Origin of the sequence: Ferranicluibacter rubi, from assembly GCF_011603255.1 — a bacterium.
GTDB classification, from domain to species: domain Bacteria; phylum Pseudomonadota; class Alphaproteobacteria; order Rhizobiales; family Rhizobiaceae; genus Ferranicluibacter; species Ferranicluibacter rubi.
In genome coordinates this window covers 57,672-254,851 of the sequence record NZ_JAANCM010000008.1, presented here as the reverse complement: position 1 = coordinate 254,851, position 197,180 = coordinate 57,672, and the positions used below count along the sequence as shown (strand labels likewise).

Sequence of the window (197,180 nt, the reverse complement as noted above, 5' to 3'; positions counted from 1 at the left end):
GTCATGGCGTCGGCAGCGGCGGGAGGGGCCGGCGGCGGCGGGGGCGTATCCTGGGCGACCGCTGCGCCTGCAGCGAGTGACAGGGAAAGGCCGGCGAGAAGAAGAAGGCGCTTCATAGGAAATCCTATTGTTGAGTGGCCCCCGACAACGCCTCATTCGCATCTTTGTTCATGTACCATACCCTGATGTAGGCATGATTTTTCTACCCGTTCCGTTCGCCAGCCCGCAGCAAAGCCGCGGGCTGGCGGAAAGAGCGTCACGCCTGCAAGGCGCGCTCGAACACCCGCGTCAGGCGCTCCGCGAAAGCGCGGGGGTCGGACGGCTTGTCGCCATCGAGCACGCGTGCCTGATCGAGAAGAAGCAGTGCGGCATCCTCCTTCAGCGCGGTACCGTCCGCCTTGGCGGCAATCGCCTTCACCAGCGGATGCGCCGGGTTGATCTCGAGGATCGGCTTCGCCGAAAGCTCGAGGCGGCCGGCCCCCTGCAGGATCTTCTCCATCTGCCGGTCATAGCCGCCTTCGGATGCGACCAGGCAGACCGCGCTTTCCGTCAGGCGGTCGGAGGCGCGAACGTCGGAGACTTCTCCGGCAAGCTTCTCCTTGGCATAGGCGATGAAGGTCGCGACATCGGCGGACGGCGCGCTGTCTGCTTCGGCCTCGCCCTCCGGCTTGGCGAACTGTGCGAGATCGGCTGCACCCTGCGTGATCGACTTGAAGGCCTTGCCCTCGAACTCGCCGGCCGTCATGACCCAGAAGCTGTCGATCTGATCCGTCAGAAGCAGAACCTCGATCCCACGGGCGCGGAAACCTTCCAGCTGCGGCGAGGCCTTGAGCTGCTCGACGCTGTTGCCGGTGAGGTAGTAGATCGCCGACTGCTCCGGCTTGGCGTCTTCGACATATTGCTTGAGCGAACGGCTCCCCTCGCCGGCTGCCGTCGTCTTGAAGCGGGCCAGCGACAGGAGCTGCGTGCGCCGTTCGCCATCCTCGTAAATGCCTTCCTTGAGCACCGCGCCAAAATTTTCCCACACCTTCGCGAAAGCCTCGGCGTCGCTCTCCGCCAGCTTTTCGATGGCGGTGATGATGCGGCTCGTCACGCCCTTGCGGATGGCCGACAGGATCGGGCTTTCCTGAATCATCTCGCGCGAGACGTTCAGCGGCAGATCGGCGGTATCGACCAGACCGCGGACGAAGCGCAGGTAGCGCGGCAGCACGTCAGCTTCGTCGGTGATGAAGATGCGCTTGACGTAGAGCTTCATACAGCCCTTGCGGTCCGGATCGAACATATCGAACGGCTGCGCACCGGGAATATAGGCCAGCGTCGTGTATTCGTGCCGGCCCTCGGCGCGGAAATGCACGGTCACGGCAGGCTCGTCGTACTGGCCGGACAGGCTGCGGTAGAAGTCGGCGTGGTCCTCCTTGGAGACCTCGTTCTTCGCGCGCGTCCAGAGCGCCGTGCCGTCCGTCAGCGGCACAGGCTCGGCGCCGGGCTTCTCGATGATCGAGATCGGCACGGGCACATGGCCGGACTGCTCCTTGACGATCCGCTCGACGGACCAGCGCGAGGCATAGGTCTTGGCGTCTTCCATCAGGTTGAGCGTGATACGCGTGCCGCGCGCCGGGGCGTCCGTGAGATCGACCGGGCTAACGGTATAGGCGCCCTGCCCGTCCGACGACCAGAGCCAGGCCTCTTCCGAACCGGCACGCCGCGAGACCACATCCACCCGGTCCGCGACCATGAAGCAGGAATAGAAACCGACGCCGAACTGGCCGATCAGTTGTGCGCCCTCGCCCGCCTTATTGGCCTCGATGCGCTCCATGAAGGCGCGCGTGCCGGAGCGTGCAATCGTGCCCAGCGCTTCGATCAATTCCTCGCGGTTCATGCCGATGCCGTTGTCGTCAACGACGAGGCGAAGGTTCTCCTCGTCCAGCGTCAGCGTGATCCGGTTGTCGGCATCGCTGCCCAGAAGGTTCGGCGCGGCGATCGCCTCGAAACGCAGCTTCTCGCAGGCGTCGGCCGCATTCGAGATCAGCTCGCGAAGAAACACGTCCTTATCCGAATAGACCGAGTGCACCATCATATGCAGAAGGCGCGACACGTCGGCTTCGAAAACATGGTTCTCGGTGGGGCGATCTGCATCAAGGTTCGTCATCTGTCATCTTCTCCGTCATGGTCGAATGTCGAACGACCAGTTGGCGAAGATTTCGTGCAGATTCAAGAGGCTCGGCGCGTTACCAGCCAAGTCGTCGGGGAAAAATCACACGTACGGCGTCCCGGGGCGGATACCCCGGGACGCCGTACTGTCTTTCGTCAGCGATCACGGCCGCGGCGATCTCTTACGGCTGCGGCGGCCGCGATACGTCTTCGCCGGCGGCAGGGGCACCGGCGCCCATATCAGGCGCAGGGCCCACCTCGGGTGCGGGGCCATCTTCAACGCGGGGACCCGCATCGGCGACAGGGCCTGCGGCCGGGCCGGGACCGGCGTCGGACCGCGCATCAGGCCCGCCCTTCGGGCCGCCTTTCGGACCCTTCGGGCCATCGGCACCAGGGCGCGGTCCATGGCCGTGATGCGGCGGCTTGCCGGCCGGGCCGAGCGCCTCGATCTTGCCGTCCGGATGGACGAGGAAGCTTGCATGCAGGAAGCCGTCATCGAAGCGCCCCTGCACACTGATCTCCTCGTTGACCGTCACGAGCTTGCCGTCCTCGCCGGACGGGCCGGTCTCGACCAGTGCGCGGCCGCTGGCATCCTGAAGGACGAACTTGTTGCCGAAGATCTCGGCAACCTTGCCCTTGATGGTGACGAGGTCGCCATCCGGCAGGGTGGAAATAGCGACCGGCGCCATCGGTGCCATCTCGACGCTCGGCTTGGCAAGCTTCATGGCACCTGCACCGCCGGCAATGCCCAGGGCCAGAAGGGCGACGGCTGCGACGCCGGTAAAGGCCAGCCGCGACGAACGCCTGCGGTGCGGCGGTACGGTGCGGTCGGTTGCAACATGGGGGGCAGCCTGATCGGCGGTGGCTTTGATTTCTTCGTTCGACATCGTGTTCTCCTGTCGTGTTGACGAGACCCTTCTAGCAAGACCCTGCCACCGGCAGCCTGAACCCCGCGGTTCAGCTTGCGTTAAGCCGCAGCGCCCTATGTCCTCCTCCAGGATCAGCGAGAAACGGGATGCCATGAGAGTTCTTCTTGTCGAGGACGACGCCGATCTCTCCCGGCGTATTGCCGCCAGCCTGCGAACGGAGAGCTTCGTGGTCGATATCGCCACCAATGGCGAGGACGCGGAACATGCCGGCCTCACAGAGATCTTCGATGTCGCCGTGCTCGATCTCGGCCTTCCCCGCAAGGACGGCATCTCCGTGCTCAAGGCCTGGCGGGAGGCGGAGCGGGGATTCCCGGTGATGATCTTGACCGCGCGCGACGGATGGCCGGACAAGGTCTCCGGCTTCAAGGCGGGTGCCGACGACTTCATGACCAAGCCGTTCAAAGTCGAAGAACTCGTGCTGCGCCTGCGCGCGCTCGTCCGCCGCGCCACGGGCCATGCGTCGTCGCTGGTCACCTGCGGACCGCTCGTGTTCGACGCGCAGCTCGGTACCTTCCAGCTGGAAGGCCTGCCGCTGAAGCTGACAGCGCTCGAATGGCGCGTGCTCTCGTGCCTCATCCTGCGCAGGGAAGTGATCGTCGATCGGCGGGAGTTGATCGAGCGGGTCTATGAAGGGGACGCGGAGGTCGATTCCAATTCGATCGAGGTCATTATCGCTAGGCTGCGCCGCAAGATCGGTGCGGAGCGGATTGAGACCGTTCGCGGTCGCGGCTACATGCTGACGGCCGCTCCATGAAGCTCCCGTCTCTCCCGTCGCGATCGACCATCTCCGCCCGACTGCTGATCTTCTCGACGCTGTTCGTCACGGCCACCCTGATCGTCGCCGCCGTCATTCTCTGGCTGATCGTCGCCGGCGTCGTGCGCGAACAGATCGACCAGCGGCTCGACACCCAGATCGACGCGTTGCGCGGCACGCTGGTCGTCAATCGGGATGGCTCGCTGGCGCTCGGCGCCTCCCTCGATGGGCCGCCTTTCGACCGCATCGGTTCCGGGTGGTACTGGCAGGTGACGGGAGACGGTGCGCCGATCACCTCGCTGTCTCTCGCTGGCCGCGCGATCGACAGCCCCCCGCGCCCCATGCCCGGCCGGCATCGCCCCGGACCCGACGATCCGCAGAAGCGCGTGGAGGCTGCCGATGACCGGGGCATGGATCTGCACATCCGCACGGTCGAAGCCCGCATCGGCGACCGGACGCTCGAAATCTCGGCGACGGCGCCGCAAGCGGCGCTGAACGACCCTGCCCGGCGGGCGCTATTCTGGCTCGTGCCGGCCATGGTGGTTCTGGGAATCAGCCTCGTTCTGGGCACCCTGCTGCAGGTGCGTTACGGTCTGCGCCCGTTGAAGACGCTCACACAGGATATTGCCGGCGTTACGGAAGGCTCGCGCGAGACGCTGCCGGACGTGGACGCCGAGGAATTGCGGCCGGTGGCAAACGAGATCAACCGGCTCGTTGCGGCGAACCTCCAGCGCCTTGCCGACACCCGCCTGCACTTCGCCAACCTCGCCCATGGCCTGAAGACCCCCGTGGCCAGCCTTTTGCTTGCGCTCGACGATCGCAACGATCCGGACGGAGAAATGCGCCTGCTGGTGGAGCGGATCGACGAGCGCATTCGCCATCACCTCGCGCGGGCCCGCAAAACGATGTCCGGCGCGGGCATGGGTGCCTCGACGGCCCTCGACGCCAGCCTTGCCGATCTCGTGCAGATCCTCTCCCGCATCCATGCCGAACGCGGACTAACCGTCACCTGCGCCGTCCCTGACAATATCTCAGTCGCATGCGCCGCCGACGATCTCGATGAAATCCTCGGCAACCTGATCGACAACGCCTGCAAGTGGGCGCGCACGACCGTCGTCATTACGGCTGCTATCGAGGGCCGTATGGTTGTCATCGGCATCGAGGACGACGGGCCCGGGATCGTCGAGGACAGGATTGCCAACGCGTTTCTGCCCGGCATCCGCATGGACGAGACAGTTCAGGGCGACGGGTTCGGGCTGACGATCGCGCGTGAGGTCGCCGAACTCTACGGCGGCGGCATTATCCTCGCGAACCGCCCCGAGGGCGGCCTGAAGGTCAGCCTCAGTCTGCCCCGCGCCATGTCCAGGCCAGTGCTTTGACGGTGCGCGCAGGCCATGCCGATGGCTGACGCGGGCGCGTGTGGAACTTCGCTCGCAACCGCTCGTTAAAGGGCATATCGAACCCAAGGAGTGACCATGGCAAACCAGAACGATATTTCCCCGGCTGTACGGTCTTTGCAGAACGAGCAGGGCGACCGCGAGCGCCGCGGCACGGACAGCGATCTCGACAAGGCGCTGGAAGATACGTTCCCGGCCTCGGATCCGGTTGCCGTTTCCTCGACCACCGGCGACAACCACAGCAGCCGTTCTTACCGCCGACCGTCCGCCTCGTCCGATGTGAAGGGCTCGCTCGACGGGTATCTGGCCGACATCGAAGGCCGAATCCGCGAAAAGCCGCTTGCCGCAGCCGCCATCGTCGCGGGGCTCGCCTGGCTCTACGGTCGCACGCGCTGAATTCTTCTACGTAACATTCATCGGACAGGCAGGCTCAGGCCTGCCTGTTTCGTTTCGGAATATCGTAAGGTCCCGCAGGTTCGGCAAAGCCGACACGGTTTCGACCCTCTCTCTTTGCTTGATAGAGCGCGGCATCCGCTTCCGAAACCAGGCGATGAACGCCATCGAGCGGCCGCTCGGCCAGGTGGGATACACCGATACTCGTGGTCAACGAAATACGCCTTCCATTCTCGCTCAGCACCTCAAGGGCCATGATCTCCCCACGCACACGCTCGGCAAGAGCGGCCAGAGCCTCACGGTCCCGCCCGGACACGACGGCCACGAACTCTTCTCCGCCGTAGCGGCCGACATGGACCCCGTCCTTTTCTTCGAATCGCTGCAAAGCGGCGGCAACCGCCACGAGGCAGGCATCGCCGGCATTGTGGCCGTAGGTGTCGTTGATCGCCTTGAAGTGGTCGAGGTCGATCATCATGACGCCGAGATCCGGTCCGCCGGATTTCGCCGCTTGGAACGTGGCATCCAGAACGCCTTGCAACGAGCGCCGGTTGGCGAGTCCTGTCAGGCCATCGCGGTCGGAGAGAATCTTGAGAAGGGTGTTGGTGCGCGAGAGATCGCTCGACAGCGCGCCGTAGGCTTCCACCGCGTCGGCGATGGTTGCGAGTTCATGGAAAATCGGCGTTCGCGGGGCCGCGCCCTCGGGATTGCCGCTGCTGATAGCTTCGAGCCGCGCCACGGCCGCGCCGATCGGCGCCATGACATGGCGGCTGACGACCCATAGCGTCACGACGAGGAACAGCACCGGCAGCGTGAGGATCAGGGTCCAGCCGAGCTTGACCTCGCGCGCGGCACTGCCGATGGTCGAGGCCATGCTGTCGGCCAGCGCCACCGCATCGGTCGCCAGCGTCTCGCTCAGGCGGTCGGCGGTGAGGATGGCACGCTGGTAGGCTTCCGCACTGGCCGTATCCGTATTTTTGATCTGCGTCTCGATCTCCGCCGTCATCTCGGCACCATCGGGATCGCGCAGCTTGCGGGAGGCCTCGCGCGTCGACACGATCACCTTCACGGAGGCCGCAATGTCGCGCGCGCCGTCGATCAGCGTCTGGTTTTCGTCGAGCGTGAAGCTCTGGCAGAGCGTCTGCAACTGCAACTGGATCTGCCGCTCGATCTTGCGGTCGTGAGCAAGGTAGACCGAGCGGATGAGCGAGGCTGCCCGCTCGATCTTCAGCGCGTTCCGGTTCTGGGACAGGATGAGTGGGATCTGCTCTTCGCGAGCCGTCTGCGCGTCCCGCTCGATGCCATTCAGGAACCGCACGGAGTAGGTTGCCGCAATCCCCGCATAGAGGCAGACCAGCAGCAGGGCGACCCTGCCGACGATCCGCATCGATATGCCATGCCGGGGTTTGCGCAGAAAGGTCATGGATCAATAGATGCTGAAGGGAAAATAGACGTCGTTGATCCGCTCGTAGCTGCCGTCGAGGCGGGTCTTCTTGATGGCCGCGTTTACCTGCTCCAGCAATGCCGTATCGCTCTTGCGCGCCGTGACATGCGCCGTACTCTGGAGAAAGTCGTTGGTGACGGGATCCCCGATGAACTCGAAGGCCGACCCCTCGGCGCTTTCGAGGAAGCTCATCAGCTCGATCGCGTCGCCGAGCATCAGATCTGCCTTGCCCTGCTCGAGAAACGATTGCGCTTCAGGCTGGTCCTTGCCGAAGACGAGCGTGCTCTTTGCGTAGACCTTGGAAAGATATTGCGATTGCATCGTGCCATTGCCGGCCGTGATGCGCGCTCCGGCGAGGCCCTCGGGGCTGATGTCCTGATACTTCTTCGCATCGCCGATAAACACGGCATGCGACCGGTAGTAGGGGTCGGAATAGGCGATGCGCTTTGCCCGCTCCTCGGTGAAAGCCATGCTTGAGACCATGAGGTCGTATTTGTTCTGCTCCAGCCCCTCGATGATCTCCGCCCAGGGCGTGACGACGAAGGTGCAGGTCCGCTGCATCTCCTTGCAGAGGGCCTTGGCGATATCGACGTCGAAGCCGGTCAGTTCACCCTTCTCATTAACGAAGTTGAAGGGCGGGTATGCCCCTTCGGTACCGATCCGCAGAACCGGATCATCCGCCAGCGTCGGGCTGGCGGAAACAAGCGTCAGAAGGAGCGCTGCAAGCATGCGTCGGGATATCATGGTCGATCTCCGGTTTCGGAGCGCATGATGGCCGAGGGCGATTAACGCCGGGTCCAGAAGTAAGGTAAACTTATCCTTACGCTAATCGATTTAAGGGATATTCGATCGGTGCGCGCAGGAAATGCACCTATTTAGCTATAGTCGATGCCTGTCGCGTGGGCCGCTGTGAGCATGCCCTTGTAGATGCCCTCTTCCGAGCCAGCGATGACGACGGCGCCGACGGCACGCTTGTAGAAACCGGTCGGTCCCGCGCCGCCGATGACGCCATATCCATAACCTTGGTCGTACATGGCCAGCAGCGTCTTCAGAAGCAGCGCATGACCGATGCCCTTGCCGCGCATGGCCTCGTCCACGCCAGTCGGGCCGAAGAAGCCGCGCGCGGTCGCGTCGTAGCAGGCAAAGCCGACGACCTCGCCTCGTCTGACGGCGACGAGCAGCGAGACCGGCTGACGCATCATCGCCACGGTCGCCTCGCTGACCCAGCCCTGCCCGAAGCGCGGGCCGATCCAGGCCGCAATCGTATGCAGCTCCGGCGGCAGGGCGCGGCGGATGACGACGCCCTCGGCGGCCACCTTTTCATCCAGTGCTGCATCCGACTTGAGGTCGTAAAGGTTGACGAGCATATCCATGGCAGAATTCCCTATCCCTTGACCGCGCCGGCGGTGAGACCGGCCACGATGCGCCGCTGGAAGATCAGAACGACGATGATCAGCGGCAGTGTAACAGTGACCGAAGCGGCCATGATCTGGCCGAACGGATATTCATAGCGCGTCGTGCCCCCGATGAGGCCGATCGCGACCGGAACGGTCTTGTTCTCGTCCGTCAACATGAAGGTGAGCGCGAAGAGGAATTCGTTCCAGGCGAGAATGAAGGCAAGAATACCTGTGCTGGCAAGCGAGGGACCCATGAGCGGCAGCAGGATCCGGGTGAGAATCCGGAAATGCGAGCACCCGTCGATCAGCGCCGCCTCCTCCAATTCCCGAGGAAACTCGCGAATGAAGGTCGTAAGAATCCACGTGGTGAAGGGAACGGTGGACAGAAGGTAGGTGACGATGAGCGCGCTCGGGCGATTGTAGAGGCCGAGCGCGTTGATAAGCTCGAACATGCCGGAGAGGACCGCGACTTGCGGGAAGATCGAGATCATCAGGATCGCCATCAGCACGACCCGCTTCTGGGGAAAATCCAAACGTCCAAGCGCGTAGGCCGAGACGATGCCGAGCGCGAGCGATACGACCGTCGTGCCCGTTGCCACGAAAACCGAATTGAGCAGCGAGCCCATGAACACCGGATTGTCGAACAGTTGCCGGTAGTAGCTGAAGTTCAGCGCCGGCAGAAAGGCCGTCGTATAGAGTTCCGCCCCTTGCTTGGTCGAGGAAACGATCGCCCAGTAATAGGGAAACAGCGTGTAGGCGAGCACGAGGAGGATAAGCACGCCGAGAGCACCCTTGCGGACCCGGCGACGCAGCCGGTAATGCGCCGATGACCGACGCTTCATGCGAACGGGTGAGGATGTGGAAGCCGCTATAGCCATGATCACTCTCCCGCCGAACGATCGAGACGCAACGCGCCGATGAGGATGATGGCGACCAGTGCGACCAGCAGGAACACCCAGGTGGAGGCAGCCGAGCCGACGCCCAGTTCCTGAAAGCTGATCAACCGGTCTCGCGCATAGATCGACACCGTCATGACGTTCTGGTTGCTGGCGGCGAGCACATAGGCCAGGTCGAACATGCGGATCGCATCAAGCGACCGGAAGAGCACGGCAACGCCGATTGCCGGTTTCAGCAAGGGTAGCGTGATCGACCAGAACCGCTTCCATGCGGGGATGCCGTCGACTTCGGCCGCTTCCATCATCTCGCCGGGAATGGTCTGGAGGCCGGCGAGGATCAGGAGCACCATGAAGGGCGTCGTCATCCAGACGTCGATGAAGATCACCACGCCCATGATCAACGAACTGCTGGCCGTCCAGGCAATGCCATGGTCGATGAGCCCGAGAGAGATCAGGATGCGGTTGAAGACGCCGAACTGGTCGTTCAGCATCCACTCCCAGATCTTGGTGGCGACGACGACGGGGATCGCCCAGGGAACGAGGATCGCCGCGCGCAGCAGCCCGCGACCGGGGATCGCCTCGTTCAGCAGCAGGGCGATGCCGAGACCAAGCAGCGTCTCGATCGCCACGGAGATGACGGCGAAGGTCAGCGTATTGCGCACCGCCGACCACCAGGCGGGATCGTTGATGACCTCGAGAAAATTCGAGATGCCGACCATACCGTACACGGTGGGATCATCAAGATAGGCATCCGTGAAGCTGAAGAAGAACGTGCGGCCGAGCGGCCATACCGCAACCATCAGCATGACGACAACCAGCGGCGTCAGGAACAGCCACGCCGTCCTGTGCTCCCGGCGGGCGAGCTTAGCGCTCATGGAGCAGCCTCCCCTCGGCTGGATTACCTTCGGGCACCACGCTCGAAGACCGGTGGGCGATCCGCTTGCCCTCTGCATCGAAGACGAAGATGTCGGCATCCGCAAAGGAAAGCCCGACCGGCTGATTGCGCCGCTCGGCGGGGGGACGGCCGGCGACGCGCACGACCCAGATCGTCTCGTCGGACAGGCGGATATAGGCGAAATGCTCGTGACCGAGGTCTTCGACGCGCTCCAGAATGCCGTCCATCCGGCCAGCATCGGCAGCGACGATCGACAGCGCTTCGGGCCGAACACCGATGGAAGCGGGCTGGCTGCCATCGGCCAGAAGGCCGGGCGGCAAGGCGAACCCGTTTGTCCCGGAGCCTGCTGCCAGGTTGGCGAAATTCATTCGGGGACTGCCGATGAAGCCCGCGACGAAGCGGTTGACCGGTGATTGGTAGAGTTCCAGCGGTGTACCGACCTGCTCGATGGAGCCTTGGTTGAGCACGACGATCCGGTCGGCCAGCGTCATCGCCTCGGCCTGATCGTGGGTCACGTAGACCATGGTGGTCTTGATGTCCTCGTGCAGGCGCGCGATTTCGATGCGCATTTCCATGCGCAGGTCGGAATCGAGGTTGGACAGCGGCTCGTCGAAGAGGAAGATTTCCGGCTCGCGCACGAGCGCCCGGCCGATCGCCACGCGCTGGCGCTGGCCGCCGGACAGCTCGCGCGGCCGCCGGGCGAGCAGGTGATCGACCTTCAGCATCCGGGCGACGGTCTCGACCTTGCGGCGGATGGCGTCCTTGCCGAGGCGCATGGTTTCCAGCGCAAAGCCGATGTTCCGCTCCACGCTCATATGAGGATAGAGCGCATAGGACTGGAAAACGAAGGCGACCCCGCGCTTGGATGCGGGCACGTCCGTGACCTCTTCACCATCGATAAGCACTTGCCCGCTGGAGGCGGGAACGAGACCGGCGACGATGCGCAGCAGCGTGGATTTCCCGCAGCCCGAGGGGCCGACGAAAACCACGAACTCGCCGTCCGCGATCTCGAGATCGACGCCGCGGATGACGGTGTGCGTGCCGTACGCTTTGGTGACGGAAGAAAGGGCGATGGATGCCATGGCAGATCCGATCAGGAAGACAAATGAACGTGGCCGCGCCTGCGCCGCGGCAGGCTCGTGGTCGTGCGGAAGATTAGAGACGAGACAAGGGAGAGTTCGAAGCCACATCGCGCCTCCGTTTCCGACCCCTTAAGGGACGGAAACGGAGGACAGCCTTGGGAGGGCTCAGCGACTTTCTTTCAGCTTCTCCAGCCGGGCGGCCAGGTCCTTGAGGCCGCTCTCGACCTCTTTACTGCCGGACAGCATGTCGTGGACGCTGCGATAGAAGGCCTGCGACACGCGGTTGTAGCTGGTGCCGGTATAGCCGGACGGGCGGCTGGCGCTGTCGGCAAAGGCCTGCTGGTTGTCCTTGAGGAAGGGGATCTTCTTGAGGACGTCGGGATCGGTATAGAGCGCGGTGATGGACGGGTTGAAGGCGGCATCGACGGCGCGCATCTTCTGCATTTCCGGGCCCGTGATGAAATCGACGAAGTTCGCCGCGACATCCGGCTTCGTCGAGAATTTCGAGACGCCGTAATACATCGGACCGAGGCAACCGGACGACTTTTCGCCGGCCTTGCCGACCGGAAGCGGCATCATGCCGACCTTGTCGATGACAGCGCTGCCCTTGGTCTGCGACGTGCCCCAGACGTAGGGCCAGTTGCGGTGGAAGACAGCGTTGCCGGACTCGAAGACGGCGCGCGAGGCTTCCTCGTCGTAGTTGAGCACGCCTTCGGGGCTGATCGTGCCGATCCAGCTTTTCGCAAGCGTCAGCGCGCCGACAGCAGCGGGATTGTCGATCGTCACCTTTCCGTCGTCGGAAATGATGTTGCCGCCGCCGCTGGAGCCGATCAGCTCGATCGCGTCGCAGGTCAGGCCTTCGAAGCTCTTGGCTTGCCAGGCATAGCCCCACATGTCGGTCTTGCCGTCGGCGCGCTCCTTGTCCTGGATCTCCTTGGCGGTCGCCGTCAGCTCTTCCCAGGTCTTGGGCGCGGGCTTGCCGTATTTCTCCAGAAGATCCTTCCGGTAGAACATCAGGCCGACGTCCATATAGGCGGGCATGGCCACCAGCTTGCCGTCGAGCTTGGCGGCGTTCAGCGTGGAGGCGAAATGCTGGTCCTGATCGGCCTTGGGCACGAGGGTGGAGATGTCGAGCAGGTTGTTCTTGAACATGCCGAGCCAGATGACGTCGAGGAAGAGAACATCGACATCGGTGGATTTCGCGGCGAGCAGCTGCTGGTAGAGCGGGATCGCATCATCCAGCAGCGCCGGCATCTTGTTGATCTTCGCCTCGTTCCCGGTCTTCTCCTTCCAGGCGGCGGCGGCCTTGGTGCAGAGCTCGAACTCGGTCGATGCGCAGAAGACCGACACGGTTTCAGCGTGTGCCGCACCGGCGCCCAAAAGCGCGAGAAGTGGTAGGCTGAAGGCAAGCTTTCGATTGAACATGACGGTCGTTCCCCTGTTCGATTTTTTCCTCTGACGGCGTCTTCGTTTTGTTTTTGTCGGCCGCTGATGACGATTGGACTGGATATGACCAGTTATGTCAATCGCTCTCCAATTTTATATTTCAGGCTTATGACAAGATCTGTAATGATGGTGCGAGCAGGAAAGGAATCCGGTTGGGCGACGGTGCGGCAGCAGACATCTTGGTGGACGGGAACCGCAGCGCGCCAGTCGATGCGCCGCTTGCCGCCATGGTGCGCCATGACGATCCGCGGCCGCTTCACCAGCAGGTGAAGGAGGCGCTGCTGCGTGCTATCGAGGACGGACGCCTGCCGCACAACGGCAAACTGCCCTCCGAGCGCAAGCTCGTCGAATCCTTCGGCGTCAGCCGGATCACGGTGCGCCACGCGATCCAGGATCTGATCCGCCAGGGCATGGTGAAAAGCCAGCCGGGCAAGGGCCTGTACGTGACGCTGCGCCCGCTCGGCTACGAGCTGCAGGTGCTGGAGAGTTTTACGGCGACCGCCCTCTCCACCAACCGGCAGCCCGGCAGCATGCTGGTGGAGGTGCAGGCCTATAAGCCGGCCGCCGACATCACGCGACCTCTGTTTCTGCCCGAGGGTGCGGAAGTGGTGATTCTGAAGCGGATCCGGACGATCGATGGCGTGCCGGTCGCCATCCAGACGGACTGGCTGCCGGCAGCCCAGGTGCCGGGATTGGCCGATCTCGACTGGACCGGGGCCAACCGCTCGCTCTATGCCGAACTGCGCGACCGCTATCATATCCAGCCCGGCCGGGGCCACACGACGCTCAGCGCCCGCATCGCCACGCCGTGGGAGGCCGAACGTCTGGAACTTGCCAACCCGGCCGCCGTGCTCACCGTCGACCAGATCGTGTTCGATCGCCGCAACCGACCGATCAACATGACGACGCTGATCCATCACCCCGAGCGATATCCGCTGACGCTGACGCAGTCGTAGCGCACATATTCCGGGGGTCGCTCCGGCGGGCGAACTGCGGTAGAAGCCGGCCGTTGCACCGGAACCGATCGTGGAAACCACTCTCTATCTGCCCGTAAAGACATTTCTGGAAGGCTTCGGCTTCGTGGTGAAAGGCGAGGTTGCGAGTTGCGATCTCGTCGGCGTTCGCGCGGGCGAGCCGGACATCGTCGTCGTCTGCGAGCTCAAGCTGACCTTCAATCTGGAGCTGATCCTGCAGGCCGTGGACCGGGCGACCCTTTGCGACGAGGTCTGGATTGCCGCGCGGGTATCGGCGAAGGGGCGCGGGCGGGAGGCGGACAAGCGCTATCGCGATCTCTGCCGCAGGCTCGGCATCGGCATGCTCGGCGTTGCGGATACCGGGGCCGTCAGCGTCATCGTCAGCGCCGTCTCGCCCATGCCGCGCACCAACCCGAAGCGTCGGGCGCGCCTCGTCAAGGAACATCGCGCTCGCCACGGCGACCCGACCGCCGGTGGCGGCGCGCGGGCACCGATCATGACCGCCTACCGCCAGCAGGCCCTTCTCTGCGCTGCCGCGATCCGGGCCGGGCGGGTGCGGCCGGTCGAGATGCGGCCAAAGGCACCCAAGGCGGCCGCGATCTTGCAGGACAATGTCTATGGCTGGTTCGAGCGTGTCGAGCGTGGGATCTACCGGCTGACCGAAAGTGGCACCAAGGCGCTGGAGCGTTGGCCGCAGATCGAGGATACGGCAGAGGGATGAAAGCCGTTTCGGACCCGCCGAAAACTGTCATAAAACGGTGATAGACGATCCGCGACGGGAAAGGGAGAGACCATGACGACCATCCGCACGATCGACCAGCTTGCCGAGATCTATGACGGCGTTTCGGAAGCATCTACCGCCAAGGTGACCTTGTCCCTGACGCCGGGCTACCGCGCGATGATCGAGGCATCACCGTTTCTGGCCCTCGCCACTGTTGGGCCGGATGGCATGGACTGCTCGCCGCGCGGCGATGCGGAAAGCGTCGTCCGGGTGCGCGACGAAAAGACCGTGCTCCTGCCGGATTGGCGCGGCAACAACCGCATCGATTCGCTGAAGAACATCGTTCGCGACCCCCGCGTCGCCCTCATGCTGCTCGTCCCCGGCTCCAATACGACGATGCGGATCAACGGCGCGGCCACCGTCTCGATCGATCTCGACCTTCTCGAAAGCTTCGAGATGGACGGCAAGCACCCGCGCAGCGTCATCATGGTCGAGATCCACGAGGTGTATTTCCAGTGTGCCCGCGCGCTCATCCGCTCCGAACTCTGGAACCCCGCCCGCTTCCACGACCCGGCCACCCTGCCGACCGCCGGGCAATTGCTGAAGGAAGCAAAGGCGAGCTTCGACCAGGAAACCTACGATCGCGAATGGGCGGCACGCGCTGCCCGGACGATGTGGTAGCACGTCTCAGAGCGAGCGCGTGATGCCGCCATCCACGCGGATGCTCTGTCCCGTGATGTAGCCCGCGCCCTGCGAGGCGAGAAACGATACAGTGGCAGCGATCTCCTCGCTTTTGCCATAGCGGCCCATGGGAACGCGGTTGCGAAACGCCTCCTTCTCCGGCAGGCTGTCGATGAAGCCGGGGAGGACGTTGTTCATCCGCACGTTGTCGGCGGCGAACTGGTCGGCGAAAAGCTTGGTATAGGCGGCAAGCCCTGCGCGGAAGACCGACGAGGTCGGGAAGACCGGGTCGGGCTCGACGGCGCTGAAGCTCGAAATGTTGATGATGACGCCGGATTTCTGTGCGCGCATGATCGGCGCCACCAGCCGAACCGGGCGCACCACGTTCATGAAATAGACGTCCATGCCCCGCACCCAGTCCTCGTCGGTGATATCGGCAACGGGCGCGCGCGGACCGTGGCCGGCGCTGTTGACGAGAACATCGATGCGGCCCCAGCGCTCCATGGTGCGATCGACCAGTGTCTTGAGATCCTCGTTCGATTGGTTGGAGCCGGTCACGCCCAGACCGCCGAGCTCTTCGGCCAGCGCCTCACCCTTGCCGGAAGACGAGAGGATCGCGACCTTGAAGCCATCGGCGGCCAGCCTTCGGGCAGCGTCCGCACCCATGCCGCTTCCGCCTGCGGTGATGATGGCGATCTTGTCGGTCATGGCGTCTGCCTTTCGCGTGCTGGATGGTTTCAGAATGTATGCCACTGGACATCGTCCGGGCGAAGCGGTTTTTGCGGGTGATGGGCGTCGTGCCGACATGCGAACGGCGGCATTGCTGCCGCCGCTCGTTTCGTGACGAGCGAATTAGGCTGTCTGCAGGCGGGCCCGTCCGGCAAAGACGATGACGACCACGCCGAGGAGGGCGGAGATGCTGGTGAACCCGAAGACCGCCGCCGCGCCGTGGGTATCGACAAGCAGCCCGCCGAGCACGGCGCCGCTCGAAATCGCGATCTGGAACGTGCTGAGCATCAACGCACCGGCACTTTCGGCCTCGTCGCCGGCAGCACGCGTCACATAGCTCTGGACGCTGACCGGCAGGGCGCCGAAGGCGAAGCCCCAGAGGGCGGTGGTCACGGCGGCGATCGCCGGAGAGGCTCCGAGGAGCGCCAGAACCAGCGCCGTCGCGGCGACGCCACCGGCGGCAAGTGCGATCGAGAGCGAGGTATTCCGTTCTGAGACGAAGCCACCGAAGATATTGCCAAGAAAGCCGCCGATGCCATAGGCGAGCAGGATCGCCGAGAGGCCTTCCACGCCGAAACCGGGAACGGTCTCGAGATAATAGCGAATGAAGGTGAACCCGGCGAAGTGCCCGGCGACGACGAGAAGCACCGTCAGCAAACCGACGCGAATGGCCGGCCGGCGCAGGACGCCCAGCAGCGTCGAAAGCCCGGCCGCACCCTTCGACGGCATGACGGGAAGGCTTGCGGCCTGCATGATGAAGGCGACGATGCCGAGTGCGGCGGAGATGCCGAAGGCCGTGCGCCAGCCATAGGCCTCTCCGATCCAGGCGCCGAGGGGTGCGGCGCACACGGTGGCGAGCGAGACGCCCGTCATGATGATCGCCATGGCGCGCGGCATGAGACGACCGGGAACGAGACGCATGGCGAGCGCCAGCGACATGGCCCAGAAGCCGCCGAGACCGATGCCGAGCAGGGCGCGGGACAGAAGCAGCATCGGAAGACCGCTGGCAAAGGCCGCCATGAGGCTCGACACGATGAGAAGCGCGGTCAGCACCAGAAGCGTCGCGCGACGGTCCCACCGGCTGGTTCCGATCACGACGGCCGGGCCGGCAACCGCACCGACGATGGCCGTCATCGTGACGGATTGTCCGGCCGCGCCGATGCTGACGCCCAGATCCTGCGACATGGGCGTCAGCAGGCTCGCCGGCAGGAATTCGGCCGTCACCAGCGCGAAGACACCGAGAGACAGCGAGGCGACGCCGGCCCAGGCCGCCGTTTTAACGTCGTCGGTTCCCGGCACTTGTTGTACGTCATCATCGATAAGCGTGTTCATTAGAATGTTCTCCAATAGGATATGTCCCTATGGTTAGGCGCGACAGACTGGAGAATCTATGCTATAAAATCCATATCACATGACCATTCGTCCAAAATTGGGAGCCCGTGCCGTGAACGATCCGCTGACGGAAATGCTCAAAGGGCTGCGCCTCGACGGCGTGGATTACAGCCGCTGCCAGCCGACGGCCCCATGGGCGACGGCCTTCCCGAAACAGGATGCCGCGCAGTTCCACTTCCTCGCAGCGGGCTCCGCCTTCTTCCAGGGGCCCTCCGGCGCGTGGAGCGAGCTTCATCCCGGTGACGCCCTGCTTCTGCCGCGCGGCGATGCCCATATCATCGCCAGCGCGCCCGACGTGCCGGCCACTCCGCTCGCCGCCCTGCCCCGCAAGCCGCTCTGCGACGGAATCGTCGAGCTGGAATGCCGGGGCGCCAAAAGCGGCAACGTGCTGTTCTATGCCCTGATGCGCTTCAATGTCGATTCGCTCCATCCGCTGCTGCAACTGATGCCGGACGTGATGCGGGCCAGCGACCTCGCCGCCAGCGAGCCCTCCATCCGCCCGCTGCTCGATGCCATGCAGCGTGAGGTCGAGATGAACCGCGTCGGTGCCGGCGGCATCCTCTCGCGTCTCGCCGACGTGCTGACGGCCACGCTGATCCGCACCTGGGTGGAGCATGGCTGCGGCGATTCGACCGGCTGGCTGACTGCCTTGCGCAACCCTGAGATCGGCCGCGTGCTGGCGGCGATCCATCTCGATCCCGCCCACGACTGGAGCGTCGACGAACTCGCCCGACACATGGGCGCCTCGCGCTCGGGCTTCGCCCAGCGCTTTGCGGAGGTGGTAGGCGAAACGCCCGCCCGCTACGTCGCCCGCATGCGCATGCATCAGGCCCACCAGTGGCTCGGCGAAGGCCAACGGGTCGCAGCGGTGGCGGAGCGGCTCGGCTACGAGTCGGAGGCATCCTTCAGCCGCGCTTTCAAGCGCATCACCGGCAGCCCGCCAAGCCACGTGCGGGATGTTGCAAAACGCCAGCCGCGGGCGCCCGCAACGGATATGCTCGGAGTTCCGCAAGGGGCGTGAGCGCCGTGGGGATACGGCGCGCACGCATTCCGTCAATCGCCCAACAGCGCAACCACGGTCTCCGCGCAAAGCGCCAGCGAAACCGCACCGGCATCGCGGTGGCCGATGCTGCGTTCGGCGAGCGGGCGCGCGCGCCCAAGGCGGGGCGTGAGGGCGCGCGTCTCTTCGGCGGCCGTGTTCGCAGCGGTGGCGGCACGGGTCCAGGCCGTCTTCAACGATCGCGTTTCCGCAAACGCCGTCTCCAGCGTCTCCACGAAGGGCACGAGTGCATCGACCAGCGTCTTGTCGCCGACCTCCGCGCCTCCGAGCCGCGTGACGCCGTCGAGAGCCAGGCGCGCGCCGGCCACGATGGCGGCGTCATCCCGCATCTCGATGTCCGAAAGCGCCGTGCTCCAAGCCCGGAGCAGCACGCCCCAGATCACGCCCGAGGTGCCGCCTGCGCGATCCGCCCAGGCATCGGCTGCCGCCGCGAGAACGCTTCGAGCACCGGCACCTGCTGCAACGGCGGCATCTGCCGCCACACGGGCGGCCGTCGCGCCGCGGGTCATGCCCTGTCCGTGATCACCATCGCCCGCCTGCGCGTCGATCCGCCCAAGTTCGGCCTCCGCCTCGTGGAGCACCTCGGCGAGCTTGGTGATGATGCCGGCGATGCAGCGGCCGGTCTCGCGTGAGGCATCGGACGCCTCGGGAAAGCTCAGTGTTTCCTCTGCTTCCTCAGAGATCGGCTCTGCAAGGGCAGGTTCTTCGCGCCGGACCAGAACAGCCGTTTCGCAAGGCGCGCACCAGAGGCGTTCGAGATCCGCATCCAGCCAAAGCAGGCTGAGCGAGCAGCCGCGCATATCGAGGCTCGTCACGAACTCGCCGACCTCGGGACGCACGACCTCCAAGCCCGCTGCGGACAACCGCGCCGCGACCTGCGGCCAGAGGACGAAGAGTTCTTCGTATTTGGTGGCGCCGAGGCCGTTCAGGATCACGGCAACGCGCGTGCAATCGGCAGGGCGCTCCGCCAGCAGACGGTGCGTCAGGAGATCGGCAAGTGCCGCTGCCGGAAGGATCGCGGTTTCGCTGATCCCCGGCTCGCCATGAATGCCGAGGCCGAGCGCCATCTGGCCCTTGGGTACCGTGAACAACGGCTCTGCCGACCCCGGCAGGGTACAGCCGCCGAACGCGACGCCGAAGGAGACCGTGCGGGCATTGGCATGCTTTGCCACCGTCTCGACTGCATCCAGCGACCGGCCCTCCTCTGCGGCCGCACCGGCGATCTTGAAGACGATGAGGTCGCCTGCGATACCGCGGCGGCTCAGGTGATCGTCGGCCGGTCCGCTGGCCACGTCATCCGTGACCGGAAGCACGCGAACATCGAGACCTTCCGCCCGCAGCCGCTCGGCGGCAGCGCCGAAATTCAACACGTCGCCGGCATAGTTGCCATAGCCGAGCAGCACGCCGCCGCCCCGATCCGCCAACCGGCAGACCCGCGCAACGGCGGCCGTCGAGGGCGACGCGAAGACATCGCCTGCCACAGCGGCATCCGCGAGACCGGTTCCGACATATCCGGCAAAGGCCGGATAATGCCCCGACCCACCACCGACGACGACCGCAACCTTTCCCTCGACCCTCGGCGTGGATCTGATGACGCCACCCTTCACCGCGCGTACGAAGCGACCATAGACGGCGGCGTAGCCTTTCAGCGCGCTTGCCGCGAAGTCTTCCGGTTCGTCGTAGATCGTCGTCATGTGCATCGTCTCCTCAGCGAAGCTGCGTCACGAAATGATCGTCAACGCGTATAGCATCCGTAAATACTGCCAATCGCCGGTACACGCGATACCGATTGGGCGCATTCACACGAGTCTTTGCCTTCATTTGCGACCGCAGAGTCGAATTAGGGCGGCCGACGTCTTTGAATATAAAAAATGATCAATCTATCGTGATTGTTCGCAAATAGTGAACAGTATGTCTGCATTTGCCCGGGTTCTTTTGTAAGCGACGATATGCTTTGACAAGCCACGACATCGGAGAAGCCCGCGTGAAGCATAACAGTTCGACGGCTTACGGAAGCGTGTCCCGCTTTTTCCATTGGGCGACAGCCGTCGTCATCAGTCTCAACATCGCAATGGGCTTTATCGCGCATCGATCGTCGATGGAGGCGGTCGATGCGAAGGTTCTCTACTTCTCGATCCACAAGACCCTCGGCGTTCTCGCTTTCACGCTGGCGCTCGCCCGTATCTGTTGGACGCTTTTCCAGCCGCATCCGGATCCCGTCCACCCGCAGCGGCGCCTTGAGACTTTCGTGGCCGGCGTGGTTCACTGGATGCTCTACGGTTCGATGCTGCTGGTTCCGCTGACGGGCTGGATCGAGCATGCCGCGACCTCTGGATACGCGCCGATCCTCTGGCCGTTCGGCCAGGATCTGCCGCTGGTGCCGAAGTCGGATGAACTGGCGCAGCGCATGGCGGCGACGCATCAGCTTCTGGCCTGGACGCTCTGTCTGGCCATCGGGCTGCACGTGGCAGGCGCGTTGAAACACGCCCTGATCGATCGTGACGGCGTTCTCCAGCGGATGACGCGCGGGAAGAGCGCAGGAACGGATTCCGGACGTGCCGGCTGGAGGTCCGCCATGGCCTTCGGACTAGCCGCGGTGGCTTTCGCGGGTGTGGTGTTCGCCTCGCAGATAGGCCTTCGCGCCGCATCGGCCCCCGCAGCTTCCCTTCAGGCCGCGACATCCGAATGGCAGGTGACCGAGGGCACGCTCGGCTTCAAGGTCAAGCAGATGGGGACGCCGGTTTCCGGCTCGTTCTCGGACTGGACGGCCTCCATCGCCTTTGACAAGGCCACGGGAACGGGCGATGTCAAAGCCGTCATCAATCTTTCAAGCGTCACGCTGGGCAGCGTGAGCGATCAGGTGAAGGGTGCCGGATTTCTGGATGCGGCACAGCATCCGCAGGCGCAATTCACCGCCAAGATTCAGCCGGAGGGCAAGGACTTCCTTGCGGTTGGAACCTTAAATCTCAAGGGCATCGAGCTGCCGGTGCGGCTGCCGTTCACGATGACCATCAAGGATGGCGTCGCTGACATGGCAGGCCAGACGGTGCTGGACCGACGGGACTTCAAAGTCGGCGAAGGTTACGCCGACGAGAAGACAGTCGGCTTTCCGGTCGAGGTCGATATCTCCCTGCAGGCAAAGCGCTGAGGCACCGCCTCGTAATTCCATTTCCGCCTGCATTCCGCAGGCGGCATGAACGAAGGACAAGATCATGATCTCCAGAACCAAGTATGCTGTCTTCGCGTCGGCAATGCTTCTTGCAGGTGCTGCTCATGCAGAGCCCAAGGCCTACACGTTCGATTCCGGCCACAGCCAAGTCGTCTTTTCCTACCAGCACCTGGGCTTCTCGACCACGAGCGGAATGTTCAGCGGCATCACGGGCACGATCAACTTTGATGAAGCCAAGCCCGAGACCTCGACCGTCACGGTCGAATTCCCGATCTCGTCGCTCCAGACCGGCGATGCCGGCCGCGACAAGCACTTCCAGTCGGCCGACTTCTTCGGTGGCGAAGGCAAGGCACCGAATGTCAGCTTCAAGTCGACCTCGATCAAGGTCACCGGCGAGAAGACCGCGCTGATCACCGGCGATCTCACGCTGAACGGCGTCACCAAGCCGGTCGTCCTCGATACCGTCCTCAATCAGCAGGGCCAGCATCCGATGGAAAACAAGCCGTGGATCGGCTTCAATGCGACCGCTACGGTCAAGCGCACCGACTTCAATCTTGGAATGTTCGCCCCGGCGGTCTCCGATGACGTCGTCGTTCGCATTTCCGTCGAGGCAAGCGCAGCGAAGTAACAGAAAAATGGCGCAGACCTCTCGGGCTGCGCCATCTCTAGCCTTGGAACGCATACGGCGCCGTTTCAAACCTTAACGGCAAACACGACGCGGGCCCGAGTTGGGCTGGTACGTGTTATCCGACGCACGGTAGGAACGGTAGCGCGCTGCACAGCTGCTGCGGTTCTGCGAGGCGATCGCGCCGCCGATGATGGCGCCGGCGGCAAGACCACCGATAATCGCGCCATTGTTACGGTGACGACGGTCATAACGCCGGCCATCACGGTTGCGATCGCGCCGGTCATAGCGGCGATGGTCGCTGTAGCGGTCACGACGATCGTAGCGGCCGTTGTAACGATCGCCGTTGCGCTGGTTGTGCCGGCGAATAATCCGCCTGTCTTCCCGATACTGAACCTGCTGAACGTCTGTCGTGCCTGTGGATGTGGAGCCTGCCGATGTCGTGACAGGCCGTGCCGGGAACGCCTGCGCCGGCACAAAGCTGGTCAGTGCGGTGACGAGGGAAATCAGGATAATTGCGAGTTTTTTCATCATGCCTTTTCCATTGGTTATGGATTGGACATAGTGCGTCAGTAGCGCGCGGTAAGGCGCACGGCAGCAATCACCTGCGGAACATCATACTGCGGCGTCGGCCATAATACGTCCGGCAATGCGATATAGCCTCCGTCCGGCCGCAACGAAGCGGGATCGGTAAGGATATGAGAATTGCCATGAAGACGTTCCTGCTTGCCTCGGTTACTGCTGCCATGGCGGCGTCCATGACGTCCGCACAGCCCCAGGGTTTCGGTCCCATTGCGGACTTCATGGTCATGGATGTGTGCACGGGACCCGATGGAAAAGCGGTCTCCGGCGTCCCCGGAGACAAAGGCTGTCAGCGGCACCGGGATATCGCACCGGGAGAAACACCGCACTACACCCTTCAGAACTTCCCTGCACCCACCTCCGGCTGTGCGGCGGGGCCGGTGTCGAAAATCAACGTTCCCGTATCCCGCTTCACCGAAACGCGCATCATCAGCTCCACCCTTCGCCAGGTCCCCTGCGGCAAAGCGGCCCCTGATGACGATGACGACCTTGAGCGGAACGGCGCCTCGATCCAGTGGCATGACGACGGGTATGGGTTCATCATGGGCAGTTACAGCCCGGTTTCTCTGTCCTCTTTCGAAAGTGATCTTTGTGCGGCAAACAAGGACAGCTCCCAGCGCTTCTTTCGCGGCTGGGTCATCGGCCCGGCGGAGGTCCCCGCGCTCGGTGCTACAGGATACGGTGTATTCCAGACGAAGCTCCAGAAAGGCGCGGCCTCTGCGAATATGGGCGCATGCGCGCTCCGCTATTCCCGCGCTCTGACCACATGGACTGTCGATAAGATCACCTACACATCCGGTCGCGATCTCATCTCGGTGGTATCCAGTCATTACTCCCGCGGCGCTCCGGATGGACAGAGCCCAGGCGAGGCGATGCAGATGGAGCAGACGTTCTGGACGCGGGAATTCGGACTGTCGCGCTGGAAAAAATGGGCCCGGGAGGACTGGGTCCACCCCCGTTCCGACAAATCCGCGTTGGATCTCGCAGCACAGCTCGTCGCGGCCGGCAGATGCAGTCCGCCTGTTCATTCACCGGTCACGTTCACGCCGGCCATGCAGATCGGCGGAACGGATGACGGAGCGGAGATCTACAGCCGGATCATCAGCAATCCCGGCACAGGCGAACAGCATAAATGGGTGATGACGCTTTGCGAGGACTATACCAATATCTCGTCCCTGGCTGACGGGGCTAAGGTGCTGAACCGTGTTTCGACGCTCGCCGATGACGGCTACTGGGAATAGGCATCGCGAACATTGCGCCATCGACAAGGAATGGACGCTCTCTCATCGTCCGGACCTCCGACGGGCCGGCATTGTCATCGCGATGACGCTCGCCACCACGAAGACGAGGCCCAGCAAGGCGTTCGGGTTGGGCGTTTCGCCGAGAAACAGAACCCCGATGCCGACGCCGATCGGGACGCGCAGATAGGCCTGCGCCGTGGTGCCGACGGAGCCCAGCCTCTGCAGCAGTGTGAAATAGAGAACGAAGGCAAGCGCCGTCGAGAAAATGGACAAGGCGAGAAGTGCTGCGAGCGATGACATGGCAGGCGCAAGCGTCCAGGGCTGATCGACGAGAAGACTGACGGGCAGCAGGATCACGCCGCCCCAGATGAGGGAGCCCGCCGCCGGCATCATCGGGTCGAGATCCCGGAAGGTCCGGCCAAAAGTCACGGCTCCGCCATAGGCGACAGCCGCGAGGATGATGGCGAGCTGCGCGATGACGCCGGTGCCAAATCCCGCAAGAACGGACGGGCCGACCACGAGGCAGATGCCGAGAAGCCCGAAAGCGACGCCGAACAGCTTCGGGGTCGTGACCGCTTCATGACGCGTTATGAGGGCATTGATCAGGAAAGCAAAGACGGGCGTCAACGAATTCAGGATGACGGCCAGTCCTGCATCGACATGCTGCTCTCCCCACGCAATCAGCGTGAAGGGCAGAACGGAGTTCAGGACGGCCTGGATGACGAAACGGCGCGTATTGCGGCGATCCCTCGGCAGCTTCAGCCCGCGCAGACGAAGAACGATCAGAAGCAGGCTGCCGGCAATGATCGTCCTTGCGGCGATCAGCGTGATGGGCGGGATCGTGGCGACACCAATCTTGATGAAGGTATAGGACGCGCCCCAGAGGGTGGCGAGCGCCAGGAGCATCAAAAGGCTTATGGCAAGGCGGGGCTGTTGTTCGGGCATGTCCGGTCCAGGTCGTTGATGTCGATAGGGCAGAGCCTTACAGGTTTCCGGCCGCCGACGCTTCGGTCATCGCCGAAGCATTCGCGCCTGACACGCGGGCGGCAAACCGATAGTCTGCGGCCATGATCGACCTTCCCACCGGCAACATGATCGCCCAGGCGGCCCATCTCATGGGCGACCCCGCACGCGCCAATATGCTGGCCGCCCTGATCGGCGGCGAAGCGTTGACGGCAGGGGAACTGGCATCTCATGCTGGCATCACGCCGCAGACGGCGAGCGGGCACCTCGCAAAGCTTCTCGATGGACGGCTCGTTACGGCCGAGCGGCAGGGACGCCATCGCTATTTCCGGCTCGCCTCGCCCTCCGTCGCACAAGCGCTGGAAGGCCTGATGGCGCTCTCGCAGATGCCGCTGGCCGCGCCGGTGAAGCGCCACGGCCCACGCGACGAAGCGATGCGCTGGGCACGGACGTGCTACGACCATATGGCCGGCCGCCTCGCTGTCGAGATCACCGCCACGCTGGAGCAGCGGGGGCTCCTTCACCGGTCGGAGGGCGTCGGTGTTCTCTCGGACGAAGGACATCGCTTCTTCTGCGATTTCGGAATCGACCTCGCAACGACCCACCGCCCGAAGCGTCCGGTCTGCCGCATGTGCCTCGACTGGAGCGAGCGCCGGCCGCATATGGCGGGACGGCTCGGCACGGCACTGCTGACGCGAACGATCGAGCTCGGATGGGTGATGCGGACGCCGAACAGCAGGACGCTGAAGATCACCCCCGCCGGTCATCGCGGCTTTGCAGACATGATCGGTCGGGCGCTCACGCCGTCGTAGAGCCTGAAAGGCTTTCAAACCGCCGATCGGGGAAGGTGAGCGTTACCCGGGTGCCCTCGCCCAGCCGCGACTCGATGGTCGCATCTCCGCCGGACTGGCGAACGAAGCCGTAGACGGTTGCAAGACCGAGGCCGGCACTGCCGTTTTTCATGCGCGTCGTGAAATAGGGCTCGAAAGCCTTGTCGATCGCCTCCGATGTCATTCCGACGCCCGCGTCGGAAACGGAAACCACGACGGATGTACCGTCATGGGTGGCCGAGATGGCGATCTCTCCGCCCTTCGGCATGGCTGCGGCCGCGTTCAGGCAGAGGTTGAGCACGGATTGCTCGAAGAGCGAGGGGTCGAGATAGACCGGCGGCAGATCCCCGGCCGTCGACAGCGTGACCCGGCAGGTCTCGCCGACGGCGATTTCGAGAACGTCGATCATGCCGGTCAGCACGGATCCGAGATCAATCGACACGGGAAAGATCTGCTGCTGGCTTGCGACCGACAGCATGCTGGAGGACAGCGCGCGGCCCCGGTCGGCCGCCTTGCGGATGCGGTTCAGATGCCGCCTCTGGCGATCGGTCACGCCGTCCTCGCGCTCCAGAAGGCCGAGACTGCCGGTGACGATGCCGATCATATTGCCGACCTCATGGGCGAGCTGGTGCGTCATGCGCATAATGCCGTCGAGCCTCAGGGACTTGGCGGCCTCGGCTTCCTGCCGGTCGGCCTCGGTCACGTCGCGCGCAAGGAGAACGAAACCGCCATCCATCTGGCGCGAAAGCGACACCTCCACCACCTGCCCGTCTTCCTGGCGCAGGCGGAAGACGAAGGGTTTGCCCGGCCGCTCCGTGTCGTCGAGCGCATCCTGCAAACCCATGGCATCGATATCGGGCAGACCATCAAGGAAACGCTGCAAAGGCAGCTTTCGCGAGGCACCGCCGCGCCCGACAAGCTCGATCACCCGACGGTTCATGGCGATAGGCTTGCCGGCGGCGTCGAACAGGGCGATGCCCTCGTTCATGCTGCGAAAGATCGCGCGGATCGTCTTGGCCGCCGTCTCCGCCTTTCGGCGCATCCGGCTAACGCGATCGACGCTCTCGCGGAAGGCGCTGAAAGCCTGCACCAGCCGGATCAGTTCCGTCTCGTCGCCGCGATAACGCGGCACGGCGATCTGCTTCTGCCCGCCGGCGAGCGCGTTCATGCCGGCCGAGAGATCAACGATTCCGCGGGAGACCCGCATGACGGACCGGATGGCGAGCGCTGCGATGAGCAGCATCAGGAGCGCTGTGACGAAGACGATACTGAGCAGCCTTTGCAGCATCTGCGAGATCGCCTGCACATCGTCGCCGAGCTTCCCCACCACGCTATCGTTCTGCGACTCGACGGCGAGCGACAGTTCGCGCGAAACCGTGTGGAGGCGCGTGATCGCGGCGCGAATGGAAAACATCTCCCGCAAATACCGCGTCTGTGCCGCAAAGATGCGGCGATGGGCATCGAGCGCGGCCTGATCCATGCGCACAGGCGCGGCCTCGGCAATCGACAGCTCCCGGACATAGCGCCTCTGGAGTTCGCCTAGCTGAAACAGGCTGTCGGATGTCGAGGCGGATTGCGCGATGGCGTTGAGGCCTGGCTGCAGGTTGCGAACCGTCGTCATGTCCCGCGTCGCGATCTGGCTGAGCGCCATCGCGGCATCCGATTTGTGCGCCTGCGCCGCCTCGGCATTTTGCAACATGGTAATCGTCTGCTGCTGGATCGTGCCCAGCAGCGCCAGTACCCTTCCATCGGTGGGCGCTGCCGTCCGCTCCGGCCGGGGCTGCATCATGATCATCAGCGCCTCGACCTGGGTCAGCACGGCACGGCTCTCGCTGGAAATGCGATAGGGCGAGGTCGCGTTCATCAGGAAGGGCGCGCTGGAAACGAGGTCGGATACCTGTTTGGAAACGATGGCGGATTTGCCGAGGCTGACGAAGGCCTGCGTGCCATAGGTGGCCATCTCGTTTCGCGCCTTCAGGAGACCGACGATGGCGACCGTGGAAATGCCAAGCACCAGCGCGCCGATGAGCAGGATGGCAGCGGGAAGACGGAATGCAATCGAGGAAAAGAAGGCGCGACGAGTCATTGCTCCGTCTCGCGGCGCAGAACTTCCAGCACGTAGCCGCGGCCCCGGCGCGTCTTGATGTATCGCGGCAGTTCCGGGTTCTGCTCGATCTTGCGGCGCAGCCTCAGAACCAGTACGTCGACATTGCGATCCACGTAGCGGTCCGTGCCACTGCCCAGCCGCTCGAGAATCTGGGATCGGGTGACCGGAAGGTTGGGCGTTTCGGCAAGCAGTTCCAGAAGTGCGAACTCGGCACCCGTCAGCGTCTTGCCCGGCTGCCCATCGCAGACGGCCAGCCTGCGCTTCAGGTCGACCGTCCAATCTCCGAGCTTGAGCGCCGATGCAGCGGGCGCGAGGTCGGCCGCCAGCTCCGGCATGCGCTCGGGCTTCGACATCAGGACCGAGCGGCGCAGCACTGCCTTCATACGGGCGGCAAGCTCGATCGGCTCGAACGGTTTGACGATATAGTCGTCAGCGGCTGTCTCCAGGCCCAGCACGCGCTCGGCCGAGCTGCCGGCCGCCGTCACCATGATGATGCCCACATCCATGCTGCTGCGAATGCGCTGCGCGAATGTTCGCCCCGACGCACCGGGGAGATTGTGATCCAGCAGGATGAGATGCACGATCTCGCGCGACAGGAAGGCCGTCGCCTCCTCGGCCGAACCCGCCACGAACGGCGTCCAGCCCTCCGCCTCCACGAGATCGAACAACATCTCCGCCATATCCGGATCGTCCTCCACGATCAGAATCTTCACCTGCATATCGAAATTCCTCCTGCAGCAGCATAGGCTTCGGGACGGAATGTTCAAATGCTTGCCGATGACGCGATCTGTTACAAATGTAACATTTGAAAGGTTCGCAACCGTCGGAAATATCGGCTGTAACAACGGTAACCACTCCGTCCTTGAAGCGTTCGCTGTATCTGCCATTCTGGCTGCGGAGGTCGGGACATCATTGTTCCCGAGTGGAGGCTTTTGGTGAGGACGTTCATCTGTCTGGCAGCGGCGGCGTGTCTGTCGTTCGGCGTGACCGCACGTGCAGAGCCCATAGCGCGGCTCAACGTGCTGTGCGGTGTGGACGAGGCCTGGTGCGCGGCCATGAAATACGCGGTGATGACACGGTTGCGGATCGACGCGACCGTCACGCGCAAGAGCACCGGCGAGATCCTCGATCAGGTGCGCAATGAGAAGGCCGATCCGCAAACGGATGTCTGGTGGGGCGGCACGGGCGATGCGCAGTTGCAGGCGGCCGACGAAGGCTTGCTGCAATCCTACCAGCCGCAAACGACCACCGCGATGCTGCCTTGGGCCGACAATTTCTTCGATCTCTCGGGCGGGCATTCCGCAGGCATCTATGCCGGAGCGCTCGGCTTTGCCTACAATACCGACCTTTTGAAGCAGAAGGGCCTTAAAGCCCCGGCCTGCTGGAAGGACCTGCTCGATGGAACCTATGCCGGCGCCATCGAGCTTGCCGATCCGAATTCGTCGGGGACGGCCTATACCGCGCTGGCGACGCTGGTTCAGCTCTTCGGGGAAGATGAGGCGTTCAAATATCTCGGCCGGCTCGGCGCCAATATCCGTGCCTATCCGCAGTCGGGTTCGGCCCCGGTCAAGGATGCCGCCCATGGCGAGACGCTGATCGGTATTTCCTTCATCCACGACGCGGTGACGCTGCGGCAGGCGGGCTACCCACTCGAAATCGTCGCGCCCTGCGAAGGCACGGGCTACGAGATCGGCGCCGTCAGCATCGTCAAAGGTGCGAAAAACCTGGAGGCGGCCCGCGCCTTCGTCGATTTTGCGCTGAGTGCCGAGGGACAGGCGACAGGGGCTGCCGCCGGGCAGAACCAGGTGCCGTCCAATGCCGGCGCGTCCCTGCCGCCCGGTGCACCTGACATTTCGATGATCCGGATGGTCGATTACGACTTCGCGACCTTCGGCTCGGCGGACGAGCGCCGCCGGCTTCTGAAACGTTTCGACAGCGAGATCCGCGGGATCCCCTGACCAAATACGAGGGAGAGGAAGCTGCCCTCTCCGGCAAGACCGTCGCCTGCGCGTTTCCGCCGGCGCCGAGGCATCACACACAGGACGGAACACGTCAGCCCGATTGCAGATGCAAATGGGCAAGGCGTCCCCGTGTCGTCCGAAAATACGTTCAACCAAGGAGGAAAGACCATGAAAACCACCACAGCCGCCATTCTATGGATGGCAGGGACCGCGCTGACCGCCACGTCGGCGCAGGCGGCCGGTACGCTCAACCTGATCTGCTCGGCAGACGTTGTCATCTGCGAGCAGATGAAGGGCGACTTCGAGAAGGACCACGACATCAAGGTCAATATGGTGCGCCTGTCGTCGGGCGAAACTTACGCCAAGATCCGCGCGGAGGCGCGCAATCCGAAGACGGATATCTGGTGGGCCGGCACCGGCGATCCCCATATGCAGGCGGCGTCCGACGGACTGACGCAGGAATACAAGTCGCCGCTGCTCGACCAGCTGCAGGATTGGGCGCAGAAGCAGGCCGAAGGCTCCGGCTTCAAGACCGTCGGCGTCTATGCCGGCGCGCTCGGCTGGGGCTACAACACCGAGATCTTCAAGGCGAAGGGCTTTACCGAGCCGAAATGCTGGGCCGATCTTCTCAATCCCGCCTTCAAGGGCGAGATCCAGATCGCCAATCCGAACTCGTCGGGCACCGCCTATACCGCGCTCGCCTCGCTGGTCCAGATCATGGGCGAGGACCAGGCCTACGACTACCTGAAGAAGCTCAACGCCAACATCTCGCAATATACCAAGTCCGGCTCCGCTCCGGTGAAGGCGGCGGCCCGTGGCGAAACGGCCATCGGCATCGTCTTCATGCATGACGCGGTAGCCCAGACGGCGGAAGGCTTCCCGGTTAAGTCGGTCGCACCTTGCGAAGGCACCGGCTACGAGATCGGCTCCATGTCGATCGTCAAGGGCGCGAAGAACCTCGACAATGCGAAGATCTGGTACGACTGGGCACTCTCGCCCGCCGTCCAGTCGCGCATGAAGGACGCCAAGTCCTTCCAGCTGCCGTCCAACAAGTCGGCCGAGATCCCCAAGGAGGCGCCGCGCTTCGAGGACATCAAGCTGATCGACTACGACTTCAAGACCTATGGCGACCCGGCCAAGCGCAAGGAACTGCTGGAGCGCTGGGACCGCGAGATTAGCGCCAACGCGAACTGATACGCGCCTCGTGCCGGCTGGCGGAGGTGTTGGCCGGCGCAAGGCTTTGAAACATGGCATGGCTTGAAGAGGGGATCGGGATGGATACCGGCAAAGACAATCGTAACCGCAGACTGGATATCACGCTCGGTCTTGGCATTCTGGCCTTCCTACTCGTCCCCTGGTACAGGATCGAGGGCGGGTTTCTGGGGCTCGGCTGGTTGTCGGGCTTCCCCGGCGAAGCCTCGGTCTCGCCCGGCCTGTTGCAGATCCTTCTGCACGGCCGCTGGTGGCTCGCCATCGCTGCGCTGATGCTGGTGGTCGCCGGCATTGCCCGCTTCACGCGAGATCCGAAACGACGCGGCGCGCTCCTTGTCCTATCCGGTGCCATCGGCGTGGTGTTCCTAACGCTGCAGGGGCTGGCTATCGGTTATTCCGGCTGGTCCTGGACGATCAGTGAGACTCTGTTCGGGGCGCTGTCCGACGGGCAACCGTCGATGGGCGCCGGCGCCATGCTCTCGGCGCTGGTCTTCGTGCTCCTCTTCTCCTTCGGCCTTGCCGAGCGCGGCGCCATGAAGGGCGATGCCTTCGTCGTCGCTTCCATCGCGCTTCTCGTCTTTCTCGTTGCGATCTTCGTATTCTACCCGGTCGGCAGCATGCTGGTCGGCGCGTTTCAGGATTTCGACGGCTCGCTCAATCCGGACGGCTTCACCCGCAACATTCAGGACCCCGCCATCTGGAGCCTCGGCTGCGTCGTCGGCGGGGAGCGGTGCGGCGTTGCGTGGCGCACGCTGTGGCTGGCGATCATGACGGCCGGCGGCTCCACCATCATGGGGCTGGCCTTTGCGCTGGTCGCCACCCGCACGCGCTTTCCCTTCAAGAAGGGACTGCGCCTCCTCACCGTCCTGCCGATCATCACGCCGCCCTTCGTCATCGGCCTTGCGCTGACGCTGCTCTTCGGCCGCGCCGGCGTCGTTACCGAAGCGCTCTCCAGCCTGTTCGGCATCGAGCCCGGCCGCTGGCTCTACGGGATGACCGGCATCTGGATTGCGCAGGTCCTGTCGTTTACGCCCATCTCCTTCCTCGTGCTCATCGGCGTTGTCGAAGGCGTCAGCCCATCGATGGAAGAGGCATCACAGACGCTGCGCGCCGATCGCTGGCGCACCTTCTGGCGGGTCTCGCTGCCTTTAATGAAGCCGGGCATCGCCAATGCGTTCCTCATCGGCTTCATCGAAAGCATGGCCGATTTCGGCAATCCGCTGGTGCTCGGCGGCAGCCACGGGGTGCTCTCGACCGAGATCTTCTTTGCCGTCGTCGGCTCGCAGAACGATCCCTCGCGCGCCGCGGTGCTCGCCATCATCCTGCTCTGCTTCACGCTCACCGCATTTCTCGCCCAGCGCTATTGGCTGGCCGGCAAGAACTTCGCGACCGTCACCGGCAAAGGCGACAGCGGATCGCACATCGCCCTACCGCGCTCGCTCTCCATCGGCGTGCATGCCCTCGTCGTTCCGTGGATGCTCTTCACCATCGTCATCTACGGCATGATCCTCTTCGGCGGCTTCGTCAAAACCTGGGGGCTCGACAATTCGCTGACGCTCGATCACTACGCCAGAGCCTTTTCGGTCGAGATGCGCGACGGCGTGCTCGCCTGGACCGGCGTCGCGTGGAATTCCTTCTGGACGACCATGGAGATCGCGCTGATCTCGGCACCGCTGACGGCCGCTGTCGGGCTGCTCACGGCCTACATCATCGTCCGTCAGAAATTCGTCGGTCGCAACGTGTTCGAGTTCGCGCTGATGATGAGCTTTGCCATTCCCGGCACGGTCATCGGCATCAGCTACATCATGGCGTTCAACCTGCCGCCGCTTGAGATGACCGGCACCGCGCTGATCCTCATCGCCTGCTTCGTCTTCCGCAACATGCCGGTCGGCGTACGTGGCGGGGTGGCGGCCATGAGCCAGCTCGACAAGAGCCTCGACGAGGCGTCGTTGACGCTGCGCGCCACGAGCTTCCGCACGATGCGCAAGGTCATCCTGCCGCTGCTGCGCCCGGCGATCACGGCAGCACTGGTCTACTCCTTCGTGCGGGCGATCACCTCCATCAGCGCGGTCATCTTCCTCGTCAGCGCCGAATACAACATGGCGACCTCCTACATCGTCGGCCTTGTCGAGAACGGCGAGTATGGCGTGGCGATTGCTTATTCCTCCATGCTGATCGTCGTGATGATCGTCATCATCGCCGGCTTCCAGCTTCTCGTCGGCGAACGCCGGCTGCGCCGTGAAAACCGGGTCGCCGGCCTTCGCTCCGCGCCTTCATCCCTTCTCGGTCAGGAGAAAACAGCATGATCCATTCCCGCGCCGGTTCCGTCGTCTTCCAGCACGTCAAGAAGCAGTTCGGTGCCTTCACCGCCATTCACGACCTGTCCATCACCATCGAGCCCGGCCAGCTCGTGACCCTGCTCGGCCCCTCGGGCTGCGGCAAGACCACGACGCTGCGCATGCTCGCGGGCCTCGAACATCCCACCTCCGGGCAGATCCTCATCGGCGGCAAGGACGTGACGATGCTGCCGGCCAATGAGCGCGACGTGTCGATGGTGTTCCAGTCCTACGCGCTGTTTCCGCATATGAGCTCGCTCGACAACGTGGCCTACGGCCTCGAGTCCTCCGGCATGAAGCGAAAGGACGCGCGCGAGCGGGCGGAAGAGGGCCTGAAGCTCGTCGGCCTTGCCGGCATGGGCGCGCGGCTTCCCGCCGAACTCTCCGGCGGCCAGCAGCAACGCGTGGCCGTCGCCCGGGCGCTGGTGCTGGAGCCGCAGGTGCTTCTGCTCGACGAGCCGCTCTCCAACCTCGACGCGCGCCTGCGCCGGCAGGTGCGCACCGAAATCCGCGAGCTGCAGCAGCGTCTCGGCTTCACCGCCGTCTACGTGACGCATGATCAGGACGAAGCGCTGGCCGTCTCCGACCGCATCATCATCATGAAGGATGGCGTGATCGCACAGGAGGGCTCGCCGCGCGATCTCTACGAGGCCCCCGCTTCGGCCTTCATCGCCGATTTCATGGGCGAGGCCAACGTCGTCGCCTGCGACGTCATCCGCGTCGAAGGGGCGGACGCGACCATTCGCATCGGGGCGCTCGAACATCGCGTGCCCAGCCGCAACGCACGGCCAGGGCCTGCCAAGCTTGCCGTGCGACCGAACTCGATTACGCTGGAGCCGGCGTCAACCGCCGCCTTCCCGGGGCGGATTACCCATGCCGCTTACCTCGGCGACCATGTGGAATATGAGGTGGAGACCGGCACCGGGCGGCTGTTCGTGGTCGATCCCGCGGTGGAACGGGCGCTGCCGCCTGCAACAGATGTCGCTGTCGGCTTCAAAGGACGCGGCATTGCCATTATCAACGACTGAGCCGCTTCGTACACAAGGACTTCACATGACGCATGATCTCGACGCCCGCTTCGCTCTCGCGCAGACGATCGCCCGCAACGCCGGCGCTGTCGCTCTCGACTATTTCAACCGCCGCGAAACACTGGTCATCGAAACCAAGCGCGACGCGCAGGACGTCGTCTCGATCGCCGACCGCGAGGTGGAAAACCTGATTCGCGCCGCGGTGGCCGACGCCCACCCGGATGACGGATTTCTCGGCGAAGAGTACGGCCTTGCCACGGGCGCCTCAGGCTATACCTGGGTGGTCGATCCGATCGACGGCACCAGCCCCTTCGTCAACGGCATGCCGAGCTGGTGCGTTTCCATCGCGGTCCTCTTCAACAGCAAGCCGGTGATCGGCGTGATCTACGCGCCCTGCTTCGATGAGCTCTACGCCGCAGCCACGGGCAAAGGCGCCGTGCTCAACGGCCGGGTGCTGACCCTCGACCCATCACGCACCATCCGCAACGCCGTCACCGGCATCGGCGCCAACAATTACGTCACACCGGCCTTCGTCGGAAAGATGGTGGAAACGCTGATGGAAGCCGGCGGCAATTTCATCCGCAATGGGTCGGGCGCACTGATGCTCGCCTATGTCGCGGCGGGCCGGCTGGTCGGCTATTACGAACCCTACATGCATGCCTGGGATTGCCTTGCAGGCTATTGCCTGGTGACGGAGGCCGGCGGCTGGCACCATCCCTTCCCCGTCGAAGGCGAGCAGCTAACCCGCGGCGCCGCGGTATTGGCCGCGGCTCCCGGCGCCGTGGACGATCTGCGGCGCATTGCCGGGGTCTAGCACCGTCTCAGCCGCGGGCAGCACGCAGAATTATGCGGCCCGCGGACCATGTCCCTTCTCGTCACGCGTCCCGTGCCGACCGCAGCGTATGCGTCCCCAGCATGGCAAGGGCGCCGACAAAGCCAACGGCTGCGAACGCGTAGAAGCCCCACGGGTGGCCCATGCCGAGCGACACGAGCGTTCCCCCGACCAGCGGACCGGCGATAGCACCAAGGCGGCCGACGCCCGCCGACATGCCGAGCGCGGTGGCGCGGATGGCAGGCGGGTGGTTTGCGGCGGTGAAGGCATAGACGAGGACCTGGGCCGAAAAGACGAAGCAACCGGTCATGAACACCAGAGGATACAGCAACCCGACCGGGGTTTTCACCGAGAGGATGGCCAGCAGGACGCCGCCGCAGACGAACCACAACACCGCGGCCCGCTTCAGGCCGATCGCGTCGCCGACGCGCCCGGCGACGATCAGACCGACGACGGCACCCGCATTGAGAAGTAGAAGCAGCCAAAGCCCGCGCTCAAGCCCGTAGTCGGCGGCGACCATCATCGCCGGAAGCCAGGTGTTCAGCGCGTAGACCAGAAGAAGTCCCATGAAGGACGTCACCCAGATGGCGATGCTGTTGCGCAGGATCGGCGGGCGAAGAAGGGTGGCGATCGACGGCCGCTCCTTCGGCTGACCGGCCACCGGCGCGTCGATATTGAGACCGAAGGCATCGCCAATCTGGCGGGCCTCTTCGGTTCGACCCTTGGCGAGCAGGAAAGCCGGAGATTCCGGCAGGTAACGGATCATCAGCGGGACGAGCACGAAACCGGGAACGGCGCCTGCGAAGAACATGGCGCGCCAGCCGAGCGATGGCAGAAGCAATAGACCGAGAAGGGCCGTCGAAACGGCCCCGACGTGATAGCCGGTCATGACCGTGGTCGAGGCCTCGCCGGCCTTGCCGCGTGAAAACTCGGTGACCATGGCAATGGCTGTCGGTAAGCAGCCGCCCAGCCCGAAGCCAGCAAGGAAACGGAAGATACCGAGCTGCCACCAGTTCTGCGCCAGGCCACAGGCGAGCGTCAGCAGCGAGAAGGCGGCAACCGCCCAGATCATCACCTTGCGGCGGCCGAGGCTGTCTGTCGCGATACCGATCGACAACGCCCCGAGCGTCATGCCGACAAGGCTGATGGTCGATACGAAGGTCGCTTCCGGCGCCGTCATCCACGGCGTTTCACCGCCCGTCAACGTCGGGATCAAAGCTCCCAGTACCACGAGATCGAAACCGTCCAGCACCACAGCGGCCCAACAGAGTGTCGCGACCCATCCGACCGCGACGCCGCTCTTTCCGATTGTCATTTTCTCTCCTTCCCAAGCCTATATCGACGGGAGAGAAGCACGTCGCTCTGCCGTTTCCCCCGCGGGCAGAAACAGGGAGCGTCAAGCATTGCGGCTTACTCTCTCGTCCTGACAACGGACCGTGGCCTTTCCCATCTGCGGAAAATTCACACGTCCGCCCTCCGGCTCCGATACTGCAGGGATCCTCCGGTTCGGTAAAATGAGTTTTTCTCGCGGATTGATAACCCGCGAGTTATGGTCGCTCCGGAAAGTGTGGCAGGTCCGGCGGAGATATCCTGCTCAGAGTTACGCCAGCCCTTCTGCGGCGACGGCGCCCGTCAGGCGGTCGAGTGTGCGCCCCATGCGGGTCATGATCTCGGTGATATCCTCGGGCGTCACGATCAAGGGCGGGCAAAGTGCCAGCTGATCGCCGATCGCCCGGAAGATCAATCCCTCTTCATGGCCGATGGTGGAGGCCAGGGCGCCGGCACGGCCGAGCTTGTCGAACGGCTTGCGCGTCGCCTTGTCGGCGACCAGTTCGACGGCGCCGATAAGGCCGGCACCTCGCGCTTCGCCCACCAGCGGATGATCCGCAAAGGCCTGGAGTCCCGCCTGGAACTGTGCCTCAAGACGGGCGGCATTGCCCATCAGGTCACGCTCCTCGATGATCGCGAGGTTTTCGAGCGCGACGGCGGTTGCCACCGGGTGACCGGAGGCGGTGTAGCCGTGGCCGAACATGCCGATCTTCTCCGAGTTGTCGGCGATCGCCTGGTAGATCGGGTCCGAAAACAAGACCGCGGCCAGCGGCATGTAGGACGACGTGATCTGCTTCGACAGCGTCATGATGTCGGGCGTGAAGCCATATTTCTGGCAACCGAACGGCGTCCCCAGACGCCCGAAGCCGCAGATGACTTCGTCGGAAACAATCAGGATGTCATGGGCGCGGCAGATCCGCTCCACACCTTCCCAGTATCCGACCGGCGGCGGCATCACGCCGCCTGCCGCCATCAGCGGCTCACCGATAAAGGCGGCGATTGTGTCGGCGCCTTCGGTTGCGATGACCGTCTCGAGTTCGGCGAGCAGCCGTGCCGTGAAGGCCGCCTCGTCTTCGCCGGGCGCCCCGAAGCGGTAGAAATGCGGGCACGTCAGATGATGCACGGGGATGGCCGGCAGGTCGAAATCGCGGTGGTTGGTGGGCAGGCCGGTCAGGCTGCCGGACGCAACCGTGATGCCGTGATAGCCCTTGATACGGGACAGAAACTTCTTCTTGTTCGGGCGGCCGAGCGCATTGTTCATGTACCACACCATCTTGACGATCGTGTCGTTGGCTTCCGAACCCGACGAGGTGAAGAAAGCGCGGGAGATGTTCGGCGGCGTCATCTCGACCAGCTTTTCGGCAAGCCGGATCGAAGGCTCGTGCGATTTCGACGAGAACGTATGATAATAGGGCAGCTTCAGCATCTGCCGGTGAGCAGCCTCGGCGAGCCGGGGCTCGGAAAAGCCGACGGCGACGGACCACAGACCAGCCAGCCCCTCGATATATTCCTTGCCGGTATTGTCGTAGACCCGGATGCCCTCGCCGCGATCGATCACCAGCGGCCCGGTGCGTTCATGCTGGCGCATGTTCGTATTGGGGTGCAGCACATTGGCGATATCGGCGTCGGCAAGGGAATTTGAGAGAGGCGTCATGAAGGGTCTCGCGGAGGGGGATAAGGGAAGACGTCGTCGCGACAGGCCGTGTCAGGAACCGAGCGTATTGCTGCGCCCGTCGGCAATGACATGGTCCATCGCACAGTCGGACATGGAGGGAGCGCTTCGCAGCGAAACAACCCGTTCCGCTGATCGGTCCTGTGCCTGGCTGAGCATGGGCGACGACCTCGGGAATAGCAAGACCGGTTCCTGGCCGGCCTGCGATTTCCACGCGTCCTTCACGAAGAGCGAGGTCGTGCGGCGCCCTGGCTTGCCGACTTCGGCGATCGCTTGCAGGCGTACTGCAGCCTGATCGAATTCTTCAGGCCGCGCTTTCGACCCTAGCCTCGCTCACATCGTGAGCGTTCGTCCTGAGGAAGACGAAGACCACGAGGGCGGTCAGAAGGGTGATGGCGGTCAGCAGGAGGAGGAGGTTGCTGAAGGCATTCGAGTAGAGCGACGTCAGCACTGCCCGATCGATTCCCTGCAAGGCATTCCCGGCCGCGCCGAGATCTCCGGCGGCAAGCCTTTGGGCGCTCGTCGCAATGGTCGAAGGTATGGCGCTTCCCTTCAATCCGTCGGCAACCAGCATCGACAGGATCGCGCTGACGACCGCGAGCGCAACGCCTTCGCCGGCGACCCTCGTGGTGCTGAAAATGCCTGTCGCCATTCCTGCGCGCTCCTTGGGCACAACGCTGACCGCAAGGCCATCCATCAGCCCCCAGGGAAAGCTGATGCCCGTACCGATCACCAGCATGGGCAAAGCGAGTGCAAGAACCGGAGCACCGACCTGGATCTGCGACAGCCAGAGCAGACCGGCGGCCGAGATCAGCAAACCCGCCCCGCAAATCGTGGCAGGGCGGAGCCAGCGCGTCAGAAGTCCGGCCACGATCGGCAGGATCAGCAGCGGCGCCGAAAGCGCGATCATCAAGGTCCCCGCCGCCGCCTCGCCCATACCCTCTACGCCGATGAAGCGCCCGGGAAGCAAGACCAGCAAGACGACGAAGCCATAGGCCGGAGCCGCCGCAAGCAGCTGAACGCCAACGAAACGGGGATAGGCGAACAAGGAGAGGTCCAGCATAGGCCGGGAGACCGCGCGTTCAGTGACCACGAACGCGAGGAGGAAGACGAGTGCGCCTGCCAGCAATCCCAAGACCATGCCGTCGCTCCAGCCACGCTCGGGCGCCAGCAAAATGCCGTAGGTGAAGAGGCCGAGCGCCGCGGTGAAGGTCAGCGCTCCGCCCCAGTCGAGCCCGCGAGACGCCGGATCCCGGCTCTCCTTCAATGCGTACCAGCCGAAGATGAAGGCGAGAACGGCAAAGACGACCACCGCCAGGAAGATACTGCGCCAGCCGAGTGCCTCGATCATCAGGCCCGAGGCCACCGGGCCGAGCGACAGGCCGACGCCGAAGCTGGTGCCGACGATGCTGAAGGCGCGAAGCCGCGCCGGCCCCTCGAACGCCTGCGCCAGGGCGGCCATGCCGCCCGAAAACGCTGCAGCCGCTGCAAACCCTTGGGCCGCGCGCAAGAGATCGAACACCAGAATATCTGTGGCAAAAACGAGCGCGAACGAGACCACTGCGAAGGATCCGACACCCGCCAGGAAGATCCGCTTGCGGCCATAGCTGTCCGCCAAGGCGCCCGCTGCCATCAGGGTCGATCCGAAGGTGAGCATGAAGGCGTTCGTCACCCAGGCGATGGCGACCGGACTGCCGCCCAGCGCCCGCCCGATGGAGGGCAACGCCACCGCCGTGCCCGTGAACGTGAGGGGCATGGCAGCAGCGGCAAGGCAGACGGCCAGCAAAGCCAGCCATGTTCGAGGTCCGTCAGACGCGCGGGATGAGGATGACATGCGTGTTTCCCTGAAGCTGGAGAATGGTGCGCCAACACGCGCCCTCTTTGCGCTTCAGTATATTTATGATTGAGTATTCGAAAATGGCGTCATTCTTCCGGATATAACGGATCAAAACGCTCGAATGGCACTATAAAGGAGCAGAAGACATGGACCGTTTGACCGGCCTCGGGGCCTTCGTCCGCACCGCCGATCTCGGCAGCTTCGTTGCCGCCGGACGTGTTCTCGGTCTATCCCCGTCTGCTGTCGGAAAGGCTGTTACACGGCTGGAAAGTCAGTTGGGCGTCCGGCTCTTTCAGCGTTCGACCCGCAGCCTGCGGCTGACGGAAGAAGGGCGCGCGTTTCACGAACGATGCCGCCACATCCTCGACGATCTCGACGACGCGCAGGAAACGCTGCTGCGAACCCGGGAAACTCCACGTGGGCGGGTCAAGGTCAGCGCGCCCATCGTCGCCTACCACCTGCTCCTGCCGGTGCTTTCCGAGTTTCTGTCGCTCTATCCGGAGATCGAACTCGATCTGGACTTCACCGACCGCATCGTGGATCTCATCGACGAAGGCGTTGATGTCGCTATCCGAAGTGGGCAATTGCCCGACAGCCGCATCATGGTCCGCATGCTTCGGCCGTTCCGGATGCTCCTCTGCGCGTCACCCGCCTATCTGGAGAAATGCGGAACGCCGGCCTGCCCGCGCGACCTGTCCACCCATGTCGGGATCGGCTTCCGCTATCCCAATAGCGGCAAGATTCAGGACTGGCCCTTGATGCGTCCGGCGGGCGAGCCCGATGTCAGGATCCGTCACGTCCTGACATGCAACAATATGGAGGCATTGCGCGGCGCCGTGCTGCGCGGACTCGGCATCGGCTGCATGCCGGATTTTCTCGCCGCCGCCTCACTCAGGAACGGAGAGCTTACGCCGCTGCTGCTGGATCACCTCGATGCTCCCGGCCAGTTCAACCTGATCTGGCCTTCGAGCCGGCATCTTTCCCCGAAAGTGCGGGTCATCGTCGATTTCATCAGCAAGAGGTTGTTTTCCAGCGAATGTCAGCTTCTCCCGACACTGTCAGATTCTTAAGGCTTCGAGACTTCCGAAGAATCACCGCTTAGCCGCGAATCAGTCTGCGCGCAGGTTCTGTCCGAACCTGTCACCTGACAAGGAAAGCGAGCGTCACGCAGCGGGGCGATTCGTCAAGCAGCGGGCAACGCAGTCCTTCCAGCCGTCGATGCCGGCCTGGCGCGCACCATCGCTCTCTTCCGGCTCGAACCGGCGGTCGCATTGCCAGGCTTCGGCAAAACCGGCCTGATCGGGCCAGAGGCCGGCGCGCGAGCCGGCGAGCCATGCCGCACCGAGAACGGTGGTTTCCAAGACAACGGGACGATCGACGGGTGCTGCGAGGATGTCGGCGAGGCGCTGCATCGTCCAGTCGGAGGCGACCATGCCGCCATCGACCCGCAAGACCGTCCGCTCGCGCTTGTCGCCCCAGTCCTTCTTCATCGCTTCCAGAAGGTCGTGCGTCTGGTAGGCCACGCTTTCCAACGCCGCACGCGCGAATTCGGCAGGGCCGGTGGCTCGCGTCAGACCGAAGACGGCGCCGCGCGCATCGGGGTCCCAGTGCGGCGCGCCGAGGCCGGTGAAGGCCGGTACGAGGTAAACATGCTGGTTCGGGTCCGCCGTCTTTGCCAGTTCCTCGGCTTCGGACGACTTGGAGATGAAGCCCATTTCGTCGCGCAGCCATTGCACGGCGGCGCCGGCGATGAAGATCGAGCCTTCCAGCGCATAGGTCGTCTTGCCGTCGAGACGGTAGGCGATCGTGGTCAGCAGGCGGTTGGAGGAGACGACGCGGTCCTCGCCCGTGTTGAGAAGCGCAAAGCAGCCCGTTCCATAGGTCGATTTCAGCATGCCGGGCGCAAAGCAGGCATTGCCGATGACGGCAGCCTGCTGATCGCCGGCCACGCCGAGGATCGGGATTTCCGCACCGAAGATGGCGGGATCGGTCACGCCGAAATCGGCCGCGCAATCCTTCACCTCCGGCAGCATCGCGCGGGGAACGGACAGGATGTCGAGAAGCTCGTCGTCGAAACGGTTCTCGGAAATATCGTAGAGCAGCGTGCGCGAGGCGTTGGTTGCGTCGGTCACATGTACGCGCCCGCCGGTCAGCTTGTAGATGAGCCAGCTGTCGATGGTCCCGAAGCAGACCTCGCCCTTCTCGGCGCGCGCGCGCAGGCCGTCCACCGTGTCGAGCAGCCAGGCGAGCTTCGTGCCGGAAAAGTAGGGATCGATCAGGAGGCCGGTCTTCTCGGTGAACAACGGCTCCAGCCCGCGCGCCTTCAGCTCGTCGCAAAACCGCGCCGTGCGCCGGTCCTGCCAGACGATGGCACGGTGAACGGGCTCGCCTGTCTCACGATCCCAAACGACGATCGTCTCACGCTGGTTGGTGATGCCGATCGCCGCGATATCGGTGGCCGCGATGCCGGCCTTCTCGATCGCCTTGCGGCTGGTGGAGAGCACACTCTCCCAGATCTCCTCGGCATCATGCTCGACCCAGCCGGAATCGGGGAAGAATTGCTGGAATTCCTGGCCCGCAACGCCGGCAATGGCCATGTTCGCGTCGAAGATCATCGTTCGGGTGGATGTCGTTCCCTGATCGATCGCCAGAATGTAACCGCTCATTCGTCCTCGTCTCCCATCGACCCAGCCCACGCCACCCCGGCGCACGCGATGCCTCGTCATTCCGCTCGCGGTCCCGGCACTGTCACGTCGGGGGCATGCGGCGTCAATAAAAGGCCGGGGCACGTGTCGCGCCCCGGCCGTTGTCTAGCGGGTCAGGCTTACTTCTGCCAGCTCTTGACGAGTTCGTCGTAGTTGACCGTCAGAGGCTTTTCTTTCTCGTTCTCGATCTTCAGCTGCGGCGCGATGTTGCCCTTTTCGGCTGCATCCTTGCTCCAGTATTCGATATCGTGTTCCTCAGCGAGGTTCGGACCGATATCGCCCTGGACGCCGGCACGCTGCAGGCGCTGGAGAACCTTTTCCTGCTCGGCGCAGAGCGAGTCCATCGCTTCCTGTGGCGTCTTGCTGCCGGCGGCGGCATCGCCGATCGCCTGCCACCAAAGCTGTGCCAGCTTCGGGTAGTCGGGAACGTTGGTACCGGTCGGCGACCATTGCACGCGAGCCGGCGAACGGTAGAATTCGACGAGACCGCCGAGTTCGGGCGCACGCTTGGTGAAGCTCTTGTCCTGGATGGTCGATTCGCGGATGAAGGTCAGGCCGACATGGCTCTTCTTCACGTCCACGGTCTTCGAGGTCACGAACTGTGCATAGAGCCAGGCGGCCTGCGCGTTCTTTTCAGGCGTGGACTTCATCAGCGTCCAGGAACCGACGTCCTGATAGCCGAGCTTCATGCCGTCCTTCCAGTAGACGCCATGCGGCGACGGTGCCATGCGCCATTTCGGGGTGCCGTCCTCGTTGACAACCGGCAGGCCCTTCTTGACGGCATCGGCGGTGAAGGCCGTGTACCAGAAGATCTGCTGGGCGACGTTGCCCTGTGCGGGAACCGGGCCAGCTTCGCCGAAGGTCATGCCCTGCGCTTCCGGCGGAGCATAGGCCTTCAACCAATCGAGGTACTTGGCGATCGAGTAGACGGCAGCCGGGCCGTTGGTGTCGCCGCCGCGTGCAACGCAGGAGCCGACCGGCTGGGACTTCTCGTTGACCTTGATGCCCCATTCATCGACGGGCAGACCGTTGGGCAGGCCCTTGTCGCCGTTGCCGGCCATCGACAGCCAGGCATCGGTGAAGCGCCAGCCGAGCGACGGGTCCTTCTTGCCGTAGTCCATGTGACCATAGACCTTCTTGCCGTCGATCTCGCGGCCGGTGAAGAACTCGGCGATATCCTCGTAGGCAGACCAGTTGACGGGAACGCCGAGGTCGTAGCCGTACTTCGCCTTGAAGTCGGCCTTGTTCTTCTCGTCGTTGAACCAGTCGTACCGGAACCAGTAGAGGTTGGCGAACTGCTGGGTCGGAAGCTGGTAGAGCTTCTTGTCCGGCGCGGTGGTGAAGGACGTGCCGATGAAGTCCTTGATGTCGAGCGTCGGGGACGTCACGTCCTTGCCTTCGCCGGCCATCCAGTCGGTCAGGTTGCGCACCTGCTGATAGCGCCAATGTGTGCCGATGAGGTCCGAGTCGTTGACATAGGCGTCATAGATGTTCTCGCCGGACTGCATCTGCGTCTGCAGCTTCTCAACGACATCGCCTTCGCCGATGAGGTCGTGCGTGACCTTGATGCCGGTGATGTCGGTAAAGGCTTTGGCCAGAACCTTGGACTCATATTCGTGCGTGGTGAGCGTCTCGGAAACGACCTTGATCTCCATGCCGGCAAAAGGCTTTGCCGCATCGATATACCACTGCATTTCCTTTTCCTGGTCGGCGCGGGTCAGCGTCGAAAGGTCGCCGATTTCCTTGTCCAGGAATGTCTTTGCCTCGTCCATGCCGGCAAATGCCGACCCGGTAAAGGCGAGCAGCATGGCTGCCGTCGATGTTAGAAGATGCCGTCGCATGAGTAGTCCTCCTCTTAAGGTTTCTGCGATTGCTGTCACGGGCGCCAGGACCCTCCCCCAGCAAAACCCGTGTCGTTCAGATGCCTCAGACCAGCTTGAAGACGCCGATGGCGTAGACAACGGACAGGGCAAGAGCCCACCACACGTTGGGACCGACAAGCCCCAGCCATGCAAGGTGAATGAAGGCGCTGCCGAGCAGCGACACGAAGAGGCGGTCTCCCCGTGTCGTCTCGAAGCGCAGGATGCCGACGCGCGGATTGCCGCCGGGCGAAAGGAATTCCCAGATCCCCATGCCGACCAGCAGCGTCAGGATCGTCACGAAGAACAGGACCGTCGGCAGCGTCCACGCCATCCAGGAGAAGTTCATGTCGGTCTCCTTACACGCGGCCGAGGGCAAAGCCCTTGGCGATGTAGTTGCGGACGAAATAGATGACGATGGCGCCGGGGATGATGGTGAGCACGCCGGCCGCAGCCAGCACACCCCAGTCCATGCCCGATGCCGAGACGGTGCGCGTCATGATCGCGGCAATCGGCTTCGCATCCGTCGTGGTCAGCGTCCGGGCGATCAGAAGCTCGACCCAGGAGAACATGAAGCAGAAGAAGGCGGCGACGCCGATGCCGGATGCGATCAGGGGAATGTAGATCTTCACGAAGAAGCGCGGGAAGGAATAGCCGTCGATATAGGCGGTCTCGTCGATCTCCTTCGGCACGCCGGACATGAAGCCTTCGAGGATCCAGACGGCCAGCGGCACGTTGAACAGGCAGTGTGCAAGCGCCACGGCGATGTGCGTGTCGATCAGGCCAAAGGCCGAATAGAGCTGGAAGAACGGCAACGCGAAGACGGCAGGCGGGGCCATGCGGTTGGTAAGCAACCAGAAGAACAGGTGCTTGTCGCCGAGAAACCGGTAGCGCGAGAAGGCGTAGGCTGCGGGAAGCGCCGCCAGCACCGAGATCACCGTGTTCATCACCACATAGATGATCGAGTTGATGTAGCCCTTGTACCAGGACGGATCTGTGAAAATTACCGCATAGTTCCGCAATGTCGGTTCATGCGGATAGAGCGAGAAGGTGCTGGTGATCTCCATGTTCGTCTTGAAGCTCATATTGACGAGCCAGTAGATCGGCAGGAGCAGGAAGACGATGTAAAGCGTGGGCACCAGCCAGGACAGGCTAATACCTGTCGATGGGGCCGATGCGCGACTGACCGTCGTCGATGTCGGCGTGTTGATGGCCGGATTGGTCATTGTTGTGGTCATGGTTTCTCCTCCCTCCCCGGATCAGTTCTGAGCGTCGCTGGTGGTCATCACGGTGTAGAAGATCCATGAGAGCAGCAGGATGATGAGGAAGTAGATGAGCGAAAGGGCGGCGGCCGGACCGAGGTCGAACTGGCCAATGGCGGTCTTGACGAGGTCGATCGACAGGAAGGTCGTGGAGTTGCCGGGGCCGCCGCCGGTGATGACGAAAGGCTCCGTATAGATCATGAAGCTGTCCATGAAGCGCAGCAGAAAGGCGATCAGCAGCACGCGCTTCATTTTCGGCAACTGGATGTAGCGGAACACGGACCAGCGCGATGCGCCGTCGATCTTCGCAGCCTGATAGTAAGCGTCTGGAATGGAGACGAGACCGGCATAGCAGAGCAGCACGACGAGGCTCGTCCAGTGCCAGACGTCCATGACGATCAGCGTGATCCAGGCATCGAAGACGTTGTTGACGTAGTTGTAGGGAATGCCGAGCGCTGCGAGCGTATAGCCCAGCAGGCCGATATCGACGCGTCCGAAGACCTGCCAGATCGTGCCGACGACGTTCCACGGAATGAGCAGCGGCAGCGACATCAGGATGAGGCAGACCGGCACACCGAAACCTTTCTTCGGCATGTTCAGCGCGATCAGGATGCCGAGCGGAATCTCGATCGAGAGAATGATGACCGAGAACAGCAGATTGCGCTGCAGCGCATCCCAGAAGCGCGACGAATGCAGTACCTGGATGAACCAGTCGGTGCCGGCCCAGAAGAACTCGTTGTTTCCGAACGTATCCTGCACGGAATAATTGACGACGGTCATCAAGGGGATGACAGCGGAGAAGGCGACCAGCACCAGCACCGGCAACACCATGAACCAGGCCTTGTTATTCCAAGTCTTTTCCATGGCTCAAGCCCTCACATTGGCGGTGGACGGATCGGAGACCCGCCAGCTGTCGGCATAGATGTTGACGGCTGCGGGATCGAAGGTGATGCGCGGCTCGGACGGGATCTCGCCATTTTCGCCAAGCACGATCGCCATCGGCCGGTCGGCGAACAGCGCACGCACGATCTTGTGGCGACCGATATCCTCGACCTTGGAGATCGTCACCGGCATGCCCTCGCGGCCGAGCCGCACGAACTCCGGACGGATGCCGAGCTCGACCTTGGCGCCGCTGGCGATCTCGGGCTTGAAGCCGAGTGCCACTTGTCCGCCACCGAGATCGGCGGTCGTCCCGTCGATGCGGGCGGGGATGACGTTCATGCCCGGCGAGCCGATGAAATAGCCGACAAAGGTGTGCTTCGGCTTTTCGAACAGCTCGGCAGGCGTGCCGATCTGCACGATCTCGCCGTCATACATCACCACCACCTTGTCGGCGAAGGTCAGCGCTTCGGTCTGGTCGTGCGTGACATAGACCATGGTGAAACCGAACTGCTTGTGCAGCCGCTTCAGCTGCGAGCGCAGCACCCACTTCATGTGCGGATCGATGACGGTCAGCGGCTCGTCGAACAGGATGGCGCTGACATCGTTGCGCACGAGGCCGCGGCCGAGCGAGATCTTCTGCTTCTGGTCGGCCGTCAGACCGCGCGCGGTCTTCTTGGCCCACGAGGACAGATCGATTATCTCAAGGATTTCCTTGACGCGACGATCGACCTCGGCTTCCGGAACGCGGCGATTGCGCAAGGGGAAGGCGATGTTGTCGTAGACGGTCATCGTGTCGTAGATCACCGGAAACTGGAACACCTGCGCAATGTTACGGTCCTGCGTCGGCAGATTGGTGACGTCCCGCCCGTCGAACAGGATGCGGCCTTCAGACGGCGTAACCAGGCCGGAGATGATGTTGAGCAGGGTGGTCTTGCCGCAGCCGGAGGGCCCGAGCAGCGCATAGGCGCCGCCATCGTCCCAATCGTGATGGACTTCCTTCAGCGAGTAATCGGACGGCGATTTCGGGTTCGGGCCGTAGGCGTGGCGGATATGGTCGAGGCTGATGCGGGCCATGTCTGTCTCCTCACGCCGCTCTGTCGAGACGGCCGGTGATGGCGCGTCCGTCGGTGGAAAAGGCCATGAGATGGCGGGTATCGAGCGCCAGGTTCACGCGCGTGTCCGGCTCGATATTGCGGATGCCGGGCTCCAGCATGACCCAACGTGCGCCGGCGCTCTCCACATGTACGAAGCTCTCCGAACCGGCGATCTCGCTGATGATGATCCGCGCCGGAAGCACGGCTGCCGCATCCGAGGTGCCGTCGAGCGACAGATGGTAGGGGTGAAATCCGATGGTGCAGGGACCGTCGGCGATATCGGCGAGATGGGCGGGAACCGGCAGAAGCGGCGCACCATCCTGCAGGAAGCTGCCACCGGACTTCACCACAGCCAGTGTGTTGAGCGGCGGATCGGCAAAGGTTTTGGCTGTGACCAGATCGACTGGCCGGCGGTAGACGTCGATGGTCGGGCCGAACTGGCTGATGCTGCCGTGATGCATGGTCGCGGTATGGCCGCCGAGCAGCAGGGCCTCGCCCGGCTCGGTGGTCGCATAGACGAAGATCGCGCCGGAGGCCGCGAAGATCTTCGGCAGTTCCTCGCGCAGTTCCTCGCGCAGCTTGTAGTCGAGGTTGGCGAGCGGCTCGTCGAGCAGCACGAGGCTTGCATTCTTGACGATCGCACGCGCCAGCGCCGTGCGCTGCTGCTGGCCGCCCGAGAGATTGAGCGGCGTACGTGCGAGATAAGGCGTCAGCTTCATCAACTCGGCCGCTTGCTTCACCTCGCGGTCGATGGTGGCGGCATCCTTGCCGGCGATCCGCATCGGCGAGGCGATGTTCTCATAGACCGTCATGGCGGGATAGTTGATGAACTGCTGGTAGACCATGGCGACCGAGCGATCCTGCACGCGAACGCCGGTCACGTCCTTGCCGTCGAAACGGATCGTGCCGGAGGTCGGCTTGTCGAGGCCGGCCATCAGCCGCATCAGCGAGGTCTTGCCCGACAAGGTCGGTCCGAGCAGCACGTTCAGCGAACCGCGCTGCAGGACGAGGTTCGTCGGATGGATGTGCGTATCCGCTCCTACGACCTTTGTGATGTTCGTCAGTTCCAGCATGTCTTTCCTCCCAGCCCGCGGCGCTCCCTCCTTGGAGCAGCCTCAGGCGACGCAGCGCGCCGTCAAATTCTGCATGTCATCCGCGAGCGCGCTCGCCTCGGTTCCCGAAAGGTTCAGTCCGAGCTTCGTGCGGCGCCAGAGGATATCCTCCGCCGTGCGCGCCCACTCCTGTTCGATCAGATATCGAACCTCGGCTTCGTAGAGATCTGCCCCGTAATGCCGCCCGAGCGCCTCGATCGTCTGCGCATCGCCGACGATCTTCCCGGCGAGCGTTCCGTAGAGCCGGACCAGCCGCCGTGCGTGGCGATCGCTGAGAAACCCGTAGCGGTTTTTCAGTGCCGCCACCTCGGCCTCGTAGCCCGTCGGCGCAAAGTCGCCGCCCGGCAATGTGCTCTTGGCCGTCCAAGGCACGCCCTTGTCGCCGATCGCTTCGCCGATCTTTTCCAGCGCATGCTCCGCAAGACGGCGATAGGTCGTGAGCTTGCCGCCGAAGACGTTGAGCAGCGGCGCCGCGCCATCATCCGCCTCGACCTTCAGCACGTAGTCGCGGGTCGCTTCCTGCGCCTTAGATGCACCGTCGTCGAACAGCGGCCGGACACCCGAATAGCTCCAGACGATGTCCTCGCGGCGCACGGGTTCAGCGAAATATTCGCTGGCCGCCTTGCAGAGATAATCCGTTTCCGCATCCGTGATGCGAATGTCCTTGGGGTCGCCGGTAAAATCCTGATCCGTCGTGCCGATCAACGTAAAATCGCGCTCGTAGGGAATGGCGAAGATGATGCGGCCATCCGGGTTCTGGAAGAAATAGGCCCTGGGATCGTTGAACTTCTGGCGGATGACGATGTGGCTGCCCTGCACGAGCCGGACATTGTGGACCTCGTTCTTGCCGACCGCGTTGGAGAGCACGCGGTCCACCCAGGGACCCGCCGCATTGACCAGCATCCGCGCCGTGACGCGCCGGACCGGGCCGCCCTTGCCTTCCTGAATATCGACTGCCCACAGCTTGCCCTCGCGCCGGGCAGAAACAACGCGGCTACGCGAAAGGATCTCCGCGCCGCGATTGGCAGCGTCGCGGGCGTTCAGCACCACGAGGCGCGCATCGTCCACCCAGCCATCCGAATATTCGAAGGCCTTGGTGAAGAGCGGCTTCAGCGGCTTGCCGGCGGGGTCGCGCCGCATGTCGAGCGTCTTCGTTGCCGGCAGAAGCTTGCGGCCGCCAATATGGTCATAGAGGAAGAGGCCGAGGCGAATGAGCCATGCAGGACGAATGCCGCCCTTGTGAAACGGCAGGACGAAGCGCATCGGCCAGATGATGTGCGGCGCCATGGCCCAGAGCACTTCGCGCTCCATCAGCGATTCCCGAACCAGCCGGAACTCGTAATGTTCGAGGTAGCGCAGGCCGCCATGAATGAGCTTGGTCGCGCCGGATGATGTGCCCGATGCAAAATCGTTCATCTCGGCAAGGCCGACCGAGTATCCGCGGCCGATGGCATCGCGTGCGATGCCGCAGCCGTTGATCCCGCCACCTATGACGAAGATATCGAAAGGTTCCTGCCCAGTCATGTTCCCCACCCCTTTCGCAATGCAGCATAAATGCGCATCTGCGAAACATGGACATCTAAAGCGAAATGAAAACGAATGTCAAATGAAAGCGTATATAAAATATCGCTTGATAACCGAAAAAGGATCAAGCGGTCTCCATCAGCTCCACATTATGCTCGCGGCAGATGGCGCGAATGCTCTCGGACGGACAGCGATCGGTGATGAACGAATCGACCTGGGAGATGTGGCCGATACGAACCGGCGCCGTGCGATCGAACTTCGACGAATCAGAGACGAGAATGACGTGGCGCGCATTGGCGATAATGGCCTGAGCGACCTTGACCTCGCGAAAATCATAGTCGAGCAAGGCCCCGTCCTCATCGATGGCGGAGACACCGATGATGGCGAAATCGACCTTGAACTGGCGGATGAAATCGACCGCCGCCTCCCCCACGATGCCGCCATCGGACCCGCGCACGACGCCGCCGGCAATGACGACTTCGATCTGCGGATAGACCCGTAAGCGATTGGCAACATTAATATTGTTGGTGATCACCATCAGCGACTTATGATCGACAAGCGCGTCGCCCACCGTTTCCGTTGTGGTGCCGATATTGATGAAGAGAGAGGCATTGTCCGGAATGAGCGCAGCGGCGGCACGGCCGATCGCCTGCTTTTCCAGGGCGGCCATGGAGCGGCGCTCTTCATATTCGACATTCTCGTTGCCGCGCGGAATGACGGCTCCGCCATGAATGCGGTTGAGCGCACGCGCATCGCAAAGGTCGTTCAGGTCCTTGCGGATCGTCTGCGGGGAAACAGAGAAACGGAGCGCGAGGTCCTCGACCAGCACACGGCCTTGTTCGCGCGCGATCGATATGATCTCGCTCTGACGCGATGATAGCAGCACGACGACCTCCCTTTCGTTTTCTTCAATCTAGGCAGAAAACGAAAGGAGCACAATCGACCTTAGTGCGTTGTTGCGAGAACGGCCTCGATCTCCGCCACCGAGGGCATGGCAGGCGCCGTTCCGCGCCGTGTCACGGAGATGCCGGCCGTCGCGCAGCCGAATCGGACGGCCTCCAACGGATCCCGCCCGGCGGAAAGGGCCGCGGAGAAGCCGCCGACGAAAGCATCGCCCGCCCCCGTCGTGTCGATCACCGGCCCGACACTGAAAACCGGCAGATGATCGGACTGCCCCGATGTGTGCAGAAGGACGCCACGACCGCCCAGCGTGATGACGGCCGCGCCGGCGCCGCGCTTCAATAGTGCGTCCCCGGCCCGGCGCGCATCATCGAGCGTTTCGATACCGAAGCCGACGAGGGCCGCCGCCTCGGTTTCGTTGGGAATGATGTAGTCGCTCAAACCGTAGAGTACATCCGGGAAGATCTCGGCCGGGGCGGGATTGAACACGGTGACGACGCCGGCATTTCGTGCGATTTCAAGCGCTCGCTGCGCGGCCGCCACCGGCTGCTCCAGCTGGGTAACGAAGATGGCGGACTGCTCGATGGTTACGCGGGCCGCCTCGACATCCTCCACGCCGATCGTACCGGCTGCGCCGGGATAGACGATGATGGCGTTGTCACCATTGTTCTCGTTGACATAGATGAACGCCGCGCCTGTCGGCTCCGTATCCATGACGGTCAAAACCGGCGTGACGCCGGCATCCGCGTAGGTTTTCTGCGCGAGATCGCCGAACGTGTCCCGACCGATCTTCGATATGAAGGAGACGGTAGCACCGGCGCGGGCCGCGGCGACCGCCTGGTTGGAACCCTTGCCGCCCGGCCCGACCGCAAATCCGCTGCCACGAATCGTCTCGCCGACCACCGGCATGCGCGCCGCAAGATAGGCCGTATCGGCCACGAAAATCCCAAGAATCGATACGCCGTTCTTCACGTGTCTTCTCCTCTCGACCGGCTTCTCCTCCCGATCACCCGCTTATCGCCTCGCAAGCCCACAGCCTGTCATGGGCTGCAGCGCGTCTTATCCCTTATCGTTCATCGCGGCACGCAGCGTCGCGTTGACCCGCTCCTGCCAGCCGGGACCGCCGGACTGAAAATGCGCCAGCACATCGCTGTCAATCTTCAGCGTCACCATCTCGCGGGTCTTGGGAACGGCCTGACGCTCTACCGCAGGAGCAACGGGTTTCTTGACGGGTTTGAACAGCGCTTCGGCTGCATCCTTGGCGCTCATAGGCCGGCGGGGGGTGATCGCCATCGATCGTATCCTCATGTCGAGTGGAAAATCCGACTCTATCAGCAATTACGATCGCACGTGACGGAATCCGCGTGGTTTTCGCAGCGTCCACAAGCGAATTTTCAGGCAAGCCATGCCGGACATCCAATGCGGACGGAGAGAGGTCTCCAAGGGGGCTTTCGACGGTGCATTCTCCAGATTTACGACAGTATTTCGACGCATTATCCCCCATTATCCGCTACCTTGGCGCAGGTAGCAGGCCGCAAGCGTTTGACAAACCACATTCCGTGCCGTACAACATGCTCATCGATACTTTGTTTGCCGATCGTTTTTTTGCTGCGCTCTGCGCCACGTGATAAAATCCCCTCTCAAAAGTCGACAAAAATCTCGCCATGCGTCGTATGGCGGGCAACGAATATTGCACTGAAAGGGTTTGTCATGACCACAGGCACCGTAAAATGGTTTAACGCTACCAAGGGCTTCGGCTTCATTCAGCCGGACGACGGCTCGGCCGACGTTTTCGTTCACATCTCGGCCGTCGAACGCGCCGGAATGCGTGAAATCGTCGAAGGCCAGAAGCTCGGCTTCGAGCTCGAGAAGGACCGCAAGTCGGGCAAGATGTCTGCCGGTTCGCTCCAGGCGGCTTAAGTCTTTCGCTCCCCTTGACCGCGGATGTACCGGCATGGGAAGCATGAGATGGTGAAAGGTCAGGCGGATGCCTGGCCTTTTTGCGTCGGCTGACAATCACGATCGGCAGAGTTTGCAGGTTTTGCCGGCGGCGCACGTTCTTTCGCGCGGCGCGGATTTGAGGCATAATGCGGCGGCAGATCCGAACGGGCCTGCAAACTCGCCGACCCACCCCTGGTGGGCTGTCGCGGATCCAGCCAGTGCAGAAAGACGCGGCAGCTTCGCTGCCATCGAGAAAGTAGAACAAGGAAGACACGTTGAGACACCCGAACGACAATGGCTTCAACGAACGCCGCAAGACGGCAATCGAAGCCAAGAAGCAGCTCCTCGCAAAATTTGCTGCAGCCCCCAAGCCGACCGATCCTGAAATGCAGGCCCAGCTTGCGGCTCGCGAAGCGACCGCCAAGGCCCGTGAAGAGCGCCGCGCAGAACGCGAAGGCCTGAAGAGGGCCGAGAACGAACGTCAGATGGCCGAGGCCGCCGAAGCCGCCGCTGCTGCCGAAGCCAGTGAACGCGCCGAAGCCGAAGCCCGCCAGGCGGAAGTCAACGATCGTGTCGCCCGCGTCGTGGCCGACGAGGCAGCGCGCAAGGCCGAACGCGACCGTCGCTATGCGGCACGCAAAGCCCGTCAGGGCTGACGTCTTCTGGCAATCGGACGATGGCGGTGCACTGCGCCGCCATCCCGCAGTTGCCAGCTTTCATACGCCGTGCCGACGCGCCTCTTCTCCCCTGATCGCTCGCGGTTGTTGGAGCCTCATACAGCGCCCGACCGACGATCTAGCGACAGCGCACTGTAGTGCTCTCTAGCTGCTGCATCATTTTTTCCTGAAATCGACATCGATTGAAGGATGTCTGCAGCAACCTCGACCGCCGAAGTCCAATGATCGGCGCTGACAAGCGACAGATCGGACGGCGTTTCGCAAGGCCCGCCTGCCGTAGCATTCTCTTTGGCGGGCAACCGCTTGCAGCCTGCCGTGCCCGTGAGATCGTGAGATCGTGGCCCATATGAATGTGGGAGGGCGCTTATCCCACTTGAAGGACCCGAAATGACCGCTCTCACACTGACGCCGACGCAGATCCGCGGATTGAAGCTTGCCAAGGACGGCAATCTCTTCCCGCAGGAGGCCAAGAAGTGGACGCACGAAAACGCCACCATCACCTATGCGAAGACCGACCGCTTCAAGGAACGCCCGCAGAAGATCAAGTTCGTGACCACCACGACCCTCGACGAACTGCGTGGCATGGGCCTGCTGCGCACCGTCGAGGCTGACAGCGCACCGCTGGAAACGCCGCACGAAATCACGATGGCGGGCAAGATCTGGCTGCTCCAGAACAAATAATCAGCCGTTCGGCAACGCTCGGCATTTGCGATCCCATCGGCGTCTTCTCGGCATCGATGGTTCGCGTGCGTCTGCAGACATGACGTTTCTGGCGTCATTTGCGGTATCGTCGCCTTAAAGCTCTTCGCAGACCGTTCCGGCCTTGCCGACGGGCGTCGTTCGTTCATATAGGTAGGACATGCGGCTGACACCGCGCGTCCATCCGATATCGAAGACGAAAACCAGCACCGAAGGCCCGGACATGATCTCGCTCACGCATCTTCGGACACGGCTTTGACGGATTCAGCAGAGACGGGCCGCCTCCGGCAGCTCGGCTGGTCGGACGTGTTCGCCGAACAGCTCGCGCCTGATGAGAGCGATCTGCACATTCTCCGCGTTTCCTCCGTTCACCGCTCGCGCATCGACGTGATCGATGTGGACGGCGCTGCGGACGTGGTTCTGGCGCCCAATACGAATACCGCCGATTTCGCCGTCGGCGACTGGGTGCTGGCATCGCCGTTCACCCGTGACTTCGTGCGGCGTCTCGACCGCAAGACGGTCCTCCAGAGGCGAACCGAAGGCAGCCACGGGCAGCAGCTGGCGGCCGCCAATGTCGATACGCTTTTCATCGTCACATCCTGCAATGCGGACTTCAATCCGGCACGGCTCGAACGCTACCTCATCATGGCGAACCAGGCGGGAACGCGACCGGTCATCGTGCTGACGAAGGCCGATACCGTCGAGGACGCAGAGACCTATGAAACGCAGGCGCGCGCGCTCCAGCGCGACTTGCCCGTCGTGGTTCTCAATGCCCGCTCGCCCGATGCTCTTTCGAAAATCGCACCCTGGTGCGGCCCGGGCGAAACGGTGGCGCTTGTGGGGTCCTCGGGAGTCGGCAAATCGACGTTGGTGAACACACTTGCCGGGTCTGGCGCAGAAGCGCAGCAGAAGACCGGCGAAATCCGTCAGCATGATGCAAAGGGTCGCCACACGACCACCGCCCGCTCGCTCCATTCCATCGCCGGCGGCGGCTGGGTCATCGACACGCCGGGCATCCGGACGCTCTATGTGAGCGATGTCACCGATGGCATCGACACCCTGTTTGCCGAAATCATCGAACTCGCTCCCCTTTGTCGCTTCCGCGACTGCACCCACCAGCACGAACCGGGATGCGCCGTCCAGGCGGCGATTGCGGGCGGCACGCTTGACGCCGCGCGCCTTGAGCGCTGGCGCGGGTTGCTGGCCGAAAACCGGGAGAAGACGCCGGTTTCGAGCGGTCCGAAAGGCAACAAGATCTTTCGGAAGAAGAAATACTAGCACGGCGCCAGACCGTGCAGCCAAAGCCTGTTTGGCAAGCCGGCACAGGTGCGCAACCCATTGCCAAGTCTGCGATATGGGCGCAAAGTGTTGCCATCGGCAGCAGATGATGCGGGCGCTGCCGTTCGGGGTGATGAAGCCCTGGCCCCAAGCAAAGGAGGACATCATGTCTTCCAAATCCACCGCATTTGTTCCGACTTTCGCTTCCCAGACGGCGCTCTTCCTCGTAAAGGCGACGCCCATTATATCGCTGGTCTTCATCACCTACTGCACGCTCATGGGCTTCGTCTGGTAGACCAGTCGAGCCCACAAACACACTCGGAGGACATCATGGCCAAAGGTCAAGTTCGCGGTAACAAGGAAACCCGCAAGCCCAAGAAGGAAAAGGCAGCCGCAACCCCCGCTCCCGCGCTCGGTTCGCAGGTCAAGGCCGCAGCTGCTGGCAAGAAGGGCTGAACCGCTCCCGCTCGTGCCGGCTGCGCCAACGCGCAGCGGCACGGCTGTTCGCGTTCCGAGCTTCGTGAACGACGGATTAACATGCGTGGAAACACCCGCATCATTCCTGCAATGACAATCCATTTCAGATTGAGATGACGCAGCAGATATAAAGCGCCGCAGCGAAGCTGATTGCGTCAGACATGACGCGCGGCCAGGTGCGATAGGTCGCCATCTCCCGGCACCCCTTGTCGAATCGCACCCGCCGCAAGAGCACTCCCCCTCCCCAAGATCTACCGGATTGCCCACGAAGTATGCGTTCGCGGATGAAAGTTTTGGCACGCCGCTGAGATGTTCAGCAGGTTTTTACCGGACGGTAAATTTTTGACCTTTTGATAAATTTATCGCTGGTGCATTTTCATTTTTCGGTGCAGGTTTGCCGTCAAGCAGAGCCCGAAAGGCGGGGTTCAGGCAGGCAAGAGGGGATCGCACCGTGGAAATTGGCATCTTCATCCCGATCGGCAACAATGGCTGGCTGCTCTCGGAGAACGCTCCGCAGTACAAGCCGACTTTCGAGCTGAACAAGGAAATCACCTTGAAGGCCGAAAAGTACGGCCTCGATTTCGTGCTGTCCATGATCAAGCTGCGCGGCTTCGGCGGCAAGACGGAATTCTGGGATCACAACCTCGAATCCTTCACGCTGATGGCCGGCCTTGCCGCCGTCACCACCCGCATCAAGCTATTCGCGACGGCCGCCAGCCTCGTCATGCCGCCCGCCATCGTGGCGCGTATGGCGTCCACCATCGACAGCATTTCCAACGGCCGCTTCGGTCTGAACCTCGTGACCGGCTGGCAACGTCCGGAATATTCGCAGATGGGCCTGTGGCCGGGCGACGCGTATTTCTCCAAGCGCTACGAATATCTCGCGGAATATGCGACCGTTCTACGCGATCTTTGGGAGACCGGAAGCAGCGACCTGAAGGGCGAGTTCTTCCAGATGGACGACTGCCGCCTCTCCCCTCGCCCGCAGGCCGACATGAAGATCATCTGCGCTGGGTCCTCCACCGCCGGCATGGATTTCTCGGCCGAATATGCCGACTATAATTTCTGCTTCGGCGTCGGCGTCAACACGCCGAAAGCCTTTGCACCGGCCGCCGAACGGCTGATCGCGGCGACGGAGAAGACCGGCCGTGATGTCTCCTCCTTCGTGCTCTTCATGATCATCGCGGACGAAACCGACGAAGCGGCCCGCGCAAAGTGGGAGCACTATAAGGCCGGGGCCGACCAGGAGGCGATCCAGTGGCTCGGCATCCAGGGCGCGGCGGACACGCGCTCCGGCACGGACACCAATGTCCGCCAGATGGCCGATCCGGTCTCTGCCGTAAACATCAACATGGGAACGCTGGTCGGCTCCTATGAGACGGTCGCCCGGCTGCTCGACGAAGTGCCGACGGTGCCCGGCACGGGCGGCGTCCTGCTGACGTTCGACGATTTCCTCAAGGGCGTCGAGGATTTTGGAACGCGCATCCAACCGCTGATGGCCTGCCGTCAGCACGTGAAGACGATGACCCTGGAGGCTGCACAATGAGCGAGACCGTGACCGCTGGCTACCAGTTGCCCCGCCGCCATATCCAGAGCGTGACCGTTCCCGCGCGGCCGGAACCCATCAGCCTCAAGCCAAACGAAACGGCCGTGGTCGTCGTGGACATGCAGAACGCCTATTCCACCGAAGGTGGTTATGTCGATCTCGCCGGCTTCGACATCGCCGGCGCCAAGGGCACGATCGCCAACATCAAGAAGACGCTGGATGCCGCTCGCGCAGCCGGCGTGCTCGTCGTCTACTTCCAGAACGGCTGGGACAAGGACTATGTGGAGGCCGGCGGCCCGGGATCGCCGAACTGGCACAAGTCCAATGCGTTGAAGACCATGCGCGCGCGGCCGGAACTACAGGGCCAGCTTCTCGCTAAGGGCACCTGGGACTACGCGATCGTCGATGAACTACAGCCGCAGCCGGGCGATATTCTCGTACCGAAGACGCGCTATAGCGGGTTCTTCAACACAAACATGGACAGCGTGTTGCGCGCCCGCGGCATCCGCAATCTGGTCTTCGTCGGCATCGCCACCAATGTCTGCGTGGAAAGCTCGCTGCGCGACGCCTTCCATCTCGAATATTTCGGCGTCATGCTGGAAGATGCGACGCATCATCTCGGACCGGAATTCATTCAGCAGGCGACGGTCTACAATGTCGAGAAGTTCTTCGGCTGGGTTTCCACCGTCAACGATTTCTGCGGCGCGATCTCGCAGGTCGCACCCGATCAGGCCTGAACCCGGTAACGCGCAACGCCCCACTTCGATCAAGGAGATATCATGCCCAAGTCCATCATCGTCCCTGAAGGCACGCACAAGCCGATCGCCCCGTTTTCTCCCGGCACGACCGCCGATGGCGTCGTCTATGTCTCCGGCACATTGCCCTTCGACAAGAACAATGACGTGGTTCACGTCGGCGACGCCGGCGCACAGACCCGCCACGTGCTCGAAACCATCAAGTCGGTGATCGAGACGGCCGGTGGCACGATGGACGACGTGACGATGAACCACATCTTCATCACCGACTGGGCAAACTATCAGGCCGTCAACGCCGTCTATGCCGAGTATTTTCCCGGCGACAAGCCGGCCCGGTTCTGCATCCAGTGCGGTCTCGTGAAGCCGGACGCGCTGATCGAAATCGCGACCATCGCCCATATCGGCTGAAATCGGTCGCACCCACGACCGTAGGGCCGGATACCGACAAAGGCGGACCCATGCATTTCGATCTTCACGGCCGCACCGATGCAGATGCCCGCACCGTTCTGCTGTCCTCCGGCCTCGGCGGCTCGGGCGCTTACTGGGCAGAGCAGATATCGGCGCTCGCACCCGATTTCCGCGTCGTGACCTACGACCATCGCGGCACGGGCCGAACGGGCGGCGACGTGCCGGAGACCGGCGGCATCAGCGCGATGGCGGATGACGTCCTTGAGATACTGGACGCGCTGGATATCGATCAGGTCGACTTCGTCGGTCACGCGCTCGGCGGCCTCATCGGGCTCGATATCACGCTCCGCCAGCCACGCCGCATCGGTCGTCTCGTGCTGGTCAATGCCTGGAGCAAGGCGGATCCGCATTCGGGCCGCTGCTTCGACATCCGCATCGAGCTTCTGGAGAAATCCGGTATTCCCGCCTTTATCAAGGCGCAACCGCTGTTTCTCTATCCTGCCGTGTGGATGGCGGAAAACCCCGAGCGCATGGCCGCCGACGAAGCCCATGGCATCACGCATTTTCAGGGCAAGGCGAACATCCTGCGCCGCATCGCAGCACTTCGTGCGTTCGACATCGACGACAGGCTTGCCGAGATCGGTCACGAAACGCTGGTGATGGCGACGAAGGACGATCTTCTCGTTCCCTGGACTCGCTCGCAACGGCTGGTCGAGGGTCTCCCCAATGCCGTACTGGATCTCGTGGATCATGGCGGGCACGCCATCAACGTGGTCGATCCCGGTCCGTTCAATTATCGTCTGCTGCAGTTTCTCACAGGCCGGAACGACACGAAAGCTAGCATCTCATGACCCTCGCCGCTTCCAGCCGCACCGATTTCTCCGAGATCACGGACAACGACACCCGGCGTGCGCTCTTTCGCGGTGCAATGGCGAAGCTCGGGGCCGCCGTCAACATCATCACGACGGATGGGCCGGGCGGGCGAACCGGTTTTGCAGCAACGGCCGTCTGCAGCGTGACCGACGATCCGCCGACTCTGCTCGTCTGTCTGAACCGCTCGGCTTCGGTGTATGACGCGGTCACGACCAACAAGGTTCTGTGCGTCAACACACTGAATGCCGGTCATCAACCGCTCTCGCATCTCTTCGGCGGCAAGACGCCGGCGGCCGAGCGCTTCGCCACCGCAGACTGGTCGGTTCTGACGACAGGTGCTCCCGCACTCGACGATGCGCTGGTGTCATTCGATTGCGTGATCGAAAACACGGTCTCGCAGGGGACGCATGACGTGCTCTTCTGCCGCGTCGTGTCCACCGCCACCCGCACGGAGGGACAGGCACTGTTTTATTTCGACCGGGCGTATCATGCGGTTTCCGGCTGATCGCTGCGCGAGCCGGAAACCAGAACCGTCGAAAATCTCTGGCCGGAAGACCAGATTTTCAAACGACGGGATAGGGTTTCCGATCTGATCGACCGGAAACCTTATTAGACTCCTACCATTCGGCAACGCTGCCGTCGGAATGACGCCACAGCGGGTTGCGCCAGCGATGGCCTTCCGCAGCACGGGCGATCACGTATTCCTCGTCCACCTCGATGCCGAGGCCTGGGCCCTGCGGGATGGAAACGAAGCCGTCCTCGTAGTGGAAGACCTCCTTGTTGGAGATGTAGTCGAGGATATCGTTGCCCGTATTGTAGTGGATGCCGAGGCTCTGCTCCTGGATGAAGGCGTTATAGCTGACGGCGTCCACCTGCAGGCAGGCCGCGAGCGCGATGGGGCCGAGCGGGCAATGCGGCGCCAGCGCCACGTCGTAGGCTTCGGCCATCGCCGCGATCTTACGGCACTCGGTAATCCCGCCGGCATGCGAAAGGTCCGGCTGGAGGATATCGACGTAGCCGTCGGTCAGCACCTGCTTGAAGTCCCAGCGTGAATACAGCCGCTCGCCGAGCGCGATGGGCGTCGAGCAATGATTGGCGATTTCCTTCAGCGCCTCGCGGTTTTCCGACAGCACCGGCTCTTCGATGAACATCAGATTGTAGGGCTGCAGCTCCTTCGCCAGCACCTTGGCCATCGGCCTGTGCACGCGGCCATGGAAATCGACGCCGATGCCGATATGCGGGCCGATCGCCTCGCGGATGACGGCGATCGTCTCGACGGCACGCTCCACCTTGTCCCAGCTATCGACGATCTGCATTTCCTCGCAGCCGTTAAGCTTGATGGCCTTGAAGCCGCGGGCGACGACCTCGCGCGCATTGTTGGCGACGTCGCTCGGACGGTCGCCGCCGATCCAGGAATAGACCTTGATCTTGTCGCGAACCTGCCCGCCCAGAAGCGAGTGGATCGGCTGGCCGAGGGCCTTGCCCTTGATGTCCCACAGCGCCTGGTCGATGCCGGCGATGGCGCTCATGTGGATGGCACCGCCACGGTAAAAACCGCCGCGATACATCACGTTCCAATGATCCTCGATCAGGAAGGGGTCCTTGCCGATCAGGTAGTCCTCGAGCTCGTGGACGGCCGCCTGCACGGTCAGCGCCCGGCCTTCGACCACGGGCTCGCCCCAGCCGGTAATGCCCTCGTCGGTCTCGATCTTCAGGAACATCCAGCGCGGAGGCACGATGTAGGTGGTCAGTTTCGTGATTTTCATAGGATCTGTCTCGGGAGTGACGGGTGGTTCGGAAGGAAAGAAGGTGGTCAGGACGACGGCGTTCGCGGATGCTTTCGCAGCGCGGTTGCCAGATCGCGGGCCGCGAGGTCCAGCATGCGCATCGAACAGTCCCGGGCGGCGGCCTTGTCCCGCACCCTCAGGGCCTCGATCAGCGCGCGGTGGATATCCACGGCTTCGCCCCGGGCGTCAACAGCCTCGTTGGAGGCATGCAAGGCAAATTCGAGTGCTGCCTGGATGATGCTCGACAGCTGCATGAAGACCTGATTGTGGCTCGCCTTCATGAGATTGGTGTGAAAGGCGACATCGGCCGCCGTGAAGGCTTCCACATCTCCCTCGGCGTCCTGCATGCGCTGCCAGGCGCTTTCGATCTCCGCGATCTCCTGCACGGTCGCGCGTTCGGCGGCAAGCTCCGCCGCAAAGGGCTCGGTCGCACGACGCGCATCCAGAATGCTCTGCAGAAGGTCGAGATCGAAGATGCGCGGGCCGATCCATTCCAGCACCTGCCGATCGAGCAGGTTCCACGCCTCGCGCGGGCAGATCTGGGTGCCAATCCGCGAGCGCCCCCGCACCATGCCCTTCGATTCCAGGATCTTCAGCGTTTCCCGGATCACGGTCCGGCTGACACCATAGCGGATGCAAAGCTCGTTCTCGGTCGGCAGCATGCCGTTCGGCGGGAAGATATCGGCGCAGATATCGGAGGCGAGCGAGCGCGTCACGTTTTTCTGTACGCGCGGACGCTTGACCGAAACGTCGTTGCCAGCCGTTGCAGGCAACAGAGCGATGCGTTCACGCGGTCTTCTCATAAACGCCTCCTCTTGTCTGCTCATCGGGCTTCACATTCCAATCCGGCGGATGTTGCGCGCGTGATATGGTCTGGCAAATCACCAACACTGGGCGCAATAAACTAGATTTCCAATCATCATACAATAAAATTTCTGGATATGATGAAAGATTTTACGCAGGCTATGGGCCTCTGGCCTCGCTCGACCGCCGCTGGCCTTCGGTCGTAGATTTTATGTGTCCTCGTAAATTTTTTTTCGCCACCAATACCTCATGCAATGATGTCCGAGCACTGCATGCCGTCGGAGATTGGCCGCACTGCGGCAACTATATGCATTCGCGCTGAAATTGCAGAACGGATACTGCGGCGCGTTGCAACCCTTTACCACTTTGCAAACACACGCGCATTAGCGCCGTCAATTGAAGACGACGCGCAAATGCCTTTGACGTAAGGACCGTTGCATGTCGCCCCAAATAAAGGGTTGCAAGTGCCGCGAGAGGAGGATTACCCCAGATAGAAAGGCACCAAGCGTGTAAGGACCTTGGGAGGCGTATATTAACCTCTCGTTAAGTTTTTAAGTGCAACCTTACGGAGAACCAAGGGGTTTGGCTTTACAGAAAAACTAGAGGTCTCGTGATGTCGATCATGTCACGTTTTACGCGTGACGCCTCTGGCGTCGCCGCGATCGAGTTCGCTATCATAGCGCCGTTTTTTCTGGCCGTTATGTTCACGATGGTTGCTTGGGGCCTTTATCTCGGGGCGACCCATTCCGTCCAGCAGATCGCAGCCGACACGGCACGCGCTGCCATTGCCGGCCTCTCGGCAAGCGAGCGCAATGCCTTGGCGTCCGCTTATATCGGCGCGATGAAGCCGGGCGAGTTCGCTCTTATCAATCAGAAGAAGCTGAACGTCTTGGTTGAGGACGACAAGGTTCGCCCCAATCAGTTCACTGTCAAGCTCACCTATGATGCCAGCGATCTGCCGATCTGGAACCTGATGACATTCGCCCTGCCGGATAGCATCATTGCGCGCTCCGCAACGATCCGGATCGGGGGTGCGTAATGCCGGCCCCTCTCAACCGAAAGATGCAGGCTTTCCGGTCCCGTCGAGACGGCAACGTCGCCATCATGACGGCCCTCGTCCTGCCCGCCTGCATCAGCGTGCTCGCCATCGGCGTCGATTACGGCCACCTGACGCTGGAGCGCCGGGAGATGCAGGTTGCAGCGGATCTGACCGCCATCGCGGTCGCCTCCGATATGGCCCATGCGGAAGCGGCGGCCTTGTCGCATATCGAGAACAACCGTCTGAACCTCCTGCTGAAAACGCCACAGGGGTTGAAGACGCCGAGTGGTGTTGTCGTTCCGGAAGCAGCCATAGCGGGCACGACAGGTCGCGTGACCCTCGAAAAAGGCCGCTACGTCGCCAATGCCGCTCTGGACGCTGATCAGCGGTTCCAACCGGGTGTGGCACCGAGCGATGCCGTGCGCGTCACCGTCGAGCAGCCGGGAACGCTGTTCTTCGCCTCGATGTTCACCACCCCACCCCTCATGTCGGCCGTCGGCACGGCCGCCATGACCAAGACTGCCGCCTTCTCCATCGGATCGCGCCTCGCAAGCCTTGAAGGCGGACTGCTGAACGCGATTCTCGGCAAGATGCTCGGCACCACGCTCGATCTCAAAGCTGTCGATTACCGCGCTCTGGCCACGGCGGACCTCGACCTCTTCCAACTCACGCGCGGTCTTGCGTCCGACCTCAACCTGACAGCTGTGACCTATGACGAGATCCTCGCGACCGATATCACCGTGCCACAGCTTCTGACCGCGATTCTGCGTCACGGCGGTCTACCGTCCAGCACGACGACGCTCGTTTCGAAGATCCGGCAATCCCTGCCGGCAAGTGGCAAACGCCTGTCGCTCGCCCGGCTCATCGATCTCGGCAACAAGGGACATCTGCGCATTGATGCGCCTGCGGGGCTCGGCGTGAAGGTCGGCGTTCTTGATCTGCTGCAGTCGAGCGCGGCCCTTGCCAACGGCGCTGAGCTCGTCAAGGTCGATACGAAACTCGATCTCCCCGGGCTTGGCTCGGTCGATCTCGCACTGGCCATCGGTGAGCCACCGGTCGGTACACCGCTCCACCGCGTCGGCGAACCTGGGCAGGCCGTTCGCACCGCGCAGGTCCGCGTCGCCCTCGCCATCAAGATCGACGGCCTGGCGGACCTGCTCGGCATCAAGATCAGTCTTCCGCTTTATATTGAGGTCGCGCATGCTGAAGCGAAGCTTGCAGGCATCCAGTGTCATGGCGGCAAGCCAAGCAATGCGACCGTCACGATCGACACGGTTCCGGGCGTGGCGGAGGTGTCGATCGGCCAGGTCGATGCGGCAGCGTTGAAGAATTTCGGATCGTCACCGCGGGTGACGAAGGCAAAGCTGGTCGAGTCCGGCCTCCTCACGGTCGAGGGGCTGGCGTCCGTCGATGTCGGTAGCGCGCAGGTCAGGAAGCTGACGTTCACGCCGGGAGACATCGCGGTGGGAACGACGAAGAACGTCTCGTCGAGCGGTCTCCTGACGTCGCTGACCCAGTCCCTTCTGGCCAATCTCGAAGCGGAGATCCGTCTACCATTGCTCTCCCTGATGACGGACAAGGTGGTGCAGGCCGCGCTGGCAAAGACGCTGGGCGCCGTTACGCCCAGCATCGATGCGCTTCTCGAACGGATTCTCGCCGTTGCCGGCGTCCGCATCGGCGAAGCGGATGTCCGTGTCACCCAAGTCGACTGCGCAAACCCCGTGCTCGTTCAATAACCCGGGGCAAGACCCAAGACGTTCTGAGTTCGACCAAGGAAACCGGTGCACATGTTCACTGTCCTCGAATGCGTCACGGATCGGCACGACCGGTCGATCACCGTCATCTCCGGTCTGATCGCGCTTCTTGGCATGCTCGCCTTCCACCACCTGCTCCTGCGCGCGGAAGAGAGCACCGCCAGCCGACGCCGAAACTGGCGACTGGTTGCGGCCTTTTCGGCCGGCCTCAGCGTCTGGGCCACGCATTTCGTTGCCATGCTGGCCTATGAGGGAACGGTCGCGCTGCGATTCGACCTGATGTTCACGACGCTCTCCGCCGCCATTGCCGTCGTCGGCTTCTGGCTGGCCATCCGGCAAGGCTTTCTCGGCGCCGGCTCCATGGTCGCCTCCGCCGGGCTTATCACCCTCACCGTTGCCGCCATGCATTTCGTCGGCATGGCAGGACTTCGCGCAGAAGCGAATCTCGACTTCGACTGGGGGCCGATTGTCGTTGGCGCCGTCGTTGCGTTCGCGCTGTTTATCCTGTCGCTTGTGCTCTTCTCCCGTCTGCGCGGTCTTTTCCGGATCGCGGCCCCTGCGATCTGCGCAGTCCTCGGCGTTTGCACGCTGCATTTCGTCACGATGTCGGCAACGATCATCACGCCCGACCCATCCCTGCCGGCCGTCGTCATCGACATGGCGGACAATGTCTGGCTGACGAGCGCCATCACGGGCGTCACGCTGCTGATCCTCGTCTCCTCCGCCATCGGCGTCATCATCGACCGGCATCTCGTCGACCTCAAAGGCTTTGCCAACTCCACGCTCGATGGCCTCGCTGTCGTGCGCGACGGCGTCATCCTTGAGGTCAACGCCAAGTTCTCGGCGCTGCTCGATCGCGAAGACGGCGAGCTCATCGGCCGGCGCGCGGATCAGTTTCTGGTCGCGATCGATGGTCAGTCGATCGACCAGCCGCGCCGGTCGGCCGTCGAGGCATCGCCACGCACGGGCGATCATGCCCGCATCTTCGAAGTCGCCGTGCACACCATCGAATATGGTGGCCGCCCTTCGGAGGTCATCGCGGTTCGCGACCTGACCGAGCGGCGCGCCGTGCAGAAGAAGGTGGAATACCTCGCGCGCCACGACATGCTGACCGGCCTCACGAACCGCTCGATCTTCCAGGAAAGCCTCCAGCTGCAGCTGGAGCGTGGCGCGCTGACGGGCAAGCCCTTCGCGCTGCTCGCGCTTGATCTTGATCGGTTCAAGGCGGTGAACGATCTCTTCGGACATGCGGAGGGCGACCGAGTGTTGCGCGACGTTGCCGGAATCCTGCGCGCCAGCTGCCGCGGCGGCGACACGGTGGCGCGGATCGGCGGCGACGAGTTCGTCATCCTGACGGCGGAGGGCGTCGATACGGACGGCGCCGGGGCCCTGGCCGCACGTATTCGCACCACCTTCCGCGAGCGCATGAACATCTCGCTCGATCCGACCGCGGTCGGCGTCAGCATCGGCATCGCCGTTTTTCCGAAGGATGGCGCCGACGCTGACGCGCTGACGCAGGCTGCCGACGTTGCACTCTACCGGGCGAAAGCAAGCGGCCGCGGCATGCACGCCTTCTACGATCTCGCCATGGACCAGGAACGGCGCGACAGGCGACAGCTCGAAAGCGATCTGCGTCAGGCGATTTCGCGCAACGAACTGCACCTCCTGTTCCAGCCGATACAGTCGATCGATGAAGCCGCCATTCTCGGATATGAGGCGCTGCTTCGCTGGACCCATCCGGTGCGCGGCAATGTGCCGCCGGACGTTTTCATTCCGATTGCGGAGGAAAGCGGCATCATCCTGTCGATTGGCGAATGGGTGCTGCGCGAGGCCTGCCGGCAGGCTGCCGGCTGGGATCCAGCACTGAAAGTCGCGGTCAACATGTCGGCCGTCCAGTTCCGCCTTCCCAACCTTGCAGGCGCCATCGCCAGCGTCCTCGATGCGACGGGTCTTCCGCCCGCGCGGTTGGAACTCGAAATCACCGAAACGGCGCTGCTGAAGGATCGTGTCGTAACGCTCGATATCCTGCGGCAGATCAAGGCACTCGGCGTGAAGGTCGTCATGGACGACTTCGGCACGGGCTACTCGTCGCTGAGCAACCTCCAGTCCTTCCCCTTCGACGGGCTGAAGATCGACCGCAGCTTCATCGCCGGGATGGATCACGACGCCAATGCGCGCGCCATCGTCCGCGCGGTTGTCAGCCTCGGCCGCAGTCTCAATCTTCCGGTCACCGCGGAGGGCATCGAGACGCAAGCTCAGTACCGTATGATCGTCGACGAAGGTTGCGCACATGCACAGGGCTATCTGTTCGGCAAGCCGGACACGGGGCCGGAAACATTCATCGGCGTGCGGGAGCATCGCGTCGAACTGAAGAAAACGAAGCCAAGAAAAGAGCGGGACACATGTTTGGATTGAACAAAGGCGCGGGACGGGGATCCGACATTTCGGATGCGCTTTCCAAATCGCAGGCGATCATCGAATTCGACCTCGAAGGCAACATCCTGAGCGCGAACGAGAATTTCTGCCAGGCTCTCGGCTACACGATCGAAGAGATCGTCGGGAAGCATCACAGTCTCTTTTGCGACCCCCAGACGGTCGCATCTGCGGACTATACCGCGTTCTGGAAGCGGCTGGCGGCAGGCACGTTCGATGCCGGCGCCTACAAGCGAATCGGCAAGGGTGGGCGCGAAATCTGGATCCAGGCGACCTACAATCCGGTGATGAAGGGCGGCAAGCCTTACAAGGTGGTGAAACTCGCGGCCGATATCACGGCTGCGAGGGAGAAGGCGATCGAGGATGCCGGAAAACTGGAGGCCATTTCCCGCTCGCAGGCGGTCATCGAATTTTACCCGACCGGCGAAATCATCACGGCGAACGATAATTTCTGCAAGACGCTGGGATATGCGCTGAGCGAAATCACCGGGCGGCATCACAGCCTGTTCTGCCGCAAAGACTATGCCGCAACGCCGGAATACAAGGCTTTCTGGGCACGGCTGGCGGGCGGCGAGTTCATCGCCAACGAGTTCGTGCGCGTCGGCAAAGGGGGCAAGGAGGTCTGGATCCAGGCCGCCTACAACCCGATCCTCGATTCCAGCGGCAAGGTTTGCAAGGTGGTGAAGTTCGCAACCGACGTGACCGAGCGCATGAGCGCCATCGCCGAGATCGGCACGGTCATGAAGGCAATGTCGAACGGCGATCTTACCGCGACCCTCGACCGGCCTTTCGTCCCCTCGATGGAAGAGCTGCGGCACCACTTCAACGCGACGCTGGCGCAGCTGCGCAGTACGATGGAGAATATCGGCATCAGCGTGGCGGCCATCGCCGACGGCTCCCGCGAAATCAGCCAGAACGCCGGGAGCCTGTCGCGCCGCACGGAGCAGAATGCGGCGAGCCTGGAAGAGACCGCAGCAGCGCTCGAGGAGATCACCACCACCGTCAACGATACCAGTGCCCGCGCGCAGGAGGCCGGGAGCCTCGTGAATGAGACTCGCAGCGGCGCCGAGCGGTCGGGAGCCGTGGTCGAGCGTGCCGTATCCGCCATGGCCGAGATCGCGGCATCGTCGCAATCGATCACCGGCATCATCGGCGTCATCGACGAGATCGCGTTTCAGACGAACCTGCTTGCGCTCAATGCCGGCATTGAAGCCGCACGCGCCGGAGACGCGGGCCGCGGCTTTGCGGTCGTCGCGCAGGAGGTCCGGGAGCTGGCACAGCGTTCGGCGCAGGCCGCCAAGGAGATCGGCGCCCTGATCGCCGCCTCGAACGGGATTGTGCGCAACGGCGTGGACCTCGTGGGCGAAACCGGGCGCGCATTGGAGGACATCGTCGGCAAGGTCACCCGGATCGACGTCAACATCGCGGCGATCGTTCAGGCCGGACGCGAGCAGGCCGTCGGTCTTCGTGAGATCAACATCGCAGTCAACGCCATGGATCAGGCAACCCAGCAGAATGCGGCGATGGCCGAGGAGAGCACGGCTGCGAGCGTGGAACTGGCCGCGCAGACGACCGCCCTGCGGCAGCTCCTCTCCGCCTTCACCTATCGCGAGACACGATTGCGCATCGTCGCCTGACGCAAGATGCCGGGATGAGACGCTACTGTACGGCCGCAGTTCCATAGATCAGGTTCGGCAGCCACAGCGATAGTTGCGGGAAGATACTGAGGATGCTGAGCAGCACCATCATCATGGCGAGGTACGGCAGAACTTCCCGCGCATAGGCCATCATCGGCACCTTCATCACCATGGACGAGATATACATCAGCCCGCCGACCGGCGGGGTAATGCCGGCGATGGTGAGGTTGGTGATGAAGATGATGCCGAAATGGACGCGGTCGATATGGACGCCGTCGATGATCGGGATCAGCATCGGTGTCAGAATGATGAGCGCCGCCGAGCCCTCAATCGCCGTGCCGATGACGAGCAGCATGACGTTGATGAGCAGCAGCATGACGAGCGGGTTGCTGGTCGCACCGCCCAGCCAACCCGACATGGCCTGCGGCACCTGCTCCCAGGCGAGATAGAAGCCGAAGGCGGCGGCCGCGCAGATCATCACCATGACGACCGCGGAGTCGCGCACGGCTTCTGCCAGCACTTCGGGGATCTGGCGCACGGTGAATTCGCGGTAGCCGAAGATCGCGACGAAGAGGACGTAGACGACCACTACGGCGCCGGCTTCCGTCGTCGTGAACAGGCCGTAACGCGTCCCCACGAAGATGACGACGGGAATGGAGAGTGCCCACAGCCCGTCGACGAGGGCGGTGCGCATTTCCGCGCCGGTTGCACGCCTGTCGCGAAGCGAGCGATAGCCGCGCTTGCGGGCGATGAAGTGCGTTGTGATCATGAGGCCAAGCGCCAGCACGAGACCGGGCACGACGCCGGCCGCAAACAGCCGGCCGATCGATGTTTCTGCCAAAAAGCCATAGACGATGAGGCCGATCGACGGCGGGATGAGGCTGGTGATGATGGCAGCGGACGAGGTGATGACAGCGGCGAACGCCCGGCTGTAGCCACGTTCGGCCATCTGGATGCCGAGCGTCTTCGCCAGCATCGCCGCATCCGCATTGGCCGACGCGGTGAGGCCGCCGAGCAGCGTGGCGAGCACGGTGCACATCTGTGCGAGCGCGCCGGTCATGTGCCCGACCAGCACGTCGGCGAGCGTCAGAAGCCGCCGCGTGATGCCGGACGCGTTCATGATGCAGCCGGCAAGCACGAAAAGCGGCAGCGCCAGCAGGGACACGGACTGACTGCCTTCCGCCATTTCCTGCGCGAAATTGGACAGGGGAATCATGTCCATGTTCAGGAAGAAGAAGGTGAGCGCACCGATGGCCAGAGCCCAGGTGATCGGCGTCGACAAAAGGAACAGGAGAACGACGACGAGCGAGGGGCCGGCCAAGTGGAAGAATGTCATATGATCGAATCCACGATGCGATGCGTGCGCGGGCGCCAGGGCCGCTCGACGATGAGGTGCTGCACCAGCATGCCGGCGGAAGCGATCGCCAGCGGCGCATAGGCAATGCTGCGGGACAGGTCGAGCGCGATGGTGTGCACATTGCGCGAGGTCCAGGCCTGCCAGAAGAAGAGGCCGGTCATCAGGACGAAGAAGACGGTCAGGAGCACATAGTTGAACCAGCGAACCCCGTCCTGCCAGCGTTCCGGCAGGGCCCCGACCAGGACGTCGATGGCGGCATGCGTGCCGAGACGCACGCCGGCAATCGCTCCGAAGAAGACGAGGTAGGAGAAGGCGAGGATCGCGAGTTCGTAGGTCCAGGCTGCCGGCTGCGGAAAGATGTAGCGGCTGACGATGCCCCAGAGGATGGAGACGACGATGACCAGCAGGGCAAGGACGCCCACGGCCTCATCGAGACGGCGAAGGCTCCAGAGCGGCGGCTCGGTCGAGGTTTCGGCTGAAATGTCCATGAATGCTCCCGGCAAGGGAAAGCCCGGCCTCGTACCCGGCCGGGCCTTCACCTTTTATTGCATGACGGCCTGAATGCGCTCGAACATGCCCGGCGTCAGGTTCGGCACCTTGCCATAGGCGGATTTCGAGGCCGCGACGAACGCGGGAACGTCCACGTCCGAAACGATCTCGACACCGCTGTCGGCCAGTTGCTTGGCATAGCCGTCGTCGGTCTCGATCGTCATTTTCGTCAGGTCGACAGCGATCTTCTGGCCTTCTTCCGTCAGCACCTTCTGCAGGTCTTCCGGCAGGCTGTTGTAGAAGCTGGCCGAGGCGACCCAGGCCGTGAACATCACCTGATGGCCGGTCTTGGAGATGACCTTGCGCGTCTCGTTCAGCTTCGAGCCGGCAATGGAGCCGAACGGCCCTTCGGCGGCATCGACCACGCCCGTCTGCAGCGCATTGTAGACATCGCCCCAGGGAAGCTCCGTCGGGCGGGCACCATAGGTGGCGAAGGTCGCCATCATGATCGGCGAAGAGGGAACGCGCACAGTGACGCCGGCGAGATCGGCGGGCGTGCGGACCGCCTTGTTGGCAATGATATGCCGGTAGCCGAACAGGCCATTCGGCATGATGATCTTGAGGCCCTTGGCCTCGAGCTTCGCCGAGAGCTCCTTGAAGACGTCGGAGGCAAACAGCTTGTCGCTCGCCTCAATGCTCGGGTAAACGTAGGGGCCGGCGAGGATCGACATATCCGGCTCGAACTGACCGAGCTGGCCGTAATCGGTGGCGCTGAGCAGGCTCGCACCGCTCATAACCATCTCGTTGACCTTCTTCTGCGCGCCGAGCTGGTCGCCCGTCATCACGGTGATGGCAATGCGGCCACCCGAGCGTTCGCCGACGCGTTCGGCATAGAGCTTCATCGCCTTGACGATCGGTTCGTTCGGATTGACCTGCGATGTGGAGAATCGCAGGCTGTAATCCTGCGCCTGCGCGACACCACAAAAGGATAGCGCCGCCAGTGCGGACGCTACGAGTATGCTCTTCATGAGACCCTCCACTGCCCGGGCTCCTCCCCTGGCATCATTCATATACGAATACATCTATTATGAAAGAATAGCCATGCTTGGTCAAGATGTAAGTGCCGGCCTTATCTCTGGACACGAAAAAGCCGGACTGCGAACAGCCCGGCTTCCGTGAAACTCAGCAATCCATTGGGCTGGTATCAGCCCTTGAAGGTATAATCCGCGATCGACTGCGCCTTCATCTCGATCGAGAATCCCGGGCGGGTCGGCGGCATGTAGGCCGCGTTCTCGATGATGCAGGGTTCGAGGAAATGCTCGTGCAAATGATCGACATATTCGATGACGCGATCCGTCTTCGTGCCGGAAACGGCGATGTAGTCGATCATCGAGAGATGCTGCACATATTCGCAAAGCCCGACGCCGCCGGCATGCGGCCAGACCGGCAGCTGGTATTTCGCGGCGACGAGAAGCACCGCGAGAACCTCGTTCAGCCCGCCCATGCGGCAGCTGTCGATCTGCACGATATCGATCGCGCCTTCGGCGATGAACTGCTTGAACATGATGCGGTTCTGGCACATCTCGCCGGTCGCGACCTTGACCGGCGAAATCGCCTGCCGGATCTTGCGGTGGCCGGCAACATCGTCAGGGCTCGTCGGCTCTTCGATGAAGAACGGCTTGCAGAAGGCAAGCTGCTTCACCCAGTCGATAGCTTCGCCGACTTCCCAGACCTGGTTGGCGTCGATCATCAGATAGCGATCGGGGCCGATGACCTCACGGGCGATCGTCAGGCGACGGATGTCGTCTTCGAGATCGCGCCCGACCTTCATCTTGACGTGGTTGAACCCCTCGTCGATCGCTTCCTGGCAGAGCCGGCGCAGTTTCTCATCGTCATAGCCGAGCCAGCCCGCGGACGTGGTGTAGCAGGTGTAGCCCTCCGCCCGCAGCACCGCCATGCGCTCGGCCTTGCCGGGCTCGGCGCGCTTCAGAATGTCGATCGCCTCGTCGCGGGTCAGCACGTCGGTCAGGTAGCGATAATCGACGATGTCTGCGATCTGCTCGGGCGACATCTCGCTGACCATCTGCCAGACCGGCTTGCCCGCCTGCTTGGCGAGCAGGTCCCACACCGCGTTGACGACCGCGCCGGTCGCCAGATGCATCGCGCCCTTTTCCGGCCCGATCCAGCGCAGCTGGCTATCGCTCGTCAGGTGCCGCCAGTAGCGGCCGGGATTTTCGAGCACCGTGGAAAGCTCGGTTCCGACAACGAGATGCCGCATCGCCTTGATGGCCATGCAGCAGATCTCGTTGCCGCGACCGATGGTGAACGTCAGGCCATGACCCGCAAGACCGGGCGTGTCCGTGTCGAGAATGACATAGGCTGCCGAGTAATCCGGATCGGGATTCATGGCATCCGAACCATCGAGGCTCTGGGACGTCGGAAAGCGCAGGTCGAACACGCGCAGGTCTGTAATGCGGGTCATGGGGGCTCCGGAGAGAGGTAAGATCAAGGATCAGGCGTCGGCGCGGGCGGTCTGGCGCTGCGAACCGAGACCATCGATCCCCAGTTCGATGACGTCGCCGGGTTTGAGGTAGCGCGGCGGCTTCATGCCCATGCCGACACCCGGAGGCGTGCCCGTGGAAATGATGTCGCCCGGCTGGAGCGACATGAACTGCGAGAGGTAGGAAACGAGATAGGCCACGCCGTAGACCATGGTCTTGGTGGTGCCGTCCTGCATGGTTTCGCCATTGACCTTTAGCCAGAGGCGCAGGTCCTGCGGATCGGGAACCTCGTCCTTCGTCACCAGCCATGGACCGGTCGGCCCGAACGTGTCGCAGGACTTGCCCTTGGTCCACTGGCCCGAGCGTTCCGTCTGGAAGGCACGTTCGCTGACGTCGTGGATCGTGCAATAGCCGGCGACATAGTCAAGCGCTTCGGCCTCGCTCACATATTTCGCCTTGCGGCCGATGACGATGCCGAGTTCGACTTCCCAGTCGGTCTTCTCGGAGCCGCGCGGGATGAGGAGGTCGTCGTTCGGGCCCGAAATAGCCGATGTCGCCTTCATGAAGATGATCGGCTCCGGCGGCACGGTCGCGCCCGTTTCGGCGGCGTGGTCGGAATAGTTGAGGCCGATGCAGATGAACTTGCCCGTGCCGGCGACGCAGGCGCCGAGGCGCTCGTCTGAGGATACCAGCGGCAGCGAGGCCGGATCGACGGAGGCAAGCTTTGCCAGCGCATCGGGATCGATGGACGCGCCGGAGAGATCGGAGATGTGACCGGAAAGGTCGCGAATAGCACCGGTCGCGTCGACAAGACCGGGCTTCTCGGCGCCCTGCGCACCGTAACGAACGAATTTCATGGCAGTATCCTTGCGGTTTCAGTGAAGAGGCGAGCAGCCGATCAGATCGACCAGCCACCGTCGATGGCATAGGCTTGGCCCGTGGTGTAGGTGGCGCCGGCAAGATGGACGGCGAGATCGGCGATTTCTTCCGCCGTTCCAAGCCGGCCCATCGGCTGGCGGGCGATGAAGGCGGCGCGCGCCGTCTCGTAGTCGCCCTGGGCGCGCATGCGCCCTTCGAGCGAGGGGCTCTCGACCGTGCCGGGGCAAATCGCGTTGCATCGGATGCCGGCAGCAACGTAATCGGCCGCGACCGCCTTGGTGAGGCCGATGACGGCAGCCTTGGTCGTGCCATAGGCGAAGCGGTTCGGCACGCCCTTGATGCTGGAAGCGACGGAGGCCATGTTGATGATGGCGCCGTCCTTGCGCGCGATCATACCGGGCAGCACCGCGCGAATGGTGCGGATCATCGCCTTGACGTTGAGGTCGAAGGCGAATTCCAGGTCCTTGTCGGCCATCTCAAGGATCGAGCCGGAGTGGACGACGCCGGCGCAATTGAAGAGGACATCCACCGCGCCGACCTCCTCGACCAGCGCCGTCACGGCGGCGGCGTCGAGAACATCGAGCTTGTGCGTCAGGATACCGGGTTCGCCTGCGATCTCGGAGAGAATGTCGAGGTTGATGTCGGTTGCGTGCACGGTGGCACCCGCCTTGGCGAAGGCGAGCGCCGTTGCGCGCCCGATCCCCTGGGCCGCCGCGGTGATCAGCACCGTCTTGCCCGTCATTGTCGTCGTCATGGTTCCGTCCTCACTTCTGTTTTCGTTCGACGAGCAGAATGTGGTCTGCCGCCAGCACGACCTCGTCACGCTGGTTCAGCACCTCGCACCGCTCGATCACCCGGCCCCTGTCCGCGCGCTTGGGATCATCCTCCTTGGCGGAGATCGTCACCCGCGTCCTGATCGTATCGCCGATATGAACCGGGCGCACGAATCTCAACCTATCGTAACCGTAGGAAAAGGCGACAGGATTGATGAGCGATGCGGTCATTCCGATGCCGATCGAGAAGATCATGGTGCCGTGCGCAATCCGCTGCCCGCCGGGCAAGGTCTTTGCAAATTCGCTGTCCATGTGGTGCGGAAAGAAATCGCCCGTATGACCTGAATGGACGACGAAATCCGTCTCCGTCATCGTTCGCCCCGTCGTCAGCCGCTGGTGACCGAGGTCGTAGTCTTCGAAATAGAGCGTCTGCTCGATCATCTCATCATGTCTCCGGCAGCGCGCGCACAGGCGTCGCGGGCTGCGCGCTGGATTGATAGGCAGCTTCGACCAGGGCCATGGTCCGCCAGGCGTCGTCCACGGCACCGACGAGCGTCTCGTCCTCGCCACTCGCGAAGCGTTGGAGGTTTGCCATCCGGCCGATGAAGGCGTCGGGAAACCATGTGCCTTCGAGCGGGATCTCGACCCAGCCATCGCCGCCTTCGGGGTGGATCCAGAGCTCGTCCGGCTCACCCTCGGGATAGTCGAGATTGACCCCGAGCTTCACGGTGGCCGCCCCTTTGGTGCCGCAGATGCGAAATTCGCAGGCCTGGAATTTTCGCCCGAAATCATGGTCGTGATTGATCGACAGCGCGCAACGCACGCTGTCGCCATAGTCGAGGATCGCGCTCGTTCGTGTCTGCGCGACATCGTGGTTGGGGTGTCCAATGGTCTTCGCATGGACGCCTTGGGGATCGCCCAGCAGACTGCGGACCAGATCGAGATAGTGGATCGAGTGCATCGCGATCTCGATGCGCGGCAGCCCTTTGAGGAAGGGCCATAGTCCCCAGGGCGTCGCCAGCGCCAGATGGGCATCGAAATCGACGACATCGCCGAGCAGCCCGCGCCGGATGGCATCCTTGAGCGCCAGCATCATCGGCGCGAAGCGAAGCTGGAAGTTCACGGCAGCATGAAGCTTGCGCTTCCGGCAAAGGTCGAGGATCTCGGTCGCCGCATCGAGATCCGCACCCATCGGCTTCTGGATCAGGGCGTAAGAACCTTCCGGAATTGCCGAAAGAATGCGCGCATGCGCCGCGGGCGGCGTCGCCAGATCGAAGATTGCGCCTTCGACCGCAGCGGCGTCTTCAACGGAGGCGTAGGCTTCCACACCCCAGCGGGCGGCCGTCTCACGCGCCTTTTCCAAGTCCGGATCGTAAAGCCCGGCAACCGGAAAACCGGCCTTCCTATAGGCGGGAAAATGCGCGTCGCTGACGATGCTGCCGGCACCGAAGATGACGATCGGACGCGGGCGGCTCGGCTTCGGCCACCATTGTTGCAGGCTCGCGGGATCGAAATGCGCGTTGCCTTCGCGAGTGCCAGTCAAGCGGGTTTCAGTCATGATGGAAAACCTCCTCCATCATGGCCCACCACTCACCTTCTTTCCGCGTCTCGAGCGGCTTCTGGCAGGGCATGCACACGGCCCACCATTCCCCATTGCGCGGGTCGGCCGCCATCTTCGCCATATCCGCCGCGAAATCGTTGCCGATATAGGTCCAGGTCCCGAACAGCAGGTTCTCCGGCTCCTTGAGGAAGATCGTATACTCAGTAATATTGCACGCCGAGATCAACGCCAGGATCTCCGGCCACACCGCCGCATGCAGCGCCTTGTATTCCGCGACCTTGTCCGGCTGCAGGCCGATGACCATTCCCATCCGTTGCATCGCGACCTCCTATTGCGCCGTGATATCGCGCGTGAACTCGGAAACGCTCTGCGCCTTGACCGCCTCCCAGTCCCAGGCGATGCCGAGGCCCGGCTCGCTTGGCGCCATCGCTCGGCCGTCACGGATCTCCATGCCCTTGGTCGTCAGGTCGTCGAGCTGCGGGATGTACTCGACATAGCGCCCGTTCGGCACGGCGCAGACGAGGCTGACATGCAGCTCCATCAGGAAGTGCGGGCAGACCGGGATGTCGAAGGCCTCGGCGGCATGCGCGACCTTCAGCCACGGCGTGATGCCACCGATGCGGGCGACATCCACCTGCACGATCGAGCAGGCGCCCTTCTGCATATATTCGCGGAAATGGCGGATGGAATAGATGGATTCGCCGACCGCGATCGGCGTCGCCGTCGAGCGCGTCAGGCGGATATGCCCGTCGAGATCGTCGGCCGGCAGCGGTTCCTCGATCCAGGCAAGGTCGAGCTCCCTGAGCCGCTCGGCACGCCGTATGGCTTCATCTACCGTAAAGCCCTGATTGCAGTCCGTCATGATCTCGAAGCCATCGCCAAGTGCCTTGCGCATTGCCGAAAGGCGGGCGACGTCCTCGGAACCATGCGGCTTGCCGATCTTCACCTTCGAGCCGGCAAAGCCCTTTTCCTTCGCCTGCAGCGCATCGTCCACGAGCGCGCCAGCCTCGATATGCAGCCAGCCGCCTTCGGTGGTGTAGAGTGGGCAGCTTTCGCGTGCGCCGCCGGCAAGCTTCCAGAGGGGCAGGTTCTGCTTGCGCGCGCGCAGATCCCAAAGCGCGGTATCGATCGCTGCCAGCGCCAGCGCGCTGATGGCGCCGATGGTGGTGGCGTGGGTGTGGAATTCGAGTTTGTGCCAGATCGCCTCGATCCGGTCCGCGTCCTCGCCGATGAGAACCGGTGCAAGATGATCGGCCAGCAGCCGCATGACGGAGGAGCCACCGGTGCCGATCGTGTAGGAATAGCCGGTGCCGGTCGCGCCATCGCTGTCGGTGATGGTGACGATGGGTGTTTCCTGGCTGACAAAGCTCTGGATCGCATCCGTCCGCTTCACCTTCGGCTTCAGGTCCACCATGCGCAGTTCGATCCGCTCGATCCGGGCCATGTCAGATCTCCCGGGCTGCGGCCAGGCTGCGCCCGGTCTCGGCCGAGAACATATGCGCCTGCGAGAAATCGAAGCTCATGGCGATCCGTTCGCCGGATTTGAGCGTCCGGGGATTGAGCATGCGCGACACCCATTCGCGTCCCGCGAACTCCACGAAGACGAGCGTTTCGTTGCCGAGCGGCTCGGTGATCGAGACCGGCAGGGTCACCTCATGGACAGTGCCGTCGCTTCCGGAACTCAGGCCATGACCGCTCGGGAAAATATCGTCCGGGCGCAGGCCGAAGACCACCTTTTCGCCCTCCGTCACCCGGTCCGCAAACTGGCGCGGAAGCGGAAGGCTATCACCGTTTGCGAAGACGAGCTGGCCGGACGCGACACGCGCCTCCTCCATGTTCATCGGCGGCGAGCCGATGAAGCCGGCGACGAAGCGGCTGGCCGGTCGCTTGAACACTTCGTCGGGCGTCCCGACCTGCTCGATGTAGCCGTCGCGCATGATGACGATCCGGTCGGCGAGCGTCATCGCCTCCACCTGATCGTGCGTCACATAGATGACGGTGGACTGTACCTTGGCATGCAGCTTCTTGATTTCGGTGCGCATCTGCGTGCGCAGCTTGGCGTCGAGGTTGGAAAGCGGCTCGTCGAACAGGAAGACTTCGGGATGCCGGACGATGGCGCGACCCATGGCGACGCGCTGACGCTGGCCACCGGAAAGCTGTGCCGGCCGCCGCTCCATCAGCGCGTCCAGACCGAGAATCGCAGCGGCCTCGTTGACCTGCCGGTCGATCTCGCTCTGCGGCTGCTTGGCGATCTTGAGCGAAAAGCCCATGTTCTCGCGCACCGTCATATGCGGGTAGAGCGCATAGGACTGGAACACCATCGAGATGTTGCGGTCGCGCGGCGGCAGGTCGTTGACGACGATGCCCCCGATCTCGACAGCACCGTCCGACACGCTTTCGAGGCCCGCGATCATGCGCAGCGTCGTCGACTTGCCGCAGCCGGAGGGGCCGACGAGCGCGACGAACTCGCCGTCCGCAACATCGAGATCGATGCCGTGGACGACCTGCAGGGCGCCGTAGGATTTGACCAGTTTCTTGAGAGAGACCTGAGCCATGCAATCAGCCTTTGACAGCGCCGAATGTCAGACCTGACACAAGGTGCTTTTGAATGGCGAAGGTCAGAGCCAGCGCCGGGAGGATCATGATCACCGCCAGCGCACACATGCCGCGCCAGTCGATGGTGAATTCGGAGGTGTAATCGAGCAATCCCACGGGAAGCGTCTTGGAATTGACCGACCGCGTCAGCTGCGAGGCGAGCGCGTATTCGTTCCAGCAGGTGAGAAACGAGAAGATGCCGGCGGAGGCGATGCCGGGGCCGGCGAGCGGAAACTCCACCTGCCAGAAGGCCTGCCACCGCGTGCAGCCGTCGATCTGGGCCGCTTCCGCCAGATCGCGCGGCACCTGCCGGAAGAACCCGTCGATCAGCCAGATCGTGAACGGTACATTCAGCGCGACATAGGTGAGGATGAGCCCGAAGTGTGTGTCGATGATGCCGACGCGGGAATAGACGATGAAGAGCGGCAGCGACAGGGCGATGCCGGGGACCGAGCGGGTCAGCATCAGGCCGAGAAACGTGCCGGACTTGCCGCGAAAGCGGAAGCGCGCGAAGGCGTAGCCGCCGGACATGCCGATGGCGAGCGCGATGACGGTGGAGGTGATCGACACGATGAGCGAGTTGCGGAAATAGTCCCAGATCGGAATGCCGCCCTGCCCCACGCCACCGAACATGGCACGATACGCATCGAGCGTGATTTCCTGCGGGATCCACACCGGCGGTTTCGCCATGATCTCGACCGTCGGCCGCAGCGAACTGAGCACGATCCAGAGACCCGGCAGGCAGATGACGAGCATCGCGAGGAAGAGCCCGATCAGATAGGCGACGTGCAGAACGCGGCGCTTGAGGCGCTGTTTGGAGTTACGGTCCATCTTACCACTCCGCTCCGATCTGGGTCCGGGCCGCAGCAAGCTTCCGGAAGAAATAGACGGTGAACAGGATCGACAGGAGGATCGAGACGTAGGCCATGGCGTTGGCAAGGCCCATCTGCGCATCCGAATAAGCGGTGCGGCCGACAAGCGTCCAGATCAGCTCGGTGCGTCGCGCCGGTCCGCCATCCGTCATGATCTTGACGATGTCGTAGGCGCGCGCAATGTCGAGCGAGCGAATGGTCATGGCGATGTAGGCGAACGGCATGACGAAGGGCAGCGTGACGTAACGGAAGGTCTGCCAGGCCGTGCAGCCATCGACCTTCGCCGCTTCCACCGGCTCCTGCGGCATGGCGAGAAGCCCTGCGAGAATGAGGATGGCGAAGACGGAGGTGGAGGACCAGACTTCGGCAACGACGATGGCGAACAGCGCGAGGTTGCCATCGATCAGCCACGGGATCGCCTGATCCGTCAGGCCGAGCGACTGCAACGCATTGTTTACGAGGCCGACATTGTCGTTGAACATGAACTTGAATTGGAAGCCGACCAGCACCGGGGAAAACATCATCGGAAACATCATGATCGTGCGCAGTATGCGCTTGCCCCGCGTCGCCTTGTTGACGAGCAGCGCCAGGCCGAGGCCAAGCAGCATTTCCAGATTGAGCGCGATGGTGAGCAGGACGATCGTGCGCACGAATGCCGCCCAGAACACCCCGTCCGACAGGATGCGCTCATAATTGCGAAAGCCGGCCCAGACCCAGAGCGTGGCCGGGCGTGTCAGTCGAAACGGCGTGAAGCTCGAATAAAGCGACAGAAGCAGCGGCAGCAGCACGACGGCCGCGAGCACGACGAAGGCCGGCAGCAGCAGGAGAACCGGTGTTGAGATTTTTCGAAACATGCTGTGGCACCTGACGGCCGGCGACAGATGCGCTTGGCCGATCGAGAACGGGGGCCCCCGAAGGCCGTATGAGCCCGAAGACGGTATGAAATGGCGACGAACGGCGCCGCCGGGCTTCGCCCGCAGCCTGAGCTGCGGGCGAAAACGGAGATGGCGTCAGAGCGCGCCGGCATCCTTGAGGATGGTCGTCGCCTTTTCGGCGGCGGCGTCCAGCGCTTCCTTCGACGTCTTGTCGCCGAGGATGGCGGCCTGAAGCTCGGGATAGACCGTGTTCGAAATTTCGATCCATTCCGGCGTCTGCGGTACGGCGAAGGCGCCCTTCGCCGTTTCCTGGAAGGTGCTCAGCACCTCTTTTTTGTAGGGGTCGGAAGCGGCCTGCTCGATGTCCCATTCCCACACGGCGGTGCGGGTCGGCAGGGTGCCGTTTGCGGCCTCAAGCTTCTGCGAGTCCTCGTTGGTCAGGAACCAGACGAGCGACGCCGCAGCTTCCTTGCTGGCGCAGGCTTCCGTGATGGAGAAGCCATGATGGCCAGACCAGCCCGTGCGCTTGCCGGAGGAGCCCTTGGGGGCCACGGTGACGCCGACATTGCCGGCGACCTTGGAAGACTTCGGGTCGTTGAAATAGGTCGCCCATCCCGGCCAGTCCAAGTTGAGTGCGACGGTGCCCGAGGCAAAGCCCGCACCGAGTTCGTCCCAGAGATAGTTGGTCGTGCCGGCGGGAACGGCCTTCGACTTGTAGAGATCGACGAACCAATCAAGCGCCCGGACACCGGCGTCGGAATTGAAGGCAGGCTTGCCCTCTTCATCCAGATAGGCGCCGCCTTCGGCGATCAGCATTTCGTAGAAGCGGCCGTTGATCGCCTCTTCCTTGCCGGCAAACTGCGTGCCGTAGAAATTCGGGGGCGCGGCGAAGAACTTTGCCTGGTCCGATACTTGGCTCCACGTATCCGGCGGCGCGAGATCGTAGCCATACTTCTCCTTGAACGCCGCCTTCTTGGCGTCATCCGTATAGAGGCTCTTCTGGTAATAAAGCGCCGACACGTCGAACTGCGCGCGCGGCAGCATCACCAGCTTGTTGTCGATGGTGGACGCCTTGATGACGGTGTCGACATATTCGCCGACGATCTCCTTCGGCACCAGCGTGTTCAGATCGACATAGAGATCAGGATATTGCGGGGCGAAGGACGAATGGTTCGAGCCGACGCACCAGGAAATCGATCCCGAGGCGATGTCGGACTTGATCTCCTTGTCGAGCTCGAAATGGTTCTTCTTGGAGAGCACGTTGACCTTGGCCCCCGTCGCCTTCTCCCATTCCGCGATCCGCGCATAGAGCGGCTCGTATTGCTGACCACCGATCAGCTTGGCGTCGATCGTGACGCCATCGAATTTGCCCATCAGTTCGGCCGCACCGGCTGTGCCGTGCGCCAGAACGAATGCCACGACGCCGGATACGGCGCCACACAGCAGCTTGTTCATCAGATTCCCTCCTCCGAGTGCACTCCTCCTCGGGAGCACGGTCTCTCATCTGCGAGAAACTCATTCATATACAAACAACATTTTCAGGCATCGTCAAGCGACAACTTTGCTTTGTCGGTCCATCGTTCTTCGTATATGGAAATGCGTATTCACAGGGGATTCCGCATGTCGGACGGAGAAGACGATCGCTACCGCGCACCGGCGCTGGACAAGGGGCTCGATATTCTGGAGCTTTTGGCCGGTGTGGATGGCGGGCTGACGCAGGCGGAGATTTCTAAGAAGCTCAATCGCAGCCCGAACGAGTTCTACCGGATGCTCGACCGCCTCGTGCGGCGCGGCTACATCACCCGCATCGATGGCGACCGTTATTCGCTGACGCTCAAGCTCTTCGGCCTCGCGCAGCTGCACGCGCCGACACGCCGTCTGGCGGCCTATGCGACGCCGCTGATGCGCGACCTTGCGCAGCGGACGCGGCAGGCCAACCAGCTTGCCGTGTTCGACCGCGGCTCCGCCGTCGTCATCGCGCAGCAGGAAGCACCGGATTACTGGGGCATTTCCATCCGCGTCGGCTCGCATATCAGCCTGTTCGACACCGGCTCCGGCCACGTCCTCCTCGCCTTCCGCCCGCCCGAGGAGCGGGAGATGATGATCTCGGAACACGTCAAGAGCCGGAAGGACATCGAGCTGACGCCGGAGTTCTACGCGCGCCTCGACGAGATCCGCGCGCGCGGCTACGAGATGATGGCGAGCGCCCAGACGGCCGGCGTGTTCAACCTCTCGGCCCCCATTCTCGGCCCGGACCGTCGCGGCATTGCGGCGCTCACCGTGCCGTATATCAGCCTCGTCAACGCACCGTCGGCGCCCGATATCTCAACGACGATCTCTCTTCTGCAGAAGACCGCCGAGCAGCTTTCGCTTCTCGCCGGCTCGGACGTCCAGCACGAGGTGCCAGTGGAGACGTGAGGTGCCTTACGGCCCCAAGCAGACACATTCTTATTTGAAACCTCTGCTCCCCTGTGAGAGTGTTCCGGCCGGCGCATGACGCGGGAGGAGCCTCTATGATTATCGACACCCATCTTCACCTGATCGACAGGACAGCCCTCACCTACCCATGGCTGTCCACGGTTCCGGCGCTCGACCGGGATTACCTCTACGAGACCTATCGCCAGGAGGCCCTGCGCTGCGGCATTGCCGCAAGCCTGCATATGGAGGTCGATGTCGCGGCCGAGGAGATCGAGGCAGAAACGCAGCATGTGGGGCAGCTAGCAGCGCTCCCCGAGAGCCTTGTCGTCGGTGCCATTTCCGCCTGCCGGCCGGAAGACGAGAGCTTCCCCGCCATGCTGGAGCGTCAGCGCGAGAACCCACTGGTCAAGGGTTTTCGTCGTGTCCTCCACGTCATGCCGGACGCGCTGTCGGAAAGCGCGGTCTTTCGCGACAACATCAAGCGTATCGGGGGCACCGGCCTCACCTTCGATCTCTGCGTGCTGCCGCGCCAGCTGGGCCACGCGGCGGCACTTGCCGACCTCGCACCCGATGTGACCTTCATCCTCGACCATTGCGGCGTTCCCGATATCAAGGCGGGCGACATCTCGCTCTGGCGGGACGAACTGAAGGATGTCGCACGCCGGCCGAATGTCGTCTGCAAGATGTCCGGGCTCGTCGCCTATACCGATCCCGACAGCTGGAGCGTGGACACGATCCGCCCCTATGCGGAAACCGCCATCCTGCAATTTGGATGGGACAGGGTGGTGTGGGGCAGCGACTGGCCCGTCTGCACGCTCGCCGGCAGCCTCTCGACCTGGGTCGCGGCCACGCATGCGCTGCTCGCAGGCAGCAGCGACACCGAGCGCCATGCGCTGCTGGCCGGTAATGCGCTGAAGCTCTGGAGCCTCGATCTTCCCATTGGAACCTGAGGGATCGCCTCAGATCGTCATGCTGACATGCCGCTCCCGGCCATAGATCGAGACGAGCAGGATAATGACGGCGCCGAGCGACGCCTGAACGGCGGCGGGCTGGAAGCCAAGGCCGATCAGCAGCGTGTTGATCTCGGTGAGAACCAGCACGCCGGCGATCGTGCCGAGATAGCTGCCGCGTCCGCCGACCAGCGCCGCGCCACCGACCACGACCGCGGCAATCGTCTGGAACAGGTAGGGCTGGCCGACATCGCCATAGGCCGAACCGGTGAAACCGAGAAGCAGGATGCCCGTGACGGCGGCAAACATGGCGCTGAGCGAGAAGGTCAGCATCCACATGCGCACGGGGTCGATCAGCGCGAGGGTGGCAGCGCCGGGATTGCTGCCGAGCGCATAAAGCCGCCGGCCATAGGGTGTGCGGGCGAGAACGAGCACGATGAGCGTTGCAAGCACCGCGAGTGCCGGCACCACCCAGGGAAAGGGCAGCGGGCCCGCGGAGCCGCCGATGGAAACGAAGGCGGAAACGTAGGGCGGCGCTGACCCGGACGGGAACCCCTTCGTCCAGAGCAGGACGGACCCCTGCACGATCATGCCGATCCCCAGGGTGACGATCAGCGGATGGATGTCGAGCCGCCGCGAGATGTAGCCGTTCAGCGCGCCGATGAGCATCGCGACCACGATGACGAACAGGCAGACGAGCGCGAAATTCCACTTGTCGCCATAGAGTTGCGCGGCAACCACATTGGCAAAGCCGATGATGAAGGGGATGGACAGATCGATCCCGCCGAGGATGACGACGAGCGTCTGCCCGATGGAGGCAACGGCAAGGAGAGCTGCGATGACCAGCAGAGCGCGGATGGCGAACGGCGAGGAATAGCCCGGAATGACGAGCGTGCCGACCAGATGCAGCACGCCCGCGATGAGGAACGCCATAAGGATTCGGCCGTTCGTGCCGGCGAGGCCCGAGCGGATGCGCAGGGCGAGGCCGGGCCTTGCCTGTTCGGTGCGACCTGTTTCGATGGCAGCCATGTCAGACCTCCCGGCCGCGGGCCGCCCGCTCCTGCACGGCCGTCAGAATGACGGCGGCAACGAGAATGGCGCCATAGGCGATTTGCAGAACGTAGGTGGAAACGTTGAAGGCGGTGAGCACGCTTTGCAGCAGGAAGATATCGATCGCGCCGATAGAGGCGCCGATGAGCCCGCCTCGACCGCCGGCAAGGCTAACGCCGCCAAGCGCGACGGCCGCAATCGAGATCAGCGTATAGGCCTGCCCGATATTCGGGTCGGCCGAGCCGATCAGGGCCGTCAACATCAGTCCCGCGACGGCGGCGAACACGCCCGTGATGACATAGGCGATGAAGCGGACGCGGGTGACATCGACGCCGGCTGTATAGGCCGCGCGGTCGTCGCTGCCGATCGCCATCAACTGGTCGTAATAGGGCAGCCGGCGGATGGTCCACCAGGCGGCGAAGAGCGCGATCAGCGGTAGGGCCGACCAGGGGCCTGCCAGCGCCTTCAGCCAGCCCGGCGCCGGCCCGATCGGCGCGGGCAGGATGGTCAGCGTCACACCGGTGAGGACGAGATAGGTCCCGAGCGTCGCCACGATCGGCTGGATTCGCACCAGTGTCGTCAGCGCCCCGTTGATGGCGCCGATGGCAGCGCCGATCAGCAGGGCTGCGGGAATGATGACAAACGGCGACGAGATGCCGGCTTTCAGAAACAGAAGCTGGATGACGATCGCATTGACGAAGCCCATCAGCGGCCCGACCGAGATATCGATACCGCCGCGTCCCCCGAGAATGACAGGCGCAGAGGCCACCGCCGCGCCGATGAGCGGTGCTGCAAGCCCGATGAGCGAGCCCCAGGCTGCCGGGTGAAAGCGTGCCGGGTTGAGGATGAGGTTGACGAGGAGCAGTATGACGAGGAGCACGAGCGCAAAGCCCGTATCGCGCCAAAGTCCGTGCAGTGTTCGCAGAAGCGCCTTCATCATGCCGCACGTCCGAACATGGCGGCAATGACGGCATCGGTGGTCATGGCAGGACCCTGCAGGTTGGCGACGATATCATGATCGCGGAAAACGAGAACGCGGTGGCACAAGAGCAGGATCTCCTCGATCTCGCTGGAGAGAACGACCAGCGCCATGCCGTCCCGCGCGAGATCGCGAAAGACGTCGTAGAGCACATGGCGGGTGGCGACATCGACGCCGCGGGTGGGGTCGTTGAGCAGCAGCACATCCGGCTTCAACGCCAGGGCACGCGCCAGCAGCACCTTCTGCTGGTTGCCGCCCGACAGCGTGGTGATCGCCGCATCCGGCCGCGGTGCGGCGATGGACAGCCGGTCGCGATAGACCTCGTAGCGCCGCGCGCGCTGGCCGGCGCTGATGAAGCCGAAGCGGGCATCCTCCGACACCGTGGAAATGGCGAAGTTGTCGAGGACGGACTGGGTGGGGAAGATGCCTGTCGCCCGCCGGTCGCGCGGGAGATAAGCGACATGGGCGGCGACGGCCTTACGGAAATCCGTGATCCGCGTCTCGGAGCCGCCCCGTTCCAGAGACACGGCTCCGGCGAGCGGTTTCTGCAGGCCGGCAAGCGTTTCGAGAAAGCGCTCCTGCCCATGTCCGTCGAGGCCGGCAAGCCCGACGATCTCGCCGGAGCGGATCTCTTCGACAGTCGGGGTCGCGCCGCGCCGGATGACGAGGTCACGGGCATGAAGGCGTGCGGGATCAGACATGCAGCAACTCCGCAGCCGTTTGTGGCGCCATGCCTTTCAGCAGCTCCGCAGGCGTCGAGAGCCCGCGCTCCTCGGTCGTCACGACCTTGCCGCTGCGCAGGATGGAGATCCTGTCGGAAAGGCTCATCACCTCATCCATGCGGTGGGTGATGAAGAGAAGCAGCGAGCCTTCCGCTGCCAGCTGGCGCATCAGGGAAAAGACGGACTCGCGGTCGGCATAATCGAGCGCAGCCGTCACTTCGTCGAGAATGAGAACACGCGGACGGCGGACGACCGCGCGCGCCAGCACGATCAACTGTTGTGCCGCAAGCGGCAGAGCGCCGGCTTTGACATCGAGCGGTACCGGCGTGACGGCAAAGCGGGCCAGCGCATCTGCCGCCGTCTGCCGCCGCCGGTCGCGCGGGATCTTGCGATGCACGAGCCCGTCGAGCCCAAGCAGGATATTGTCCTCCACGCTCCTGTCCGGCGCGATCAGCACCTCCTGGAACACGGTGGCAAAGCCCGCGGCCTGGAAATCCGCAGGCCTCCGCCCCGAAAACGGCTTCCCGTCCAGCAGCATCGTGCCGCCATCCGGCTGGACGATGCCGGACAGCAATTTCACCAGCGTGCTCTTGCCAGAGCCGTTCTCGCCGAGAATCGTGTGGATCGTGCCGGCGCGGAACGCGATACTGGCGCCGGCAAGGGCCACCGTCTCGCCGTAGCGTTTCGACAGGGTATTGATTTCGAGCATCGTGCCGTCCGCCTGTGGCGGCGGGCCGCCCACCTGGAACGCGCCCGCCTCTCCCTCATGTGATTGCTACTTCGCGCACGCATCGGGCGTGGACGCATAGTCCCAGCCGGGTGTGGGCTTGGCGCCGGTGAAGTAGGCGTCGAGCAGCGGTTCCGGCATCGGATCCTGCGGCGGAACCGGGAAGACGGACACGGAGTCCGGCATCATGCAGTCCTTGTACCAGTTCGGCAGATCGGCATTGTGGATGGCCGGGATCGGGATCATCAGCGTATTGAGCTTCGGCTTCTGCCCGTCGAGCATGCGCGCACCGACGCGAAACAGCGTCTGCGCCGTCCAATGCGGCAGAAGCGCGTGGCCCTCGAAGCGGAACTTGTCCGGATTGGCCTTCCAGTAGCCAAGTGCATCGCCGGTCAGCGAGCCGGTGATCAGCGGCGCCGGGCGGCCGGCTTCGGCAAAGGCTTCGGCCACGACGCGGCTCTCGCTGCCCGTGGTCCAGACCGCATCGATCGGCGCTGGATTGGTGGCGATCGCCTGGAAGACGACCGTCTTCGTGACGTTGGCCGTCCAGTTGCCGTTGACGTTGCGGGCAACCTTGAGCTTGGTGTTTTCGGCAAGCGCCTTGTCGCCGCCCTGGCGTTCCTGCACCACGATCGGGTGACCGGCGATGCCCTCGACGAGGAGAACGCTGCCGCCGTCTGGCAGAGCCTTGCCGACCGCACTCATCATGTCGTAGCCCCAGCGCGCATAGTTGGAATCGACATTGATCGCGGTCGGGCTGGTAACGGAACCGGCAGCCGTCACGAAGGGAATGCCGGCCTTCGCGGCGGCGTCGATCGCGTCGTCCAGCGCCGTTGCGGAGCCGGGAATGGACGTGATGATCGAGCAGCCCTTGTCGACGAAAGCGCGGATCTGGTTGATCTGCTGGCTGACGTCGTTGTTGCTGTCGGACACTTCGAAGCTTGCGACGGTGCCGTTCGCGATCAGCCCTTCCACCAGCCGCTGCAACTCCTTCGTCACGGTCACCCGCCACGGGTTACCCTGATAGGATTCCGAATGGCACCATTTCCAAGGCTTTGCAGGGGCCGTGAAGCCCTCCCAAGCCGACGGCAGAACCGCTTGTGGCGCGCCTTCGTACTGCGCCTTCAAAGGTTCCGGCAGACCGGCGACGACGGTGGCGACGGCATCCTGTGCCTGCGTCGCATGCGCGGACAGCACGAGCGCCGTTGCGGCCAGAAGGCCGTTGATCCTCATTTTCATACTTATCTCCTCCCGAATGTCCGGCTCCTCCGCCGGGATGCTAAATCGTCTTGAAACTCTCGCGGAACAGGCGGTTGAGGTCGGCGACGACCTCTGCCGGCGGCCGCTTTTCCAGAAGGCCGCGATTGATCCGGTCGGATGCCGCTTGCTGGAACGGCATGTAGCCATCGTGCCGCGGGCGAACCCAGGCGGCCTCCAGCGTTGCCCGCGTGGCGCGGTAGAAATCGGCGGTCGCGTCGTTTACCGTCCCGTCTTCCCAGGCCGCCGCATGTCCCGGCTGCCCGCCGGAAGCGGCATAGAGGCCCTTCTGGACATCGCCGCTGGCGATCCAATAGGCAAAGTCGATCGCTTCCCGGGGTGAGGCCGAAAAGGCAGAGACCGCGATGCCGGTGCCACCCAACGCAGACCCGACAGGGCCGTTCCGGCCCGCGGAGGGTATGTCGCAGAAGTGGATGGGCTTCTCTCGAAAACCATCCATGGCATAGCTGACATAGCCGTAGATCAACGGTGTCACGGCATAGGCCGAGCCGGTATCCGCCATGGCTTCGAAGACGGCGATGGGGTCCATCTCGAAGCACATTGAGGGGACGAGGGCGGCAAGTTCCCGCAGCGCCTCGAACGCAGCCGCACCGGCCTCCGGCGCGATGAGCTCCTCGCCCTCGACGGCGCAGGGCGTGCCCATATTGGCCGCCAGCGTGTAAAAGCTCATGAGGCTGTGCGGCGGGCGAAGCGGCAGCAGCACGCGGCCTTCGCGTGCGAGATCCAGCATGTCTTCCCACCGCTGCGGGGGAGAGGACAGGAGATCCGGCCGGAAGGCCTGCACCTGCGTTGCCGCATCGATGGGCAGACCCCATTGCCGGCCCTGCCAGTGATAGCTCGGAAAGGACGCCCCGACGCTGCCGGCGCGAAGAGCCTCTGCCTCCGCCGCCTTCTCCGGCACGTCGAGCGGCGCGAGACAGGTCTCGCGCGTGATCTGGCCGACATGCGGATGATCGATGACGATGAGGTCGTAGGCGCGCGCCAGTTCCTCGACGGGATAGGTCTCGAAATCCTGCAAAGAGCGTTTGTCCCAGGTGACGGTGACGCCGGTCTGCTCCTCCCAGAGACGCGAGCAGGCGACCATCGGATCGTAGCCGCGCGGGTGGTTCCAGGTCATGCCCTTGAGGGTGGTGCGTGGCGCGCTCACAGGCCGAACTCCTCACGGATGGCCGCGCTCTGCTCGCCGATCCGGGGCGCAGCACGATCGAACGTGGGACGCACGCCGTCGATCCTGAGCGGCGACCGCGTGGTGTGGATGGAGACGCCATCGTCGCGTGAGACGGTCTGCAGCATGTCGAGATGCTGGAAGCCGTCGCTTTCCATCAGTTCCTTCCAGTCCATCACCTTCGCGCACCAGATATCGGCCGGCTCCAGAATGGCGAGCCATTCCTCGATGGTCTTTTCGGAAATGCGTTTGGCGATCAGCGCCTTGATCGCGTCGCGCGCGGTAAACCAGCTCGACGGATCGTCCCGGAACATGGCGAGTTCGTCCATCTCCAGAAGGTCCGCCAGTTTCGGGATCGGGGTCATCGCGATGGCGAGGTAGCCGTCGGCTGCGGGATAAACGCCGTAAGGGGCCGAGAGATAGGCGTGAGCACTACGGAAATCCGAGCGCTTCGGCAAACGGCGACCATCGTTCAGATGCGTGGTCAGCACCTCGAATTGCAGATCGACCAGAGCTTCGAGCAGGCTCGTCTCCACATGGCTGCCCTTGCTCGTGACGCCGCGGCGCACGAGCGCTGCAAGGATACCCTGCGCCGCAGCCGCACCGGCCAGCATGTCGCCGATGGCGAGCCCGAAGGGCACCGGCCCCTGCCCCTCATCGCCGTTCAGCCACATAACGCCGGAGCGTGACTGCGCCAGAAGATCCTGGCCCGGGCGCGAGACCCAAGGACCTTCGTTGCCGTAACCGCTGATCGAGCAGAAGACGATCCGCGGATTGATCGCCTTCACTTTGGCATAGTCGAGCCCCAGCCGCTCAATGACACCAGGACGGAAATTCTGGATCACGACGTCGGCGCTTTGCAGGAGCTTGCGAAGCGCTGCAAGGTCGTCCGCGTTCTTCAGGTCGATCGCGAGGCTCTCCTTGGCGCGATTGATCGCGTGGAAGATCGTGGAGTCGCCGCCGATCTCCGTATCACTCAAGTAGAGCCGCCGCGACAGGTCGCCGCCATCGGGCCGCTCGATCTTGATAACGCGCGCGCCGAGATCCATCAGACGGAGCGAACAATAGGGGCCGGACAGGAACTGGCTCATATCCACGACGAGAAGCCCGCTCAGAGGGAGTTCGGCTTCATCCGTTGCGGCTGGGGTCGTGAAGGCTGGGATATCGGACAACGGCATGACGACTTACTTTTCGATGGCGGCGATGGCGCCGGGGTTCTTGTAGCGGACGGTCTGGAGATGCTCGCAATAGAGCACCAACTCGCCTCCGCCCTTGAAGATCTCATAGCTGGCCCTGATCAGGCCGAGATCCGCCGTGCGCGGCTTCTTCTCCATATTGGTCCGGATCGTGTAGATCGTGTCGCCGATAAAAACCGGCTTGATGAAGCGCAGCCTGTCATAGCCGTAGGAAAAGGCGTTGACGCAATTGGTGGCGACGAGGCCGAGGCCGGCGGAAAAGACGAAGGCACCGGCAACGAGCCGACGGCCGAAGACGCCCTCCCGCCGAGCGAACATCTCGTCCTGAACGTACGGATGGATGTCGGTCACGAGCGTGTTGAAGAGATGGCTGTCGGATTCCCCAAGGGTACGGCGCAGCGAACGGATCTTCTGACCGACCGGCCAATCCTCGTAGAACCAGTTCTCCGCATTCCAAACCGGAAGGCCCGCATGATCTGCCGGCATATCCGAGGGAAAGGTGCTCTCCACACCCACCGTAGGCTGAAACGTCTCCACGAAGCTCCTCCTCCGTATTTTCTTATGTGAAGATAGTGTTCACATATGGATTGCTTTTGCAAGAGGCATCGACCATTCTCGCCATGGGAAAAGGAACCGTTGGAAGACGGTGGAAATGGGAGGAAGAGACATGGCGGAGCCTTGCCTGGTGTTTGTCGGATCGCTCAATCGCGAGGCGCTGTATTTTCAGGGCGCACGCGGTACGGGCCTGACGGTCTACAGCTTCGACGAGGATACGCTGGCGGTGGAGACCCTTGCCGGCTTCACCGGCATCGACAACCCGACCTTCCTCTCGGTGACGCCGGATGGGCGCCGGGTCTATGCCAATTCCGAGATCTTCGGCTGGGCGGAAGGTCTGGTCTCGGCCCTGTCCTTCGACCGGACGAGGGCAAGCCTCGCGCCGATTGGCATGCAGCCGACCCTCGGCAGTATCACGGCGCACAATACGCTTTCGGACGACGGCAGATGGTTGTTCGTCGTCAATTACGGCATGGGTGCCGGCGGACCGGATCAATCGCTGGTGGTCTATGGCATTCAAGAGGATGGAAGCCTGACGCCGCCTGTCTCCAGCGTGCAGCAGACAGGGACGGGACCGGATGCCGACCGGCAGGAGCGCAGCCACGCCCATAGCGTCACCCGCATCGGGCCAAACCTGCTGCTGGTCGCGGATCTCGGTACGGATACGCTGACCACCTATGCCATCGATGAAGAGGGCAGCCTGACGTGCCGCCATGTTTGCCCGACCGCGCCCGGGGCCGGTCCCCGGCATGCAGCACTTCATCCCGGCGGAGGCTGGATCTTCGTGATGAACGAGCTGGACTCGACCATTGCAAGCTACGCCGTCAGCACCGACGGCCGGCTGACACCCGTCGATGCGAAACCCGCCGTACCCGAGGATTTCAGCGCGGACAATCACTGCGCCGATATCCAGATCTCACCGGATGGTCGTTTCGTCTATGGCTCGAACCGCGGGCACGACAGCATCGTCACCTTTGCCGTCAACGAAGCCACCGGCCAATTGACACATGTCGCGCACACGCCCTGCGGCGGCTCGACCCCGCGAAACCTCGGCATCTCGCCGTCAGGCCGGCACCTGCTATGCGCCAACCAGAACGCCGACGTCATCACCATCTTTACGCGCGATGCCGACGCGGGCAGCCTGACACCGAGCGGAAAGACGATCGCCGTGGGCACGCCGATGTGCATCCGCTTCGCGTGATCGGCCGAGAGGCCGGCAGGGAATGCCCCGCCGGCCCTCCTCGGACTTACTTCCCGTCTTTCAGCTTGCCGACATCCTCGGCACTCAGTTCACCCACGGTGGTCACCTCGCCGTTCGTGATTTTCCACAAGCGGAAGGGACCGGTGATGTCGCCATACTGGTCGAAACTGACCGGGCCGATGACGCCCTCATACTTCACCGGCTTGCCCTCCTTGATCAGCGCCAGAGCCTTGACGAACTCTTGCTTGCCGGCATGGATCGGCGTGCCGCCTTCGGCCACGACCTCGCGCATGGCGGTCTTGATGGCCGCTGCATCCGACTTTCCGGCCTTGGCAATGGCAAGTCCGACGATCGCACCGGCATCGTAGGAACGGTCGGCGGCCGGCGCCGACGGCGCGATGCCGCCGGAGAAGGCTTCGTAATTGGCGTTGAAATACTCGGTCGAGGCGGTCGGGCTGGTGCCGGACGAGGTGCCGTAGGCGTTCTCCAGATATTGTGCCCCGACGCTTTCGATGAAGTCCTTGGAGTTCATACCGTCGTTCAGGAGGAACGTCTGCTTGCCGCCGCCGGAAATCCAGGCGCGGGCGATCGTCGCACCGTCCACCGGCGTGCTGACGAGGTAAAGCGCATCGGGCTCGCCGGCCATGGCGGCACTCGCCTCCGAGGCATAGCTCGACTGCTTCTCGTTATAGGGCGTCGTGGTGGTGATGGTGCCGCCAAGCTTCTCGTACGCCGTCTTGAACTCGCGCACCATGTTGACGCCGAAGTCGTTGTTGACGTTGACGATAGCGATCTTCTTCAGGCCCTGGTCGATCGCGTATTTCGCCGCCGCCGTTCCCTGCAGCGCATCCGAGGTGATGGTGCGGAAGAACACGCCGTTCGTCTTGCCGTCGCGGCCGAGCGCGGTGAGCGTCGGCGACGAAGAGGCCGGCGAGACCTGAACGACGCCGGCCGGCGCCGTGACCGAGGTCAGGATCGGGATGGACACCGAGGAGATGATGCCGCCGATGATGACCGGGACCTTCTTGATGTTGACGAGCTGCGTCGCCTGATCGACGGCGACATTGCCCTGGCTCTGGCTGTCGCGCGTATCGGCCACGACCTTGCAGCCACCCACGCCACCGGCGTCGTTGATGTCGCGGAAGGCCATCTCGACGGATTTCGCACCCGCCTGGCCATATTCGCCGGCCGGGCCCGTCAGTTCCATGACGAGGCCGACGGTGATGTCGCAATCGGCCGAGAGAGCGGGCACCGTGGAGGCTGCCAACGTGGTGAAGAGCGTTGCGAGCAGGTATGACGGTCTCATTCTTATTCCCCTTTGTTGAGATTGTATTTCATGATGGCGCCGTGACGGCCCGTGCGGTCGCGTTCCAGCGCATAGACATCGCCGTCCAGCGGCCGGGCGTCAGCGAGGACTGCTGCCAGTGCCGCATGGTCGGCGTCGTCGAGCACGATATCGGAGATGGCGAGATTGGCAGGCAGATGGCTGCGGTTGCGCGCACCGACGATGACGGCGGCAACGGTGGGCTTCGTCAGCATGGCGGCGCTCGCGACCGTCGCGATGTCGGTCTCATGGCGGTCGGCAATGCGCCGTAGCGTCAGCAGGAGGGACTGGAAAAGGTCCCATCCGCCGAAATCGTCGATGATCAGCTTGTACTTGGTCAGCGACCGGTTTTCGAGCGGGTGCTCCGGCTCCACCTCCCCCAGCCAGCGATCGCTAAGGAAGCCGCCGGCGACCGTGCCGTAGCAGAGCAAGGCAAACCCCTTCGCGCGCGCGAGATCGACCATGCGCTTTTCCGGACGCCGGTCGAGCAGCGAATATTGCAGCTGAAGGGAGGCGACGGGAACGCCGGCATCGACGATGGCCGCCACGTGGTCGGCATCGAAGTTGGTCAGACTGACCTTGCCGATCTTGCCCTCCTCCGACAGCTCCTTCAACCAGCCAGCCGTCTCCAGCCAGCCGGGCACGTCGAGCGCCCACCAGTGAAACTGGACGAGATCGAGCGTCTCGATTTTCAGTCGCTTGCGCGAGGTGTCGATCACGCCCTCGACATAGGCCTTGTCGATGGTGGGCAGGACGGCAAGGTCGGGCACGAACTTCGTATGGACCCGGATGCGCGACAACGCCTCCGCGCCCCGCAGATTGCCATAGGCGAGCCGGAAGCGGCCGATCAGCTCTTCGACGCCTGTGTAGATGTCGGCACAGTCGAAGGTGGTGATGCCGGCATCCGCGAAGGCGATCATGTCTTCCACCGCAGTGTCCCCATCGACGGTGCCGTGACCGCCCGCCAGCTGCCAGCCGCCGCGGATGACGCGGGAGATCTCGTAGTCGGGAGCGATGGCGATGCGTTGCATATCTTCAGGCCTATGTTTCGTCGTTCAGGGGGACTGCGGTGGTCGCGGCGTGGCTGAAACGCCGGTGGTGCAGGCGCGTGATGCGCAACCGCGTGGAGCAGTTCGGGTCCGGACACGCGATCTCCGCATCCGTCGTCATCCAGTCGTTGCGGTGGGTGGGCCGCTGCTTGGCCGCAAGCAGCGGCAGCACGGAGGCGAGCGAATATATCGACAGGCCCTGCCCCTCGGGCAGATGCAGCATTTCACCGCGCAGCTCGAAATGGTCGCCCGGCTTCGCGCCGCAATAGACCGTACCGCCCTCGGGAATGATCACGTCCACACGCAGATCGAACAGCTCGAAGCCGTCATCGCCAGCCTCAGCCATAGCGCACCTCCCCGCCTTCCTGCGCATCGAGCCGTCCCCGGATGAGGTCGAACGAGCGGCTGATGTCATTGGTGAGCGAACGCAGCGCCGCATCCTCGTCGCGCGCTTCCAGCGCTGCGATCAGCGCCCAGTGATGATCGGTTGCGGCAAGCCCACCCTGCTCGTCGTGGATCTGCGCCGCCTGACGGATGATGGCGCCGGACTGCAACCAGAGGCTCTCGACAATCGACAGGAGAACGGGGGAGCGAGCGACGCTGTAGAGATGAAAGTGGAAGCGCTGGTTCAGCGCGGAGGTGACATGGCCGATATCCTTGCCATGCGTCTCGAACGCAGCATCGCAATCCACATTGGCCTGCTTCAGGATGGCGATATCCTCGCGCGTCAGATGCGGCAGCGCGAGCGAGACCATCCGCCCTTCGATGAGAATGCGTGCCCGGGCGAGATCGTCGAGCCGCGTACGGGTGATGAGCGGTACGCGGACGGAGCGGTTTGGCAGCGACTCCAGCGCCTTTTCCGACACGAGACGCCCCAGCGCCTCGCGCACCGGCATGGTGCTGGTCTGCAGGCGCTCGGCAAGATCAACGATGCGCAGCACGTCGCCGGCATCGAACATGCCGTTGATGAGCGAATTCCGCAGCTGGGCATAGACGCGATCCTGAAGCGTCTCACGCCCGACCGGCGAGATCGCTCGCGCCTCGACGCCAGCGGCGGCCGGTTCGTTTCGCAGGTCGTCTCCCGTCCCTATTGCCATCTCCCACGCTCCTGCGGCTGCCGGATCTTCGCAATCCACGATCCGAAGCTGACCAAGTTTGATCAAACATCACCGATCAAATCAAGCGCCTTGCACACGTCTTTGGGATCACGACCGCGCGTGATGCCGCAGAAAGATCCTGAAGTCAGCGTTAAAATTAACCGTATAAATCGGTCGAATTTTAGCAATCTCGCATTTTGCTTCTTATTTAAGAAGTTTCGGGAATACTGTTTCTCGATATAAAGCGATTTATACTGACGAGGATCATATGACCCATCATTCCGAAAAGCAGGCTGCTTTCATTATGGGCTTCGCCGGTCTCGGCGCCATGCTGACGGCCGCGGGTACGGCGAAGATCGCCGCTCACCTGCAGACGGCAGACGCCTTCATCGGCTCGATCTGCGGCAGTTCGGTCGATGTTTCGGGCTCGATGTTTGCCGACGCCGTCCATTGCTGGGGCTGCCCGGCCGCCGCTCTTGGCGTCGCCCTCATAGTGGCAACGACCATCGCCGCACGGCAGCGCCCCGTCGGCACGCTGGTGCTTCAACCGGTCCGTTAAAGCAGGGCTTTCGACCACCCCGGTGGTCCGCATTTTCATTTCTGATCGTTTCGGGACACTGCAGGCTGACGCCTTGGCAGTCTGTTCATCCCATGGAGTATGACCAATGGCCAACCTGACCTCGAAGGACACGAATGGCAACGGCGAATGGGGCGCCGTCATCAAGGACGCCCTCATTCCGCTGCATTCCATCGTCCTTCCGGACGGCAAGGTGCTCGCATTCGGCACGGATGGCGTTGCCGGAGACTACGACGCGCGCTTCGTCTACTCCATCTACGATCCGGTCACCGGCGTTCTCAAGGTGCTGCCGAATACCACGGGCACCAACATCTTCTGCTCGCAGATGTCGATCGACCCGACCACGGGCAACGTCATCATCATGGGCGGCGACAACCACAATACGGGCGAAGCCGGCGGCACCTGGACCGGGCGGCACGATGTCGTGGTGTTCGACTACACCACCCAGTCGATCCGCAACATTTCACAGGAAGACTCGAGCTTTGCCCTGCACCAGGCTCGCTGGTACGGAACCACGGTGACGCTGAGCAACGGCGAAATCCTGATGGTCGGCGGCCGTGACGAGAACTCCAACGGCTCGACCTTTGCGGAAATCTACAACAGCGAAACGGGCATGCGCCAGCTCTCCGGCACCTATATGGGCGACATGAAGGATGGCGAGGGAACGCTGACCGGCACCTATTACTATCCGCACGCCTGGCAGGTCACCGACGGCTCCGTCATCATCATCGAAGCCGGTGGCACGAGCAATTCCGGCCACGACGTCTACCGCATGGACGTGCAGGGCGAAGGCTCCGTGCAGAAGATCGGCAAGCTGCCCTTCGACACCCGTAACCTCACCGGCTCCATGATGTACGAGACCGACAAGGTCATCGTCGCCTCGAGCACGGGTCAGGTCTGGAAAGCCGACCTGTCGCAGCCGACGATCAAGTGGGAGTTCGCCTTCTCGATCAACAACGAAGACGGCGGCGGTCTGGTCGCCCGCACCAACGGCACTTTCATCATGATGCCGGACGGCAAGGTTGCCATGGTCGGCGGCGCCTCCAGCGCCGGCCTGCTGGCCGACAGCATCGGCACGGCACAGCACTCCGTCCTCTTCTGGGATCCCGCGACGGGCGCCGTCACCTATTCCGAGAAGCAGGATCTCGCCCGGATGTACCATTCCAGCGCGCTTCTGCTGCCCGACGGCACGATCTACTCCGGCGGCAGCGGCTCACCGGGCCCGGAAGAGAACGCCAACTTCCAGATCCTCAACCCCTCCTACCTGTTCGACGCGAACGGCAACCCGACCACCGACCGGCCCTCGATCGTTTCCGCACCGACCAATATCGATACCGACAGCGTCATCCGCATCACCGTGGACGACACCTCCGACATCGGCAAGATCACCTTCATCAAGTCGGGCGCCAATACGCATGCGCGCAATGCCGACGTGCGGTTCGTGGAGCTCGAACACAAGATCATCGACGGCAATACGGTCGAGATCACGATCCCCAAGGCCAATATCGCCATCCCCGGCGCCTGGATGATGTTCGTCGTGGACAAAAACGGCGTGCCGTCCGTCGCCAAGATGGTCGGCGTCGACATGGTCGACCTCCAGCAGACCGACAATCTTCAGGGCGGCGGCGCGACCATCTATGCGATCGACAACGAGCAGATCGACGGCGCCTTCGCGCTGGCTGTCAGCGCCCGCTTCGACGATCTGGCCGGTGGCAAGAACCAGAAGATCTTCGATCTCGGCAACGGCCCGGATGCGCAGAACATCTGGCTCGGCCAGGTCGGCGATACCAGCGACATCGAGTTCGTGATCAAGCAGGGCGGCGAGACCTACCGGGTGGTTGCGACCAACGCGATCATCGAAGGCGAAACCGCGACATGGCGCGTTGGCGTCGATCTGAACGGCGTGATGCGCATCATCAAGAATTCCGAGGTCCTGAAAGAAGGCCAGGGCGTCGTGCCCGCTGACGTCGATCGTGCCCACTACCTCATCGGCGAATCCAGCGTGTCCGGCGACGCACATTTCGTCGGCCTGATCCGCGACCTGAAGATCGCCAACTACGGCAACTTCGCCGATCTCGATCCGACCGCGCCGAGCAGCCCCTGCGCCACGACGGGCGAAGCCGTCTGCCTCTGCGGCCTGCTCGTGCCGGATGTGGACGACACCGCCGGCAACGACGCGCCGAAGGTGTTTACGAAATACTCGACCGTTGCCGGAGATGTCACCGAACTGAAGAACGGCACGCCCGGCGAAAACAAGACCGAACTGACCACGAGCGGCATCATCGCCTTTGCGGATGCGGACGCGGAAGCCCACACCGCGAGCATCACGCCGAAGGGCACGGACTATCTCGGCCAGCTGACGATCGGCAATCCGACGACTGGCATCGGCGTGAAGACCGGTTCGATCACCTGGACCTACAAGGTCAACGACACCGCCCTCGACAAGCTATCGGAGGGGCAGGAGGTCGTGCAGACCTATGACGTCGCCATCGACGACGGCCATGGGGGGATCACCGTGCAGACCATCTCGGTCACGCTGCGCGGCTTGGACGATCCGGGCTTCCCCACGGACAGCCAGGTCACCGTGGTCTCGCGGCTGGCCACAACGAAGGCCGACGACAACGTCGTCTTCGGCGACAACGTCCGCCTGCTCACGGGCGGCGACTTCGGCGGCGGCTCGAACCGGCTGGAGGCCGGCAACTTCTTCGAGTTGAAGGCCGGCAATCTGGACTTCAGCAACAGCCTGCATTCCGCCAATCTCTCCACCGGCCTGGGTGCCCGCCTCAATGGCGGCGATATCCTCATGGGCAAGGGCGGCATCAAGAATACGGTCGTCCTCGGCGACGAGACGACCTTCAGCCTGATCCGTGCCGATGGCTCGGGCGCAGGCACCGTCAACACGCTGACGATCGGCGACCGGTCGAAGTCGGACGCCGCCATCGACATGGATGGTGCCGGCACGGCGGCGAACTTCGCCACGATGAAGATCAAGCTTGGCGACGGCGTCAGCATTGGCGGCGGCATCGATGCCGACGGCGCCTATTCCACCAAGACCTTTGACTTCGGCAACGGCGTGACCGTGGGCGGCGCGATGACGCTGAACGGCGCGCAGAACGTCAATACCATCAAAGCCGGCGACAACTTCACCCTGCGCGGTGCGCTGACCGGCAGCACGACCGGCGTCGATACAGTCACACTCGGCAAGAACTGGAACATCGACGGCCGCATCAATCTGGGCGGCGGCGACGACCGGCTGAGCCTTGGCCTCTCCACCGTCGATACGACGCCGACCACGTTCGACGGCGGCGCCGGCAAGGACGCACTTTCCCTCAGCATCGACGCCGGCGATCTCGCCAGCTTCGAAGCGGCGGCAAAGGCAGCAGGCTGGGTCGCGCTCGGCAACGACGCCTGGACGCCCCGCGGCAACCTGACCTGGCGCGGCATGACGTTTACCAATTTCGAAAGCGCGGAACTGAAAGTCGCGGGCCGCAACGACGCGCCAGAAGTGGTGGCCTCCGGCACCACCAAGACCGGCGCCGTCAGCGAGCTTGCCGACGGGAAGATCGGCGAAAACAGCACCATCCTGAAGACCAACGGCACGATCGAGTTCACCGACAAGAACCTCGGCGACACGCACAGCGTGACGATCACGCCGCGTGACGGCGGGTATCTCGGCACCGTCGAGTACAAGCAGCCGACATCAGCGCAGTTCGGCCTGCTGCCTTGGGTCTATTCCGTCAACAGCGGCGCGCTCGACTGGCTGGCCGAAGGACAGGTACGCACGCAGTTCTATGATGTCCGGATCACCGACAGCAAAGGTGCGAGCACGACCGAGACCATCACCGTGACGATCACCGGCGCCAACGACGCCCCCGTCATCACGGCTGCCACATCCACCCTCACGGGAGCGGTGACCGAGCTTGCCGATGGCTCCCCCCAAGAGAACCAGGCAACCCACACGGCGACTGGCGCGCTCAGCATTACCGATGCCGATATCACCGACAAGCACGCGGTGAGCTACGTCGCCGGCGGCGCGAACTATCTCGGCACCTTCAGCCTCGGCACCGTTTCCGGCGGCAAGCTCGGCTGGACATTCCAGGTGGGCGATGCCGCCCTCGACAGGCTCGAAGCCGGTGAGGTGCTGACGCAGTCCTATCAGGTGACCGTGGACGACGGCCATGGCGGCAAAGCGACGGAAACCGTCTCCGTCACCATTCGGGGTGCCCATGACGATGTCAGCGTCAATGTCGCGCCGGTCATCCATGTCGCGGAATCGACGCTCGCCGGAACCATTGCGGAGCCGACGGGACAGGAGGCAACCGTTCTCAACGCCAGCGGCTCCCTCATCTTTTCGGATGCGGACGCGGCCGGCAGCGTGCCGGCCGTCACGGCGACAGCCCGCGGCGCGGACTATCTCGGCGGGCTCGTTCTGGGCACCGCATCCGGCTATCAGTTGGGCTGGACCTTCTCCGTTCCCTCGACCGCTGTCGATTTCCTTGCCGCCGGTGAAACGCGCGTTCAGGTCTACGACGTCACCGTCGACGACGGCCGTGGCGGCAGGGTCACACAGCCGGTCAGCGTCACGATCACTGGCACCAACGATGCGCCGGTCATTCTCACAAGCGCTTCCGTGCTTTCAGGCGGGATCACAGAACTGGTAGACGGCTCGGCCGGCGAGAACAGGACCACCCTGACGACGACGGGTTCGATCCGCTATTCGGACGCCGACCTTAGCGACAGCCACACCGCGACCTTCGCGGCAAAGGGCACCGGCTACCTCGGCGCCTTCACCCTCACCCAGGGCGAGAATGGCAAGGTCGGCTGGACGTTTGCCGCCGAGGATAGCACGCTCGACACGCTCAAGGCGGGAGAGGTTCTCACCCAGTCCTACGACATCATGGTTGATGACGGGCATGGCGGCCGGACGACTCAGACCGCGGTCGTCACGATCACCGGTGCCGCCGACGCGCAAGCCGGGCCGACGATCGTCTCCGCTCTCAAGGTCGGGGCCGGCGCCGACGCCATTGTTTTCGGCGACGACACCACCCTTACCCAAGGCGGCGGCTTCGGCGCCGGCGCCAACAGCCTCACGGCCGGCGACAACTTCGTGCTCAAGGCCGGCACGCTCAACTTCGATGCCAGCACCGGACCGGCGAGCCTGACGCTCGGAAAGAACGCCAACCTGAATGGTGGCGATATCCTGATGAGCAATGCCGGCGCCACCAATACGGTTACCGTGGGTGACGGGTCCAAGATCAGCTACGTGCTGATGAACGGCGGCGGCGCCAATGCGTCGCAGATGCTGACGCTCGGGCAGAAGGTGGCGACAGACTACGCCATCGTCATGAACGGGAGCGGCACCGCCGCGGACGCGATGGAACTCGGGGTCACGATCGGCAACGGCTCGTCGGTCGGCGGCGCTTTCACCGCGAACGGCAACAATGCGGCGAAGCGGGTAACGCTCGGCGACGCCGTCATGATCGATGGCGCGCTGTCCCTGCAGGGCACCAACAACACGACGACAGTGAAGATCGGCGACGACCTGACCCTGAAGGGCGCCTTCAACGGCGCGGGCTCGGGCACCGAGACGGTCGAGATCGGCCGGAACTGGCAGATCGACGGCCAGGTCGATCTGGGTGCCGGCAACGACACGCTGCGGATCGGCACGACGACCCGCGACAGCGCCGGCACCATCTCCGGCGGTGCCGGCACGGACAGCCTCGACATCGTCATGACGGCCGACCTGCGCGTCTCGTTCGAAAGCGCGGCATCGGCGGCAAACTGGGTGCGCAAGGCGGACGGCAGCTGGGATCCGCAGGGCCGTGCGCTGAGCTGGCAGGGCAACAGCTATACGAGCTTCGAAGCCGTGAAGACGACGATCGTGGCCGGCACGTCGTCGGTCCCCGTGAAGACGGCGATCGACAGTCTGCAGGCAACGGCCGGCGCCGACGCCTTCATCCTGGGCTCGGACGTCACCCTGCAGAACGGCACCTATTTCGCAGGCGGCGCCAACAGCCTGACGGCTGGCGACAATTTTACCCTGAAGGCCGGCACTCTCAACTTCGACGGCAGCTCGGGCGCGTCCAACTTAACGCTCGGCAAGAACGCCAACCTTAACGGCGGCGATATCCTGATGAGCAACGCGGGCGCTGCCAATGCGGTGACCGTCGGCGATGGCTCGAAGATCAGCTACGTTCTGATGAACGGCGGCGGCGCCAAGGCATCGCAGACGTTGACGCTGGGAGAGAAGGTCACCACCGACTATGCCATGGTGATCGACGGGAGCGGCACGGCGGCCGACGCGATGGAAATCGACGTCCGGATCGGCAGCGGATCATCGATCGGCGGCGTTCTCTATGCCAACGGCAACAATGCCACCAAGACCGTGACGCTTGGAAACAACGTCACCATCGACGGTGCCATGTCACTTCAGGGTGCCAACAACACCACGACGGTCAGGATCGGCGACGACCTCACGCTCAAGGGCGCCTTCATCGGCGCGGGTTCGGGGTCGGAGACAGTCGAGATCGGCCGGAACTGGCAGATTGACGGCGCCGTCAATCTCGGCGCCGGCAACGACAAGCTGCGGATCGGCAGCACGGACCGCGACAGCACAGGCACCATCGCCGGTGGCGCCGGCACCGACAGCCTCGAGCTGGTCCTTGCCAACACTGCCGAGAAGACCGCCTTCGCAGCCGTTGCCAAGGCCGCGGGCTGGCAGATGCTCGACGATGGAAGCTGGAACACGCTCGGCCGCGCCGTCACATGGCATGGCGTGACCTACACGACCTTCGAGACGGCGAAGGCCACCATCGAGGCCGTGGCCGTGATCGTTGCGACGGCAGGAGACGGGCATATCCAGGGCGTCGCCGCCTCTGCCATGGCGACAGGCATGGCGAAAGCCGTCACGCTCGACACCGCCACATTCTACGGAACCGACGGAGACGACTTCATCCTCGGCAATGCTGGCGACAATATCCTTGAGCCACGCGGCGGCAACGACACGGTCGATGGCGGACAGGGCTACGACGTGCTTCGTCTCTCAGGCAATGCCGCCGACTACAGCTTCGTCAAGGAAGCGGATGGCAGCATTCTCATGACCAGCGCCCACGACGGCCATGACGTCCTGCACAATGTCGAAGCCGTCTGGTTCCACGACGCCGCACAGCCGACGGCGATCGACCACCTGACGAACTGATCGGCTGAGGGAACCCTACCGGGCGACGACGACGCCCGGTAGCGACGGACGCGGTTCGCCCGTGTCGGGGCTCCCGGTGTCGCGCCTGCGGTGGCCCGTATTTTCCCCCGTGCCGACGATCTCGGCGAGAAGGCCCGACGTCGCGGCGAGGCGCGTGATGGCGGCAAAGCGGGTGACGACGGTCTCCAGCTCCTCGCTGGTTGCCATCGTCAGCTGGCGACGGGTGAGGAGAACGTCGTCTATGGGAATGAGGCCGGCATGGTACTGGTCCACCTTGGCCGCATAGGATACGCGCAGCGCCGCGATCTTGCGCCGCGAAAGGTCCGCCTGTTTGGTCGCCGACTGCACCTCGATCCAGTCGACGCGCAGCTGCGTCTCGGCCTTCCGGTCTTCCGAAAGCGCCCGGTGCATGGCCGCGTTGGCGAGTTCGTCGGCCTCGCGCACATCGGCCGTGGTTGTGAGATCGACCAAAGGCACGGTCAGTTGCAGCCCGACGCTCCACCCGTCCGTATTGCGGCTGGTGCGCGTGGTCCTGGAGGTCCTGTAGTCCGTCTTCAGGTCGAGACGCGGGAAGTAGCGGCCCTTGGCCACCTTGCGCCCGTTTTCCGCGGCATCGAAACGGTGCCAGTTGGCCTCAAGGCCTGAATTGCGCGAATGGGTCAGATCGACAAGCACATCGAGACCCCGCCGCGGCACGGCTTCGAGGTTGGGAAGCTTGAAGCCGCCGGGTGCGGCCTGCCGTAGCTGGGAGGACAGGATGGCGCGGGACTTCACCGCCGAACTGCTGGCGATGACCAGCGTGCGGGCGACGTCGCTCAGCTCCGCTTCCAGTTCCGCAACATCGGCTTCGCTCGCCCGCCCCGCATCGACGCGACCGCGCACGGCCTTCCGCAAGGTGCCGAGATCGCGCAGATTGTCTTCCAGCACCTTGGCCTGCCGGGTCGCGAGGTTCAGGTCGATTGCGGCATTGATGGTTTCGAGTGCCACGCTTTCCGTGACGCTGCGCAGTTCGGCAGCCGCAGCCAGCGCCCTGCTCTCAGCACTTCGCTTCGTATAGAGACGTTGCCCGCCATCCAGCAGCGGTAGGGCGATGGAGATGCCGGCATTCATGCCGGGATCGTTCAGGGACAAGGACGAGTCGCGGTCCCCGCCGACCCAGGCATTGCCGGAGACGGTCGGAAGGAACGCGGCACTGGCGCGGCTGACCCCGGCCTGCGCGGCCCGCTTTTCGGCCGAAAGGCTGCGGACGAGATCGCTTTCCTCGATCGCCACGGAGACGGCATCCATGAGATCCGCAGACACGCTGCCGATCCCCTCGCGCAGCAGCAGGGACGGCTCGTTCGCGATATCTTGTGCCGCCTGAGGACGGCGAATGGGCAGGAAGGCGGAGCCCATCTGGTCCATCATCGTCAGGCGCAGATCGAGGCCGGACGGGGTGCCCCCCGTCTGAAGCGGGTCGATCGTCATCAGCCGCAAGCCCTTTTCGGCCGGACGAAGATCGTCGGCAAGGCTGGTGCCTGCCATGAGGCAGGTACAGGCGAAAGCGAGCCACGAACGCGTCATGATCAAGGCTCCCGGAAGCTGCGGGAGAGACTGTCGGTAAACGGCACCATCACGTAGTCGGCAAAGGTCCGGCTCTCGCCCTCGATATAGACCTGCGCCGTCATGCCGGGACCGAGCAGCGCCTGTTCAGCGGGTGCGGCCTGCTTCAAGAGCAGATCGACCTCGAAATAATACTGTCCGGTCTTTTCATCCGCCGTCGTATCCGCCGCAACGCGCGTCACGAGGGCATCGATATCGTCGAAGATCCGGGCGTTCAGCGCCGCGATCTTGACGCGGGCGGTCTGTCCGGTGCGCACATGCGTGATGTCGTGCGGTGCGATGCGCGCCTTGACGGCGAAGTCGCTGCCGATGGGCACGATTTCGGCCAGCACCTCGCCGGGAGCGATGACGGCACCGATCGTGGTATGCTTGGAATGGACCACCGTACCGGTGACAGGCGCGCGCAGGTCCGCCGAGCGAACCGCCGCCTCCGCGGCCTGCATCTGCCCGGAAATCTGCCGCATCTCCGCCAGAACCTCCGTCAGCTTCATGGAGGTCTCGCGCTGGTCGGTCAGCTTCGCCTGCCGGATGCGCGAGTCGATCTCGCCGGCATCGTCGGCGAGCGCATCGTTCTCGGCTTTCAGGTTGGCCAGTTCCGAGGTTCGCGCCAGCAACTGGTCTTCCGTGTCCCAGAGCACCTTGCGGGCGATGTGGCCCCTGTCGACGGCCGGTTGCAGCGCGCCTGTCTGACGTTTAAGGGAAGCAACCTGCGCTTCCATGACGCCAAGGCGCTCCTTAATGCCCTCACGGCGACGGTTGAGCGCATCCTTGCGCGCCAGCATCGCGTCGATCTCCGCATCCGCCGCACCGCGACCGCGCTCGAACTGGCGCTGCTGTTCGGCGAGAAGCGGGTCGGCCTCGCCCGTCGCCCCGGTTTGAAGATCATCGATCGACGCCGGCATCGTGTCGAAGCCCCGGCGCATGTCCATCAGGCCGAAATCTTCCGTTGGCATCCGACCTGCATTCGCCGCGACGGCATTCTCCGCCTCCAGCCTGCGCCGCATGGCATCGAGGATGGCGAAACGAGCTTTAAAGCGGATGAGATCCGCCTGATCGTTGACCGGATCGAGCCGCAGCACGGACGCACCAGCCTGCACCACCTCGCCGTCACGGGCCGCGATATCGGTGACCACGCCGCCGGTGCGGTGCTGCAGCACCTTGTTGCGACCGTTGGAGACGAGCACGCCTTCGGCAACGACGGCAGAGCCGATCGGGAAGAGCAGCGACCAGAAAACGAAGACAGCGGCGCCGGCAAGCAGGCCACGGCTCGACAGAGAGAGAATGTCGCGCGTCTCGGTCTTCACGCCATCCGCCCAGCTGCCCTGCATGTCGTCGGGCACCTTCGCGGCAGCGATGGCTACGGGTGTCTCGGGGCGGAACATCTCCGACCACAGCCCATCGTCGGATGGTCCCGGGACGGGGCTGTTGCCGCCACTGGCGGGAGGCATGTTCACCGGGCGGCTGTTTGTCATCCTGCGTCAAGCCACCTGTGTCTGGTCATGTCGCGGTGCGGCCTGCGCGGCAGGCTGCTCGGCGACGAGGGTCAGCGGCTGGAGCGTGCCGTCCGCGATCGTGAATGCGCGATCGACCACCCGGAGGATGGAGGTGCGATGCGCCGCGATGACGACGGCCGCCTTGCGGTGGCGTGCCTCGGCGACCGCCACCAGAAGCGCGCGTTCGCCCTTCTGGTCGAGGCTGGCATTGGGCTCGTCCAGCACGAGAATCTTCGGATCGCCATAGAGCGCGCGCGCCAGCGCAATCCGCTGCTTCTGCCCAGTGGACAAAAGGAACGATCGGTTACCGACCATCGTCCGGTAGCCCTCGGGCAGCCCGACGATCAATTCATGAACGCTCGCGCCCTTGGCAGCGGCGATGATCTTGTCCTCGGTCGCATCCGGATCGAAACGGGCGATATTGGCTGCGATCGTGCCGGGAAAGAACTCGATATCCTGCGAGACATAGCCGATCGTGCGGCCCCATTGGGCCGACGGCCAGATGTCCTGCGCGATATCGTCGACGGAGACAGCACCACCCGTGGGAGCGATGGCACCGACCATGATCTGGATCAGCGTCGATTTGCCCGCACCGGTCGCACCGGTGATCAGCACGACTTCGCCCGGCATGACCTGCAGGTTGACGTCCTTGAGCAGGTACCGGTCGGGCTTGTTCGGATCGGGCGCGAAGGACACGCCGTGAAGCGCGAGCCGGCCTTCCGGCGCGGGCAGCGTCATGCGCGCCTGGATCGACTTGTCGGGGCCGATCATCTCCTCGATATCGCGGATGGAGGCCGCGCCGCGCGAGATCTGCTCCCAGCCGCCGATGACCTGATCGATCGGCGCAAAGGCCTTGCCGGAGATCATCGATGACATGAAGATCATGCCCGCCGACATTTCATTGCTGAGCACGAGGAACGCGCCCCAGCCCATCATCAGCACCTGCAGCATCTGGCGAAAAGCCTTGCTGATGGCTTGGTAGCGCGCGGATGTCGCACCCGCTGCCTCGCTCTCCTTCAGGCCGAGCGCCGTTTTGCGTCCCCAGATCGTGAGGAAGGTCGAGAGCATGCCATGCGCGCGCAGGTCCTCGATGCGATTGAAAGCGCTCTGGGCAAAGCTGATCGCATCGTTCTCCGCTTGCCGGCTGCGCTCCCGCTCCTTTTCGGTCGCAGCCATGTTGAGCCAGGAAAGGGCGGCAAGCACAAGGATGCCGACGACGGTCAGGAGCCCGAGGCTCCAGTGCAGCACCGTCATGATCAGCACGTAGAGCGGAATGAACGGCACGTCGAACAGGGAGGCGAAGGTACGTCCGCCGATGAAGGCACGGGCGGAGGAGAAATCCCGCAGCATCTTGCCGGCTTTCGGCCCGGCCTTCTGGTCTGCCGCCAGCCGCGCGAAAAGCTTCGGCGCCACCGTCACCGTATATTTCGCTGCAGCACGCACAGCGAGATGGCCGCGCACCGCATCGGCCAACCCCCATACCACCAGCGCAACGAGAACGATCAAGGTGAGGTAGACCAGCGTCCCGATCGACCGCGAGCCGAGCACGCGATCATAGACCTGAAGCATGTGGATGGAGGGCGCGATGACCAGAAGGTTTGCGATGATGGAATAGACGAATATGCCGCGCATATGGGTCGCCGTTATCCCAGCCAATGTCCGTAACGGTGCCAACATGGTACGCAGCCCTCTTTCGACGATCCTAAATCAGTCATGGTTAATTTTCGTTGAAGTCATTGACGGCACGACACGGCGAGGTGGTGTCGAGCGGATGGACCGTTGAACCGAAAAAGGTCCGCTCCCGTATCGCTGCAACAACGGCCCCACCCATGCTATCTCAATGGCCAAAGGTTTTCGGAGTGCGATTCATGGTCGAGAAAGTCACCGTCTGGTTCGATAGCGGCTGCCCGCTTTGCCAGCGCGAAATCGCGCTGATGCGGCGTCTCGACAGACGTGGTGCGATCCGGTTCATCGATGCCTGCGACCCCTCGTCCTCCTGCCCGATCGACAGGGGCGATATCCTCACGCGCTTCCACGCCGAAGAGAAGGGACGGCTTCTCTCGGGCGCTGCCGCCTTCGCCGCGATGTGGCGCGCCATTCCTTTGTTGCGCCCGCTCGGCATCCTTGCCGGATGGGGGCCGGCAACGCCGCTTTTCGACACCGCCTATCGTGGTTTCCTGCGGGTGCGTCCGCGTCTGCAGCGCCTGTTTCGATGAACCGTCGTCAGGCCGTTGCCCTTGCGCGCGGCGGCGTTAGATCGTGGGTCAGCCGCTGCAATTGTGCATGTCGGTGGCAGGAACGAGCGGGAGACGCATGAGCGATCCGAAACGGGTAGCGATTATCGGTGCTGGAATGGCGGGACTGACGCTCGCCCGCGCCCTTGCCGGCCATGCCACCGTCCACATCTTCGAGAAGAGCAAGGGCATCGGCGGCCGGATGGCGACGCGCCGGATCGAGGACATATCCTTCGACCACGGCGCCCAGTATTTCACGGTCCGCGACCCGCGCTTCCGTGACATGCTAAACGCGGCTGCGGCCGATGGCGCCGTGGAGCGCTGGAACCGGGACATCGTCTCCCTGCCGGCGGCACTGCAAAACGAGCAGCGAGCAAACGACGCACGATATGTCGGCAAGCCCGGGATGAATGCCCTGCCGAAATGGATGGCGAGAGACTGCGACATCACCTTCAATGCCGAGATATGCTCCATCTCCGGTACGCCCGGAAACTGGACCGTGACGACGGAAGCCGGTGAGGACGGCGCCTTCGACTGGGTCATCGCAACTGCGCCCGCGCCGCAGTCGGCAGCCCTGCTCCCGCCCGCCTTCGCTCACCATGCGGCCCTGCAGACGACCCGCATGAATGCCTGCTTCACCTTGATGGTCACCTTGAAGCTCGGTGCGGCACCGCCTTTCCCAGCCGCACGCCTTGACGATCCGGTCATCAACTGGATCTCTCGCAACGACACGAAGCCCGGCCGCGATAATGTGCCAAGCCTTGTCGTGAATGCCGGCCCGGAATGGTCCGCCCGGCATGTCGAGACGCCGCTCGAAAGCCTGCGGGAGCAGATGCTCAAGGCCGTGCGACGGTACATTCCGCTGGAAAACACCGAGGCGGAAAGCGCCGTTATCAAGCGCTGGCGCTATGCGAACGTCGCGCGACCTGCCGGCCAGCCGTTCCTGCTCGACCGGGAGCAACAGCTTGCCAGTTGCGGCGACTGGTGCATTGCCGGCCGCGTCGAAGCGGCTTTCCAGAGCGCAAGCCTCCTCGCAGACGCTCTTCTCCCCGCTCTCAGGGAAACAACGCCATGACGACACTGTCGAAAACCACCTCGACGCTGCTGACCTATGCCGGCGCCTTGCCGTTCTGGTTGCTGCTCGCCGCGCCCACCACCCTCCTCGGCGTCGACACGGGCCAGGCGTTCCTCGCCTACGGCGCCGTCATCTCGGCCTTCATGGCGGGCACGCTCTGGGGCGTCGCGCAGATGGGCAAGGCGGGTCATGCGGCGATCGTCGCCAGCAATGTGTTCGCGCTCCTGTCCTTCGCGACGCTGCTGATCCGCCAACCCGTCTTCTCCGCCGGCCTGCAATTGATCGTTTTCGCTCTGCTGCTTCTCGCCGACCGGATCATCCTGGCAAACGATGTCGAACACAGGTGGTATGCCAGACTGCGGACGCGGGTGACGATCATCGTCGTGCTTGCCTATATTGCGATGCTTTACCGACTGGCATAGACCGGCAAAGAATAACGCGAGGAGCGAAACGACATGCTGCTACTGAACAAACCGCGCGGATCAGGCCCGTATCCGGACCGGGACATCGCCTGCCAGGAGGCCGTCGAGCAGACGTTCCTCGACATCGCCAAGGGGCTGACGCCGGATAACATCGTGGAGACCGCCTCCGGCCGCCTTCCGCCCCCGTTCCAGCGTCTGGCGAAGGAAGCGGAAAAGGTCGGCTGGGGACTGGAGGAGGCGGAGGTCGCCATCAGCGAACTCGCCCAGAATCTGCTGGACGACATGTCGGAGATGTAGGCGGCACGAAGTCTCGGCGGGGAACGCCGAGATGGAACGGTCGTCGCAGGGAGCCGTCAGGACCTGTGAAACCGCCGCTTCAGAAAGCTGGATGTCCGGTATTTGACGCCGGCCGGGCGTTCGGGGTCGGCCATGTCCGATTCCGCCATCAGGTCTTCCGCCGCGGTGAGGTCGCGCATCGCCACGGGCACCAATCGACGTCCCGTTTCTGCTGTCAACACCTCGATGGCTTTCACCAGCGATCCCTGCTCCGCGATCGCGGCAGCCACCTCGTCCTCGCTGTGCCCGAGATGTTCGCCGATGAGCGCGTTTCGGCATGCGGCGATCTTCTGCGCCATCTCCGGTTGGTCGGGGCGGGCCTCGATCAGCACGTCGCATTCCGTATCGTAGCCCATCGACCGGTTGTTGAGATTGGCTGAACCGAGCTTCAGGATCCGGTCGTCGGCGATCATGATCTTGGCGTGAACGTAGATCGGCGTGTCGGCATCGTTGACGGGATAGAGGATGCGGAACCTGTCGAAACGGTCGGCATCGCGAACCAGCTTCATGAGCCGGATGCGGGCGGAGTCCATGGCTTTGGCTTCCAGCCACCCGTTCGCCCCTTCCGGATTGACGACTACAATCTCCGGTCCGTCCGATTCTTCCAGACGCTTGGCCAAGGCCTCGGCGATGCGGCGCGAGGCGAAATACTGGCTTTCGATGTAGAGCGTCTCGCGCGCGGCGGCGATGATGGCGAGCGTTGCGGTCTCGATTTCCACGACCTGCTGGCGCTCGTCATATTGCGGCAGCGTGCGGGCGATGCCGACATCGATATCGCGGAAATCGACGGTGAGATCGTCCGGCCAAGCGTCCGATCCGCTCTCGATCGGCTCCAGCGTATCGCCCGTCGCTTCCTGCCAGCGGGCGCGCGCGAGTTCGGCAAGAGCTGCGGCAGCCTTGCCGGAGAAGCACGTCGTCGCGTCGTGCCAAGGCTCCTGTGTAAACCCCAGCGGCGAGCGGCGGCGCTTGTCCTTTTCCAGATGCTCAGAAGTATCCCACCGCCCGACCGTCATGTCGATGCCGCCGCAGAAGGCGACCTCGTCGTCAATGACGAGAAGCTTCATATGATGCGCCGACAAGGGCGGATGGGCACTGTCGAGCTTCAAACTGACGCGATCGGAAAACAACCAGCCGAGCATGTAGACCGGCGTCTCTCCCCGGACGAGGGAAGCAAACAGGCCCATGTCCCATTTGAGGATGCGAATGTTCAGAGCATTGTTGCGCTCTGCCAGCCAGTTCAGAAAGCGTCCGAGCTTGTCGGGAGATCCATCCGTGCTCTTGCCCGGCACGAGATCGATACGCGTATCGAAATCCCAGCCGATCAGCACGATCGACTTTTTTGCTTTCATCATCGCCTGCCGGGCATGACGAAAAAAGGCCTCGGCATCGACGATGACCGAAAGCCGGTCCGCACGGGCAACCCGCCAACAGGTCTGCCGTTCCACCAGAAGTGTCTGCATCGCCTCTCACATTCCCTACACCGTCGGAGCAGCGGAGATAGGGCTCGATCGCCGCCCGGCCATCTCCATTTGCAGAAGAACCTTCGCGCCGGCAGACGGAAAACGGAAGTGCTATGAAGAACTTACGAAATGGCTGTTGAAAACGGGCCGCACGGGTGTAGCTTCCTGACGGGATGAGGTTGATGCAATGTGGAGGAATTCATCATGTTCAAACTGTTGCCCGCGCTCTTCGCGGCAGGCTGCGTGGCAGCTATCATGATAAGCGTGCCCGCTTTCGCTCTTGAACCGCCCGCCTCCCCGCCGGCCGACAAACCGCTAAAGGCATTCGTGACGTCGGTCGAAACGGATAAATCGATCACCTTCCGGCTCTTTGCCCCGGCCGCCAAATCGGTTGCCGTCGTGCTCGGCCAGCGTGAGCCGATGATGATGACCCGTGGCGAGGACGGTGTCTGGACGGCGAAGAGCCACGTTCTCACGCCGAACCTCTATGAATATTACTTCAACATCGACGGCTTTCGCAGCATCGATCCCGGCTACCATCAGCCCAAGCCACAACGACAGGTGAACACGAGCCTCGTTCTCGTGCCCGGCAGCATTCTCGACACACGCGATGTGCCGCACGGCGACCTGCGTCTGGTGACGCTGTCATCCACGGCGCTGAAATCCCAGCGCCAGATGCATGTCTACACACCGCCCGGCTATACGGATACCGCGGAACCTCTGCCCGTCGTCTATCTCTATCACGGGTTCGGCGACACGGTGGACTCATGGGTCACCCAGGGGCGCACACCCCAGATTCTCGACAATCTGCTGGCCGAACACAAAATCAAGCCGATGATCGTCGTCATCCCCGATACGGAGGCCGACATTCCCGAGGCGGTCGCCGAGAACTTTCCGGCGGCCCAGCGCCGCAAGGACTTCTATCCGATCAACGCCGACGCCATCGACCGCGAGCTGATCGAGGATCTCATTCCCTACATGGAGAAAACCTACCGCGTGCGCACGGATGCCGACGGCCGCGCCGTCGTCGGGCTGTCGCAAGGGGGGTATCAGGCGCTGGTCTCCGGTCTCTCGCATCTCGGCACCTTCGGCTGGGTCGCGACCTTCAGCGGCGTTTCCACCACGACGGTCCCCAACAAGGCGGTCGATGGGGCGCTGAACGCGCCGGACACGATCAACAAGGCGCTGCGGAACTTCACCGTGACGGTCGGGTCAAAAGACACGGTCACGGGCAAGGATATCGCCGGCCTGAAGAAGACGCTGGACGAGAAGAAGATCGTCCACGAATACCACGAATACAAGGACCTCCAGCACGAGATGGACGTCTGGCGGCCTTCGCTGGTCACCTTCCTGGAAAAGGCTTTCAAGTAGACGCTCGGGCGGCCATTATCGAGGCCGTGCAATAACCCGGCTGTGGCGAGACGAGCATTCGACGTGCTCCTCTCGCCAACCTGCCGAGCGTTTGTCAGATTCCGCAACGCTTACTGGCCGCTCTTCGCGACACGGCGGGGCACTCCAGCTTCGGGCGTGGCGTTATAGACATCCGGCACGTACATGTCCGCCGGGACAGGCTTGCGGTAGTAGTCGGCGTGGCGCGCGCGGTCCGGCAGCTGAACGGAGGGCTTCGGAACGTCCTCGTAAGGGATCTGCTGCAGGAGATGCGAGATGCAGTTCAGGCGCGCCTTGCGCTTGTCCACGGCATCGACCACCCACCAGGGCGTTTCCGGGCGGTGCGTGCGCTCCAGCATGTCCTCCTTGGCCTTGGTGTAGGATTCCCAGTGAATGCGGCTTTCCAGATCCATCGGGGACAGTTTCCACTGCTTTAACGGATCCCGGATCCGCATGTTGAAACGGAAAGCCTGCTCTTCATCGGTGATCGAGAACCAGTATTTGATCAGGATGATGCCGGAGCGCACGAGCATGTTTTCGAACTGCGGCACGGACTGGAAGAACTCTTCCAGCTCGTCAGGGGTGCAGAACCCCATCACCCGCTCGACACCGGCGCGATTGTACCAGCTGCGGTCGAACAGAACGATTTCGCCGGCCGTGGGCAGGTGCTGGACGTAACGCTGGAAATACCACTGGTGGCGTTCGCGCTCGGACGGCGCCGGCAGCGCGACCACGCGGCAGACGCGCGGATTGAGCCGCTGGGTCACCCGCTTGATGGCACCGCCCTTGCCGGCGGAGTCGCGACCCTCGAACAGCACGACGACCTTGAGCTTCTTGTGCTGGACCCAATCCTGCAAGCGGACGAGTTCGTGCTGGAGACGGAAAAGCTCCTGGAAATAGACCTTGCGGTCGAGAAGCGGTTCGGCCGTCGGGTCCGTGCCTTCCTCGAAGAGATCGTCCAGACGATCCTCCTCCATCTGCATTTCCAGTTCCTCGTCGAAACTGTCGACAATTTCCGCCTTGATGCGCGCGAGCTGGGCTGGGTCGTTGATATTCATGGAGGCTCCGTGACGGACAGAATGGGTTTGGCAAAAGCGCATTCTACCGCCTTTTCCGTGTCAGCAGAATGACGCCTGTCGCGCATCGCAAACGGCACGTCGGCACGCCTCCGCCCCTTTGTATATTATCGTTCAAACGCATTGACTTGGGAGCCGTCTTGCGGCCCTGTCTGCCGTGCGCGACGGATGACGCTGCAAGACGAATTCGAGAACACGACCATTGCGATGCGACGGCTTGCCCGGCATCGGACCTGAAAGGATGTTGCGTTGGCGACAGGCTTGATAGCGCTACTGGATGACATCGCGGCCATTGCGAAGCTCGCGGCCGCGTCCCTCGACGATGTCGGCGCGCAAACGGCAAAGGCCAGCATCAAGGCTGCTGGCGTCGTCATCGACGATACCGCGGTGACGCCGACCTATGTCGTCGGGCTATCGCCAAGCCGCGAACTGCCGATCATCTGGCGGATCGCCAAGGGGTCGCTGCGCAACAAGCTCGTCTTCCTGCTGCCGGCCTGCCTGCTCATGGGTGCGTTCGTGCCGTGGCTGATCACGCCGCTGCTGATGATCGGCGGCACCTATCTCTGCTTCGAGGGCGCCGAGAAAATCCACTCTGCCCTGTCGGGCCACGGCCACGCCGACGCGGCCGCTGCCGCGACCGTCGATCCGGCTACGCTCGAAGAGCAGAAGGTCGCAGGCGCCATTCGTACGGATTTCATCCTCTCTGCCGAAATCATGGCGCTGACGCTTGCCGGCGTGTCCACCTCCAACTTCGCGACACAGGTCGCAGTCCTCGCCGCCGTCGGCATTCTCATCACGGTTGCCGTCTATGGCGTGGTCGCGTTCATCGTCAAAGCCGACGATATCGGCCTCCATCTGGTGGCGACGGGCGGGGGCATCGGCAAGACGATCGGGCATGCTCTCGTCAAGGGCGTTCCGGTCTTCCTGCAGATCCTCGCGATCGTGGGAACCGCCGCCATGCTCTGGGTCGGCGGCAGCATCGTCATTCACGGCCTTGCCGAATTCGGGCTGCACCAGCCGGAACATATCGTCGAAGGTGCCGCGGGCTTCGCGGTCATGCTCATCCCCGTCCTGCCACAAGTCGTTCACTGGCTGGTGGCGACCCTGATGCAGGCGATCTTCGGCGCCATCCTCGGCGGTATCGTCATCCTGCTCCTTCAGGCCTTCAAGCCGCTTCTCGCCGGAAGCAAGGCGTAGGCGGCAAAAGCGAGCGTCTGCTGCCTGTTTTCTGAAATGTGATGCGTGCCTCATACACAGAATGATCATCACCATGCAAAGCGGTCTTGCGAGATCGCGCATCTGATCGCATAAGCCGTGCATGTCTGATTCACGTATTTTCGTTGGCCTCAAGTCTGCCAAGAAGAAGTCCAAAGCCGCTGAGGCCCCCACGGGGCCGCAGTGTCAATGGCATGGGTGCGAAAAGGTCGGTACGCATCGCGCGCCGGTGGGCATGGGAGGCGAAGGCCTGTTCCTGATGTTCTGTCTCGACCACATCAAGGAGTACAACAAGGGCTACAACTTTTCGCCGGACCTCTCCGACCCGGCCGTTGCGCGCTACCAGCGCGAAGCGATCAGCGGCGCGCGTCCGAGCTTCGGCAAGCCGATCGTGGAAGCGACCGAGCTGCCGATGCCGTTCACCGTGCGCTCGGGCTCGGCAAAGTCGCTGAACGCCCGGAAAAGTGCGGCCGAACGCCTGATGCAGAAGCGGGAGGCACAGGCGCGAAAACTGAAGGTGCTCGAGGCGAAGGCCTTCGAAACCCTGGGGCTTGCCCACGATGCCACGCCGGACCAGATCAACCGGCGCTACAAGGAACGCATCAAGCTGCACCACCCGGATAGTAACGCCGGAAACCGGGCGTCGGAGGCGGAGCTTCAGGCGACGATCGAGGCGCACAAGATCCTCAAGCTCAACGGCTTCTGCGGATAGGGCACTGGCCCTCTCCAGCCCTGCAAGTCTCACGGATCGGTGAATGACTCCTGCAGCGCGGCAGTGCCGGCTGCCCGGTAGGCCATGACCACGGCGAAGAGCGCCTGCGTCATGCGCTCGCGAACACCTTCGTCGCCGAACGTCACCGCCTGAATGCCTTGAAAGAAGATGCCGTCGAGCGTCACATAGGCCAGCTCCTGAAACGGCTCGGGGTCACGCGTCGGATCAATCAGCCGGAGAACGGTTCCGGTCATGCCCTTCAGGTCGTGCTCGATCTCCGTCACGACAGCCTGGTATTTCGGCTCGAACAGGGACTGGTTGCGCAGGTCGTACCAGAAGCGGTGCATGGCGGTGGATGTCATGGCGCTCTCCACCAGCGCTTCGATCGCCTCCTCCACCGAATGCCTGTCGACAATGATATCGGCAAGCCGGGCGATGAAGGTCTGCTTGAAACGCCGGACCGTGAAGACGATCAACTCGCTCTTGTCGCCGAAATAATAGTGGAGACGTCCGAGATTGATATCGGCCGCAGCCGCGATATCGCGCAGCGACGTGCGCGCATAGCTCTGCGTCGAAAGGCTCCGCAAGGCCTGATCGGCAAGCTCCGTCTTGCGTTGCAGCCCCTTCGCCGTCTTGTGTCCGCTATGCGGATTTTCCGTCTTTATGCGTGTCATGCGATCAGCTGTAATCCCACCCTCCCCCGCCGTCGAGGCAGCGCTTGACAAAAATGGGACGGTCGTCCAGCTTATCGATACCGCTAAATAAGCGGTCACGAATGGGAGATCGTGATGGGAGGGATTTACGGGAGTGTGGCGTCTGTAGCAGGCTTGTGCGGCAAGGCGCATGGCCCAACCGCTGTCGCGCGGGTGCCGGCATGAGCGAGGACGTCTTCGATATCATCGTCATCGGCGCCGGGCCGGGAGGCTGCGCGACGGCGGCCCGCATTGCCGAGGCCCGGCCCGACTGGCGTATCGCGCTGGTGGAAACGGGACCGGCAAAGGGAAACGCACTGGTCTCGACTCCGGCCGGTATTGTCGGTCTCGTCGGCCGCCGCAATCGCCACAACTACGCCTATGAGACCGTTCCGCAACGGGAGTTGAACGATCGCTGCGGCTTCCAGCCACGCGGCCGCGGCGTCGGGGGCAGCAGCCTCATCAATGCGATGATCTACATTCGCGGACAGGCCGAAGACTATGATGGCTGGGCGGCGGCCGGATGCACCGGCTGGGGCTGGGGCGATGTGCTGCCGCTGTTCCTGCGTGCTGAGGACAATCGTCGCGGCGCGGACACGTTCCACGGAACGGGAGGACCACTGCACGTGGACGACCTCTGGACGGATGTCGCGCTGACCGGCGATTTCATCACCGCGGCGAGACAGGCCGGCTATCCGCTGAACAGCGATTTCAACGGACGGACGCAGGAAGGGTTCGGCACCTACCAGCTTTTCCAGAAGGCAGGTCGCCGCTTCGACGCCGGCTCCGCCTACATCCACACACGGCCGCACCCGAACCTCACGCTTCTTTCCGATACGCAGGCGCTCCGCCTGACATTCGAGAAGAACAGGGCGACCGGCGTGGAGGTCCGCCATCACAGAAGGACGCGCACCCTCACAGCACGAGGAGAGGTCGTGCTGGCCGGTGGTGCCTTCGGCACCCCCCAACTCCTCATGCTCTCGGGCATCGGCCCGGCGGAGCATCTGCGCCGGCACGGCATCGGCATCGTTGCGGACCGAAACGAGGTGGGTGCCAATCTGCAGGACCACCTCGACCATATCAGCAGCCGGCTCGTGCGCGGCGGCGGCGTCATCGGAACGACGCCCATCGGCTCGATCCCGCTCCTTCGCGGGGTCCTGCCCTATCTTCAGGGCAAGCGCGGAAGCCTCTCCAGCAACTTCGCCGAGGCCGGCGGCTTCGTGCGGTCCTCGCCATCCGTCGATCGGCCCGATCTCCAGTTTCACTTTACCATCGGCCTCGTCGAAAACCACGCGCGCCGCATCATCCTGAAGACCGGCATCTCCCTCCATGTCTGCGTCCTGCGCCCTGCGAGCCGTGGCACCGTGCGGCTGGCGAACGCCGATCCGGCAAGCGCGCCTCTCATCGACCCCCGCTATCTCTCGGATGCCGGCGACCTGCAGACGCTGGTCAAAGGGGTGCGCATCGCCGAGCAGATCCTCCGGCAGCACGCTCTGGAGCGGTACAAAGGCCGCCCCTTCCGCGCCCTCGACCCGCAGGACGATGCGGCCATCGAGGCAAGCATCCGGGCCCATGCCGATACGATCTACCATCCCGTCGGCACCTGCCGGATGGGCAGCGATGCGGCATCCGTGGTCGATCCGGAACTCCGTGTGCGCGGGGTCAACGGTCTGCGCATCGCCGACGCCTCGATCATGCCGACGATCGTCAGCGGCAATACCCAGGCCCCAAGCGCCATGATCGGCGAGCGCGCCGCAGACCTGATCCTGCGCACAGGGAGGTCGGAAACGACATGACCGATCTTCACGCCATTCTCTCGGCCCAACGCCGGGCCTTCACGGCCGCCCTGCCCGAGCCGCCCGCCATCCGCATCGACCGCCTGAAGCGCGCCGCATCGATGATCCGCGACAATGCCAAGGCCTTCTGCGCAGCGCTTTCGGAGGATTTCGGGCATCGGAGCATCGAGCAGTCGATGCTGACCGACATCGCCGTTTCGATCGGGGCGCTCGACCACGCCGCCAGGCATCTGCGCGCCTGGTCGAAGCCGGAGCGCCGGCCGCTGCCGTTTCCGCTCACTCTGCTCGGCGCGCGGGCGCATGTCGAATATCAGCCGAAGGGTGTCGTCGGGATCATCGCGCCATGGAACTTCCCGATCAACCTCATCATGACCCCCATGGCCGGCGTCTTCGCGGCCGGCAACCGTGCCATGGTCAAGACCAGCGAGTATACGCCGGCAACCAATGCCGTCTTCGAAGCGGTCGCGGGCCAGTATTTCGCAGAAGACGAACTCCGCTTCGTCAGCGGCGGCCCGGAGGTCGGTCAAGCCTTTGCCGGCCTCCCCTTCGACCACCTGATCTTCACCGGCGCGACCGGCATCGCCCGCCACATCCTGCACGCCGCCGCGGACAATCTCGTACCCGTCACGCTGGAGTTGGGCGGCAAGTCGCCCGTGATCGTCGGGCGCGGTGCCGACATCGGGCGCGCGACCGGACGCGTGGCTTTGGGCAAGATGCTCAATGCGGGACAGGTCTGCCTCGCGCCCGATTACCTGTTCGTCCGAGACGCGGACGAGGAGGCTGTCGTTGCCGGGCTGAAGACCGCGGTTATCAGGATGTACCCGACCCTCCTCGACAATCCGGATTACACCTCGGTCATCAGCGACCGGCATGTCGCGCGACTGACGGGTCTTGTGGACGATGCCCGTGCAAAAGGCGCACGTGTGGAGGTCGTCAATCCCGCCAATGAGGATTTTTCCACCGGAAACGGTCGCAAGATGCCGCTCCACCTCATCCGCGGCGCGACCGACGACATGCGCGTGATGCAGGAGGAGATCTTCGGGCCGATCTTGCCCATCCGCCGCTTCGAGGACATGGCGGACGCGATCGCCCAGATCCGTCGCCGGGGCCATCCGTTGGCGCTCTACTACTTCGGCGCGGATGCGCAGGAGCAGCGGCACGTCATCGATCGGACCATCTCCGGCGGCGTCACCATCAACGACGTCCTCTTCCACGCCCTGCCGGACGACCTGCCCTTCGGCGGCATCGGGCCATCGGGAACAGGCGCCTATCACGGGCGGGACGGGTTCAGGACGTTCAGCCATGCCAGGGCGATCTATTCCCAACCAAAGCTCAACATCGCCAAACTCGCCGGCATGATGCCGCCTTACGGCTTGTTCGCGCGACTGTCGGCCCGGCAGACGATCGGCCGCACGAGAAAGAGAAAAGGACAAGCACCGGGCGAAGACCGCTGAAGCGGCAGGTTCTTTTATCCCGGCTCCCGCATTACCGCTCGCGCAAGACGCAGGGATGCTTATAGTCGCACAGTTGATGCGAGGAGCATGACCCACGGGGAGGAGAGACCGTGTCGCAAACCATTGCCTTCCTGCCGCCGCGGGCCGACGTGCTGTCGCAGCGGGCCAGGATTATCGCGGATCTTGCCGACCTTCTGCCGGAGGGTGGGCTGGTGCATGAGGCGCGCGAGCTGGTGCCGTTCGAAACGGACGCCTATGTCGCCTACCGGCAGCTGCCGCTGGCCGTTGCCCTGCCGCGAACGACGCAGGAGGTGTCCGCCGTCCTCGAATATTGCAATCGCCACGGCATTCCCGTCGTCCCGCGCGGGGCAGGAACCTCGCTCTGCGGCGGCGCCATTCCGCAGCCGGATGCTGTTGTGCTCGGCCTCTCGCGCATGTCCGCTATCCTGGACGTCGATCTCGAGAACCGGGTCGCGAGGGTGCAGGCCGGCGTAACGAACCTGTCGATCTCGGAGACCGTCGGGCCGGAAGGCTTCTTCTATGCGCCGGATCCGAGCTCCCAGCTTGCCTGCACCATCGGCGGCAATATCGGCATGAACTCGGGCGGCGCGCACTGCCTCAAATATGGCGTGACCACGAACAATCTGCTCGGGGTGACCATGGTGCTGATGGACGGCACGGTCATCACGCTCGGCGGCAGCCATCTCGATGCGGCGGGCTACGATCTTCTCGGCCTCGTCTGCGGTTCGGAAGGGCAGCTCGGCGTCGTGACGGAGGCGACGGTAAGAATCCTCGCAAAGGCCGAAGGTGCCCGGCCGGTCCTCTTCGGTTTCGCGACATCGCGCGAGGCGGGCGCCTGCGTTGCCGATGTCATCGGCGCCGGCATCATCCCCGTCGCCATCGAGTTCATGGACAAACAAGCCATCGAGATCTGCGAGGCCTTCGCCAAGGCCGGCTATCCCTTGTATGTCGGCGCGCTGCTGATCATCGAAGTCGAGGGGTCGGACGCCGAGATGGAGGCGATGCTGGCTGCCATCGTCGCGATCGCCCGTCGCCACGGCGTGATGACGGTGCGCGAAAGCCAGTCCGCGACCGAGGCCGCCCTGATCTGGAAAGGCCGCAAATCCGCCTTCGGCGCCACCGGGCGCATCGCGGACTATATCTGCATGGACGGCACGGTGCCGCTCGGCAAGCTCTCCTATGTGCTCCAGCGGACGGGGGAGATCTGCACCGGCCTCGGTCTGCGCGTCGCCAACGTCTTCCATGCCGGCGACGGCAACATGCATCCGCTGATCCTGTTCGACGCCAACGACCCGGCAGAAGCCGCCAAAGCCGAGCAGGCGGGCAACGAGATCCTGAAGGTGTGCGTGGACGTGGGCGGCTGCCTGACCGGCGAGCACGGCGTGGGCATCGAGAAGCGCGACCTGATGCGGTTCCAGTTCTCCGACACCGATCTCGCCCAGCAGATGGCCGTGCGCTATGCCTTCGACGCCGACTGGCTGTTGAACCCGTCCAAGGTCTTCCCGCTCGACGGACGGCCCGACGCATGAACGATGTCCATCATCCCCAGAGTGAAGCAGAGGCCTGCGACCTGATCCGGCAGGCCGCGAGCAACGGAACGGCCCTCTCCCTCATCGGCGGTAATACCCGCGCGGGTCTCGGCAACCGGGTTTCAGCCGGTGTCGTGCTCTGTTCCACCGGGCTCGCCGGCATTGTGGCGTACGAGCCCGGCGAGATGGTGATGACGGCGCGCTCGGGCACGACGCTCTCCGAGATCGAGGCGGCCCTTTCCGCCAACAACCAGATGCTTGCCTTCGAGCCGTTGGATCATCGTGGCATCATGGGCACGCAGGGTGAACCGACCATTGGCGGCGTGTTCCTGTCCAACGCATCGGGCCCACGCCGCCTGTCTGCCGGTGCGGCGCGCGACAGCCTGCTGGGCATCCGCTTCGTCAACGGGCGTGGCGAGGCGATCCGGGCCGGCGGACGAGTGATGAAGAACGTGACGGGGCTCGATCTCGTCAAGCTGCTGGCAGGCTCGCACGGGACGCTCGGCTTCGTCACGGAGGTTACGTTCCGCGTGCTGCCGCGGCCGGAGAGCGAGGCGACCATCGTGCTCTGTGGCCTCGACGATGCCACGGCCACGAGGGCGATGGCGGCGGCCATGGCGCAACCGGCCGATGTTTCCGGCGCGGCGCATATCCCGCAGGGACTGGCGCAGACGCTCCCGGATGCTGTCGGGAAGACGGGAGCCGTGACCGCTCTGCGACTGGAGGGCCTTTCGGCTTCCGTCACCGTGCGGGCCGCCTCGCTGGCCGCAAGGCTGTCGGCGTTTGCGCCGGTCGCGACGGTGGAACAGGCTGCAAGCACCCGGCTCTGGCGCGCCATCCGTGATGTCACGCCTTTGCAGGCGCTTCAGGATCGGCCCCTCTGGCGGGTATCCGTCGCACCGACCGCGGGTCATCGGCTGATCGCGACGCTCCGGCAGCACGCCGATGTCGATGCGCTCTACGACTGGCAGGGCGGGCTCGTCTGGTTGCAGATCGGTGGCGAGCCGCAGGCCGATGTCCTGCGCCGGACCATTGCGGCCGTCGGCGGCGGACACGCCACGCTGATGCGCGCATCCGACGTTCAGCGGGCCGGGATCTCCGCGTTCGAGCCGCAACCGGTGCCGATCGCGGCGTTGTCGGCGCGCATCAAGGCCAAACTCGATCTGGCCGGCATCTTCTCTCCGGGCAGGATGACACCCGACGCGGGGGCGAATATGCGGATAGTAGACAGGACGGGATAGCGACGGATGCAGACCTCTTTCACACCCGAACAGCTGTCCGATCCGCATGTGGCGGAATCCGAGAAAATCCTGCGACGCTGCGTCCATTGCGGCTTCTGCACCGCCACCTGTCCGACCTATGTCACGCTCGGCAACGAGCTCGACAGCCCGCGCGGGCGCATCTACCTCATCAAGGACATGCTCGAGAACGACCGCCCTGCCGACCGCGAGGTCGTGACGCATATCGATCGCTGTCTCTCCTGCCTTGCCTGCACGACGACCTGTCCGTCGGGCGTCGATTACATGCACCTGATCGACCATGCCCGTGTTCACATCGAGCAGACCTACAGACGCCCGCTCGCAGACCGGATGATCCGCGGCCTGCTCGCTGCCATCCTGCCGTACCCCGCCCGCTTCCGCGCCGCATTGGCGCTCGCCCGGATCGCCCGTCCACTCGCCCCATTCCTGCGCCGTATAAAACCGTTGGCCCCGCTCGCCGCCATGCTCGATCTCGCGCCGCGCCGGGCGGCCAAGCGACCAGCCGCGACCGTTCCTGCCGCCCTTCCCCCCACACGCGGCCGCGTCATCCTGCTGGAAGGCTGCGCCCAGCCGACGCTCGATCCCGGCATCAACGCAGCCACGGTGCGGCTGCTGACCCGGCTCGGCATCGCCGTGGCCACGCCAAAGGGCGAAGGCTGCTGCGGTGCGCTGGTGCATCACATGGGCCGCGAGTTGCAGGCGCTCGATTTTGCCCGCCGCAACATCGACGTCTGGATGCGCGAGGTGGATGCAGGCGGGCTCGATGCCATCCTCATCACGGCATCGGGCTGCGGCACCACCATCAAGGACTATGGCCACATGCTGCGCCTCGATCCGCTCTACGCCGAAAAGGCCGCGACGATCTCAGCGCTGGCAAAGGACATCACGGAATACCTGTCCACGCTCGACCTCGAAGTCCTGCCGAAACGCGATCTCGTGGTCGCCTATCACTCCGCCTGCTCGCTACAGCACGGACAGAAGATCACGGCCCTGCCGAAGCTTCTCCTGAAGACGGCCGGCTTCACCGTGCGCGATCCGGCGGAAGGCCATCTCTGCTGCGGCTCGGCTGGAACCTACAACATCCTGCAGCCCGAAATCTCTGCCACGCTCAAGCAACGCAAGGTGAAGAACATCGAGGCGACCAAGCCGGACGTGATCGCGGCGGGGAACATTGGCTGCCTCACCCAGATCGCCTCGGGAACGGCCATCCCCATCGTCCATACCGTGGAACTGCTCGACTGGGCCTATGGTGGACCGAAACCAGTGAAACTGAACGGTTGATACCGCAGGCGTATCTCTTCAAGGATTGGATCTTCCCCGCACTGGCGATGGCTCGGCTTCCAGTAAGCACCACGCTTGACGCACCAACGCGCCGGACTTAGGGGATGCCCACCTCAAACAGGCGGGAACGATGACCGACGCAAATCCGGATGCGGCTGCAGGCGGCTCGATCCACTGGAAGCGAAACCTTGCGGTATCGCTCGCCGGCTCGTTCACCACCATCGTCGCCATGACGCTGCTTCTGCCCTTCCTGCCGCTCTACGTCGAGGAGCTCGGCGTCAGCGATCACGCGGCCATCGTGCAATGGTCGGGAATTGCCTATGGCGCCACCTTCTTTGCGGCGGCTCTGGTCGCGCCGCTCTGGGGCCGCCTCGGCGATATCTACGGTCGAAAGCTGATGCTGGTCAGGGCGAGCCTCGGCATGACGGTCGCCATCGCTCTGATGGGCGTCGCCGAAAACGTCTGGCAACTCGTCGCCCTGCGGCTGTTCGTCGGGCTCGCCGGCGGCTATTCCTCAGGCTCCATGGTTCTCGTGGCCACGCAGACGCCGCGGGATCGTTCAGCCTGGGCACTGGGCATGCTCTCTTCCGGCATTATGGCCGGCAATCTCGTGGGGCCGCTGATCGGAGGCGTGCTGCCGCCGCTGATCGGCATTCGCAACACCTTCCTTGCGGCCGGCGGGCTCATCTTCCTGGCCTTTCTGGCGACGACATTCCTCATCAAGGAGGAGACCGTGCCCGGCCGCAGGCAAGCCGCGAAGGCCGGCGGTGGTTGGGCGGCGATACCGGACAAGGCACCGGTCATCGCGATGCTCGCCACCGGCATGTTGCTGATGCTCGCCAATATGTCGATCGAGCCGATCATTACAGTCTATGTCGCCCAGCTGGTCGATAGGCCCGACACGGTGACCCTGGGGGCCGGCTTCGTTATGTCCGCGGCGGCCTTAGGCAGTATCCTGTCGGCCTCGCGGCTCGGACGGCTTGCCGATCGCATCGGCCAATGGCCGGTCATCGCCGGCGCGCTCGTCGCGGCGGGCATCCTGCTCGTACCGCAGGCCTTCGTCACCAGCGCCTGGCAGCTGATCCTGCTGCGCTTTCTTATGGGCGTGGCGCTGGGCGGCCTTCTCCCCTGCATCGCCGCCGTCATCCGGCATGGCGTGCCGGATCGCTCCGCCGGCACCGCACTCGGCCTCTCCGTCTCCGCACAATATGTCGGCCAGGTCGCGGGACCCCTGCTCGGCGGCTTCATCGGCGGCCATATCGGCATGCCCGTCGTCTTCATCGGCACGAGCATTCTGCTCCTTGCCGGCGCGGCTTTCGTCTGGACTTCAAAGCCGCCGATTGCAAACTAGCTAGCCACACGCCACCATGCTGCCTGTCTCAGGGATGGCTGACGAAGACCCTGCTGACCATCTTCCAGTCGCCCTCGATGCGGCGCACGGGACCCGTGACCTCGATCTGGGTGCGCAGATGAATGGCCGCGCTGGAAGAGCCGATCATCAGCTCGAACATGCCCGGCTCGACAATCCGGAAACCCTCCTGTCCCGTGAACGAGAACATATCCGTCGGGACACGGAAGGTGACGCAGGCGCTTTCGCCGGGCTCGAGGAAAACGCGCCGGAACGCCTTCAACTCCTTGATCGGGCGGACGACCGAACATACGAGGTCGCGGACATAAAGCTGGGGGATCTCCGTTCCCCCGCGCTGGCCCACATTGCGCAGCGTGAAGGAGACGCCGACGCTGCCCTCCTCGCTCTGCACCGAGGCCCGGTCGAGCGTGAGGTCCTCGTAGACGAAGTCCGTATAGGAGAGCCCGTGCCCAAAGGGATAACGGCTCCCGAAATGACGGGCCACCGGAGTCCCCGAGCTTTTGAACTTGTGATTGTAGAAATAGGGCGATGCGCCGCCGCTGCGCGGCACGGAAATGGACAGGCGACCGGAGGGCTCGACGACGCCGGTCAGCACGTCGGCAAGCGCCGCCCCGCCTTCCTGCCCGCCGAAGAAGGCCATGACCTGTGCGGCCACACGATCTTCCAGGCCGCCGAGCGTATAGGGCCGGCCGGAGGTGATGACCACGATCACGGGCGTTCCCGTTTCCACGACCGCGTCCAGCAAGGCCTGCTGAACGCCCGGGAGCACCAGCGTATCGGTATCTGACCCCTCGCCGACGGTGCCCGTCTGGAAAATGCCCGAGAGATCTCCGACGCAGACGATCGCCACATCGGCCTGTCGGGCGGCCTCGACGGCCGCCGGAATGAGATCGAGGCTCGTGGAGACCGGAGAGGTTTGCGACAGCGTCGTCATGTCGGGGACGTCGCCGGGAAAAACAGGAGCGCCCGACTGACGGGCCTCGAGGATGTGGCAGCCCTTGGCGTAGCGGATACGCTCAGTTCCGAACCGCGCCTCGAAGGCACTCCGCGGCGTGATCACGGACGTCGCGGCGTCCTTGAGATCGCTGACGATCAGATGCACGGGGAAGGAATAATCGCCGAGCAGCGCCAGCGGATCGTCGGCCGTCGGGCCGATCAGAGCAATGGTCTTGGTCTCCGCTAGCGGAAGAATGCCGTCATTGGCGAGGATGACGACCGATTTCTGGGCAACCCGACGGGCGACATCGATCGCCTCCGGGGTCTGCAGCGCGATGCCGGCCTCGTCCGTATAGGGATTTTCGAACAGGCCGAGGCGCATCTTCTCGGTCAGGATACGGCGCACGATCTCATCGATGGTATCGATCCCGATCAGCCCCCGCGCCAGTGCCTCTTTCAGATGCGCGGCGCAGTCGTCGCCCGGCAGCTCCACGTCGAGGCCGGCCTTGAAGGCGAGCGCCGCGGCTTCCGCCGGATCGGCTGCCACGCCGTGATGCTTGTAGAGCAGGCTTATGCCGATATAGTCCGCGACGACCAGGCCGTCGAAACCCCAGTCGTCTCGCAGCACTTTCGTCAGCAGATGATGCGAGGCATGGCACGGCTCGCCGTCGATGTCATGATAGGCGGGCATGACCGATCCCGCGTCCGCCAGCCTTACGGCCATTTCGAACGGCAGCAGGAATGTGTCGTTCAGCTCCCGCCAGCCGAGATTGACCGGCGCATGGTTGCGCGCGCCCTCTGACAGAGAGTGCCCGGCATAGTGCTTCAGCGTCGCCAGGAAGTCGCGGTCGCGCCCCTGCAGGCCGCGGACATAGCGGGAGGCCAGCAGCCCGACGAGATAGGGATCCTCGCCGAACGTTTCTTCCGTGCGTCCCCAACGCGCGTCGCGGGCGACGTCCAGCACGGGGGCCAGCCCCTGGCGGCAACCGATGGAGCGGGCCTCCTCGCCGATGACCCGGCCAACCTCCTCGATGAGGGCGGGATCGAACGTCGCGCCGAAGGCCAGCGACGAAGGAAACAGCGTGCCGCCCTGCGCCATGATGCCGGACAGGCATTCTTCGTGCGAAATGACGGGAATGCCGAGCCGGGTTTCTTCCACGAGGAATTTCTGCAGCCGATTCAAGGCACGTACACCGGCAGCGGGATCGACCGGGCGGCTGCCGAGAGGGCGCGTGATCTGCCCGAGACCGAACGACAGCTTCGCCTTCAGTCGATCCGCATCATCAGCGCCGGTAAACGCATCGGTGCGCACCTCGTGGCGGCCGTCTTCCGACAGCAGCAGCCAGAAGGCGTGCATCTGCGCGATCTTCTCCTCGATGCTCATACGGCCGAGAAGATCGGCAACGCGGTTCTCGATCGACTGGGCAGAATTCTTGTAGATATCCGTCATGGCTGCAGGTCCAGAAATTAAAGAGACGACATAGCGTCAGGTGTCGCAAGCGTTAGCGTTAGCAATCATTAAAGTCAATCTACCATGGTAGTTTAACTCCATTATAACAATGGCTTGCGCCTGATATTCTCCATGTCCCAAAGCCCATATTTTAACCCTAAAAACGGGATGCCAGCTCCGCTGGATCAACCGAAGATGGCGCCTTATCCGAAGAACTGTCTGAAAATGAGATACTGCTGTATCGGTACCTGTACGTTTCTTGCCGGAGCCTGGGCCGACTCCGTTAAATTCTTTGAACACGGAGTACAATAGCGAGATTTCTTACAACATCGTCACCGCGACAAGACGATCCTTGATGACGAGGCACGGATCTCGCTTGGGGAGTCGCGAGGTTGGAAAATGCGGCGTGACGTGCCAAACAGCCAGACGCCTTGTTTTATGATGTTTGTCATATTAAAGTCTTCTCACCTTTAGGAGGAGGTGAAACAATGGACGTCCTCAGGAATAACCAGGCCGGTCTTTCCGGTCTTGCTCAGTTGCAGGCTCTGATGGTGGCCAACAGCCCGCCGCCGATCAACGAAACGATGGGGTTCGTCCTGATCGAGATCGAAGAAGGTCGGGCGGTGTTCGAGGGCAATCCCGACCGCAGCGTCTATAACCCGATCGGATCGGTGCATGGCGGATATGCCGCGACGCTCCTCGACAGCGCGTGCGGCTGCGCTGTCCATTCCAAGCTGGCGGCAGACCAGGGCTATACGACGCTGGAACTCAAGGTCGCCTATCATCGTCCGCTGACGGAGGCGAGTGGTCCCGTTCGCGCCGAAGGGCGCATTCTCTCCATAGGGCGGCGCGCGGCCTTTGCCGAGGCGACGCTGACGGATCGCGACGGCCGCCTCTGTGCCAGCGCGACATCCACCTTGCTCGTCTTTCCGCTCGAGCGACCCGCCACGACCGCCTGACAGCGACCACCAACCGATGCATTCCAAACCGGAGGGACGCCCCCATGAGCCAGCCCGACATCATCCTCGCTTTTCCCGTGCGAACCGCCATCGGCGGCTATAACGGCACATTGAAGAACACGCCCGCAACCGAACTTGGCGCGATCGCCATCGCCGAGACGCTGCGCCGCGCCGGCCTGTCGGGCGAAGACATCGATACGGTCGTCTTGGGCAACGTCGTCCAGGCGGGTAACCGCATGAACCCGGCGCGGCAGGCCGCGATCGGCGGGGGTTTGCCGGTTTCTGTGCCGGCATTGACGGTCAATCGCGTCTGCGGATCGGGCGCCCAGGCGATCCTGTCGACGGCGATGGAGATCATGGCCGGTGGCGCAAAGGCGGCGATCGCCGGCGGAATGGAGAATATGGACCGCGCACCCTACCTGATGGATGGCGGACGCTGGGGATACCGCATGGACCCGGCACAGATCCTCGACAGCATGCTGACCGATGGCCTGAACGACGCTTTCTCCGGCCAGCATTCCGGTTGGCACACGGAGGACCTCGTCGAAAAACTGCAGATGACCCGTCAGGACCAGGATGCGTTCTCCGCGCGGTCGCAGCAGCGTTTTGCAGCCGCGCAGGACAGCGGCGTGTTCGCAGAAGAGATCGTGTCGGTCGAGGTGAAGGGCCGCAAAGGCACCGAGAGCTTTAGTCGCGACGAAGCACCGCGACCGGAAACGACGGTCGAGACCCTCGCGCGGCTGAAGCCCGCATTCCGCCCGGACGGCACGATCACGGCCGGCAATGCGCCGGGGCTGAACAGTGCCGCGGCGGCCGTCATCGTTGCCGAGCGCAGCTTTGCCGAGAAAAAGGGCCTCGTGCCGATGGCGCGGCTGGCCGGCTATGGCGTGGCCGGAGTGGAGCCGGGCCTGTTCGGTCTCGGGCCGGTGCCCGCCGTGAAGCTGGCACTGAAACGCGCCGGCTGGAAGCTCGGCGATATCGAACGGATCGAAATCAACGAGGCCTTCGCCGCCGTTCCGATCGCCGTGATGCGCGAACTCGGCCTGCCGGAAGACATTATCAATGTCGAAGGCGGCGCCATCGCCCATGGCCATCCCATCGGCGCAACGGGCGCCATCCTGGTCACCCGCCTGCTGCACGGCATGAAGCGGAACGGGCTTTCCAAGGGGATCGTCACGCTCTGCATCGGCGGCGGACAGGGGATTGCTCTCGCGCTCGAGATGATCTGATCCGCGGGTCTCAGCCCTTGAGGGCTGCGGCCGGCGACTGGCGATAGGCGAGAACGGCCGGCACGACGGCAAGGACGGCCGCGAAAGCCGTGACGGAGGCTGCGAAGACGAGGTCTCCGCGTGCGAACGTCACGGGCATCGTGAAGCCGTTCTGCCGCGAGACGATGCCACCGATGACGTCCGAGACGAGGTAGCCGAGGCCGAAACCGATGAGGATGCCGGCGAGGCTGATGGCGAAAAGCTGCAGCCAGACGATCCGGAACACGACGGTGCGCGATGCACCGAAGGCGCGCAGCGCGCCGATCTGCCGCCGGCGCTGCCCGACATGCATGATGGTGACCAGCAAAAGCGCTGCCGCGATGAGAACCTGCGTGCCGATCGCCACCGCCATCAGCAGAATTTTGGCATCCCCGAGCGTCGCGTAGAGCCGCGTCAGCACCTCACCGGGAAAGACGGCGAGCGTCGTGCCGCTGCGATATTCCTGGCGAAGCTTGTAGGCGTCGGCAATCGTCTTCGGCTTGACCAGAACGGCCGGCACACCGGCCGAATGTTCCGCCCAGTCTTCGTCGATCGGCGCCGTGGCATTGGCGCTATGCTCATCCTCGCCACCTGCATGGCCAGCTTCGGCGTGGCCCGTTTCTTCGTGACCAGCCTCCTCATGCCCGGCCTTGTCATGCCCCATCCCGTGCAGCTCCCACACGGCCTGTATGGGTACGAGGATCGCCCGGTCCCATGGCGTGCCGGTCGGCTTCATCCGGCCGACGACGGCATAGGCAAGGCCGGTATGCGTATGGCCGCCCTCTTCCGCGGTGCCGTGCATGGGCTTGATCACCGCGCCGATGGAGAGATCGACCGCCGAGCCGATCACCGCATCACCCTCTTGCCGGAAGCCCGCACCCTCCTGCAGTTGCGGCGAAAGATGCGCCACGAGAGCGGTCGATGTGCCCACCAGCGGATAGCCCGCAAAGGAATCGCCGAAGCCGATGGGGGCGGCAAAGGCCACGCGCGGATCAGCCGCAAGACGCTGAAGCACGGCACCCTCCATCAGCGGGAGGGGGGCTGCTTGAAGAAAGACGGAGGACAGGACCAGCTGCGTTTCGCTGCCCGCCGCTCCGATCACCAGATCGAACGCGTTGGCCGCACGGGCGCTGCCGAGCCGGAGCGCGCGTTCCTGCAGCGTCACCGAGACGGCGAGCGCCACGGCGAAGGCGACCAGCAGCAGGATGGCAATCGTCCCGCCCTTGTGGCGGCGGATGTCCGCGAGGATGAAACCGATCATATCACAGCCGCCTTGCTGTCACTGGAGATCCGACCGCGATCAAGCGTGATCCGGCGCGGCAGGCGCGAAATGAGGGCAGGATCGTGCGACACGACGATGAGTGTGGCACCGGCCGCACCCGCCAGACCGATCAGCAGGTCGGCAATGACCTGACCGCTTTCCTCGTCGAGACTTGCCGTCGGTTCATCGGCGATGACGATGCCCGGTGCGCGCACGAGCGCGCGGGCGATGGCAACGCGCTGCATTTCGCCGCGCGACATCGTCTCGACCGACTGGCCGGGCCGTTCGAGCCCCGTGCCGGCAAGGAGGTCGCGTGCGCGACGCTTGACGGCGGACGATGCCGCGGAGGCAAGCCGCGCAGGCAACAGGACGTTGTCGAGCGCCGACAATCCGGGAAAAAGATGGAAATCCTGCATGACGAGGCCGACATGCTCGGCCCGCCAGCGGTCGCGCCGATGCTCGGCAAGGCGAACGAGATCGGTTCCGCTCCAGTCGATCCGACCCACGCGGACATGCTCAAGGCCGGAGACGACATTGACGAAGGTGCTCTTGCCCGAGCCCGAGGCGCCTGTCACGGCCACGTTTTCCCCAGCTGCAAACTGCAAGGCAGGAACCGAGAGCACGGGCGCGGCGAGCCCGGCATAGGAGACGGCGATGTCTTTAAGGGTCAGCGACATCATCTGCTCAGACCGACCAGTAACGCGCATTGCGGAGACGCAGGCGACTGACGAAGCCGGTCTCGCTATCCGTCCACGTGCCCACCTCCAGTGTCCCCGACACGGAAATGCGCGTTCCCGGCTGGACGAAGGTCTGCGCCTCGTCGAGGTAGACGACGACGATATTGTCGGGCCAATCGGAATCCGACGAGCAGAAAGGGCAGATCGACATGGGAATCTCGGTCAGCACGAAGAATGCCGCCTCGGCCTTCAGGGGCGGCGCCATGAAGCCGCTCATCGTCACGCCCTTGCCGTTCAGCGCTTTCACGGTATCGGAGAAGGTGAGGCCCAGCACGCCGACGCTGCCGTAGAGATCGTCAAAGCCGATCTCGGTGTCCGCAGCGAAAGCCAACGGCGGAAAGACCGCCGCTGGCAGGGATGCGAGCAAGCCAAGGAGCGTGCGACGGCGCAAGGCCTCAGATTTCGTCATGTCGTTTCCTTGAGCGCCGCCGGGCGATAGCCCGGCGGGCTGGTCACCCTTATTTCGCGGAAATCTTGTCCGGCGAGCCGAGGGCGAGACTGTCGGCGAGAACGCGGTAGATGTCGCTTTCTTCCATATAGCCCTTGAAGCCTTCCGAACCGGGCCCGCTTGCCTGAAGCACGACGTCATCGACGGCATGGACGGCGCTTTCGGAGCTCTTCGGCAGGTTGCCTTCGCGCAGAACGGCGCCGGGCACGTCCTTATAGGCCGGGTTCGCGACGTATTCCTTGTTCTCGTTCTGCACGGTCGGCTCGAACGGGCCATCGAGCTTCGGGCGGAAGGTCTCGTAGTAATCCGGGAAGTTGCTGGAGAACACGGCGAGGCGGCGTGTCGGATCGACCTTGTCGGGATAGCCGTCGCCGTCCTTGTCCTCATAGTTCGGGAAGCCGGCATCGGCGTAGATGCCGACCTTCTGGCGCATCTCCGTGCCCGGCTTCTCGTCATCGATGGTGCCGATGACGGAAATGCCGTGGGTGTGGTCGCCGGTAACGACGATCAACGTATCCGGGTTCTTGGCGGCAAAGTCGCGCGCGACGCCGACGGCCTTGTCGAACTCGATCGTCTCATACAGCGCCCGGTCCCAGTCCATCGGGTGGGACATCTTGTCGATCGTGGCGCCCTCGACCATCAGGAAGAAGCCGTCCTCGTTCTTGGACAGCTGCGTCAACGCCGCATGGGTCATATCGACGAGGCCCGGCTGGTTCGGGAACTTCGAAACGGTGCCCTTCTTCAAGAAATTGCGGTCGAGGATCGAGTCCATGTTGCCGGTGTGGAAGAGGCCCAGCAGCTTGGCGGCATTGGTGCCGGATGAGGCTTCGAGTTCGGTCCTGTCGGTCGCCAACGCGTAGCCGGCGTCCTTGAACAGCTGGATATAATCCTTGTCGTCCTTGCGCTTGGAACCGGGCGTCGCCTGCGGCAGGAAGTAGGCGGAACCGCCGCCGAGGATGACCTCCGGCTGCACGGCATAGAACATGCCGACGATGTCGGCCTTGTCGGCGCGCTTGCGGGTGTGGGCGACGACGGCGGCCGGCGTGGCATCCTCGATCTCGGCGGTGGACACGACGCCGATCGCCTTTTTCGTGGTCCGGCGCAGGGCCTCCGCAATGGTCTCGACCTTCGGGTCGTCAAGGCTTGCCGGGGTGCGGTCGGCATAGACGCCGAGCGCGTTGACGGCCGTCTTGTGGCCGGTCATGTAGGCCGACATGGTGTTGGCGCTGTCGGTCGCGATCGCGTCCGTGGCCGAGGTCCCGACGAAGGCCATGTGGTCGAGATCGTCCATGGCGAGACGGCCATTGGACTTTCCTTCGGTCATGCCCTTGGACATGATGCGGGCGCCGGTGCGGTGCGCGACGGAGAGGCCGTCGCCAAGCAGGAAGATCACGTTCTTCGCCTTCGGCTGCGCGGTGGTCTCGTAGACCTCCCACGTCACCGATTTCGTCTCGCCGCCTGCGGTCACGTCGACCTTGTAGCTGCCGGCCTTCAGGATTCGCGCGCCGCGCAGGATCAGGGCGGAACCGAGAACCTTGTCCTCCTTGCCCTTTTCCTCGGCCACGAATTCGGCAGCAGAGCCGAGCGCCGCGGCATAATCCTCGCCGTTGACGGTGACCTTCACGTCCTCGGCGTTCACCACGCCGGGCAGCTCGATCTTGAAGTCGAACGGCGATCCCGCAAGGATCGTTGCGCGGGAGAGCGGGTAGACGGTCGTGGCCTGGGCCGCGCCGGCAAGGATGGTGGTCGCGACAAGCGCAGCGAGAAGAGTCCGCATGAGAACCTCGTTCGGGTAGAGAGGAGACTGTATGCGGCAGGCTTAACCGTCCTGTGTGACGGTTGGATGATGGTCGTTACGCTGGTTGCAGAAAGATGACAGTTCGCCGCTCAGTGTGGGTTTCTCAGCAGCGCAGGCGGCTACGTCTCGTCCTCGTCGTCCTCATCAATGACGCCGGTGAGTCGCATGCCCTCGATCCAGGTCGCGCCGTCCTTGCGGATGACACGCTTCGGCCGGGTTCCGCAGCGCTCGAAAACGGCAGAGGCAAGCGCTTCCGAATGGGTGACGATCCAGATCTGACTGGTGGCCGCGGCCGTCGCGATCAGATCGGCGAGCGGCGGCAGCATGTCGGGATGCAGGCTCGCCTCGGGCTCGTTGAGCGCGATCAGCGGCGGCTGGCGATAGGACATCAGCGCGGCCGCGAGGGCAAGGAAGCGGATCTGCCCGTCGGAGAGTTCGCGTGGCTGGAAGACGCGCTGCGGAAAGTCGGGAAAGATCAGGCCGAATTCCGCAAACTCCCCGGGTTCCGGCACGTGGAGCCGCGCGCCGCCGAGGGCCGCCGCGATCGCCCGGTCGAGTTCGACGGTATCGCCACGGGTATGGACGAGCGTTGCAAAGACCGCCGCCATGTTGCCGCCGTCCTCGTCCAGAAGTGGTGCCGTGACGGCAAGGCAGGGCTGGCGCAGCGCCGCATCCCGGTCGGTGCGAAAGCCATGGAAGAACCGCCAGCCATCGACCAGACGGCGAAATGTTCCGACTTCCGGATAATGTCCGGCATCGCCGAGCATGGCGATCGCCGTCTCCGACGTCATCGCCGGCTGCGGATACTCTTCCATCCGCCCACGCTCGCCGCGCACCATCACGCCCGGCCCGACCCGTTTCATCATCGTGACCGGCCACGCGCCCGTTTCGACCGAAAGCACCTCTTCCTTGATTTGCGGCTCGAAGGCGAAGCCGGCGGCGGCCTTCGGCGGTCGCAACCCGGCCTCCACGCGATAGCGGAACGTCACCGCCCGCTCCTCGTCCAGCACTTCGACATCGAGCTTGATGCGGAAATTCTTCTCGATGCGTCTCGGACCCGACCATAGCGCGGACGCCATGCCTCCTTCCGCCGCGATCTCGTAGGCGAGCGAGCCCCTCACGGCGGCCTGCACGAGTTGCAGGGCACGATAGAGGTTAGACTTGCCGACGCCGTTCTCGCCGATGAACACGTTGACACCGCCCAGATCCATACGGATCGAGCGCAGCGAACGGTAGTTCAGGGCGGACATGGAGCGAAGCATCATGATCGTTGTCTACACCGGGTATCATGCCCGATGAAAGCACCCGGCATGACCAAATCCCTGTGATGCCGTCGCGGATGCGAAGCCTTGATTAGCCACCGTCGCGCGCATTCTCGACAGCTTGCGGGTCACGCAACAGAGCGATCACGGCGTCCTGCAACAGGACGCGATGGCGGCTGCGCATCGTGGCTTCGCCGAGATCACGACCGAAGATGTGGCCGAAGGTGTGACGATTGGAGACCCGGAAGAAGCAGAAGGACGAGATCAGCATATGCAGGTCGATCGGATCGACCTCCCGGCGGAACGCGCCGGTCTCCTGTCCCCGCCGGAGGATCGCGGCGATCGTGTCGATGATCGACACGTTGAGCCGGCCGAGGCTGGAGGACTGGCGCATATGGCTGGCGCGATGGATGTTCTCGATCGTCACCAGACGGATGAAATCGGGATTGGCCTCGTCATAGTCGAAGGTGAAGCCGATCAAGCGGCGCATCGCGTCCGCCGGATCGACGTCGGCCAGCCGCAGTTCCGCCTCCACCTTGCGGATGCCGGTATAGGCATGTTCGAGCACGGCGAGGTAGAGGCCCTCTTTCGAGCCGAAATGATAGTAGATCATCCGCTTGGACGTCCGTGTGCGCTCGGCGATGGCATCGACGCGGGCGCCCGAAAGGCCGTTCGCCGCAAACTCCTCGCGCGCGACCAGCAGGATGTCGTCCCGCGTTTTCGTCGTGCGGTCCTGCTGCGTTACGCGACGTCTGCCCGGCAGACCATCGGCGTCAAGATGCCCCCGTTCGTCAACACCGTCTGTGTCGGCCATTTCCTCATCATCCTCCCACATGCCCATGACGGGCACGACCGATCGCAAACATCGGCGCGGCCCATTCTGCATGTTCCAACCGGCACGTCATTCACCGATCTCACGGACAACACGATTTTCGCGTTGACTAAACGAACCGGTTCGTACATTTTTACCTCAAGATGCTTCTGTCGGAAAGAGGCAGAGAGTTCGATCGTCATCGACGCAAGACGGTGCCGGATCATAAAATGCTGTGGGCCGGGCGTAACGGGCTACAGGACATCACGGCGATGCTTTAGGATCTGGAGGGATCCCCGCATCGACGGACGGGAGCAGACGATCCGGCAGGGAGTGCCGATCGCACGGGAGGACTTTCATGAGACGGATCGTCGATCTGTATTTTGCGCTTCTGCGCGCCTCCATCGCCCTGCTCCTCGCAGCGATGGTCATCCTCGTTTTCACCAACGTCATCCTGCGCTATGCGCTGAACAGCGGCCTGACGATCTCGGAAGAGATGTCGCGGCTAGCCTTCGTCTGGCTGATCTTCCTCGGCGCGGCCGTCGCGCTGCGCGAACACGCCCATATCGGCATCGATACGATGATCCGCGCCTTGCCGCCAAAATTGGCCAAGGCCTGCGTCCTTCTCGGCTACCTCCTGATGCTGCTGGCCTGCGTGTTGCTCCTTCAGGGCGCCTGGGCGCAGTCTGTTCTGACCTGGGGCGCAATCACGCCGGCGGCTGGTATCTCCATGGCGTGGTTCATGATTCCCGCCGTCATCTTCTCGGTGACGGCTCTCCTGCATCTGGGCGGCGAGACGCTCGCGATCCTCACCGGCAGTCTCGATATCTCCAACATCGTGCTCGTGCAGGAATCCGAAGATCTGCCGCCGCCGACCGCCTCGCCCGTACCGCCGCTGCCCGCTGCGTCCGGCTTCGGTCGCTGAGGGGAACGACGATGGTTATCGCAGTATTCCTCGGCTCGCTTCTCGGCACCATGGCATTGGGCATGCCGATCGCCTTTGCGCTGATCCTGTCCGGGATCGCGCTCATGGTTCACATGGACCTCTTCGACGGGCAGATCGTCGCCCAGACGATCCTGCAAGGTGCCGACAGCTTCACGCTCATCGCCGTGCCCTTCTTCATGCTGGCCGGCGAGGTCATGAACCAGGGCGGGCTTTCCAAGCGCATCGTCAATCTGGCGATCGCGCTGGTCGGGCATAAGCGCGGTGGTCTCGGTTTCGTCTGCATTCTCGCAGCCTGCGTTCTCTCCAGCCTTTCCGGCTCGGCCGTGGCAGATGCGGCGGCGCTCGCTGCCCTGCTGATGCCGATGATGATCAAGTCCGGCCACGATCCGGCCCGCTCGGGCGGCCTCATCGCATCCTCCGCCATCATCGGCCCCATCATCCCGCCCTCCATCGGCTTCATTCTCTACGGCGTGGTCGGCGGCGTCTCCATCACCAAGCTCTTCCTCGCCGGCATCGCGCCGGGCCTGATGATCGGTGCTGCCCTCTGCGTCGCCTGGCTGGTGGTCATCCGCAAGGAAACCTTCGCCATGCCGGCGAAATCCTCCTGGGCGGAGCGCCGGCACGCGCTCGTCTCGAGCCTCTGGGCGCTGATGCTGCCGGTCATCATCATCTTCGGCTTGAAGTTCGGCGTGTTCACGCCTACCGAAGCCGGCGTGGTCGCCGCCGTCTATTCGCTGTTCGTCGCCATGGTCGTCTACCGTGAACTGACGCCCGGCATGCTGCTCGACGTCTTCACCTCGGCTGCGAAAACCACCGCGATCGTCATGTTCCTGGTCGCCGCCGCCTCGGTTTCCGCCTGGCTCATCACGATTGCCGACCTGCCGGGCGCCATGGTCGCCCTGCTGCAGCCGCTGATGGGCAACCAGACGCTGCTGCTGATCGCCATCATGGTGCTGATCGTTGCCGTCGGCACCGCCATGGACATGACGCCGACCATCCTCATCCTGACGCCGGTCCTCATGCCGGTCATCAAGGAGGCCGGCATCGATCCCGTCTATTTCGGCGTGCTGTTCATCATCAACAATTCCATCGGCCTCATCACGCCGCCGGTCGGCACCGTGCTCAACGTCGTCTGCGGCGTCGGCAAGATCTCGATGGAAAAGCTTATCCGGGGCGTCTGGCCGTTCATGATCGCGCAGCTGATCGTGCTCATCCTGCTCGTCCTCTTCCCCGTTCTCGTCACCGGCCCGGCTGCCTTCTTCGCCGGTCGCTGACCTCGCCCATTGCCGCGCCGGTGTCCAAGGGAGGGGCCGGCGGGGAAACCAGAAGCAACCCAGGCGTCGGGAGGCGCCGTTATCCCGGAGGATAAATCCATGAGACTGACCCAATCCATCGCAGCCCTACTGGCCGCAGCATCCATTTTCGGCGCGGCCGGTGCCCATGCCGAGATCAGCGAGCGGACGATCAAGTTCGCCGCACAGAACTCCAAGGGCCATCCGCAGGTCATGGGCATGGAGCGCTTCGCGGAGATCGTGAAGGAAAAGAGCGGCGGCAAGATCGAGGTCAAGCTGTTCCCGGGCGGCACGCTCGGCGGCGACGTCCAGACGCTCGCCTCCGTACAGGGCGGCATCGTCGAGATGAGCGTGCTGAATGCCGGCATTCTCTCCGGCACCATCAAGGAGTTCGGCGTGGTCGACCTGCCGTTCCTGTTTGGGACGCCTGAAGAGGCCGACGCCGTCATGGACGGTCCGGTCGGGACCGATCTTTCAGCGCGGCTGCCCGCCCAGCGCCTCGTCGGTCTCGGCTTCTGGGAGCTCGGCTTCCGCCATCTCACCAACAATCGCCATGCGGTCAACACGGTCGAGGACGTGAAGGGCCTGAAGATCCGCACCGTGCAGTCGGCCGTGCCGCTCGCCACCTTCAATGCGCTCGGCGCCAACGCCATTCCCCTACCCTATCCCGAGCTTTACAGCGCGCTGGAAACGGGCACCGTCGATGGTCAGGAAAATCCGCTCGCCAACATCGTCAACGCCAAGTTCACCGAGGTGCAGAAGTACCTGACGCTGACGGGCCACCAGTACAATCCGCAGATCGTGATCGTCTCCAAGGTTTTCTGGGACAAGCTCGACCCGCAAGAGCAGGCCCTGCTGCAGGATGCCGCCACGCAGGCGCGCGACTATCAGCGCAAGGCCTCGCGCGACGCCAATGCCGGCTTCCTGGCCGAAATCAAGAAGAGCGGCATGGAGGTCGTCGAACCCACGGCCGAACAGCTCGCCGCTTTCCGCAAGGCCGTCGAGCCGGTCGTCGCACAGTTCCGCGACACGATCGGCGCGGAAACCGTCGATGCCGTGTTCTCGCAGCTGAAGACGATCCGCGGTCAGTAACACGACCAGCGGCAAGGCGGGACGATCCGCCTTGCCGCTCCCCATCCACTAGCCGAAGGAGGGCACATGCTCGATCGATCCACCCGCACGATACAGGTCGGCCTCATCGGCAGCGGCATTCAGCTCTCACGCTCCCCCGCTTTGCACGAGGCGGAAGGCAAGGCGAACGGGCTGGCGCTCTCCTATGAGCTGATCGACCTCGATCGGCTGGGCACCGGCGCGAAGGACGGGCACGGTGCGGGGGTCGGCGTCGAGGCGCTCGGCGATATCCTGCGCGATGTCGAGAACCGAGGTTTTGCCGGCGTCAACGTCACGCATCCGGCAAAGCAGGCCGTCATTCCCCATCTCCACGCCCTGTCGCCGGAAGCCGAAGCGCTCGGTGCCGTCAATACGGTCGTCCTCAAGGATGGTCGCCGGATCGGCCATAATACGGACTGCTCAGGATTTGCAGGGGGCTTCCGCCGCGCGTTGCCGCAGGCCGACCTGTCCTCCGCCGTCCAGCTCGGCGCCGGCGGCGCCGGCGCGGCCGTCGCTCACGCCATGCTGCAACTCGGCACGAAGCAGCTGACGATCTTCGACAATGATGCCGCACGTGCCGAAGCGCTGACACAACGGCTTTCCCCTCTGTTTCCAAAGGCCCTCATCCAGATGGGTGACGACCTGGCCGCGGCCATGGCGCGCGCAAGCGGCCTCGTGCATGCGACGCCGACGGGCATGGCGGCGCATCCGGGACTGCCGCTACCGGCCGATTTCCTCGACCCCCGTCATTTCGTCGCCGAGATCGTCTACTTTCCACTCGAAACCGAGCTTTTGCGGGTTGCCCGCGCCAAAGGCTGCGCCACGGTCGATGGCGGCGGCATGGCGGTCTTTCAGGCGGTCGGGGCCTTCCGCCTCTTCACGGGCATCGAGCCCGACGCCGCGCGCATGCTCGCCCATTTCGCCGCCATGGGCACCAGCGGCAGCTGAGGATACCCCAACCATGATGCCGATCGTTGAACAGGGAACACGCCGATGAAAACCTCGATTGCCACCGTGTCCATCTCCGGCGACCTGTCCGAAAAGCTGGCAGCCATCGCCGCCGCTGGCTTCGGCGCCGTCGAGATCTTCGAGAACGACTTCCTCGCCTCCAATCACGGGCCGAAGGACGTCGGCCGGATGGTTCGCGATGCCGGGCTTGAGATCTGCCTGTTCCAGCCCTTCCGCGACTTCGAGGGTCTGCCCGAACCGCAGCGCAGCCGGGCCTTCGAACGGGCGAAACGCAAGTTCGAGACGATGAACGAGCTCGGCACCGATCTTATCCTCATCTGCTCCAACGTCTCGCCGCTCGCGCTCGGCGGCATCGACCGCGCGGCGGACGATCTACGCGCACTCGGCGACATCGCCCGCGAGCACGGGGTTCGCATCGGCTATGAGGCGCTTGCTTGGGGCCGCTATATCAACGACCATCGTGATGCTTGGGAAATCGTGCGGCGCGCCGACCACAGCCAAGTGGGCCTGATCCTCGACAGCTTCCACTCGCTGGCCCGCGGCATCGACAGTGCCTCGATCCGCTCGATCCCCAAGGACAAGATCTTCATCGTCCAGATGGCGGACGCGCCGAAGCTCGATCTCGACCTCCTGTCCTGGAGCCGCCACTACCGGAACATGCCGGGCCAGGGCGACCTTCCCGTCGCCGACTTCATGGCCGCCATCGAGGCGACGGGGTACGACGGCTATTACTCGCTGGAAATCTTCAACGACCAGTTCCGCGCGGGCTCGGCGCAGCAGACGGCGGTCGATGGGCGGCGCTCGCTGATCTACATGATGGACCGGCTGAAGGCCGAAGGGCGCGCGGTCAAGGGTCCATCGGAACCCAATCCGCTGCCGCCGCCAGCGCGCACCGCGGGCATATCCTTCGTCGAGTTCGCCACCGACATGCAGTCGGCCGTGCCGCTGTCCACGCTGCTCCAGTCCATCGGCTTCCGGCACGCCGGCCGTCATCGCTCGAAGGATGTGGATCTCTACACGCAGAACGATCTCCGCGTCGTCATCAACACGGAAACCGAGGGGATGGCGCACTCCGCCTATGTCGTCCACGGCACAAACATCTCGGCGCTGGGGCTGCGCATGGCGGACGTGCAGCAGGGCATGGCGCGCGCGGCCGGGCTATTGGCAACCCCTTACAAGCAACCTGTCGGGCCCGGCGAACTGGAGCTGCCTGCCTTGTTCGGCATGGGCGGCAGCCTCCTGCATCTCGTGCCCGAGGATGCGGCGCTCGATCGGCAATGGGAAACGGACTTTGCGCTGGAACCCGGCTGGAACAGACATTCCGGTGCCGGCCTGAAGGCGGTCGATCATATCGCCCAGACCGTGCGCTACGAGGATATCCTCTCCTGGACGCTGTTCTACCGCTCGATCTTCGACCTGAAACCGCTGCCGCCGGTCGAGGTGCCCGATCCCGGCGGTCTCGTGCTCAGCCAAGTCCTGCAGAACGACGACGCCAGCCTGCGCATCGTGCTCAACGGTTCCCAATCCATGCGCACGCTCTCCTCGCGTTTCGTGTCGCAGTTCGTTGGCCCGGGCGTCCAGCATGTGGCCTTCGCAACGGCCGACATCTTCGCAACGGTCGCGGCCCTGCGCGCCGGCGGCGTTTCGCTGCTGCCGATCTCGGGCAATTATTACGACGATCTCGACGCCAAGTTCGACATTTCGCCGGAAACGCTCGCGGCGATGCGGGCCGGCGACATCCTCTATGATCGGGATGAGGACGGTGAATATTTCCAGATCTATCTCGGCACGCTGGAAGGCGGCTTCTTCTTCGAGATCGTCGAGCGCAGCGGCTATCGCGGGCTCGGAGCGGCCAATGCCGCGATCCGCCTGACCACGCAGGCCCGCCAGTCGCCGCGACCAGCTTTGTGACGGGTTCGGGCGACCGTTAGGACATTGCAAAGGGGCCCGCTCGTGAGAGCGGGCCCCTTCTTCGTCATGCAAACACCCGCTTCAACACCGGCACGCGGCGGATCAGCAGGACGTCGATGGCGATCATCGCGACGATCAGCAGGCCGGACAGCGGAAACAGCACGCCGAAGACGATCGCCATGCCCCACAACACGCCATAGACCCTTCGGCTCGTGGGATAGGGGGGAACGCCAAGGCGGCCGGACGGCCGGCGCTTCAGCCACATGACGACGGCGGCGACCGAGGAGAGGATGATGGCGAAACAGGTCGCGAGCATCAGCAACTGGTTCAAGAGGCCGAATTCCTGCCCCATATGGATGTTGATCGCGAACTCGGTGAGCTTGGCGACCGGGCCGTAATCGGCATAGCCGATATCGACCAGCGGCTGGCCGCTATATTGATCGATATGGATCGTCCGCACCTGTGAGAGATCGTCGGGATAGACAGCGGTGGTGAAGACGCCGGCAGCGTCGGCGGGAAGCGTCACCTCGTATCCCGGCGCCATGCCGCGCTCCCGCGCGATCTCGACGATCCTGTCGATGCCAAGCGGCGCGTCCATCGGATGATGCGACATCGGCATCGGCGAGGCTTCCATCGTCCAGCCGACCGTCTGCATGGCATGCTGGGCATGCTCGCTCGATGTCGGCACGTTGTCCCACAGTGCGGCGGGATAGCCGGTGCTGGTCGCCACCGTCAGCTCCGTCAGCTTGCCGCCCCAGAAGGACGACCAGGGCAGGCCCGACAGCGCGAGAAAGGCAATGAACCCGCCGGCGACCGCCCCGGTCACGGCATGCGTATCGCGCCAGAACACCCGGCGCGATGGCGTTCCCCGCACGGTCAGGACACCACCGGTCTGCCGGCGCGGCCACCAGAGATAGAGGCCGGAGACCACGAGGATGATCGCGAACCCCGCCATCGCCTCAATCACGCGGTTGGCATAGGCGCCGAAATATTCGAGGCTGTGCAGCTTGCGCACCACCTCGTTGAACTCCTGCGTCTTCAGCATCGTGTCAAGAACGGCACCCGTATAAGGGTTGAGGAACACATAGGCAGCGCCCGCATCCGTCGCGAATGTCACCCGAGCCGAACCGGTCGGGCTGACGGGCGGCCGGTAGGCCTTCACCCGCGCCTCGGGATAGAGCGTCTGCGCCTTGGCAATCAAGGTGCTGGGAGCCTGTTGTGGCGTGGTCTCCTCGGCAACCACCGTCCGCGACGCAAAGGCCGTGCGGTCGATCTCGTCGCGAAAGAGGTAGAGCGAGCCGGTGACGGCGAGCAGGATCATGAAGGGCACGGCGATGAGGCCGGCATAGAAGTGCCATCGCCAGATGGCGCGGTAGGTATCGACAGAAAGCGCGGAAACGCTTGCCTGCCGGAATGCGGTAAGGTCTGTCATCGTCAATCCTGGGATTGGACCGCATGCCGCCGTCGGAGACGTTCGGGAACGGCCGAAAAAGCTTGAGGCTTATCGACATGCCGTGGCGGCGGGAGCGCACAGAATGTCTTTGCCATCGATGGCGGGCACAAGCGCCCGCTCGGTGCTTTTCAGACCGGTGGACCCTGCGCGTCATACCGCCTGACATCCGTCGAGGCAGACAGGATGACGGCATCGTCGGCGCGTTTCTCCACAGCGACGGAGAAGCGGATGGGCAAACCCGTATCGTCGGAGGGTGCCAGCGCCGTCTGCGCCTGCACGCCGGCATGGCAGAGCTTGCTGCACGGGCATTCCTGATGCTGATGGCCATCGGCGGGCCGATGCGCTCCATGTTCGGCAGCGCAGAGGACCGACAGGGGATCCGGCGCCGCCATCGCGGCACTCGACCATCCCGTCACCAGCGTCTGGATCGCGAACGACAGCGCCAGCAGGATGCCCAGGAGGGCCCCCGATTGTCTGTCTGCGATGATGCGGCGCCAGAACGTCATGACTGTCGAATGCCATAGTTCCCGCCGTCTGTCATCGCGACATCTTGTGCACAGGTCGTTTGCAAGGACGGACGGGATCATCGATGATCCCCACACCATATCCGAACCGCGATCGGGCCAATTCGCTCCCGACCCCGTTGACAAGATGGCGTCTCGTAATGTTATTACATTTATATAGATCGCCGATGGGGTTTCGGGGTGATGCAACATGGTTTTACCTTCAGGGAAAAGACGGCTAGATGATCCGCATATCGCTCCCGGCACGTCTCCTCGCTCACGACGATACGCTGCCTGACGAAGAAGAAGGACGCCGCGTGCACGATGTGACCCTGTCAGCGAGTGGTCTCGGATGGTCGATCCGGGATTCGCAGATCCTGCAGGATGTTTCCCTGACGCTCGGTCAGGGCGACCGGCTGGCGATCGTCGGCCCCAACGGCGCGGGCAAGACGACGCTGCTCCAGCTTCTATCCGGCATGCTGCAGCCGACCACGGGCGCAGTTTCGCTGGTCGGGCGGCCGCTTGCATCCATGACCCCGCAGGAGCGGGCCCGGCTGACGGCCGTGGTCGGACAGTCCGACCAGCCCGACCACCGCATTAGCGTGCGCGACTATGTCGAACTCGGCCGCATTCCCCACATGCAGCGGGCGACGCGCGCGCAGGAACGTATGCTGGTGGACGACGCGCTGGAGCGAACCGGCCTTGCCGCCCTCGCCGCGCGTGCGATGGGGTCGCTCTCTGGCGGCGAGCGGCAGAGGGCGCAGATCGCCCGGGCGCTGGCGCAGGCGCCCCGCATCCTGTTTCTCGACGAGCCGACGAACCATCTCGATCCTCTGGCACGCCGCACGCTCTTGTCTCTGGTTGCGGAACTGGACGTCACGGTCGTTGCCGTCCTTCACGACCTGCATCTCGTTCCCGATTTTGCGACCCATGTCGTGGTGCTGAAAGACGGACGGCCCGTGGCCAGCGGGCCGGTTGCCGCCGCCCTGTCGAAAGGCGTCGTCCGCGATGTCTTCGGCATCGATCTCCTGCGCCTGCCGCATCCGCATGAAGACCGCGAACTCACGGTCTTCGACATCGCAGCCCCTCTCTGAACCCCGGAGCCTCTTCCATGAAACGCCTTCTCCTGGCCGCCCTTGTCTCATTCGCAGCCTCTGCCGCCCATGCCTTTCCCGTCACCGTCGACAGCTGCGGGCAGGCGCTGACATTCGATGCGGCGCCGAAGCGGGCGGTCGTGCATGACATCAACATGGCCAAGATGGCCTTCGCACTTGGCCTCCAGCCGCAGATGGTGGGCGTCACCGGCATCAGTGGCTGGTACAAGCTGGACGATGCCTTCCGCGAGGAACAGGGTGCTATCCCCGAACTCGCGCCGAAATACCCGACGCTGGAAAATCTCGTCGCCGTCGAGCCCGATTTCTTTTTCGCGGGCTGGTACTACGGCATGAAGCCCGGCGGCGACGTGACGCCGGAGACGCTGGCACCCCACGGCATCAAGACGCTCGTGCTGACGGAAAGCTGCGTCCACCTCGACAAGGCGCGCCCCGCCGCCTCCATGGACCTGCTCTATGGCGACATGGAAAAGCTCGGCGTCATCTTCGACCGGAAGACGGAAGCCGATGCCCTGATCGAGGGCTGGAAGACGGAGCTTGCGGGTATCGAGGCGAAGGTCGCGGCAAACGACGGGACCCGCGTGTTCCTTTATGACAGCGGCGATGACAAGCCGTTCACCGCCGGCAAGTTCGCCATTCCCACCGCCATGATCTCGGCAGCCGGCGGCGTGAACATCATGGCCGACATGGAAACGAGCTGGGGCACGACGGACTGGGAAACCGTCGCCATGCGCAATCCGCAGTTCCTCGTGCTCCTCGATTACCAGACCGACACCGGCTATCGAAAACTCCTCGACTTCCTGAAGAGCCATCCCGCCATGAAGGAAACGGACGCCGTGAAGAACGAGCGCTTCGTGGCCCTGCGATACGAGGAGCTGACGCCCGGCCCGGATAACATCGCGGCCATCGGCAAGATCGCCCGCGCGCTGCACCCAGAAGCCTTCTGACGGTGCGAGCCGCATTCCCCTTGGGCGTCGTGGCAGCCTGCCTGGCTGTGGCGGCGCTTGCCTGCATCTCTATCGCCTATGGCTCCACCGTCATCCCGATGCCGCAGGTTCTCACAGCACTCGCGCGGGCGGCCGGGATCGTCCAGACGGACCCGGCCGGCGTGGTGGACCGGATCATCGTCGATCTCCGGCTTCCCCGCGCCATCCTCGCGATAGCAGTAGGGGCAGGCCTCGGCGTCATCGGGCTTCTCCTGCAGACGGTGACGCGCAACGATCTGGCCGATCCCTTCCTGTTCGGCCTGTCGGCGGGTGCGGCGGCCGGTGCGGTCATCGTCATCACCCGGCTCGGAGACCGGCTGGGCGTCCTCACGCTGCCGATTGCGGCCTTCGTCGGAGGAATGTGCGCGACCGGCATCGTGCTGATGCTCATCCGCCGCGCGCAGGGTTTCGGCCCCGAGCGGCTGATCCTGGCCGGTCTCGCCGTCTCGTTCCTGTTCACGGCGCTCACCAATTATCTGGTTTTCTCCGGCGACCAGCGTGCGGCCCATTCCGTGCTGTTCTGGACCATGGGCGGCCTCGGGCTTGCCAGCTGGCAGAACATCGGCATCGGGATCACGGGTGCCGCCGTCGCAACCGGCTATGCGATGGCGCGCCACCGGCACCTCGACGCCCTACTCGGTGGAGAGCAGACGGCCGAAAGCCTTGGTATTTCCGTACGGCGGCTGCGGCGCGAAACGTTTCTGGCGGCCAGTTTCGCCACCGCCCTCCTCGTCTCGATCACGGGCGTCATCGGCTTCATCGGGCTCATGATCCCGCATGTCGCCCGCACGCTGGTCGGCCCGCTGCACAAGCGGCTGACGATCCTCTGCGCGCTTCTGGGCGCGGCCCTGCTTCTCGGCAGCGATCTCATCGCCCGCACGCTCTTGCCGCCGCAGGAACTCCCGGTCGGCATCGTCACGAGCTCGATCGGCGCCGCCTTCGTCGTCATCGTGATCCTGCAGAAAGGTCGCGCGGCCTGAAGCTTATCAGACCGCCGCGCCTACACCTCAGCTTCTGGGCTTGAGGTTTTCCGGATCGTAGAGCGGCTTGTAGCCGACGGCGGCGATCTCGACCGGGAAGCTCTCGTTGAAGTATTCAACCGTCAGCGTCCGGCCAACCTCGCAATGTGACTGCGGGATATAGGCCAGCGCGATATTCTTGCCGATGGTCGGGCCATAGGCAATCGAGGTCGTGTAGGACCGCCGGCCGAGGTCGTCGATCAGCACCGCGCCCGTTTCCGGATCGATGACCGGCAGCGAGCCCACGGGGTAGCGCTTCACGCCGCTCGCATCGGTGTTGTCGATCATGACCAGGGTGCAGAGCATGGCCGGCTGATGCGCGCGCGCCTTGTATTCGAGGTGCTTCGCCTTGCCCCGGAAATCGGCTTCCTTGACCTTGGGGCGGGCAAGATCCGCCTCGATCAGATTGTATTGGGTCAAGAGGTCGCCGTTCTGCAGGCGCAGGCTCTTTTCCATCCGGCGCGAGTTGGCATAGGTCTCGACGCCGAATGCCATGACACCTGTCGCACGCAGCGCATCCCAGACGGCAAGGCCGTCCTCGTATGTCATATGCAGTTCCCAACCCTGCTCGCCGACATAGGAAATGCGGAAGGCCGTGACGGTAACGCCTGCGATCTCGATCGGCTTGATGGCCGCGAAGGCGAAGTTTTCCAGGTCGAGGGCTGACGGGTCCGCCACGACCTTCTTCAGCGTCGCGCGCGCGTTCGGCCCCCAGATGCCGATGGTGGTGAATTTTTCCGAGACGTCGGTGATAACGACGTCGAGCCCGCGGTCTTCCGCCACGCGCTTCATGTAGTGGAAGTCGCGGGGGCCCGCATCCGCGCCGTTGATCAAGCGGCAGCGATCGGCGAGACGGATGACGGTAAAGTCCGCCCGCACCATGCCTTCGTCATCGAGGAAGTGCGTATAGATGCCCTTGCCGATATTGCCGTCGCCGCCGATCTTGGCGGCACAGAGCCATTCGAGCAGATCGACATGGTCGGGGCCCTCGATATCCACCATGTGGAAGTGCGAGAGGTTGACGATGCCGCAATCCTCGCTCATCGCCAGATGCTCGGCATTCGAGACGCGCCAGAAATGGCGATTGTCCCACTCGTTCTCACGCACCGGCACGCGGTCGCCATAAGTTTCCAGCAGGTGCTCGTTGGCCTTGTAGCCGTGGGCGCGCTCCCAGCCACCGAGTTCCATGAAATAGCCGCCGAGTTCCTTTTCGCGCTCATGGAAGGGCGAGCGCTTAGCGCCGCGGCCAGAGGCGTAGGGTTCGCGTGGATGGATCGCCGGGAAGTAGATCTTCTGCGCCGCCTCGTAGCTGCGGCCTTCGATGAACGCTTCCGTCAGCTGGTGCGGGTAGAAGCGCGCATAGTCGATGGAGTTGTGGTCGATCCCGGTCCGTCCGTCCGTCATCCAGTCGGCGATCAGCTTGCCGTAGCCCGGGCCGTCCTTGACCCATATGGCAACGCAGTACCAGAGACCGCGCACCTTCTGGCTTTCGCCACAGGACGGGCCGCCGGCGGCCGAGACCTGCAGCAGACCGTTGAACGAGTGGCCCTCATTGTAGCCGAGTTCCCCGAGGATCGGCGTCAGCTCCATCGCCCGTTCCAGGGGCTCGAGGATCTGCTCCATGTCGAGATCACGCTGCGAGGGCGACAGGCGCGCCTCGTGCTTTTCCAGGATCTCGCGCGGGTGGCAGAGGCGCGGGTTTTCCGCCTCGTAGTAGCCCCACTCGATCTGCCCGCCTTCGGTAGTGTTCGGATCGCCGGTGTCGCGCATATAGGCCGAGTTGCCCTGGTCGCGCAGCAGCGGATAGCCGATTTCCTTGCCGGTGCCGGCGAATTCGTTATAGGGGCCGAAGAAGGTCAGCGGATGATCGACCGGCATGACAGGCAGATCCTCGCCGACCATTTCCGCAATCAGGCGTCCCCAGATGCCCGCGCAGACGATGACGTGGTCGGCCAGAATCGTACCGCGATGCGTGACGACGCCCTTGATGCGGCCCTTCTCGACGATCAGCGAGGTCGCCGGCGTATTGCCGAAGATCTTCAGCTTGCCGGATTTTTCGGCGGCATCGATCAGCTTGCCGGCAACGGTCTGCGAGCGCGGAATAACGAGACCGGCATCCGGATCGAACAGGCCGCCCTGCACCTGATCTTCCTCGATCAGCGGGAACATCTGCTTGATCTCGGTGGGGCTGACATAATGCGCGCGCGTGCCGAAGGCCTTGGCGGAAGACAGCTTGCGCTTGATCTCCTCCATCCAGCCATCATCGCCGGTGCGGGCCACTTCCAGACCGCCGATGCGGGCGTAGTGGCCCATCTTCTCATAGAAATCGATCGAATATTGTGTCGTCCAGACCGACAGGTAATCATGGCTGGTCGTGTAGCAGAAGTCCGAGGCATGCGCCGTCGAGCCGATATCTGTGGGGATGCCGGACTTGTCGATCCCGACGATATCGTCCCAGCCGCGCTCTATCAGGTGATGCGCAATGGAGGCGCCGACGATGCCGCCCAGCCCGATGATGACGACCTTTGCTCTGCTTGGAAACTCTGCCATTGCCTGCCTCGTATCTTCGATATCGGGTGATTGTAGAGCCTGCGCCGCATAACGCCTGATCTGAAAGCGACAAGGACTGGCCGCGATCACGGTCGTGCCGGGAGCAAATCCGACATGAAGGCTCCAATGAAAGCATATAATTGATAAACGGGCGCTTTATGAGAAACCTTTGTTCACGCCGCGCGTTCCGAAGCGAATTTTCCGAACCGACTTCACGTCCAACATAGGACCTCCTTGATGAATACAATGGCGGCAAGCGCACACGTGGCGCCTGTAGAACCCCGGTCGCGGTCGGTCAAAGCCCTCAGCGCCGTTAACTTCTTCCTTGCCGACGTCCGTGACGGGCTCGGACCCTTCCTCGGCATCTTCCTGATCGGTCAGGGCTGGAGCACGGCAACCATCGGCGTCGTCATGACGATCGGCGGCATTGCGGGCATGTTGGCGACCACGCCGCTAGGCGCTCTTGCGGATGCCTCCAAGGCCAAGCGCTTCATGGTCGGCTTCTGCGCGGCGCTCGTCATCGTGGCATCGCTTGCCATCCTGTTTGTCCCCACCGTGACGTTTGTGGCGGCATCGCAGATAGCAACCGGCATCGCCGGTGCCGCCATCGGCCCGGCCGTCGCCGGCCTGACGCTCGGCCTCGTGGGGCAGAAGGGACTAGCCCCGCAGCTCGGGAGAAACGAGGCCTGGAACCACGGCGGCAACGTCTTTGCCGCCGCCGGTGCCGGTTTCTTCGGTTACGAGTTCGGCCTCACCGCCGTCTTCATCCTCATGACGGCCATGGCCGTCGGGTCGATCATCGCCGTCATGATGATCAAGCCTGAGGATATCGACCACGATGCCGCGCGCGGCATCGAGAAGAAGGATGGCAAAGACGCAGAGGCGCCTTCGGGCTTCAGCGTGTTGTGGAAGTCCACACCGCTGCTGATCCTCGCAGCCACGCTCATGCTGTTCCACTTCGGCAACGGCGCCATGCTTCCCCTGCTCGGACAGCAGGTGGCAACACAGGCAGCAAGCTCCGGCGTGCCCACGGATGACGGCACGGCGGGAGCCACAGCCACCGGTCAGGACGCCGGCACTACGACCACACTGCCACCCGGACAGAGCAAGCCTGGACAGCCCGCGGCGCAACCGGTCGGTCAGCATTCGTCGCTCCAAAGCCTGCTCTCGGATCCCGTCTCCTATACAGCTGCGACCGTCATTATCGCCCAGCTGACGATGATCCCGATCGCGCTTCTCGCGGCCGGTTTCGCCGGACGGCGCGGCTACTTCCTGCTTCTCGTCGCAGCCCTTGTCGCACTGCCGGTTCGCGGGCTGATCGCTGGCCTGTGGCCGAGCCCCTATGCCCTTATCCCGGTGCAGATGCTGGATGGCGTCGGTGCCGGCCTTCTCGGTGTCGCGGTGCCTGGTCTCGTCGCACGGATGCTCAAGGGCACTGGCCATATCAATGCCGGTCTCGGCGCGGTGATGACGGTGCAGGGCATCGGCGCGTCGCTCAGCCCCGCGATCGCCGGCGTCATCGTCTCGCATTTCGGCTTTTCGGCCGCCTACCTCACCCTTGCAGGCTTCGCCGTCTGCGGGCTGGTTATCTGGCTCGTGTCGATGAAAAAGGTGGCAGCGGCCTGCGCCAGCGACTGAACGGCACGCCCTGAGCGCTCTTGTCGGCCGGCAGGGCGCTCAATATTTACGCCGCTGGGGCACACCACCACCGCCCATGCCACGCCTCGCAAGGTAAAGCTCGATCGCGGCCCGCGTGAGGAACGAGGCGAGACCGACGAAGATCGCGACGATGCGGATTCGCGTCTCGTCCCGATCGACCTCCGATTGCCGTGCCGACAGCAGTGCCTTCTCGCTTTCGGTAATGGACCCGATCACGCGCCGGATCCCGTCCATCGTGGCGCGCTCCATCATCGAGATCTCCTGCTTCCGCGCAGCTTCGAAACCGTTGGTATCGTGGACCTCGATTGCCTGCCTGAGCTCGCCGAGCTTGTCGTCGATCATCCCGTTGAGCGTTGCCACCCGCGTGATCTGCTCGGCATTGTCGGAAATATGCGCCTTCAGCGTACCCCGAAGGTCCGAAAGTCGCGTCAATGCTTTGTCGTAGGGGTCGAGATAGCGACGATCGCCGCTGAGCAGGTAGCCACGCTGGCCTGTTTCTGCATCGTCCAGCCCGATCAGCACATCCTTGGTCGTGTCGATCGCTTTATAGGTGTGGACGACCAGATCCTGGTGATCGCTGAGCAACATATGCGTCCAGCTCGTTGCGACCACGCCCGCAGCAATGACAATACCGACCGGGATCGACCGCAACAGAACCGGTGTCGTCAGATAGGTGCTCCGCAGGCCGCGCCAGGAGAGGTCCACCATTCTCGATCTCCCAATCGCCTTCCGGGCATAATGCCAGATGCGTCCCAGTAAACTGCAAACCGTTCGTAGACCACGGAGGTGACGTCCCAACGAGAAGGCATCTCGCGCCTGTTGCTAACGCACGAACATCCCGCAGCGCAAATTGGGGCGACTGTCTGGGGTGTCAAGTTGCATTTACAAATTCCGTCCTCACGACCAACGCTTTTGCCTTGAGAATGACGTGTCATTTTCGGGCACGTGCGATGCGGAGGACCATTTTGGATTTTCCGGTGTTGTACAACCCTTGCAGCCATACTGCTTGGCGATCGCCTTTGATGAAACCGTGGGAAGCCGGTTATCCTATCCACGATGAAAGTATCTGGCCGCACGCCAAGGAGCGACCAGATATAGGGGTGTTCTCGAGGATTACCTTCGCTCGAACCGGTAAGAACCTGATATTGTCAGAAATCAAACGATGCGGATAACATGAAGGCGCGGGGTGCACCGGCCGAGAGGAAGCCGCGTGCCGACGACGCCCAGTACTTCTCGTCGAGAACGTTCTCGACATTCGCCCGGACTTCGATCGGCTTGCCATTCTCCCGCTCGAAGACATAGCGTGCACCCAGATCGAGACGCGTCCAGTCCTCGACCTTTTGCGTATTCGCCCGATCGTAATACGTGCTGCCACTGTAGAGCACGCGACCTGTCAGCGTCAGATTCTCGACCCACGGGGTATCGTATTCGCCATAGAGACTGACGGTCGTTGTGGGGACGCCGGGAACCCTTTTGCCGTCGAACGTGCCGGCAGCCGTGCTATCAAGCTTGGCATCCATGAACGTCACGCCACCAAGGACGCGGATGCCCTGAAGCGGCTCGCCGAACACCGAAAGTTCGAGACCGCGATTGACCTGCAGGCCATTGACCGAGAAGGTATTCGTCGTCGCGTCGGTAAAGGCACTTTCCTGCCGGATCTCGAACAAGGCTGCTGTCAGCAGGAATGAACCGAAATCGTACTTTACCCCAATTTCCTTCTGATCGTGGACGAAGGGCGGGAAGATCTCGTTTGCATTGGTGACCGTCGCCGGTGCAATCGCACCCTCGGACAGCGCCTCGACATAGTTGGCATAGACCGAAAAATTGTTAGTGACGTTGACGACAGCGGCGACAGCCGGGCTGAACTTCGCTTCCTCATAAAGGTAATTTCTGTCTCCAACCGGAAAAAGCGGATTTCCGGGACGTGTATTGAACCCTCTCGAGCGAATATCCTGATAGCGCCCGCCCACGGTCAAAAGAAAGCGTTCGTCGAGGAAGGACAATGTGTCGGATAGCGCGATGCTTGTCGAAAGAAGATCTGCGAAGGGGACGAGATCGTCCGAGCGGGGGAAATCGCTCGTATCCACCGAGCCGTCGGGCAGATAGACCGGGTTGTAGATGTTCGTGGGATATGCTGGCGGCAATCCCAATGCACGCGGCAGGAAGCTGCCGCGATCGTTTTCATTGAGATTTCGTGCGACCGCGACGTTGACCTGATGACCGACGGGGCCAGTATCGAATTCCGAGCGCAGGCCGATTTCGCCCGAAAATCCCTGAATCTGCTGCGGCTGAATGGCGAGGCTGGATGTCGCATCTCCATTTGCGTTGAGGATCGTGTAGGAGGACGTCAAGAAGTCTTCGCGGTAACGGCTTGCACCACCGGCAGCATAAAGCGTCGTGTTATCAAGCACATCGAACTCTACGCGACCAGAAATCATGTTGTATGTGCTGTCATGATATTCGAACGGGTTGGCCGTATTGATCTTGCCGTTCGGTGCGCGCGGTATCTCTATGCCGGGCACGGCACCGTTGAACAGGGATGTCGGCGCATCGATGTTCTGCGTGGAATGGTTGAGATCGAGCGAGGCGCGGACGCGGTCGCCGCGATAATCCAGGCCGATCGATGCGACGCCGACCTCGTTGTCGTTGTTATCAAGCCGAGAATCGCCATTACGGTAGGAGCCGTTCACGCGAACGCCGAACTCTCCGCCCGGCCCGAAGCGACGACCGACATCGGCATGCGACCATAGTTGCGAGTCGGAGCGATAGCCGGTCGTAAGGCGTGTCAGCGGTTCGTCGGTGGCACGTTTGGGCACGAGATTGATCGTGCCGCCGACCCGGCCGAGGCCACCATTTGCAAACGCCGTCGGCCCCTTGAGGATCTCCACACGCTCGATACCTTCGAGGAAACTGCGCCGGGGATTGGCAATGTAGGGAAGCCCGTCATAGAGCGTATCGAGATTGGTGACCGAGAAACCGCGGATCATGAAAGCATCGCGTTCGCTGAACGCAGGGGCGTCCTGGCGCACGGATGGATCGTTCAGCGTGAGATCGGCAACGGTCCGCGCCTGCTGATCGCGGATCAACTTCGACGTCAGAGACGTAACGCTGAAGGGCGTTTTCAGAACAGGCTGATTGCCCAGAACACCGACACGAGCACCGGAAGAGACCTGCCCGCCGGCATAAGGTGCCGGAGGCTGACCGATAATTCCTGTCGCTGGCGCCTGCTCCCCCGAGCGACCGACGACGACAATCGTTTCAAGCGTCGTGGCCTGTGATGCACCGGAAGAACGTGCGACCTCAGACTGGCGTTTCGCCTGCTCATCTCGCGCTTCCTGCCCTTGCGCCGACCCGGCGGAGATAGCGAGTAGCGATACACTTGTGAGAGCCGCGTTGACCCACCAACGCGACCCACAGCCAATCCAACCTCTTGACATTCCATGCCCCCTGTAACGCGTTTGACGCACGACGCTCTGCATCGTTCTTCGAACTCGGCGCCGATCCATTCGGCTGCCACGACAGAGAGACGATCCAGATCGAGAAATTTTTCTCGAGTTGGCAAGATTGCTGAGTCTACGTCATGGAGAGTGCTCTGGCGCATGCAGGGAAGAGCGGCAGATGCATGTTTTCTGTTCGTGCTGCGCGTGCCAGCGCGGCTAGTCTGCGCCCAATTCTCCAGAAGAAAAATCGAGAATTATAAGTATAATTCGTATCTTGGCGGTTTATACGATAATTCGAAAAACAGTTTATTTCGAAAACGACCAGAATTCCAAGATATAAACTTGCACCTCGCTGAAGCAGCCCCACCTATGCCTTCCATAAGAAGACAATTGGAAACATAAAATGTCCATTCATTGGAACCGTCCGGTCGCTGTTCGGATTGGAAGCGGCATCGCCGATGTCATTCGAGGGCCGGTAGACGCCTTCGAGGCCTTGAACAATCGGTGGCCGGCAGAACACGGAGAGTCCTATTTCGTGGCGAAAGCCCTGTGCAGCGAGGCCGTCGCGACAGCGTCTTCAAACGACACTGTCCGAGACGCTTTCATCGATGCCGCGCAGGATGCCAGACTCCTGATCTGATCGCAGCACCGATCGTGACGCCCTGTTCACAAAGAAGTACGGCATCCCTCTTGAGGATGCCATACGCAGTCCGAAACGGAACCCGGATAACCAGGTTGGTCAAACCGGGCGGCCCATATCCTTAGCGGTTTGACTACGATCTAGGCGGCGCTCGCGGATACGAACTCGGGCTCGCCGGCGGGGCGGAGCGTCTGCGTGAGCAGATGTGCCTCAAGGATCGACAGGATATCGCCATCGACATCCTGTTCGAATTTCCGCGCGAAGAAATCATGGCTTGCCTTCAAAGCCGCAGCATCCTTGCGAACATAGGTCCTCGGACGCAACTTGATGTCGCCGTCCGCCACCCAATCGATCATCCGCAGGTCGTCGTTGACGATCTCGCCGTGCACAGGGGTGTTCATCATGACCGTCTGGAAAAAGCCCTCGTCGGCAATGAAGGTGTTGCGGTAGAAGTCCTTATAGGGATCGGCCCGACCGTCATTGCAGACGAAGTCGCAGAAGGCTCGGCTGACGATCATCCACTGGTTTCCGATATACGGCGTCGCACCGTCGATGAAGGGCCGCATCTTCAGCGTTTGTTCGATCTGGCCACCCCTCTCGATGACGAACTCCCCGATGCGACGCATCGTGTCGGGACGCACTTTCTTCTGATCGAGAACCTTGATGTATTCGCGGTCTGGATGCGCGCGCAGGTGAGCCATGATGTGCGACTGGGTTTTCAGGGGGAAGTCCTGGCCGCTCAGATTGATGAAGTGGCTCCAGTTTCGATCCATCGCCAGGAGGTGCTGCATCCCGCGAAGTTCGGCTTCGACAAGACTGTACCCTCCCCACAAGGCTGCATGTCCCTCCATGACCTCTGCGTTCGGATACTGCTGCAGAAAGCCGCGGATCTCGGTCTCCAGCGCTGCGCCGGAGTTTTTATCGACATGCACCACATAACTGTTGCGAGGATCGTATATGGCCTTGAAAAGACGTTTGAACTGGTCAGGAAAGCGATGAACGAGGATCAGATATCCGATCATCGCAGAACACCGGGCGTGCAGCTGGAAAACGCCGATCGCGAAGCCTGTGGCCTGTCGCATGTCATGGAAGACGCGCCATTGCGAATAGTCGTCATGATAGATCCTTTCTGGACGAGTGACCAAGGGTCACGGGAGATGGGCTGCACCGCCGCGGATGGTCCGGGCGCTGGCGCATCGATGTTGGCATGGGTTGGTTTTGCAGAGATCCGGACCGAAACGGCCAAGCCTCGTCACCTCGGCGAATGGGTGCACCGATGCTATCGAACAGATGTCGATGACGGCCGCCGTGGGTTATCGGCGGCCGGCGGGTACATCACAGTGTCTTGCTGATCTCGATCTGGCAGGATCTGGCCAGATCCCTGTTCGGTTGGTCAGTGCCCAGCGGCGTCGCCCAGCCGGCCTTTTCGACGATACCATCTCTCGCATAACTTCCGGCAGCCTTCAGTTCGGTCATGACGGCGGCGGAGAGCGGATCAGCCTTGGATTTTTCGACGCAATACGGGGTCAGGGCTGTCGCGACACCGAACGACGTCTCTGTCGCAGAGTTCTTGCGCGACGTACCGCCGGTGACCCAGCCACCCCACGTAAAGCCGATGACGGCCATGGCGACAGCACCGACGACCGCGCCGTTGAGCGCGGGCTTCGTCCAGATGGGAATATTCAAGGTGGATCCAATTCAAGGATGACCGGTGGCCGCAAGATTGCATGCCGGAATAATACCGTTAGCACCAAGCAAGCATTTCTCGGCATGAATTCGGACGGTGATAATATTCGAGATAAAAGCTTCGCATCGAGCGGAGCTTCAAAGAGAGCTCTCGTGCTTGAAATCATGGCGGGCACCAACCCCGATACAAGCGAATGCATAACGTCCCGTTCGAGACATCTTGAGTGATCCAGGATCAATTCTGAAGGTGGTCGTTCGAGCGTTCAATCGACAGGAAGAATTCGTTCCGACGCCACCACCTTGGACAGTCGGCTCGAACAGCATTGCTGTGGAATGTGCCATGTCGCTCCCCGTGAAAGAAGAGGTTCGCCTAGACCCTTTTACCCCCTGCCCGCCATCCGAACAGCACGGCAGCGCGATCCGCGAGATCGCGGGCGATCGGCATCGCCGATGTTGCGGCGGGAGACGGAGCGTTGCAGACATGGATGGTTTTGCGGGTTTCGCGGATCAGGAAATCATGGACGAGGCTGCCGTCGGCGAGAACCGCCTGCGCGCGGATGCCGGGCCGGTAGGGCTTGAGGTCATCGAGCTGCAATTCCGGGCAGTATCTCCTGCAAAGCGCGAGGTAGCGGCGCTTGCTGAGCGAATTGCCCATTTCCGACAGGCCGGATCGAAGATTGTTGCGCACCAGGCGACGAAAACCAGGATAGGCGATCATCTCTTTGAGGTCGCGGACGTTGACATCGGAAAACCGGTAGCCCTCCCGCGCGAAGGCGAAAACCGCATTCGGCCCCACCGTCACATAGCCGCCGATCATCTTCGTGAGGTGGACGCCCAGAAACGGCAGCGCGGGGTCCGGGATCGGGTAGATCAGATGGTTGACAATGCGGTCCTTGTCGGCACCCAACCGGTAATACTCACCACGGAAAGGCACAATGCGGAAGTCGAGTTCGAGGCCACAAAGCCGGGCCAGCCTGTCGGCCATGATGCCGGCGCAGGCGATGACGTGCCGGGCGCGAATCTCTTCCTGCGGAAACTGGATACGAACGCCATCTGCCTCCTCGCGCAAGGTCTCCACGCTAGCGCCGGTGCGGATTTCGACGCCTCTGTCGATGAGGATTCCGGCCATCGTACGGGCGATCAGACCGTAATCGACAATGCCGCTGGTCGGCACGAACAGCGCCCCGACGCCGCGGATATGCGGTTCGCGCCGGACAAGCTCCGCGGCGTCCAGCCGTTCCACCGGCAGGCCGTTCTGTCGGCATCGGTCCTCCAGCGCGGCAAGACGCGGCATCTCGTCAGGGGCGGTCGCCACGAGCATCTTTCCGCACTGCTCGAACGGAATGCCATGCTCGCGGCAGAAATCGATCGTCGCCTCGACGCCTTCCTTGCAGAAACGCGCCTTCAGGCTTCCCGGTTGATAATAGACCCCCGCGTGGATGACGCCGCTGTTGCGCCCGGTCTGGTGGGTCGCAACCTCGACCTCCTTTTCCAGCACGACGACGGAAAGCCCGGGCCAGCGGGTCGATATTTCCAGCGCCGTGGAAATCCCGACGATGCCGCCGCCGATGATGGCAAGATCATAAGACACCGATGCTGTCCCCGCTCCTCACTATCGCATCCTCGGGAGGATGCACCGACGGAGATCACGGATCCAGCGGTGCATCGCGCAACAGATCGAACATCAGCTTGAAGAAGCGGTCGCTGTCCACCTCATAGGCGATCCGCGCATTGTCGGGCTCACCGCGTTCCTTCCAGAAATCGGCGACCGTCGCGCCGAAGGCAAAGGTGCCGTCGAGATCGACGCCGATATGGGCGGGCCTGGTGCGCACCAGCGTCGGGTCGATCACCAGCGCCAGCGCCAGGGGATCGTGCATCGCGCCGCCGACGCCCATGGAGTTGCGATGCAGCTTCTCGTAGAAGCGCAGCCAGTCCATGACGAGCCTGCCGAGTTCGGTGTCGATGGTCGCAAGCTCCGCATATTGCTCCGCTTCGACCAGAACCTGCATGGTCACATCCAGCCCGACCATGGTGACGGGCACGCCGCTGTCGAGCACAAGCCGGACAGCTTCGGGATCGCAGAAGGCGTTGAATTCGGTGGGCGTGATGATCTCGCTCTTGCGATAGAACACGCCGCCCATCCAGATCAGCTCCTTGATCTTCGGCAGCACCTCCGGATGCTTGAGAACAAGGAGGCCGATATTGCTCAGCGGCCCGGTCGCCACCACGATGATCGGCTCTGGCGCCGCCGCAAGCCGTTCGGCGAGGAAATCGACGGCATGTTGCGCCAGGGGTTCGCGTTGCGGCATGGGCAGGTAGGGAGAACCCTCGAGACCGCTCGGGCCATCTGCCGTTCCCAGCACCAGCGGACGGGCGAGCGGGCGAATGCAGCCGGCCGCAACCGGCACGTCACCCGCACCGATGAAGTCGAGGATGCGAATGGCGTTCGAGGTGGTCTTGTCGAGTTCGGCATTGCCGCAGGTGGTGGTCACGCCCAGAAGTTCGATATCGGGCGAGCGGTGCGCCATGACGAGGGCGATGGCGTCGTCGTGGCCGGGGTCGCAGTCGTAGAGGATGGGTGTCGGCATCGGAAACGGTCCTTCAGGCTGCAGTGCCAAGATCGCCGGCGCGGGCGTAGCGCGCCATGGTGGTCTTGAAGATCGAAAGGAAACGGCGGCCATCGAGGCCGGTGGCAATGCGGGTCGTCTTCGGGCCGTCACCGCCGGGCAGGATCTGGTGGCCGCGATAGGCCACCACCTGCCCCCGCGCCACGCCCTTATCGATGACGACATCGGCAAAGAGCGGCGCCGTCGTCGTCACGAGATCCGGCGCGAAGGCCAGCGCGACAGTAATGACATCATCCATGGGAAATCCGACCAGCCCGAAGAACTCGCGCCAGATATCGATGTAGATCGGAAACACCTCTCCGATCATATCCACAACGGCATTGTCCGCCCCGATCGAGGCCATGTCCGCGATGTCGTCGCGCGTCAGCATGCTGTCGGCCACGCGGTTGTCCTCGCAGATATCGAGCGGCACGAGGATCTTGTCGACATCGGCGTTGAGCACGATGCGCGACGCCTCCGGATCCGCCCAGATATTGTACTCCGACAGCGGCGTCATGTTGCCGGGCGTGGTGAAGTTGCCGCCGAGCACCAGCATGTTCTTCAGAAGCGACGGCAACGCCGGTTCCTGCAGGATCGCGAGCGCTGCATTGGTCGTCGGCCCCGTCGTCACCAGCGTAATCTCGCCCGGGTTGGCCTTTGCCATGTCGATGATGAAATCCACCGCATGGCCGGGGTTTGCCTTGCGGCGGGGCTCGGGCGCCGGAGGATTGAAGGTCTTCAGCCGATCGCCGAAGCGGGCCGTCAGCCGTTTTTCGAAATGGACGGGCGCTTCCATGGCCGCCTTGGCATGGCCGACGATCGGCCGCCAGGCGCCGGCATGCACCGGAATATCGTCACGACCGGCCAGCGACAGCGTGTTCAGCACGACGTCGGTGACCTGTTTGATCGGGCCGGCGGCGCCGGTGACGGTCGTCACGCCCTCCAGCTTGATGTCCGGATGGGCGGCGGCGAACAGCACGGCGAGAATGTCGTCGCCGGCGGAATCCACGTCGAGGATGATGCGCTGCATGGGAAGCCTTCGAGGTCTCGGGTTTTCAGTAACGGGGAAGCGGCGCGTCGCGGCCAGCTTCCCCCGAGGGATAGACGGACAAAGCGCGGCGAATGGTCTCGACCGTCTCGCGGATGCGCTTTGGCCGTGCGCGCCAGGAGAGCGCGAACAGGGCGACGAGCGCCACGGCATATGGCACGGCCAGAACCAGATAGGACGGGAAGCCGAAGGTCTGGAGCCGGAGCGAGAAGGCATCGGCGAAGCCGAACAGCAGGCAGCCGGCCAGCACTTTCAGCGGGTCGCCGCCCGAGAAGATCAGGATCGCGACCGCCATGAATCCGCGCCCGGAGGACATGTTCTCGGTGAACATCGTGATGTAGCCGAGCGACATGTGGGCGCCGGCCAGTCCGGCAAAAAGGCCGCAGAGCAGCGATGCCGCGTAGCGAATCCGCACGATCGAGATGCCGAGCGCCTCGGCTGCCTCCGGCTTCTCACCGACCACGCGGATGTAAAGGCCGAGCCGGGTGCGGTTGTAGAAGAGGATGAGGAGCGGCACGGCGAAGAAGGCGACGTAGACAAGTGGCGTGTAACCGGAGATCAGCTGCGCGGTCGAGGGTCCGAGCAGATCGCGCGCGCCGGGGATCTGCACCTTGGGCAGGCCGACGATGCCGCGCCCAACCACGGAGCCGCGCGTCCCGAAGATCGCCTTCAGGAGAGACACGGTCATACCGCCGGCAAGGATGTTGAGCGCCAACCCCACAACAACCTCGTTTGCCCGGAAGCTTACGACGAGGACGGCATAGATGAGGGCGAAGACGAGGGCCGCGGCAACGCCGATAACCATGCCGCCCACCGACGAGCCCGTCCAGATCGAGCCGACGACGGCGAAGAAAGCGGCGATCAGCATCTGGCCTTCCAGCCCGATGTTGAAGATCCCAGCCTTGGTGGTGAACGAGCCGCCCAGCGCCACCAGCAGGATCGGCGTCGTGGTGCGGATCATCGCGACCAGCAAAGCGACGTTGAACAGGTTGCTCAGAATTTCCATCGGCGCTCTCCCGTGCGGTCGCCGCGTCGGCGCATCATGAGATCGGCGGAAACCGCCAGGATGATCAGCGCCTGGATGACCGTGATGATTTCGCGCGAGGCTGTCGTATCCACCTCGAGCAGCAGGGAACCAGCACGCAGCGCGCCGAAGAACAGCGCCGTGAAGATGGTACCGATGGGCGAGCCGTTGGCGAGCAGGGCCGCGATGAGCCCGTCGAAGCCGAAGCCGGGCGCAAAGCCTTCCATGAACCGGTGATGCACACCGAGCGTCTCGACACCACCGGCAAGGCCGCCCACGGCCCCGGAAACAAGGAGGACGCCGAAGCCGACGCGGCGCACGCTGACACCGCCATATTCCGCGAACTTGGGCGCGGAGCCGACCATGGTCACGGCATAGCCGGCGGAGGTCCAGCGGAAGAAGGCGGCGACGCCGACGGCGAGCGCCAGGCCGATGAGAAGGCCGATGTTGAGCCGCGAGAAGGAGAAGAGTTCCGGCAGGTAGGCGCTCGTCAGGATCGGCGGCGTTTCCGACCATCCGCCTGGGCGCTTGAACAGGAAGATGGTGAGATAGGAGGTGAGCAGTGTCGCGATGTAATTGGCCAAAATCGTGGACACCACCTCGTTGGTGCCGAAGCGCACGCGGAAGAAGGCGGGAATCGCGATCCAGAGCGCACCAGCGACCACCGCCAGCGTCATCGCGGCAAGCACGTGCAGCACGGGCGGCAGTGCGAAGGCGAACCCCACCCAGGCGGCGGCGAACCCGCCGAGAAAGAGCTGTCCTTCGATGCCGACATTAAACATGCCGCCGCGAAGGGCGATGCAGGCCGCGATGCCGCAGATGAGAATCGGCGTCGTCTGCAGCAGGGTGCTGGCGATCTTCTCCGCATCGCCAAAGGCACCGCGCATCAGCGTCATGAAGACGGCGACCGGGCTTTCGTCGATCATGAGAATGATGATGGCACCCAGCGCGAGCGCGATGGCGAAGGCGAGCGCCTGGCCCGCCAGCGTTCGCGCCAGCCCTTTTGAGAAGAGCCTAGGGAAGAGCAGGCGGTTCGTCATGAGGCCTCCGTCAGGTCTGCCGGGTCGATCCCGGCCATCATCAGTCCGATTGCGTCTTCGTCCATTTCGGCACCATCGACCGCGCCCATGATCCGGCCGTCGAACATCACGAGAATCCGGTCGGCCAGCGCCTTCAGCTCGTCGAGCTGGGTGGAGATCAGAAGGATCGCGCGGCCATCGGCCCGCTGGCGCATGATCTCGTCGTGGATCGCCTCCTGTGCGCCGATATCGACGCCGCGGGTCGGCTGGTCGATGAGAAGCATATCGCCGCCGGCGGTGAACTCCCGGGCCAGCACGACCTTCTGGATGTTGCCGCCGGACAGGCTGCGCGCCGGATCCTTCGGCCCGCGGGCGCGGATGTCGAAACGCTGGATCAGCGCGCGCATCGCGCCATGCACCGCCGTCCAGTCAATCACGCCGAGGCGGGCGAATGGCTCTTTGTTCTGGCGCCCCATCAGCATGTTGGCCGACAGCGACGCATTCCGATCGACACCGCGCACCATGCGGTCGCCCGGGACATGGGCAAGCCCGCGGTTGCGGATCTCGGCCGGCGTCCGGTCGAGGATATCGTGGCCGTGGAGCTGCGCGCGGCCGTGGCTGGCAGGCCGAAGCCCAGAGAGAACCTCCGCGAGTTCCGTCTGTCCGTTGCCGGCGACCCCGGCAATGCCGACGATCTCCCCGGCGCGAACGGTGAGATCCACCGACTTCAATGCCGTCAACCGCCGGTCGTCCCGCGCCCAGAGGTCGGTGACCTCAAGCGCCACAGCGCCTTCGTTCCGGGTCCTGGGACGCCGGTCGAAACTGACGTCGCGGCCGACCATGAGACGCACAAGCTCCCGCTTGGTGAGCGCATTCTTCGGTTTGGTGGCGACGACGCGACCGTCGCGCAGCACCGTAACCGTATCCGACACCGCCATCACCTCCTCGAGATGGTGCGAGATGAAGATCACCGTCATGCCGTCGTCCACGAAGCTGCGCAGCGTCTGGAACAGGTCGCGGCTCTCCTGGGGCGTGAGGACGGCCGTGGGTTCGTCGAGGATGATGGTACGGGCGTTGCGCGCCAGCACCTTCAAGATTTCGATGCGCTGCTCGATGCCGACCGAAAGTCCCGCAACCCGCTCCTGCGGATCGACCCGCAGGCCGAACTTCTCCGAGAGGACGCGGGTGCGCTCCACCTGGGCTGCACGGTCGATGAGCCCGTTCCTGCGGATTTCCATGCCGAGAAAGATATTGTCGGCCACGGTCAGCGACGGCACCAGCTTGAAGTGCTGGTGCACCATGCCGAGCCCCTCGTTGATCGCCACTGCCGGACTGTCGATCAGCATGGTCTTGCCGCCGATCGAGATGCTGCCCGCATCCGGCTGCAGCAGGCCGAACAGGATGTTCATCAGTGTCGTCTTACCGGCGCCGTTTTCGCCGATGATCGCATGGATTTCGCCGCGACGGACGGCGAGATCGATGCCGTCATTGGCGGTGAAGGCGCCGAAGCGCTTGGTGATTCCGGAAAGATCGACGGCAAGGTCCATGAGGCATACCGAGGCAGGAGAAGAAGATACGAGGATTTCATCGAAGAACGACAGCCGGACGGCTAGCGTTGACAGCCGTCAACACGCCTTCGCCGAGCAGACGACGCGAGATTGCGTCGCCCTTACCGTCGTGAACGGCAGCGTGGACGGAGGAGTTCGTCCGCACCCACGCCGGACCGTCTTACTTCGCGCGGGCGATCTGGATCTTGCCGGCGATGACATCCATGCGGATGGTCTCCAGCTTGTCCTTGATCGCGGCGGGGAGCTTCGCCGCGACATCGTCGCAGACCTTCACCTCGACGCCGCCGGAGGCGAGATCGAAGGTGCGCGTTCCCGGCGTAACCTTGCGGCCCTCCACCTCGTCCTTGATGATGGCGTAGACGGCGACGTCGCCGCGCTTCAGCATGCTGGCCAGCACGTTGCCGGGTGCACTGGAGCACATATCGATATCGACGCCGAGCGAATATTTGTCGGCGGCGGCACTCGCCTGCATCACGCCCTCGCCCGTCGGTCCCGCGACGTTGTAGACGATGTCTGCACCCTGCCCGTAGAGTGCCATGGCCAGTTCGCTGCCCTTTGCCGGATCGTCGAAGGTACCGGCGAAGACCGAGTTCACCTTCACGTCTGGCGCTGCATATTTCGCGCCCTGCTCGTAACCGCCCAGAAAGTTGCGGATGACGGGAATGTCGCGGCCGCCGACGAAGCCGATCGCCTTGCCGTCGCCGATCTTGTCGAATTCAGGCCCCATGTCCTCGACCAGCCCTGCGAGTGCTCCAGCGATGAACGAGCCCTGCTCTTCGGCAAAATTCGCGTAGACCATCGTCTTCGCGTCGAGCACGCCGTCGATGAAGACGAAGCGCTGGTTGGGATATTGCGCGCCGACCTTCTGCAGGGCATCCACCAGTTCCCAGCCCATGACGAAGATCAGGTCGTACTGGCCGCTCTTTGCGAGGTTGGCGAACTGCTCCTCATAATCGAGCGCCCGGTTGCCGGTATCGACAAGCTTGAGGTCGATGCCGAAATCGTCCTTGGCCTTGTTCAGGCCGTTGACGATGGAAATGCCGAACCCTTGCGCGAAATAGCCGGAGATCGCAGCGATATGCACCTTCTCGGCAGCGACCGACGGAAGGGCGGATGCAGCCAGCACGACGCCGGCCGCTAAGAAGCGGGCAAAAATCTTCATTTTGGTTCTTTCCCTCTGGTAGCCTTCTCGGCAGATCCATCACCCGGTCTTGATGCCACATTAGTTGATGGTCATACGAATACTGTGTCGACTTCCAAATCTTGTCAATCGCTTTCTGACGCTTTTTTCATCTTGCTGCATTGCAAGTCAGAATCGTTGAATTGCATCGCTCCGCAACATCACAAGGCGCATGCGATCGGGTTTCTACCCGACCTCCCTTGACAACGCATGGGCGTGATGGATTGTTACTACTCTAACAAATATGGAGAGGTACATGGCAGACGTGGTCGTACGCAAATTCGTCGTTTCCGTGGATGAGATCTTCCATGAGGGAGGCCCAGTCGTGGGCACGCCTCTCCGGCGCGCCTCCGTTCTCGCGGTCATCGAGAACCCGTTTGCCGGCGCCTATGTCGAGGACATCTCGTTTTTCATGGATGACCTGAAGCCGCTGGGCCTGGAGATGGCGCGCCGCCTCATCGATGCGCTCGGCGGCGATCCCGCAGTCGTCGAAGGCTACGGCAAGGGCGCGATCGTCGGATCGGCCGGAGAGCTGGAACATGCAGCCCTTTGGCATAATCCGGGCGGCTATTCCATGCGCGAACTGCTGGGCGATGCCCGGGCCATCGTTCCCTCGACCAAGAAGGTCGGCGGGCCTGGCACACGCCTCGATGTCCCGATCACCCATATCAACGCATCCTACGTCCGCAGCCATTTCGATGCGGTCGAAGTGGGCATCGGCGACGCACCGCGCGCAAACGAGATGGTGCTCGCCCTCGCGATGACCACCGGTCCGCGCGTCCATGCGCGCGTGGGCGGCCTGAAGGCGAGTGAAATCAAGGGCGAGGATGGCCTGCGATGAGCGCGAACGACACCATCGGACTGCGCCGCATCATCACCGTGGTTGAAGAGACGTTGGTCGAGGGCGGGCGAAAGCTCGAAAAACCCACAAGGCGCGCGGCCTCCGTCGCCGTCATCCGCAATCCCTTCGCCGGTCGCTATGTCGAGGATCTCTCAGCCCTCGAAGCCGTCGGCCGGGTGCTGGGGCAGATTCTGCCGGAGCGGGCTGTGGCGGCTTTGGGGATCGAGGGGTCGCAGATCGAAAGCTTCGGCAAGGCTGTGCTCGTCGGGGAGGATGGTGAGCTGGAACATGCAGCGGCCCTGATCCACCCGGAGCTTGGTGCACCGTTCCGCGCCGTTCTGGGCGGCGGCGCTGCCCTCATCCCCTCCTCCAAGAAACGTGGTGCGCCCGGTGCAAACTTCGATATCCCGCTCGGCCACAAGGATGCCGCACGGGTGCGCAGCCATTTCGATGGCATGGAGGTCCGCTTGCCCGATGCTCCCCGCGCCGACGAGATCGCCGTGGCGATCGCCGTCACCGACAGCGGCCGGCCGCACCCGCGCGTCGGCGGCCTGACGGTGGACAAGATCATCGGCAAGGACGGCATGGTCTGAACCTTCGGTATGACCGACATGCAAAGGCCGCGCCCCGTCAGGAGCGCGGCCTTTGCATGTCGCAATACTTTCAGCCGACCAGAAGCTCCGGCACGAGAATGGATGGCGGCGTGTTGCGGCTGCGGGTGATGCGGGGGACGCCATCGACCAGGATCATGCCGATACCCGGCATGTTGCCGAGCGTCATGCTGTCGAGAACACCGTCGCCCGCACCGCCCATGGCCTGATCGATGAAGACGAGATCGGCTGCAAGACCCACCGCAATCCGTCCACGGTCCGTCAAGCCGCGCAGGCGCGCGACATTGCCCGTGGCGAGGCAGATCGCGATTTCCGGCGCGAGATTGCCGAGAGACGCCAGCATGGTCACGAGCCGCAACATGCCGAGCGGCTGGACGCCGGAGCCGGCCGGGCCGTCGGTGCCGAGCACCAGGCGGTCAAGCGCCCCGACATCCCGCACGGTATCGAGCACGAAGAGACCGGCGCGCATATTGCCGTTGTGGACGATCTCGAGCCCGCGGGTGCTCGTCTCGCAGATGAGACGCAGCTCGGCTTCCGGCAGAGACGTCGGGCCACCATTTAGATGCGCGGCGACATCGGCATCGACTTCCAGCACCGTCTCCGCCCCGATGCGCGACGAGCCGGGAATGGAATGGCCGCCCACATGGGTCATGGAGGTCATGCCGTTCTGCCGTGCCCAGGCGACCATCTGCCGGCCAGTGGCGCCATCCTTGACGGACCCAAGGCCGACCTCGCCGACCAGCGTGACGCCGGCAGCCGCGAGTTCGACGAAGTCCGCTTCAGTCAGCCCGTGCTCGAGAATCAGGGCGCCGGCGAGCACCTTCATGCCCGTCGGGGAAAACGCGCTGAAGGCGCGCTGGGCCGTGATGGCGAGCGCCTTGACGCCGACCACGTCCCTCGGACGGCCGGGCACATGCACCTCGCCGGCCGAGACCAGCGTCGTCACACCGCCATGCAGAGTGGAGTCGATCCAGCCAAGCTGGTTCTGCCGCGGCGTCCAGTCACCCATGACAGGATGCGAATGATTGTCGATCATGCCGGGCATGATGGCGGAGCCCTTGGCATCGATCACCGTGATATCGTCCGGGAGCGCCATGGAGGAGGCGCGGCCGATCTCCGAAATCCGCCCGCCTTCGACGAGAATGGCGTCGGCATCTGCGATCGGCGCTGCGATATCGCCGGTGAGCACCAGCCCGAGGTTCCGGATGAGAAGGCGGTCGAAGGATGGCTGCATCGTCGGATTTCCTCAGGGCTTGGCAATAAGAATTTGGCATTACGGCGTCCACGGCGCGCAGATCGGCTGTCGTCAGTCCGCTTCCGGCTCGCCAACCCTGTTCAGGAGATCGAGCAGCGTTGCCTGCTCGCCGGGCGAGAGCGGTGACAGCAGCCGGCGCGCCACCTGCATGGAGCGGTCGAGCAGGGGCAAGGTGTAGTGTACGCCGGCATTGGTCAGCGTAATCATCGTCATGCGCTGGTCGGTATCCGAGCGTTTGCGCGCGATCAGTCCGCGCTTCATCAGCGCCTTGACGACCAGGCTGATCGTGGATGGATCCATCTGCGTCATGCGGCCAAGATGGTTCTGGGAGAGTGCGCCGTGTTTCAGAAGCGTTGCCAGAGCAGCGAGCTGCGTCGGCGTCAGGTCGTCTCCGGGCATGACCGCCTGAAAGCAGGCCGTCGCCCGCTGGTGCGCACGCCGCAGCAAGTGCGCCGCGTGATGCTCCAGCGAGTATCCCGTACGGGCGTAATAGGCCTGGATTTCATCATGGCCCAGTTCGGGAAGCTCGATGGCCGCGGGCTGGTCGCTCTGGTCCGGCGATGAGAGATCAGGAGAGATGGGATCGATCGTCTTCAAAAGGTCTTCCATTCGATAGGCAGGTCTTGGGGGCAATCGCGCTGTCCTGTCGCCATCGCCTCCTGCGTGGTCAGGCCGCAATCATATTGGTGAGCGTGGCGCCCTTGCTGAAGGCAGCAACGACGGACTGCGTATCCGAAACGATGCCGAAATGCGTGGCGATGTCGTAGAGCGAGCTTTCCTGTTCACGCGGTCCGGTCGCAGCACAGGCATCCGCCGGCACGACCACCTCGTATCCGTTGAAGAAAGCGTCATGCACGGTCGACCGGACGCAGATATTGGTAACGACCCCGCAGATGACCAGCTGGTCGAGCTGCATATCCTTCAGCGTCAGGTCGAGATCCGTCTGGAAGAAGGCGGAATATCGACGCTTGGTGACGTGGATGTCATCAGGTCGGGCCCCCAGATCCTCGATGATCTCGGTCGCCCAGGTGTTTTCGAGTCCATGCGGCGTGCGCTTTGCCCATTCGCGTTCATGCCGCATTCCCGGGCGGTGCGCATCGTGAACCCAGATGACCGGCGCTCCGGCCGCGCGGGCAGCCTCTACCAGCGACAGTTGCGGCCCGACCAGAGACTCATAACCGGGCAGCACCATCTTGCCGCCCGGCTTGCAGAACTCGTTTATCATGTCGATGACGATCAGCGCACTACGCTTGCCATCCAAGCGGATATCCTGCTGTTCGAGATGTGCAGAAAAGACGTCGAGCGACATGGGCGTCTCCAGGGTTGCGGGGGGATCGGCAATGGTAAAACTCATTGATGATCAAACAAGCAATCGAAGGCCGATGAAGTCAAGCGGTTTATCAGAGCCTGCTCGGCTATTTCATCGGATGGCGGGCGATCCGGAGTTCCGCTATCTCTAGAATTTTCACAGGGAACGGTGCTACAAACCGACCTTGACATCCTCAGTATGATGAGACCTAATCGTTTGACCATCAACGATATTGACCCTAGCCAGGAGCCGGCGTTTCCATGAAATCCTGTTCGCAGCCTCGTGAGCCTGGGCCTGCCTTCGGTTTTGATAACCGAGGGATTGCCCGATGAGCCGCATTCTGGTGACCGGTTCGAGCGGCTTGCTCGGTCGTCATGTCGCGTCGAACCTCATGGAAGGCGGCCATGCCGTCACCGGCCTCGACGTCAGCGCGCCACCGGAAGGTGCATGCTGGTCTCATGTCACGGGCGAGGCTGGCGAGCTTGCGGTGGTGGCGCAACTGGCCAAGGGCATGGATGCCCTTGTCCATATCGCCGCCATTCCCCGCCCGACAGGCCGGGCGGCGGCCGACGTGTTCCGCATCAACATGGCGGCGATGTATGCCGCTGTCGAGGCTGCACGCCTTTGTGATGTTCGGCGGTTCGTCTATGCCTCATCCTTCAGCGTGCTGGGATTTCCCTTTTTCGAGACGCCGGTCGTGCCGGTTTACCTGCCGATCAACGAAGCACATCCGATCGGTGCGCAGGACGTCTATGCGACAACAAAATGGCTCGGCGAGGAGCTGGTCGAGTCAATGGTTCGACGCGGCGCCTTCTCGGCCGTCAGCCTGCGCATGCCGTGGATCCAGACGCCGGAGACGTTCCACGCGGCCATCGGTCCGCGCCGTTTACACGCCGATGCCGCCCGCGATCTATGGGCCTATCTCGATGCGCGGGATGCCGCCGCGGCCTTCGTGGCGGCCGTGGAGCGGCCGGTGACCGGGCACGCGCGTTTGTTCATCAGCGCCGCCGACAGCTATATGGATTGCCCCAGCGCGGATCTCATCGAAAGAGCCTATCCGGGCACGCCGATCCGCAAGCCGATCGATGGCTCTGCCGCGCTGATCGACACATCCGCCGCGCAGTTGCAGCTTGGTTTTGCGCCGCGCCATTCATGGCGGGATTATCCGGTATTCGAGAACTGAACGCGCAAGAGGAGTGGCAATGATGCGGTTTGCAGACAAGGTCGTGCTGGTCACCGGAGCTGCCGGTGCCATCGGGAGTGCCGCCGTGCGCCGTTTCATGGCCGAGGGCGCACGCGTGGCCGTTGCCGACATCGACCTCGACAAGGCCCAGGCGCTGGCCGCAGCGTTCGGTGAGAGAGCAAAGGCATTTGCCGTCGATGTGGGTGACCCTGCATCGGCAGCAGCGATGGTGGGCGATGTGGCCGCACATTTCGGCCGCATCGACGTGCTGTTCAACAATGCAGGCATCTCGGGCAAGGTCGCGCCCATCCACGCGCTTGCGATCGAGGACTGGCACCGCATCGTCGGCATCAATCTCAACGGCATTTTCTACGTGCTGCGCGCAACGCTCGCCGTCATGATCGAGGCCAAGATTCAGGGCGCGGTGGTGAACATGGGCTCATCCATGGCCGGCTGGGACGTGCTGGCCGGAGGCGCCGGCTACGCGTCGACCAAGCATGCGATCGTCGGCCTCACCCGCGTCGCCGCGCTGGATGCCGCACCCTATGGGATCCGTGTCAACGCGATTTGCCCCGGCGTGATCGAGACGCGGCTCGGCGTCCCCGCCGGCGACGATGCCGCCTATGAGGCCGGCATCCGTCGGTTTTCCGATCGCATTCCCTTGCGTCGCATCGGCCAGCCGGAAGACGTGGCCGCCACGATTGCCTTCCTCGCCTCCGACGATGCGCGTCACGTCACCGGGGTCGATTGGTTGATCGACGGAGGGCAAACCCTGCAGAGCTGGGCCAACGCCCCGGATGCCGAGGCCTTCCCCCGCCGGGTGTGAGCCGACGCGTAACGGGGGCAAACATATCGGCGGCCTTGGCGCAACCGGGCATGCGGTGCAGTTCCGCGAACGTCATCATCCGGAGCGCATGGTAAGCTGACTCTTGAGGCCTGCGATGAGCCCCTGCTGTCCAAGCAAACGTGCAAAGAGCTTAGGGTTTCCGCGATTACGATATTGACAAGGATAACGGCGGCGAGGATCGATAGGGTTGCGTTTACTCGGCCCTGAAATTTCGGTTGGTTGGGTAGCGCGCCCTCCTGAAGCGAGATCCGGGCTTCCATGCAGCACTTCGATACAGATGCGCTTGCGACCTTCGTGGCCGTGGCCGACGCCGGGGGCTTTACCGCGGCCGGCTTGCGGATCGGCAAATCTCAGGCCGCGGTGAGCCTGCTGATTGCCCGCTTTGAAAGTCAGATCGGCAGGAAGCTGTTCGACCGGACCAGACGCGGTGTACACCTGACGGAAACCGGGGAAATCCTGATCGGCTATGCCCGTCGCATCATCGCCATCGAGGACGAGGCTTTGGCGGCGCTCGATCCCGGTTCGATGCGCGGATATGTGCGGCTCGGAATGCCGGACGATTATATCGAGCTGTTCGGAAAGCCCTTGATCGAGGAGTTTTCTCGGGCCAACCCGCGCATCCAGGTCGAGATCCAGTGCGATTTTTCTCGCTCGCTGGAATCGATGGTCGAGCATGGCACGATCAACCTCGCCATCATCACGCGCGCTCCGGATTCCGTTGTCGGCGAGTTGCTGCGCCGGGAGCAACTCATTTGGTGCGGGCCTGCGGAGGGAGAAACGCAACACCAGCGCCCCTTGCCCCTCGCTCTGTTTCCCGAGAAGGATTGTCGTGCACGACCGCATATCGTGCACGCGCTCACGGAAGCCGGCATTCCGTGGCGTGCGGCATGGACGTCGTCGCATCTGCCGTCGATACAGGCCGCGCTCGATGCGGGCGCAGCCGTGACCGCTTTGCCGGCCTCCGTGGTCGCATCGAGACATCGCCGTCTGAACGCGCAGGATGACGACCTGCCGCTCCTGAAACCGCTGGAGATCGCGCTGCTCGTGCCACACGGCGCCCGCGCTGCGGTGCGCACGGTCGCAAGTTTCGTTCGCTCGCACTTCCAGCAGCTTTGACCGGATCAGCCGAACGCGCCTGCCGCCATCATCGGCGCGTGGACGAAAACTTATGCGACCGGTTTCACGCCGCCATGTCACGCGCCGCATCCCTGAAGATGCCGACCATATCCCCAATGACGGCATCGGAATGGGCATCGGACAGGTAAAGCCGGCCGAAAGCAAACGGCATGATCAACAGTCCGCGACGGCGTAAGGTCTCATGGAGCCTGAGCGTCAGGGCGGCGCTTGCCTTGGCCTTTGCCTCCGCATAGGTCGAGGGTGCGCTATCGGAAAACCAGATCGTGAAGACGGAGCCTTCCCCGGATGTCGCCACCGTCAGGCCCTGATCAGAAAACGCAGTGCCGATCTCCTGCCGCAACCGATGGCCCCGCGCCTGAAGCGCGGCGTATTCGAGATCCTTGAGAAGCCGGAACGTGGCTGTCACGGCCGCCGTGGCAACGGGATTGCCGCTATAGGTGCCTGCACGAATAACCGCTCCCGCTTCGGCCAGCGCCATCAGCTCAGGGCGGCCGACGACGGCGGCAACGGCGATGCCGCTGCCGATGGCCTTGCCGACAGTGGCAATGTCACCTTCAATGCCGAGGCCATGTCCCGCAAGGCCGAAGCCCGTGCGGAAGCCCATCAGCACTTCATCGAGGATGACCAGCGCCCCATGGCGTCGCGCCGTCGCTTCCAGATGAGCGAGATAGCCGGGCGCTGCCGGGATGCACCCCGCATTGGCCAGCATGGGCTCCACGATGACGGCGGCGATGTCGTTACTTTCCGCAAACAGACGATCGACGTCGTCGAAGTCGTTGAAGCGCAGCAGGGTGGTGCGCTCGCGTGTCGGTCTGGCATTTGCCACCATGTCCGCATCGACGGAGCCGGCCTGTCCCAGCGTAACATCGTCATACCACCCGTCATAGCCGGCCGCCATCTTGGCGATCTGGGTGCGCCCCGTGGCTGCGCGCGCGAGCCGGCAGGCGAGATGTACCGCCTCGCTGCCGGTATTCGTGAAGATGGCGCTTGAGAGATGTCTCGTGGCCGAGGTCAGCAAGGCGGCGGCTTCCTCTTCTCCGTCATGGGCGAAAGCCGGCATCGGTCCGTTGCGCACGGCGGCCGTCACCGCCTCGACGACCGCCGGGTGGGCATGGCCGATCACGGTGGCGCCGAAACCGAGCGCCGTATCGATGTAACGGCGCTGCGCACCGTCCCAGACATAGGCGCCCTCGGAGCGGCATGCGAGGAAGGGTTCGCCGTTGAGACAAGGCAAGGCGCGGCCGGCGCTGGAGATACCTCCAACCAGATGTTTGGTCATTGTAGGGTGTCCATGTGTTGTGCCGCTGCGGGCTCTAGAATCCGAAGTAGCGCGGCAGCCATTCCGTCGTCTCGGGAATGAAGGCGACGAGCAGAAGGCAGATATTGCTGGTGATGAAGAACGGAATGAGCCTGCGCGTGACCGCGTTCACCCCCACTTTGGCGACATTGCAGACGACGAAGATGTTGGTGCCCACCGGCGGCGTGAACAGGCCGATGCCGAGTGCCATCGTGAAGATCAGCCCGAGCTGATACGGCTGCAGCCCGGCTTCGACGCCGATCGGATGAACGATCGGTGCCAGGATGATCAGCGACGGCCCGAGATCCGCCCAGGTTCCGACGAAGGTCAAAAGTGCCAGGATCAGAAGGATCGTGATGGTTGGACCGGCACCCCAGGCGTGAAGCAGTCCTGCCGTCCATTGCGGGATCTGCTCGACGGTGAGGATCCAGGAAAACGGCACGGAGACGGCCATGATGATCATGATCGCACCGGTCATACGCACCGTCTCGACCCCGATCTTCCAGAGACCCGCCCAGGTGATCTCCCGGTAGAGCAGGCCGCCCACCAGCAGCGCCCAGACGACGGCGACGAAAGCGGCCTCCGTCGTCGTTGCCAGTCCGCTCAGCATGGAGCTGAGCACAGCGATCGGCATCATCAATGCCGGAAGGGCGCGAACAAGATGCCGGCTGAAGCTCGAAAGCGTCGGGCGGGTGTCCGACTTCGGGAAGTTCTCCCGGACGCCGATCCACCAGGCGGTGAGCCCGAATGTGATTGCCAGCATCAAGCCAGGAATGATGCCCGCGGCAAACAGGCCGCCAATCGAGGTATCGGTGATGACGCCGTACATGATCATCACCACGCTGGGCGGCAGAATGATGCCGAGCGTACCGGCCGCAGCGGTGACGGCTGCCGAAAAGTCGCGGGGATAGCCGCGTTCGGCCATGGCCGGGATCATGATGGCACCCACCGCGCCCGTATCGGCCGTCGCGGATCCCGTGATGCCACCATAGATCATGCAGGTCGCGACGTTGACCACGCCGAGACCTCCCCTAACCCAGCCGAACATATCATTGGCAAGGTCGATGATCCGGCGTGTCAGGCCACCCTCGTTCATGATGCCGCCGGCGACGAGGAACAGGGGAATGGATGCGAGGGATATGGAATCGGCGCCCATGTAGACCTGTTGGGCGAACCAGGACGGCGGCAACGGAACCAGACCGCAGAAGATGACGACGAGCGTGGAGAACGCGATCGACCAGGCGACGGGTACACCGGTGTAGAGCGTTACGGCGAAGACGCCGAAAAGAACGAGAAGAGTCATCGAGCGCGCTCCCGGAAGGCTGAAACGATACGTGCCAGGGCGATGACGGCCAGCGTCGCTCCCATGAAGACGATGATGCTCTGAACGGTCCAGCTGGGTGCGCGCATCACCGGCGTGGGCACGAAACCCGTGCGGGCCAGCATCGCCCGGCCGCTCCAGAGAAAGGCGGCAGCCACGCTCAGAAGAACGAGGTTGTGATAGATGCGGAACCAGCGATTGCGGCCGCTTGTCGAGGTGTTGCCGTCGATGGAGACGTTCTCACCGGCGACCTCAGAGAGAACGGCACCGATGGCCGTGGTCCACAGGAACAGGATGCCGACCATTTCGAACGACCATGTGATGCCGGACAGGCCGAGGTATCGTCCGACGGCGCCAAGACCCGTGGACAGGATCAAGCCGACGACGACCAGGACGCCAATGACCGTCATCACCAGAACCGCTGAAGACGCGAGGTGTTTCATGGGGTTTCCAGGATAGGAGGGAGGAGTTCACAATCAGGCGACACAGAACCCCCGAATGATCGCTCGGGCGTTCTGCAGGCTTTGATTATCGGCCGGCGGCGGCCGTGCGAACGGACGACACGAAGTCCGCACCCCATTCGGCTCCGAATTTCGCATAAACGGGATCGACCATGGCCCGGAACGGTCCCGCATCCACCGTCGTCACCGTCACGCCCTTGGACTTGAGGTCCTCGATGACCTTTGCGTAGACGTCATCGAGCCTGCCGCGATACCAGGCAGTCGTTACATCGACAGCCTTGAGGACGGCAGCCTGGTTCTCCGGGCTCAGGCCGTCGAAACGTTCCTTGTTCATGAACCAGTAGTTCGGCGTCCAGATGTAGTTCGAGACCGACAGGAACTTCGCGCTTTCATACCATTTCTGGTCCGCGAAATCGCGGATTTCCGGCTCGACGCCGTCAACGACATGCGACTGCAACGATGTGTAGACTTCGCCGAACGGCAGCGACTGCGGCAAGGCGCCCAGCTGTTCGATGGTCGTGAGAATGACCGGGTTCGGCGGGGTGCGCAGCTTCAGACCCTTCATGTCCGCGGGCGTGGCGATGGAGGTGCTGACGGTCGCGAACTGGCGGAAGCCGGAGTCGAGCGCACCGAGCATCTTGAAGCCGTTGTCGGCACCGGTGTCGAAGACCTTCTTGCCCACCGGCCCGTCGAGAAAGGCATGTGCCGCCTTGGCATCCGAGAACAGGAACGGCAAGGTGACGACGTTCAGTTTGGGATCGATCGCATCGGCAACGCCGCCGAGGCCGATGTCGATCGAACCGGAGCCGACGCCATCCGCAATCGGCCCTTCGTCGCCCAACTGACCATCAGGAAAAATCTGCACCGTCAGTCCGTCCTTCGTTTCCTTGGCCAGCGTATCGGCGAACATGACGACAGCTTCCTGGATCAGGCTCTTCGAGCTCGATGCATGGGCGAGCCGGAGCGTTTCAGCGCTGGCCGAGCCCATGCAGAGGACGAGGAGCCCGGCCATGGCGGACGTGGAGAGGCGATAGGCGTGCGCCAGAATGATGTTAGATTTAAACATGTTACCCTCTTTGTCATTGTTATGACACAGAGTATGTGGGGCCTTCGTCGAGGGTTCAATCGAGAAAGCACATCTTCTTATTATCATACGTTATGTGAGTATATCAAAACGCTATGCTGGCCCGCTTGCAGCGTTGAGATCTTCGCTGGTCGGCGACGGGCCGGCCGCGTTGGGTGGTGTTCCACGAGATGGCGATCGCCGTTGAGAGGTTCAGGCCGGCGATGCTGTCCCTCGTCCACGTTGCCGTTTTGCGGATCGCTTCTTCATCCAGATCAATACGCCGGTCAGACTGAGGATGGTCACCATCCCGCCCGTCAGCGAGACAAGGATTTTGTAGGGCAGACCAAACACATGCGCCATGTGGAGCATGTACATCCAGTTCATGGTTTTATCGGCCATCGTTCCGTCGGTCGGCGATTCAAACCGTGAAAGTTTTCCATCGACGGCACTCAGCCAGAGGCCGGTCTGCGCAACGTCGTCAGCCGGATCGAGGGAGGTATGGGCGCTGTAGCGATAGAGACCATGGTCCTGATCGTAGAAGATGTAGCCCTCGTCCTCGATCGTGAAATGTCGCTTCTCGGCTTCCGTCTGCATCAGACTGCGCGCCATCTCCCGTGCTGCCGGCAACCCGATGGGCGGCTCTAGCAGGTGCTCCCGGGTTCCCGTCGGCGGCATGTCGTCGGAGGCGCCGAGGACGCTCATGACGGGACGATGGACGCTGGGCAGGTTGAAACCGACACTTGTCCAGGCAAAGACGAACAGGAACGGCCAGAGCCAAAGCCCTCCGGCGCGATGCAGGTCGAAATTCAGCTTGTGGCCTCGAACGCCTTTGCGGATCTTCCATGCAGGCTTCCACCGCGCCCACCAGGATTTTCCCGCGCGTCGCTTGGGTTCCGTCTTTTTCCGCATGGGCAGCGTCAGATAGAAACCGACGAAACAATCGACCGTCCAGACCAGTGCGGCCACGCCGAAAGCCGCAATACCCCAGTCGCCTGCGGCCAAGCTGTAGTGGAGCCGGTAGATGAAAGGCACGATATTCTGAGGCCCGTCGGCCAGCACGCCGCTGCGAAATTTCAATTTCACAGTGCCGGTGTAGGGATCGCTCCAAACCATATCGAAAGGAAGCGGATGGTTCGTATCGACGGGACCGACGCTGAAACTCATAATACGGTCCGCTGGCACGGAAAGCGGAAGAAACAGAACCTTGCCACCCGTTTGCCGTTCGACAAGATCAGCGAGCACAATAGCATCCAGCGGTCTTGCCCCGGGAAGAGGCGCCTGCACGTCGAACATGAGGCGCTCGACCATCGTTCGAAGGTCTTTTTCAAATGGCAACAGAACGCCCGTCGCCCCAGCCACGATGAGGAAGAGGGCAATGGTGAGGCCTGCCCAGCGGTGAATGAGAACCCAGAACTGGCGTGAAAGGCTAAGCATGAAAAGTCCGCCCGGTTTCAGGCTCCGAAAACACCAATCTGTAACCCCAACGTTTCCACCACAGTCTGCAGAAGGGACCGTTCGCGATTGCGACGATCAGAATTGCTTCTGGATTGAAAATGCCACTGTCCTTGGCGCTCCGAGATAGTAGCTATTTTGTCAGTAAGCCTTGTTAGCGAGGTTGGTCATCTCCAAGCCGCACGGTCAGAGGATCTCCGAACTGCGATGTCCAGACCTTCGATATAGCTGCCGTAGAGAGATCGACGGGTGACCTTATAAAGGTGAACGCAATACTCATGTTTATGCAGAAATCCGCGGCTCTTGCAAGCCGTTGTTGAGACTGCCGATCTATGAAAAGGCTCGTGCCTCAAAGCCTGAGGATGACAGCGGCGGAGACGCGCCGCACGGCGTGTTCACCATCTACAGCGCCAGCGACACCGGCAGCGAAATCCGTAGCCTTGGCGTATATAAAGATCAGAAGCTGTTCATGCGTTCGGTCACGCGATGACCCGGTTCCGGCCGAGGGCCTTAGCCTGAAAGAGGTTTTCGTCTGCAGCCTTCAGGCAGCCCGCTGGATCAAAACCCGGCTTGCAAAGACACGCGCCTATGCTCGCGGATATCCGCACTTCGGAGCCCGAGGGTGAAAAGAAGACAACACGGGTGATCTCCTCCCGGATCTCTTCGCTCCGATCAAGCATGTCCTCGAACGTCATATCGCTTTGAAAAAGCCCGAATTCTTCTCCGCCGAGACGTCCCGCGAAATCGGATTGTGACTGATAGCGGGTCAGGATCCGGCCAATACACCGGAGGGCTTCATCACCGGTTGCGTGACCATACCGATCATTGATCGACTTGAAATAATCCAGGTCCAGAAACAGCAACGCACCGGCTACGCCCTGTTGACGGGCTGCCTCCAGGTCTTCCAGGAATGCGGTCCGGTTGAGAATGCCTGTAAGGCCATCTCTGCGAGACTGGAATCGAAGGGCGTCATAGGCATCCGCAAGCTTTTGCAAAGCTTCGGTCGTCGTGGCTTCGGCCCGTCGAATTTTTTCCGACTGGCTAAAATGGAATGCCGAGGCTGGGATCGATATCGCCAAGGGGCAGAAGATCGTCATGAACAGACCTGCGCCCGCCACCTGACCTCCGAGCAATGGAACGATGGCGAACGAAAGAGCCAAGGAAGCAACAATCGAAAGCAGGCCCATCAAAAGGGACTTCTGAATTACACGACGCATCAAAACCACCGTCATCAACACGAATCAGTATGAGCGCAATGAATTTAAGAGTGTTAAAATGTATCCTTAAAAATCGTCCCATCTGGCTTGGTCGATAGGCCCTTCCGGCGACGGCCGGAGGGCCAGTGTCATCAGGCCGGGGTGTCGGCGCGGGCGCCCGACCGGACGGCGGCGATGCGACCGAGAAACGCGAGGACGAACAGGGTGCTGAGGACGAGGACGATGGTCGGGGCCGGGGCGCTGTCGAGGAAGAAGCTGGCATAGGTTCCCGCCACCATCGAGACGGCGCAGACGGCGACGGAGGCGGCCAGCATCCGCCCAAAGGAGCGCGTGACGAGGAAAGCGATGGCGCCGGGCGTGACGAGCAGGGCTACCGCCAGGATCAGCCCGACCGAGGTGAGCGTGGCAACGATGGTCAGCGACAGGAGCGTCAGGAGCCCGTAGTGCAGCCATCCCGTGCGCAGGCCCGAGACCCGCGCCTGCGCGGGATCGAAGGCATGCAGCAGGAAATCCTTCCATTTCAGGATCAGGACGAGCGAAACGACGAGCGCGATGGTGCCGGATGTCGCGAGATCGGGCAGGCCGACGCCGAGGAGGTTGCCGAAGAGCACGTGGTCGAGATGCTCGTTCGTCGTGATCGCGGTGTAGAGGACGATGCCGAGCCCGAACATGCCGGAAAACACGACGCCTATCACCGTGTCGCGCTTCACCCGGCTGTTGTCCGAGAGATAGCCCGTCGCCACCGAGCAGACCATGCCGGCGGCGAAGGCTCCGACCAGGAGAGGCAGGCCGAGGATCCAGGCCAGGACCACGCCCGGCAGCACGGCATGGCTCACCGCGTCGCCCATCAGCGCCCAGCCCTTGAGGACGAGGAAGCAGGACAGGAGCGCCGTCGGCACCGACACGATCAAGCAGATCAGGAAGGCGTTCTGCATGAAGGACAGCTGGAACGGCAGGAGAAGGGTTTCGAGGCTCATGATGCGCCCTCCCCTCCGGCAGGCTCGCCGGGGTGGGGCTCCACGCGTCGGGCGCGCCGCCGTGCGGCGAGGATGCCGTGCTTCGGCGCAAAGGTGAAGGCGAGGAGGAAGATCAGCGTCTGGAGCACCACGATGATGCCGCCCGTCGCCCCGTCGAGAAAGTAGCTGGCATAGGCGCCGACGAAGCTCGTGGCGGTGCCGATCGCCACGGAGAGCGCGATGAGGCGGGGAAAGCGGTCGCAGAGGAGATAGGCCGTCGCGCCTGGCGTCACCACCATGGCGATGACGAGAAAGGCGCCGACCGTCTGCATGGCCGCGACCACCGCGGCGGACAGAAGCATGAAGAACACCGCCTTGAGGAGGCCGGGCCGCAGACCGATCGAGCGGGCGTGGTTCTCGTCGAAGAAGGTGACCATCAGGTCCTTCCACTTGGCGAGCAGCACCGCGAGGCAGACGAAGCCGATAATGGCGAGTTGCAGCGTGTCCTCGGGCGTGATGGCGAGGATGTTGCCGAAGGTGATGGTCTGGACGCTGACGCCCACGGGGTTCATCGAGATCATGAACAGGCCGAGGCCGAAGAAGGAGGTGAAGATGATGCCGATCACGACGTCCACCTTCAGCCCCGAGCGCTCCGAGAGGAACAGCATGGCCGCGGCAGCGAGGCCGCCCGAGATGAAGGCGCCGAGCGCGAAGGGCAGGCCCAGCATGTAGGCGCCGGCGACGCCGGGAACGACGGAATGGCTCAGCGCGTCGCCGATCAGCGACCAGCCCTTCAGCATGAGATAGGCGGACAGGAAGGCGCAGACGCCACCGACGAGGGCACTGACCCACATGGCGTTCGTCATATAGCCGTATCCGAAGGGTTCTAGGAGAAGCGCGATCATGTTTGCTCCTCCTCGCCGCTCCGGCGCGAGGGGGCGCCGTATTGGACGAAGGGCCGCTCGTCATCGGTGATGATCGAGACCTCGCGCGGGTCCTCGTCCGCATGGAGGACGCGGGCGCCGAGCTTGACGTGGCGCAGGACGCCGCCGAAGGCATGCTCCAGGTTCTCCCGCGTGAAGACCGTTTCCGTCGGGCCCGAGGCGAGGACCGTTCCCTTGACAAGGACGGTGCGGTCGCAGAATTCCGGGACCGAGCCGAGATTATGGGTGGAGACCAGCATCACGCGCCCCTCGTCGCGCATCTCGCGCAGAAGCGCCACGATCTGGTCTTCCGTCTTCACGTCGACGCCGGTGAAGGGTTCGTCGAGAAGGATCACCTGCCCGTCCTGTGCCAAAGCCCGCGCCAGGAAGGCGCGCTTTCGCTGGCCGCCGGAGAGCTCGCCGATCTGGCGAAGCCGCAGGTCCGCCATGCCGACGCGCCCGAGCGCCGTATCGACCGCCTCCCTGTCGCGCCGCGACGGACGGCGCAGGAAGCCCATATGCCCGTAGCGCCCCATCATCACCACGTCCTCGACGAGGACCGGGAAGGTCCAGTCCACCTCCTCCGCCTGCGGCACGTAGGAAACGAGGTTCTCACGCAGGGCCTGGCGCACCGTGCGGCCGAGAAGCCGGATCTCGCCGCGCGAGGCGGGCACGAAGCCCATGATCGCCTTGAACAGCGTCGACTTGCCCGCCCCGTTGACGCCGACGAGCGCCGTCACCGTGCCGCGCGGCGCCTCGAAGCTGGCGTCGCGGAGCGCGGTGTGGCCATTGCGATAGGTCACCGTCACGTTCCGGGCGACGATGCCTTCGGTCGTGTTCGGCGCCTCGGCCGTTGCGGTCCGGGCCATTTTGTCCGTAGCGGCCATCATTCGCTCACCGCGCCGAGTCCGTCCGCGACGGTCTGCGAGGTCACTCGCAGCAGGTCGAGATAGGTCGGCACAGGCCCGTCAGCCTCGCTCAGACTATCGACATAGAGGACGCCGCCGAAGGCCGCCCCGGTCTCGCGCGCGACCTGTTTGGCGGGGGCGGCACTGACCGTGCTCTCGCAGAATACGACGGGGATCTTGTGCTCCCGCACGCCGTCCACGACCTTGCGCACCTGCTGGGGCGTGCCGGTCTGGTCGGCATTGATCGGCCAGAGGTAGAGTTCCTGCATACCGAAGTCGCGCGCCAGATAGCTGAACGCGCCCTCGCAGGTGACAAGCCAGCGCCGCTCTTGTGGAATGGCGGCGATGCGGGCGCGCAGCGGCTCGATCGTGGCGCGGATCCTCTGCTTGTAGCCGTCCGCATTAGCCCGGTAGGCCTCTGCGTTCGCCGGATCGTTGCGCACCAGCGCGTCGCGGATGTTGTCGACATAGATCAGCGCGTTGTCGAGACCCATCCAGGCATGGGGATTGGTCATGCCCTCGTAGGCCCCTTCCGAGATCGGGATGGGCTGCACGCCCTCGCTGACCGTGGCGGAGGGAACCTCGCCGAGATGGCCGAGGAACTGCTCGAACCAGCGCTCCAGATTCATCCCGTTCCAAAGGATGAGGTCGGCGTCCTGAGCGGCGAGAATGTCGCGCGGCGTCGGCTCGTAACCATGAATTTCCGCGCCGGGCTTGGTGACGGAAACGATCTCGGCGGCATCGCCGGCGACGTTCCGGGCCATGTCGGCGATGACGGTGAAGGTCGTCACGACCTTAAACCTGTCTCCGGGTTCTCCGGCCCAGGCCGGAAGCGTGGCGGCGGCGAAAAGGGCGGTCGCAAGGGCGAGGATACGGGATCGGCGCATGAGATCATCTCCAGCAAGCTGCGGACGGGAGAAATGCCACCGCCTTCCCGTAGATGATAATGCGATGCATTCGCATTTATCAAGAGCAAATGCGACGCATTCTCATATTGATGGCGCGATAGGCTTGTCGTAAAAGGGCTTCATGACAAATGTGACGGACGGCGATCAACCCTCGACGGACTATGCGAGCTTCCTGCGCGCGGCGGATCTGCGCGTGACGCCACAGCGCCTGGCGATCATCGGCGTTCTCGCCGCGGAAGCCGATCATCCGAGTGCTGACGAAATCCTGTCGCGCGCGCGCAGGATCGACGACACCGTGTCGCTGGCGACCGTCTACCGCACCCTGTCCTCCCTCGAGGCGGCCGGCATCATCCGGAAACTGGCGATCGAGGACGCTTCCGCCCGTTTCGAGCTGACACCGCGGCGCGAGCACGATCATCTGGTCGATGTCGACACCGGCGAGGTGATCGAGATCCCGAACGACGAGATCGTGCAACTCCACCAGGAGATCGCACGCCGCATGGGCTACGACATCGTCAGCCACCACACGATCCTGCGCGGCCGCCGCCGACAGGACTAGCGAGACGTAGGGCAAGGTCAGGTGCAATTCCACATGATTGCGCTTCAGGATCATGAAGCCAAGAACCCTGGTATCAAAATCATGGGACGTGCCCATATCCCATACGGGGAGAGCATGGCTGCAATTCGTCCAAAACGGACATCGTGACCGGCGATTTCGTTCATCGCGGAGCCTCTAATTGCAAAGTCGCACCCCCCTGCCGCCCATCACGGCACCTACGATCGTCGCTTGCCAACCTTCGATAACATGATAGTTAGAGACATGTTTTAGCTTGGGTTAAGGGAATGGCAGTGCGCCATCGCATCATCGGTGCAACGTCCGACAGCCTGTTGCCCGAAAGGGTTGAGAACACCGTCATGAGTTGGGATCTCTCGGGCCTCTTCCGCAACCACGCGAAGGATATCGCGCGCACGTTGCGCAGGCGAGGCCTGACGGCCGAGACGGCTGCAGATCTGACGCAGGATACGTTCGTGCGTGTGCTGGCCTGCCCGCCGAAAGAGACGCTGGGGATGCATAACCCGGTCGCCTATCTCTTCCGCATTGCTCGTAACCTGCGTATCGATCATCAGCGCCGTGAGCGCGTCCTGATCCGGGTCGATCTCAGCGACAATGAATTTGCCCAGATCGCCGATAACGCGCCGAACGCCGAAACGATCGTCTACGACCGCCAGCGTCTGGAGCGTACAAAGATGGCCCTTGCCGAATTGCCGGAGAGGACGCGCCGCGCCTTCGAACTGCACCGACTGGGGGAATTGACCATCGCGGAAACAGCCGCCACGATCGGACTTTCCACCACACGGACGTGGACGCTTCTGCGCGATGCCTACGAACATATCGATGCGCGCCTCAACGGCCTGTAATAGACATCCTCATGGAAAATCCGGAGGCTTCGTTCGTAGAGGATCTATGAGGATCGCAGCGGAACGGTGAGATCGGCGCGAAGGACGATCATGAACGAGTTGCCAGAGGACAGGCGCCTCTTCCGCGAGGCGGCCGATCTCGCCATACGCCTGCAGGGGGATCCGGACAACCGGATCTCGATCGATACGGTGAATGCCTGGATCGCCAGCAGTCCAGCCCATCAGCAAGCCTGGAAACGCGTTGCCGAAATCCACGGCATGGCCGGCCGGGTTCTGACCGAGCGCTATGAGCCGATGGACCTCGCGCAAGGCGGTGTCAGCCGCCGCACCCTGTTGATCGCCGCCTTGGCTGGCACCGGCGCACTCACAGCCGGGTCGCTCATGGTTCCCGATTTCGTCATCGAGCTTCGGGCCGACCATGTCACCGCAAAAGGAGAAATCCGCCGGATCGATCTGGAAGACGGTAGCGTGGTGACGCTCGGGCCGGCAAGCGCGATCGATGTCGATTATGCGGCCGCGTCGCGCACCGTCAGGCTGCTCGCCGGCATGGCCTATCTTGAGGTCGCAAGCGACGCCGCCCGGCCCTTCTCGGTTCTGTCGGACGCCGTCACCGCGACGGCGCTCGGCACGGCCTATGACGTTTCCAACGATGCCGGCATGGTGTCCGTCTCCGTCGAGCACGGACGGGTCGCGGCGCGCACGCAGGACGGACAGGCCGGCGCGGAACTTGTGGCCGGCGACTGGATCGTCTTCGATCCGCAAATGCGCGGCATCGCCAGCCGCGGCACGCGCGACCTGTCGCAGATCGCCGCCTGGCGCAAGGGCATGATCGTCGCGGAGCGGGAAAGCGTCGCGGCGCTCGTCGCCCGGCTCTCCCGCTGGTTGCCGGGAAAGGTCGTGATCGCGGATCCGTTCCTCGGCGCGCGCCTCGTCAGCGGCATCTTCGACCTCAGCGATCCCCAGCGGGCCCTCGAAGCCGTTGTCCGGCCTTTCGGTGCGAAGGTGCGCCGCGCCGGTTCCTTCATGATGGTCATCTCACGCGTCTAATCAAGAAAAGGGAAAAAACCGCAACCCCGTTCGTAGAGCCTATCGGGGCGCATGGCGGAAAAGCCATGCCAATGATGCTTGAAGACGGAGTTTTTGCATGAGACGGGGATCCATGACGTGGCTGGCCGGTATCGGCCGCAGGGGGATAGTCGTGACCATTCTGGTGACGCCGGCGATGGCCGCCGGAACATGGGTGGCGTCGCCCGCCCTCGCCCAAACCAAAGCCCAACCCCAGATCTACGCGATCCCGGCGGGCCCACTCTCCGCCGCACTTGCCGCCTTCGGCCGCCAGTCGGGTACCCAGATCGCCTATGAAGCCTCGGTTGCCCGCGACAAGACCTCACCGGGGCTTTCCGGATCTGCGACCCGCGAGGAGGCGATCGCCCGTCTGCTGTCTGGCACCGGCGTCGACTACACCTTCACCGACGCCTCCTCCATCCTTGTGACATCGGCGGCGACGGATGCTGGGGGGCCGGCCGCCGACGGCGCGACGGTCCTCGAACCCATTACCGTCCATGGCAATGGCGAGACGGCCTTCGGGCCAGTTGAGGGGTATGTCGCCAAGCGCACGGCGACCGCCTCTAAGACCGACGCCTCCCTCATGGAGACGCCGCAAGCCGTCAACATCGTTACCGCCGACCAACTCGCGGACCAAAGCGCGCAGACCATGACGGAAGCGCTGCGCTACACGCCGGGGGTGCTCGGCGGCCTGGAAGGCGCGGGCGATACGCGGCGCGACCCGATAACGGTGCGCGGCTTCGAGCCGGCGCTCTATCTGGATGGCGTCCTCGCCACGTCGGGCGGTGCCTTGACCGCCGTCACCAAGCCCGAACCCTATAACTTCGAGCGCCTGGAGATTTTGAAAGGGCCGGCCTCCGTGCTTTACGGTGCGAATTCGCCCGGCGGTCTGGTGAACGCCGTCAGCAAGCGGCCGACCGACGAGGCGCGTGGCGAAGTCACCCTGGAGGGCGGCAGCTACGACAGGCTCCAGGAGCAATTCGACGTTTCGGGGCCGCTCGACGCCGACGGCACGCTGCTTTACCGCCTGGTGGGCGTCAACCGCAACGCCGACACGCAGGTCGATTTCCAGCCCGACGACCACCGGTTCCTCGCCCCCAGTTTCACCTGGAAGCCGGACGAGGACACGTCGCTGACCCTCTTGGGCCAATATTCCAAGGACGATGGCGGCGTCTACCAGTCGTTGCCACTCCGGGGCACGCTGTTGTCGAACCCGTTCGGCTCGATCCCCCGCCATCGCACCGGCGGCGACAAGGCTTTCGATCACTACGATAGCGAATATTGGAACATCGGCTCCGTGTTCGACCACCGCATCAACGACGCGATCACGTTCAGCCAGACCGTTCGCTACGGAGAGCACGACAACGACTATGCGGGCGCGTACATATCCGGGCTGCGCGACGATCTCAGGACCGCAGACCGTGTCGCCTATGTCTATCGCAATCAGGCCCAGTCCTTAGCGATCGACAATCGCCTGGCTTTTGAATTCGACACCGGGGCCGCCTCGCATTCTTTGCTTGTCGGTTTCGACTACAACCGACTGAAGAGTGCAAACCAGAACGGCGAAATGGCGATCGACCCGATCGATGTCTTCAATCCGGTCTATGGTCATATCAACCCTGTTCCGATCGCCATTCGCAACAACAATCTTTCCGAGCAGACGGGGATCTACCTGCAGGACGTCGTTCGCCTGGATGCGCTGACCCTCATGGTGGGCGTTCGCCACGACTGGGCGAGAAGCGACGTCAAGAATCCCTTCTATGCCTATGATGCGACAGATGAAGCGACCAGCTATCGCGTCGGTGCGACCTACCAGTTCGATAACGGCATTGCACCCTATGCAAGCTACTCCGAATCCTTCGCGCTGAAGGAAGGCATGCGCGCGGATGGCGGTACATGGAAGCCGACGACCGGCCAGCAATACGAGATCGGCGTACGCTACGAGATTCCCGGCACCGACACGATGGTAACGCTCTCGGCCTTCGACCTGAAACAGCAGAACAACGTCTCGGCGGTGCCGAACACGCCTTTCTCCGTGCAGACCGGCGAAATCGGCGTGCGCGGCATCGAGGCCGAGATCAAGGCGAGCCTCGATTCCGGTTGGGATCTGACGGCGAGCACGGCCTATCTCGACGGCGAGATCACCGAAGACGCGGACTCCAGCCTCGTCGGCGACAAGGCCTTCAACACGCCAGATGTCACTGCGTCGCTCTGGGTGGACTATACGTTCCAGGCGGACGATGCGCTCGGCGGCCTGACGCTCGGCGGGGGCGTGCGCCATATCGGCAACTATGTCTCCAGCCAGTATGAAAAGCCCTATCGCGAAACACCGGCCGCGACGCTTTTCGATGCGCATGTAAAATACGACTTCGCCGCGCTCGGAAAGGACTACGAGGGTCTGAGCCTCAGCCTCAACGTGACGAACCTCTTCGACAAGCGTCACTATGCCTATGTCGACAATTACTTCACGACGGATGCGCCGGGCCGCGAGATCAGCGCGCGTCTGGGATACAAATGGTAACGTCTCACGGGTTCTTAAGGAAAGGGTGCCGAAGGAAAGCGTTCAGGGGGAGTGCGACAAGAGCGCGAGTTACAGAACTCGTTCTTTCTCGCGTCTCTTAGCGTTCGTTCAGCCACGCGATCGTGGCAGGTGATGCTTCGCTGAGGGGAATGGCGATCTGATGCACTGTGCTGTCACATCCTCCGGAACCCGACCGTCCAGATGTGGATGCGGCACAGCTTTGCGTTGGCCTTCGGCGCGCTCGCCGCGCAGCTTGCGCTTTCGGGCGGCTAGACGATGATGCGCTTACGCCCCATGCCGGTAACACCGGGTAGCCTTCGAAACGACATGAAATCGATACCGCTTACGGTCTTTGCAAATCATGACCGTCACGGCGTCTCCAAAAGCATGGGCGTTTGTGGCTCACCGACCTCTATGGCGTGCCCGTCCGGATCATAAAAGCGGAACACACGTTGTCCCCATGCCTGCCTCTCGACGGGATGGATCAGCACGACGTGCGGTGCGATGGTTTCGAAGGCCGCATCGACATCCTCATGTTCGAAATACAACAGCATATTTCTATGCCCGTAGGATGCTTGCAAGGGAGCCGCCTGCCTCCAGATCGTCTGCTCCAATGAACGTCCCTCATGGATCGCAAAGCCCGTCTCGAAAAGCACGAAGTTTCCGAAATCCTGAACGATTTTCAGACCGAGGATAGATCGGTAGAATTCCTTCGAGCGCTGGATGTCGATGACGAACGGGATCGGATTGATAAACCGCATCCAATTTCTCTCCTGGAGCGCGCAACCCCTGCCATCACTCTTCCGAATTGTCGCGCCTGTGCAATTCAACAAAAATATTCAGCGACGTCAGTTGCTGCTTTAGCTGGTCCTCGGAAAACGTTACTGCCGTCCTTCCTCGATTCTTAGGGGGCGCTAGAGTAAGGGCGCAAGGATGTCGGATCACGACATTTCCAGGTTTGCGAGGACGATCTCGCGCCAGATACGGGTCGGTGTCATCCAGGCATCCCAGATATTGTAGCGCCCGCAGAAGACGACGGCCGCGAGATCGGCCTCCGGCATCAGCCACAGTCTCTGTCCGCCATTGCCGAAACCTGCGAACCAACGACGGTCCTCGCCGAGGGCCAGTGCCTCGCCGCAGAACCAGAGCCTGCCATAATGCAACCCGTCACCCGTCGGCACGATCGGGCGCAGGGAGCCATCGATCCAGCCTTCGGAGACGACGCGATGCCCCTCGAACAGACCCTTGCCAAGCACGAGGCGTCCGATCTTCAAGAGGTCGCGAGCGGTCAGACGCAGGCCGGAGGCCGCGGACGCGACACCGTCCTGTCCTGCCGACCATTCGAACACGGAAATGCCGAGCGGTTCGAACAGGGCCTCGCGCGCGAAATCCGGCAGGCTTTTGCCCGTTCCCTGTTCGATCAACGCGCCCACCAGCGCCACGCTGCCGCCGGAGTAGATCCACTGCGCTCCCGGTTCGGCGACGAAGGGTCGCTCGAGAACGTAACGGTAACGATCGGCAGCGTTTTCCATCCCGATCTCGCTGTTCTCCGGGTCCGTATAAGGGCGGCTCTCGTCCCATTCCATTCCGAGCGTCATGGTCAGCGCGTGTTCAACCGTCAGCTTTTGCCGCGTTGGATCGGTGGCGAGGTCTGCATATTGCTGAAATTGAGCAAGAAGCGGCGCAGCCGGCGCCGGTACGAGGCCGCGATCGAGCGCGATGCCGTAGAGAAGGCCGACCACGCTTTTCGTCACTGACCGGAGATCATGCAGCGTGTCGGGTTCGAAGGAGACGACCCCGAGCGGCTGCCCCCAGGTCTCGTCGATACCCTGATCATAGCGTTCTAGGACCGGCGTTCCGGCTCGCTCGACGACAACAGCATGCAGATGCGGCAGCAGACCGGAGGCCACGCCGGCGGCAAGTTTATCAGCGATATCAGGGTTCAGACCGGGGAGAGCAGTTGCGAAGGCGGACATGTTCTTTCCTCCGGAAAAAGGGCGGCTGCCATGAGTTTAGCAGGGGGACCATCTGCTGCAACAAGCCCACGGCTCATCCATCTCTAGAAATGCTGTTTTCGCCCGTCTGTTCGACGTTTGGACAGGTCCTACAACGGCGGCAGCCGGCGCTTGACCGACTGCCCCTTGATCACCGCCGTGCTGGTGACGGCATGGTCGGACAGGCCTTCCAGCACCGCATCCATCTCCTCGACGGAGCGCACGACCAGCCGTGCCAGAAACGGGTCCTCACCGGTGATCCGGTCGCATTCGACGATCTCCGGCGTTTCCTGAATGAGCTTTTCCACCAGATGCAGCTTGCCCGGCAGCGGCCGGATGCGCACCAGCGCACGGATCGCATAGCCGAGCGCCCGCGGATCGGTCTCCACGGTGAAGCCGGCGATGATGCCCGTCGCTTCCAGACGCCGAACCCGATCGGCAGTGCTCGGGGCCGACAGGCCGACCAAACGGCCAAGCTCGCTCATCGGCAACCGGCCTTGCGCGTCGAGCACCGTCAGCAGGCGCGCGTCGATGGCATCGAGGGGGGAATTTGTGGATCGAAGGGGTTCGGCGTCTTTTGCTTTCGTCATAGGTCGAAATTAGCGGTTTCACCTCCGATCCGCCATGGATTTCGGTGGATGATCCGACGATGCTGAACGCCTCTCTCTCCAAGGCTTATCCCATGATCATCGGCATCCTCTCAGGGCTCGCCACTTGCGCGCTCTGGGGCCTCACCTTCGTCGCCGCACGCGCGGTGGCGCCCTTTACCCCCATCGATCTCGCGGTTTCGCGCTACGGCCTGTTCGGCCTCGTCTCGCTCCTGCTGATGCTGCATCCCCGCTTCCGCCCGGTCGGGCTCGGTCTGCGGCACTGGTGCATTGGCCTTGCGCTCGGCGGGCTCGGCTATGTCGGGTATTTCGTCAGCGCGGCCTTCGCCGTCGGCCTTTCGGGACCGACCATTCCGCCCCTCGTCACCGGACTGATGCCGGTGATCCTGCCCTTGATCGCCAATCTCAGCGAGAAGGCCGTGGCCTGGCGCAGGCTGGCAGGCCCCCTGCTGCTGATCGCCGGCGGTATCGCCTTCGTCAATCTCGGCACATTCGCGGATGTGGCGTTGGAAGACCGGGGGAACCTTCTCGCTGGCACGGCCCTGTCCTTTGCAGCACTTGCCGTCTGGGTGGTCTATGGCCTTGCAAACTCCGCCATCATGCGCAGCGACGGAAACGCGCCCGACGGTCTCGCCTGGACGGGTCTTCAGGGCATCGGCGCGCTGATCGGCAGCATTCTTCTGCTTCCCTTCACATCGCTCGCCGCGCAGACAGCGTTCACGCTACCGCAGGTCGAGACATTCATCCTCTGGTCACTGCTGATGGGCCTTGCCGGATCCTGGCTGGCCACCGTGCTCTGGGTGGTCGCTGCGCGCCGCTTGCCTCTGTCGCTCGCCGCCCAGTTGATCGTCGCCGAAACGATTTTCGGTCTCGGCTACGGCTTCGTCTTCGAGGTGCGATGGCCGACAGTGACCGAGGCCGCCGGCGCGGGACTGCAGATCGCCGGCGTCTGTCTTGCTATCGCCGTCTTTACGTCCAGCAGCCGCAGTAGAGTGAAAGGGGCATAGATTGGCATTCCGCATCAGATTTGATCCTCGTCTCAGTCATCCTTCTCGCGGACATCTGAAAGGTGACGTTCCTGAAGGGATCAGACCCCTATCATCGGTATCTGCTGCCAAAATTGGAATTTCTTCGCAAACGACCCGCCATCAAATCGATAGCCACTCGAACCTGCCCTAAGGCCAAAGCTCCGGGCCGTTGGTATCACACCAGCGCGCACACCGTCTTCGTCTCGAGATAATTCTCCAGCCCCGGCGCGCCGTTTTCATAGCCCCAGCCGGATTGCTTGTGGCCGCCCTTGGGCAGTTCGGGGGAGAAATAGGAGTGGCAGTTGATCCAGACCGTGCCGGAACGGATGGCGGCCGACAGGCGGTGGGCGGTACTGAGGTCGGCGGTCCAGACGCTGGCGGCAAGGCCATAGGGCGTGTCGTTGGCGAAGGCGAGCGCCTCCCCCGCCTCGTCGAACGGTGTGACGGCGACGACGGGACCAAAAATTTCCTCGCGCATCAGGGCCATATCCTGGCGCACGCCGGTAACGACGGTCGGCGCATAGAAGGTCTGCTGCTCGCCGTCCTGCACCCCGCCTGCGACGATCTCCGCGCCGTCGGACACGCCTGCGCGAACATAGCGCGCGACCCGGTCGGCCTGTTTCCGGTTGACCAGCGGCCCGAGGTCGGTCTCGGGGTCGAGACCGTGGCCGAGACGCAGCCTGTCTGCCTCTCGCGCCAGCCCCTCGACCAACCGGTCGTAGACCGCACGGTGGGCATAGACGCGCGAGCCGGCGACACAGACCTGCCCGGCATTGGCGAAGATGCCGCGGGCGATGCCGGGAACGGCGAGATCCATGTCGGCGTCGGCCAAGACGATGGCTGGCGATTTGCCGCCCAGTTCCAGCGTCAGCTTTTTCAGATTGCCGCGCGCGGCCCCCACGATCAGCTTGCCGACCTCGGTCGAGCCGGTGAAGGCCACCTTGTCGACGTCCGGATGGGCAGCGAGCGCTGCGCCCGCGACTTCCCCGGAGCCGGTGACGATGTTGACGACGCCGGCCGGTAGTCCGGCCTCGATCATCAGTTCGCCGAGGCGAAGGGCGGTGAGCGAGGTTTCCTCGGCCGGCTTCAGCACCACGGTGCAACCGGCGGCAAGGGCCGGCGCCAGCTTCATCGCTGCCATCAGAAGCGGCGAATTCCACGGCGTGATGGCGGCCACCACGCCGATCGGCTCGCGCGTCGTATAGGCGAAGATCTTTTTGCCCGGCGGCTGATAGGCAATCGAGGTGGGAATGGTGGTACCGAGGATTTTCGTGGCAAAGCCCGCATAATAACGGAACTGTTCGGCCGAGGCCGGGATTTCGCCGAAGCGGCCGGTCTTCAGCGACTTGCCCTGGTCGAGCGTCTCGAGCTCCGCCAGCGCATCCGCATTCGCCTCGATACGGTCGGCGATGCGCCAGAGCAGTTTGGCGCGTGCCGACGGCGTCATGCCGCGCCAGGCGTCGCTTTCAAAGGCGGCTCTGGAGGCCGAGACGGCCGCGTCCACATCCGATGCATTCGCTTCGCTCAGTTCCGCCAGAGGCTCGCCGGTTGCGGGATCGTAGGTCGAAAACGTCGCGCCGCCGGAGGCCTCAACCCAGGCACCGCCGATCAGCAGGCGTTTGCGCGGTATCGACAGAAAGGCCTTGGCGCCCTCGCTTTCGGGCTTGAACGGGCGAAGGATGAGGGTCATGAGGGATCTCCGGTCTCGCTTGCTGCGCCGGGGCGCAGGCGGTTGGCGGCGGAAAGCGCGCCGCGCAGGATGGAATGATAGCCGGTGCAGCGACAGAGATTGCCCTCCAGCGCCGACAGGATCTCCGGCTCTCCCGCCTGCCGGTTGCTGAGGAACAGCACGGTCAGCGCCATCAGAAAGCCGGGCGCGCAATAGCCGCACTGGAAAGCGTTCTCCTCGATGAGCGCCGCCTTGACGATACGGGCGGTCTCGAAGGCGCCCAGCCCTTCCGGCGAGACGATGTCGGCACCCTCGATCTGCCAGGCCATGACGAGGCAGGCATTGACGGCCTGGCCGTTCATCATCACCGTGCAGGCGCCGCAGCGCCCGATGCCGCAGGCGACCTTGGTGGCCGTCTGGAGGTACTGATCGCGCAGGATCTCCGAGAGCCGCGTCTCGGCCGGTGTGGCGATGGACCGCATCTCGCCGTTGAGGCGGAAGGCGATGGCGCTCATACGCGTGCTCCGATCGCATCCAGAAGGCCTTCCGGGCAGAAGGGGACGGTCAGCGGCGTCTTGCAGGCGGTCTGGCCGATAGCCTTTCCGACGGCATTGGCGATGGCCGGGGTGATCGCGCCGATCCCGAGTTCGCCGGCACCGCGCGGGCCGAGACCGTCGCCGTCATCCAGCCCTTCCAGCGCGACGACTGACAGGCTGCGCGCCGTATCGCGGATGCCGGGCAGCATGTAGGTGTCGAGATTGGCGGTCACATAGGCACCGTCCAGCATCCGCGCGTCCTCGGTCAGCGTGAAGCCGAGCCCCTGGATCGCCCCGCCCTCCATCTGCCCGAGATAGGCTGCGACGTCGAGAACCGGGCCTGCGGCCGTGTGCTGGTGGATATCGAGGACGCGGACAGCGCCCGTGATCCGGCTCACCGCCACGCGCACGATGCAGGCGCCGAAGGCGAAGATGTAGCGGGCATTGCTGGCCGTGTACTCCGTCTTTGGAAAGTCGAAGGCGACCGTGACGGACGGCAGCGCCTCAGGGGCAAGCGCCTCGGCCAGGTCGCGAAAGCGCATCAGCAGCCGGCCGCTGTTGCTGCGCCGGTCGGCGATGCCACCGGGGGCCAGTTTCAGGCCGTCGGCGGGCCGGTCGAGCAGGCGGGCGGCGGCATCCGTCAGCCGGGCGGAAAACTCCGGGCCCGCCAGTTGCGCCGCCCGCCAGACGACATAACCGCCGCGCGA

177 protein-coding genes and 1 pseudogene (1 of these 178 only partly in view) are annotated in these 197,180 nt (G+C 63.4%); 73 read left to right on the top strand and 105 right to left on the bottom strand.

The window, feature by feature from the left end; translation table 11 throughout:
- Positions 1–256: 256 nt before the first annotated feature.
- Both htpG and G8E10_RS16760 read right to left on the bottom strand, forming a co-directional pair.
- Positions 257–2,149, bottom strand: coding sequence for a molecular chaperone HtpG (htpG, locus tag G8E10_RS16765; protein ID WP_110801276.1), 1,893 nt, complete (start codon positions 2,147–2,149; stop codon positions 257–259).
- A gap of 415 nt (positions 2,150–2,564) precedes the next feature.
- A pseudogene (locus tag G8E10_RS16760) lies at positions 2,565–3,038 on the bottom strand (hypothetical protein); the annotation flags it as partial.
- 133 nt (positions 3,039–3,171) lie between these two features.
- Between G8E10_RS16760 and G8E10_RS16755 the strand changes: the two are divergent.
- From G8E10_RS16755 to G8E10_RS16745, 3 genes are all read left to right on the top strand, one after another.
- Positions 3,172–3,834 (top strand): response regulator, encoded by a 663-nt coding sequence (locus G8E10_RS16755; protein ID WP_110801277.1) that lies wholly within the window; start codon positions 3,172–3,174, stop codon positions 3,832–3,834.
- Positions 3,831–5,213: a sensor histidine kinase gene (locus tag G8E10_RS16750; protein WP_110801278.1), complete on the top strand. Its 1,383-nt coding sequence runs from the start codon at positions 3,831–3,833 to the stop codon at positions 5,211–5,213. Before G8E10_RS16755 ends, G8E10_RS16750 begins: the two co-directional genes overlap by 4 nt.
- Before the next feature lie 96 nt (positions 5,214–5,309).
- Positions 5,310–5,627 carry a hypothetical protein gene (locus G8E10_RS16745; RefSeq protein WP_110728832.1) on the top strand — a complete coding sequence of 106 codons (318 nt, stop codon included), beginning with the start codon at positions 5,310–5,312 and terminating at the stop codon, positions 5,625–5,627.
- A gap of 34 nt (positions 5,628–5,661) precedes the next feature.
- Here the strand turns inward: G8E10_RS16745 and G8E10_RS16740 are convergent, their stop codons facing one another.
- From G8E10_RS16740 to G8E10_RS16710, 7 genes are all read right to left on the bottom strand, one after another.
- The gene (locus tag G8E10_RS16740) at positions 5,662–7,044 is read right to left on the bottom strand and encodes a GGDEF domain-containing protein (protein ID WP_110801279.1); all 1,383 of its coding nucleotides are present in this window, start codon (positions 7,042–7,044) and stop codon (positions 5,662–5,664) included.
- 3 nt (positions 7,045–7,047) lie between these two features.
- On the bottom strand, positions 7,048–7,809 hold the full coding sequence (locus G8E10_RS16735; protein ID WP_245417138.1) for a transporter substrate-binding domain-containing protein: 762 nt from the start codon (positions 7,807–7,809) through the stop codon (positions 7,048–7,050).
- 131 nt (positions 7,810–7,940) lie between these two features.
- Positions 7,941–8,438 (bottom strand): GNAT family N-acetyltransferase, encoded by a 498-nt coding sequence (locus tag G8E10_RS16730; RefSeq protein WP_110801280.1) that lies wholly within the window; start codon positions 8,436–8,438, stop codon positions 7,941–7,943.
- Between the two features lie 11 nt (positions 8,439–8,449).
- A complete protein-coding gene (locus G8E10_RS16725; protein ID WP_110801281.1) occupies positions 8,450–9,340 on the bottom strand; it encodes a carbohydrate ABC transporter permease in 891 nt (296 codons plus the stop codon).
- Positions 9,341–9,342: 2 nt separating this feature from the next.
- Positions 9,343–10,233: a carbohydrate ABC transporter permease gene (locus tag G8E10_RS16720; RefSeq protein WP_110801282.1), complete on the bottom strand. Its 891-nt coding sequence runs from the start codon at positions 10,231–10,233 to the stop codon at positions 9,343–9,345.
- The gene (locus tag G8E10_RS16715; protein ID WP_110801283.1) at positions 10,223–11,335 is read right to left on the bottom strand and encodes an ABC transporter ATP-binding protein; all 1,113 of its coding nucleotides are present in this window, start codon (positions 11,333–11,335) and stop codon (positions 10,223–10,225) included. Before G8E10_RS16715 ends, G8E10_RS16720 begins: the two co-directional genes overlap by 11 nt.
- A gap of 165 nt (positions 11,336–11,500) precedes the next feature.
- Positions 11,501–12,760: an ABC transporter substrate-binding protein gene (locus G8E10_RS16710; RefSeq protein WP_110801284.1), complete on the bottom strand. Its 1,260-nt coding sequence runs from the start codon at positions 12,758–12,760 to the stop codon at positions 11,501–11,503.
- A 173-nt stretch (positions 12,761–12,933) separates the two neighbouring features.
- Here G8E10_RS16710 and G8E10_RS16705 point away from each other — a divergent pair, with 173 nt between their 5' ends.
- The 3 genes from G8E10_RS16705 (at position 12,934) to G8E10_RS16695 (ending at position 15,157) form a co-directional block, all read left to right on the top strand.
- Positions 12,934–13,737: a GntR family transcriptional regulator gene (locus G8E10_RS16705; protein ID WP_281517619.1), complete on the top strand. Its 804-nt coding sequence runs from the start codon at positions 12,934–12,936 to the stop codon at positions 13,735–13,737.
- 70 nt (positions 13,738–13,807) lie between these two features.
- Positions 13,808–14,476, top strand: a complete 669-nt coding sequence (locus G8E10_RS16700) for a DUF2161 domain-containing phosphodiesterase (protein WP_110801285.1) — start codon at positions 13,808–13,810, stop codon at positions 14,474–14,476.
- Positions 14,477–14,548: 72 nt separating this feature from the next.
- Entirely contained in the window at positions 14,549–15,157 is a 609-nt protein-coding gene (locus G8E10_RS16695) for a pyridoxamine 5'-phosphate oxidase family protein (protein WP_110801286.1), read from the top strand.
- Between the two features lie 6 nt (positions 15,158–15,163).
- Here G8E10_RS16695 and G8E10_RS16690 read toward each other — a convergent pair whose 3' ends face one another.
- Together G8E10_RS16690 and G8E10_RS16685 are read right to left on the bottom strand one after the other, a co-directional pair.
- Positions 15,164–15,865 (bottom strand): SDR family oxidoreductase, encoded by a 702-nt coding sequence (locus G8E10_RS16690; protein WP_110807748.1) that lies wholly within the window; start codon positions 15,863–15,865, stop codon positions 15,164–15,166.
- Positions 15,866–16,009: 144 nt separating this feature from the next.
- Positions 16,010–17,218 carry an MFS transporter gene (locus G8E10_RS16685; RefSeq protein WP_110801288.1) on the bottom strand — a complete coding sequence of 403 codons (1,209 nt, stop codon included), beginning with the start codon at positions 17,216–17,218 and terminating at the stop codon, positions 16,010–16,012.
- Between the two features lie 112 nt (positions 17,219–17,330).
- Between G8E10_RS16685 and G8E10_RS16680 the strand changes: the two genes are divergently transcribed.
- Positions 17,331–18,299 (top strand): AraC family transcriptional regulator, encoded by a 969-nt coding sequence (locus tag G8E10_RS16680; protein WP_110801289.1) that lies wholly within the window; start codon positions 17,331–17,333, stop codon positions 18,297–18,299.
- Positions 18,300–18,331: 32 nt separating this feature from the next.
- On the opposite strand, the gene G8E10_RS16675 is transcribed toward G8E10_RS16680, so the two are convergent.
- On the bottom strand, positions 18,332–20,032 hold the full coding sequence (locus tag G8E10_RS16675) for a dihydroxyacetone kinase family protein (protein WP_110801470.1): 1,701 nt from the start codon (positions 20,030–20,032) through the stop codon (positions 18,332–18,334).
- 290 nt (positions 20,033–20,322) lie between these two features.
- Here G8E10_RS16675 and G8E10_RS16670 point away from each other — a divergent pair, with 290 nt between their 5' ends.
- Together G8E10_RS16670 and G8E10_RS16665 are read left to right on the top strand one after the other, a co-directional pair.
- Complete coding sequence (locus G8E10_RS16670; protein ID WP_207901513.1) at positions 20,323–21,486, top strand: cytochrome b/b6 domain-containing protein; 1,164 nt, start codon at positions 20,323–20,325, stop codon at positions 21,484–21,486.
- Between the two features lie 64 nt (positions 21,487–21,550).
- Complete coding sequence (locus G8E10_RS16665) at positions 21,551–22,135, top strand: YceI family protein (RefSeq protein ID WP_110734934.1); 585 nt, start codon at positions 21,551–21,553, stop codon at positions 22,133–22,135.
- A 72-nt stretch (positions 22,136–22,207) separates the two neighbouring features.
- Here the strand turns inward: G8E10_RS16665 and G8E10_RS16660 are convergent, their stop codons facing one another.
- Positions 22,208–22,663: a BA14K family protein gene (locus G8E10_RS16660; RefSeq protein WP_110801471.1), complete on the bottom strand. Its 456-nt coding sequence runs from the start codon at positions 22,661–22,663 to the stop codon at positions 22,208–22,210.
- Positions 22,664–22,842: 179 nt separating this feature from the next.
- Between G8E10_RS16660 and G8E10_RS16655 the strand changes: the two genes are divergently transcribed.
- Positions 22,843–23,955 carry a hypothetical protein gene (locus G8E10_RS16655; protein ID WP_167129998.1) on the top strand — a complete coding sequence of 371 codons (1,113 nt, stop codon included), beginning with the start codon at positions 22,843–22,845 and terminating at the stop codon, positions 23,953–23,955.
- A gap of 42 nt (positions 23,956–23,997) precedes the next feature.
- Here the strand turns inward: G8E10_RS16655 and G8E10_RS16650 are convergent, their stop codons facing one another.
- Positions 23,998–24,900 (bottom strand): DMT family transporter, encoded by a 903-nt coding sequence (locus G8E10_RS16650; protein ID WP_110801291.1) that lies wholly within the window; start codon positions 24,898–24,900, stop codon positions 23,998–24,000.
- Positions 24,901–25,022: 122 nt separating this feature from the next.
- On the opposite strand from G8E10_RS16650, the gene G8E10_RS16645 reads away from it, so the two are divergent.
- Positions 25,023–25,730, top strand: a complete 708-nt coding sequence (locus G8E10_RS16645; RefSeq protein ID WP_110801292.1) for an ArsR/SmtB family transcription factor — start codon at positions 25,023–25,025, stop codon at positions 25,728–25,730.
- On the opposite strand, the gene G8E10_RS16640 is transcribed toward G8E10_RS16645, so the two are convergent.
- Both G8E10_RS16640 and G8E10_RS16635 read right to left on the bottom strand, forming a co-directional pair.
- On the bottom strand, positions 25,717–27,834 hold the full coding sequence (locus tag G8E10_RS16640; RefSeq protein ID WP_110801293.1) for an ATP-binding protein: 2,118 nt from the start codon (positions 27,832–27,834) through the stop codon (positions 25,717–25,719). The genes G8E10_RS16645 and G8E10_RS16640 overlap by 14 nt on opposite strands.
- A complete protein-coding gene (locus tag G8E10_RS16635; RefSeq protein ID WP_110801294.1) occupies positions 27,831–28,574 on the bottom strand; it encodes a response regulator transcription factor in 744 nt (247 codons plus the stop codon). Before G8E10_RS16635 ends, G8E10_RS16640 begins: the two co-directional genes overlap by 4 nt.
- A gap of 216 nt (positions 28,575–28,790) precedes the next feature.
- Between G8E10_RS16635 and G8E10_RS16630 the strand changes: the two genes are divergently transcribed.
- The 5 genes from G8E10_RS16630 to G8E10_RS16610 all read left to right on the top strand — a co-directional run bounded on the left by G8E10_RS16630 (position 28,791) and on the right by G8E10_RS16610 (position 35,206).
- The gene (locus G8E10_RS16630) at positions 28,791–29,813 is read left to right on the top strand and encodes an ABC transporter substrate-binding protein (protein ID WP_422038480.1); all 1,023 of its coding nucleotides are present in this window, start codon (positions 28,791–28,793) and stop codon (positions 29,811–29,813) included.
- Between the two features lie 171 nt (positions 29,814–29,984).
- Positions 29,985–31,010, top strand: a complete 1,026-nt coding sequence (locus G8E10_RS16625; RefSeq protein WP_110801296.1) for an ABC transporter substrate-binding protein — start codon at positions 29,985–29,987, stop codon at positions 31,008–31,010.
- An 80-nt stretch (positions 31,011–31,090) separates the two neighbouring features.
- On the top strand, positions 31,091–33,334 hold the full coding sequence (locus G8E10_RS16620) for an ABC transporter permease (protein ID WP_110801297.1): 2,244 nt from the start codon (positions 31,091–31,093) through the stop codon (positions 33,332–33,334).
- Entirely contained in the window at positions 33,331–34,392 is a 1,062-nt protein-coding gene (locus G8E10_RS16615) for an ABC transporter ATP-binding protein (protein ID WP_110801298.1), read from the top strand. The genes G8E10_RS16620 and G8E10_RS16615 overlap by 4 nt, the downstream gene beginning before the upstream one ends.
- Before the next feature lie 25 nt (positions 34,393–34,417).
- On the top strand, positions 34,418–35,206 hold the full coding sequence (locus G8E10_RS16610) for an inositol monophosphatase family protein (protein WP_110801299.1): 789 nt from the start codon (positions 34,418–34,420) through the stop codon (positions 35,204–35,206).
- Between the two features lie 61 nt (positions 35,207–35,267).
- Here the strand turns inward: G8E10_RS16610 and G8E10_RS16605 are convergent, their stop codons facing one another.
- The 3 genes from G8E10_RS16605 to G8E10_RS16595 form a co-directional block, all read right to left on the bottom strand.
- Entirely contained in the window at positions 35,268–36,539 is a 1,272-nt protein-coding gene (locus tag G8E10_RS16605; protein ID WP_110801300.1) for an MFS transporter, read from the bottom strand.
- 285 nt (positions 36,540–36,824) lie between these two features.
- On the bottom strand, positions 36,825–38,207 hold the full coding sequence (locus tag G8E10_RS16600; RefSeq protein ID WP_132664966.1) for an aspartate aminotransferase family protein: 1,383 nt from the start codon (positions 38,205–38,207) through the stop codon (positions 36,825–36,827).
- Between the two features lie 322 nt (positions 38,208–38,529).
- Positions 38,530–40,059, bottom strand: coding sequence for an MFS transporter (locus tag G8E10_RS16595; protein WP_167129997.1), 1,530 nt, complete (start codon positions 40,057–40,059; stop codon positions 38,530–38,532).
- 149 nt (positions 40,060–40,208) lie between these two features.
- On the opposite strand from G8E10_RS16595, the gene G8E10_RS16590 reads away from it, so the two are divergent.
- Entirely contained in the window at positions 40,209–41,132 is a 924-nt protein-coding gene (locus tag G8E10_RS16590; RefSeq protein ID WP_110801304.1) for a LysR family transcriptional regulator, read from the top strand.
- A 93-nt stretch (positions 41,133–41,225) separates the two neighbouring features.
- On the opposite strand, the gene glpK is transcribed toward G8E10_RS16590, so the two are convergent.
- From glpK to G8E10_RS16535, 11 genes are all read right to left on the bottom strand, one after another.
- Positions 41,226–42,728 carry a glycerol kinase GlpK gene (gene glpK, locus G8E10_RS16585; protein ID WP_110801305.1) on the bottom strand — a complete coding sequence of 501 codons (1,503 nt, stop codon included), beginning with the start codon at positions 42,726–42,728 and terminating at the stop codon, positions 41,226–41,228.
- Between the two features lie 158 nt (positions 42,729–42,886).
- Complete coding sequence (locus G8E10_RS16580) at positions 42,887–44,608, bottom strand: ABC transporter substrate-binding protein (protein ID WP_110801306.1); 1,722 nt, start codon at positions 44,606–44,608, stop codon at positions 42,887–42,889.
- A gap of 85 nt (positions 44,609–44,693) precedes the next feature.
- Complete coding sequence (locus G8E10_RS16575) at positions 44,694–44,975, bottom strand: DUF2160 domain-containing protein (RefSeq protein WP_110728803.1); 282 nt, start codon at positions 44,973–44,975, stop codon at positions 44,694–44,696.
- Positions 44,976–44,985: 10 nt separating this feature from the next.
- A complete protein-coding gene (locus G8E10_RS16570; RefSeq protein ID WP_245420112.1) occupies positions 44,986–45,864 on the bottom strand; it encodes a carbohydrate ABC transporter permease in 879 nt (292 codons plus the stop codon).
- 21 nt (positions 45,865–45,885) lie between these two features.
- Positions 45,886–46,752: a carbohydrate ABC transporter permease gene (locus G8E10_RS16565; protein ID WP_110728802.1), complete on the bottom strand. Its 867-nt coding sequence runs from the start codon at positions 46,750–46,752 to the stop codon at positions 45,886–45,888.
- 3 nt (positions 46,753–46,755) lie between these two features.
- Positions 46,756–47,844, bottom strand: a complete 1,089-nt coding sequence (locus tag G8E10_RS16560; RefSeq protein ID WP_110801307.1) for an ABC transporter ATP-binding protein — start codon at positions 47,842–47,844, stop codon at positions 46,756–46,758.
- A gap of 10 nt (positions 47,845–47,854) precedes the next feature.
- Positions 47,855–48,937, bottom strand: coding sequence for an ABC transporter ATP-binding protein (locus G8E10_RS16555; protein WP_110801308.1), 1,083 nt, complete (start codon positions 48,935–48,937; stop codon positions 47,855–47,857).
- Between the two features lie 42 nt (positions 48,938–48,979).
- Positions 48,980–50,500 carry a glycerol-3-phosphate dehydrogenase gene (locus G8E10_RS16550; protein WP_110801309.1) on the bottom strand — a complete coding sequence of 507 codons (1,521 nt, stop codon included), beginning with the start codon at positions 50,498–50,500 and terminating at the stop codon, positions 48,980–48,982.
- Positions 50,501–50,624: 124 nt separating this feature from the next.
- The gene (locus G8E10_RS16545) at positions 50,625–51,386 is read right to left on the bottom strand and encodes a DeoR/GlpR family DNA-binding transcription regulator (RefSeq protein ID WP_110728798.1); all 762 of its coding nucleotides are present in this window, start codon (positions 51,384–51,386) and stop codon (positions 50,625–50,627) included.
- 59 nt (positions 51,387–51,445) lie between these two features.
- Positions 51,446–52,372 carry a ribokinase gene (locus G8E10_RS16540; RefSeq protein ID WP_110801310.1) on the bottom strand — a complete coding sequence of 309 codons (927 nt, stop codon included), beginning with the start codon at positions 52,370–52,372 and terminating at the stop codon, positions 51,446–51,448.
- A gap of 87 nt (positions 52,373–52,459) precedes the next feature.
- On the bottom strand, positions 52,460–52,693 hold the full coding sequence (locus G8E10_RS16535; protein WP_110801311.1) for a BrnA antitoxin family protein: 234 nt from the start codon (positions 52,691–52,693) through the stop codon (positions 52,460–52,462).
- Between the two features lie 417 nt (positions 52,694–53,110).
- Between G8E10_RS16535 and G8E10_RS16530 the strand changes: the two genes are divergently transcribed.
- The 3 genes from G8E10_RS16530 to G8E10_RS16520 all read left to right on the top strand — a co-directional run bounded on the left by G8E10_RS16530 (position 53,111) and on the right by G8E10_RS16520 (position 54,699).
- Positions 53,111–53,320: a cold-shock protein gene (locus tag G8E10_RS16530; protein WP_062478651.1), complete on the top strand. Its 210-nt coding sequence runs from the start codon at positions 53,111–53,113 to the stop codon at positions 53,318–53,320.
- A gap of 296 nt (positions 53,321–53,616) precedes the next feature.
- Positions 53,617–53,997, top strand: coding sequence for a DUF6481 family protein (locus G8E10_RS16525; protein WP_167129996.1), 381 nt, complete (start codon positions 53,617–53,619; stop codon positions 53,995–53,997).
- Between the two features lie 408 nt (positions 53,998–54,405).
- The gene (locus G8E10_RS16520) at positions 54,406–54,699 is read left to right on the top strand and encodes a hypothetical protein (RefSeq protein ID WP_110801313.1); all 294 of its coding nucleotides are present in this window, start codon (positions 54,406–54,408) and stop codon (positions 54,697–54,699) included.
- A gap of 114 nt (positions 54,700–54,813) precedes the next feature.
- Here the strand turns inward: G8E10_RS16520 and G8E10_RS26035 are convergent, their stop codons facing one another.
- Positions 54,814–54,942 carry a hypothetical protein gene (locus G8E10_RS26035; RefSeq protein ID WP_280953119.1) on the bottom strand — a complete coding sequence of 43 codons (129 nt, stop codon included), beginning with the start codon at positions 54,940–54,942 and terminating at the stop codon, positions 54,814–54,816.
- Between the two features lie 30 nt (positions 54,943–54,972).
- Here G8E10_RS26035 and rsgA point away from each other — a divergent pair, with 30 nt between their 5' ends.
- The 8 genes from rsgA to G8E10_RS16490 all read left to right on the top strand — a co-directional run bounded on the left by rsgA (position 54,973) and on the right by G8E10_RS16490 (position 60,559).
- Positions 54,973–55,995, top strand: coding sequence for a ribosome small subunit-dependent GTPase A (gene rsgA, locus G8E10_RS16515; RefSeq protein WP_110801314.1), 1,023 nt, complete (start codon positions 54,973–54,975; stop codon positions 55,993–55,995).
- A gap of 166 nt (positions 55,996–56,161) precedes the next feature.
- Positions 56,162–56,290, top strand: a complete 129-nt coding sequence (locus tag G8E10_RS26030; protein WP_280953120.1) for a hypothetical protein — start codon at positions 56,162–56,164, stop codon at positions 56,288–56,290.
- A gap of 35 nt (positions 56,291–56,325) precedes the next feature.
- Entirely contained in the window at positions 56,326–56,451 is a 126-nt protein-coding gene (locus tag G8E10_RS26025; protein ID WP_280949519.1) for a hypothetical protein, read from the top strand.
- A 472-nt stretch (positions 56,452–56,923) separates the two neighbouring features.
- The gene (gene rutA, locus G8E10_RS16510; protein ID WP_110801316.1) at positions 56,924–58,018 is read left to right on the top strand and encodes a pyrimidine utilization protein A; all 1,095 of its coding nucleotides are present in this window, start codon (positions 56,924–56,926) and stop codon (positions 58,016–58,018) included.
- Complete coding sequence (gene rutB, locus G8E10_RS16505; protein WP_110801317.1) at positions 58,015–58,755, top strand: pyrimidine utilization protein B; 741 nt, start codon at positions 58,015–58,017, stop codon at positions 58,753–58,755. The genes rutA and rutB overlap by 4 nt, the downstream gene beginning before the upstream one ends.
- A gap of 42 nt (positions 58,756–58,797) precedes the next feature.
- Positions 58,798–59,181 carry a pyrimidine utilization protein C gene (gene rutC, locus G8E10_RS16500; RefSeq protein ID WP_110801318.1) on the top strand — a complete coding sequence of 128 codons (384 nt, stop codon included), beginning with the start codon at positions 58,798–58,800 and terminating at the stop codon, positions 59,179–59,181.
- A 50-nt stretch (positions 59,182–59,231) separates the two neighbouring features.
- Positions 59,232–60,032, top strand: coding sequence for a pyrimidine utilization protein D (gene rutD, locus G8E10_RS16495; protein WP_110801319.1), 801 nt, complete (start codon positions 59,232–59,234; stop codon positions 60,030–60,032).
- Complete coding sequence (locus tag G8E10_RS16490) at positions 60,029–60,559, top strand: flavin reductase (protein WP_110801320.1); 531 nt, start codon at positions 60,029–60,031, stop codon at positions 60,557–60,559. The genes rutD and G8E10_RS16490 overlap by 4 nt, the downstream gene beginning before the upstream one ends.
- A 112-nt stretch (positions 60,560–60,671) precedes the next feature.
- On the opposite strand, the gene dgoD is transcribed toward G8E10_RS16490, so the two are convergent.
- Together dgoD and G8E10_RS16480 are read right to left on the bottom strand one after the other, a co-directional pair.
- Positions 60,672–61,820, bottom strand: coding sequence for a galactonate dehydratase (gene dgoD, locus G8E10_RS16485; RefSeq protein WP_110801321.1), 1,149 nt, complete (start codon positions 61,818–61,820; stop codon positions 60,672–60,674).
- A 47-nt stretch (positions 61,821–61,867) separates the two neighbouring features.
- Positions 61,868–62,644 (bottom strand): FadR/GntR family transcriptional regulator, encoded by a 777-nt coding sequence (locus tag G8E10_RS16480; RefSeq protein WP_110801322.1) that lies wholly within the window; start codon positions 62,642–62,644, stop codon positions 61,868–61,870.
- Between the two features lie 614 nt (positions 62,645–63,258).
- Between G8E10_RS16480 and G8E10_RS16475 the strand changes: the two genes are divergently transcribed.
- The 4 genes from G8E10_RS16475 to G8E10_RS16460 are packed head-to-tail and all read left to right on the top strand — an operon-like array spanning position 63,259 to position 69,508.
- A complete protein-coding gene (locus G8E10_RS16475; RefSeq protein ID WP_110801323.1) occupies positions 63,259–63,684 on the top strand; it encodes a TadE/TadG family type IV pilus assembly protein in 426 nt (141 codons plus the stop codon).
- A complete protein-coding gene (locus G8E10_RS16470) occupies positions 63,684–65,420 on the top strand; it encodes a pilus assembly protein TadG-related protein (RefSeq protein WP_110801324.1) in 1,737 nt (578 codons plus the stop codon). The genes G8E10_RS16475 and G8E10_RS16470 overlap by 1 nt, the downstream gene beginning before the upstream one ends.
- A 51-nt stretch (positions 65,421–65,471) precedes the next feature.
- Positions 65,472–67,853 (top strand): bifunctional diguanylate cyclase/phosphodiesterase, encoded by a 2,382-nt coding sequence (locus G8E10_RS16465; RefSeq protein WP_110807751.1) that lies wholly within the window; start codon positions 65,472–65,474, stop codon positions 67,851–67,853.
- Positions 67,841–69,508, top strand: a complete 1,668-nt coding sequence (locus G8E10_RS16460; RefSeq protein ID WP_110801326.1) for a methyl-accepting chemotaxis protein — start codon at positions 67,841–67,843, stop codon at positions 69,506–69,508. Before G8E10_RS16465 ends, G8E10_RS16460 begins: the two co-directional genes overlap by 13 nt.
- Before the next feature lie 22 nt (positions 69,509–69,530).
- Here G8E10_RS16460 and G8E10_RS16455 read toward each other — a convergent pair whose 3' ends face one another.
- The 14 genes from G8E10_RS16455 to G8E10_RS16390 form a co-directional block, all read right to left on the bottom strand.
- Positions 69,531–70,844 (bottom strand): TRAP transporter large permease, encoded by a 1,314-nt coding sequence (locus G8E10_RS16455; RefSeq protein ID WP_110801327.1) that lies wholly within the window; start codon positions 70,842–70,844, stop codon positions 69,531–69,533.
- The gene (locus tag G8E10_RS16450; RefSeq protein WP_110801328.1) at positions 70,841–71,353 is read right to left on the bottom strand and encodes a TRAP transporter small permease; all 513 of its coding nucleotides are present in this window, start codon (positions 71,351–71,353) and stop codon (positions 70,841–70,843) included. The genes G8E10_RS16455 and G8E10_RS16450 overlap by 4 nt, the downstream gene beginning before the upstream one ends.
- A 54-nt stretch (positions 71,354–71,407) precedes the next feature.
- Entirely contained in the window at positions 71,408–72,382 is a 975-nt protein-coding gene (locus G8E10_RS16445) for a C4-dicarboxylate TRAP transporter substrate-binding protein (protein WP_110801329.1), read from the bottom strand.
- A 176-nt stretch (positions 72,383–72,558) separates the two neighbouring features.
- On the bottom strand, positions 72,559–73,836 hold the full coding sequence (locus G8E10_RS16440; protein ID WP_110801330.1) for an L-fuconate dehydratase: 1,278 nt from the start codon (positions 73,834–73,836) through the stop codon (positions 72,559–72,561).
- 30 nt (positions 73,837–73,866) lie between these two features.
- The gene (locus tag G8E10_RS16435) at positions 73,867–74,712 is read right to left on the bottom strand and encodes a fumarylacetoacetate hydrolase family protein (protein WP_110801331.1); all 846 of its coding nucleotides are present in this window, start codon (positions 74,710–74,712) and stop codon (positions 73,867–73,869) included.
- A 41-nt stretch (positions 74,713–74,753) separates the two neighbouring features.
- Positions 74,754–75,488: an SDR family oxidoreductase gene (locus G8E10_RS16430; RefSeq protein ID WP_110801332.1), complete on the bottom strand. Its 735-nt coding sequence runs from the start codon at positions 75,486–75,488 to the stop codon at positions 74,754–74,756.
- A gap of 10 nt (positions 75,489–75,498) precedes the next feature.
- Positions 75,499–75,948, bottom strand: a complete 450-nt coding sequence (locus tag G8E10_RS16425) for a MaoC/PaaZ C-terminal domain-containing protein (RefSeq protein ID WP_110801333.1) — start codon at positions 75,946–75,948, stop codon at positions 75,499–75,501.
- Between the two features lie 4 nt (positions 75,949–75,952).
- Positions 75,953–77,065, bottom strand: a complete 1,113-nt coding sequence (locus G8E10_RS16420) for a Gfo/Idh/MocA family protein (RefSeq protein WP_110801334.1) — start codon at positions 77,063–77,065, stop codon at positions 75,953–75,955.
- Positions 77,058–77,387 carry an L-rhamnose mutarotase gene (locus tag G8E10_RS16415; protein ID WP_110801335.1) on the bottom strand — a complete coding sequence of 110 codons (330 nt, stop codon included), beginning with the start codon at positions 77,385–77,387 and terminating at the stop codon, positions 77,058–77,060. Before G8E10_RS16415 ends, G8E10_RS16420 begins: the two co-directional genes overlap by 8 nt.
- A gap of 9 nt (positions 77,388–77,396) precedes the next feature.
- Positions 77,397–78,512: a mandelate racemase/muconate lactonizing enzyme family protein gene (locus G8E10_RS16410; protein WP_110801336.1), complete on the bottom strand. Its 1,116-nt coding sequence runs from the start codon at positions 78,510–78,512 to the stop codon at positions 77,397–77,399.
- A 1-nt stretch (position 78,513) separates the two neighbouring features.
- Positions 78,514–79,623, bottom strand: coding sequence for an ABC transporter ATP-binding protein (locus G8E10_RS16405; RefSeq protein ID WP_110801337.1), 1,110 nt, complete (start codon positions 79,621–79,623; stop codon positions 78,514–78,516).
- 4 nt (positions 79,624–79,627) lie between these two features.
- Positions 79,628–80,494, bottom strand: coding sequence for a carbohydrate ABC transporter permease (locus G8E10_RS16400; RefSeq protein WP_110734992.1), 867 nt, complete (start codon positions 80,492–80,494; stop codon positions 79,628–79,630).
- A 1-nt stretch (position 80,495) separates the two neighbouring features.
- The gene (locus G8E10_RS16395) at positions 80,496–81,389 is read right to left on the bottom strand and encodes a carbohydrate ABC transporter permease (protein ID WP_110801338.1); all 894 of its coding nucleotides are present in this window, start codon (positions 81,387–81,389) and stop codon (positions 80,496–80,498) included.
- A 156-nt stretch (positions 81,390–81,545) separates the two neighbouring features.
- Positions 81,546–82,784 (bottom strand): ABC transporter substrate-binding protein, encoded by a 1,239-nt coding sequence (locus tag G8E10_RS16390; protein ID WP_245420125.1) that lies wholly within the window; start codon positions 82,782–82,784, stop codon positions 81,546–81,548.
- 246 nt (positions 82,785–83,030) lie between these two features.
- On the opposite strand from G8E10_RS16390, the gene G8E10_RS16385 reads away from it, so the two are divergent.
- Both G8E10_RS16385 and G8E10_RS16380 read left to right on the top strand, forming a co-directional pair.
- Positions 83,031–83,828, top strand: a complete 798-nt coding sequence (locus tag G8E10_RS16385; protein WP_110801340.1) for an IclR family transcriptional regulator — start codon at positions 83,031–83,033, stop codon at positions 83,826–83,828.
- A 95-nt stretch (positions 83,829–83,923) separates the two neighbouring features.
- Complete coding sequence (locus G8E10_RS16380; protein WP_110801341.1) at positions 83,924–84,778, top strand: amidohydrolase family protein; 855 nt, start codon at positions 83,924–83,926, stop codon at positions 84,776–84,778.
- Positions 84,779–84,787: 9 nt separating this feature from the next.
- Here G8E10_RS16380 and G8E10_RS16375 read toward each other — a convergent pair whose 3' ends face one another.
- The 8 genes from G8E10_RS16375 to G8E10_RS16340 all read right to left on the bottom strand — a co-directional run bounded on the left by G8E10_RS16375 (position 84,788) and on the right by G8E10_RS16340 (position 92,432).
- A complete protein-coding gene (locus G8E10_RS16375; RefSeq protein WP_165910690.1) occupies positions 84,788–85,807 on the bottom strand; it encodes an ABC transporter permease in 1,020 nt (339 codons plus the stop codon).
- A 1-nt stretch (position 85,808) separates the two neighbouring features.
- Positions 85,809–86,765 carry an ABC transporter permease gene (locus tag G8E10_RS16370; protein ID WP_110801473.1) on the bottom strand — a complete coding sequence of 319 codons (957 nt, stop codon included), beginning with the start codon at positions 86,763–86,765 and terminating at the stop codon, positions 85,809–85,811.
- On the bottom strand, positions 86,765–87,508 hold the full coding sequence (locus G8E10_RS16365; protein ID WP_167129995.1) for an ATP-binding cassette domain-containing protein: 744 nt from the start codon (positions 87,506–87,508) through the stop codon (positions 86,765–86,767). Before G8E10_RS16365 ends, G8E10_RS16370 begins: the two co-directional genes overlap by 1 nt.
- Positions 87,501–88,238 (bottom strand): ATP-binding cassette domain-containing protein, encoded by a 738-nt coding sequence (locus tag G8E10_RS16360; protein WP_110801474.1) that lies wholly within the window; start codon positions 88,236–88,238, stop codon positions 87,501–87,503. Before G8E10_RS16360 ends, G8E10_RS16365 begins: the two co-directional genes overlap by 8 nt.
- 66 nt (positions 88,239–88,304) lie before the next feature.
- Positions 88,305–89,495 carry a substrate-binding domain-containing protein gene (locus G8E10_RS16355; RefSeq protein WP_110801343.1) on the bottom strand — a complete coding sequence of 397 codons (1,191 nt, stop codon included), beginning with the start codon at positions 89,493–89,495 and terminating at the stop codon, positions 88,305–88,307.
- Positions 89,496–89,535: 40 nt separating this feature from the next.
- Entirely contained in the window at positions 89,536–90,651 is a 1,116-nt protein-coding gene (locus G8E10_RS16350; protein ID WP_110801475.1) for an extracellular solute-binding protein, read from the bottom strand.
- 26 nt (positions 90,652–90,677) lie between these two features.
- Entirely contained in the window at positions 90,678–91,877 is a 1,200-nt protein-coding gene (locus tag G8E10_RS16345; RefSeq protein ID WP_110801344.1) for a CaiB/BaiF CoA transferase family protein, read from the bottom strand.
- A gap of 6 nt (positions 91,878–91,883) precedes the next feature.
- Positions 91,884–92,432, bottom strand: a complete 549-nt coding sequence (locus G8E10_RS16340; RefSeq protein ID WP_110801345.1) for a MaoC family dehydratase — start codon at positions 92,430–92,432, stop codon at positions 91,884–91,886.
- A 130-nt stretch (positions 92,433–92,562) separates the two neighbouring features.
- Between G8E10_RS16340 and G8E10_RS16335 the strand changes: the two genes are divergently transcribed.
- The gene (locus G8E10_RS16335; RefSeq protein WP_110801346.1) at positions 92,563–93,651 is read left to right on the top strand and encodes a lactonase family protein; all 1,089 of its coding nucleotides are present in this window, start codon (positions 92,563–92,565) and stop codon (positions 93,649–93,651) included.
- A 46-nt stretch (positions 93,652–93,697) separates the two neighbouring features.
- Here G8E10_RS16335 and G8E10_RS16330 read toward each other — a convergent pair whose 3' ends face one another.
- The 4 genes from G8E10_RS16330 to G8E10_RS16315 are packed head-to-tail and all read right to left on the bottom strand — an operon-like array spanning position 93,698 to position 97,121.
- Entirely contained in the window at positions 93,698–94,957 is a 1,260-nt protein-coding gene (locus G8E10_RS16330) for an ABC transporter substrate-binding protein (RefSeq protein ID WP_110801347.1), read from the bottom strand.
- Between the two features lie 2 nt (positions 94,958–94,959).
- Complete coding sequence (locus G8E10_RS16325; protein ID WP_110801348.1) at positions 94,960–96,006, bottom strand: aldo/keto reductase; 1,047 nt, start codon at positions 96,004–96,006, stop codon at positions 94,960–94,962.
- A gap of 10 nt (positions 96,007–96,016) precedes the next feature.
- The gene (locus G8E10_RS16320; RefSeq protein ID WP_110801349.1) at positions 96,017–96,370 is read right to left on the bottom strand and encodes a TIGR04076 family protein; all 354 of its coding nucleotides are present in this window, start codon (positions 96,368–96,370) and stop codon (positions 96,017–96,019) included.
- Entirely contained in the window at positions 96,363–97,121 is a 759-nt protein-coding gene (locus G8E10_RS16315; RefSeq protein ID WP_110801350.1) for a GntR family transcriptional regulator, read from the bottom strand. The genes G8E10_RS16320 and G8E10_RS16315 overlap by 8 nt, the downstream gene beginning before the upstream one ends.
- A 268-nt stretch (positions 97,122–97,389) precedes the next feature.
- Between G8E10_RS16315 and G8E10_RS16310 the strand changes: the two genes are divergently transcribed.
- The gene (locus G8E10_RS16310) at positions 97,390–97,680 is read left to right on the top strand and encodes a hypothetical protein (protein ID WP_110801351.1); all 291 of its coding nucleotides are present in this window, start codon (positions 97,390–97,392) and stop codon (positions 97,678–97,680) included.
- A 106-nt stretch (positions 97,681–97,786) separates the two neighbouring features.
- On the top strand, positions 97,787–104,896 hold the full coding sequence (locus G8E10_RS16305) for a VCBS domain-containing protein (protein ID WP_110801352.1): 7,110 nt from the start codon (positions 97,787–97,789) through the stop codon (positions 104,894–104,896).
- 15 nt (positions 104,897–104,911) lie between these two features.
- On the opposite strand, the gene G8E10_RS16300 is transcribed toward G8E10_RS16305, so the two are convergent.
- The 3 genes from G8E10_RS16300 to G8E10_RS16290 are packed head-to-tail and all read right to left on the bottom strand — an operon-like array spanning position 104,912 to position 109,623.
- On the bottom strand, positions 104,912–106,459 hold the full coding sequence (locus tag G8E10_RS16300) for a TolC family protein (RefSeq protein ID WP_110801353.1): 1,548 nt from the start codon (positions 106,457–106,459) through the stop codon (positions 104,912–104,914).
- A gap of 2 nt (positions 106,460–106,461) precedes the next feature.
- Positions 106,462–107,970, bottom strand: coding sequence for an HlyD family type I secretion periplasmic adaptor subunit (locus G8E10_RS16295; protein ID WP_110801354.1), 1,509 nt, complete (start codon positions 107,968–107,970; stop codon positions 106,462–106,464).
- 6 nt (positions 107,971–107,976) lie between these two features.
- Positions 107,977–109,623: a type I secretion system permease/ATPase gene (locus tag G8E10_RS16290; protein ID WP_167129994.1), complete on the bottom strand. Its 1,647-nt coding sequence runs from the start codon at positions 109,621–109,623 to the stop codon at positions 107,977–107,979.
- Positions 109,624–109,859: 236 nt separating this feature from the next.
- On the opposite strand from G8E10_RS16290, the gene G8E10_RS16285 reads away from it, so the two are divergent.
- The 4 genes from G8E10_RS16285 to G8E10_RS16270 all read left to right on the top strand — a co-directional run bounded on the left by G8E10_RS16285 (position 109,860) and on the right by G8E10_RS16270 (position 112,019).
- Positions 109,860–110,207, top strand: coding sequence for a thiol-disulfide oxidoreductase DCC family protein (locus tag G8E10_RS16285; protein ID WP_110801356.1), 348 nt, complete (start codon positions 109,860–109,862; stop codon positions 110,205–110,207).
- 97 nt (positions 110,208–110,304) lie between these two features.
- Positions 110,305–111,300, top strand: a complete 996-nt coding sequence (locus tag G8E10_RS16280; protein ID WP_167129993.1) for an NAD(P)/FAD-dependent oxidoreductase — start codon at positions 110,305–110,307, stop codon at positions 111,298–111,300.
- Positions 111,297–111,722: a DUF3429 domain-containing protein gene (locus tag G8E10_RS16275; RefSeq protein ID WP_110801358.1), complete on the top strand. Its 426-nt coding sequence runs from the start codon at positions 111,297–111,299 to the stop codon at positions 111,720–111,722. Before G8E10_RS16280 ends, G8E10_RS16275 begins: the two co-directional genes overlap by 4 nt.
- A gap of 33 nt (positions 111,723–111,755) precedes the next feature.
- The gene (locus tag G8E10_RS16270) at positions 111,756–112,019 is read left to right on the top strand and encodes a hypothetical protein (RefSeq protein ID WP_110801359.1); all 264 of its coding nucleotides are present in this window, start codon (positions 111,756–111,758) and stop codon (positions 112,017–112,019) included.
- Positions 112,020–112,075: 56 nt separating this feature from the next.
- Here the strand turns inward: G8E10_RS16270 and G8E10_RS16265 are convergent, their stop codons facing one another.
- Positions 112,076–113,518: a phospholipase D-like domain-containing protein gene (locus G8E10_RS16265; protein WP_110801360.1), complete on the bottom strand. Its 1,443-nt coding sequence runs from the start codon at positions 113,516–113,518 to the stop codon at positions 112,076–112,078.
- Between the two features lie 204 nt (positions 113,519–113,722).
- Here G8E10_RS16265 and G8E10_RS16260 point away from each other — a divergent pair, with 204 nt between their 5' ends.
- On the top strand, positions 113,723–114,889 hold the full coding sequence (locus G8E10_RS16260; protein WP_110801476.1) for an esterase: 1,167 nt from the start codon (positions 113,723–113,725) through the stop codon (positions 114,887–114,889).
- 110 nt (positions 114,890–114,999) lie between these two features.
- Here G8E10_RS16260 and ppk2 read toward each other — a convergent pair whose 3' ends face one another.
- Positions 115,000–115,965 (bottom strand): polyphosphate kinase 2, encoded by a 966-nt coding sequence (ppk2, locus tag G8E10_RS16255; RefSeq protein ID WP_110801361.1) that lies wholly within the window; start codon positions 115,963–115,965, stop codon positions 115,000–115,002.
- Positions 115,966–116,232: 267 nt separating this feature from the next.
- Here ppk2 and G8E10_RS16250 point away from each other — a divergent pair, with 267 nt between their 5' ends.
- On the top strand, positions 116,233–117,180 hold the full coding sequence (locus tag G8E10_RS16250) for a DUF808 domain-containing protein (RefSeq protein ID WP_110801362.1): 948 nt from the start codon (positions 116,233–116,235) through the stop codon (positions 117,178–117,180).
- Between the two features lie 121 nt (positions 117,181–117,301).
- Positions 117,302–117,910 carry a J domain-containing protein gene (locus G8E10_RS16245; RefSeq protein ID WP_110801363.1) on the top strand — a complete coding sequence of 203 codons (609 nt, stop codon included), beginning with the start codon at positions 117,302–117,304 and terminating at the stop codon, positions 117,908–117,910.
- Between the two features lie 29 nt (positions 117,911–117,939).
- Here the strand turns inward: G8E10_RS16245 and G8E10_RS16240 are convergent, their stop codons facing one another.
- Positions 117,940–118,584 carry a TetR/AcrR family transcriptional regulator gene (locus tag G8E10_RS16240; protein WP_165910694.1) on the bottom strand — a complete coding sequence of 215 codons (645 nt, stop codon included), beginning with the start codon at positions 118,582–118,584 and terminating at the stop codon, positions 117,940–117,942.
- Positions 118,585–118,784: 200 nt separating this feature from the next.
- Between G8E10_RS16240 and G8E10_RS16235 the strand changes: the two genes are divergently transcribed.
- The 6 genes from G8E10_RS16235 to G8E10_RS16210 all read left to right on the top strand — a co-directional run bounded on the left by G8E10_RS16235 (position 118,785) and on the right by G8E10_RS16210 (position 127,293).
- A complete protein-coding gene (locus G8E10_RS16235; RefSeq protein ID WP_110801365.1) occupies positions 118,785–120,398 on the top strand; it encodes a GMC family oxidoreductase in 1,614 nt (537 codons plus the stop codon).
- Positions 120,395–121,852 carry a coniferyl aldehyde dehydrogenase gene (locus G8E10_RS16230; protein WP_110801366.1) on the top strand — a complete coding sequence of 486 codons (1,458 nt, stop codon included), beginning with the start codon at positions 120,395–120,397 and terminating at the stop codon, positions 121,850–121,852. Before G8E10_RS16235 ends, G8E10_RS16230 begins: the two co-directional genes overlap by 4 nt.
- A 110-nt stretch (positions 121,853–121,962) precedes the next feature.
- Positions 121,963–123,402, top strand: a complete 1,440-nt coding sequence (locus G8E10_RS16225) for an FAD-linked oxidase C-terminal domain-containing protein (protein ID WP_110801367.1) — start codon at positions 121,963–121,965, stop codon at positions 123,400–123,402.
- On the top strand, positions 123,399–124,643 hold the full coding sequence (gene glcE / locus G8E10_RS16220; protein WP_110801368.1) for a glycolate oxidase subunit GlcE: 1,245 nt from the start codon (positions 123,399–123,401) through the stop codon (positions 124,641–124,643). Before G8E10_RS16225 ends, glcE begins: the two co-directional genes overlap by 4 nt.
- A gap of 6 nt (positions 124,644–124,649) precedes the next feature.
- On the top strand, positions 124,650–125,942 hold the full coding sequence (gene glcF / locus G8E10_RS16215) for a glycolate oxidase subunit GlcF (RefSeq protein WP_110801369.1): 1,293 nt from the start codon (positions 124,650–124,652) through the stop codon (positions 125,940–125,942).
- A gap of 130 nt (positions 125,943–126,072) precedes the next feature.
- Entirely contained in the window at positions 126,073–127,293 is a 1,221-nt protein-coding gene (locus G8E10_RS16210; RefSeq protein WP_110801370.1) for an MFS transporter, read from the top strand.
- A 28-nt stretch (positions 127,294–127,321) separates the two neighbouring features.
- Here the strand turns inward: G8E10_RS16210 and G8E10_RS16205 are convergent, their stop codons facing one another.
- A complete protein-coding gene (locus tag G8E10_RS16205; protein WP_110801371.1) occupies positions 127,322–129,697 on the bottom strand; it encodes a glycoside hydrolase family 3 N-terminal domain-containing protein in 2,376 nt (791 codons plus the stop codon).
- 488 nt (positions 129,698–130,185) lie between these two features.
- Between G8E10_RS16205 and G8E10_RS16200 the strand changes: the two genes are divergently transcribed.
- Entirely contained in the window at positions 130,186–130,656 is a 471-nt protein-coding gene (locus G8E10_RS16200) for a PaaI family thioesterase (protein ID WP_110801372.1), read from the top strand.
- A gap of 44 nt (positions 130,657–130,700) precedes the next feature.
- Positions 130,701–131,885 carry a thiolase family protein gene (locus tag G8E10_RS16195; RefSeq protein WP_167129992.1) on the top strand — a complete coding sequence of 395 codons (1,185 nt, stop codon included), beginning with the start codon at positions 130,701–130,703 and terminating at the stop codon, positions 131,883–131,885.
- Positions 131,886–131,895: 10 nt separating this feature from the next.
- On the opposite strand, the gene G8E10_RS16190 is transcribed toward G8E10_RS16195, so the two are convergent.
- The 6 genes from G8E10_RS16190 to G8E10_RS16165 all read right to left on the bottom strand — a co-directional run bounded on the left by G8E10_RS16190 (position 131,896) and on the right by G8E10_RS16165 (position 138,172).
- Positions 131,896–133,164 (bottom strand): ABC transporter permease, encoded by a 1,269-nt coding sequence (locus G8E10_RS16190; RefSeq protein ID WP_110801374.1) that lies wholly within the window; start codon positions 133,162–133,164, stop codon positions 131,896–131,898.
- Entirely contained in the window at positions 133,161–133,844 is a 684-nt protein-coding gene (locus tag G8E10_RS16185) for an ABC transporter ATP-binding protein (protein WP_110801375.1), read from the bottom strand. The genes G8E10_RS16190 and G8E10_RS16185 overlap by 4 nt, the downstream gene beginning before the upstream one ends.
- Positions 133,845–133,848: 4 nt before the next feature.
- Positions 133,849–134,310: a hypothetical protein gene (locus tag G8E10_RS16180; protein WP_110801376.1), complete on the bottom strand. Its 462-nt coding sequence runs from the start codon at positions 134,308–134,310 to the stop codon at positions 133,849–133,851.
- A 49-nt stretch (positions 134,311–134,359) separates the two neighbouring features.
- Complete coding sequence (locus tag G8E10_RS16175; protein WP_110801377.1) at positions 134,360–136,126, bottom strand: alkaline phosphatase; 1,767 nt, start codon at positions 136,124–136,126, stop codon at positions 134,360–134,362.
- Positions 136,127–136,266: 140 nt separating this feature from the next.
- On the bottom strand, positions 136,267–137,412 hold the full coding sequence (locus G8E10_RS16170; protein ID WP_110807754.1) for an AAA family ATPase: 1,146 nt from the start codon (positions 137,410–137,412) through the stop codon (positions 136,267–136,269).
- 88 nt (positions 137,413–137,500) lie between these two features.
- Positions 137,501–138,172, bottom strand: a complete 672-nt coding sequence (locus tag G8E10_RS16165) for a TetR/AcrR family transcriptional regulator (protein WP_422038532.1) — start codon at positions 138,170–138,172, stop codon at positions 137,501–137,503.
- A 406-nt stretch (positions 138,173–138,578) separates the two neighbouring features.
- Between G8E10_RS16165 and G8E10_RS16160 the strand changes: the two genes are divergently transcribed.
- From G8E10_RS16160 to G8E10_RS16140, 5 genes are all read left to right on the top strand, one after another.
- Positions 138,579–139,145 carry a TRAP transporter small permease gene (locus G8E10_RS16160; RefSeq protein WP_110801380.1) on the top strand — a complete coding sequence of 189 codons (567 nt, stop codon included), beginning with the start codon at positions 138,579–138,581 and terminating at the stop codon, positions 139,143–139,145.
- An 11-nt stretch (positions 139,146–139,156) separates the two neighbouring features.
- Positions 139,157–140,440 carry a TRAP transporter large permease subunit gene (locus G8E10_RS16155; protein WP_110801381.1) on the top strand — a complete coding sequence of 428 codons (1,284 nt, stop codon included), beginning with the start codon at positions 139,157–139,159 and terminating at the stop codon, positions 140,438–140,440.
- Positions 140,441–140,539: 99 nt separating this feature from the next.
- Positions 140,540–141,550, top strand: coding sequence for a TRAP transporter substrate-binding protein (locus G8E10_RS16150; RefSeq protein ID WP_110801382.1), 1,011 nt, complete (start codon positions 140,540–140,542; stop codon positions 141,548–141,550).
- A gap of 66 nt (positions 141,551–141,616) precedes the next feature.
- Positions 141,617–142,516 (top strand): shikimate dehydrogenase, encoded by a 900-nt coding sequence (locus tag G8E10_RS16145; protein WP_110801383.1) that lies wholly within the window; start codon positions 141,617–141,619, stop codon positions 142,514–142,516.
- A gap of 45 nt (positions 142,517–142,561) precedes the next feature.
- On the top strand, positions 142,562–144,448 hold the full coding sequence (locus tag G8E10_RS16140) for a bifunctional sugar phosphate isomerase/epimerase/4-hydroxyphenylpyruvate dioxygenase family protein (RefSeq protein ID WP_110801384.1): 1,887 nt from the start codon (positions 142,562–142,564) through the stop codon (positions 144,446–144,448).
- A gap of 64 nt (positions 144,449–144,512) precedes the next feature.
- On the opposite strand, the gene G8E10_RS16135 is transcribed toward G8E10_RS16140, so the two are convergent.
- Together G8E10_RS16135 and G8E10_RS16130 are read right to left on the bottom strand one after the other, a co-directional pair.
- Complete coding sequence (locus tag G8E10_RS16135; RefSeq protein WP_110801385.1) at positions 144,513–145,880, bottom strand: PepSY-associated TM helix domain-containing protein; 1,368 nt, start codon at positions 145,878–145,880, stop codon at positions 144,513–144,515.
- Positions 145,881–146,029: 149 nt separating this feature from the next.
- Positions 146,030–146,407 carry a hypothetical protein gene (locus G8E10_RS16130; RefSeq protein WP_110801386.1) on the bottom strand — a complete coding sequence of 126 codons (378 nt, stop codon included), beginning with the start codon at positions 146,405–146,407 and terminating at the stop codon, positions 146,030–146,032.
- A 239-nt stretch (positions 146,408–146,646) separates the two neighbouring features.
- Between G8E10_RS16130 and G8E10_RS16125 the strand changes: the two genes are divergently transcribed.
- Genes G8E10_RS16125 through G8E10_RS16115 form a run of 3 tightly spaced genes read left to right on the top strand, consistent with a single transcriptional unit; the run spans position 146,647 to position 149,482 of the window.
- Complete coding sequence (locus G8E10_RS16125) at positions 146,647–147,498, top strand: ABC transporter ATP-binding protein (protein WP_110801387.1); 852 nt, start codon at positions 146,647–146,649, stop codon at positions 147,496–147,498.
- Positions 147,499–147,515: 17 nt separating this feature from the next.
- Positions 147,516–148,463 carry an ABC transporter substrate-binding protein gene (locus G8E10_RS16120; RefSeq protein ID WP_110801388.1) on the top strand — a complete coding sequence of 316 codons (948 nt, stop codon included), beginning with the start codon at positions 147,516–147,518 and terminating at the stop codon, positions 148,461–148,463.
- Complete coding sequence (locus G8E10_RS16115; RefSeq protein WP_110801389.1) at positions 148,460–149,482, top strand: FecCD family ABC transporter permease; 1,023 nt, start codon at positions 148,460–148,462, stop codon at positions 149,480–149,482. The genes G8E10_RS16120 and G8E10_RS16115 overlap by 4 nt, the downstream gene beginning before the upstream one ends.
- A 27-nt stretch (positions 149,483–149,509) precedes the next feature.
- Here the strand turns inward: G8E10_RS16115 and G8E10_RS16110 are convergent, their stop codons facing one another.
- The gene (locus G8E10_RS16110; protein ID WP_110801390.1) at positions 149,510–152,071 is read right to left on the bottom strand and encodes a GcvT family protein; all 2,562 of its coding nucleotides are present in this window, start codon (positions 152,069–152,071) and stop codon (positions 149,510–149,512) included.
- 264 nt (positions 152,072–152,335) lie between these two features.
- On the opposite strand from G8E10_RS16110, the gene G8E10_RS16105 reads away from it, so the two are divergent.
- Complete coding sequence (locus G8E10_RS16105) at positions 152,336–153,709, top strand: MFS transporter (RefSeq protein WP_245420114.1); 1,374 nt, start codon at positions 152,336–152,338, stop codon at positions 153,707–153,709.
- A 39-nt stretch (positions 153,710–153,748) separates the two neighbouring features.
- Here the strand turns inward: G8E10_RS16105 and G8E10_RS16100 are convergent, their stop codons facing one another.
- Both G8E10_RS16100 and G8E10_RS16095 read right to left on the bottom strand, forming a co-directional pair.
- Positions 153,749–154,438 (bottom strand): CHASE3 domain-containing protein, encoded by a 690-nt coding sequence (locus G8E10_RS16100; protein ID WP_110801392.1) that lies wholly within the window; start codon positions 154,436–154,438, stop codon positions 153,749–153,751.
- A 440-nt stretch (positions 154,439–154,878) separates the two neighbouring features.
- Positions 154,879–157,092, bottom strand: a complete 2,214-nt coding sequence (locus G8E10_RS16095) for a TonB-dependent receptor (RefSeq protein WP_425530850.1) — start codon at positions 157,090–157,092, stop codon at positions 154,879–154,881.
- 481 nt (positions 157,093–157,573) lie between these two features.
- On the opposite strand from G8E10_RS16095, the gene G8E10_RS26335 reads away from it, so the two are divergent.
- The gene (locus G8E10_RS26335; protein ID WP_110801394.1) at positions 157,574–157,810 is read left to right on the top strand and encodes a DUF982 domain-containing protein; all 237 of its coding nucleotides are present in this window, start codon (positions 157,574–157,576) and stop codon (positions 157,808–157,810) included.
- A gap of 140 nt (positions 157,811–157,950) precedes the next feature.
- Here the strand turns inward: G8E10_RS26335 and G8E10_RS16085 are convergent, their stop codons facing one another.
- Entirely contained in the window at positions 157,951–158,832 is an 882-nt protein-coding gene (locus G8E10_RS16085) for a beta-1,6-N-acetylglucosaminyltransferase (RefSeq protein ID WP_110801477.1), read from the bottom strand.
- Here G8E10_RS16085 and G8E10_RS16080 point away from each other — a divergent pair.
- A complete protein-coding gene (locus tag G8E10_RS16080; RefSeq protein WP_132664949.1) occupies positions 158,806–159,162 on the top strand; it encodes a hypothetical protein in 357 nt (118 codons plus the stop codon). The genes G8E10_RS16085 and G8E10_RS16080 overlap by 27 nt on opposite strands.
- Here G8E10_RS16080 and G8E10_RS16075 read toward each other — a convergent pair.
- The 8 genes from G8E10_RS16075 to G8E10_RS16040 form a co-directional block, all read right to left on the bottom strand.
- A complete protein-coding gene (locus tag G8E10_RS16075) occupies positions 159,146–159,496 on the bottom strand; it encodes a hypothetical protein (protein WP_245420115.1) in 351 nt (116 codons plus the stop codon). The genes G8E10_RS16080 and G8E10_RS16075 overlap by 17 nt on opposite strands.
- Before the next feature lie 370 nt (positions 159,497–159,866).
- Positions 159,867–161,087, bottom strand: a complete 1,221-nt coding sequence (lhgO, locus tag G8E10_RS16070; RefSeq protein WP_110801395.1) for an L-2-hydroxyglutarate oxidase — start codon at positions 161,085–161,087, stop codon at positions 159,867–159,869.
- 55 nt (positions 161,088–161,142) lie between these two features.
- Positions 161,143–162,084, bottom strand: coding sequence for a nucleoside hydrolase (locus G8E10_RS16065; protein WP_110807756.1), 942 nt, complete (start codon positions 162,082–162,084; stop codon positions 161,143–161,145).
- Between the two features lie 13 nt (positions 162,085–162,097).
- Positions 162,098–163,132, bottom strand: coding sequence for a nucleoside hydrolase (locus G8E10_RS16060; protein WP_110801397.1), 1,035 nt, complete (start codon positions 163,130–163,132; stop codon positions 162,098–162,100).
- A gap of 25 nt (positions 163,133–163,157) precedes the next feature.
- Positions 163,158–164,156: an ABC transporter permease gene (locus G8E10_RS16055; protein WP_167129991.1), complete on the bottom strand. Its 999-nt coding sequence runs from the start codon at positions 164,154–164,156 to the stop codon at positions 163,158–163,160.
- Complete coding sequence (locus G8E10_RS16050) at positions 164,144–165,214, bottom strand: ABC transporter permease (protein ID WP_110801399.1); 1,071 nt, start codon at positions 165,212–165,214, stop codon at positions 164,144–164,146. Before G8E10_RS16050 ends, G8E10_RS16055 begins: the two co-directional genes overlap by 13 nt.
- Positions 165,211–166,740 (bottom strand): ABC transporter ATP-binding protein, encoded by a 1,530-nt coding sequence (locus G8E10_RS16045; protein ID WP_110801400.1) that lies wholly within the window; start codon positions 166,738–166,740, stop codon positions 165,211–165,213. Before G8E10_RS16045 ends, G8E10_RS16050 begins: the two co-directional genes overlap by 4 nt.
- A gap of 181 nt (positions 166,741–166,921) precedes the next feature.
- Positions 166,922–167,923, bottom strand: coding sequence for a BMP family lipoprotein (locus G8E10_RS16040; protein ID WP_110801401.1), 1,002 nt, complete (start codon positions 167,921–167,923; stop codon positions 166,922–166,924).
- A gap of 274 nt (positions 167,924–168,197) precedes the next feature.
- Between G8E10_RS16040 and G8E10_RS16035 the strand changes: the two genes are divergently transcribed.
- Positions 168,198–168,782, top strand: coding sequence for an amino acid synthesis family protein (locus G8E10_RS16035; protein ID WP_110801402.1), 585 nt, complete (start codon positions 168,198–168,200; stop codon positions 168,780–168,782).
- Entirely contained in the window at positions 168,779–169,375 is a 597-nt protein-coding gene (locus tag G8E10_RS16030) for an amino acid synthesis family protein (protein ID WP_167129990.1), read from the top strand. Before G8E10_RS16035 ends, G8E10_RS16030 begins: the two co-directional genes overlap by 4 nt.
- 70 nt (positions 169,376–169,445) lie before the next feature.
- Here G8E10_RS16030 and G8E10_RS16025 read toward each other — a convergent pair whose 3' ends face one another.
- From G8E10_RS16025 to G8E10_RS16015, 3 genes are all read right to left on the bottom strand, one after another.
- On the bottom strand, positions 169,446–170,627 hold the full coding sequence (locus G8E10_RS16025) for an amidohydrolase family protein (RefSeq protein ID WP_110801404.1): 1,182 nt from the start codon (positions 170,625–170,627) through the stop codon (positions 169,446–169,448).
- A 72-nt stretch (positions 170,628–170,699) separates the two neighbouring features.
- Complete coding sequence (locus tag G8E10_RS16020) at positions 170,700–171,245, bottom strand: MarR family winged helix-turn-helix transcriptional regulator (protein ID WP_245420116.1); 546 nt, start codon at positions 171,243–171,245, stop codon at positions 170,700–170,702.
- Positions 171,246–171,315: 70 nt separating this feature from the next.
- Entirely contained in the window at positions 171,316–171,957 is a 642-nt protein-coding gene (locus G8E10_RS16015; RefSeq protein WP_110801406.1) for a cysteine hydrolase family protein, read from the bottom strand.
- 328 nt (positions 171,958–172,285) lie between these two features.
- Here G8E10_RS16015 and G8E10_RS16010 point away from each other — a divergent pair, with 328 nt between their 5' ends.
- From G8E10_RS16010 to G8E10_RS16000, 3 genes are all read left to right on the top strand, one after another.
- Entirely contained in the window at positions 172,286–173,140 is an 855-nt protein-coding gene (locus tag G8E10_RS16010; RefSeq protein WP_110801407.1) for an NAD-dependent epimerase/dehydratase family protein, read from the top strand.
- 19 nt (positions 173,141–173,159) lie between these two features.
- Complete coding sequence (locus G8E10_RS16005; protein WP_110801408.1) at positions 173,160–173,966, top strand: SDR family NAD(P)-dependent oxidoreductase; 807 nt, start codon at positions 173,160–173,162, stop codon at positions 173,964–173,966.
- Between the two features lie 279 nt (positions 173,967–174,245).
- Positions 174,246–175,103 carry a LysR substrate-binding domain-containing protein gene (locus G8E10_RS16000; protein ID WP_110801409.1) on the top strand — a complete coding sequence of 286 codons (858 nt, stop codon included), beginning with the start codon at positions 174,246–174,248 and terminating at the stop codon, positions 175,101–175,103.
- 64 nt (positions 175,104–175,167) lie between these two features.
- On the opposite strand, the gene G8E10_RS15995 is transcribed toward G8E10_RS16000, so the two are convergent.
- The 10 genes from G8E10_RS15995 to G8E10_RS15950 form a co-directional block, all read right to left on the bottom strand.
- Complete coding sequence (locus G8E10_RS15995) at positions 175,168–176,403, bottom strand: aspartate aminotransferase family protein (protein WP_167129989.1); 1,236 nt, start codon at positions 176,401–176,403, stop codon at positions 175,168–175,170.
- A 34-nt stretch (positions 176,404–176,437) separates the two neighbouring features.
- On the bottom strand, positions 176,438–177,724 hold the full coding sequence (locus tag G8E10_RS15990; RefSeq protein WP_110801410.1) for a TRAP transporter large permease: 1,287 nt from the start codon (positions 177,722–177,724) through the stop codon (positions 176,438–176,440).
- On the bottom strand, positions 177,721–178,185 hold the full coding sequence (locus G8E10_RS15985; protein WP_110728699.1) for a TRAP transporter small permease: 465 nt from the start codon (positions 178,183–178,185) through the stop codon (positions 177,721–177,723). The genes G8E10_RS15990 and G8E10_RS15985 overlap by 4 nt, the downstream gene beginning before the upstream one ends.
- Before the next feature lie 85 nt (positions 178,186–178,270).
- The gene (locus G8E10_RS15980) at positions 178,271–179,269 is read right to left on the bottom strand and encodes a TRAP transporter substrate-binding protein (protein ID WP_110801411.1); all 999 of its coding nucleotides are present in this window, start codon (positions 179,267–179,269) and stop codon (positions 178,271–178,273) included.
- Positions 179,270–179,479: 210 nt separating this feature from the next.
- Complete coding sequence (locus G8E10_RS15975; protein WP_110801412.1) at positions 179,480–180,703, bottom strand: PepSY-associated TM helix domain-containing protein; 1,224 nt, start codon at positions 180,701–180,703, stop codon at positions 179,480–179,482.
- A gap of 497 nt (positions 180,704–181,200) precedes the next feature.
- Positions 181,201–181,953 carry a GGDEF domain-containing protein gene (locus G8E10_RS15970; RefSeq protein WP_281517617.1) on the bottom strand — a complete coding sequence of 251 codons (753 nt, stop codon included), beginning with the start codon at positions 181,951–181,953 and terminating at the stop codon, positions 181,201–181,203.
- 116 nt (positions 181,954–182,069) lie between these two features.
- Positions 182,070–182,915 carry a metal ABC transporter permease gene (locus G8E10_RS15965; RefSeq protein ID WP_110801414.1) on the bottom strand — a complete coding sequence of 282 codons (846 nt, stop codon included), beginning with the start codon at positions 182,913–182,915 and terminating at the stop codon, positions 182,070–182,072.
- Positions 182,912–183,799, bottom strand: coding sequence for a metal ABC transporter permease (locus tag G8E10_RS15960; protein ID WP_181425227.1), 888 nt, complete (start codon positions 183,797–183,799; stop codon positions 182,912–182,914). Before G8E10_RS15960 ends, G8E10_RS15965 begins: the two co-directional genes overlap by 4 nt.
- Positions 183,796–184,686, bottom strand: a complete 891-nt coding sequence (locus G8E10_RS15955; RefSeq protein ID WP_132664947.1) for a manganese/iron ABC transporter ATP-binding protein — start codon at positions 184,684–184,686, stop codon at positions 183,796–183,798. Before G8E10_RS15955 ends, G8E10_RS15960 begins: the two co-directional genes overlap by 4 nt.
- A gap of 17 nt (positions 184,687–184,703) precedes the next feature.
- Positions 184,704–185,612 (bottom strand): metal ABC transporter substrate-binding protein, encoded by a 909-nt coding sequence (locus G8E10_RS15950; RefSeq protein ID WP_110801416.1) that lies wholly within the window; start codon positions 185,610–185,612, stop codon positions 184,704–184,706.
- Between the two features lie 142 nt (positions 185,613–185,754).
- Here G8E10_RS15950 and G8E10_RS15945 point away from each other — a divergent pair, with 142 nt between their 5' ends.
- The 4 genes from G8E10_RS15945 to G8E10_RS15930 all read left to right on the top strand — a co-directional run bounded on the left by G8E10_RS15945 (position 185,755) and on the right by G8E10_RS15930 (position 190,638).
- Positions 185,755–186,192 carry a Fur family transcriptional regulator gene (locus tag G8E10_RS15945; protein ID WP_110801417.1) on the top strand — a complete coding sequence of 146 codons (438 nt, stop codon included), beginning with the start codon at positions 185,755–185,757 and terminating at the stop codon, positions 186,190–186,192.
- A 284-nt stretch (positions 186,193–186,476) separates the two neighbouring features.
- Entirely contained in the window at positions 186,477–187,052 is a 576-nt protein-coding gene (locus tag G8E10_RS15940; RefSeq protein WP_343289816.1) for a sigma-70 family RNA polymerase sigma factor, read from the top strand.
- Positions 187,053–187,142: 90 nt separating this feature from the next.
- Positions 187,143–188,099: a FecR family protein gene (locus G8E10_RS15935; RefSeq protein ID WP_110801418.1), complete on the top strand. Its 957-nt coding sequence runs from the start codon at positions 187,143–187,145 to the stop codon at positions 188,097–188,099.
- Between the two features lie 97 nt (positions 188,100–188,196).
- A complete protein-coding gene (locus G8E10_RS15930; RefSeq protein WP_167129988.1) occupies positions 188,197–190,638 on the top strand; it encodes a TonB-dependent siderophore receptor in 2,442 nt (813 codons plus the stop codon).
- Positions 190,639–191,006: 368 nt separating this feature from the next.
- Here G8E10_RS15930 and G8E10_RS15925 read toward each other — a convergent pair whose 3' ends face one another.
- From G8E10_RS15925 to G8E10_RS15915, 3 genes are all read right to left on the bottom strand, one after another.
- A complete protein-coding gene (locus G8E10_RS15925; protein WP_110801420.1) occupies positions 191,007–191,399 on the bottom strand; it encodes a VOC family protein in 393 nt (130 codons plus the stop codon).
- Positions 191,400–191,579: 180 nt separating this feature from the next.
- Positions 191,580–192,614: a serine hydrolase domain-containing protein gene (locus G8E10_RS15920; RefSeq protein WP_110801421.1), complete on the bottom strand. Its 1,035-nt coding sequence runs from the start codon at positions 192,612–192,614 to the stop codon at positions 191,580–191,582.
- Between the two features lie 128 nt (positions 192,615–192,742).
- Positions 192,743–193,222 (bottom strand): Lrp/AsnC family transcriptional regulator, encoded by a 480-nt coding sequence (locus G8E10_RS15915; RefSeq protein WP_110801422.1) that lies wholly within the window; start codon positions 193,220–193,222, stop codon positions 192,743–192,745.
- Between the two features lie 59 nt (positions 193,223–193,281).
- Between G8E10_RS15915 and G8E10_RS15910 the strand changes: the two genes are divergently transcribed.
- Positions 193,282–194,247 carry a DMT family transporter gene (locus G8E10_RS15910; RefSeq protein WP_245420118.1) on the top strand — a complete coding sequence of 322 codons (966 nt, stop codon included), beginning with the start codon at positions 193,282–193,284 and terminating at the stop codon, positions 194,245–194,247.
- A 196-nt stretch (positions 194,248–194,443) separates the two neighbouring features.
- Here the strand turns inward: G8E10_RS15910 and G8E10_RS15905 are convergent, their stop codons facing one another.
- The 3 genes in view from G8E10_RS15905 to G8E10_RS15895 are tightly spaced (each overlapping or abutting the next) and all read right to left on the bottom strand, a layout consistent with a single transcriptional unit that may run on beyond the window.
- Entirely contained in the window at positions 194,444–195,958 is a 1,515-nt protein-coding gene (locus G8E10_RS15905; RefSeq protein ID WP_110801423.1) for an aldehyde dehydrogenase family protein, read from the bottom strand.
- Positions 195,955–196,452, bottom strand: coding sequence for a (2Fe-2S)-binding protein (locus tag G8E10_RS15900; protein ID WP_110801424.1), 498 nt, complete (start codon positions 196,450–196,452; stop codon positions 195,955–195,957). The genes G8E10_RS15905 and G8E10_RS15900 overlap by 4 nt, the downstream gene beginning before the upstream one ends.
- On the bottom strand, positions 196,449–197,180 hold the 3' end of the coding sequence (locus tag G8E10_RS15895) for a molybdopterin cofactor-binding domain-containing protein (protein ID WP_167129987.1). The gene runs 2,448 nt beyond the window's last position; only the last 732 of its 3,180 coding nucleotides appear in the window; its start codon lies beyond the right edge, outside the window; its stop codon occupies positions 196,449–196,451. Before G8E10_RS15895 ends, G8E10_RS15900 begins: the two co-directional genes overlap by 4 nt.

Bases quoted from the DNA above. Each gene is read 5' to 3' on its own strand.
- G8E10_RS15915 (WP_110801422.1), bottom strand. From the start codon at position 193,222: ATGACGAAAGCAAAAGACGCCGAACCCCTTCGATCCACAAATTCCCCC.
- G8E10_RS16655 (WP_167129998.1), top strand. From the start codon at position 22,843: ATGAAGACGTTCCTGCTTGCCTCGGTTACTGCTGCCATGGCGGCGTCC.
- G8E10_RS16015 (WP_110801406.1), bottom strand. From the start codon at position 171,957: ATGTCGCTCGACGTCTTTTCTGCACATCTCGAACAGCAGGATATCCGC.
- rutD (WP_110801319.1), top strand. From the start codon at position 59,232: ATGCATTTCGATCTTCACGGCCGCACCGATGCAGATGCCCGCACCGTT.
- G8E10_RS16360 (WP_110801474.1), bottom strand. From the start codon at position 88,238: ATGCTCGAAATCAATACCCTGTCGAAACGCTACGGCGAGACGGTGGCC.
- G8E10_RS16150 (WP_110801382.1), top strand. From the start codon at position 140,540: ATGAGACTGACCCAATCCATCGCAGCCCTACTGGCCGCAGCATCCATT.
- G8E10_RS16295 (WP_110801354.1), bottom strand. From the start codon at position 107,970: ATGACAAACAGCCGCCCGGTGAACATGCCTCCCGCCAGTGGCGGCAAC.
- G8E10_RS16260 (WP_110801476.1), top strand. From the start codon at position 113,723: ATGTTCAAACTGTTGCCCGCGCTCTTCGCGGCAGGCTGCGTGGCAGCT.
- G8E10_RS16440 (WP_110801330.1), bottom strand. From the start codon at position 73,836: ATGACCCGCATTACAGACCTGCGCGTGTTCGACCTGCGCTTTCCGACG.
- G8E10_RS16550 (WP_110801309.1), bottom strand. From the start codon at position 50,500: ATGACTGGGCAGGAACCTTTCGATATCTTCGTCATAGGTGGCGGGATC.
- G8E10_RS16140 (WP_110801384.1), top strand. From the start codon at position 142,562: ATGAAAACCTCGATTGCCACCGTGTCCATCTCCGGCGACCTGTCCGAA.
- G8E10_RS16300 (WP_110801353.1), bottom strand. From the start codon at position 106,459: ATGACGCGTTCGTGGCTCGCTTTCGCCTGTACCTGCCTCATGGCAGGC.
- G8E10_RS16025 (WP_110801404.1), bottom strand. From the start codon at position 170,627: ATGCAGCCATCCTTCGACCGCCTTCTCATCCGGAACCTCGGGCTGGTG.
- G8E10_RS16145 (WP_110801383.1), top strand. From the start codon at position 141,617: ATGCTCGATCGATCCACCCGCACGATACAGGTCGGCCTCATCGGCAGC.
- G8E10_RS16265 (WP_110801360.1), bottom strand. From the start codon at position 113,518: ATGCAGACACTTCTGGTGGAACGGCAGACCTGTTGGCGGGTTGCCCGT.
- G8E10_RS16610 (WP_110801299.1), top strand. From the start codon at position 34,418: ATGACGCATGATCTCGACGCCCGCTTCGCTCTCGCGCAGACGATCGCC.
- G8E10_RS16490 (WP_110801320.1), top strand. From the start codon at position 60,029: ATGACCCTCGCCGCTTCCAGCCGCACCGATTTCTCCGAGATCACGGAC.
- G8E10_RS16235 (WP_110801365.1), top strand. From the start codon at position 118,785: ATGAGCGAGGACGTCTTCGATATCATCGTCATCGGCGCCGGGCCGGGA.
- G8E10_RS16600 (WP_132664966.1), bottom strand. From the start codon at position 38,207: ATGACGCCTCTCTCAAATTCCCTTGCCGACGCCGATATCGCCAATGTG.
- G8E10_RS16355 (WP_110801343.1), bottom strand. From the start codon at position 89,495: ATGAAAATGAGGATCAACGGCCTTCTGGCCGCAACGGCGCTCGTGCTG.
- G8E10_RS16275 (WP_110801358.1), top strand. From the start codon at position 111,297: ATGACGACACTGTCGAAAACCACCTCGACGCTGCTGACCTATGCCGGC.
- G8E10_RS16270 (WP_110801359.1), top strand. From the start codon at position 111,756: ATGCTGCTACTGAACAAACCGCGCGGATCAGGCCCGTATCCGGACCGG.
- G8E10_RS16065 (WP_110807756.1), bottom strand. From the start codon at position 162,084: ATGCCGACACCCATCCTCTACGACTGCGACCCCGGCCACGACGACGCC.
- G8E10_RS15930 (WP_167129988.1), top strand. From the start codon at position 188,197: ATGAGACGGGGATCCATGACGTGGCTGGCCGGTATCGGCCGCAGGGGG.
- G8E10_RS26025 (WP_280949519.1), top strand. From the start codon at position 56,326: ATGGCCAAAGGTCAAGTTCGCGGTAACAAGGAAACCCGCAAGCCCAAG.
- G8E10_RS16420 (WP_110801334.1), bottom strand. From the start codon at position 77,065: ATGACTGAAACCCGCTTGACTGGCACTCGCGAAGGCAACGCGCATTTC.
- G8E10_RS16310 (WP_110801351.1), top strand. From the start codon at position 97,390: ATGACCCATCATTCCGAAAAGCAGGCTGCTTTCATTATGGGCTTCGCC.
- rutB (WP_110801317.1), top strand. From the start codon at position 58,015: ATGAGCGAGACCGTGACCGCTGGCTACCAGTTGCCCCGCCGCCATATC.
- G8E10_RS16635 (WP_110801294.1), bottom strand. From the start codon at position 28,574: ATGCAGGTGAAGATTCTGATCGTGGAGGACGATCCGGATATGGCGGAG.
- G8E10_RS16385 (WP_110801340.1), top strand. From the start codon at position 83,031: ATGTCGGACGGAGAAGACGATCGCTACCGCGCACCGGCGCTGGACAAG.
- G8E10_RS16305 (WP_110801352.1), top strand. From the start codon at position 97,787: ATGGCCAACCTGACCTCGAAGGACACGAATGGCAACGGCGAATGGGGC.
- G8E10_RS16110 (WP_110801390.1), bottom strand. From the start codon at position 152,071: ATGGCAGAGTTTCCAAGCAGAGCAAAGGTCGTCATCATCGGGCTGGGC.
- G8E10_RS16425 (WP_110801333.1), bottom strand. From the start codon at position 75,948: ATGATCGAGCAGACGCTCTATTTCGAAGACTACGACCTCGGTCACCAG.
- G8E10_RS16735 (WP_245417138.1), bottom strand. From the start codon at position 7,809: ATGATATCCCGACGCATGCTTGCAGCGCTCCTTCTGACGCTTGTTTCC.
- G8E10_RS16460 (WP_110801326.1), top strand. From the start codon at position 67,841: ATGTTTGGATTGAACAAAGGCGCGGGACGGGGATCCGACATTTCGGAT.
- glcF (WP_110801369.1), top strand. From the start codon at position 124,650: ATGCAGACCTCTTTCACACCCGAACAGCTGTCCGATCCGCATGTGGCG.
- G8E10_RS16050 (WP_110801399.1), bottom strand. From the start codon at position 165,214: ATGACGAACCGCCTGCTCTTCCCTAGGCTCTTCTCAAAAGGGCTGGCG.
- G8E10_RS16370 (WP_110801473.1), bottom strand. From the start codon at position 86,765: ATGAAGGCGCTTCTGCGAACACTGCACGGACTTTGGCGCGATACGGGC.
- G8E10_RS15950 (WP_110801416.1), bottom strand. From the start codon at position 185,612: ATGCGCCGATCCCGTATCCTCGCCCTTGCGACCGCCCTTTTCGCCGCC.
- G8E10_RS15945 (WP_110801417.1), top strand. From the start codon at position 185,755: ATGACAAATGTGACGGACGGCGATCAACCCTCGACGGACTATGCGAGC.
- G8E10_RS16040 (WP_110801401.1), bottom strand. From the start codon at position 167,923: ATGAAGATTTTTGCCCGCTTCTTAGCGGCCGGCGTCGTGCTGGCTGCA.
- G8E10_RS16520 (WP_110801313.1), top strand. From the start codon at position 54,406: ATGACCGCTCTCACACTGACGCCGACGCAGATCCGCGGATTGAAGCTT.
- G8E10_RS16475 (WP_110801323.1), top strand. From the start codon at position 63,259: ATGTCGATCATGTCACGTTTTACGCGTGACGCCTCTGGCGTCGCCGCG.
- G8E10_RS16280 (WP_167129993.1), top strand. From the start codon at position 110,305: ATGAGCGATCCGAAACGGGTAGCGATTATCGGTGCTGGAATGGCGGGA.
- G8E10_RS16155 (WP_110801381.1), top strand. From the start codon at position 139,157: ATGGTTATCGCAGTATTCCTCGGCTCGCTTCTCGGCACCATGGCATTG.
- G8E10_RS16320 (WP_110801349.1), bottom strand. From the start codon at position 96,370: ATGGCTGAGGCTGGCGATGACGGCTTCGAGCTGTTCGATCTGCGTGTG.
- G8E10_RS15965 (WP_110801414.1), bottom strand. From the start codon at position 182,915: ATGAGCCTCGAAACCCTTCTCCTGCCGTTCCAGCTGTCCTTCATGCAG.
- dgoD (WP_110801321.1), bottom strand. From the start codon at position 61,820: ATGAAAATCACGAAACTGACCACCTACATCGTGCCTCCGCGCTGGATG.
- G8E10_RS16185 (WP_110801375.1), bottom strand. From the start codon at position 133,844: ATGATGTCGCTGACCCTTAAAGACATCGCCGTCTCCTATGCCGGGCTC.
- G8E10_RS16675 (WP_110801470.1), bottom strand. From the start codon at position 20,032: ATGACGACGATCTACGACGAACCGGAAGACTTCGCGGCAAGCGCGCTG.
- G8E10_RS15985 (WP_110728699.1), bottom strand. From the start codon at position 178,185: ATGAAACACCTCGCGTCTTCAGCGGTTCTGGTGATGACGGTCATTGGC.
- G8E10_RS16045 (WP_110801400.1), bottom strand. From the start codon at position 166,740: ATGGACCTTGCCGTCGATCTTTCCGGAATCACCAAGCGCTTCGGCGCC.
- G8E10_RS16640 (WP_110801293.1), bottom strand. From the start codon at position 27,834: ATGACTCGTCGCGCCTTCTTTTCCTCGATTGCATTCCGTCTTCCCGCT.
- G8E10_RS16100 (WP_110801392.1), bottom strand. From the start codon at position 154,438: ATGGTGGACCTCTCCTGGCGCGGCCTGCGGAGCACCTATCTGACGACA.
- G8E10_RS16410 (WP_110801336.1), bottom strand. From the start codon at position 78,512: ATGGCCCGGATCGAGCGGATCGAACTGCGCATGGTGGACCTGAAGCCG.
- G8E10_RS16710 (WP_110801284.1), bottom strand. From the start codon at position 12,760: ATGTTCAATCGAAAGCTTGCCTTCAGCCTACCACTTCTCGCGCTTTTG.
- G8E10_RS16645 (WP_110801292.1), top strand. From the start codon at position 25,023: ATGATCGACCTTCCCACCGGCAACATGATCGCCCAGGCGGCCCATCTC.
- G8E10_RS15920 (WP_110801421.1), bottom strand. From the start codon at position 192,614: ATGTCCGCCTTCGCAACTGCTCTCCCCGGTCTGAACCCTGATATCGCT.
- G8E10_RS16315 (WP_110801350.1), bottom strand. From the start codon at position 97,121: ATGGCAATAGGGACGGGAGACGACCTGCGAAACGAACCGGCCGCCGCT.
- G8E10_RS15995 (WP_167129989.1), bottom strand. From the start codon at position 176,403: ATGACCAAACATCTGGTTGGAGGTATCTCCAGCGCCGGCCGCGCCTTG.
- G8E10_RS16325 (WP_110801348.1), bottom strand. From the start codon at position 96,006: ATGCAACGCATCGCCATCGCTCCCGACTACGAGATCTCCCGCGTCATC.
- G8E10_RS26030 (WP_280953120.1), top strand. From the start codon at position 56,162: ATGTCTTCCAAATCCACCGCATTTGTTCCGACTTTCGCTTCCCAGACG.
- G8E10_RS16665 (WP_110734934.1), top strand. From the start codon at position 21,551: ATGATCTCCAGAACCAAGTATGCTGTCTTCGCGTCGGCAATGCTTCTT.
- G8E10_RS16560 (WP_110801307.1), bottom strand. From the start codon at position 47,844: ATGGCCCGCATCAGCCTCGACCATATCCGCCACGCCTACGGCCCGAAC.
- G8E10_RS16580 (WP_110801306.1), bottom strand. From the start codon at position 44,608: ATGCGACGGCATCTTCTAACATCGACGGCAGCCATGCTGCTCGCCTTT.
- G8E10_RS16535 (WP_110801311.1), bottom strand. From the start codon at position 52,693: ATGGCGATCACCCCCCGCCGGCCTATGAGCGCCAAGGATGCAGCCGAA.
- G8E10_RS16445 (WP_110801329.1), bottom strand. From the start codon at position 72,382: ATGAAGAGCATACTCGTAGCGTCCGCACTGGCGGCGCTATCCTTTTGT.
- G8E10_RS16415 (WP_110801335.1), bottom strand. From the start codon at position 77,387: ATGCAACGGATGGGAATGGTCATCGGCCTGCAGCCGGACAAGGTCGCG.
- G8E10_RS16180 (WP_110801376.1), bottom strand. From the start codon at position 134,310: ATGACGAAATCTGAGGCCTTGCGCCGTCGCACGCTCCTTGGCTTGCTC.
- G8E10_RS16060 (WP_110801397.1), bottom strand. From the start codon at position 163,132: ATGCAGCGCATCATCCTCGACGTGGATTCCGCCGGCGACGACATTCTC.
- glpK (WP_110801305.1), bottom strand. From the start codon at position 42,728: ATGAGCGGTTACATTCTGGCGATCGATCAGGGAACGACATCCACCCGA.
- G8E10_RS16660 (WP_110801471.1), bottom strand. From the start codon at position 22,663: ATGAAAAAACTCGCAATTATCCTGATTTCCCTCGTCACCGCACTGACC.
- G8E10_RS15970 (WP_281517617.1), bottom strand. From the start codon at position 181,953: ATGACGGTGGTTTTGATGCGTCGTGTAATTCAGAAGTCCCTTTTGATG.
- G8E10_RS15910 (WP_245420118.1), top strand. From the start codon at position 193,282: ATGCTGAACGCCTCTCTCTCCAAGGCTTATCCCATGATCATCGGCATC.
- G8E10_RS16715 (WP_110801283.1), bottom strand. From the start codon at position 11,335: ATGGCATCCATCGCCCTTTCTTCCGTCACCAAAGCGTACGGCACGCAC.
- G8E10_RS16450 (WP_110801328.1), bottom strand. From the start codon at position 71,353: ATGGACATTTCAGCCGAAACCTCGACCGAGCCGCCGCTCTGGAGCCTT.
- G8E10_RS15990 (WP_110801410.1), bottom strand. From the start codon at position 177,724: ATGACTCTTCTCGTTCTTTTCGGCGTCTTCGCCGTAACGCTCTACACC.
- rutC (WP_110801318.1), top strand. From the start codon at position 58,798: ATGCCCAAGTCCATCATCGTCCCTGAAGGCACGCACAAGCCGATCGCC.
- G8E10_RS16590 (WP_110801304.1), top strand. From the start codon at position 40,209: ATGGACCGTTTGACCGGCCTCGGGGCCTTCGTCCGCACCGCCGATCTC.
- G8E10_RS16625 (WP_110801296.1), top strand. From the start codon at position 29,985: ATGAAAACCACCACAGCCGCCATTCTATGGATGGCAGGGACCGCGCTG.
- G8E10_RS16650 (WP_110801291.1), bottom strand. From the start codon at position 24,900: ATGCCCGAACAACAGCCCCGCCTTGCCATAAGCCTTTTGATGCTCCTG.
- G8E10_RS16455 (WP_110801327.1), bottom strand. From the start codon at position 70,844: ATGACATTCTTCCACTTGGCCGGCCCCTCGCTCGTCGTCGTTCTCCTG.
- G8E10_RS16285 (WP_110801356.1), top strand. From the start codon at position 109,860: ATGGTCGAGAAAGTCACCGTCTGGTTCGATAGCGGCTGCCCGCTTTGC.
- G8E10_RS16750 (WP_110801278.1), top strand. From the start codon at position 3,831: ATGAAGCTCCCGTCTCTCCCGTCGCGATCGACCATCTCCGCCCGACTG.
- G8E10_RS16465 (WP_110807751.1), top strand. From the start codon at position 65,472: ATGTTCACTGTCCTCGAATGCGTCACGGATCGGCACGACCGGTCGATC.
- G8E10_RS16365 (WP_167129995.1), bottom strand. From the start codon at position 87,508: ATGTCTGATCCCGCACGCCTTCATGCCCGTGACCTCGTCATCCGGCGC.
- G8E10_RS15955 (WP_132664947.1), bottom strand. From the start codon at position 184,686: ATGGCCCGGACCGCAACGGCCGAGGCGCCGAACACGACCGAAGGCATC.
- G8E10_RS16035 (WP_110801402.1), top strand. From the start codon at position 168,198: ATGGCAGACGTGGTCGTACGCAAATTCGTCGTTTCCGTGGATGAGATC.
- G8E10_RS16725 (WP_110801281.1), bottom strand. From the start codon at position 9,340: ATGGCTATAGCGGCTTCCACATCCTCACCCGTTCGCATGAAGCGTCGG.
- G8E10_RS16200 (WP_110801372.1), top strand. From the start codon at position 130,186: ATGGACGTCCTCAGGAATAACCAGGCCGGTCTTTCCGGTCTTGCTCAG.
- G8E10_RS16390 (WP_245420125.1), bottom strand. From the start codon at position 82,784: ATGGGCAAATTCGATGGCGTCACGATCGACGCCAAGCTGATCGGTGGT.
- G8E10_RS16330 (WP_110801347.1), bottom strand. From the start codon at position 94,957: ATGAGACCGTCATACCTGCTCGCAACGCTCTTCACCACGTTGGCAGCC.
- G8E10_RS16195 (WP_167129992.1), top strand. From the start codon at position 130,701: ATGAGCCAGCCCGACATCATCCTCGCTTTTCCCGTGCGAACCGCCATC.
- G8E10_RS16690 (WP_110807748.1), bottom strand. From the start codon at position 15,865: ATGACCGACAAGATCGCCATCATCACCGCAGGCGGAAGCGGCATGGGT.
- htpG (WP_110801276.1), bottom strand. From the start codon at position 2,149: ATGACGAACCTTGATGCAGATCGCCCCACCGAGAACCATGTTTTCGAA.
- G8E10_RS16555 (WP_110801308.1), bottom strand. From the start codon at position 48,937: ATGCTGGAACTGACGAACATCACAAAGGTCGTAGGAGCGGATACGCAC.
- G8E10_RS16055 (WP_167129991.1), bottom strand. From the start codon at position 164,156: ATGGAAATTCTGAGCAACCTGTTCAACGTCGCTTTGCTGGTCGCGATG.
- G8E10_RS16170 (WP_110807754.1), bottom strand. From the start codon at position 137,412: ATGATGCTTCGCTCCATGTCCGCCCTGAACTACCGTTCGCTGCGCTCG.
- G8E10_RS15960 (WP_181425227.1), bottom strand. From the start codon at position 183,799: ATGATCGCGCTTCTCCTAGAACCCTTCGGATACGGCTATATGACGAAC.
- G8E10_RS16130 (WP_110801386.1), bottom strand. From the start codon at position 146,407: ATGACGTTCTGGCGCCGCATCATCGCAGACAGACAATCGGGGGCCCTC.
- G8E10_RS16595 (WP_167129997.1), bottom strand. From the start codon at position 40,059: ATGTCATCCTCATCCCGCGCGTCTGACGGACCTCGAACATGGCTGGCT.
- G8E10_RS15935 (WP_110801418.1), top strand. From the start codon at position 187,143: ATGAACGAGTTGCCAGAGGACAGGCGCCTCTTCCGCGAGGCGGCCGAT.
- glcE (WP_110801368.1), top strand. From the start codon at position 123,399: ATGAACGATGTCCATCATCCCCAGAGTGAAGCAGAGGCCTGCGACCTG.
- G8E10_RS16000 (WP_110801409.1), top strand. From the start codon at position 174,246: ATGCAGCACTTCGATACAGATGCGCTTGCGACCTTCGTGGCCGTGGCC.
- G8E10_RS16240 (WP_165910694.1), bottom strand. From the start codon at position 118,584: ATGACACGCATAAAGACGGAAAATCCGCATAGCGGACACAAGACGGCG.
- ppk2 (WP_110801361.1), bottom strand. From the start codon at position 115,965: ATGAATATCAACGACCCAGCCCAGCTCGCGCGCATCAAGGCGGAAATT.
- G8E10_RS15900 (WP_110801424.1), bottom strand. From the start codon at position 196,452: ATGAGCGCCATCGCCTTCCGCCTCAACGGCGAGATGCGGTCCATCGCC.
- G8E10_RS16605 (WP_110801300.1), bottom strand. From the start codon at position 36,539: ATGACAATCGGAAAGAGCGGCGTCGCGGTCGGATGGGTCGCGACACTC.
- G8E10_RS15940 (WP_343289816.1), top strand. From the start codon at position 186,477: ATGGCAGTGCGCCATCGCATCATCGGTGCAACGTCCGACAGCCTGTTG.
- G8E10_RS15980 (WP_110801411.1), bottom strand. From the start codon at position 179,269: ATGTTTAAATCTAACATCATTCTGGCGCACGCCTATCGCCTCTCCACG.
- G8E10_RS16005 (WP_110801408.1), top strand. From the start codon at position 173,160: ATGATGCGGTTTGCAGACAAGGTCGTGCTGGTCACCGGAGCTGCCGGT.
- G8E10_RS16615 (WP_110801298.1), top strand. From the start codon at position 33,331: ATGATCCATTCCCGCGCCGGTTCCGTCGTCTTCCAGCACGTCAAGAAG.
- G8E10_RS16030 (WP_167129990.1), top strand. From the start codon at position 168,779: ATGAGCGCGAACGACACCATCGGACTGCGCCGCATCATCACCGTGGTT.
- G8E10_RS15905 (WP_110801423.1), bottom strand. From the start codon at position 195,958: ATGACCCTCATCCTTCGCCCGTTCAAGCCCGAAAGCGAGGGCGCCAAG.
- G8E10_RS16405 (WP_110801337.1), bottom strand. From the start codon at position 79,623: ATGGCTCAGGTCTCTCTCAAGAAACTGGTCAAATCCTACGGCGCCCTG.
- G8E10_RS16230 (WP_110801366.1), top strand. From the start codon at position 120,395: ATGACCGATCTTCACGCCATTCTCTCGGCCCAACGCCGGGCCTTCACG.
- G8E10_RS26335 (WP_110801394.1), top strand. From the start codon at position 157,574: ATGTCCATTCATTGGAACCGTCCGGTCGCTGTTCGGATTGGAAGCGGC.
- G8E10_RS16530 (WP_062478651.1), top strand. From the start codon at position 53,111: ATGACCACAGGCACCGTAAAATGGTTTAACGCTACCAAGGGCTTCGGC.
- G8E10_RS26035 (WP_280953119.1), bottom strand. From the start codon at position 54,942: ATGTCCGGGCCTTCGGTGCTGGTTTTCGTCTTCGATATCGGATGGACG.
- G8E10_RS16380 (WP_110801341.1), top strand. From the start codon at position 83,924: ATGATTATCGACACCCATCTTCACCTGATCGACAGGACAGCCCTCACC.
- G8E10_RS16375 (WP_165910690.1), bottom strand. From the start codon at position 85,807: ATGGCTGCCATCGAAACAGGTCGCACCGAACAGGCAAGGCCCGGCCTC.
- G8E10_RS16695 (WP_110801286.1), top strand. From the start codon at position 14,549: ATGACGACCATCCGCACGATCGACCAGCTTGCCGAGATCTATGACGGC.
- G8E10_RS16085 (WP_110801477.1), bottom strand. From the start codon at position 158,832: ATGATCGGATATCTGATCCTCGTTCATCGCTTTCCTGACCAGTTCAAA.
- G8E10_RS16740 (WP_110801279.1), bottom strand. From the start codon at position 7,044: ATGACCTTTCTGCGCAAACCCCGGCATGGCATATCGATGCGGATCGTC.
- G8E10_RS16565 (WP_110728802.1), bottom strand. From the start codon at position 46,752: ATGGAAAAGACTTGGAATAACAAGGCCTGGTTCATGGTGTTGCCGGTG.
- G8E10_RS16745 (WP_110728832.1), top strand. From the start codon at position 5,310: ATGGCAAACCAGAACGATATTTCCCCGGCTGTACGGTCTTTGCAGAAC.
- G8E10_RS16245 (WP_110801363.1), top strand. From the start codon at position 117,302: ATGTCTGATTCACGTATTTTCGTTGGCCTCAAGTCTGCCAAGAAGAAG.
- G8E10_RS16175 (WP_110801377.1), bottom strand. From the start codon at position 136,126: ATGCGGACTCTTCTCGCTGCGCTTGTCGCGACCACCATCCTTGCCGGC.
- G8E10_RS16125 (WP_110801387.1), top strand. From the start codon at position 146,647: ATGATCCGCATATCGCTCCCGGCACGTCTCCTCGCTCACGACGATACG.
- G8E10_RS16135 (WP_110801385.1), bottom strand. From the start codon at position 145,880: ATGACAGACCTTACCGCATTCCGGCAGGCAAGCGTTTCCGCGCTTTCT.
- G8E10_RS16345 (WP_110801344.1), bottom strand. From the start codon at position 91,877: ATGCCGTTGTCCGATATCCCAGCCTTCACGACCCCAGCCGCAACGGAT.
- G8E10_RS16755 (WP_110801277.1), top strand. From the start codon at position 3,172: ATGAGAGTTCTTCTTGTCGAGGACGACGCCGATCTCTCCCGGCGTATT.
- G8E10_RS16350 (WP_110801475.1), bottom strand. From the start codon at position 90,651: ATGACCTGGAACCACCCGCGCGGCTACGATCCGATGGTCGCCTGCTCG.
- G8E10_RS16010 (WP_110801407.1), top strand. From the start codon at position 172,286: ATGAGCCGCATTCTGGTGACCGGTTCGAGCGGCTTGCTCGGTCGTCAT.
- G8E10_RS16400 (WP_110734992.1), bottom strand. From the start codon at position 80,494: ATGGACCGTAACTCCAAACAGCGCCTCAAGCGCCGCGTTCTGCACGTC.
- G8E10_RS16120 (WP_110801388.1), top strand. From the start codon at position 147,516: ATGAAACGCCTTCTCCTGGCCGCCCTTGTCTCATTCGCAGCCTCTGCC.
- G8E10_RS16435 (WP_110801331.1), bottom strand. From the start codon at position 74,712: ATGAAATTCGTTCGTTACGGTGCGCAGGGCGCCGAGAAGCCCGGTCTT.
- G8E10_RS16720 (WP_110801282.1), bottom strand. From the start codon at position 10,233: ATGAGCGCTAAGCTCGCCCGCCGGGAGCACAGGACGGCGTGGCTGTTC.
- G8E10_RS15975 (WP_110801412.1), bottom strand. From the start codon at position 180,703: ATGCTTAGCCTTTCACGCCAGTTCTGGGTTCTCATTCACCGCTGGGCA.
- G8E10_RS16570 (WP_245420112.1), bottom strand. From the start codon at position 45,864: ATGACCACAACAATGACCAATCCGGCCATCAACACGCCGACATCGACG.
- G8E10_RS16480 (WP_110801322.1), bottom strand. From the start codon at position 62,644: ATGAGAAGACCGCGTGAACGCATCGCTCTGTTGCCTGCAACGGCTGGC.
- G8E10_RS15925 (WP_110801420.1), bottom strand. From the start codon at position 191,399: ATGCGGTTTATCAATCCGATCCCGTTCGTCATCGACATCCAGCGCTCG.
- G8E10_RS16335 (WP_110801346.1), top strand. From the start codon at position 92,563: ATGGCGGAGCCTTGCCTGGTGTTTGTCGGATCGCTCAATCGCGAGGCG.
- G8E10_RS16210 (WP_110801370.1), top strand. From the start codon at position 126,073: ATGACCGACGCAAATCCGGATGCGGCTGCAGGCGGCTCGATCCACTGG.
- G8E10_RS16395 (WP_110801338.1), bottom strand. From the start codon at position 81,389: ATGTTTCGAAAAATCTCAACACCGGTTCTCCTGCTGCTGCCGGCCTTC.
- G8E10_RS16470 (WP_110801324.1), top strand. From the start codon at position 63,684: ATGCCGGCCCCTCTCAACCGAAAGATGCAGGCTTTCCGGTCCCGTCGA.
- G8E10_RS16730 (WP_110801280.1), bottom strand. From the start codon at position 8,438: ATGGATATGCTCGTCAACCTTTACGACCTCAAGTCGGATGCAGCACTG.
- G8E10_RS16685 (WP_110801288.1), bottom strand. From the start codon at position 17,218: ATGAACACGCTTATCGATGATGACGTACAACAAGTGCCGGGAACCGAC.
- G8E10_RS16080 (WP_132664949.1), top strand. From the start codon at position 158,806: ATGAACGAGGATCAGATATCCGATCATCGCAGAACACCGGGCGTGCAG.
- G8E10_RS16575 (WP_110728803.1), bottom strand. From the start codon at position 44,975: ATGAACTTCTCCTGGATGGCGTGGACGCTGCCGACGGTCCTGTTCTTC.
- G8E10_RS16190 (WP_110801374.1), bottom strand. From the start codon at position 133,164: ATGATCGGTTTCATCCTCGCGGACATCCGCCGCCACAAGGGCGGGACG.
- G8E10_RS16290 (WP_167129994.1), bottom strand. From the start codon at position 109,623: ATGCGCGGCATATTCGTCTATTCCATCATCGCAAACCTTCTGGTCATC.
- G8E10_RS16205 (WP_110801371.1), bottom strand. From the start codon at position 129,697: ATGACGGATATCTACAAGAATTCTGCCCAGTCGATCGAGAACCGCGTT.
- G8E10_RS16430 (WP_110801332.1), bottom strand. From the start codon at position 75,488: ATGACGACGACAATGACGGGCAAGACGGTGCTGATCACCGCGGCGGCC.
- G8E10_RS16620 (WP_110801297.1), top strand. From the start codon at position 31,091: ATGGATACCGGCAAAGACAATCGTAACCGCAGACTGGATATCACGCTC.
- G8E10_RS16160 (WP_110801380.1), top strand. From the start codon at position 138,579: ATGAGACGGATCGTCGATCTGTATTTTGCGCTTCTGCGCGCCTCCATC.